Origin of the sequence: Pseudomonas sp. M2(2023) (assembly GCF_030263955.1) — a bacterium.
Classification (GTDB): domain Bacteria; phylum Pseudomonadota; class Gammaproteobacteria; order Pseudomonadales; family Pseudomonadaceae; genus Aquipseudomonas; species Aquipseudomonas asiatica.
The window spans coordinates 4,260,688-4,491,373 of sequence record NZ_CP127114.1; the positions used below are offsets into that span (position 1 = coordinate 4,260,688).

At 62.6% G+C, this 230,686-nt stretch carries 201 protein-coding genes, 4 tRNA genes and 3 rRNA genes; 107 read left to right on the forward strand and 101 right to left on the reverse strand.

The window, feature by feature from the left end; genetic code table 11:
- Positions 1-141 precede the first annotated feature (141 nt).
- From ybgF to QN085_RS19665, 15 genes are all read right to left on the reverse strand, one after another.
- Positions 142-948 carry a tol-pal system protein YbgF gene (gene ybgF / locus QN085_RS19595; protein ID WP_023662947.1) on the reverse strand — a complete coding sequence of 269 codons (807 nt, stop codon included), beginning with the start codon at positions 946-948 and terminating at the stop codon, positions 142-144.
- Positions 949-954: 6 nt separating this feature from the next.
- Positions 955-1,455 (reverse strand): peptidoglycan-associated lipoprotein Pal, encoded by a 501-nt coding sequence (pal, locus tag QN085_RS19600; RefSeq protein WP_003254755.1) that lies wholly within the window; start codon positions 1,453-1,455, stop codon positions 955-957.
- Between the two features lie 53 nt (positions 1,456-1,508).
- A complete protein-coding gene (gene tolB / locus QN085_RS19605; RefSeq protein ID WP_038408273.1) occupies positions 1,509-2,780 on the reverse strand; it encodes a Tol-Pal system beta propeller repeat protein TolB in 1,272 nt (423 codons plus the stop codon).
- Positions 2,781-2,806: 26 nt separating this feature from the next.
- Positions 2,807-3,913, reverse strand: coding sequence for a cell envelope integrity protein TolA (gene tolA / locus QN085_RS19610; RefSeq protein WP_013973804.1), 1,107 nt, complete (start codon positions 3,911-3,913; stop codon positions 2,807-2,809).
- The gene (gene tolR, locus QN085_RS19615) at positions 3,913-4,365 is read right to left on the reverse strand and encodes a protein TolR (RefSeq protein WP_023662945.1); all 453 of its coding nucleotides are present in this window, start codon (positions 4,363-4,365) and stop codon (positions 3,913-3,915) included. Before tolR ends, tolA begins: the two co-directional genes overlap by 1 nt.
- Before the next feature lie 14 nt (positions 4,366-4,379).
- Entirely contained in the window at positions 4,380-5,075 is a 696-nt protein-coding gene (gene tolQ / locus QN085_RS19620; protein WP_015271471.1) for a protein TolQ, read from the reverse strand.
- Between the two features lie 2 nt (positions 5,076-5,077).
- Positions 5,078-5,530: a tol-pal system-associated acyl-CoA thioesterase gene (ybgC, locus tag QN085_RS19625; protein ID WP_023662944.1), complete on the reverse strand. Its 453-nt coding sequence runs from the start codon at positions 5,528-5,530 to the stop codon at positions 5,078-5,080.
- Between the two features lie 125 nt (positions 5,531-5,655).
- Positions 5,656-6,702 carry a Holliday junction branch migration DNA helicase RuvB gene (gene ruvB / locus QN085_RS19630; protein WP_004375289.1) on the reverse strand — a complete coding sequence of 349 codons (1,047 nt, stop codon included), beginning with the start codon at positions 6,700-6,702 and terminating at the stop codon, positions 5,656-5,658.
- Positions 6,699-7,316, reverse strand: a complete 618-nt coding sequence (gene ruvA / locus QN085_RS19635; RefSeq protein WP_015271473.1) for a Holliday junction branch migration protein RuvA — start codon at positions 7,314-7,316, stop codon at positions 6,699-6,701. The genes ruvB and ruvA overlap by 4 nt, the downstream gene beginning before the upstream one ends.
- Positions 7,317-7,425: 109 nt before the next feature.
- Positions 7,426-7,950 carry a crossover junction endodeoxyribonuclease RuvC gene (gene ruvC, locus QN085_RS19640; protein WP_004375291.1) on the reverse strand — a complete coding sequence of 175 codons (525 nt, stop codon included), beginning with the start codon at positions 7,948-7,950 and terminating at the stop codon, positions 7,426-7,428.
- A 185-nt stretch (positions 7,951-8,135) separates the two neighbouring features.
- The gene (locus tag QN085_RS19645; protein ID WP_023661314.1) at positions 8,136-8,882 is read right to left on the reverse strand and encodes a YebC/PmpR family DNA-binding transcriptional regulator; all 747 of its coding nucleotides are present in this window, start codon (positions 8,880-8,882) and stop codon (positions 8,136-8,138) included.
- 114 nt (positions 8,883-8,996) lie between these two features.
- Positions 8,997-10,772 (reverse strand): aspartate--tRNA ligase, encoded by a 1,776-nt coding sequence (gene aspS / locus QN085_RS19650; protein ID WP_023661313.1) that lies wholly within the window; start codon positions 10,770-10,772, stop codon positions 8,997-8,999.
- 95 nt (positions 10,773-10,867) lie between these two features.
- Entirely contained in the window at positions 10,868-11,089 is a 222-nt protein-coding gene (locus QN085_RS19655; RefSeq protein ID WP_003254776.1) for an FmdB family zinc ribbon protein, read from the reverse strand.
- 92 nt (positions 11,090-11,181) lie between these two features.
- A complete protein-coding gene (locus QN085_RS19660; protein WP_024087590.1) occupies positions 11,182-11,511 on the reverse strand; it encodes a ribbon-helix-helix domain-containing protein in 330 nt (109 codons plus the stop codon).
- A 238-nt stretch (positions 11,512-11,749) separates the two neighbouring features.
- Positions 11,750-12,223 (reverse strand): Dps family protein, encoded by a 474-nt coding sequence (locus QN085_RS19665; protein WP_013973814.1) that lies wholly within the window; start codon positions 12,221-12,223, stop codon positions 11,750-11,752.
- A 280-nt stretch (positions 12,224-12,503) separates the two neighbouring features.
- On the opposite strand from QN085_RS19665, the gene QN085_RS19670 reads away from it, so the two are divergent.
- The gene (locus QN085_RS19670; RefSeq protein ID WP_023661809.1) at positions 12,504-13,097 is read left to right on the forward strand and encodes a cold-shock protein; all 594 of its coding nucleotides are present in this window, start codon (positions 12,504-12,506) and stop codon (positions 13,095-13,097) included.
- 63 nt (positions 13,098-13,160) lie between these two features.
- Here the strand turns inward: QN085_RS19670 and QN085_RS19675 are convergent, their stop codons facing one another.
- A complete protein-coding gene (locus QN085_RS19675; protein ID WP_023661808.1) occupies positions 13,161-13,367 on the reverse strand; it encodes a SlyX family protein in 207 nt (68 codons plus the stop codon).
- 1 nt (position 13,368) lies between these two features.
- Complete coding sequence (locus QN085_RS19680; RefSeq protein ID WP_013973817.1) at positions 13,369-13,788, reverse strand: HIT family protein; 420 nt, start codon at positions 13,786-13,788, stop codon at positions 13,369-13,371.
- A 689-nt stretch (positions 13,789-14,477) separates the two neighbouring features.
- Between QN085_RS19680 and QN085_RS19685 the strand changes: the two genes are divergently transcribed.
- From QN085_RS19685 to QN085_RS19695, 3 genes are all read left to right on the forward strand, one after another.
- Positions 14,478-15,746 (forward strand): OprD family porin, encoded by a 1,269-nt coding sequence (locus QN085_RS19685; protein ID WP_013973818.1) that lies wholly within the window; start codon positions 14,478-14,480, stop codon positions 15,744-15,746.
- 159 nt (positions 15,747-15,905) lie between these two features.
- Positions 15,906-17,621 (forward strand): proline--tRNA ligase, encoded by a 1,716-nt coding sequence (locus tag QN085_RS19690; RefSeq protein ID WP_013973819.1) that lies wholly within the window; start codon positions 15,906-15,908, stop codon positions 17,619-17,621.
- 20 nt (positions 17,622-17,641) lie between these two features.
- Entirely contained in the window at positions 17,642-18,595 is a 954-nt protein-coding gene (locus QN085_RS19695) for a hypothetical protein (protein ID WP_023661807.1), read from the forward strand.
- Between the two features lie 26 nt (positions 18,596-18,621).
- Here QN085_RS19695 and dinB read toward each other — a convergent pair whose 3' ends face one another.
- Positions 18,622-19,680, reverse strand: coding sequence for a DNA polymerase IV (dinB, locus tag QN085_RS19700; protein ID WP_161795744.1), 1,059 nt, complete (start codon positions 19,678-19,680; stop codon positions 18,622-18,624).
- A 219-nt stretch (positions 19,681-19,899) separates the two neighbouring features.
- Here dinB and QN085_RS19705 point away from each other — a divergent pair.
- The 4 genes from QN085_RS19705 to QN085_RS19720 all read left to right on the forward strand — a co-directional run bounded on the left by QN085_RS19705 (position 19,900) and on the right by QN085_RS19720 (position 24,381).
- Positions 19,900-19,976: transfer RNA gene (locus QN085_RS19705), tRNA-Met, on the forward strand.
- Between the two features lie 134 nt (positions 19,977-20,110).
- A tRNA-Met gene (locus QN085_RS19710) sits at positions 20,111-20,187 on the forward strand.
- A gap of 259 nt (positions 20,188-20,446) precedes the next feature.
- Entirely contained in the window at positions 20,447-23,089 is a 2,643-nt protein-coding gene (gene mprF / locus QN085_RS19715; RefSeq protein ID WP_024087592.1) for a bifunctional lysylphosphatidylglycerol flippase/synthetase MprF, read from the forward strand.
- On the forward strand, positions 23,089-24,381 hold the full coding sequence (locus QN085_RS19720; protein ID WP_013973823.1) for a virulence factor family protein: 1,293 nt from the start codon (positions 23,089-23,091) through the stop codon (positions 24,379-24,381). The genes mprF and QN085_RS19720 overlap by 1 nt, the downstream gene beginning before the upstream one ends.
- 112 nt (positions 24,382-24,493) lie before the next feature.
- Here the strand turns inward: QN085_RS19720 and QN085_RS19725 are convergent, their stop codons facing one another.
- On the reverse strand, positions 24,494-26,404 hold the full coding sequence (locus QN085_RS19725; protein WP_023661805.1) for a potassium transporter Kup: 1,911 nt from the start codon (positions 26,402-26,404) through the stop codon (positions 24,494-24,496).
- Positions 26,405-26,639: 235 nt separating this feature from the next.
- Here QN085_RS19725 and rimO point away from each other — a divergent pair, with 235 nt between their 5' ends.
- Positions 26,640-27,971 (forward strand): 30S ribosomal protein S12 methylthiotransferase RimO, encoded by a 1,332-nt coding sequence (gene rimO, locus QN085_RS19730; protein WP_013973825.1) that lies wholly within the window; start codon positions 26,640-26,642, stop codon positions 27,969-27,971.
- Between the two features lie 71 nt (positions 27,972-28,042).
- Here the strand turns inward: rimO and QN085_RS19735 are convergent, their stop codons facing one another.
- The 4 genes from QN085_RS19735 to QN085_RS19750 form a co-directional block, all read right to left on the reverse strand.
- Positions 28,043-28,792 carry a hypothetical protein gene (locus QN085_RS19735; protein WP_024087593.1) on the reverse strand — a complete coding sequence of 250 codons (750 nt, stop codon included), beginning with the start codon at positions 28,790-28,792 and terminating at the stop codon, positions 28,043-28,045.
- Between the two features lie 55 nt (positions 28,793-28,847).
- A complete protein-coding gene (locus QN085_RS19740) occupies positions 28,848-30,548 on the reverse strand; it encodes a DUF5666 domain-containing protein (protein WP_096010233.1) in 1,701 nt (566 codons plus the stop codon).
- On the reverse strand, positions 30,545-31,390 hold the full coding sequence (locus QN085_RS19745; RefSeq protein WP_023663572.1) for a DUF6502 family protein: 846 nt from the start codon (positions 31,388-31,390) through the stop codon (positions 30,545-30,547). The genes QN085_RS19740 and QN085_RS19745 overlap by 4 nt, the downstream gene beginning before the upstream one ends.
- 197 nt (positions 31,391-31,587) lie before the next feature.
- Positions 31,588-32,280: a hypothetical protein gene (locus tag QN085_RS19750; RefSeq protein WP_230397056.1), complete on the reverse strand. Its 693-nt coding sequence runs from the start codon at positions 32,278-32,280 to the stop codon at positions 31,588-31,590.
- Between the two features lie 200 nt (positions 32,281-32,480).
- Between QN085_RS19750 and QN085_RS19755 the strand changes: the two genes are divergently transcribed.
- The 4 genes from QN085_RS19755 (at position 32,481) to tsaA (ending at position 34,930) form a co-directional block, all read left to right on the forward strand.
- Positions 32,481-32,933, forward strand: coding sequence for a GNAT family N-acetyltransferase (locus QN085_RS19755; protein ID WP_023663473.1), 453 nt, complete (start codon positions 32,481-32,483; stop codon positions 32,931-32,933).
- A 77-nt stretch (positions 32,934-33,010) separates the two neighbouring features.
- Positions 33,011-33,721, forward strand: coding sequence for an rRNA pseudouridine synthase (locus tag QN085_RS19760; protein ID WP_013973831.1), 711 nt, complete (start codon positions 33,011-33,013; stop codon positions 33,719-33,721).
- 48 nt (positions 33,722-33,769) lie between these two features.
- Complete coding sequence (locus tag QN085_RS19765; protein ID WP_013973832.1) at positions 33,770-34,231, forward strand: YehS family protein; 462 nt, start codon at positions 33,770-33,772, stop codon at positions 34,229-34,231.
- 6 nt (positions 34,232-34,237) lie between these two features.
- A complete protein-coding gene (tsaA, locus tag QN085_RS19770; RefSeq protein WP_013973833.1) occupies positions 34,238-34,930 on the forward strand; it encodes a tRNA (N6-threonylcarbamoyladenosine(37)-N6)-methyltransferase TrmO in 693 nt (230 codons plus the stop codon).
- Positions 34,931-35,134: 204 nt separating this feature from the next.
- On the opposite strand, the gene QN085_RS19775 is transcribed toward tsaA, so the two are convergent.
- The 4 genes from QN085_RS19775 to QN085_RS19790 all read right to left on the reverse strand — a co-directional run bounded on the left by QN085_RS19775 (position 35,135) and on the right by QN085_RS19790 (position 39,644).
- Positions 35,135-36,457, reverse strand: coding sequence for a dicarboxylate/amino acid:cation symporter (locus QN085_RS19775; RefSeq protein ID WP_285688032.1), 1,323 nt, complete (start codon positions 36,455-36,457; stop codon positions 35,135-35,137).
- 410 nt (positions 36,458-36,867) lie between these two features.
- Positions 36,868-38,214 carry an ATP-binding protein gene (locus QN085_RS19780; RefSeq protein WP_013973835.1) on the reverse strand — a complete coding sequence of 449 codons (1,347 nt, stop codon included), beginning with the start codon at positions 38,212-38,214 and terminating at the stop codon, positions 36,868-36,870.
- The gene (locus QN085_RS19785; protein ID WP_004375868.1) at positions 38,211-38,888 is read right to left on the reverse strand and encodes a response regulator; all 678 of its coding nucleotides are present in this window, start codon (positions 38,886-38,888) and stop codon (positions 38,211-38,213) included. The genes QN085_RS19780 and QN085_RS19785 overlap by 4 nt, the downstream gene beginning before the upstream one ends.
- 150 nt (positions 38,889-39,038) lie before the next feature.
- On the reverse strand, positions 39,039-39,644 hold the full coding sequence (locus tag QN085_RS19790; protein WP_013973837.1) for an outer membrane beta-barrel protein: 606 nt from the start codon (positions 39,642-39,644) through the stop codon (positions 39,039-39,041).
- A 129-nt stretch (positions 39,645-39,773) separates the two neighbouring features.
- On the opposite strand from QN085_RS19790, the gene QN085_RS19795 reads away from it, so the two are divergent.
- Both QN085_RS19795 and QN085_RS19800 read left to right on the forward strand, forming a co-directional pair.
- Positions 39,774-40,565, forward strand: coding sequence for a dienelactone hydrolase family protein (locus QN085_RS19795; protein ID WP_031324533.1), 792 nt, complete (start codon positions 39,774-39,776; stop codon positions 40,563-40,565).
- A gap of 188 nt (positions 40,566-40,753) precedes the next feature.
- Positions 40,754-41,455 carry a 4'-phosphopantetheinyl transferase family protein gene (locus tag QN085_RS19800; RefSeq protein ID WP_038409800.1) on the forward strand — a complete coding sequence of 234 codons (702 nt, stop codon included), beginning with the start codon at positions 40,754-40,756 and terminating at the stop codon, positions 41,453-41,455.
- A gap of 2 nt (positions 41,456-41,457) precedes the next feature.
- On the opposite strand, the gene QN085_RS19805 is transcribed toward QN085_RS19800, so the two are convergent.
- Positions 41,458-43,065, reverse strand: coding sequence for an ATP-binding protein (locus QN085_RS19805; protein ID WP_013973840.1), 1,608 nt, complete (start codon positions 43,063-43,065; stop codon positions 41,458-41,460).
- Positions 43,062-43,760 carry a response regulator gene (locus QN085_RS19810; RefSeq protein WP_013973841.1) on the reverse strand — a complete coding sequence of 233 codons (699 nt, stop codon included), beginning with the start codon at positions 43,758-43,760 and terminating at the stop codon, positions 43,062-43,064. The genes QN085_RS19805 and QN085_RS19810 overlap by 4 nt, the downstream gene beginning before the upstream one ends.
- A gap of 829 nt (positions 43,761-44,589) precedes the next feature.
- Between QN085_RS19810 and QN085_RS19815 the strand changes: the two genes are divergently transcribed.
- The 3 genes from QN085_RS19815 (at position 44,590) to QN085_RS19825 (ending at position 49,701) form a co-directional block, all read left to right on the forward strand.
- Complete coding sequence (locus tag QN085_RS19815; RefSeq protein WP_013973842.1) at positions 44,590-47,469, forward strand: ribonucleoside-diphosphate reductase subunit alpha; 2,880 nt, start codon at positions 44,590-44,592, stop codon at positions 47,467-47,469.
- Between the two features lie 246 nt (positions 47,470-47,715).
- Positions 47,716-48,966 carry a ribonucleotide-diphosphate reductase subunit beta gene (locus tag QN085_RS19820; protein ID WP_024087598.1) on the forward strand — a complete coding sequence of 417 codons (1,251 nt, stop codon included), beginning with the start codon at positions 47,716-47,718 and terminating at the stop codon, positions 48,964-48,966.
- Between the two features lie 198 nt (positions 48,967-49,164).
- Positions 49,165-49,701 (forward strand): BRO-N domain-containing protein, encoded by a 537-nt coding sequence (locus tag QN085_RS19825; protein ID WP_041505643.1) that lies wholly within the window; start codon positions 49,165-49,167, stop codon positions 49,699-49,701.
- 342 nt (positions 49,702-50,043) lie between these two features.
- Here QN085_RS19825 and QN085_RS19830 read toward each other — a convergent pair whose 3' ends face one another.
- Complete coding sequence (locus QN085_RS19830) at positions 50,044-50,505, reverse strand: hypothetical protein (protein ID WP_003259732.1); 462 nt, start codon at positions 50,503-50,505, stop codon at positions 50,044-50,046.
- Positions 50,506-50,536: 31 nt separating this feature from the next.
- Positions 50,537-50,992 (reverse strand): hypothetical protein, encoded by a 456-nt coding sequence (locus tag QN085_RS19835; protein ID WP_013973889.1) that lies wholly within the window; start codon positions 50,990-50,992, stop codon positions 50,537-50,539.
- Between the two features lie 505 nt (positions 50,993-51,497).
- Between QN085_RS19835 and QN085_RS19840 the strand changes: the two genes are divergently transcribed.
- The 3 genes from QN085_RS19840 to QN085_RS19850 all read left to right on the forward strand — a co-directional run bounded on the left by QN085_RS19840 (position 51,498) and on the right by QN085_RS19850 (position 53,088).
- Positions 51,498-51,698 carry a hypothetical protein gene (locus QN085_RS19840; RefSeq protein WP_013973890.1) on the forward strand — a complete coding sequence of 67 codons (201 nt, stop codon included), beginning with the start codon at positions 51,498-51,500 and terminating at the stop codon, positions 51,696-51,698.
- Positions 51,699-51,777: 79 nt separating this feature from the next.
- Positions 51,778-52,425, forward strand: coding sequence for a hypothetical protein (locus QN085_RS19845; RefSeq protein ID WP_230397113.1), 648 nt, complete (start codon positions 51,778-51,780; stop codon positions 52,423-52,425).
- A 72-nt stretch (positions 52,426-52,497) separates the two neighbouring features.
- Complete coding sequence (locus QN085_RS19850; protein ID WP_169775184.1) at positions 52,498-53,088, forward strand: hypothetical protein; 591 nt, start codon at positions 52,498-52,500, stop codon at positions 53,086-53,088.
- Between the two features lies 1 nt (position 53,089).
- Here the strand turns inward: QN085_RS19850 and QN085_RS19855 are convergent, their stop codons facing one another.
- From QN085_RS19855 to QN085_RS19920, 14 genes are all read right to left on the reverse strand, one after another.
- Entirely contained in the window at positions 53,090-53,986 is an 897-nt protein-coding gene (locus tag QN085_RS19855) for a LysR family transcriptional regulator (RefSeq protein ID WP_013973893.1), read from the reverse strand.
- A 112-nt stretch (positions 53,987-54,098) separates the two neighbouring features.
- Positions 54,099-56,135, reverse strand: coding sequence for a pyridoxamine 5'-phosphate oxidase family protein (locus QN085_RS19860; RefSeq protein ID WP_038409920.1), 2,037 nt, complete (start codon positions 56,133-56,135; stop codon positions 54,099-54,101).
- Positions 56,136-56,162: 27 nt separating this feature from the next.
- On the reverse strand, positions 56,163-56,792 hold the full coding sequence (locus QN085_RS19865; protein WP_015271508.1) for a glutathione S-transferase family protein: 630 nt from the start codon (positions 56,790-56,792) through the stop codon (positions 56,163-56,165).
- Positions 56,793-57,012: 220 nt separating this feature from the next.
- Complete coding sequence (locus QN085_RS19870; RefSeq protein ID WP_013973896.1) at positions 57,013-57,564, reverse strand: UPF0149 family protein; 552 nt, start codon at positions 57,562-57,564, stop codon at positions 57,013-57,015.
- Between the two features lie 91 nt (positions 57,565-57,655).
- On the reverse strand, positions 57,656-58,645 hold the full coding sequence (locus QN085_RS19875) for an asparaginase (RefSeq protein WP_041505642.1): 990 nt from the start codon (positions 58,643-58,645) through the stop codon (positions 57,656-57,658).
- On the reverse strand, positions 58,642-59,796 hold the full coding sequence (locus QN085_RS19880; RefSeq protein ID WP_023660855.1) for a hypothetical protein: 1,155 nt from the start codon (positions 59,794-59,796) through the stop codon (positions 58,642-58,644). Before QN085_RS19880 ends, QN085_RS19875 begins: the two co-directional genes overlap by 4 nt.
- A gap of 10 nt (positions 59,797-59,806) precedes the next feature.
- Positions 59,807-60,703, reverse strand: coding sequence for a nitrilase family protein (locus QN085_RS19885; RefSeq protein ID WP_013973899.1), 897 nt, complete (start codon positions 60,701-60,703; stop codon positions 59,807-59,809).
- Positions 60,704-60,847: 144 nt separating this feature from the next.
- A complete protein-coding gene (locus QN085_RS19890; protein WP_023660856.1) occupies positions 60,848-62,785 on the reverse strand; it encodes a flavin monoamine oxidase family protein in 1,938 nt (645 codons plus the stop codon).
- A 144-nt stretch (positions 62,786-62,929) separates the two neighbouring features.
- On the reverse strand, positions 62,930-64,573 hold the full coding sequence (locus QN085_RS19895; protein ID WP_041505641.1) for an acetolactate synthase large subunit: 1,644 nt from the start codon (positions 64,571-64,573) through the stop codon (positions 62,930-62,932).
- A gap of 363 nt (positions 64,574-64,936) precedes the next feature.
- A 5S ribosomal RNA gene (rrf, locus tag QN085_RS19900) occupies positions 64,937-65,052 on the reverse strand.
- A gap of 131 nt (positions 65,053-65,183) precedes the next feature.
- Positions 65,184-68,075: ribosomal RNA gene (locus QN085_RS19905) — 23S ribosomal RNA — on the reverse strand.
- A gap of 243 nt (positions 68,076-68,318) precedes the next feature.
- A tRNA-Ala gene (locus tag QN085_RS19910) sits at positions 68,319-68,394 on the reverse strand.
- 26 nt (positions 68,395-68,420) lie between these two features.
- Positions 68,421-68,497 (reverse strand) — tRNA-Ile (locus QN085_RS19915).
- Positions 68,498-68,582: 85 nt separating this feature from the next.
- A 16S ribosomal RNA gene (locus QN085_RS19920) occupies positions 68,583-70,119 on the reverse strand.
- The 16S, 23S and 5S rRNA genes sit together here with 2 tRNA genes alongside, the layout of an rRNA operon.
- A gap of 459 nt (positions 70,120-70,578) precedes the next feature.
- Between QN085_RS19920 and QN085_RS19925 the strand changes: the two genes are divergently transcribed.
- Positions 70,579-71,475: a formate/nitrite transporter family protein gene (locus QN085_RS19925; protein ID WP_013973902.1), complete on the forward strand. Its 897-nt coding sequence runs from the start codon at positions 70,579-70,581 to the stop codon at positions 71,473-71,475.
- A gap of 3 nt (positions 71,476-71,478) precedes the next feature.
- Here QN085_RS19925 and QN085_RS19930 read toward each other — a convergent pair whose 3' ends face one another.
- Complete coding sequence (locus tag QN085_RS19930; protein ID WP_013973903.1) at positions 71,479-72,570, reverse strand: MBL fold metallo-hydrolase; 1,092 nt, start codon at positions 72,568-72,570, stop codon at positions 71,479-71,481.
- 130 nt (positions 72,571-72,700) lie between these two features.
- Between QN085_RS19930 and QN085_RS19935 the strand changes: the two genes are divergently transcribed.
- Both QN085_RS19935 and QN085_RS19940 read left to right on the forward strand, forming a co-directional pair.
- A complete protein-coding gene (locus tag QN085_RS19935) occupies positions 72,701-73,774 on the forward strand; it encodes a diguanylate cyclase (RefSeq protein ID WP_041506417.1) in 1,074 nt (357 codons plus the stop codon).
- Between the two features lie 51 nt (positions 73,775-73,825).
- Entirely contained in the window at positions 73,826-76,411 is a 2,586-nt protein-coding gene (locus QN085_RS19940; protein WP_013973905.1) for a bifunctional diguanylate cyclase/phosphodiesterase, read from the forward strand.
- 179 nt (positions 76,412-76,590) lie between these two features.
- On the opposite strand, the gene QN085_RS19945 is transcribed toward QN085_RS19940, so the two are convergent.
- Both QN085_RS19945 and QN085_RS19950 read right to left on the reverse strand, forming a co-directional pair.
- On the reverse strand, positions 76,591-76,926 hold the full coding sequence (locus tag QN085_RS19945; protein WP_013973906.1) for a DUF2025 family protein: 336 nt from the start codon (positions 76,924-76,926) through the stop codon (positions 76,591-76,593).
- Positions 76,927-77,049: 123 nt separating this feature from the next.
- Positions 77,050-77,958: a LysR family transcriptional regulator gene (locus QN085_RS19950; protein ID WP_013973907.1), complete on the reverse strand. Its 909-nt coding sequence runs from the start codon at positions 77,956-77,958 to the stop codon at positions 77,050-77,052.
- A 112-nt stretch (positions 77,959-78,070) separates the two neighbouring features.
- On the opposite strand from QN085_RS19950, the gene QN085_RS19955 reads away from it, so the two are divergent.
- Positions 78,071-78,829 (forward strand): SDR family NAD(P)-dependent oxidoreductase, encoded by a 759-nt coding sequence (locus tag QN085_RS19955; RefSeq protein WP_013973908.1) that lies wholly within the window; start codon positions 78,071-78,073, stop codon positions 78,827-78,829.
- Positions 78,830-78,868: 39 nt separating this feature from the next.
- Here QN085_RS19955 and QN085_RS19960 read toward each other — a convergent pair whose 3' ends face one another.
- The 7 genes from QN085_RS19960 to QN085_RS19990 all read right to left on the reverse strand — a co-directional run bounded on the left by QN085_RS19960 (position 78,869) and on the right by QN085_RS19990 (position 83,798).
- Positions 78,869-79,738: an efflux RND transporter periplasmic adaptor subunit gene (locus QN085_RS19960; protein ID WP_015271522.1), complete on the reverse strand. Its 870-nt coding sequence runs from the start codon at positions 79,736-79,738 to the stop codon at positions 78,869-78,871.
- A 12-nt stretch (positions 79,739-79,750) separates the two neighbouring features.
- Positions 79,751-79,957, reverse strand: coding sequence for a DUF1656 domain-containing protein (locus tag QN085_RS19965; RefSeq protein WP_013973910.1), 207 nt, complete (start codon positions 79,955-79,957; stop codon positions 79,751-79,753).
- Positions 79,944-81,932: an FUSC family protein gene (locus tag QN085_RS19970; protein ID WP_013973911.1), complete on the reverse strand. Its 1,989-nt coding sequence runs from the start codon at positions 81,930-81,932 to the stop codon at positions 79,944-79,946. Before QN085_RS19970 ends, QN085_RS19965 begins: the two co-directional genes overlap by 14 nt.
- A gap of 296 nt (positions 81,933-82,228) precedes the next feature.
- Positions 82,229-82,345, reverse strand: coding sequence for a cytochrome c oxidase subunit CcoM (gene ccoM / locus QN085_RS19975; protein ID WP_003254862.1), 117 nt, complete (start codon positions 82,343-82,345; stop codon positions 82,229-82,231).
- Between the two features lie 135 nt (positions 82,346-82,480).
- Complete coding sequence (locus tag QN085_RS19980) at positions 82,481-82,642, reverse strand: hypothetical protein (RefSeq protein ID WP_003258944.1); 162 nt, start codon at positions 82,640-82,642, stop codon at positions 82,481-82,483.
- Between the two features lie 67 nt (positions 82,643-82,709).
- On the reverse strand, positions 82,710-83,039 hold the full coding sequence (locus QN085_RS19985) for a hypothetical protein (RefSeq protein WP_003258942.1): 330 nt from the start codon (positions 83,037-83,039) through the stop codon (positions 82,710-82,712).
- Positions 83,040-83,102: 63 nt separating this feature from the next.
- A complete protein-coding gene (locus QN085_RS19990; protein ID WP_013973912.1) occupies positions 83,103-83,798 on the reverse strand; it encodes a M949_RS01915 family surface polysaccharide biosynthesis protein in 696 nt (231 codons plus the stop codon).
- Positions 83,799-83,959: 161 nt separating this feature from the next.
- Here QN085_RS19990 and rapA point away from each other — a divergent pair, with 161 nt between their 5' ends.
- Positions 83,960-86,806, forward strand: coding sequence for an RNA polymerase-associated protein RapA (rapA, locus tag QN085_RS19995; RefSeq protein ID WP_041505639.1), 2,847 nt, complete (start codon positions 83,960-83,962; stop codon positions 86,804-86,806).
- Between the two features lie 320 nt (positions 86,807-87,126).
- Positions 87,127-89,391: a putative bifunctional diguanylate cyclase/phosphodiesterase gene (locus QN085_RS20000; RefSeq protein WP_013973914.1), complete on the forward strand. Its 2,265-nt coding sequence runs from the start codon at positions 87,127-87,129 to the stop codon at positions 89,389-89,391.
- Here the strand turns inward: QN085_RS20000 and QN085_RS20005 are convergent.
- Complete coding sequence (locus tag QN085_RS20005; protein ID WP_013973915.1) at positions 89,291-90,178, reverse strand: NAD(P)-dependent oxidoreductase; 888 nt, start codon at positions 90,176-90,178, stop codon at positions 89,291-89,293. The genes QN085_RS20000 and QN085_RS20005 overlap by 101 nt on opposite strands.
- 264 nt (positions 90,179-90,442) lie before the next feature.
- Positions 90,443-90,754: a DUF2288 domain-containing protein gene (locus tag QN085_RS20010; RefSeq protein ID WP_023660958.1), complete on the reverse strand. Its 312-nt coding sequence runs from the start codon at positions 90,752-90,754 to the stop codon at positions 90,443-90,445.
- Positions 90,755-91,113: 359 nt separating this feature from the next.
- Here QN085_RS20010 and QN085_RS20015 point away from each other — a divergent pair, with 359 nt between their 5' ends.
- From QN085_RS20015 to nhaA, 8 genes are all read left to right on the forward strand, one after another.
- Positions 91,114-92,229, forward strand: coding sequence for a branched-chain amino acid ABC transporter substrate-binding protein (locus tag QN085_RS20015; RefSeq protein ID WP_013973917.1), 1,116 nt, complete (start codon positions 91,114-91,116; stop codon positions 92,227-92,229).
- A gap of 185 nt (positions 92,230-92,414) precedes the next feature.
- On the forward strand, positions 92,415-93,338 hold the full coding sequence (gene livH, locus QN085_RS20020; RefSeq protein WP_013973918.1) for a high-affinity branched-chain amino acid ABC transporter permease LivH: 924 nt from the start codon (positions 92,415-92,417) through the stop codon (positions 93,336-93,338).
- Positions 93,335-94,591: a high-affinity branched-chain amino acid ABC transporter permease LivM gene (locus tag QN085_RS20025; protein ID WP_013973919.1), complete on the forward strand. Its 1,257-nt coding sequence runs from the start codon at positions 93,335-93,337 to the stop codon at positions 94,589-94,591. The genes livH and QN085_RS20025 overlap by 4 nt, the downstream gene beginning before the upstream one ends.
- Positions 94,588-95,355: a high-affinity branched-chain amino acid ABC transporter ATP-binding protein LivG gene (livG, locus tag QN085_RS20030; RefSeq protein WP_013973920.1), complete on the forward strand. Its 768-nt coding sequence runs from the start codon at positions 94,588-94,590 to the stop codon at positions 95,353-95,355. The genes QN085_RS20025 and livG overlap by 4 nt, the downstream gene beginning before the upstream one ends.
- Entirely contained in the window at positions 95,356-96,057 is a 702-nt protein-coding gene (locus QN085_RS20035; RefSeq protein ID WP_013973921.1) for an ABC transporter ATP-binding protein, read from the forward strand.
- Between the two features lie 173 nt (positions 96,058-96,230).
- Complete coding sequence (locus QN085_RS20040) at positions 96,231-96,905, forward strand: COG3650 family protein (RefSeq protein ID WP_023660956.1); 675 nt, start codon at positions 96,231-96,233, stop codon at positions 96,903-96,905.
- Between the two features lie 103 nt (positions 96,906-97,008).
- Complete coding sequence (locus tag QN085_RS20045) at positions 97,009-98,616, forward strand: NAD(P)/FAD-dependent oxidoreductase (protein WP_015271531.1); 1,608 nt, start codon at positions 97,009-97,011, stop codon at positions 98,614-98,616.
- A 310-nt stretch (positions 98,617-98,926) separates the two neighbouring features.
- Positions 98,927-100,102, forward strand: coding sequence for a Na+/H+ antiporter NhaA (gene nhaA / locus QN085_RS20050; protein ID WP_023660955.1), 1,176 nt, complete (start codon positions 98,927-98,929; stop codon positions 100,100-100,102).
- A 69-nt stretch (positions 100,103-100,171) separates the two neighbouring features.
- Here the strand turns inward: nhaA and QN085_RS20055 are convergent, their stop codons facing one another.
- Positions 100,172-100,636 (reverse strand): outer membrane lipoprotein, encoded by a 465-nt coding sequence (locus QN085_RS20055; RefSeq protein WP_013973925.1) that lies wholly within the window; start codon positions 100,634-100,636, stop codon positions 100,172-100,174.
- Between the two features lie 146 nt (positions 100,637-100,782).
- On the opposite strand from QN085_RS20055, the gene QN085_RS20060 reads away from it, so the two are divergent.
- Positions 100,783-101,016, forward strand: a complete 234-nt coding sequence (locus QN085_RS20060; protein WP_013973926.1) for a hypothetical protein — start codon at positions 100,783-100,785, stop codon at positions 101,014-101,016.
- A 40-nt stretch (positions 101,017-101,056) separates the two neighbouring features.
- Here QN085_RS20060 and pdxH read toward each other — a convergent pair whose 3' ends face one another.
- The 5 genes from pdxH to dinG form a co-directional block, all read right to left on the reverse strand.
- Complete coding sequence (gene pdxH / locus QN085_RS20065; RefSeq protein WP_013973927.1) at positions 101,057-101,704, reverse strand: pyridoxamine 5'-phosphate oxidase; 648 nt, start codon at positions 101,702-101,704, stop codon at positions 101,057-101,059.
- Between the two features lie 18 nt (positions 101,705-101,722).
- On the reverse strand, positions 101,723-102,700 hold the full coding sequence (locus QN085_RS20070) for an OmpA family protein (RefSeq protein ID WP_031324384.1): 978 nt from the start codon (positions 102,698-102,700) through the stop codon (positions 101,723-101,725).
- Positions 102,701-102,799: 99 nt separating this feature from the next.
- Positions 102,800-103,945 carry an EstA family serine hydrolase gene (locus QN085_RS20075; RefSeq protein WP_023660953.1) on the reverse strand — a complete coding sequence of 382 codons (1,146 nt, stop codon included), beginning with the start codon at positions 103,943-103,945 and terminating at the stop codon, positions 102,800-102,802.
- A 227-nt stretch (positions 103,946-104,172) separates the two neighbouring features.
- On the reverse strand, positions 104,173-106,407 hold the full coding sequence (locus tag QN085_RS20080) for a beta-galactosidase (protein WP_013973930.1): 2,235 nt from the start codon (positions 106,405-106,407) through the stop codon (positions 104,173-104,175).
- Positions 106,408-106,488: 81 nt separating this feature from the next.
- Positions 106,489-108,633 carry an ATP-dependent DNA helicase DinG gene (dinG, locus tag QN085_RS20085; protein ID WP_013973931.1) on the reverse strand — a complete coding sequence of 715 codons (2,145 nt, stop codon included), beginning with the start codon at positions 108,631-108,633 and terminating at the stop codon, positions 106,489-106,491.
- 98 nt (positions 108,634-108,731) lie between these two features.
- On the opposite strand from dinG, the gene QN085_RS20090 reads away from it, so the two are divergent.
- Positions 108,732-109,196: a CopD family protein gene (locus tag QN085_RS20090; protein WP_003258897.1), complete on the forward strand. Its 465-nt coding sequence runs from the start codon at positions 108,732-108,734 to the stop codon at positions 109,194-109,196.
- Between the two features lie 118 nt (positions 109,197-109,314).
- Here the strand turns inward: QN085_RS20090 and QN085_RS20095 are convergent, their stop codons facing one another.
- The 4 genes from QN085_RS20095 to QN085_RS20110 all read right to left on the reverse strand — a co-directional run bounded on the left by QN085_RS20095 (position 109,315) and on the right by QN085_RS20110 (position 111,941).
- Positions 109,315-110,073, reverse strand: coding sequence for a hypothetical protein (locus QN085_RS20095; protein WP_024087646.1), 759 nt, complete (start codon positions 110,071-110,073; stop codon positions 109,315-109,317).
- Positions 110,066-110,341, reverse strand: a complete 276-nt coding sequence (locus tag QN085_RS20100; protein WP_023663398.1) for a DUF1145 domain-containing protein — start codon at positions 110,339-110,341, stop codon at positions 110,066-110,068. Before QN085_RS20100 ends, QN085_RS20095 begins: the two co-directional genes overlap by 8 nt.
- A gap of 98 nt (positions 110,342-110,439) precedes the next feature.
- Positions 110,440-111,159, reverse strand: coding sequence for a PA1041 family peptidoglycan-binding anchor lipoprotein (locus QN085_RS20105; RefSeq protein ID WP_023663399.1), 720 nt, complete (start codon positions 111,157-111,159; stop codon positions 110,440-110,442).
- An 89-nt stretch (positions 111,160-111,248) separates the two neighbouring features.
- A complete protein-coding gene (locus tag QN085_RS20110) occupies positions 111,249-111,941 on the reverse strand; it encodes a PA1041 family peptidoglycan-binding anchor lipoprotein (protein ID WP_003258902.1) in 693 nt (230 codons plus the stop codon).
- Positions 111,942-112,100: 159 nt separating this feature from the next.
- Here QN085_RS20110 and QN085_RS20115 point away from each other — a divergent pair, with 159 nt between their 5' ends.
- The 4 genes from QN085_RS20115 to QN085_RS20130 are packed head-to-tail and all read left to right on the forward strand — an operon-like array spanning position 112,101 to position 113,767.
- On the forward strand, positions 112,101-112,595 hold the full coding sequence (locus QN085_RS20115) for a DUF6231 family protein (RefSeq protein ID WP_039614762.1): 495 nt from the start codon (positions 112,101-112,103) through the stop codon (positions 112,593-112,595).
- Positions 112,596-112,597: 2 nt separating this feature from the next.
- Positions 112,598-113,074, forward strand: a complete 477-nt coding sequence (locus tag QN085_RS20120; RefSeq protein ID WP_015271542.1) for a YchJ family protein — start codon at positions 112,598-112,600, stop codon at positions 113,072-113,074.
- A gap of 2 nt (positions 113,075-113,076) precedes the next feature.
- Positions 113,077-113,562, forward strand: coding sequence for an LEA/WHy family protein (locus QN085_RS20125; RefSeq protein ID WP_015271543.1), 486 nt, complete (start codon positions 113,077-113,079; stop codon positions 113,560-113,562).
- Between the two features lie 7 nt (positions 113,563-113,569).
- A complete protein-coding gene (locus QN085_RS20130; protein WP_003258907.1) occupies positions 113,570-113,767 on the forward strand; it encodes an SEC-C metal-binding domain-containing protein in 198 nt (65 codons plus the stop codon).
- 54 nt (positions 113,768-113,821) lie between these two features.
- Here the strand turns inward: QN085_RS20130 and QN085_RS20135 are convergent, their stop codons facing one another.
- The gene (locus tag QN085_RS20135) at positions 113,822-115,018 is read right to left on the reverse strand and encodes an MFS transporter (RefSeq protein WP_013973939.1); all 1,197 of its coding nucleotides are present in this window, start codon (positions 115,016-115,018) and stop codon (positions 113,822-113,824) included.
- 154 nt (positions 115,019-115,172) lie between these two features.
- Between QN085_RS20135 and QN085_RS20140 the strand changes: the two genes are divergently transcribed.
- The 7 genes from QN085_RS20140 to pdeM all read left to right on the forward strand — a co-directional run bounded on the left by QN085_RS20140 (position 115,173) and on the right by pdeM (position 126,346).
- Positions 115,173-116,513: an aminotransferase-like domain-containing protein gene (locus QN085_RS20140; protein ID WP_041505638.1), complete on the forward strand. Its 1,341-nt coding sequence runs from the start codon at positions 115,173-115,175 to the stop codon at positions 116,511-116,513.
- Positions 116,514-116,616: 103 nt separating this feature from the next.
- Complete coding sequence (locus QN085_RS20145) at positions 116,617-119,058, forward strand: penicillin acylase family protein (RefSeq protein ID WP_041505637.1); 2,442 nt, start codon at positions 116,617-116,619, stop codon at positions 119,056-119,058.
- Between the two features lie 106 nt (positions 119,059-119,164).
- Positions 119,165-120,181 (forward strand): ligase-associated DNA damage response exonuclease, encoded by a 1,017-nt coding sequence (locus tag QN085_RS20150; RefSeq protein WP_023660940.1) that lies wholly within the window; start codon positions 119,165-119,167, stop codon positions 120,179-120,181.
- The gene (locus QN085_RS20155; protein WP_041505636.1) at positions 120,178-121,836 is read left to right on the forward strand and encodes an ATP-dependent DNA ligase; all 1,659 of its coding nucleotides are present in this window, start codon (positions 120,178-120,180) and stop codon (positions 121,834-121,836) included. Before QN085_RS20150 ends, QN085_RS20155 begins: the two co-directional genes overlap by 4 nt.
- 223 nt (positions 121,837-122,059) lie before the next feature.
- A complete protein-coding gene (locus QN085_RS20160) occupies positions 122,060-123,175 on the forward strand; it encodes a succinylglutamate desuccinylase/aspartoacylase family protein (protein WP_041505635.1) in 1,116 nt (371 codons plus the stop codon).
- A 67-nt stretch (positions 123,176-123,242) separates the two neighbouring features.
- Positions 123,243-125,696 (forward strand): ligase-associated DNA damage response DEXH box helicase, encoded by a 2,454-nt coding sequence (locus tag QN085_RS20165; protein ID WP_013973945.1) that lies wholly within the window; start codon positions 123,243-123,245, stop codon positions 125,694-125,696.
- Entirely contained in the window at positions 125,693-126,346 is a 654-nt protein-coding gene (pdeM, locus tag QN085_RS20170; protein WP_041505634.1) for a ligase-associated DNA damage response endonuclease PdeM, read from the forward strand. The genes QN085_RS20165 and pdeM overlap by 4 nt, the downstream gene beginning before the upstream one ends.
- A gap of 10 nt (positions 126,347-126,356) precedes the next feature.
- Here the strand turns inward: pdeM and QN085_RS20175 are convergent, their stop codons facing one another.
- The gene (locus QN085_RS20175; protein WP_003254918.1) at positions 126,357-126,584 is read right to left on the reverse strand and encodes a hypothetical protein; all 228 of its coding nucleotides are present in this window, start codon (positions 126,582-126,584) and stop codon (positions 126,357-126,359) included.
- A 93-nt stretch (positions 126,585-126,677) separates the two neighbouring features.
- Positions 126,678-127,244 (reverse strand): dCTP deaminase, encoded by a 567-nt coding sequence (dcd, locus tag QN085_RS20180; protein WP_003258001.1) that lies wholly within the window; start codon positions 127,242-127,244, stop codon positions 126,678-126,680.
- Positions 127,245-127,572: 328 nt separating this feature from the next.
- Between dcd and QN085_RS20185 the strand changes: the two genes are divergently transcribed.
- On the forward strand, positions 127,573-127,782 hold the full coding sequence (locus QN085_RS20185; protein ID WP_003254922.1) for a cold-shock protein: 210 nt from the start codon (positions 127,573-127,575) through the stop codon (positions 127,780-127,782).
- A gap of 185 nt (positions 127,783-127,967) precedes the next feature.
- Here the strand turns inward: QN085_RS20185 and apbC are convergent, their stop codons facing one another.
- Positions 127,968-129,062 carry an iron-sulfur cluster carrier protein ApbC gene (apbC, locus tag QN085_RS20190; RefSeq protein ID WP_015271554.1) on the reverse strand — a complete coding sequence of 365 codons (1,095 nt, stop codon included), beginning with the start codon at positions 129,060-129,062 and terminating at the stop codon, positions 127,968-127,970.
- Between the two features lie 158 nt (positions 129,063-129,220).
- Here apbC and metG point away from each other — a divergent pair, with 158 nt between their 5' ends.
- The 7 genes from metG to QN085_RS20225 all read left to right on the forward strand — a co-directional run bounded on the left by metG (position 129,221) and on the right by QN085_RS20225 (position 134,985).
- Positions 129,221-131,260, forward strand: coding sequence for a methionine--tRNA ligase (gene metG, locus QN085_RS20195; protein ID WP_015271555.1), 2,040 nt, complete (start codon positions 129,221-129,223; stop codon positions 131,258-131,260).
- Between the two features lie 165 nt (positions 131,261-131,425).
- Positions 131,426-131,974 carry an Rnf-Nqr domain containing protein gene (locus QN085_RS20200; RefSeq protein ID WP_023660941.1) on the forward strand — a complete coding sequence of 183 codons (549 nt, stop codon included), beginning with the start codon at positions 131,426-131,428 and terminating at the stop codon, positions 131,972-131,974.
- Positions 131,971-132,945, forward strand: a complete 975-nt coding sequence (locus QN085_RS20205) for an RnfABCDGE type electron transport complex subunit D (protein WP_023660942.1) — start codon at positions 131,971-131,973, stop codon at positions 132,943-132,945. Before QN085_RS20200 ends, QN085_RS20205 begins: the two co-directional genes overlap by 4 nt.
- Positions 132,942-133,544, forward strand: coding sequence for an RnfABCDGE type electron transport complex subunit G (locus tag QN085_RS20210; protein ID WP_013973951.1), 603 nt, complete (start codon positions 132,942-132,944; stop codon positions 133,542-133,544). Before QN085_RS20205 ends, QN085_RS20210 begins: the two co-directional genes overlap by 4 nt.
- The gene (locus QN085_RS20215; protein WP_013973952.1) at positions 133,537-134,061 is read left to right on the forward strand and encodes an NADH:quinone oxidoreductase; all 525 of its coding nucleotides are present in this window, start codon (positions 133,537-133,539) and stop codon (positions 134,059-134,061) included. The genes QN085_RS20210 and QN085_RS20215 overlap by 8 nt, the downstream gene beginning before the upstream one ends.
- A 4-nt stretch (positions 134,062-134,065) precedes the next feature.
- Positions 134,066-134,704, forward strand: a complete 639-nt coding sequence (gene nth / locus QN085_RS20220) for an endonuclease III (protein ID WP_013973953.1) — start codon at positions 134,066-134,068, stop codon at positions 134,702-134,704.
- 104 nt (positions 134,705-134,808) lie between these two features.
- Positions 134,809-134,985 (forward strand): PA3496 family putative envelope integrity protein, encoded by a 177-nt coding sequence (locus tag QN085_RS20225; RefSeq protein WP_003258006.1) that lies wholly within the window; start codon positions 134,809-134,811, stop codon positions 134,983-134,985.
- A 43-nt stretch (positions 134,986-135,028) separates the two neighbouring features.
- Here the strand turns inward: QN085_RS20225 and QN085_RS20230 are convergent, their stop codons facing one another.
- Entirely contained in the window at positions 135,029-135,649 is a 621-nt protein-coding gene (locus QN085_RS20230; protein ID WP_023660944.1) for a response regulator transcription factor, read from the reverse strand.
- A gap of 365 nt (positions 135,650-136,014) precedes the next feature.
- Here QN085_RS20230 and QN085_RS20235 point away from each other — a divergent pair, with 365 nt between their 5' ends.
- Positions 136,015-136,497: a hypothetical protein gene (locus tag QN085_RS20235; protein ID WP_013973955.1), complete on the forward strand. Its 483-nt coding sequence runs from the start codon at positions 136,015-136,017 to the stop codon at positions 136,495-136,497.
- 57 nt (positions 136,498-136,554) lie between these two features.
- Here the strand turns inward: QN085_RS20235 and QN085_RS20240 are convergent, their stop codons facing one another.
- Positions 136,555-137,772 carry an argininosuccinate synthase gene (locus tag QN085_RS20240; RefSeq protein WP_013973956.1) on the reverse strand — a complete coding sequence of 406 codons (1,218 nt, stop codon included), beginning with the start codon at positions 137,770-137,772 and terminating at the stop codon, positions 136,555-136,557.
- 156 nt (positions 137,773-137,928) lie between these two features.
- Positions 137,929-138,846, reverse strand: a complete 918-nt coding sequence (locus QN085_RS20245; RefSeq protein ID WP_024087665.1) for a flagellar protein MotY — start codon at positions 138,844-138,846, stop codon at positions 137,929-137,931.
- 130 nt (positions 138,847-138,976) lie between these two features.
- Between QN085_RS20245 and pyrC the strand changes: the two genes are divergently transcribed.
- Both pyrC and rnt read left to right on the forward strand, forming a co-directional pair.
- On the forward strand, positions 138,977-140,023 hold the full coding sequence (gene pyrC / locus QN085_RS20250; RefSeq protein WP_015271562.1) for a dihydroorotase: 1,047 nt from the start codon (positions 138,977-138,979) through the stop codon (positions 140,021-140,023).
- 59 nt (positions 140,024-140,082) lie between these two features.
- Positions 140,083-140,694: a ribonuclease T gene (rnt, locus tag QN085_RS20255; protein ID WP_230388460.1), complete on the forward strand. Its 612-nt coding sequence runs from the start codon at positions 140,083-140,085 to the stop codon at positions 140,692-140,694.
- Positions 140,695-140,853: 159 nt separating this feature from the next.
- Here the strand turns inward: rnt and QN085_RS20260 are convergent, their stop codons facing one another.
- The gene (locus QN085_RS20260; protein ID WP_003254945.1) at positions 140,854-141,456 is read right to left on the reverse strand and encodes a peroxiredoxin; all 603 of its coding nucleotides are present in this window, start codon (positions 141,454-141,456) and stop codon (positions 140,854-140,856) included.
- A 224-nt stretch (positions 141,457-141,680) separates the two neighbouring features.
- Between QN085_RS20260 and QN085_RS20265 the strand changes: the two genes are divergently transcribed.
- Together QN085_RS20265 and bfr are read left to right on the forward strand one after the other, a co-directional pair.
- A complete protein-coding gene (locus QN085_RS20265; protein ID WP_003254947.1) occupies positions 141,681-141,899 on the forward strand; it encodes a bacterioferritin-associated ferredoxin in 219 nt (72 codons plus the stop codon).
- 201 nt (positions 141,900-142,100) lie between these two features.
- Positions 142,101-142,574, forward strand: a complete 474-nt coding sequence (gene bfr / locus QN085_RS20270; protein ID WP_003258014.1) for a bacterioferritin — start codon at positions 142,101-142,103, stop codon at positions 142,572-142,574.
- 57 nt (positions 142,575-142,631) lie between these two features.
- Here the strand turns inward: bfr and grxD are convergent, their stop codons facing one another.
- Positions 142,632-142,967 carry a Grx4 family monothiol glutaredoxin gene (gene grxD, locus QN085_RS20275; protein WP_003254949.1) on the reverse strand — a complete coding sequence of 112 codons (336 nt, stop codon included), beginning with the start codon at positions 142,965-142,967 and terminating at the stop codon, positions 142,632-142,634.
- Positions 142,968-143,058: 91 nt separating this feature from the next.
- Positions 143,059-145,167, reverse strand: a complete 2,109-nt coding sequence (locus tag QN085_RS20280) for a molybdopterin oxidoreductase family protein (protein ID WP_024087666.1) — start codon at positions 145,165-145,167, stop codon at positions 143,059-143,061.
- A gap of 397 nt (positions 145,168-145,564) precedes the next feature.
- Between QN085_RS20280 and argF the strand changes: the two genes are divergently transcribed.
- Both argF and QN085_RS20290 read left to right on the forward strand, forming a co-directional pair.
- Positions 145,565-146,485 carry an ornithine carbamoyltransferase gene (gene argF / locus QN085_RS20285; protein ID WP_013973960.1) on the forward strand — a complete coding sequence of 307 codons (921 nt, stop codon included), beginning with the start codon at positions 145,565-145,567 and terminating at the stop codon, positions 146,483-146,485.
- Positions 146,482-147,591, forward strand: coding sequence for an ABC transporter ATP-binding protein (locus tag QN085_RS20290; RefSeq protein WP_023661843.1), 1,110 nt, complete (start codon positions 146,482-146,484; stop codon positions 147,589-147,591). Before argF ends, QN085_RS20290 begins: the two co-directional genes overlap by 4 nt.
- 38 nt (positions 147,592-147,629) lie before the next feature.
- Here QN085_RS20290 and ybaK read toward each other — a convergent pair whose 3' ends face one another.
- Positions 147,630-148,100, reverse strand: coding sequence for a Cys-tRNA(Pro) deacylase (gene ybaK / locus QN085_RS20295; RefSeq protein ID WP_013973962.1), 471 nt, complete (start codon positions 148,098-148,100; stop codon positions 147,630-147,632).
- Between the two features lie 301 nt (positions 148,101-148,401).
- Between ybaK and QN085_RS20300 the strand changes: the two genes are divergently transcribed.
- From QN085_RS20300 to QN085_RS20355, 12 genes are all read left to right on the forward strand, one after another.
- Complete coding sequence (locus QN085_RS20300) at positions 148,402-149,253, forward strand: MIP/aquaporin family protein (RefSeq protein WP_023661842.1); 852 nt, start codon at positions 148,402-148,404, stop codon at positions 149,251-149,253.
- Positions 149,254-149,304: 51 nt separating this feature from the next.
- Complete coding sequence (glpK, locus tag QN085_RS20305) at positions 149,305-150,804, forward strand: glycerol kinase GlpK (RefSeq protein WP_023661841.1); 1,500 nt, start codon at positions 149,305-149,307, stop codon at positions 150,802-150,804.
- Positions 150,805-151,080: 276 nt separating this feature from the next.
- Positions 151,081-151,836 carry a DNA-binding transcriptional repressor GlpR gene (glpR, locus tag QN085_RS20310; RefSeq protein WP_013973965.1) on the forward strand — a complete coding sequence of 252 codons (756 nt, stop codon included), beginning with the start codon at positions 151,081-151,083 and terminating at the stop codon, positions 151,834-151,836.
- A gap of 252 nt (positions 151,837-152,088) precedes the next feature.
- Complete coding sequence (gene glpD / locus QN085_RS20315) at positions 152,089-153,621, forward strand: glycerol-3-phosphate dehydrogenase (RefSeq protein WP_023660762.1); 1,533 nt, start codon at positions 152,089-152,091, stop codon at positions 153,619-153,621.
- 134 nt (positions 153,622-153,755) lie between these two features.
- Positions 153,756-157,904, forward strand: a complete 4,149-nt coding sequence (locus QN085_RS20320) for an NEL-type E3 ubiquitin ligase domain-containing protein (protein WP_047595780.1) — start codon at positions 153,756-153,758, stop codon at positions 157,902-157,904.
- Positions 157,905-158,226: 322 nt separating this feature from the next.
- A complete protein-coding gene (locus QN085_RS20325; RefSeq protein WP_013973968.1) occupies positions 158,227-159,144 on the forward strand; it encodes a glutamate/aspartate ABC transporter substrate-binding protein in 918 nt (305 codons plus the stop codon).
- Positions 159,145-159,285: 141 nt separating this feature from the next.
- Positions 159,286-160,032 carry an amino acid ABC transporter permease gene (locus QN085_RS20330; RefSeq protein WP_015271574.1) on the forward strand — a complete coding sequence of 249 codons (747 nt, stop codon included), beginning with the start codon at positions 159,286-159,288 and terminating at the stop codon, positions 160,030-160,032.
- Complete coding sequence (locus QN085_RS20335) at positions 160,033-160,704, forward strand: amino acid ABC transporter permease (RefSeq protein ID WP_013973970.1); 672 nt, start codon at positions 160,033-160,035, stop codon at positions 160,702-160,704. It begins immediately after the preceding gene.
- The gene (locus tag QN085_RS20340) at positions 160,701-161,435 is read left to right on the forward strand and encodes an amino acid ABC transporter ATP-binding protein (RefSeq protein WP_003258023.1); all 735 of its coding nucleotides are present in this window, start codon (positions 160,701-160,703) and stop codon (positions 161,433-161,435) included. Before QN085_RS20335 ends, QN085_RS20340 begins: the two co-directional genes overlap by 4 nt.
- A gap of 72 nt (positions 161,436-161,507) precedes the next feature.
- On the forward strand, positions 161,508-163,412 hold the full coding sequence (gene aauS, locus QN085_RS20345; RefSeq protein ID WP_015271576.1) for a two-component sensor histidine kinase AauS: 1,905 nt from the start codon (positions 161,508-161,510) through the stop codon (positions 163,410-163,412).
- Between the two features lie 47 nt (positions 163,413-163,459).
- Positions 163,460-164,737 carry a two-component response regulator AauR gene (gene aauR, locus QN085_RS20350; protein WP_230396981.1) on the forward strand — a complete coding sequence of 426 codons (1,278 nt, stop codon included), beginning with the start codon at positions 163,460-163,462 and terminating at the stop codon, positions 164,735-164,737.
- A gap of 25 nt (positions 164,738-164,762) precedes the next feature.
- Positions 164,763-165,098, forward strand: coding sequence for a GlpM family protein (locus QN085_RS20355; protein ID WP_013973973.1), 336 nt, complete (start codon positions 164,763-164,765; stop codon positions 165,096-165,098).
- Positions 165,099-165,256: 158 nt separating this feature from the next.
- Here the strand turns inward: QN085_RS20355 and QN085_RS20360 are convergent, their stop codons facing one another.
- Complete coding sequence (locus QN085_RS20360; RefSeq protein ID WP_041505632.1) at positions 165,257-166,252, reverse strand: alpha/beta fold hydrolase; 996 nt, start codon at positions 166,250-166,252, stop codon at positions 165,257-165,259.
- 196 nt (positions 166,253-166,448) lie between these two features.
- Here QN085_RS20360 and metR point away from each other — a divergent pair, with 196 nt between their 5' ends.
- The gene (metR, locus tag QN085_RS20365; protein WP_003258025.1) at positions 166,449-167,366 is read left to right on the forward strand and encodes a transcriptional regulator MetR; all 918 of its coding nucleotides are present in this window, start codon (positions 166,449-166,451) and stop codon (positions 167,364-167,366) included.
- Here metR and QN085_RS20370 read toward each other — a convergent pair.
- Positions 167,350-167,763 (reverse strand): NUDIX hydrolase, encoded by a 414-nt coding sequence (locus QN085_RS20370; protein ID WP_013973975.1) that lies wholly within the window; start codon positions 167,761-167,763, stop codon positions 167,350-167,352. The genes metR and QN085_RS20370 overlap by 17 nt on opposite strands.
- 232 nt (positions 167,764-167,995) lie before the next feature.
- On the opposite strand from QN085_RS20370, the gene QN085_RS20375 reads away from it, so the two are divergent.
- Together QN085_RS20375 and QN085_RS20380 are read left to right on the forward strand one after the other, a co-directional pair.
- Complete coding sequence (locus QN085_RS20375; RefSeq protein ID WP_285688128.1) at positions 167,996-172,264, forward strand: DEAD/DEAH box helicase; 4,269 nt, start codon at positions 167,996-167,998, stop codon at positions 172,262-172,264.
- Positions 172,265-172,509: 245 nt separating this feature from the next.
- Positions 172,510-174,129: an FMN-binding glutamate synthase family protein gene (locus QN085_RS20380; RefSeq protein ID WP_015271581.1), complete on the forward strand. Its 1,620-nt coding sequence runs from the start codon at positions 172,510-172,512 to the stop codon at positions 174,127-174,129.
- Between the two features lie 123 nt (positions 174,130-174,252).
- Here QN085_RS20380 and QN085_RS20385 read toward each other — a convergent pair whose 3' ends face one another.
- Complete coding sequence (locus tag QN085_RS20385; protein ID WP_013973978.1) at positions 174,253-175,671, reverse strand: amino acid permease; 1,419 nt, start codon at positions 175,669-175,671, stop codon at positions 174,253-174,255.
- Between the two features lie 476 nt (positions 175,672-176,147).
- On the opposite strand from QN085_RS20385, the gene QN085_RS20390 reads away from it, so the two are divergent.
- The 3 genes from QN085_RS20390 to QN085_RS20400 all read left to right on the forward strand — a co-directional run bounded on the left by QN085_RS20390 (position 176,148) and on the right by QN085_RS20400 (position 180,686).
- On the forward strand, positions 176,148-179,297 hold the full coding sequence (locus tag QN085_RS20390) for a transglycosylase domain-containing protein (protein ID WP_041505630.1): 3,150 nt from the start codon (positions 176,148-176,150) through the stop codon (positions 179,295-179,297).
- 89 nt (positions 179,298-179,386) lie between these two features.
- Positions 179,387-179,932: a PadR family transcriptional regulator gene (locus QN085_RS20395; RefSeq protein WP_013973980.1), complete on the forward strand. Its 546-nt coding sequence runs from the start codon at positions 179,387-179,389 to the stop codon at positions 179,930-179,932.
- Positions 179,925-180,686 (forward strand): siderophore-interacting protein, encoded by a 762-nt coding sequence (locus QN085_RS20400; protein WP_013973981.1) that lies wholly within the window; start codon positions 179,925-179,927, stop codon positions 180,684-180,686. The genes QN085_RS20395 and QN085_RS20400 overlap by 8 nt, the downstream gene beginning before the upstream one ends.
- 58 nt (positions 180,687-180,744) lie before the next feature.
- Here the strand turns inward: QN085_RS20400 and QN085_RS20405 are convergent, their stop codons facing one another.
- Together QN085_RS20405 and QN085_RS20410 are read right to left on the reverse strand one after the other, a co-directional pair.
- Positions 180,745-181,380, reverse strand: coding sequence for a Pr6Pr family membrane protein (locus tag QN085_RS20405; RefSeq protein ID WP_013973982.1), 636 nt, complete (start codon positions 181,378-181,380; stop codon positions 180,745-180,747).
- Between the two features lies 1 nt (position 181,381).
- Positions 181,382-181,603 (reverse strand): VF530 family protein, encoded by a 222-nt coding sequence (locus tag QN085_RS20410; RefSeq protein ID WP_003252112.1) that lies wholly within the window; start codon positions 181,601-181,603, stop codon positions 181,382-181,384.
- Positions 181,604-181,768: 165 nt separating this feature from the next.
- Between QN085_RS20410 and QN085_RS20415 the strand changes: the two genes are divergently transcribed.
- The 7 genes from QN085_RS20415 (at position 181,769) to cmoB (ending at position 192,943) form a co-directional block, all read left to right on the forward strand.
- The gene (locus tag QN085_RS20415; RefSeq protein ID WP_023661018.1) at positions 181,769-183,820 is read left to right on the forward strand and encodes a TonB-dependent receptor; all 2,052 of its coding nucleotides are present in this window, start codon (positions 181,769-181,771) and stop codon (positions 183,818-183,820) included.
- A 301-nt stretch (positions 183,821-184,121) separates the two neighbouring features.
- Positions 184,122-185,456, forward strand: a complete 1,335-nt coding sequence (locus tag QN085_RS20420) for a carbohydrate porin (protein ID WP_013973984.1) — start codon at positions 184,122-184,124, stop codon at positions 185,454-185,456.
- A 30-nt stretch (positions 185,457-185,486) separates the two neighbouring features.
- Positions 185,487-187,898, forward strand: coding sequence for a glucose/quinate/shikimate family membrane-bound PQQ-dependent dehydrogenase (locus QN085_RS20425; protein WP_013973985.1), 2,412 nt, complete (start codon positions 185,487-185,489; stop codon positions 187,896-187,898).
- 217 nt (positions 187,899-188,115) lie between these two features.
- The gene (gene lon / locus QN085_RS20430; RefSeq protein ID WP_013973986.1) at positions 188,116-190,536 is read left to right on the forward strand and encodes an endopeptidase La; all 2,421 of its coding nucleotides are present in this window, start codon (positions 188,116-188,118) and stop codon (positions 190,534-190,536) included.
- 170 nt (positions 190,537-190,706) lie between these two features.
- Positions 190,707-191,099, forward strand: a complete 393-nt coding sequence (locus QN085_RS20435) for a protease inhibitor I42 family protein (protein ID WP_013973987.1) — start codon at positions 190,707-190,709, stop codon at positions 191,097-191,099.
- Positions 191,100-191,246: 147 nt separating this feature from the next.
- Positions 191,247-191,990 carry a carboxy-S-adenosyl-L-methionine synthase CmoA gene (cmoA, locus tag QN085_RS20440; protein WP_013973988.1) on the forward strand — a complete coding sequence of 248 codons (744 nt, stop codon included), beginning with the start codon at positions 191,247-191,249 and terminating at the stop codon, positions 191,988-191,990.
- Entirely contained in the window at positions 191,987-192,943 is a 957-nt protein-coding gene (gene cmoB / locus QN085_RS20445; protein ID WP_013973989.1) for a tRNA 5-methoxyuridine(34)/uridine 5-oxyacetic acid(34) synthase CmoB, read from the forward strand. Before cmoA ends, cmoB begins: the two co-directional genes overlap by 4 nt.
- A gap of 69 nt (positions 192,944-193,012) precedes the next feature.
- Here cmoB and QN085_RS20450 read toward each other — a convergent pair whose 3' ends face one another.
- Positions 193,013-193,216, reverse strand: a complete 204-nt coding sequence (locus QN085_RS20450; RefSeq protein WP_013973990.1) for a hypothetical protein — start codon at positions 193,214-193,216, stop codon at positions 193,013-193,015.
- Between the two features lie 349 nt (positions 193,217-193,565).
- On the opposite strand from QN085_RS20450, the gene QN085_RS20455 reads away from it, so the two are divergent.
- Complete coding sequence (locus tag QN085_RS20455) at positions 193,566-194,240, forward strand: heavy metal response regulator transcription factor (RefSeq protein ID WP_003258489.1); 675 nt, start codon at positions 193,566-193,568, stop codon at positions 194,238-194,240.
- Positions 194,237-195,619 (forward strand): heavy metal sensor histidine kinase, encoded by a 1,383-nt coding sequence (locus QN085_RS20460; RefSeq protein WP_023661219.1) that lies wholly within the window; start codon positions 194,237-194,239, stop codon positions 195,617-195,619. The genes QN085_RS20455 and QN085_RS20460 overlap by 4 nt, the downstream gene beginning before the upstream one ends.
- Positions 195,620-195,746: 127 nt before the next feature.
- On the opposite strand, the gene pdxJ is transcribed toward QN085_RS20460, so the two are convergent.
- The 6 genes from pdxJ to lepA all read right to left on the reverse strand — a co-directional run bounded on the left by pdxJ (position 195,747) and on the right by lepA (position 201,744).
- Positions 195,747-196,469 (reverse strand): pyridoxine 5'-phosphate synthase, encoded by a 723-nt coding sequence (pdxJ, locus tag QN085_RS20465; protein WP_153670549.1) that lies wholly within the window; start codon positions 196,467-196,469, stop codon positions 195,747-195,749.
- Positions 196,470-196,530: 61 nt separating this feature from the next.
- Positions 196,531-197,214, reverse strand: a complete 684-nt coding sequence (recO, locus tag QN085_RS20470; protein WP_013973993.1) for a DNA repair protein RecO — start codon at positions 197,212-197,214, stop codon at positions 196,531-196,533.
- Between the two features lie 124 nt (positions 197,215-197,338).
- Positions 197,339-198,241 carry a GTPase Era gene (era, locus tag QN085_RS20475; protein WP_015271595.1) on the reverse strand — a complete coding sequence of 301 codons (903 nt, stop codon included), beginning with the start codon at positions 198,239-198,241 and terminating at the stop codon, positions 197,339-197,341.
- A complete protein-coding gene (rnc, locus tag QN085_RS20480; protein WP_003258487.1) occupies positions 198,234-198,923 on the reverse strand; it encodes a ribonuclease III in 690 nt (229 codons plus the stop codon). Before rnc ends, era begins: the two co-directional genes overlap by 8 nt.
- Before the next feature lie 161 nt (positions 198,924-199,084).
- Positions 199,085-199,939, reverse strand: a complete 855-nt coding sequence (gene lepB / locus QN085_RS20485) for a signal peptidase I (protein WP_003258486.1) — start codon at positions 199,937-199,939, stop codon at positions 199,085-199,087.
- A gap of 5 nt (positions 199,940-199,944) precedes the next feature.
- Entirely contained in the window at positions 199,945-201,744 is a 1,800-nt protein-coding gene (gene lepA / locus QN085_RS20490) for a translation elongation factor 4 (protein WP_013973995.1), read from the reverse strand.
- Positions 201,745-201,946: 202 nt separating this feature from the next.
- Between lepA and QN085_RS20495 the strand changes: the two genes are divergently transcribed.
- Complete coding sequence (locus QN085_RS20495) at positions 201,947-203,140, forward strand: hypothetical protein (RefSeq protein WP_023661217.1); 1,194 nt, start codon at positions 201,947-201,949, stop codon at positions 203,138-203,140.
- Between the two features lie 78 nt (positions 203,141-203,218).
- Here QN085_RS20495 and QN085_RS20500 read toward each other — a convergent pair whose 3' ends face one another.
- The 4 genes from QN085_RS20500 to rpoE form a co-directional block, all read right to left on the reverse strand.
- A complete protein-coding gene (locus QN085_RS20500; protein ID WP_023661216.1) occupies positions 203,219-204,619 on the reverse strand; it encodes a DegQ family serine endoprotease in 1,401 nt (466 codons plus the stop codon).
- Positions 204,620-204,841: 222 nt separating this feature from the next.
- Positions 204,842-205,804, reverse strand: a complete 963-nt coding sequence (locus tag QN085_RS20505; RefSeq protein ID WP_024087678.1) for a MucB/RseB C-terminal domain-containing protein — start codon at positions 205,802-205,804, stop codon at positions 204,842-204,844.
- Positions 205,805-205,816: 12 nt separating this feature from the next.
- Complete coding sequence (locus tag QN085_RS20510; RefSeq protein ID WP_013973999.1) at positions 205,817-206,407, reverse strand: sigma-E factor negative regulatory protein; 591 nt, start codon at positions 206,405-206,407, stop codon at positions 205,817-205,819.
- A gap of 31 nt (positions 206,408-206,438) precedes the next feature.
- Complete coding sequence (rpoE, locus tag QN085_RS20515) at positions 206,439-207,020, reverse strand: RNA polymerase sigma factor RpoE/AlgU (RefSeq protein WP_003252049.1); 582 nt, start codon at positions 207,018-207,020, stop codon at positions 206,439-206,441.
- Positions 207,021-207,454: 434 nt separating this feature from the next.
- Here rpoE and nadB point away from each other — a divergent pair, with 434 nt between their 5' ends.
- Positions 207,455-209,059, forward strand: coding sequence for an L-aspartate oxidase (nadB, locus tag QN085_RS20520; protein ID WP_013974000.1), 1,605 nt, complete (start codon positions 207,455-207,457; stop codon positions 209,057-209,059).
- Between the two features lie 118 nt (positions 209,060-209,177).
- Here nadB and QN085_RS20525 read toward each other — a convergent pair whose 3' ends face one another.
- Entirely contained in the window at positions 209,178-209,636 is a 459-nt protein-coding gene (locus QN085_RS20525) for a protein YgfX (RefSeq protein WP_023661215.1), read from the reverse strand.
- The gene (locus QN085_RS20530; protein ID WP_003252043.1) at positions 209,620-209,874 is read right to left on the reverse strand and encodes an FAD assembly factor SdhE; all 255 of its coding nucleotides are present in this window, start codon (positions 209,872-209,874) and stop codon (positions 209,620-209,622) included. The genes QN085_RS20525 and QN085_RS20530 overlap by 17 nt, the downstream gene beginning before the upstream one ends.
- A 133-nt stretch (positions 209,875-210,007) precedes the next feature.
- Here QN085_RS20530 and ygfZ point away from each other — a divergent pair, with 133 nt between their 5' ends.
- Positions 210,008-210,949 (forward strand): CAF17-like 4Fe-4S cluster assembly/insertion protein YgfZ, encoded by a 942-nt coding sequence (ygfZ, locus tag QN085_RS20535; protein WP_024087680.1) that lies wholly within the window; start codon positions 210,008-210,010, stop codon positions 210,947-210,949.
- Between the two features lie 55 nt (positions 210,950-211,004).
- Complete coding sequence (locus QN085_RS20540; protein WP_013974003.1) at positions 211,005-211,811, forward strand: HDOD domain-containing protein; 807 nt, start codon at positions 211,005-211,007, stop codon at positions 211,809-211,811.
- Between the two features lie 117 nt (positions 211,812-211,928).
- Here the strand turns inward: QN085_RS20540 and tctE are convergent, their stop codons facing one another.
- Positions 211,929-213,308, reverse strand: coding sequence for a two-component system sensor histidine kinase TctE (gene tctE, locus QN085_RS20545; protein ID WP_041505629.1), 1,380 nt, complete (start codon positions 213,306-213,308; stop codon positions 211,929-211,931).
- Positions 213,301-213,972 carry a two-component system response regulator TctD gene (gene tctD, locus QN085_RS20550; protein WP_013974005.1) on the reverse strand — a complete coding sequence of 224 codons (672 nt, stop codon included), beginning with the start codon at positions 213,970-213,972 and terminating at the stop codon, positions 213,301-213,303. The genes tctE and tctD overlap by 8 nt, the downstream gene beginning before the upstream one ends.
- A 200-nt stretch (positions 213,973-214,172) precedes the next feature.
- Here tctD and QN085_RS20555 point away from each other — a divergent pair, with 200 nt between their 5' ends.
- The 5 genes from QN085_RS20555 (at position 214,173) to QN085_RS20575 (ending at position 219,690) form a co-directional block, all read left to right on the forward strand.
- A complete protein-coding gene (locus QN085_RS20555) occupies positions 214,173-215,462 on the forward strand; it encodes an OprD family porin (protein WP_023663468.1) in 1,290 nt (429 codons plus the stop codon).
- A 46-nt stretch (positions 215,463-215,508) separates the two neighbouring features.
- On the forward strand, positions 215,509-216,489 hold the full coding sequence (locus QN085_RS20560) for a Bug family tripartite tricarboxylate transporter substrate binding protein (protein ID WP_013974007.1): 981 nt from the start codon (positions 215,509-215,511) through the stop codon (positions 216,487-216,489).
- Between the two features lie 200 nt (positions 216,490-216,689).
- Entirely contained in the window at positions 216,690-217,148 is a 459-nt protein-coding gene (locus tag QN085_RS20565; RefSeq protein WP_041505628.1) for a tripartite tricarboxylate transporter TctB family protein, read from the forward strand.
- Positions 217,149-217,151: 3 nt separating this feature from the next.
- On the forward strand, positions 217,152-218,666 hold the full coding sequence (locus QN085_RS20570; protein WP_023661345.1) for a tripartite tricarboxylate transporter permease: 1,515 nt from the start codon (positions 217,152-217,154) through the stop codon (positions 218,664-218,666).
- A complete protein-coding gene (locus tag QN085_RS20575) occupies positions 218,659-219,690 on the forward strand; it encodes an AbrB family transcriptional regulator (RefSeq protein ID WP_023661344.1) in 1,032 nt (343 codons plus the stop codon). Before QN085_RS20570 ends, QN085_RS20575 begins: the two co-directional genes overlap by 8 nt.
- A 120-nt stretch (positions 219,691-219,810) precedes the next feature.
- Here the strand turns inward: QN085_RS20575 and ung are convergent, their stop codons facing one another.
- Positions 219,811-220,503, reverse strand: a complete 693-nt coding sequence (gene ung / locus QN085_RS20580; RefSeq protein WP_024087682.1) for a uracil-DNA glycosylase — start codon at positions 220,501-220,503, stop codon at positions 219,811-219,813.
- 126 nt (positions 220,504-220,629) lie between these two features.
- Here ung and dspII point away from each other — a divergent pair, with 126 nt between their 5' ends.
- Complete coding sequence (dspII, locus tag QN085_RS20585; protein WP_041505627.1) at positions 220,630-221,736, forward strand: enoyl-CoA hydratase/isomerase DspII; 1,107 nt, start codon at positions 220,630-220,632, stop codon at positions 221,734-221,736.
- 147 nt (positions 221,737-221,883) lie between these two features.
- On the opposite strand, the gene QN085_RS20590 is transcribed toward dspII, so the two are convergent.
- On the reverse strand, positions 221,884-222,336 hold the full coding sequence (locus QN085_RS20590) for a hypothetical protein (protein WP_024087683.1): 453 nt from the start codon (positions 222,334-222,336) through the stop codon (positions 221,884-221,886).
- Positions 222,337-222,479: 143 nt separating this feature from the next.
- Between QN085_RS20590 and QN085_RS20595 the strand changes: the two genes are divergently transcribed.
- The gene (locus QN085_RS20595; protein WP_015271611.1) at positions 222,480-222,692 is read left to right on the forward strand and encodes a cysteine-rich CWC family protein; all 213 of its coding nucleotides are present in this window, start codon (positions 222,480-222,482) and stop codon (positions 222,690-222,692) included.
- 9 nt (positions 222,693-222,701) lie between these two features.
- Positions 222,702-223,394 (forward strand): pseudouridine synthase, encoded by a 693-nt coding sequence (locus QN085_RS20600; protein WP_013974015.1) that lies wholly within the window; start codon positions 222,702-222,704, stop codon positions 223,392-223,394.
- Between the two features lie 96 nt (positions 223,395-223,490).
- On the opposite strand, the gene QN085_RS20605 is transcribed toward QN085_RS20600, so the two are convergent.
- Positions 223,491-224,444, reverse strand: a complete 954-nt coding sequence (locus QN085_RS20605; protein WP_013973518.1) for an IS110 family RNA-guided transposase — start codon at positions 224,442-224,444, stop codon at positions 223,491-223,493.
- Positions 224,445-224,953: 509 nt separating this feature from the next.
- On the opposite strand from QN085_RS20605, the gene QN085_RS20610 reads away from it, so the two are divergent.
- From QN085_RS20610 to QN085_RS20630, 5 genes are all read left to right on the forward strand, one after another.
- Entirely contained in the window at positions 224,954-226,162 is a 1,209-nt protein-coding gene (locus tag QN085_RS20610; protein WP_285688173.1) for a tyrosine-type recombinase/integrase, read from the forward strand.
- Between the two features lie 227 nt (positions 226,163-226,389).
- The gene (locus QN085_RS20615) at positions 226,390-226,677 is read left to right on the forward strand and encodes a helix-turn-helix transcriptional regulator (RefSeq protein WP_285688176.1); all 288 of its coding nucleotides are present in this window, start codon (positions 226,390-226,392) and stop codon (positions 226,675-226,677) included.
- 9 nt (positions 226,678-226,686) lie between these two features.
- Positions 226,687-228,912: an AAA family ATPase gene (locus QN085_RS20620; protein ID WP_285688178.1), complete on the forward strand. Its 2,226-nt coding sequence runs from the start codon at positions 226,687-226,689 to the stop codon at positions 228,910-228,912.
- A 279-nt stretch (positions 228,913-229,191) separates the two neighbouring features.
- Complete coding sequence (locus QN085_RS20625; RefSeq protein ID WP_285688180.1) at positions 229,192-229,479, forward strand: hypothetical protein; 288 nt, start codon at positions 229,192-229,194, stop codon at positions 229,477-229,479.
- A gap of 676 nt (positions 229,480-230,155) precedes the next feature.
- Entirely contained in the window at positions 230,156-230,662 is a 507-nt protein-coding gene (locus tag QN085_RS20630; RefSeq protein ID WP_285688182.1) for a hypothetical protein, read from the forward strand.
- Positions 230,663-230,686 lie beyond the last annotated feature (24 nt).

Sequence of the window (230,686 nt, forward strand, 5' to 3'; positions counted from 1 at the left end):
GCTAAACAGGCTGCCCGCCTCCGTCAGGCACTGTCGCGGACTCGACATAGCGTTATCCGCAGCAGCGTGTTTACGAAAAAAGGGCATTGATTCTAACGAAAAAACCCGCGACAAGCGCGGGTTTCTTTCAAGCGGTACTGTTTAGAGCTTCTGCAGGTCACGCTGGGCCAGTTGCGCGGCCGAGGTGCCAGGGTACTGGGTGATGACCTGCTGCAGGATACCCTTGACCTTGTCGGTGTGGCCCATGCGGCGCTCGACGTCGGCCAGCTTGTACAGCGAATCCGGCACCTTGCTGTGCTTCGGATACTTCTGGCTGACCTGGGCGAAGGCCTGGCTGGCAGCCGGCAGGTCGCCCTTGGCCAGGTTCACTTCACCCAGCCAGTACTGGGCATTGCCGGCGTACTGGCTGTTGGGGTACTTGCGCAGGAAGGCGTTGAACGCCTGGCTGGCCTTGTTGAAGTCTTTCTGCTTGATCAGGTCGAAAGCGGCATCGTAGTAGAGCTTTTCTTTCGCCGGATCACCGGGCTCGCTACTGGCGGCCGGTTGTTGCGCAGCAGCACCTGCTGCTGCATCGGGGGCGGCATTGGATGCACCACCACCGGAGGAATTGTCAGGGGTCGCGGCAGGCGCGGCGCCACTGTTGATGCGACGGTCCAGGTCCTGGTAACGCTCCAGGTTTTCCTGCTTCATGCGCGACACATCGTTCTGCAGCTCTTCGATGATGCCTTGCTGGCGGGAAAGCTGATCCTGCATCTGTTGCAGCTGCATGAACAGCTGGCCCTGTGCAGAGGCAGGGGCCGAAGCCCCTGACCCGGCATAGGCGCCGCTCGTGCCATAACCCGCAGGCGGATAGCTGCCTGCGTTGTCATCAACTACAGGGACCTCAGCCCAGGCCGCAAGCGGCAGGCTGAGTGCGAGGACGGTTACTACACGGCGGCCCATACGCATAAGAACTTACTTACGCAGTTCTACGCGACGGTTCTGAGCCCAGGACTGCTCGTCGTTGCCAGTGGCAACCGGACGCTCTTCACCGTAGGAGACCAGTTCCAGCTGAGCAGGGGAAACGCCCTGCAGAACCAGGTAACGCTGAACGGCCTTGGCACGACGCTCACCCAGAGCCATGTTGTACTCGCGGGTGCCGCGCTCGTCGGTGTTGCCTTCCAGGACAACGCGGTTGCCGTTGGCTTTCAGGTCCTTGGCGTGAACGTCCAGGGCGCGCATGGCTTCTGGCTTCAGGTCCGAGCTGTCGTATTCGAAGTAGAAGGTGGTGATTGCGCGCAGGGCAGCTTCTTCGCTCAGGGAGCCGTCAACAGCGCCAGTGTTGGCACCGTAGCCAGCGTTCGGATCTACAGCAGCGCCTTCGCCTGCGTTGTCACCGCCCTTCGAGGAGCAACCTACAGCTACGGCCATGGCCAGAGCCAGCGCAGCAAATTTACCAAACTTCAGCATTTCCATCGTGAAACTCCTAATGAAACCCCAGTGTGTTAAGCAAAAGTATTACGCCGCAATCAGTTCAGGTAAGGGGACCAGGACGGTTCTCTGACTTCGCCTTGAGCGGTAGGAAGTGGGAGCCTCACGCGGCCATTAAGCGACACGAGCATCAAGACTCCCCGGCCCTGCTGGCGGGTGGCGTAGATTAGCATGGTGCCGTTTGGCGCAACAGTGGGAGACTCATCAAGACTCGTTTCAGAGAGAATCTTTACACTTCCGCGTTGCAAATCCTGGGCCGCAACTTTGAAGTTGGTGAAGCCCTGCTGGCGATGGATCATCACCAGGGTCTTTTCGTCCGCCGACAGTTTCGGGTTGGCGTTGTAGTTACCCACGAAAGTTACACGCTCGGCACCACCGCCACCGACCGACTGCTTGTAGATCTGCGGCTTGCCGCCACGGTCGGAGGTGAAGTACAGGGTGTTGCCATCCTTGCCCCAGAACGGCTCGGTGTTGATGCCCGGGCCAGCGGTGACACGGCTGATCTGGCGCGAAGCCACGTTCATCACGTAGATGTCCGGGTTGCCGTCCTTCGACAGCACGAACGCCAGGCGCGTGCCATCCGGCGACCAGGCTGGCGCACCGTTCAGGCCTTCGAAGTTGGTGACCTGCTCGCGGCGACCGGTATCGATGTGCTGGACGAAGATGCGCGGACGCTTCTGCTCGAACGAGACATAGGCGATGCGCTTGCCATCCGGTGCAAAGCGTGGCGACAGGATCGGCTCGCGCGATTGCAGCAGGGTGACCGCGCGTGCACCGTCGTAGTCCGAACGCTGCAGGGTATAGCGGGTGTTGTTGGTGGAGAAGCGCTCGGCCGTCACGTACAGCATGCGGGTGGAGAAAGCACCCTTGATGCCGGTGAGCTTCTCGAACGACTGGTCGGCAATGTAGTGGGCCATGTCGCGCAGCTGGTCGACGCTGCCCGCCACGCTACCGGTCAGCACTTGCTGCTCGGTGGCGACGTTGAACAGCGCGTACTGCACCTGCAGGCGACCGCCCGACGGCACGATGCTGCCAACCATCACGTACTGCGCACCCAGCGCTTTCCAGTCACGGAAGATCACTTCGCTGGCCTGCGACGGCTGGCTGATCATGTTCTGCCGCGGAATCGGCGAGTAGTAGCCGGAGTTGCGCAGGTCGTTGCCGATGATGTCGGCCATGTCTTCCGGCAGCACGCTGCCGCCCTGCAGACCGAACGGCACTACCGCGATGGGCGTGGCCCGGTCGCTGCCGCTGGTGACCAGGATGTTCTTTTCCTCTGCCACGGCCATGCCTGCCACGCAGCACAGCATGACCAGCAGTCCTCTCAGACGTTTAATCACAACGCTAGATCCTCAGGTGTAAATGTCATCTTGAACGAACGATATTGGTTGAAATCGCTCGGCTTCATACCCTGCATCTCGGTCAGACGACCGATGTTCTTCACTGCTGCCACCGCCGAGCTGTCGTACGGGCCGTCACCACTGGACCGGGCCACGCTGACGCTGGTGATGGTACCGTCCGGCAACATGTTGATCTGCAGGACCACCGTCATGCCCTTGCGCGCGGAAGGCGGACGAGCCCAGCCCTCGGCCGCGCGCATGCGGATCAGGTCGTCGAAGTCGCCGGCCACCTGGTCACCCTGCTCGTCGGCCAGCGCCTGCTGCCGTTCGGTGGTGTCGGACAACAGCTCGGCCAGGGCCTGGGCTTTCTTGTCTTCCGCCGCCTTGCGGGCCGCTTCCTGTGCCTTTTTCTTCTGGGCATCTGCAGCGGCCTTTTTCTTGGCCTCTTCAGCTGCCTTCTTCTTCGCTTCCTCGGCTACCGCTTTCTTCTTGGCGTCCTCGGCTGCTTTCTTCTTGGCCTCTTCGGCCGCCTTTTTCTTGGCGTCCTCGGCGGCTTGTTTCTTCGCCTCTTCAGCGGCCTCTTTCTTGGCCTCTTCTTCGGCTTTTTTCTTTTCTTCCTCGGCCTTCTTCTTGGCGATGTCGGCCTGCTGCTTCTCGGCAGCCTTCTTCGCCTCTTCGGCCTTCTTGGCTTCGGCGGCTTTCTTGGCCTCGGCGGCCTTGGCGGCCTCGGCAGCTGCCTCGGCTTTCTTGGCTTCGGCGGCCTCGCGGGCCTCCTCGGCCTTTTGAGCAGCGTCGGCTTTCTTTTGTTCCGCGGCCTTCACGGCCTCCTGCTCGACCTTCTTCTGTTCCAGCTGCTCGACTTCGGTCTGGCGCGAAGCGGTTTTCTTCGCTTCCCCGGCAATCTTCTGATTGGTCTGGGTGGTCGCCTGGCTCTTGGACTTGAGCTGGTACAGGGTAGCCTGGACGATCGGCTTGGATGGCGGCAGCTCAGGCGTCATGGCAAAACTGACGAACAGCAGGGCGAACACCAGCACATGCAGGCCGATGGCCCAGATACTGGGCCAGAAGTAGCTTTCCGAGGCGGATGGCTCTCGCTGTTGCATCAGGGCGCCTCGGTAATCAGGCCAACGTTACCGACACCGGCCTTCTGCAACCCGCCCATGGCACCCATGACCGCGCCATAGTCGACAGCCTTGTCGCCACGAATGAACACCTGGGTCTGCTTGCCCTGGTCACGGCCGGCGGCAATGATCTTGGTCACCGCGTCGGTCATGGCTGGCAAGGTCATGGCCTTGTCCATCTGCTTGTCGGTATCGACTTCGCTGCCGAGGTTCCAGTAGTAGGTCCTGTCGGCCTTGATGGAGATGGTGAGGATCTGGACGTTGTTGTCCTGCGGCAAGGCTTCACTGGAAACCTTGGGCAGGTCTACCTTGACGCCCTGGTTGAGCATGGGCGCCGTCACCATGAAGATGACCAGCAGTACCAGCATCACGTCGATGTAGGGCACCACGTTCATCTCGGCGACGGGCTTGCGTTTGTGGCGAACTCGGGCCATGGGCTTCTACCTGATTACTCTTCGCTGGTGTGCACTTTGCGGTGCAGGATCGCCTGGAACTCGTCGGCGAAGGTGTAGTAACGGCCGATCAGCACTTCGCTGCGCGCCGAGAAGCGGTTATAGGCGATGACCGCCGGAATTGCCGCGAACAGGCCGATGGCGGTGGCGATCAGCGCTTCGGCGATACCCGGGGCAACCGTGGCCAGGGTGGCCTGCTGGGCACTGGCCAGGCCGCGGAAGGAGTTCATGATGCCCCATACGGTACCGAACAGGCCGATGTACGGGCTGGTAGAACCGACGGTGGCCAGGAACGGCAGGCTCTGCTCGAGTTTTTCTTCCTCGCGCGAGATGGCTACGCGCATGGCACGGGCAACGCCCTCCATGACCGCGTCCGGGTCAACGCCCGGCTGCTGGCGCAGGCGCGAGAATTCCTTGAAGCCGGCACGGAAGACCTGCTCGACACCGGAATCCGGGTCTGGGTTGCTGCCTGCCTGACGGTACAGCTTGGACAGGTCGATGCCCGACCAGAAGCGCTCCTCGAAGGCATCCAGCGCACGACGACCGGCGCGCAGCATGGTGCTGCGCTGGAAGATCATGACCCATGAGGTGACCGAGGCGGCCACCAGGGTCAGCATTACCAGCTGTACCAGCACACTGGCATTGCTGACCAGACTCCACATGGAGGTATGGTCGACGACGTTAGCTTCCACGCTTATTCTCCTGCATTCGATTGAGTACCCGAGCCGTCCGCCACAAAGGCGTCACGCAGCTCCGGGGGTATGGCTCGGGGTTTGAAAGTGTCGGCGCGCACGGCGGCCACCAGGAACTGCCCTTCGCAGAGCAGCGTTTCATCCTTTTCCCGCCAGACCTGCTGCACGAAGCGCAGGCTGGCGCGATTGAGTTCAAGTACTTGCGCGGTCACCCGCAGCTCGTCGTCCAGCCGCGCCGGCGCGTGATAGCGCGCTTCGCTGGAGTGGACCACGAACAGCAGGTTGTCTTTGGCCAACTGCGCCTGGGAAAAGCCCAGGTGCCGCAGCCGCTCGGTACGCGCGCGCTCCATGAATTTCAGGTAATTGACGTAATACACCACGCCACCGGCATCGGTATCTTCGTAATAGACTCGACAACGGTGTGCGAACGGTTCCAGGCCATTTTGCGCGCGCATACTCTAGTGCTTACTCCTCAGCTTGCCAATCCGCTGTGGCAACTGTTTTTTCTTCATTAATGTCTTATTGCCAGCGCACCCTCGGCATGCCAGCGGTAGGACCACGAAAAGCCGTTTTCGATCTGTCACTCATCGCCCGTTTCGGAAAAATCCCCACCCTCCCCCAGGCGCCCGGGCACGTTCAGGCCGAAGTGCAGGTAGGCATGTCGGGTGACCACGCGGCCGCGCGGCGTGCGCATGATGTAGCCTTGCTGGATCAGGTACGGCTCGAGCACGTCCTCGATGGTGTGGCGCTCTTCACTGATGGCTGCCGCCAGGTTGTCCACGCCGACCGGGCCACCGTCGAACTTCTCGATCATGGTCAGCAGCAGGCGGCGGTCGGAGTGGTCAAAACCGCGCTCGTCGACGTCCAGCAGGTTGAGCGCCATGTCGGCCACGGCCTTGGTGATCTGGCCCTTGCCGCGCACTTCGGCGTAGTCGCGCACGCGGCGCAGCAGGCGGTTGGCGATACGTGGCGTGCCACGGGCCCGGCGGGCGATCTCGTAGGCACCTTGGTCTTCGATGGCCAGGCCAAGGATGCCGGCCGAACGGCTGACGATGGTGGCAAGGTCCTTGTCGCTGTAGAACTCCAGGCGCTGGACGATACCGAAGCGGTCCCGCAGCGGGTTGGTGAGCATGCCGGCACGAGTGGTGGCACCGACCAGGGTGAACGGCGGCAGGTCCAGCTTGATCGAACGGGCCGCAGGCCCTTCGCCGATCATGATGTCGAGCTGGAAGTCCTCCATCGCCGGGTACAGCACCTCTTCGACGACCGGTGACAACCGGTGGATCTCGTCGATGAACAGCACATCGTGCGGTTCGAGGTTGGTCAGCATGGCCGCGAGGTCGCCCGGGCGCTCGAGGATGGGCCCAGAGGTACTCTTGACCGACACGCCCATTTCCTGGGCAATGATGTTGGCCAAGGTGGTCTTGCCCAGGCCGGGCGGACCGAAGATCAGCGTATGGTCGAGCGACTCGCTGCGGCCACGGGCGGCCTGGATGAACAGCGCCATCTGCTCGCGCACCACCGGCTGGCCGATGTACTCGTCCAGCCGCAGCGGGCGGATCGCACGGTCCTGGACTTCTTCACGGTCGCGGCCACTGGCGGCGATCAGGCGGTCGGCTTCGATCACTTGGTAATCATCCCTTTCAGGCTGCGGCGGATCAGCTCCTCACTGCTCAGGCCGGCCTTGTCCTTGATCGCGGCGATCGCCTTGCTGGCTTCCTGCGGCTTGTAGCCCAGGGAAACCAGGGCGCTGACGGCATCGGCCTCGGCCGTGGATGCGCTGGCGACCGGCAGCGGCCCGTCGGAGACCAGGGTGAACATGGCCGGGGACGTTTCCCAAGCCTTGAAACGGTCCTTGAGCTCGACCAGCAGGCGTTCGGCGGTTTTCTTGCCAACACCGGGCACGCGCACCAGGGCCGAGGTGTCCTGAGCCTGCACGCAGCGCACCAGCTCGTCCACTTCCAACCCGGACATCAGCGCCAGGGCCAGCTTCGGCCCTACGCCATTCAAACGGATGAGTTCGCGGAACAGCTCGCGCTCACGCTTTTCGGCAAAACCGTAGAGCAGGTGAGCATCCTCGCGCACCACCAGGTGGGTGTGCACGGTTACGGGTTCGCCCACCTTGGGCAGACGGTACAGCGTGGTCATGGGAACTTCCAGTTCGTAACCTACGCCGTTGACGTCGATAATCAGGTGCGGCGGCTGTTTTTCCGCCAGGGTGCCGCGCAAACGTCCAATCACGTTCCGATCCTTCCTCTCGGGGAGCCGGTCAAAGACCGCTCAACCCTATCAGCAAATGCAGCGGGTGAACGCATCACCCGAACAAAATGTGTATCAGCGCATGAAGCGCCTACAGACGCAAGCGCCCGCCGCGCCGCCGTGCCGTGGCCAGGCCATGCGGCACCAGGCTGGAACGGGTGTGGGCGTGGCACAGGGCGATAGCCAGGGCGTCGGAGGCGTCGATCTGCGGCTTCTGCGTCAGTTTCAGCAGGTGCATGACCATCATCATCACCTGCTCCTTGTTCGCCCCACCGGTACCGGCTACCGCCTGCTTGACCTGGGTGGCGCTGTACTCGGCGATTTCCAGGCCGGCTTCGGCGGCTGCGACGATGGCCGCGCCACGGGCCTGGCCGAGCTTGAGCGCCGAGTCGGCGTTACGGGCCATGAACACCCGCTCGATGCCCATGGTTACCGGGCCGTGCTGGGCGATGATTTCACCCACGCCACGAAAAACGATCTGCAACCGCTCGTGCAGCTCGCCGCTGCCGGTGCGGATGCAGCCCGACGCCACGTACTCGCAACCACGGGCGGTCTGGCGTACCACGCCATAGCCGGTGATGCGCGAGCCGGGGTCGATACCAAGAATCAGAGTCATAGAGCCTGTCGAAAAATTGATGCATCTCTGCAAACTGTACCGGCCCTTTCGCGGGTAAACCCGCTCCCACAGGTACTGCACCGACTCTGAATGTGGTGCAGTACCTGTGGGAGCGGGTTTACCCGCGAAAGGGCCGGTACTGGCGCTGACAAACTTGAAGAACTGGCATGGATCGCCAGGACACCTTAGCCGAGGTTTTCCATGATCTCATCGGAAATATGGGCATTGGAGTAGACGTTCTGTACGTCATCCAGGTCTTCGAGCATGTCGATCAGCTTGAGTACTTTCTCGGCACCGTCCTGGTCGAGTTCGGCGCTGGTGGTCGGCTGCATGACGATTTCCGCGTCAGCGGCCTTGAAGCCCGCCTCTTCCAGGGCATTGCGCACGGCGTAGAAGCTGTTGAACGAGGTGAACACGTCGAACGAGCCGTCGTCGTTGGCCACCACGTCGTCAGCGTCGGCTTCCATCGCCGCTTCCATCAGCGCGTCTTCTTCCACGCCCGGGGCAAAGCTGATCTGCCCCTTGCGCTCGAACAGGTAGGCCACCGAACCGTCGGTGCCCAGGTTGCCACCACACTTGGTGAAGGCATGACGCACGGCGGCGGCAGTACGGTTGCGGTTGTCGGTCATGGCCTCGACCATGATCGCCACGCCACCCGGGCCGTAACCTTCGTAGCTGAGCTCTTCGACGTTGTCGCTTTCGTTGGTACCGGCACCACGGGCCACGGCACGATCGATGATGTCGCGGCTCATGTTGGCACCCAAGGCCTTGTCCAGCGCCAAACGCAGCCGCGGGTTGGATGCCGGGTCAGCACCACCCTGCTTGGCAGCGACTGTCAGTTCGCGGATCCACTTGGTGAAGATCTTGCCTCTCTTGGCATCCTGGCGCTCTTTGCGGTGCTTGATGTTCGCCCACTTGGAATGACCAGCCATAACGACTCCGAATCCTTTGAATCACAAACAGCCCCGCCCCTGTAGGGGGCGGGACGGGAAATTGCCTGCGCCGGAACGCAAAGGCGCATCCATGTGGATGCGCCCGGGGACTGCTTACTCGACCTTGGTCTGTTCGCGCAGTCGGATGTGCAGCTCGCGCAGGGCCTTGGCGTCGACCAGGCCAGGGGCCTGGGTCATGACGCACGCGGCGCTCTGGGTTTTCGGGAAGGCGATCACTTCACGAATCGACTGGGCACCGGTCATCAGCATGACCAGGCGGTCCAGGCCGAAGGCCAGGCCACCGTGAGGCGGTGCACCGAACTTCAGGGCGTCGAGCAGGAAGCCGAACTTCTCTTCCTGTTCTGCCGCTTCGATGCCCAGCAGGCGGAACACAGCCTGTTGCATCTCTTTACGGTGGATACGGATCGAACCGCCACCCAGCTCGGTACCGTTCAGGACCATGTCGTAGGCACGGGACAGGGCCACGGCCGGGTTGGCCTCGAGCTCTTCCGGGGTGCACTTCGGCGCGGTGAACGGGTGGTGCAGCGCGGTGAAGCTGCCGTCCTCGTTCTCTTCGAACATCGGGAAGTCGACCACCCACATCGGTGCCCACTCGCAAGTCAGCAGCTCGAAGTCGTGGCCCAGGCGGATACGCAGCGCGCCCAGGGCTTCGCTGACCACCTTGAACTTGTCGGCACCGAAGAACACGATGTCGCCGTCAACGGCGCCAACGCGGTCGAGGATGGTGTTGAGGTTGGCCTCGGGGATGTTCTTGACGATCGGCGACTGCAGGCCCTCGACACCCTTGGCGCGCTCGTTGACCTTGATGTAGGCCAGGCCCTTGGCACCGTAGATACCGACGAACTTGGTGTACTCGTCGATCTTGCTGCGCGGCATGCTGGCGCCGCCAGGCAGACGCAGGGCGGTAACGCGGCACTTCGGATCGTTGGCCGGGCCGGCGAACACCTTGAAGTCGACATCCTTGAGCTGGTCGGCAACGTCGACCAGTTCCAGCGGGATACGCAGGTCCGGTTTGTCGGAGCCGTAGCGGCGCATGGCTTCTTCGAAGGTCATGTGCGGGAATTCGCCGAATTCCAGGTCCAGCACTTCCTTGAACAGCTTGCGGATCATGCTTTCGGTCAGGCCCATGATCTCGCTTTCATCGAGGAAGCTGGTCTCGATGTCGATCTGGGTGAATTCCGGCTGGCGGTCGGCACGCAGGTCTTCGTCACGGAAGCACTTGGCGATCTGGTAGTAGCGATCGAAGCCGGCAACCATCAGCAACTGCTTGAACAGCTGCGGCGACTGCGGCAGGGCAAAGAAGCTACCGGCATGAGTACGGCTAGGCACCAGGTAGTCACGCGCGCCTTCCGGGGTGGCACGGGTCAGGATCGGCGTCTCGACGTCGAGGAAACCGTTCTCGTCGAGGAAGCGACGGATGCTGCTGGTGATGCGCGAACGCAGGCGCAGCTTGTCGGCCATTTCCGGGCGACGCAGGTCGATGAAACGGTAGCGCAGGCGGGTTTCTTCGCCGACGTCGGAGTATTCGTTCAGCGGGAACGGTGGGGTTTCCGCTTCGTTGAGCACGTTCAGCTGGTAGCCGAGGATCTCGATGGCGCCGGAAGCCATGTTGGCATTCACCGCACCTTCAGGGCGCTTGCGGACCTTGCCGGTGATCTGCACGACGTATTCGCTGCGCACGCGGTCGGCAGCGGCGAAGGTTTCGGCGCGATCCGGGTCGAACACGACCTGGGCCATGCCTTCGCGGTCACGGATGTCGAGGAAGATCACCCCGCCGTGGTCGCGGCGACGATGGACCCAGCCGCAAAGGGTGACTTCCTGGCCGTCCAGGCTCTCGTTCAGTTGGCCGCAATAATGGCTGCGCATCATGATGGTGGTTTCGCTTCTCGTGATTCGTGTATTCGGTGGAGGCCTTGGCCGCCCGGAGAGGGCTAATACTGCAAGACCCGGTCACAGCATTCAACTCAGTCGGCCTTGTCGCCGCCTGCCAGATTCTTTTTCGCCCCGGTCTTGAAGTCGGTTTCGTACCAACCGTTACCGCTCAGGCGGAAGCCTGGCACCGACAGCAGCTTCTTCAGCGCCGGCGCCTGGCAGGCCGGGCAATCGGTCAGAGGCGCGGCGCTGATCTTCTGCAGCACTTCCATGCGGTGCTCGCAGGATGCACATTGATAGTCATAAAGGGGCATGGGTGTCTCTCGTCAACCACAACGCTGGCTGCCGGGGCAGCAAAAAGCGGGATTATATATGGTTAACAAGCACTGCGCAGCCCGCCAGGCGATCAGCGCACACTTGGCGGGTCCAGCAGCCAGGCAACGCAGATCACCCGGATCAGCCCGCTGAAGTTGCGCACCCCGCCTTGTCGCAGGTGCACCTCACGGTCCACGTAGGACAGGACCGCACTGACCGAGCAGCGGTTGGCCGCGGCGATGCGCTCCAGGATACCCCAGTAGACGGCCTCCAGCCGCAGGCAGGTGGAAAAGCCGTTGAGCCGCACCGAGCGTGACACGGGCTGGGTCTGCAACATGTCAAAATCCGCCTTGAACGGGTCGATGCACTGTTTACCCGGCCAACGCCCCTGGCCAGCCACACGTTTGCTTGCTTGCATCATGCGCCACACTTCCTCGTCACATGTACCAGGTGGCCTATGAAGCGCTGATGGGCGAGCTTAAAGCAGCGGCAAAATCTTCCTGCACAAATTGCGCAGGGCCTGTAGGAGCGGCCTTGTGTCGCGATGGGCTGCGAAGCAGCCCCAGGGTTTGAGTGCAATTGCACAAATTGCTGGGGCTGCTTCGCAGCCCATCGCGACACAAGGCCGCTCCTACAAGGGCCGATACAGCGTTGGGTATCTACTTGCCGTCGAGCAGCACCCGCAGCATCCAGGCGGTCTTCTCGTGCACCTGCATGCGCTGGGTCAGCAGGTCGGCGGTAGGCTCGTCACTGACCTTGTCCACCACCGGGAAGATGCTGCGCGCGGTACGCACCACGGCTTCCTGGCCCTGCACCAGCTGGCGGATCATCTCGTCGGCATGCGGCACCCCTTCCTCCTCCTTGATCGAGGAATGCCGCGCATAAAATGCATAAGACCCCGGTGCCGGGAAGCCCAGGGCGCGGATGCGCTCGGCAATCGAGTCGACCGCCAGCGCCAGTTCGTTGTACTGCTCTTCGAACATCAGGTGCAGAGTGCGGAACGACGGACCGGTGACGTTCCAGTGGAAGTTATGGGTTTTCAGATACAACACGTAGGTATCCGACAACAGGCGGGACAGCCCATCGACGATGGACTTGCGATCTTCTTCACTGATACCGATATCAATTGCCATGAAGTTCCCCTTTCCATAAGGCGTGAGACCCAAGCGGGTGCCGACCACTGTAGCAACACTTGGTCTGCGCCGCATATGACATGGCGCAACACATCGCCCCTCGGGGACAGCGGTTTGAGTAGCCTGCGGCTTTACTGTTAAATAGGCATGGTGCCACCCGTGCGGATTGCCATTTGCCGGGTGCATAGGCTGGCCTGCCGCGTGTTCGCGCTCTACACCTCATGCGCACCGTGCTGCCAGCTCTTCCTGTGATCGGCCTTATCAACTGTGAGCCAACCCCATGTTCAAGATCGTCCATCTGGTGACAGGCGTGGCAGCCTTGCTGCTATCGCTCATGCCCAGCCTGAAAACCGATGCGTTACCCTTCCTGCAACAACCCGACGCGGTCTATCTCGCCCTGCTCGGACTGCTCAACCTCGTCCTGGCCCCCGTCGTGCCACTTTACTACCGCGGCGCGCGGCAACAACTGCAGCAACTGGCCTGCGCCCTGCTGGTGGTGGCTGTGGTGCTGCAGACCCTGACACTGCTGGCCCGCCCGGAAATGGGCAACCTGGCCGCACTGGTCTGCGCAGCGCTGGCCGTGGCCGTGCACCTGGCCGTGGGCTTTGCCCGCAGCCCCCGCAAGGCACGCACCAGCCAGCACGCGGCGCAGGATGGTGGCAGTCGTGATACCGGCACCGTGAAATGGTTCAACACATCCAAAGGCTTCGGCTTCATCTCCCGCGACTCGGGCGATGATATCTTCGTGCACTTTCGCGCCATTCGTGGCGAAGGCCACCGCATCCTGGTGGAAGGCCAGCGCGTGGAGTTTTCCGTGATGCACCGCGACAAGGGCCTGCAGGCCGAGGATGTGGTCGCGGTAACCCGCCGCTGATCCAACTTGCAGAAACCACCCCCTGCAGGAGCGGGCATGCCCGCTCCTGCAGGGGTTCAGGTATCAATAATGAGGCGGTGGCGCCTCTTCCCCTTCGCTGCCGTACTGGCCAACCATCTCATCGTAACGTTTGATCAGCTCGGCCATCTGCAACTGCAGCCGCTCGATCACCCGCCCCTGCTCGACAACCACATCATTCAGCGCCTGAATGGTGTCATCCTGAAACGCCTGGCGGGTTTCCAGTTCGACCACTCGTGATTCAAGCGACATGTCAGATCTCCTGGTAACCGGCGAGATGCAGCCCGCGCAGGCGCTGGCGAATGGCTTGCACCTGGTCGTCGGTGTAGGCCACCGCCGGGCACTTGCCCCACACCGGTGCCGGCCAGGCGGCGTCGTCGCGCTGGCGCACGATCACGTGCATGTGCAACTGGCTGACCACATTACCCAAGGTAGCCACGTTCATCTTGTCGGCGCTGTAGCTGGCTTTCAGCGCTTCGGCCAGGCCGGTGGTTTCCTGCCACAACTGCTGCTGCTCCGCAGCATCGAGCTCGAACAGCTCGCTGATGCCGGCGCGCTTGGGCACCAGTATGAACCATGGATAGTTGGCATCCTTGCTCAGCAGCAACTGGCACAGCGCAAACTCCCCCAGCACCAGCGAATCCTGCTGCAAACGCGAATCGAGGACGAACACGGCAAATCTCCTTCAGGCAGAACCAACCCGCTTCACGCGGAAAACAGGCCTGCAAGGATACCCTGCACGTTCCCGGTAACACAGCGCTACTTTTCGCACCAAAATGAGGCCACCGATACCCCTCGCACCACACTTGTCACCCCGCGGGTGACGCTGCATGAACAAGTTGCGGTAACACATTGACTTTCATGACAGCTTTTCAATTTTAACGATTCTTGACTGTGCTACCGCATCAGGCGCCTCCCGCCCCGTGTTTACGGCACTTTCCGACCCCCGGTAGCAGGTTTTGTGAAAATTTCATGAAGCGTTGTGAATTTTGAGCACGCTTGTTGCATTCCTTTCACGCCAAGTCGGCACGACACCTGCATCGGCGGGTGAACGCGACAAATAACAACAGCGACAGTGGTTACCAGGGAGTTTCCCAACCGGAATCGGTAGTTACAGATTCTTTACGGTGAAAGAAGCAGCGCTGGTGTTGACGGCCCTTAAACCGGGGCGTGATTTGCGACATGGAACTACCTAGAAGCGACATGGTGAAAAAGTTCCGAAAAGGATGCTTATACCCATATCGCCAAGAACAGTCAGCGTGCTATACATTTTCGCCGACATAACAAGAAAGAGCTGCCCCATATAACTAGAACACTTGGACGCAGCGGTACTCTTCCTAAAAACCAAAGGAGCAAATCACGATGCGCGTGATGAAGTGGAGCATGATCGCCCTGGCCGTTGCGGCAGGGACCTCGCAGTTGGCATTGGCCTCTTCCCAGGACGAGTCCAAAGGTTTCATCGAAGACAGCAAGCTGAACGTCAAGACCCGCATGCTGTACTTCAGCCGTGACTTCCGTAACAACCCAGCCGGCACCCAGAGCCGTCGTGAAGAAACCGGCCTGGGCTTCCTCGGCACCTTCGAGTCCGGCTTCACCCAGGGCACCGTGGGTGTGGGTGTCGATGCCATCGGCATGCTCGGCCTGAAACTGGACAGCGGCAAGGGCCGCGCCGGTACCGGCCTGTTCCCTACCGGCTCTGACGGCCGTTCGCAGGATGACTACTCCAAAGCCGGCGGCGCGGTTAAATTCCGCATCTCCGACACCGTGCTGAAAGTGGGTGACCAGTTCACCGCTCTGCCGGTCTTCGCCACCGACGACAGCCGCCTGCTGCCGGAAATTGCCCAAGGCACCCTGATCACCAGCAACGAGATCGAGGGCCTGACCCTGCACGCTGGTCATTTCACCAGCCTGACCGCCCAGGAGCAGACCAACCGCGACAGCTTCGGCCTGAAGGAAGCCAACGTGGTAGGTGGTACCTACGCCTTCACCGACAACCTCAGCACCAGCCTGTACTACTCGAAGGTTGAAGACTACTGGCGCAAATACTACGCCAACGTCAACTGGGCGCTGCCGATCTCGGACAAACAAGGCCTTGTGTTCGACTTCAACATCTATGACACCAAGAGCGAAGGCTCGGCCGAGTACCGCGCATTCGATGGCGACAAGCTGGACAACCGCGCGTTCAGCCTGTCGGGCGCCTACAACATTGGCGCTCACACCTTCACCCTGGCCTACCAGAAAGTCACCGGCGACGGCGACTACGGCTATGGCATCGACGGTGGCGGCACCATCTTCCTGGCCAACTCCGTGGCCCGTTCCGACTTCAACGCCGAAGACGAGAAGTCCTGGCAGGCTCGCTACGACCTGAACTTCGCCGAATACGGCATCCCGGGCCTGACCTTCATGACCCGTTATGTACGCGGTACCGACGCCAACGTCGCCGGCACCAGCAACGGCAAGGAATGGGAACGCGACGTCGACATCAAGTACGTGCTGCAAAGCGGCCCGGCAAAAGACCTGAGCTTCCGCGTGCGTCAAGCCACCTATCGCTCTTCCGATGGCGTCTACTACGATTCCCCATCGATCGACGAACTGCGCCTGATCGTGGAGTACCCGCTGAGCATCCTGTAAGCCTGGCTTGCAGTGCCCCGCACTTGAAAAAGCCCGGCGATCACGCCGGGCTTTTTCTTGGCTGACAAGCGTCACGCCCTGGGGCATCCTGTACGCCTTCGTTTCGCCCCCGTACAATGCGGGTCATTTCAATGTCTTAGGCAATCGACACGGCTCACCATGCGCACCAGTCAATATTTGCTCGCCACCCAGAAAGAAACCCCTGCCGACGCAGTGGTCATCAGCCATCAGCTCATGCTGCGTGCCGGCATGATCCGCAAACTGGCCTCTGGCCTGTACACCTGGCTGCCGATGGGCTTGCGGGTGATGCGCAAGGTCGAGGCCGTGGTGCGTGAGGAAATGAACGCCGCCGGCGCCCTGGAAGTGCTGATGCCCAGCATCCAGCCCGCCGAACTGTGGCAGGAATCCGGCCGCTGGGAACAGTATGGCCCCGAGCTGCTGCGCCTGAAGGATCGCCACCAGCGCGACTTCTGCGTCGGCCCGACCCACGAGGAAGTGATCACCGACCTGGCCCGCAACGAGCTGTCCAGCTATAAACAGCTGCCGCTCAACATGTACCAGATCCAGACCAAGTTCCGTGACGAGATCCGCCCGCGCTTCGGCCTGATGCGCGGTCGCGAGTTCATCATGAAGGACGCCTACTCGTTCCATGCCGACCAGGCTTCCCTGCAGGAAACCTACGACCGCATGCACCAGGCGTATAGCAACGTGTTCACCCGCCTGGGCCTGGACTTCCGCCCGGTTCAGGCCGACACCGGCTCCATCGGTGGCAGCTATTCGCACGAGTTCCACGTACTGGCCGAGTCCGGCGAAGACGACGTGATCTTCAGCGACAGCTCCGACTACGCCGCCAACATCGAGAAGGCAGAGGCCATCCCGCGTGAAACCGTGCGCCCCGCCCCTACCGAGGAGCTGCGCCTGGTCGACACGCCGAACGCCAAGACCATCGCCCAGCTGGTGGAAAACTTCGGCCTGCCGATCGAGAAAACCGTCAAGACCCTGATCGTGCGCGGCGCCGAAGAAGGCAAGCTGGTAGCACTGATCGTGCGTGGCGACCATGAGCTCAACGAAATCAAGGCGGCCAAGCTGGAACAGGTTGCCGACCCGCTGGTCATGGCCACCGACGCCGAACTGCGCGAGGCCATTGGTGCCGGCGCCGGCTCGCTCGGCCCGCTGAATCTGCCGCTGGAAATCGTCATTGACCGCTCGGTTGCCCTGATGAGCGACTTCGGCATTGGCGCCAACATCGACGACAAGCACTACTTCGGCGTGAACTGGGAGCGCGACCTGCCGGTTCCACAGGTCGCCGACCTGCGTAACGTGGTCGAAGGCGACCCGAGCCCGGACGGCCAGGGTACCCTGGTGATCAAGCGCGGCATCGAAGTGGGCCACATCTTCCAGCTCGGCACCAAGTACAGCGAGGCGCTGAAGTGCCAGGTGCTGGGCGAGAACGGCAAGCCGGTAACCCTGTCCATGGGCTGCTACGGCATCGGTGTGTCCCGCGTGGTCGCAGCTGCCATCGAGCAGAGCTACGACGAAAAGGGCATCATCTGGAACGACGCCCTGGCCCCGTTCCAGATCGCTCTGGTACCGCTGCGCTACGAAACCGAGGTGGTTCGCGAGGCGACCGACAAGCTGTATGCCGAGCTGACCGCTGCCGGCTACGAAGTGCTGCTGGACGACCGTGACAAGAAGACCAGCCCAGGCATCAAGTTTGCCGACATGGAGCTGATCGGCATCCCGCACCGCATCGTCGTCAGCGATCGCGGCCTGGCCGAAGGCAACCTGGAGTACAAGCACCGCACCGAGCAGGACGCCCAGTCGTTGCCGCTCGATGAAGTGCTGACCTTCTTGCAGGCCCGCGTTCGCCGCTGATAACCAATGCACGAGTGATCATGTTCAAGCGAAGTACCTTTCCCCTGGGGGGCGCCGCACTGTGCGGCGCCCTGCTCGTCAGCGGCTGCGCCAACCAGATGTCCCAGCGCAGCGACCACGAGGAGCGCGTCGAGCGCAAACTGCTCGAGCACACCCTGCAGATCGATGTCGGCGAGCCGAAGGTGATGGAGCTTCCGCAACGACGTGTGCGCGTGCATGAGCAGAAGCGCTTCGAAGTCACCGAATTCGAAGTCACCCGCAGCTATGACCGCTATACGCCTTACCAGCCCTGGCGGGAGATCTACGAGATCCCGCTGGGTGCGGTGGCCGTGGTGGCAGGCGTGGGTGCCAACGTGGTCAATGTCTTCGCCCTGGGCAACCTCCCGGAAAGCATCACCCACGACTGGCTCAGCTACGGCGTGGACGGGCTCAACCCGTTCATGAACGTGCCGTCCAACGGCCGTGCCCAGCAGAACCTGGCCGGGATCAGCGAAGTGCAGAAAGGCAAGCGCGAGGAATCTACCAGCGTGCCCTGGAGCGAACGCCTGGTCGAGGTCAAGGCCGGCAAGATGACCCACGAGCTGACCACCGACAGGAACGGCGTGCTGCGCCTGAACCTGCTCGACAGCCCGTTCTCCGAGCAGAACCTCAACCACATCGGTACCCTGCACCTGCAGGTGCTGGACGAGGACAACGCGGTACGTGGCGATGCCAGCCTGCTCGTCAGCGCCACCCTGCGCAACAAACTGCTCGAGGCCCATGAACTGATCTTCGATGACCTCGAAGATGACGATGTCGGCCAATGGGTTCACCGGGTCAAGCGCTTGTCCGAACTCGGCCTGGAAGAAGAAGCCAGTGAAATGGAACAGAGCCTGATCGAACTGACCCGCAACGATCCGGAGTTGCAGCAGGAGTTTCTGCAGTCGCTGACCAAGGCCACTGGCCGGTTGGTGGCCGACCCGGGCGCGCAGTAACACGTTGGGGCTGCCATGCAGCCCCTTCATTTCGGCGGGAACAGCTCCAACTGCTCATGCGCCCCGCGCAAGTCGCGCAACCTCACGCCTACCCCCAGCAAGCGCACCGGCTTGCCACCACGGGCAAACGCCTGCCCCAGCAATTGGCGATAACTCTCCAGGTCCCTGCCTGCGCCCGCCTGCTCCATGGTGGTCTGGCTGAAGTCATGGAACTTGACCTTGACGAAGGGTTTTTCCGGCCGGTAACTGCTGTCCATGCGGGCGATACGCTCGTTCAGGCTCTCCAGAAGTTCGGGCAGCCGTGCCAGGCAACTGGCCAGGTCCGGCAGGTCGGTGTCGTAGGTGTTTTCCACGCTGACCGACTGCCGGCGACTGTCATTGTGCACGGCACGCTCATCGACACCCCGTGCCAGCCCCCACAAACGCTCGCCAAAGCTGCCGAACTCGCGCACCAGCGCCAGACGCGACCATTCGCGCAGCTCCAGGCAGGTTTCGATACCCAACCGCGCCAGCTTGTCTGCCGTTACCTTGCCCACCCCGTGCAACCTGGCCACCGGCAGGGCGGCGACGAATGCCTCCACTTCGCCCGGGGTAATCACGAACAGGCCATTGGGCTTGCGCCAGTCACTGGCGATCTTGGCCAGGAACTTGTTTGGCGCCACACCGGCCGAGACAGTGATATGCAGGGTGCGGGCGACACGACGGCGGATATCCTCGGCAATGCGCGTGGCGCTGCCCGAGTACCACTGGCTATCACTTACATCCAGGTAGGCCTCGTCCAGCGACAGCGGCTCGATCAGTTCGGTGTAGTCACGGAAGATCGTGTGGATTTCCCGCGAGGCTTCACGGTAGGCCTCGAAGCGCGGCTTGACGATCAGCAGGTCCGGGCACAGCTTCAGCGCGTGCCGCGACGACATGGCCGAACGCACGCCGTAGGCACGCGCTTCATAGTTGCAGGTGGCGATCACCCCACGGCGGTCGGCCGAGCCCCCCACCGCCATGGGCCGCCCGGCCAGGCGCGGGTCGTCACGCATTTCGATCGCGGCATAGAAGCAATCGCAGTCGACGTGGATGATCTTGCGCAAGGACATGGATGACCGTCAGCACTGTAAATTCATACAGATAGTATCGCATGCGCCCTGGGGTATGCAGCCTGTGCGCGACATTGCTCGATAATCGGCCTGAAAGCCCCGTCGCGCCTGAGCTGCGAGCCATATACAGATGCTAAGAGTTTGAACAAGAAAGGTTTTTTCAGAAAAAAGCTTGACACCCGCGGGTAAATCCGTAGAATTCGATCTCACAGGCGCGGGATGGAGCAGCCTGGTAGCTCGTCGGGCTCATAACCCGAAGGTCGTCGGTTCAAATCCGGCTCCCGCAACCAGATTCGAGAAAAGGCCACTGTTAACACAGTGGCCTTTTTCTTTTGCGTCAAATAATGCGCTGATAGAAATTTCAAAAAAATCAACGACTAGCGCTTGACACCCTTTCTGGAAACTGTAGAATGCGCACCACTGACGCGGGATGGAGCAGCCTGGTAGCTCGTCGGGCTCATAACCCGAAGGTCGTCGGTTCAAATCCGGCTCCCGCAACCATATTCGTCAGAACAAACCCCGCCTGTGTAACAGCAGCGCGGGGTTTGTTGCTTCTCCCCTCCTGCTTTTCGCCCCCCAAATTTTCCCGTCCTACAGCCAACCCGCAGGCTTGAGAGGTCGTGCCCAGGATGAACTATCTTTAACCCTGCCAGACCGCTGAAAACGCTCGAGGCCGGAGTAACATTGGATACGTTTTTCTAAGGGACTTTCACTTGGCCATACCTTTCCCTCACCTCGCGCTGCACGCCCGGGGAAATCCATGACTTCCCACAATCCCGAATCCCCGGTGCCGCTTGCCACAAAGCTGCCTGGCGCCGTACAACGTCTGCCCTTGCTGGAACGCATGAGCCGTTACCGCCAGCCCATCGGCCTAGTAGTGACCCTGGTGTTGTTCACCATGGCCTTGGTCGCCTGTCGCCACCTGTTGAGCGAGTTGGACATCTATGCCTTGCACGATGCCATGCTCAGCGTGCCGACCCAGTCTTTACTTGGCGCCTTGCTGGCAACCGTGCTCGGTTTCGTGATCCTGCTCGGTTACGAGTGGTCGGCCAGCCGCTATGCCGGCGTGAAACTGCCCGCGAGCAGCCTGGTGCTGGGCGGCTTCAGCGCCTTTGCCATAGGTAACGCCATCGGCCTGTCGATGCTTTCGGGCGGTTCGGTGCGCTATCGCCTGTATGCACGCCAAGGGGTTGGCGCAGGTGAAGTTGCACGGATGACCGTTTTTGCCAGCCTGTCACTGGGCTGCGCGCTACCGCCTCTGGCCGCCTTGGCGACCTTGAGCGACCTGCCGGCGGCCTCGGCCGCACTGGGTTTGGCGCCTGGCTTGCTGGCAGGTATCGCCACAGCCGTGCTGCTGGTGTGCAGCGTGCTGGTTTTCGGTCTATACCGCCGGCGTCTGGCTGAACAACCATTGGCCAACAACCTGCTGGTACAACTGGGCCGCCGCACGCTGCGCCTGCCCGGCGCACGCCTGGCGGCCCTGCAATTGCTGATCACCGCACTGGATGTCGCCGCTGCCGCCACCGTGCTGTACCTGCTATTGCCCGAAGCACCGCCATTCGGTGCCTTTATCCTGGTGTACCTGCTGGCCTTGGCCGCAGGTGTGCTCAGCCACGTACCGGGCGGCGTCGGGGTATTCGAAGCCATACTACTGGCGGCTTTTGCCGACCAACTTGGCGCGGCGCCGCTGGCAGCGGCACTGCTGCTGTATCGGCTGATCTACGTGGTGCTGCCGCTGCTGCTGGCCTGCGCGCTGCTGCTGGCCAACGAGGCCCGGCGCCTGCTGTTCGCGCAACAGGCTATCAAGGCCGCTTCCGGGCTGGCTGCACCGATCCTTTCGATCCTGGTATTCCTGTCCGGGGTGGTGCTGCTGTTCTCCGGTGCCACGCCCGAAATCGACACCCGCCTGGAGCACATGGGTTTCCTGGTTCCGCACCGCCTGATCGATGCTTCGCATTTTGGCGCCAGCCTGATCGGCGTACTGTGCCTGCTGCTGGCACAAGGCCTGCGCCGACGCCTGTCCGCCGCCTGGCTACTGACCACCGTGCTGTTGTTGGTCGGTGCCCTGCTGTCGCTGCTCAAGGGCTTCGATTGGGAAGAGGCCTGCTTGCTGACCCTGACTGCCGCCCTGCTCGCCCTGTTCCGCCGTTCCTTCTACCGCCCCAGCCGCCTGCTCGAATTGCCATTCTCGCCGGTGTTTCTGGTAGCCAGCGCCTGTGTGGTCGGCGCATCGGTTTGGTTGTTGCTGTTCGCCTATCAGGATGTTCCCTACAGCCATCAGTTGTGGTGGCAGTTCACCCTCGATGCCGATGCCCCGCGTGGCCTGCGCGCCGCCATGGGCAGCGCCTTGCTGCTGGCGGCCGTGGCCCTGACCTGGCTGCTGCGTACCGCACCGCCGGTGATCCACTTGCCAGACGAAGAAGAGCTGCTGCGTGCCAACCGCATTCTGCTGGCATCCGACCAGCCAGATGGCGGCCTGGCGCTGACCGGTGACAAGGCGCTGCTGTTCCACCCTGGCAACAACGCCTTCCTCATGTACGCCCGTCGCGGTCGCAGCTTGGTGGCCCTGTACGACCCGATCGGCCCGGCCCAGGAGCGCGCCGAGATGATCTGGCAGTTCCGCGACCTGTGCGACCTGCACCATGCCCGCCCGGTGTTCTATCAGGTGCGCGCGGAGAACCTGCCGTTCTACATGGACATCGGCCTGACCGCGCTGAAGCTGGGTGAAGAAGCCCGGGTCGACTTGCGCCGTTTCGATCTCGAAGCCAAGGGCAAGGAAATGAAGGACCTGCGCTACACCTGGAACCGTGGCGGCCGTGACGGCCTGAGCCTGGAAATCCACGAACCCGGTCATGCCCCGCTGGCAGAGCTGAAGGAAATTTCCGACGCCTGGCTTGGCGGCAAGAACGTGCGCGAGAAAGGCTTCTCGCTGGGGCGCTTCAGCCCTGAATACCTGCAGCATTTTCGCATTGCCCTGATCCGCTTCCAGGGCCGCCCGGTGGCTTTCGCCAACCTGCTGGAAACCCATGGCAAGGAACTGGCCAGCCTTGACCTGATGCGTGCGCACCCCGAGGCCCCGAAGCTGACCATGGAATTCATGATGATCGGCCTGATCTTGCACTACAAAAGCCATGACTACGCCCGCTTCAGCCTGGGCATGGTGCCGCTTTCCGGTCTGCAGCCGCGGCGTGGCGCGCCCTTGACCCAGCGCCTGGGCTCGATGGTGTTCCGCCGTGGCGAGCAGTTGTACAACTTCCAGGGGCTTCGACGCTTCAAGGACAAGTTCCAACCGGACTGGGAACCCCGTTACATGGCCGTGCCGGCCGGGCTCGACCCGCTGGTGGCACTGGCTGACACCGCCGCCCTGATCGCAGGCGGCCTGACTGGATTGGTGAAACGTTGATGATCCGACGCTTTTGGCTGTACCTGCTGGTTCCCCTGCTGTTGGCCGCCCTGGGAGGCGCGCTGGCGTTCTGGCTATGGACGCGCCCGGCTCCCGAGGCACGCCTGGAACAACTGAGCATCAATGACACCCACATTACCCGTGTGACCCCAGCCGTGCACCCCAAGGCCCGGGTGGCCATCGGCGTACCCCAGGACCAGGCGCTGACCGACAGGCAGCTGCTGGACCTGGCTCAGGCTGGCGAAGCGCAAGTGGTGCAGGTGATCCTGCCGCCCAATGACTGCAGCAAACAACAACAGGCCCTGGACCAGGCCTTGGGCCAGTTACCGGAGAAGCCGACCCTGGTTGCCGGTATCGGCCCTGGCGCCGCCCAGGCCTGGCGCTGGCTGGCCAGCCAGAACAACGACAAGGCGCGGGCGATTTCCGTGGGCTTCAGCCTGGAACAGCCGGGCTGCCAGACAGCGCTGCCGAAGTCGGCCGCCCACGGCCACTGGAACGTCGCCTGGAACGACAACCCGGATGACGCCAGCGCCGCCTTCGTGCGCGACCAGGCCAATGCCGAAACCAGCATCAGTGACTACGACATCCACCTGCCACAAGTGCTCAAGGCCCAACTGACCCAGGCCCTGGTCGGCCACGACGGCAATGCCCTGGCCATTCCGGTAGTCGAGGTGCCAGCCGGGCAGACCACCGACACGGTCACCCTGTTCCTTTCCGGTGATGGCGGCTGGCGAGACCTGGACCGCGACGTGGCCGGGGAAATGGCCAAGCTTGGTTACCCGGTGGTCGGCATCGACACGCTGCGCTACTACTGGCAACACAAGACCCCGGAACAAAGCGCCGCCGACCTGTCCGAGCTGATGCAGCACTACAGACAGAAGTGGGGCACCAAGCGCTTCGTGCTGACCGGCTATTCGTTCGGTGCCGACGTCCTGCCGGCGATCTACAACCGCCTGCCGGCCGAGGACCAGCAGCGTATCGACGCGGTGATGCTGCTGGCATTTGCCCGCAGCGGCAGCTTCGAGATCGAAGTCGAGGGCTGGCTGGGCAAGGAAGGCCAGGAAGCGCCAACCGGGCCGGAAATGGCCAAACTGCCGGCGTCCAAGGTGGTGTGTGTGTATGGCGTGGAAGAAACCGACGAGAGCGGTTGCACCGACAAGACTGCGGTGGGTGAACGCCTGAAGCTGCCAGGGGGGCATCACTTTGACGAAAACTACCCGGCACTGGCCAAGCGCCTGATCGGTGAGATCGAGACGCGCCAGGGCAAGTCGAGTGTGGCTGAGCAGAACTGATAAGGCTTGCGGCCCATTCGCGGGTAAACCCGCTCCCACAGGTACAGCGCAAGCTTTGAAAGCTATGCGCTCCCTGTGGGAGCGGGTACTGCCTTGAAATCTGTGTTGCCCTTCAGATCTCGACCTGGGTCCCCAGCTCGATCACCCGGTTCAGCGGCAGGTTGAAGAAGCGCAAGTTGCCGTTGGCATTCTTCAGCAGGAACGCGAACAGGTTGCCCCGCCAGCGCGACATCCCCTCCAGCCGTGAGGCGATCACGGTCTCGCGGCTGAGGAAGAAGGTGGTGCGCATCGGGCTGAAGTCCAGGTCTTCCAGGTGGCACAGCTTCAACGCCGCCGGCACGTCCGGTTCGTCCATGAAGCCGAAGTGCAGCAACACGCGGAAGAACCCATCGCCATAAGCCTCCACTTCAAAGCGCTCCTGTTCCGGCACGCGTGGCCGGTCCTCGCTGACCACCGTCAACAGCACCACCTGGCTGTGCAGCACCTGGTTATGCAGCATGTTGTGCAACAGCGCATGGGGCACCGCATCGGAGCGTGCCGTGAGGAACACCGCCGTGCCTTCGACCCGGTGCGGAGGCTGAATGCGGATACTGCTGATGAACAGCTGCAGCGGCAGCGCGCCTTCGTCGATGCGCTCCATCAGGATCTGCTTGCCGCGCTTCCAGGTGCTCATCAACAGGAACAGCACAGCGCCGGCCAGGACCGGGAAGGCCCCGCCCTGGATGATCTTCGGCACGTTGGCGGCAAAGAACAGCCCATCCACCAACAGGAAACCCATCAGGATCGGCACCGCCAGCACCGGCGGCCACTTCCATAGCAGCAGCATCACCGCCGCAACCAGGATGGTGGTCATCAGCATGGTACCAGTCACAGCCACGCCGTATGCCGCCGCCAGGGCACCGGATGACTCGAAACCGAGCACCAGCAGTACCACGCCGACCATCAGTGTCCAGTTGATCGCACCGATATAGATCTGCCCTTGTTCATCGCTGGAAGTGTGCTGGATCTGCATGCGTGGGATGTAGCCCAGCTGGATGGCCTGGCGGGTCAGGGAGAACGCCCCCGAGATTACCGCCTGCGAAGCGATCACCGTGGCCATGGTAGCCAGGCCGACCATCGGCAGCAGTGCCCAGCCCGGCGCCAGCAGGTAGAACGGGTTACGTGCTGCATCCGGCTCCTGCAGCAGCAACGCGCCTTGGCCAAAGTAGTTGAGCACCAGCGCCGGCAGCACCAGGGCAAACCAGGCCCGAGCGATCGGCTTGCGGCCAAAGTGGCCCATGTCGGCGTACAGCGCCTCGGCACCGGTCAGCGCCAGGACCACCGCGCCTAGAATGGCAACGCCCATGCCGGGGTGAACCACGAAGAAGTTGACCGCCCAGGCCGGGTTGAAAGCCTTGAGCACTTCCGGGCTCTGCGATATGCCGTACACGCCCAGCGAGCCCAGCGCCAGGAACCAGGTGACCATGATCGGGCCGAACAGCTTGCCGATCTTCTCGGTGCCGTGCTTCTGCACCAGGAACAGCGCCACCAGGATCACCAGCGAAATCGGTACAACCCAGTGATCGATACCATCAAACGCCAGGCCCATGCCTTCCACCGCCGACAGCACCGACACCGCCGGCGTGATCATGCTGTCGCCATAGAACAGCGAAGCGCCGATCAACCCGCACACCACCATCAACGTACGCAACCTCGGGTAGGCCGACGTGGCCCGCCGCGCCAGCGCGGTCAGCGCCATGGTGCCGCCCTCGCCCTGGTTGTCGGCGCGCAGGATGAACATCACGTACTTGAACGACACTACCCATAGCAGCGACCACAGGATCAGCGACAGGATCCCCAGCACGCCGTCATGGTTGACCGGCACTCCGTACCCGCCGCTGAAGACCTCCTTGAGGGTATACAACGGGCTGGTGCCGATATCGCCATAAACCACCCCGACCGCCGCCACGAGCAGGCTCAACGACCGCGTCGCACCCTGCTTCCCCTCGTGCCCGCCCTCGGCGTGACTGCTTGCCTGAACCATCGACCACTCCCGCAGACGGCCTTGCAAGGCCAGTAGAATTCCCGATGCGCCAGGTGATACTGATACTCCCGGCGCAATGGCGCGAAGCATAGCGCAGCGTTCGTCGCATTTCTGCTGGTCAAGCGACCCTGCGCTCGCTAGAATTGCGCACTTTTTGATCAGAGGCGCCAAAAGCGCCCGTCAAGATCGCCCCCGATTCCGGCCGGGCGACCTGCATTCAATACCGAGGTTAGTCATGTCCACCACGCCCGCCACCCCCAAGGTAGGTTTCGTAAGCCTGGGTTGCCCAAAAGCCCTGGTCGATTCCGAGCGCATCCTGACCCAGTTGCGCATGGAAGGCTATGAAGTCGTGCCCACCTACGAGGACGCCGACGTAGTGGTGGTCAACACCTGCGGCTTCATCGACAGCGCCAAGGCCGAGTCGTTGGAAGTGATCGGCGAAGCGATCAAGGAAAACGGCAAGGTCATCGTCACCGGCTGCATGGGTGTCGAGGAAGGCAGCATCCGCGACGTACACCCGAGCGTGCTGTCGGTCACCGGCCCGCAGCAGTACGAGCAGGTGGTCAACGCCGTGCACGAAGTGGTGCCACCACGCCAGGACCACAACCCGCTGATCGACCTGGTGCCGCCGCAGGGCGTCAAGCTGACCCCGCGCCATTATGCGTACCTGAAGATTTCCGAAGGCTGCAACCACAGCTGCAGTTTCTGCATCATCCCGTCGATGCGCGGCAAACTGGTCAGCCGCCCGGTCGGCGAAGTGCTGAGCGAGGCCGAGCGCCTGGTCAAGGCCGGGGTCAAGGAGATCCTGGTGATTTCCCAGGACACCAGCGCCTACGGCGTCGACGTCAAGTACAAGACCGACTTCTGGAACGGCCGCCCGGTCAAGACCCGCATGCTCGAGCTGTGCGAAGCCCTGAGCAGCCTGGGTGCCTGGGTACGTCTGCACTACGTGTACCCGTACCCGAACGTCGACGACGTGATCCCGCTGATGGCCGCCGGCAAGATCCTGCCGTACCTGGATATCCCGTTCCAGCACGCCAGCCCGAAAGTGCTCAAGGCCATGAAGCGCCCGGCCTTCGAAGACCGCACCCTGGCACGTATCAAGAACTGGCGCGAGCAGTGCCCGGAGCTGGTGATTCGCTCCACCTTCATCGTCGGCTTCCCGGGCGAGACCGAGGAAGACTTCCAGTACCTGCTGGACTGGTTGACCGAAGCCCAGCTGGACCGCGTGGGCTGCTTCCAGTACTCGCCGGTAGAAGGCGCCCCGGCCAACGACCTGGGCCTGGAAGAAGTGCCGGACGACGTCAAGCAGGACCGCTGGGACCGCTTCATGGCCCACCAGCAGGCCATCAGCGCCGCCCGCCTGCAACTGCGCATCGGCAAGGAAATCGACGTGCTGATCGATGAAGTGGAAGAGCAAGGTTCGGTTGGCCGCAGCTTCTTCGATGCCCCGGAAATCGACGGCAGCGTGTTCATCGATGGCGACCACGGCTTCAAGCCGGGTGACAAGGTACGTTGCCGCGTGGTGGATGCCGACGAATACGACATGTGGGCTGAACCCATCTAACGCAGCAGCAAACTGAAAAGCCCCTGCCCCGCCATTCCCCACAAGGAACTCCCGGGCCAGGGGCTTTTTCGTCAGAACGCGTGAAAAAGCATCAGGCCGCCCTCTGCATCCGGGCTGGCATCCGAGAAGCCTTTGACTGCATAGAGTTGCACTTTCCACTGCTGGTTGAGCTTGTGTGTCAGGAACAGGGTAAGTTCCTTGATCTGCGCGCCCGTCGAGACGACTTTCTGCCGCCAGTCGTAGGAGGCACCCGCCGAAGTGCCTGCAGCCACGGGCATGGCGAAGCCGAGACTGGCAAATATCGGGTCGTCGAAATCACTGTCGGGCGGGTCGCCGAACTTCTTCCAGCCCAAGGTCGCGAAACCGGTCACCGGGCCAAAGGCCTTGGCGATATCGACCTGGCCGGTGTAGTCGTATTCACCGGTGCCCAGGCACTGGTCTTCATCGGCAGTGGGGAATTTGACCTTGCCGATCAGGTCCAGCATCAGGCCACCGTCACTGCCGTCGAGCAGGGCGTAACCGGCGCTGGCAACCGTGTCTCCCAGCCCGCTTTCCACATCCCGGCAGCCACCGGGCAAGGGGTCACCATTCGGGCCCACTTCAGGGTTGGTGATGCGCAGCCAGGGCACAGTGACCTTGTAGGTCATTGGGCCGGTTTCATACTTACCGACCACGGGGACGTACCAGATTTCCGAGGTTGTACCCGTGCCATAGTCGCCACTTGAATAGTCCATGCCTATGGCGGCGCTGAAGGTATCGCCCAGGACCGACGCGCTGGCGCATGACAGCAAGCAGGCGAAAAGAGGGAGCGTGGGTCTCATCTGCACCTCGGTATCCCGGACGGGAAGGGTGATCGCACTTACCCAGCCTAGTTGCCTAATGCCCGGATCGCTCTGGATGCTCCACTTTTTCGGCTTTCTCTACTGTCTCGGGTCTTTCGACCTTTTCGACCTTCTCTACTTTCTCGACCTTCTCGACCTTCTCGACCTTCTCGACCTTCTCGACCTTCTCGACTTTCTCAGGCTTTTCGATCTTCTCGACCTTCTCGACTTTCTCAGGCTTTTCGATCTTCTCGGCTTTCTCGATCTTCTCTACTTTTTCTACCTTCTCTACCTTTTCAACCTTCTCTGCTTTTTCAATTTTTTCCACCTTTTCGAGCTCGACCTTCTCTACCCGGTCAGAGCTTCCGCTATTGCTGCTCTCGGGTCGCTCCATGGTGTCGACATGTTCCGACTTTCCGGACTTGTCCACGCGTTCAGTACCGTCCCGACCACTGGAATCGTCAACACCGCCGTGCCCGCTGTGGTCATCACTGCTTTCAATGCGATCACTGGTCGCATCGCGTCCGCCATGCCCGCTATTGCTGGAACCTTCAGCGTCACGGGTGCCGTGCCCGCTGCCACGCCCCGAATGCCCTCTGTCCGGGTTGTCGGCACGGCCGTCATCGAACTCCACGCGGGTTGCCCGCAGCTCGTGCTTGCCATTGAACACCCCGCTCACCCGCACACGTTGATCGAGCGCCAATGCCGCGGGCTGCTTGCCGACGATCACGGTACCCTGCCCCAGCGTCACCTTGATGCCTGCCACCACCAGTTGTTGAGCGTGGCTGCGCTGTACCAGCCCCTCGATCACCGCCGTCTGCACACGGCCAGCAAAAGGCAGGCTCGGGTCTGGGCGGGTTTGCGCCACTTCCAGCTGGCGTCCGGTCCACTGCCCACGTACCAGCACTTCCCTCGCAGGTGCCACACGGGTTCCCAGCTTCAGCCCCTGGAGGCTGCCAGCACGGTCTACCGCACCGATGGCACTGGCCTCCCTGAGCCCCGGCGCCCGCTCGATACGGCTGGCTACCACTTCACCCTTGGCATCGCGCAGGCCACTGACCCTGACCGGCTCGCCCGGGCGCAACCCTTCAGCCACCCGCGCCCCTGCAGCAAGCCGCACGGGTTGGCCCATGACCCGCAGGGGGGCCGATGCATTGGGCAGTGCCGTCAGCGGCCCTTCGTAAACGTTGAGGATCGAGATGCGCCCTGCTTGCAGGCCGCGTTTGCCGGCAAATGCCTCAACCGCGACAACCTGGCCGATTGCCAGGTGAGCGCTACTGGCAGGCGCACCGTTTTCACTCACCGGTACGTCCTTGCCAAAGTGCACTTCCAGGCCATTGACGCAAATCGAGGCGAACCCGGTGATGGTGCCGACGATGCCCGTGCCACCGGTACCGCCCGGGCGCAGGATCGGTGCGCCGGTACCGCCTGCCCCGCCGTGATCGATGAAGGTGCCGTCCACACCGTCGGCCACCGCACCGGTCCCACCCGTGCCGCCGGGACGCTGCGGCAGCGGCGCACCGGTGCCACCCACTCCGCCGTTTTCGCTGCGTACACCGGTACCACCGACACCGCCCGTCCTGGCCCCGGTACCACCAATACCGCCGGGAAACTGCAAGCCCGCCGCCCCCGCCATACCCACTTCGTCACGGCTGACACATACCGGTGCTGCGGCCACCTCGGCAGGCGCCACCAGGTTCAGCCCGAAACCCAGGACCAGTGTGACCACACTGAGGCAGCGCGCGAGGGAAGTCATGGGTCGGGTGTCTTCGACAAATCGGGGTCGGTAGTTTCAGTGTAGAAATAAAGCCCTACCGTGATACGGTGACGTTGCTCGGCGCTGGGCACATCGGCATCTTCCAGGTCTGATGCAAGCCGGCTGAAGGCAAGCAGCATCTGCATACCGTCCTTGTCCACCGCTGCACGCAAATGGTCGACGCTGGCCGAGCTCAAGGCGTCGTAGTGCACACTGCGTTCAAAGAACGGCTGGCCGTCCCCACTCAGGTTGTGCACTGCTGCGCAGGCATGGTCATGCAGGTTGTGCCCAAAGTACGCGGCCTTTTCGTCGAAGCCCTTCTGCGGCACGAATGCCTGGGCTTCCAGGTGGACACAGTCCTGGTCGTCGAGCCGGACGATACCCAGGCGCAACCACTCATCCAGCACCACCCGCCCGCGGATGTCGGTGCTGATCTTCGCCACCAGCGCATCGAAGGAACGATCGCCGCCAACGCTCGCCAGACGCGGCAACGGCAGCGCCTGGCCAGGCTCCGAGCAGAACGGCTTGCCAGTGGTCCACATATTGACCAACTGTGCACCTAATGTAATGTTTTCCGGCAGCGCGGCGAGCGACGCCCCCCCCTCGCTACGCAAACGCCGGACATCCTTGCGATGCACGCCCGTGAGCAGGCTGATGCGGCTGTCGGTCGGCACTGTACCGTCCAGGCGAAACTCGCGATGCGCTACATCGACGAACACTTCCTTGAGCAGGTCGGCGAACATCGTGTAGGTGACCCCTTTGCGCAGCATCAGGCGCACCAGAGGACGCATGACACGCCGCAGTGCGCTTAACATCGAAGGGGGGATGGTAGGCGATTGCATTGAGCGCATTCCTTGACAGATGAACCCAGTATACGACGCGGGAAAAGATCCCACACCAACTGTGACCATATCCCTGACGAGATGAGGGATAGTCGTCGGCGCTCATTGCATTCGCGTTGAGTGGGGCTGCCGTGTATCCGAACCTGGCCTCATACAGGCCCGCCCCGTGGGCGCTGCATGAGACCGTTCAGAGCCAGTCAGCTCCTGCTGTTGTCATCACCCGGTTCGCCACCCAGATGGTCGCCACGATCATCACCAGGTTCACCACCAACGTGATTGCCGTGGTCATCGCCAGGCTCACCGCCAACATGATTGCCATGATCGTCCCCGGGCTCACCGCCAACGTGATTGCCATGATCGTCACCGGGCTCACCGCCAACGTGATTGCCGTGATCGTCCCCAGGCTCACCGCCAACGTGATTGCCATGATCGTCACCCGCTTCAGCGTGGTTGCCGCTGCGCCCAGAGTTCGAGGAGCCGTCATGGCCGCGCCCACTGTTGCCGGCATGGCCATCTCCATCCCCACCAGCGCCGTGGCCGCCGCCCTCACCGCCATGGCCGCCACCACCACCGCCGTGACCACCACCGCCACCACCGTGGCCACCACCGCCACCGCCACCGCCATGGCCTCCACCGCCACCACCGTGGCCACCGCCGCCACCACCATGGCCTCCACCGCCGCCACCGTGACCACCGCCGCCGCCATGGCCACCACCACCCCCACCATGGCCACCGCCGCCACCTCCGTGACCGCCTCCACCACCACCATCCTTGGCGTAGGCGCTGGAGCCATTGGAAATCGAGTCAGGGACCAGAACGATGGAAGTCGACAGCACGCCAGCAACGGCAGCCGCCAATATCGCTTTTTTGAACAGCACATGGATTTGCATATTTCGTCTCCAGGTCGTCGCCGTGAGAAACGCCAAATCAAGCCGGGAATCCTGTGTCAGGTTCTTGCTTTTCATTATGTGGGAATTTTTCCCACAGAAAATTAATAGACCGCCAAACCCCGAGATTCAAGCAGCGCACGGAGAAGCCGACCGGTGGTTGGCCTGCTATGTTTGCCTTATCGTCATGGAGGAACACCGGCATGCATTCGGTACTGACGCTGCAAACCCCGCGCTTGAGTGACTACGGCGAACTGGTACAGGTGTGGGAGGACTCTGTACGCGCCACCCACGACTTCCTGCCGGATTGCTACATCGTCTTGCTGCGCGACCAGGTGCTGCGTCGCTACCTCGATGCAGTGATGCTGATCTGCTGCAAGGACCGCCAGCGCATCTGCGGCTTCGCCGGGGTCGCCAACGGGCGCGTGGACATGCTGTTCGTCGCACCGGAGTACCGTGGCAAAGGGGTTGGCAAGCGCCTGCTGCACTATGCGATCGACGAACTGAATGCCGAGCGCCTGGACGTCAATGAACAGAACCCGCAAGCCTTGGGCTTCTACCTGCATGAGGGCTTCGAGGTGATCGGCCGTTCGGAAACCGACGGCCTGGGGCAACCCTACCCGCTGCTGCACATGCGCCTGCGCAAAACGGCGTAAATGACACAGATTCCCAGCCCCTCTGCCGCGCGGGCAGGTACAATGCAGGTCTTTCCCTGCCTTTGCGAATTGCCGTCATGTCCGAACCCGTCCGCCTGTCCAAACGCCTTATCGAGCAGCTTGGCTGCTCCCGCCGCGAGGCCGAGCTGTATATCGAGGGCGGCTGGGTCACGGTCGATGGCGTGGTGGTCGAGCAACCGCAGTTCAAGGTCGAGCAGCAGCGCGTCGAACTGCTGCCGGGTGCCCGTGCCGAAACGCTGGAACCGGTAACCCTGCTGCTGAACCAGCCGGCCAGCGTGGACAGCGAGACCGCCCGCGCCAGCATGAACATGAGCAACCTCAGCGAAGCCCACCGCGAAGGCGTGCGCGCACTGCACGGGCATTTTGCCCGGCAGGCCTGCGTGGCGCCGCTGGAGCGCGGTGCCAGCGGCCTGCAGGTATTCACCCAGGACTGGCGGGTAACCCGCAAGATCGACGCCGACCTGCGCCGCCTGGAACAGGAATTCATCGTTGAAGTGCGCGGCGAGACCACGCCCCAGGCGCTGGAACGCCTGGCGCGCGGTGCCACCCGCAATGACCGCGAGCTGCCTAAAGCCAAGGCCAGCTGGCAGAACGAAACCCACCTGCGCATGGCCCTGAAAAACCCGCAGCCAGGGCAGATCGCCGAGCTGTGCGCCTACCTGCGCCTGGAGCTGGTAGGCATGCGCCGCATTCGCCTGGGTGGCGTATCGATGGGCAAGTTGCCCCTGGGCCAGTGGCGCTACCTGGCCACTACCGAACGTTTCTAAGCAATACGCCGCGCCACAGGTGCGGCACCTGAACAGGATTCTGCAACAATGAACCACAACGACGTCCTGCGCAGCCTGCGCTACATGCTCAAGGTGAATGACGCCAAGATGGCCGAAATCATCGGGCTATCCGGCCTCGACGTGCATCCCCTGGTGCTGGCCACCTACCTGAAGAAGGAAGACGAGGAAGGCTTCGTGCGCTGCCCGGAACGGGTCATGGCGCACTTTCTCGACGGCCTGGTGATCCACCGCCGCGGCAAGGATGACAGCCGCCCGCCGCAGCCGATCGAGCTGCCGGTGACCAACAACCTCATCCTCAAGAAGCTGCGGGTGGCCTTCGAGCTCAAGGAAGACGACCTGCATGCGATCCTCAAGTCGGTCAACTTCCCGGTCAGCAAGCCCGAACTCAGCGCACTGTTCCGCAAGGCCGGCCATGACAACTACCGCCCGTGCGGCGACCAGTTGCTGCGCAACTTCCTCAAGGGCCTGACCCTGCGCGTGCGCGGCTGATTGGCCATGCAGCATTCGGTTACCCCGGTCGGCATCATCCGCTCCTGTTTCAAGGAGAAGTTCGCCATCCCGCGCCAGCCGCAACTGGCGCCCGCCGCACGCGGCGTGCTCGAGCTGCTGCCGCCGTTCGACCAGGGCGATGCGGTCGAGGGGCTGGAACAGGTCAGCCATGTCTGGCTGCTGTTCCTGTTCCACCAGGCACTGGAAGACAAACCCCGCCTGAAGGTGCGGCCACCACGCCTGGGTGGCAACAAGAGCATGGGTGTGTTCGCCACCCGCGCCACCCACCGGCCCAATGGTATCGGCCAGTCGGTGGTGCGCCTGGAAGGCGTGGAGCCAGGGCGCCTGCTGCTGTCTGGTATCGACCTGCTCGACGGTACGCCGGTGCTGGATATCAAACCGTATGTGCCTTACGCCGATAGCATCGCTGGCGCCAACAACCAGATGGCCAGCCAAGCGCCTGCCGCGATCGCCGTGCAGTGGGGCGACAACGCCCTGCCCCAGGCCCGCGAACATGCACTGCGCCTGGGTGAACCGCTGGTGGAGCTGATCGAGCAATGCCTGGCGCAGGACCCACGGCCGGCCTACCAGGTGCCGCCGGCCGAGCGGGTGTATGGGGTGAAGTTCTGGGATGTGCAGGTGCGCTGGCACTACCCGCAACCGGACGTGATCCGGGTGCTGGAGGTGGTGCTGGCCTGAAGGCTGTGCGCAGGCCTTGTGGGAGCGGCCTTGTGTCGCGAAAGGGCTGCGCAGCAGCCCCGGCAATCTTGCAGGATGGCTGATATCCCGGGGCCGCTGCGCGCCCCTTTCGCGACACAAGGCCGCTCCCACAAGGAACCGTGCGCCGCACAGACATGAAAAAGGCGACCCTGAGGTCGCCTTTTTCTTTTCACCATCCCGCGATCAGCGAGCCGGGCCTTCAGCCACGCCCAGGTCGTCGGTCGGACGGGTATCGACCAGCGGCGCACCACCGGAGGCCAGCTCCGATGCCAGCTTGTCGTTGTCCATTTCCTTCACCCACTTGGCCACGACCACGGTGGCAACGGCGTTGCCAACCAGGTTGGTCAGCGCGCGGGCTTCGGACATGAAGCGGTCGATGCCGAGGATCAGCGCCAGGCCGGCAACCGGCAGGTGGCCAACGGCCGACAGGGTGGCGGCCAGGACGATGAAGCCCGAACCGGTAACACCGGCAGCACCTTTGGAAGCCACCAACAGCACCAGCAGCAAGGTGATCTGGTGAGTGATGTCCATGGTGGTGTCAGTGGCCTGGGCGATGAACACCGCAGCCATGGTCAGGTAGATCGAGGTGCCATCGAGGTTGAACGAGTAACCGGTCGGGATCACCAGGCCAACCACCGACTTCTTCGCACCCAGGCGCTCCATCTTGGCCAGCATGCGTGGCAGGGCCGACTCCGAGGACGAAGTGCCCAGCACGATCAGCAGTTCTTCACGGATGTAGCGGATCAGCTTGAGGACACTGAAGCCGTGGGCGCGGCAGATACCGCCCAGCACCACCAGCACGAACAGCAGGCAGGTGATGTAGAAGCAGGCCATCAGGTAGCCCAGTTGCACCAGCGAGCCAACGCCGTACTGGCCGATGGTGAAGGCCATTGCACCGAAGGCACCGACCGGGGCCAGTTTCATGATCATGTTGATGATGTTGAACATGACATGGGCGAAGCGGTCGATCATGTCCAACACCGGCTTGCCATAGCTGCCCAGGCGGTGCAGGGCGAAGCCGAACAGCACGGAGAACATCAGCACTTGCAGGATGTCGCCGTTGGCGAAGGCGCCGACCACGGTGTTCGGGATGACGTTAAGCAGGAAGCCGACAGTGGTCTGCTGCGCGCCGGCGGCGGCGTAGGCAGCCACGCTGCTGGCGTTCAAGGTGCTGACATCGATGTGCATGCCAGCGCCCGGCTTGACCACGTTGACAACGACGAGGCCGATGATCAGGGCGACCGTGGAGACGATTTCGAAGTACAGCAGCGCGTAGCCGCCGGTCTTGCCGACCGACTTCATGCTCTGCATGCCGGCGATGCCGCTGACCACGGTGCAGAAGATGATCGGGGCGATGACCATCTTGATCAGTTTGACGAAGCCGTCTCCCAAGGGTTTGAGGGCGACGCCCGTCTCCGGATAGTAGTGGCCGAGCAGGATACCGATGGTGATGGCGACCAACACCTGGACATACAGGGATTTGTACAGCGGCTGACGTATCGTCATGGCTAATTTTCCTCAAGTGTGCCGGTTCACCCTTCCCAGGGCGATGGGGCACCTGAATCGCTAACCCTCCTGCACCCGGAGGGATTTGTCGTTGTGTTCGAGCTGCCTGGGCAGGCCTCTGCGAGGATCAATAGCAAGGGTGGTGCCAAAATGCCCACGAAGGGTGCAAGTGCCGTATTTGCGAGGGATAAACGCCCAACGACGGGGCGAATTGCCTGAGGAAGGCTGGCGGATTTCCGCCCGGTGGCGGGATTTGTACAGGGGCATTGGCGGGAATCCGCCCATTGTGGTTTGCCTGTGCCGGCCTCTTCGCGGGTAAACCCGCTCCCACAGGAACCGCACAGGGCTCGAGTGCAGTGCACCCCTGTGGGAGCGGGTTTACCCGCGAAGAGGCCGGCCAAGCCAGCAAATCACTCGAGGTTGAAGGTGATCCTGAACGCCGCGCCCCCCAGAGGAGAATCCCCCAGGCTCAGCTCGGCGTCATAGCTGTCGACGATATCCTTGACCACCGCCAGCCCGATCCCCTGCCCCGGGTGCTGACTGTCCAGCCGCTCCCCACGCTCCAGAATCCGCTCGCGCTGGTGCGCCGGCACCCCCGGCCCGTCGTCCTCGATGCACAAGGTCAACCGCCCAGGCGCCTGCTCCAGGCTCACGCGCACCTGGCCCAGGCTCAGGCGGTAGGCGTTCTCCAGCAGGTTGCCCAGCAGCTCCAGCAACGCGCCCTGCTCCATCGGCACCTGCGCCGCATCGGGCAGTTGCAGGGTCACGTCCACCCGCTTGTCCCGGTACACCTTGGCCAAGGTGCTGCACAGGCTTTCGAGCAACGGCCGCAGCAACACGCTGTGACGTACCAGGCCGCTCTTGCGCAGGCTGGCGCGTTGCAACTGGTAGTCGATCTGCTGGCTCATGCGCTCGATCTGGCTCTGCAGCACGCGCGCCTGCTCGCGCTCGCCGCTACGCTGCTGCAGGCTTTCGCCCACCCCTTGCAACACCGCCAGCGGCGTCTTCAGGCTGTGCGCCAGGTCATCGAGCGAATCACGGTAGCGCTGACGCTGCTCGCGCTCGCTGCGCAACAGGCGGTTCAGCGAGCCGGTCAGGCGCAGCAGCTCCCGTGGGTGTTCGCCGCTCAGGCCATCCCGCACTCCCGACTCCACATCGTCCAGCTCGCGGCTGAGCCGGCGCAACGACCGCAAGCCCCAGGTCAAACCGGCCCACAGCAGCACCAGCAGCGCCAGCAAGGCCGCGCCAAAGCCCAGGTAGAGCTTTTCGCGCAGGCCATCAAGGGTGTGCTGGTACTCGCGCACAGGTTGCAAGGCAACGATGCTGTAGGCGGCGCTCTGGCCACCCAGCAGCTTGATCTCGACGTCGTACACAAAGAACTCTTCGCCGTCGGCCTGGTGAATGCGGGCGAATTCGTTGCCGCGGCCGTCGTAGCGCGGGCGGTAGTTGATGTTTTGCGCGGCGGTTGCCCGCGACTGCCAGACCAGCTTGCCGTCGCGGTCGAAGATATAGCCGAGCAGGCCGGTGTACGGCAGGTTGTAGCGCTCGTCCGGCAGCAGCGTCGGCATCTGCAGTTGGCCGTGTTCGATACGCGCTGCGGAAATCAGCGTGGTCACATCCGAGGCCAGGCGTTGTTCGATCGACTCCTGCAGGGCCAGGCTGAAGGCCTTCTGCAAGGCCGGCAGCAACGCCAGCATGAACAGCAGCGCCAGCACCGCGGCCGCCAGCATCAGGCGCACCCGCAGCGAACGGATCATCGGCAGCGCTCGGTGAACAGGTAGCCCAGGCCACGCACGGTGTCGATCGGTTTGAAGCCGTGCTCGCCCTCGAGCTTGCGCCGCAAGCGGCCGACCAGCACTTCGATGACATTGGGGTCGCGTTCCTCGTCACCTGGGTACAGCTGCTCCATCAGGCGGTCCTTGGCCACCACCTGCTGGTGATGGCGCATGAGGTATTCGAGGATGCGGTATTCGTAGGCGGTCAGGGCCAGGGGCTGCTCGTCCAGCGTCGCCTGCTTGCGGTTGAGGTCGAGCACCAGCGGGCCGGCGGCAATGGTCGACTGGGTGAAGCCGCTGGAGCGGCGCAGCAGGGCGTTCAGGCGTGCCTCGAGCTCTTCGAACTGGAACGGCTTGACCAGGTAGTCGTCGGCACCGGCGGCCAGGCCCTCGACCTTGTCCTGCCAGTTGCCGCGGGCGGTGAGGATGAGAATGGGGAAGGTCTTGTCCTGGCTGCGCAGGCGCGTAATCAGTTCCAGCCCGCTGATGCCGGGCAGGCCCAGGTCGATGATGGCCAGGTCGAAGTGGTATTGCCCGGCCTGGTACAGCGCCTCCTCGGCATCGGCGACCGCCTCGACCACATGGCCGCCTTCGCCCAGGCGGGTGTAGAGGTGATGGCGAAGCAGGGCTTCGTCCTCGACCACCAGCAGTTTCATGTGCAGCTCCTTGATATGTATTGCCTGTACCGGCCCTTTCGCGGGTAAACCCGCTCCCACAGGTACTGCACAGGTTTGAAGAACTGCGCGATCCCTGTGGGAGCGGGTTTACCCGCGAAGAGGCCGGTACAGGATAACCCGGCTCGCCCGTCAGAACTTGTAGCTTGCAGCCAGGTAGGTCTGCGCGCTGCTGGTCAGGCGCAGGGTGCCGTCCTTCGGCCCGCCGTGCGCACCCACTTCGGTAGCAGCATTGGTACGCAGGTAACGGTAGCCCAGTTCCACAGAAGCCTTGTCGGTGATGTCCTGGATCACGCCGGCCTGCAGGCCATAGGCGTAACCGTAGTCGGTATCCCGGCTGGCCCCCGGCGAGTCCTGGGTCAGCTTGGTCACGCCCAGGCTGCCGCCGCCGAACAGCTTGGTGGTATCGCCCACCGGCAGGAACAGGTCGTAGCTGCCCAGCAGGTTTTCCTGGCGCAGCTTCAGGCCGCTGTGGTCGCCCGAGACATTGTCGTAAGTCATGTAGTAGCGGCCCTGGTCATTGATCTTGCCCACTCGCACGCCCCAGGTGTCGTCCTTGCCAATGATGCCGTCGGCGTTGAGGTGGTCGGTGTTGCGCTGCAGCAGGCCGGACTTGCGAACCTTGTCGCTGGTCTGGCCGTAGGTCAGGCTGGCGAAGTTGTCGTCAGCGGCCTGTGCGGTGGTGATGCCAGCGGCGCAGACGGCCATGGCGGCAAGCAGGGTGTTGAAGGTTTTCATGGCTGGATACTCCAGTTGAGTGCGCTGTTTCGGTCTGGAAGCTAGAGTAAGCAGGGCACCCTGAACCGCGACTGAACCCTGGCTGAACCCCGGCTGAACGAACCGTTTGAAGAACAAGGAGTAGTGACCATGCGCGCCCTGCTGGCCTTGACCCTGATGTGCAGCGCCGCCCTCGCCCAAGCGGCGGTACAAACCCGCGAGATCCCCTACCAGGACGCCGACGGCAATCGCCTGGTCGGCTACTACGCCTATGACGACGCCATCGAAGGCAAGCGCCCCGGCATTGTCGTGGTGCATGAATGGTGGGGGCTGAACGACTATGCCAAGCGCCGCGCCCGCGACTTGGCAGCACTGGGCTACAACGCCCTGGCCATCGATATGTATGGCGACGGCAAGCAAACCGAGCACCCTGCCGACGCCAAGGCATTCATGACAGCAGCGATGAAAGACCCCAAGGCCGCGGAGCGGCGCTTCGATGCCGGTCTGGAGCTGCTCAAGCTGCAGCCCAATACCAACAAGCACCAGTTGGGGGCAGTGGGTTACTGCTTTGGCGGCAAGGTGGCGCTGGATGCCGCGCGGCGAGGGGAAAAGCTCGATGGCGTGGTGAGCTTCCACGCCCCGCTGGGTACGCAGACACCGGCCAGGCCGGGCGTGGTGCGGGCCGATATCCTGGTGGAGCATGGTGCGGCGGACACGCTGGTGACCGAGCAGCAGGTGGAAGCGTTCAAGGCGGAGATGGATGCAGCCAAGGTCAACTACCAGTTCGTCAGTATTCCCGGGGCCAAGCACGGGTTCAGCAACCCGGATTCGGACCGCATGGGGCACGGCGAACATGGTGGGCCGGATATTGCCTACAACAAGGCGGCGGACGAGAGCTCCTGGGCGGATATGCAGGCGTTCTTCAAGAAGGTGTTCAAGTAAGGATTGCCGGGGCCGATGTGGGAGCGGCCTTGCGTCGCGAAAGGGGCGCGAAGCGGCCCCAGGATCTCAGCCGTTCTGCAAGATAGCCGGGGGCGCTGCGCGCCCCTTTCGCGACGCAAGGCCGCTCCCACAAGGATGCATTGCCACGCTGGCTCCCTTAGTGCCCGTACAGCTGGCACAATACCCCCATGAACACACTCCCCGCCTGCTGCGCCCCGCTCCAGCACCACTGGCCCCTGCCCCACCCCCTACCCGGCGCGGTGCTGGTCAGTTGTGCCTTCGACCCCGCCCATCTGGCACCCGACGACTTTCAGCGCGCCGGCGTCGTGCCAGGCGCCAGCCTGCAGCGCTCGGTGGCCAAGCGCCAGGCCGAGTACCTGGCCGGCCGGGTATGTGCCCGCGCCGCGCTGCAGCGCCTGGACGGCCGTGACTACGTGCCCGGCACCCACGAGGACCGCTCACCCATCTGGCCCGCCGGCATCCACGGCTCGATCACCCACGGTAAAGGCTGGGCTGCCGCCGTGGTTGCTGCCGAGGCCAGTTGCCGGGGCCTGGGCCTGGATCAGGAAGCGTTACTGGATGACCAGCGTGCCGAGCGGCTGATGGGCGAAATCCTCACCCCGCCCGAGCTCGAACGCCTCGACCGCAGCCAGCTCGGCCTTGCCGTCACCCTGACCTTCTCGCTGAAGGAAAGCCTGTTCAAGACGCTCTACCCGCTGACCCGCCAGCGCTTCTACTTCGAGCACGCCGAAGTGCTGGACTGGTCCGCCGACGGCCTGGCCCGCCTGCGCCTGCTCACCAACCTGTCGCCGCAGTGGCGGCATGGCGCCGAGCTGCAGGGCCAGTTCTGCCTGCAGGACGGCCATCTGCTCAGCCTGGTCAGCGTCTGACCTCACAGCGGTGCCTGCTGCCGTGGCCAGTTCAGGCTGAAGCAGGCGCCACCCAGCGCGGCGCTGCGCCCCACTGTGGCTCGGCCCGCGTGCCAGTAGATGATCCGCCGCACGATCGACAAGCCCAGGCCATGCCCGCCCGAAGCGCGGGTACGGCTGTCGTCGAGGCGGGTGAACGGTGTGAAGATACGGTCCCAGACGCCCTCGGGGATCCCCGGGCCGTCATCCTCCACATCGATGCGGCAGCGTTGCTGCCCCAACTGGTAGCTCAGGCGCACCTCGGCCTCGGCGTGGCGCATGGCGTTGCCCACCAGGTTCTGCAGCGCCCGGTGCAGGTAGCGCGGTTCGGCTTCGACCCAGGCGCCTCCGCCATCGGCACCCTGGCACTCACCGCGCACCACCCTTACCTCGGCACGCAACGGCGCGAGTTCTTCGATCACCCGGTCGAGCAAGGCATCCAGGTCTACCCGCTCGAACTTCAGCGCCGGTGCGCCCTGCTCCAGGCGGGCGTAGGTGAGCATCTCGTCGACCAACTTGTCGAGGTCCTGGATATCGCCGTCCATGCCCGCCAGGTGCTTGGCCCGGGCCTGCTCGGTGGTGGCACTTTCGATCATCTCCAGGCCAAAGCGCAGACGTGCCACTGGCGTGCGCAGCTCGTGGGAAACTGCCCGCACCAGTTCGCGCTGCATGGTCAGCGAGCGCTGCAGGTGCTCGGCCATGCCGTTGAAGGCCGCAGCCAGACGCCCCACCGAGTCGGCGCCGCCGGCGGGCACGCGGGTGTCCAGGCTGCCTTGGGCGATGCGCGTGGCGGCAATCTCCAGGCCCGACACGCGCCGCTCCAGTTGGCGTACCAGCAGGTAGACCACCAGGCCGATCAGGCACAGACCAAGAAAGGTTATCAGGATCAGCAACTGCGGCGGATAGGGGTTGAGCTGGTACAGCGGGCCGATTTCCAGCACCCAGGGCGAACCCGCCAGCCCGGCGAACACACGGATCGAGTCGCCATCCTTGCCCAGGGCCATGACCGTATCGCCCTCCTCGACCCGGCGCCGCTGGTCATCGTCCAGGCTCACCCGCTCGATGCGCTGCAGGGCCACGCCAAAGCCGAAGCCCTTTTCTTTCTTGATCTGTGCCAGGCGCTGCTGCTGTTCAGTCACCGGGTAGCGCACCAGTTCGTCGGCCAGCAGATAGAGGGTGGCCCGCGCCAGTTGCTCGCTGATCTGTTTGATCTGCGCTACCAGCATCAAGTCTTCCTGGCCGACCTTGCGCAACACCTGGGCCGCATGCGGGCCGGTCTTCTCGACCACCACCAGGCCGCGGTACAGGCGCGCCCGCTGGCCGCCATCGAGTGTGCGCGCGGTCATGGGCTGCAGCGCCAGTGGCACGCCGAGCAGGCGCTCCCAGATCAGCAGCGAGCGCTTGCGCTCGGTATCGTTCTGCAGCGCCAGGTTGTCGGCCATCAGGCTGAAGGTGCCCTGGGCCAGGCCTTCGCGGTGCTGGGCGGCACGTACTTCGTTGACCAGGTGCAGGCTGAGTACACCGAGCAGGGCTACCAGCACCAGCACGGCCAGCATGCCGCCATAGATGCGCAGGAAGATCGAATTGTTCATGAAGCCTCGCCGACGAACAGGTAGCCCTTGCTGCGAAGGGTCTTGATCAGCCTTGGCTGGAGCGGGTCGTCGCCGATCTTTGGGCGGATCTTGGAAATGCGTATGTCGATGGAGCGGTCCTGCCCGTCGTAGCCGACCCCACGTAGCGCGGTGAAGATCTGCTCGCGCGTCAGCACCCGGCCGGCGTTGCTGGCCAGCAGCCAGAGCAGGTCGAATTCGGCGCCGGTCAGCTCTATCAGCTGTTCGCCCAGGCGCGCCTCGCGCAGGCGATTGTCGATGCGCAGCGCGCCGAAGGCCAGGTCCTGGCGCTTGCTGTCCGGTGCTTCGCTGCGGCGCAGCAGTGCCTGGATACGCGCCAGGAGGAGCCGTGGGCGTACGGGTTTGCAGACATAGTCATCGGCCCCAAGGTCCAGGCCCTGGACCTGGTCGAGTTCATCGCTGCGGGCGGTCAGCATGAGGATCGGGCCGGGGTACTGGCTGCGCACCCGACGACAGATGCTCAGACCGTCCTCGCCGGGCAGCATCAGGTCGAGAATGACCAGGTCAGGCTGGCTGTCGACGATGCGCCGCGCGGCGCGAGCGCCATCGCCCTCGACGCTGATTTCGTAGCCGTTGGCCTGCAGATACTCGGCGGTGAGCTCGGCCAGGCGCTGGTCGTCTTCGACAATGAGAATGCGGGGTGCGGGGTGGTCCATGGCTTGTGCCTATGTTTGTTGTTTTTCTATGGCCTGTGCCGGCCTATTCGCGGGTGAACCCGCTCCCACAAGGACCGCACCGCTTTCGAACCCTGTGCAGTACCTGTGGGAGCGGGTTCACCCGCGAAAGGGCCAGCACAGGCAACATAACCCTTTAACCAAAAAGCAACATCCCCTCGGAATACTACGGCTGCCATCCGGTACTGCCAACCTGCCAGCAGCCCCTCGACTGAACCGTTTTTTGTGATAGGGTTCGCGCCCGAAAAATTCTGCCCCGGGGCAGCAAGACGCAGAAAAATACTGCAAACCACTTGGCACAAGGCCTACAGCGAATACCCACCATTCACTCACAAAGTACGCACAAGTTATCCACAGGCGCTCGCCTTGCAAAGCCCCCGATACCGCATTATCTTGTATCCCGATCGCAGCGAACCACTAGATATAGGGTTTCGTGCAAAATCACACACAAAAGTCAACCCGCAAAATCAGGCGATTTTTCGGGTGAACTTCAAGTGATTCCAGCAGCCAAACCGCTCCTGCGGAGGGCGACCGAGGCAAGCCCCTCCAGGGCCTTGTTCGGGTATGGGTGTTGCAGGCCAGGCCTGACATCCATCAGCAACAGTTTTTGGGCCCGGCCCAGAACCTTTGACTTCGGCCAGGGAGCGGCGAGCCATTGCCCCTTATTCCTGAGTCTGTCCCGAAGTTGGTACGCCCGCGCGGGCGGATGCGCATGCATTGCCCATCCCCGCCAGGCCATCGAGCAAGTGGACGGAACGGTGGGCGCCCAAAAGGCGCCTGAACAATATAGAAACTGTGGAGACACCCACCCATGCAAACCGACACAACTCGCGAGAACCCGCAGGCCAAGGTGCCGCAGGCCGCCGATTCCAACCAGGATCTGGCCGCCACCGCTCCCGGCCAACTGCGCGTGATCAAGCGTAACGGCACTGTCGTCCCCTACACCGACGACAAGATCACCGTGGCCATCACCAAGGCGTTCCTCGCAGTTGAAGGCGGCACCGCCGCCGCTTCGTCGCGCATCCACGACACCGTCGCGCGCCTGACCGAGCAGGTCACCGCCACGTTCAAACGTCGCATGCCATCGGGTGGCACCATCCACATCGAAGAAATCCAGGACCAGGTCGAACTGGCCCTGATGCGCGCCGGCGAGCAGAAGGTCGCCCGTGACTACGTGATCTACCGTGAGCAGCGCGCCAAGGAGCGTGCCACCCGCGTCAACACCGAGTCCGTGGTCGAGCCGCACCCGAGCATTCGCATCACCCTGGCCGACGGCAGCCTGGCGCCGCTCGACATGGCCCGCCTGAACACCATCATCAGCGAAGCCTGCGAAGGCCTGGCCGAAGTCGATGGCGACCTGATCCAGCGCGATACCCTGAAGAACCTGTACGACGGCGTGGCCATCAAGGACGTCAACACTGCCCTGGTGATGACCGCCCGTACCCTGGTGGAGCGCGAGCCGAACTACTCGTTCGTGACCGCCCGCCTGCTGATGGACACCCTGCGTGCCGAAGGCCTGGGTTTCCTGAACGTGGCCGAGAGCGCCACCCACCACGAAATGGCCGACCTGTACGCCAAGGCCCTGCCGGCCTATGTCGAGAAAGGCGTCGAGTTCGAGCTGCTGGACCCGGCCCTGAAAGGCTACGACCTGGAGCGCCTGGGCAAGGCCATCGACCACGAGCGTGACCAGCAATTCACCTACCTGGGCCTGCAGACCCTGTACGACCGCTACTTCATCCACAAGGATGGCGTGCGCTTCGAGCTGCCACAGGTGTTCTTCATGCGTGTGGCCATGGGCCTGGCGCTGGAAGAGAAAGACAAAGAAGCCCGTGCCATCGAGTTCTACAACCTGTTGTCGTCCTTCGACTACATGGCCTCGACCCCGACCCTGTTCAACGCCGGCACCCTGCGCCCACAGCTGTCCAGCTGCTACCTGACCACCGTGCCGGACGACCTGTCGGGCATCTACCACGCGATCCACGACAACGCCATGCTGTCGAAATTCGCCGGTGGCCTGGGCAACGACTGGACCCCTGTGCGTGCACTGGGCTCCTACATCAAGGGCACCAACGGCAAATCCCAGGGCGTGGTTCCGTTCCTGAAAGTGGTCAACGACACCGCCGTTGCCGTCAACCAGGGTGGCAAGCGCAAGGGCGCCGTGTGTGCCTACCTGGAAACCTGGCACCTGGACATCGAAGAATTCATCGAGCTGCGCAAGAACACCGGTGATGACCGTCGTCGTACCCACGACATGAACACCGCCAACTGGATCCCTGACCTGTTCATGAAGCGTGTCTTCGATGACGGCAAGTGGACCCTGTTCTCGCCTTCGGAAGTACCAGACCTGCACGACCTGACCGGCAAGGCCTTCGAAGAGCGCTACGAGTACTACGAAGCCCTGACCGAGTACAACAAGATCAAGGTGTTCAAGACCATCCAGGCCAAAGACCTGTGGCGCAAGATGCTGTCGATGCTGTTCGAGACCGGCCACCCGTGGCTGACCTTCAAGGACCCGTGCAACCTGCGTTCGCCGCAGCAGCACGTGGGCGTGGTCCACAGCTCGAACCTGTGCACCGAGATCACCCTGAACACCAACAAGGACGAGATCGCGGTCTGCAACCTGGGCTCGATCAACCTGCCGAACCACATCGTCGACGGCAAGCTGGATACCGCCAAGCTGCAACGCACCGTGAACACCGCCGTGCGCATGCTCGACAACGTGATCGACATCAACTACTACTCGGTGCCGCAAGCGCGTAACTCGAACTTCAAGCACCGCCCGGTCGGCCTGGGCATCATGGGCTTCCAGGATGCGCTGTACCTGCAGCACATTCCGTACGGCTCCGATGCTGCCGTCGAGTTCGCCGACAAGTCGATGGAAGCGGTCAGCTTCTACGCCATCCAGGCGTCCTGCGACCTGGCCGACGAGCGCGGTGCGTACGAGACCTTCCAGGGTTCGCTGTGGTCCAAGGGCATCCTGCCGCTGGATTCGCAACAGATCCTGATCGAGGCCCGTGGCGCCAAGTACATCGACGTCAACCTGGAAGAGTCCCTGGACTGGGCCCCGGTGCGCGAGCGCGTCAAGAAAGGTATTCGTAACTCGAACATCATGGCCATCGCGCCGACCGCGACCATCGCCAACATCACCGGCGTGTCGCAGTCCATCGAGCCGACCTACCAGAACCTGTACGTGAAATCGAACCTGTCGGGCGAGTTCACCGTGATCAACCCGTACCTGGTCCGCGACCTGAAGGCCCGTGGCCTGTGGGACTCGGTGATGATCAACGACCTGAAGTACTACGACGGTTCGGTGCAGCAGATCGAGCGTATCCCGCAAGAGCTGAAGGACCTCTACGCCACCGCGTTCGAAGTCGAGACCAAGTGGATCGTCGATGCCGCCTCGCGTCGCCAGAAGTGGATCGACCAGGCCCAGTCGCTGAACCTGTACATCGCCGGCGCCTCGGGCAAGAAGCTGGACGTGACCTACCGCATGGCCTGGTACCGTGGTCTGAAGACCACCTACTACCTCCGTGCCCTGGCCGCGACCAGCACCGAGAAGTCGACCATCAACACCGGCAAGCTCAACGCCGTTTCCAGCGGTGGCGACAGCGCCCCGGTCCAGGCAGCCGGCCCTGCGCCAGTGCCGAAGGCCTGCGCGATCGACGAGCCTGACTGCGAAGCCTGCCAGTAAGGCCAGGCCGAGGCTTCCTGCGGGAAGCCTCAACGCGTTTTCCGCACCACTGCGGACCCTGTGGGAGCGGGTTCACCCGCGATGAGGCCGGCACTCCCGCCGCCTCTCCACAGCCAGACACAAAAAGCCGTGGCTGCAAAGCCGCGGCCAGCCCTTTTCGGGCACCTCAGATTTGCGTGCACCGCACCGCAACCAAGATCCACCGGCCATACTTGATAGATGGCCCTCAAGCAGGAGAATCTCACCATGCTGAGCTGGGACGAATTCGATAAAGAAGACGGCGAAGTAGCCGCCAAAGGCAACACCCCTGCGCAGGCCGCTGCCGCCGCCACCCTCGACAAGCTCGACAGCGCCGGTGGTGCCGCCGCCCTGGAAGCCCGTGCCGCCACCGCCGACGACTCCGACGCCGTCAAGCGCGCCAAGGCTGCCCTGAACGACCTCGACATCGCCGAAGGCCTGGCCGAGCTGGAAGGCTCCGGCGCCCGCGTGCGTGTTGACGAAAAGCGCATGATCAACTGCCGCGCCGACCTCAACCAGTTGGTACCGTTCAAGTACGACTGGGCCTGGCAGAAGTACCTGGACGGCTGCGCCAACCACTGGATGCCGCAAGAGGTCAACATGACCGCCGACATCGCCCTGTGGAAGAGCATGGACGGCCTGACCGAAGACGAGCGTCGCATCGTCATGCGCAACCTTGGCTTCTTCTCCACTGCCGACTCGCTGGTAGCCAACAACCTGGCCCTGGCCGTGTACCGCCTGATCACCAACCCGGAGTGCCGCCAGTACATCCTGCGCCAGGCCTTCGAAGAGGCGATCCACACCCACGCCTACCAGTACTGCATCGAGTCGCTGGGCATGGATGAAGGCGAGATCTTCAACATGTACCACGAGATCCCGTCGGTAGCGAAGAAAGCCGCCTGGGGCCTGAAGTACACCCGCGCCATCTCCGACCCGGAATTCAACACCGGCACCGTCGAAACCGACAAAGAGCTGCTGCGCAACCTGATCGCCTACTACTGCGTACTGGAAGGCATCTTCTTCTACTGCGGCTTCACCCAGATCCTGTCCATGGGCCGCCGCAACAAGATGACCGGCGTGGCCGAGCAGTTCCAGTACATCCTGCGTGACGAGTCGATGCACCTGAACTTCGGTATCGACGTGATCAACCAGATCAAGATCGAGAACCCGCACCTGTGGGACGCGGCGATGAAGGAAGAAGCGACCCAGATGATCCTGCAAGGGACCCAGCTGGAGATCGAATACGCCCGTGACACCATGCCACGCGGCGTGCTGGGCATGAACGCAGCGATGATGGAGGACTACCTCAAGTTCATCGCCAACCGTCGCCTGACCCAGATTGGTCTGAAGGAAGAGTACCCAGGGACTACCAACCCGTTCCCGTGGATGAGCGAGATCATGGACTTGAAGAAAGAGAAGAACTTCTTCGAGACCCGTGTGATCGAGTATCAGACTGGTGGGGCGTTGAGCTGGGATTGATAGTCCGGGCGAAGCATAGAGAAGGCTGCCGATTGGCAGCCTTTTTTATTGCAGGAAAAAAGCCGAAGAGGAAGCTTCCTACAAGGTTCTCATTGTGACCTTTGTATCGTCGCGATAACGTCTGTCGGCGCTTAAGAACGCTCACGCAGCGGTATTCCGTTCCCGTTAGCAGCGGCTCTCCAAATCAGGATGGCCAAGATGAACAGTTTCAATACACCTACCCTATTCACCCGCCGCAACCGCCCCCTCCACACCCTCTGGCTCGAATCCCAAGCCTGGTTCTGCGCCCACGAACTCGGCCGGCTGAGTGGTCACTTCTACGACGAACACTGCATGCGCAAACTCGACCCGGATCAGTACCGCTCCGTGCAGTTGCTGCGCTATGGCAAGTACCAGGAAACCACGATGGTCAGCGAATCCGGGGCGTATACCTTGTTGGCGCATCACCATGTGCCGGAGAACCGGCATTTGCGCTGGTGGCTGACGCATGAGGTGGTGGCGGTGCTGCGTGATCGGCAGGCGGACGGGATGGAGGATGTCCCGCGACTGGAGCAGATGTGCTGGCCTGGGGGGCGGAGCGCGACGTTGTTGTATTGGCAGAGTGAGCCTTGGGTGAGGATGCGGGATATGCCGGTGGTGCTGGCTGGGGAAGTGGATCAGCTGGGGCCGGTGGAGAAGCGCAAGTTGAGTTGGCGGGAGTGTGCGCAGCGGGCGCTGCGGTTGCATGGGGTTTAAGCGCCGGGTTTGCCTGGGCGGGCCTCTTCGCGGGTGAACCCGCTCCCACAGGTACTGCGTTGGCTTCGGGTTCACGCTGTACCTGTGGGAGCGGCCGTGGCCGCGAACACCGGCGCAGCCGGTGCCATGCACCGCACCGCCTGCTTCGCGGGCTTGCCCGCTCCCACAGGTACTGCGTTGGCTTCGGGTTCACGCTGTACCTGTGGGAGCGGCTTTAGCCGCGAACACCGGCGCAGCCGGTGCCATACACCGCGTCGCCTGCTTCGCGGGCTTGCCCGCTCCCACAAATGCCGGTGACATCCACAGCTAGTTCATTTGCCTGTCTATAACACCACTGCCCTGCTACTTCCCCTCCCCAACCGGCTCCACCCGCTGCACCACGATCTGCATATGGGTCGCCATGTCAGTCAGTATCACCTCCCCTTCCTTGTACTCCGGGGTGATCATCAGCGAGCGGATAAAATGCTCGTTGCCGCCCTCGCGCTTTTGCACGTTCTCGAACGCCACGATGACCGTGTCGTTGCGCCAGTTGCTGATGTCGAAACCGCCCGCAGCAACGAACTCACTAATGTCGCGCTCGTCGTTGAAGACATTGGCAGGCAGGATCAGCAAGCGGTCCTTGAGAAACACCTCGTAGTACTGACGTGGCCCCACCGGCCAGTTCTGCGCCACCACGTGCTCGATGCGCCAGTGATGGACATTGTTCTCATAAACCACCACGCGCTCGACCTTGTGCCCGTTGCACGCAGCAAGCAATGGCAACAGCAAACCAGCGAACCCGACACGCATGCGGCGCAAATTCATCCAGAAGCCTCGTTACATCAGCGAAAACACGTTACTTGGCAGCTTTCGCCGCCTGCCGGTTGGCCCTGCGAATGTCCCGGTAGCCCACCAGGCGCACGCGCATTTCCCGGTAGCGCTGGGTATTGATGACCAGCAAGGCCAGCAGCCCGAGCAGCAAAACAGAGACGTAGCCGCCCATGTGCGGCCGGTAAGCGTAGCTGGGCAACGCAGCCAACACGGCCAGCCCGTTCAGGCCGATCAGCCCCCGCAGGCCCCAGGCGTATCCACGCACCAGCGCGATATGCGAAGCGGCGCTCACCGCGCATGCCAGCGCCAATGCCAGCACCGACAGCGACCGGTCCGGGCTGCGCAGCCAGGTGGAGAACACCAGTGAAACACTGCCGCCAATGGCGAAGCAGGACAGCAGCAACTCGGCGATGAAAACGCCGAAATAGCGGGAAAGAAATCTTTGCAGTTCCTGACCCTTTTGAAACTTCGATCCATTCATATGAGTGAGCACTGTCGTCCTTGAAAACCGTAGAGCGCGGCTAGCTTACCTTGACAATTGCGAATGAATAAACCATAAAACCCGACTTCGAAGTGCCTGCCAGCGCGATATCACTTTGGCACTTTATGTAAGTTTCGCACCTGTGCACATTAACAACTCCGCACAGGTACACGCCCTCCCCAGGGCCGATAGGAGATCGAATTCTGGTGAATGAATCGCCGTTGCTTTCAGCGCTGTTCCCGCAGGCCGGTTCTGGGGAACTGAAATGAAGCGTGTGTCCAAAGCCCTGCCGACGCTGCTGGCTGCAATCGCCCTGAATGCATGCGCGCAGGCGCCCGCCCCGTCATCGAATGCGGGGCCTGAAGTTATCCTTGCCGGGCACAAGCTTGCACTTGTGAACCACGAAGGTCGTTGCGCACTGCGCAGCTCCGATGCATCACTGCTAGAGTTGGACATGCCCTGGCCCTGCCAATTCAGCCCGGATAGGGATGGAGGCAAGCCTCGCGTGGAACAGTTCAATGGTGTACAGATCATCATTGTCAGGCATGTGCAGCCCGCCCCGTCGCTGCCCGGAGGTTGCGATAGCCAGTACCAGGCTGTTCGCCAGATGGGCAACCGCCTCGAGCCTTCCATCCTGGCACGTGGCGCCAGTTGCTCGAGCGGCCCTGTGGACCAGAAAAACTTCGTAGGGCTGTTCGAGTGGTAACCAAAATCGCTGACTACCCGTCGCTACGCCAGGTCGTCCGCAAGCGCAAAGGGTGTTACCAGCCATGAAGAAAATCCTCTTGTCCCAACAAGATCGCGGCTTCGGCCAGATCGGTGGCGCGGCTTTGCTCAAGGACCTGTCCTTGTGGCCGAGAAACCCTGAAACCGGCATGTTGCTGACGCCCATCCTGACCCTGAGCGAGCACTTCCAACCGGCCATGTTCGTCCCACCAGGCATGGCCATCACGGTTTTCCTCGCCGTCGAGCAACATCAGGATGGCAGTTTCAGCCGCCCTCTCCAACGTCGCTATACGGTCAATCAACAAATCGAACTGCTGAACGTCCTCAGTAGCGAATTTACCCGGGTCATCCTGCACGAACTCGCCAGCCAGCCGCTGGAACCCGCCAATCCCCCCTTGCTGCTGGAGCGAGCGTTCATCGATTTCGAAGAAATGACTGACGAGGAGCATGACGAGGAACATCAGGATGAGGACAGCGGGATCGGCCTGAGCAAACCCAGCGGTAGGCCCTGCTGGCTGCAGGACCCGATCTATGAACCAACGCGCTACATGTTCATGATGCAACTGATAGATGCTGACGTGGCCGAAGCCAGCCCTCAGCATGCGGGGCTGTTCGGCGAAGGTAACGGCTATCTGTTCGTGGACATGCAGGCACGCCGTGGCAAGCAAGGCGACGACGCCGGTTTCTTCTTCATTCAGTTCGCCTGAATGACCAGCCAGGATCAAGGTCCGCCCATGAACATAGCTACGGCACGAACGGCAAGATCTCGGGGGCCTGGTATGAATATCTACCATTTAGACAACGCGCCAACGCCCTGGGGAGACTGGGGCGCAGCACTGGTCCAGGGCATGATCGCCTGGGACGAAGATACCGATGTAGACAGCATCAAGCGGGCCGGGCCGTACACTCCGGCTGCGTATATCCGTTCGGGTTCGCTGGTGCTCACCCAGCCGGTCAAGGAAGCCCTGGAAAAAGGCGGCCTGAAGGGGGTCGGGCGTTACGAGCACCTGGAGAAGACCCATATCGTTCACATCGACTGGCTGCATTGGGATACCAGCAAGCCCATTACCGATTACCTCGATCTGGAAGGCGGGCCGAGCTCGATCATCGACTCCCTGCCGCATGACCCTGGGCTTGCCAAGCGCATGCCGGAGTACTGGCAGGCATTCGTGGTGGGCAAGCTCAACCTGCTCAAGGACCCGCAGTATGACCCTGCCGACCTTGGCCAGTATCTCAAGGTGCTCAAGGCCGACGAGCAAGCCGATTTCTTCAAAGGGGATGTCTATCGTGGCTACTTCCTGAGCGAACGCGCCAAGGAGTGGCTGGAACAGCAGTGCCCGGGTTGCTTTACATTCACCCTGCTCGGTTGAATCAGTCCAGCTGCCGAGCCCTCAGCGCCTGCGCCAGCATGTCAATGAAGGCGCGGACCTTGGCCGAACCGTACTTGCTCTCCCGGTGCAGTATATGGATTGGCCACGGCGCCTCTTCGTATTCGGCAAGGATCACCTGCAACTGCCCACTGGCCACCTCATCCGCGACCTGATACGACAGCAGGCGGGCAATGCCCAACCCGCCGCTGGCGGCAGCGATTGCCCCGTCATTGCTGGTCACCATCAAGCGAGGCTTCATGCGCACCAGAGTCGGCTCATCGGTCACCCCGAAACGCCAGCCGGCTCGCGGCGACAGGTTGGTGGTGCCGATCACCGCATGCTCCGCCAGGTCGGACGGGTGCTTCGGCACGCCGTGGCGCGCCAGGTACTCGGGAGAGGCGCACAGCATGCGCCGGACCCTGCCCACCCGCAGTGCTTTGAGCCCGGAGTCGGGCAAGGGGCCGATACGAACGGCCACATCCATGCCCTCTTCGACCATGTTGACGATGCGGTCGAGGAAGTAGGCGGAAACGTCAACCTCGGGGTACTGCTGCAGGTAGTGGACGATGCACGGCATGACGAACTTCTTGCCGAACAGGATGGGCGCGGTGACGGCCAGGTCGCCCTTGGGCGTGGCGTTGATGCCGGCGGCGGCTTCGTTGGCCTCGTTGATGCTGGCGAGGATATGCCGGGTGTCTTCCAGATAGCGGCCACCGGCTTCGGTCAGGCGTACGCTACGGGTGGTGCGCAGCAGCAGTTTGACCCCCAGCTGATCCTCCAGGGCGCTGACGGCACGGGTGACCGCAGCTGGGGAGATGTCCAGGCGGCGGGCAGCGGCGGCGAAGCTTTCCAGCTCGCCTACGGCGACGAACACCTTCATCAGGTGGATCTGGTCCATGCGGGCTCCTGAGCGCTATGAGATGCCGGGATTATCTTTCATCTGAGCGTTTTGTGTTGCCTGTGCCGGCCTTTTCGCGGGCGAGCCCGCGAAAGGGCCGGGACAAGCTACCTTACAGATCCAGCACCAACGCCTGCGCCCCCTCCTCCGACCGGGCCGGCACGGCACAGCAGATCAACACCGACCCCGCCTCCGGCAGCTCGGCCGGCGGGTTCGGGTAATGCACCTGGCCACTGACCAACCGGGTCTTGCAGGTACCACACGACCCACCTCGGCAACTGAACTCCGGCGACAATCCGCGAGCCTCGGCCAGCTCCAGCAGCGTCCCGCCACCGGGCGCCCAGCGCGCCTCCTTGGCCGAAGCCGCAAAGTACACCGGCACCGGCTCACTGGCCGCGGGCGGCTGTTGCAGGGTGGGCTGGTCATCGTCGGTGTGCCGCCGGAGCGTCGACGGGCCAAAGGCTTCGGCATGAATCCGCGCATCCGGCACATGCAGCCCGCGCAGCCCTTCATACAGGTCCTGGGTAAAACTGCCTGGGCCGCACAGGTAGAAATCGTAGTCGTCCAGCGCCAGCGTCGCCTTGACCTGCTCGATACCCAGCCGACCGGCAAACTCGTAATCACGCCCCGCCAGCGCATGCTCTTCCGGCTGGCTCAGGGCGCGGTACACGTGCAGCAGGCCGCCGGCCTGTTGCCGCAAACTTGCCAGCTCCTCACGGAACGGCAGGTCGGCCAGGCTGCGCGCACCATGGAACAGATGAATGCGCCGTGCCTGCCCCTTGCTCAACTGCTCGCGCAGCATGGCCAGTAACGGCGTGATACCCACACCCGCGCCGATCAGCACCAGCGGCCGCGTACTCTGCAGGTCCAGCGTGAAGCTGCCCATCGGCGAGCGCACGTTCAGCACATCGCCTGCCACGACGTGCTCATGCAGGTGCCGCGAGGCCCGACCCTGGGCTTTGACGCTGATGCGCAGGTAACCGTCGGAAGGCGCGCTGGACAGGCTGTAGGTGCGGATCAGCGCCGCCTCACCGTCGAGCTGGACTTGCACCGGAACATGCTGCCCCGGGGCAAAGGCCATCGCAATGCCAGCAGGAGGCTCAAGGTAGAACGAGCGGATATCACGGCTTTCCTGCTCCACCCGCAGCACACGCCAGGCCTGCCATTGGCGCTGCCGCTGGCGTTGCTGCAGGCGTATGTCGGCCTCGGCCCAGGTGCCGGTCATCAGGCTGGTCGGGGCGTACTCCTTGAAGGCCCAACGCAGGGAAACGGCAGCCGGGCGCCGCACCACCTGCTCGACCTCCAGCGTCCACAAGCGCTCGGCGCCTTCGAACGCCTGGATGGCGGGGCTGTCCAGCAGCAACTCGGCATGTCCGTATAGCTGCAACACGTTGCCGTTGCTGAAATCGATGAATAGCAACCCTGCTTGCGGGTTCACCAGCAGGTTGCCCAAGGTGTTGAAGTGCAGGTTGCCAGCATAGTCGGGGATGGTCAGGCGGTTGCCTTCGACCTTGATGAACCCGGGCCGCCCGCCACGGTGGGAGACATCCACCGAACGCTGGCCGTCGACATGCTCGACATAGCTGGCGACAAAGAAGGTGTCGGCTGCCTGGATCATGCTGACAGCCGAGGCATCGAGTGTCGTCGCATCGACACGCCCTTGGGCGGGTTCCGCGACACGGGTGTAGTCACGCAGCTGGATGTACTGCGGGCAGTTGCCGAACGACTGCTCCACAGTCACCTGCAGTTGCCCGTCGCCGGCCTGGTGGATCTGGCCGTTGAGGCGGTTGCGCCGGCGGGTATGCAATTCGATCCCCAGCAGGCCGACCGCCTGCCCGGCAGCCAGCCCCGGGGTGGCGGGATCGTCTGCTGGCAGTTGAGTGTCGATCGTCAGCTGGCGCGGGTCCGGCGAGCTGACGAAACCTTCCGGCCCTTCCAGCAGCGTTGCCCAGGGCCGCCCCAGTGCGTCCACGCTGGCGGCGACCATGAACGGCAACTGGTGATAGAAAATACGATGCTGGTCGGGCATGTAGTCACGAATGACCTTCTGCCCGAACGCCTCCATGCGCTCCGCGACACCGGCTTTTTCCTGCAGGGTCTTCTCCCCCGCATGCCAGGGCGAGGAGTGGTGGTCCGGGTTCTGTTGCATGGCGGCGTTCCTCGCAGTGGCGGGATATCAGGCGCTGGTCTGCAGGCCGATCACGGTGCGTGGCATGGGCACGAAGCGCGGCAGCGCCTCGATCCGCGCCAGCCAGCTGCGTACGTTGGCATAGGGCTCCAGCGACACATTGCCCTCCGGTGCGTGGGCGATGTAGGAGTAGTTGGCGATATCGGCGATGGTGGGTGTGCTACCGGCCAGGAAGGGCGTTTTGGCCAGCTCGGCGTCGATCACCTTCAGCAGGGTATGGGCGCGGGTAATCACTTCGTCGGTGTTGAACGAGGCTCCGAACACCGTGACCAGACGCGCGGCAGCAGGGCCGAAGGCCAACGGGCCGGCAGCGACCGACAGCCAGCGCTGGACGCGGGCGGCGGCAGCGGGTTCCTCAGGGAGCCAGGTGCCGTTGTCGTACTTCTTGGCCAGGTACACCAGGATGGCATTGGAGTCAGCGATCACCGTGCCGTTGTCGTCTATGACCGGGACCTGGCCGAACGGGTTGAGGGCCAGGAAGTCCGGCTGCTTGTGCGCGCCTTTGGCCAGATCGACGAACACCAGCTCGGTGGGCAGGTTCAGCAGCGAAAGCATCAGCTCGATGCGATGGGCGTGGCCGGACTTGGGGAAGTTGTAAAGCTTGATCGGGTTCGACATGGGCTTGGCTCCTGATCAGCACCGGGGTGGGCTGGTGGAGCACATGCTGCACCGGTTCGGCTGGCAGCAGAATCCGTGTGGCGGGGAAACCATAATTTCGCGGAGCGGAATAATGGAAGTATCCAGATCCGCGTATGCTCTGTGTAGGAGCGGTCCTATCGCGACACAAGGCCGCTCCTACAAACCGATATTGGCCGGTACTATCAAGGCAGGTGCAAGATCAGTGCAGCTTGTTGAAATACCGGAACAACCCACGCGCAGCCTCGATCACCTGCGGCACACAGGCCTGGATGTCCTCTTCGCTCATCTGGTCCAGCAGCTCGAAGTTGTCCTCGAGCCCATGCAGCGAAATGGCCTTGAGCAGTCGGTCCTGCTCCGGCGGCAGCTCGGCCCAGCCAGCGACCTGGGTGCCGCGCATATAGCCGAAGCACCATTCCTCCATCACGACCACCGTGCCTGCCTCGCCTTCACTTTCCTCGAACAGCGGCTCGAAGTGATCGACGTCGTCCCCCAACTCCTCCGCCACCTGGCTGGCATAGCGCAGCATCAATGCCGTATACGCCTCTTCATGCGCCGGCTTCTTGAATTTCGGCACCTTGCCGCCAGCCACCGCGGGCAGCCACTGTTCCGGGGTGACAGTGGTCGGTGAGCTAGCCAGTGCAGTGAAAAAGCCATTGAGCTCGGCCAGGTTGAGTACCGAGTAGTCATTGCCGTAGGTGATCAACAGGTCTTCGAGGCGGTCGAGTTCTTTTTCGCTGAGTGCGGGGAGCATGGGTGAACATCCTGGGAAGCAAAAGTGTGTGCACCCTAGCACAGCAACGCCAGAAGGGCTGCCCGCGCTTACAGCTTTGCGGGCAGATTGCTTAACGTGGCAACCAGCCATGCAGCAGTTGCTGCCTGCCAGTTCCGATCAACAGCCATAGCAGAATGCGACACTTGCGCGGACACAACTGCCCCGCCATATGTACCCCCTTGCTCTGCAGATCGATCTCGGCACCGGCAAAACCGTAAGAGGCCGTGGCTGTTGGGCCACTGCCTGTGCGGGTAGCAACAATCACTGGCAAGGTCGGCGCGAGATGGCCAAGCACTTCGGACCAGCTACCGGAAACGTGGCCGGCACCAAAAGCGGCGATGACCAGCCCCTCGTAGCCCAGTGCCGCTGTGGCCTTCAACAACGCCGTATCTGCGTCCAGGCATGCTTCCAGCATTGCAACCCGGTGCTCGGTGCGATGCGGTAACGGCAGCACCTCTCGTGGGCCAAGTGGCTGACGATATACCACAGCACCTTCCACAACATCGCCCAGCGCTCCGCACCCGGGCGATTCGAATGCAGCCATCGCGAGGCTTGCCGTCTTGCGAACCCTTGCAGCACAGTGGACCTGATCATTCATCAGTACCAGAACGCCGCGCCCACGGCTGCCCGGCGCCAGTGCAACCTGCGCCGCAGCCAGCAGGTTGGCCGGGCCGTCGCTGCCCGGCTGGCTGGCCGCGCGCATGGCACCGGTCATTACCAATGGCGCATCGAACGGCCAGAGCAGATCGAGGAAATACGCCGTTTCCTCGAGGCTGTCGGTACCTTGGGTCAGTATCACCGCGTGTGCTCCGCGAGTCACCTCGCCCCGGGCCCAGGCCAGCACCTCGAGCATCGCCGCAAAGCCCAGCGAGGCACTGGGGAGCAGACCCAAAGTGGCAGCTTCAAGCTGGGCCATCTCACGCAGTTGTGGCAACTTGGCCAGTTGTTCATCGCAGTCAAGCTTGGGCATCACCCCGCATTCGCTCGCACTTGCCCGCATGCTCACCGTCCCTCCAAGGCTGGCAATCGACAACTTGGGCAGGTTTGCATGCGCTTTCATACGCCACCTCCAGCAAGCAGCCCGACCAGCGGAACGATCGCCAGTGTGCTGATGGCCATCGACACTACATTGCCGATGTAACCATGCATGTAGGCCGGCAAGCGCTGACTGATGGCCACTGCCAACGGTGGCGCTACCAGCGCGCCCAGCACTGCACTGGCTACGACCACTTGCCAGTCTCCACCGTGGGTGAGCACAGCGGCAGGTACGATAGAGACGATGGGAATGTAAGTGGGGTACCAGCCTCGCGCCTGCCATTGGCGACGCCAGAACACGACTCCCACCAGTGATGCCAGCGCCTGCCCGGCAACCAGCGGTATCAGCAGCTGCGAACCGTAGACTGGCGCAGCGGGGGCCAGCATGTATGCCAGGAACACCCCCAACAGTAGCCCGAGGCTGGCCAGTTCATTACCGAAGAATGGCGCTTCGCTGAAATCGGCCAGTACACGCCGCAAGGTCCAGGCCACACCGTAGTCGGGCTGGGCCGCATCGGATTCAGGTGCGGCGGTCGGGTGGCTGGGCCGTACCCATGATGGAAAGCGCCAGCACAGCATGAACGCAATCACGCTTGCCAGCGCCATGCCACCTACGTTGCCGACTACCACCGGCAACTGCAGGGGATAGCACAGGTAGTTGACCATCAACAGGCTGGCTGGTGTTACCAACAGCGCTCCCAGCAGTGCGCCGGTGATGGTCACCTGCCAACCCGCACCAAACAACAGCACCATGGCTGCTGGCAAGGATACGAAAGCAACGAAGGTTGGTTGCCAGGCGCCACTGGCCAAGGTCCATCCCCACAACGCGTGACTGAGCAACAAGCCCAGCAGCGAACTGGTGAACACCCACGGCCATAGTCCGCTGCCGTAGCAGATGGCAAAGCCGTGCCAGCGATACCCATGCACATGGGCCCAATGCGCCAGGCAAGCTCCCAGTAGCAAGCCCAGGGCGGGCAACTCGTGCTTATAGAAGGCCACTTCGCTGATATCACCAACTATCCAGCGCAGGCGGCTTAGCGGCTGATCGAGCGTCGCGGCCAGTTGCATGTAGTCCGGCCATTGGCCCTGTACAAGGCTGGCTGCCAGCAGCACCAGCAGGCAGGCAAGGATCAACACCGACGAACACTGCCGGTTGGGGAAGAGTAGCGTTTTCATGTGCAACTCCTCAGCGGGGCATAGGTGCATGAAGGCGATAGCCAAGCGTCGCATCGTAAAGGTCGGTGCGCCTGTCTCGCGGCAGGTCGTTGAGGCTGTTCCAGATCGGCGCCGAGCGGGCGCTGCTGAGGTCGACATCGGCGTAGAGAATGCCCTCCTCCTCTGCACTGGCCACCTCGCCGATGGGCCAGCCATTGGTACCGGCAATCAGTGAACAGCCCAGGAAGCGACCACCCCGCTCGCTACCTATGCGATTGGCGGCAGCGATATAGACGTTGTTGGCGTGTGCCGCCGTCATGGTCAGGTAGGACGCCATGCAGCGCCCTGATTCATCGAACAGTGGTGGTGGCGTCCATACCCAGTTGTTCAGGCTGCAGATGATGTCGGCGCCTTGCGCAGCCATCAGCCGCGGCACTTCCGGGAACCAGATATCCCAGCAGATCAGCAGGCCGATACGGCCGATCGGTGTCTCGAACACAGGGAAGCCCAGGTCGCCAGGGGTGAACCAGAGCTTTTCCTGGTTCCACAGATGGGCCTTGCGGTAATGCCCGAGCAAGCCTTGCGGACCGAACAGAATGGCACTGTCGAAAAGTTTCAGTCCCTCACGTTCGGCAAAACCCGCAGCCAGATATACCTGGTACTCCTTGGCGAAATCCGCCCAGGCTTTCAGGCTGCGCCCCTCCTCCAGCGTTTCGGCGTGGGCATAGGCCTCTGCACGCGTGTGGAAGGTGTAGCCGGTGTTGGCCAACTCGGGTAGCACGATCAGGTTGGCGCCTTCACGCGCCGCGCACCGGGCCAATGCCAGGCCCTTGCTCAGGTTGCCATCACAATGCTCCAGCCCGACCTGAGGGTCGTACTGGATGACAGCGATACGTACGGGGCTGACGGGCGTGCAATGTTCAGACATGGCGGCTTCCTTTTATGGTTGTTTTGGAAGGGCGCCAGTAAAGCGGGGTTGGGCGGGGGAGTGACAGTCGGGGAGTTCCTATGGGATCGAAGGACAAGAGAGGTGTTCCAGTAGGAAACTCCCTACAAAAACGCCCGGATGCAGCTATTTCCCAACTTGATAATGTGGGTAGTGGTTCAGGCTAAAGCCACCATTGAACGATGCCGATGTTCTGTTGCACAGGTTGATGACCACATCAAGCGCCGTGCGTAAACACGGCTCGGTCCAGCCGGCGTCAACAGAGAAGGACTCTCCAGCCAGATACAACCCTGAGCTGGCACTCAGATCACGGTTGTACTTCATCAAGCTCACTGCATCGTAATAGGTCCCAGCCCGATACAACTTTGCGCAACCAAGCGCGTTTCGATCAGTCATCCAACGCTGTATGCGAATGTTTCGGGTATCGATATAAGGCGATATGGGTTCAGCCACGTTGCTGCAGCTAAGGAGGATCCGATCGAGTTCCTTCACGCACTTGTCGCCCAGTTCTTCATCTGAGAACGCGGCCAGTTTCGTTGCATCGTCTTCCCAGGTGTAACTGAGCAGGATGCAGTCATCAGCGTAATGGTCGTTGTAGCGGTAGGCATAGACATCGTGAACGAAACTGTCAGTGACCAGGATTTGCGGAAAAGCTGGGTTGCGATCCAGGAAGCTCTTATTCAGCGGGGCATAGACCTTGCAGCTTGTCTCCCAGTGAGCATGCTTCCAGGCATCCATGATCGTCTGCGGCAATATCTGACGGCTGAAACCGTCGAGGCGGATGTTGGTTTCGATCAGCCAGGAAGGAATGGTCAAGATCACGCTGTCGAAGTCTTCGTATTGGACGTTCCCCTGCACCGGATCACTGCAATGCCAACGGTATCCGACCCGTACGCGACCATCCTCCAGCTTTTGTAGGGAACAGACCGAAGTGTCAGTCAGTAACCCATCATCTCGTTGCAGCAGGTGGTCATACAGCGAGGAACCGCCCATCCCGACGTCCAGAAACATGAGGCTTTCGTCCATCGCCGCAAGCCCGATATAGGCTGGCCCCTGAAACATCAATCCTTTACTGTCAGGGACGCTGCTGGCTTCAAGATGGGGCGCAGCGTAAGGCACACCGTCCTGGTCAACACGCCCATGCACCAACTGCAAATGACTGCTGAAACCAAAGATTGCTGTACGCAGCGGGTAAAGGCAGCAGACGTCATAAAACGCTCCCCAGCTACCATCTCCAATACCGATTGCATAGAAGATGGCCGACTCGTCGCCACTCATGCCTAGCCCGCCAAAATCACAAGGGGTTGCGGGGTCCCAAGCAGTAAGAGCGGGTAAACGCACCAGATCTCTAAACGATATTCGATGATAGCGCTTGACGATCGCCGACCACATCGACTCCCAACCATAAGTGCCATAAACCGCAGCAATACGCTCGGCGAACTGCTCCGCAAAATGGCGCCATTTATCGTAGACCTGCTGAAGCATCGCAGAAGGGGGTGGTGTCGTTCCTTCGGGATTGCGCCAGACCAACAGCTCAGGGTCTCTCTCACCCTCTAATTGCCCGTCACGAAGATATATTCCAGTGGCATTCACCCAAGGTGTCCCTGGATTTGGAAAATTGGAAATTCGTAGCTCGAACAGCTTGGCGTAATAGGCCATAAGCGAACGCCCATCTTTTGGGGGCTCACCAGTCCTGTTGAAGAACGGCATGCGCATGGCCCCCATTTCAAAAGGGGTTACAGGCTGTTTGTGATTTCCTGCGTTACTCACCAGCGTGAGGTGGCGCCCACCCACACGCCGGGACTGCTCGATCAAGGTGATATGGGTAAAGCCGCAACGAAGCAATTCCCGGGCTGCAGTCAGCCCGGTAACACCAGCACCGACAATACAGATCCGGTGATCCGGCTGAGTGGCGTATGCAACTCCGCCCTCTTGTTCGAGTAGACGGCGATAATCAAAGCAAAGATCAGGAGGGTTAGGGTAACGCGCAGCCCATGGCTTTACGGACAGGGATGGCTCGATAGCCAGATCAGCAGGATGGTTGTGTGTTGAGCCGATGGTCATGGTCTCGTGTTCTCAATGAGTTGGGAACATGAGAATGATCAATCAAGAGATGCGTGAGGAGGTTGTTAATTAGCACCAACTGGCCACCACAGGATCGGGAGGTATCTGTGGTGGCCCGGTTGATGTCAATAAAGCCGTTACACCTTACACCGCCAGCGCGCGCTCACGCAGCTCGCTGTTGAGGATGCGGTCGTTCTCGCTGTAATCGACCGGGCAGTCGATCACGTGCACGCCCGGGGTCTTGATGCAGTGCTCCAGCAGCGGCAGCAGGCCTTCGGCGCTTTCCACGCGGTGGCCGTTGGCACCGTAGGCTTCGGCGTACTTGACGAAGTCCGGGTTGCCGTAGTCCAGGCCGAAATCGGTGAAGCCCATGTTCGCCTGCTTCCAGCGGATCATGCCGTAGCCGTCGTCACGCAGGATCACCACGGTGATGTGCATGCCCAGGCGTACCGCAGTTTCCAGCTCCTGGCTGTTCATCATGAAACCGCCGTCGCCGCAAACCGAGATCACCGGGCGGTCCGGGTGCACCAGGTGCGCGGCCATGGCCGATGGCAGGCCGGCGCCCATGGTTGCCAGGGCGTTGTCCAGCAGCACGGTGTTCGGCTTGTGTGCCTTGTAGTTGCGGGCGAACCAGATCTTGTAGATACCGTTGTCCAGGGCAACGATGCCTTCGGACGGCAGCACGCGACGGATGTCGGCGACCATGCGCTGCGGGTAGACCGGGAAGCGGTTGTCGTCGGCACCTTCGGCGATCTGCGCTTCGTTGGCTTCACGGATCGCCATCAGGCGGGTGAAGTCCCAGTGTGTGGTGTCGGTCAGCGCTTCGCTGATCTGCCATACGGCGTTGGCGATATCGCCAATCACTTCAACCTGCGGGAAGTACACGGCATCGACCTCGGCGGAGCGGAAGTTGATGTGAATGACTTCGGTGCCGCCACGAACCATGAAGAACGGTGGCTTCTCGATCACGTCGTGGCCGATGTTGACGATCAGGTCGGCGGCTTCGACGGCACGGTGCACGAAGTCACCCGACGACAGTGCGGCGTTGCCCAGGAAGCGCGGGTGGCGCTCGTCGACCACACCTTTGCCCATCTGGGTGGTGATGAACGGGATACCGGTCTTGTCGATCAGCTGCTTGAGGACCTTGGCGGTCATCTTGCGGTTGGCACCGGCGCCGATCACCAGGATCGGGTTGCGGGCTTTCTGCAGTTTTTCCACGGCGGCTTCGATGGCCTTGTGCTCGGCCAGCGGGCGGCGGCTCAGGCTAGGCGGAATCGGCAGGCTTTCGGTCTGCTCGGCGGCGATGTCTTCCGGCAGCTCCAGGTGCACGGCACCCGGCTTCTCTTCTTCGGCCAGGCGGAAGGCTTCGCGCATACGGGCCGGGATGTTGTCGGCGGAGGCGAACTGGTGGGTGTACTTGGTGATGGGGGCCATCATGCCGCACACGTCGATGATCTGGAAGCGGCCCTGCTTGGACTTCTTGATCGGCTTCTGGCCGGTGATCATCATCATCGGCATGCCGCCCAGGTAGGCGTATGCACTGGCGGTGACCAGGTTGGTGGCGCCAGGGCCGAGGGTCGACAGGCTGACGCCGGTCTTGCCGGTCAGGCGACCATAGGCGGCAGCCATGAAACCTGCGGACTGCTCGTGACGGGTAAGTACCAGCTTGATCTTCGACTTGCGCAGGGATTCCAGCAGATCGAGGTTTTCTTCACCGGGAATACCGAATACATACTCGACACCTTCGTTTTCCAGGCATTGCACAACGACATCGGCGGCCTTGGCCATCTTGCTTGCTACCTCAAGTGATGGGACGGTGGAAGTCCGGAAATGCGCAGCACGGTACGCTGGCATCGCTCAGCCCGGGGCCAGGAGTGCCCCGAACCAAAGTCTTGACGTAGGGTGGATGCGGGAAAGTCACGTGAATGTGACGGGAATATTGTCGCAACCTGGGTATTTTGCGGTCGGGGTGGGAGCAGGCGTGTCGAGGCATCGAACCGCCGCGAAGCGGGCGACGTGGTGGATGGCACCGGCTATGCCGGTGTTCGCGGGTGAACCCGCTCCCACAGGGACTGCGTATGCCCGGGAATTTTTTCGCCAGAAAGACAAAACCCCTACCTGCATGCGCAGATAGGGGTTTTGCGAAATGAATCTTGACGATGACCTACTCTCACATGGGGAAACCCCACACTACCATCGGCGATGCATCGTTTCACTACTGAGTTCGGGATGGGATCAGGTGGTTCCAATGCTCTATGGTCGTCAAGAAATTCTGTTGCCAGAATGTCCAGATGGACAGCCCAGCGAATTCGGATATGCGATATTTGTGATGTTGCGAACTTTCGGTCGTTTCGTCTTCACCACCGCAATCTGCGCTAGCAAATTGCTTGGGTGTTATATGGTCAAGCCTCACGGGCAATTAGTATTGGTTAGCTCAACGCCTCACAGCGCTTACACACCCAACCTATCAACGTCGTAGTCTTCGACGGCCCTTTAGGGGATTCAAGATCCCAGTGAGATCTCATCTTGAGGCAAGTTTCCCGCTTAGATGCTTTCAGCGGTTATCTCTTCCGAACATAGCTACCCGGCAATGCCACTGGCGTGACAACCGGAACACCAGAGGTTCGTCCACTCCGGTCCTCTCGTACTAGGAGCAGCCCCTCTCAAATCTCAAACGTCCACGGCAGATAGGGACCGAACTGTCTCACGACGTTCTAAACCCAGCTCGCGTACCACTTTAAATGGCGAACAGCCATACCCTTGGGACCGGCTTCAGCCCCAGGATGTGATGAGCCGACATCGAGGTGCCAAACACCGCCGTCGATATGAACTCTTGGGCGGTATCAGCCTGTTATCCCCGGAGTACCTTTTATCCGTTGAGCGATGGCCCTTCCATACAGAACCACCGGATCACTAAGACCTACTTTCGTACCTGCTCGACGTGTTTGTCTCGCAGTCAAGCGCGCTTTTGCCTTTATACTCTACGACCGATTTCCGACCGGTCTGAGCGCACCTTCGTACTCCTCCGTTACTCTTTGGGAGGAGACCGCCCCAGTCAAACTACCCACCATACACTGTCCTCGATCCGGATAACGGACCTGAGTTAGAACCTCAAAGTTGCCAGGGTGGTATTTCAAGGATGGCTCCATGAGAACTGGCGTCCCCACTTCAAAGCCTCCCACCTATCCTACACAAGCAAATTCAAAGTCCAGTGCAAAGCTATAGTAAAGGTTCACGGGGTCTTTCCGTCTAGCCGCGGATACACTGCATCTTCACAGCGATTTCAATTTCACTGAGTCTCGGGTGGAGACAGCGCCGCCATCGTTACGCCATTCGTGCAGGTCGGAACTTACCCGACAAGGAATTTCGCTACCTTAGGACCGTTATAGTTACGGCCGCCGTTTACCGGGGCTTCGATCAAGAGCTTCGCTTGCGCTAACCCCATCAATTAACCTTCCGGCACCGGGCAGGCGTCACACCCTATACGTCCACTTTCGTGTTTGCAGAGTGCTGTGTTTTTAATAAACAGTCGCAGCGGCCTGGTATCTTCGACCGGCATGGGCTTACGGAGCAAGTCCTTCACCCTCGCCGGCGCACCTTCTCCCGAAGTTACGGTGCCATTTTGCCTAGTTCCTTCACCCGAGTTCTCTCAAGCGCCTTGGTATTCTCTACCTAACCACCTGTGTCGGTTTGGGGTACGGTTCCCAGTTATCTGAAGCTTAGGAGCTTTTCTTGGAAGCATGGTATCAACCACTTCGTCGCCTGAAGGCAACTCGTCATCAGCTCTCGGCCTTGAAATCCCGGATTTGCCTAAGATTTCAGCCTACCACCTTAAACCTGGACAACCAACGCCAGGCTGGCCTAACCTTCTCCGTCCCTCCATCGCAATAACTGGAAGTACAGGAATATTAACCTGTTTTCCATCGACTACGCTTTTCAGCCTCGCCTTAGGGACCGACTAACCCTGCGTCGATTAACGTTGCGCAGGAAACCTTGGTCTTTCGGCGTGCGAGTTTTTCACTCGCATTGTCGTTACTCATGTCAGCATTCGCACTTCTGATACCTCCAGCAAGCTTCTCAACTCACCTTCACAGGCTTACAGAACGCTCCTCTACCGCGTCATCAAAGATGACACCCGTAGCTTCGGTGCATGGTTTGAGCCCCGTTACATCTTCCGCGCAGGCCGACTCGACTAGTGAGCTATTACGCTTTCTTTAAAGGGTGGCTGCTTCTAAGCCAACCTCCTAGCTGTCTAAGCCTTCCCACATCGTTTCCCACTTAACCATGACTTTGGGACCTTAGCTGACGGTCTGGGTTGTTTCCCTTTTCACGACGGACGTTAGCACCCGCCGTGTGTCTCCCATGCTCGGCACTTCCAGGTATTCGGAGTTTGCATCGGTTTGGTAAGTCGGGATGACCCCCTAGCCGAAACAGTGCTCTACCCCCTGGAGTGATACATGAGGCGCTACCTAAATAGCTTTCGAGGAGAACCAGCTATCTCCGAGCTTGATTAGCCTTTCACTCCGATCCACAGGTCATCCGCTAACTTTTCAACGGTAGTCGGTTCGGTCCTCCAGTCAGTGTTACCTAACCTTCAACCTGCCCATGGATAGATCGCCCGGTTTCGGGTCTATACCCAGCGACTAAACGCCCTATTAAGACTCGCTTTCGCTACGCCTCCCCTATTCGGTTAAGCTCGCCACTGAATATAAGTCGCTGACCCATTATACAAAAGGTACGCAGTCACCTAACAAAGTAGGCTCCCACTGCTTGTACGCATACGGTTTCAGGTTCTATTTCACTCCCCTCTCCGGGGTTCTTTTCGCCTTTCCCTCACGGTACTGGTTCACTATCGGTCAGTCAGTAGTATTTAGCCTTGGAGGATGGTCCCCCCATATTCAGACAAAGTTTCTCGTGCTCCGTCCTACTCGATTTCATTGACAAGAGATTTTCGTGTACGGGGCTATCACCCACTATGGCCGCACTTTCCAGAGCGTTCCACTAATCTCAAATCAACTTAAGGGCTGGTCCCCGTTCGCTCGCCACTACTAAGGGAATCTCGGTTGATTTCTTTTCCTCAGGGTACTTAGATGTTTCAGTTCCCCTGGTTCGCCTCTTGCACCTATGTATTCAGTACAAGATACTCAGCTTATGCTGAGTGGGTTCCCCCATTCAGAGATCTCTGGATCACAGTCTGTTTGCCGACTCCCCAAAGCTTATCGCAGGCTACCACGTCTTTCATCGCCTCTGACTGCCAAGGCATCCACCGTATGCGCTTCTTCACTTGACCATATAACCCCAAGCAATCTGGTTATACTGTGAAGACGACATTCGCCGAAAATTCGCATGTTGCTCTTTCGAGCAGAACTCACAAATTTTACCTTAGCCTGATTAACCAGCAGTGAAACTGGTCATCAGTCTATATCTATCACATATCCGAATTTTTAAAGAACGATCTGACAAAAGTCAGAAATCAACATTCGAGCTGAATGTTCATTTCTAAGTTCTGACAAGTTACTGCGTACGGCGAAAGTGGTGGAGCCAAGCGGGATCGAACCGCTGACCTCCTGCGTGCAAGGCAGGCGCTCTCCCAGCTGAGCTATGGCCCCGTGTATTCTACGGCTGAACCATGTAATGGTAGGTCTGGGCAGATTTGAACTGCCGACCTCACCCTTATCAGGGGTGCGCTCTAACCAACTGAGCTACAGACCTATAACAGGGTCGCGTTACAGCATCGTCTTTTACAATGAATCAAGCAATTCGTGTGGGAGCTCATCAGCAGGCTGATGTCGTCGATTAAGGAGGTGATCCAGCCGCAGGTTCCCCTACGGCTACCTTGTTACGACTTCACCCCAGTCATGAATCACACCGTGGTAACCGTCCTCCCGAAGGTTAGACTAGCTACTTCTGGTGCAACCCACTCCCATGGTGTGACGGGCGGTGTGTACAAGGCCCGGGAACGTATTCACCGCGACATTCTGATTCGCGATTACTAGCGATTCCGACTTCACGCAGTCGAGTTGCAGACTGCGATCCGGACTACGATCGGTTTTGTGAGATTAGCTCCACCTCGCGGCTTGGCAACCCTCTGTACCGACCATTGTAGCACGTGTGTAGCCCAGGCCGTAAGGGCCATGATGACTTGACGTCATCCCCACCTTCCTCCGGTTTGTCACCGGCAGTCTCCTTAGAGTGCCCACCATAACGTGCTGGTAACTAAGGACAAGGGTTGCGCTCGTTACGGGACTTAACCCAACATCTCACGACACGAGCTGACGACAGCCATGCAGCACCTGTGTCAGAGTTCCCGAAGGCACCAATCCATCTCTGGAAAGTTCTCTGCATGTCAAGGCCTGGTAAGGTTCTTCGCGTTGCTTCGAATTAAACCACATGCTCCACCGCTTGTGCGGGCCCCCGTCAATTCATTTGAGTTTTAACCTTGCGGCCGTACTCCCCAGGCGGTCAACTTAATGCGTTAGCTGCGCCACTAAAATCTCAAGGATTCCAACGGCTAGTTGACATCGTTTACGGCGTGGACTACCAGGGTATCTAATCCTGTTTGCTCCCCACGCTTTCGCACCTCAGTGTCAGTATCAGTCCAGGTGGTCGCCTTCGCCACTGGTGTTCCTTCCTATATCTACGCATTTCACCGCTACACAGGAAATTCCACCACCCTCTACCGTACTCTAGCTCGCCAGTTTTGGATGCAGTTCCCAGGTTGAGCCCGGGGCTTTCACATCCAACTTAACGAACCACCTACGCGCGCTTTACGCCCAGTAATTCCGATTAACGCTTGCACCCTCTGTATTACCGCGGCTGCTGGCACAGAGTTAGCCGGTGCTTATTCTGTCGGTAACGTCAAAACAGCAAGGTATTAACTTACTGCCCTTCCTCCCAACTTAAAGTGCTTTACAATCCGAAGACCTTCTTCACACACGCGGCATGGCTGGATCAGGCTTTCGCCCATTGTCCAATATTCCCCACTGCTGCCTCCCGTAGGAGTCTGGACCGTGTCTCAGTTCCAGTGTGACTGATCATCCTCTCAGACCAGTTACGGATCGTCGCCTTGGTGAGCCATTACCTCACCAACTAGCTAATCCGACCTAGGCTCATCTGATAGCGCAAGGCCCGAAGGTCCCCTGCTTTCTCCCGTAGGACGTATGCGGTATTAGCGTTCCTTTCGAAACGTTGTCCCCCACTACCAGGCAGATTCCTAGGCATTACTCACCCGTCCGCCGCTGAATCAAGGAGCAAGCTCCCGTCATCCGCTCGACTTGCATGTGTTAGGCCTGCCGCCAGCGTTCAATCTGAGCCATGATCAAACTCTTCAGTTCAATACTGCCTGGGTTTTTAAGAAACCCTAAACTTGGCTCAGCAATCTCAAATGACTATGTGATTTCTCGCATGGCCACTTGTGACGCTGATAATCTTTGTGACTATCAGTCCGTACTCACAAGCACCCACACGAATTGCTTGATTCGATTTGTTAAAGAGCGTTTGGTTAAGAGCGCTTCGTCTCAACCGAGGCGCGCATTCTACGCTTCCCTCATTTGCTGTCAAGCGTTTATTTTGAAGTTTTTTACAACCGATTTCTTTCGAAACCCTTCAACTTCAACAACTTACCGCTTGCCTCGAAGCGTTCAACGCTGCGAGGAGGCGAATAATACGCGCTTTGAGATCAGAGTCAACACCTTGATCTGAAAAAACTTTCTGCCAGCGTTTTACCTTCGTCGGCAACTAATGAAAGCGCCGCGAATCTGTAGAGAAACACCACCCAACGGAGCGTAGCGGCCATGAGCGATGCGCAAAGCGAGAAAACCCCGGGCCTGTCGGCGAACGAGGAGCAGGAAGTCAGCCTTAACCAACCGCCCCGCGCGGCAGTGCTGCACGAGATCATTCGTTACCAGGGCGACCAGGAACTGGAACGAACACTCGCCGCACTGTGGTGGTCGGCTCTGGCCGCAGGCTTGTCCATGGGGTTGTCGCTCATGGCCATGGGGCTGTTCTACGCACGCCTGCCGGAGGGGGACAGTGCCCAGGTTATCGCCAGCATCGGCTATAGCGCAGGCTTCCTTGCAGTGATACTGGCGCGTCAGCAGTTGTTCACCGAAAACACCCTGACCGCCGTGTTGCCGGTAATGACGGCCCCCACCCTGGCCAACTTCGGGCGCCTGCTGCGCCTTTGGAGCGTGGTACTGCTTGGCAACCTCGCCGGCACCTTGCTGGTGGCCTGGGTAATGCTGGAGCTGCCGATCTTCGACAGCAAGACCGACGTGGCCTTCCTGGAGGTTGGCCGCAAGGTCATGAAAAACGATGTCAGCCAGATGTTCGCCAAAGGCATCGTATCGGGGTGGATGATCGCCACCATGGTCTGGATGATCCCGTCGATGGAACATGCCAAGATCTGGATCATCCTGATGATCACCTATCTGATGGCCCTGGGCGACTTCACCCATATAGTGGTCGGCTCGGTCGAGGTGTCCTATCTGGTCTGGGCCGGCGATGAAACCTGGAGCAGTTTCTGGCTGGAGTTCGCCCTGCCGACACTGGCGGGCAACATCATCGGCGGCAGTTTCATCTTCGGATTGATCAGCCATGCACAGGTGCGCAGCGACAGCGGCAAACCGCCCTCACGGCTACTGAACGAGGACCAGCCACCCTCCCCGCGCCGCAACAACGGCAACAAATGAACCTCAGCGTGCCGCTACAACGCGCTCGTTTGCCTGGCCGCGCTGACGCACAGGCCGTGGCTGCCACCAGTTCTGCCCGGCGTGCGGAGAGTCAAGGCTGACCCGCTCCCCCATCTGCGGGGTGCTCAGGCGCACTTGTGCCTGGTTGGCCAGCGCCAGGATGCGTTCGAACGGTTCCTGCCAACCATGGTTGGACAGGTCGAAAGTGCCGTTGTGAATCGGTAACAGCCAACGCCCGCGTAAATCCAGATGGGCCTGCAGACTCTGCTCCGGCTGCATGTGCACATCGGGCCAGGCGACGTTGTAGGCCCCGGTCTCGATCAAGGTCAGGTCGAACGGCCCGAAGCGCTCGCCAATCTGCTTGAACCCATCGAAGTAGCCGGTATCGCCACTGAAGAATACCCGCACATCCTCGTCGACGATCACCCACGACGCCCACAAGGTCCGGTTGCTGTCCAGCAGCCCACGCCCGGAAAAGTGCTGAGCCGGGGTGGCGACAAAGCGTACGCCCTCGACCTCGCTTTCCTGCCACCAGTCCAGCTGCCGCACCTTTGCCGGTGCCACGCCCCAGGTAATCAGCAAGTTGCCTACGCCCAGTGGGGCCAGGAACACACTTGTTCGCGGTGCAAGTTGGCGAATCGCCTGTTCGTCCAGATGATCGAAGTGATCGTGGGACAGTACCACCGCAGCCAATGGCGGCAATTGGTCCAATGCCAAGGGTGGCGCATGGAAACGCAGCGGGCCGGCCCACTGCACTGGCGAGGCACGCTCGGCGAATACCGGGTCGGTAATAAAGAAGCGCCCACGCAGCTTGAGCAATACCGTGGAATGGCCCAGGCGCCAAAGGCTTCGGTCGGGCGCATCGAGCACCTGCTGGCGGGTCATGGGCTGGAGACTGACCGGTGTGGCCGGCCGGGTTTGCGGCGGTTTGCGCAGGAACAGGTACTTGAGCCCGATGCGCAGCTTCTTCAATACGCCATCCTGTGGCAACGACGCCTGGTTGTGAAAACGCCCTTCCCGCTGTGGCGCCGGCTCGCCGGCGGGGTTGGCCAAAGGGACCATCAGCAACACTCCGAGCAACAGGAAAGCCTTCATGCTACCCCACAGTGATCGGATCAACCATGAATTGGCTTGTAAGGTCATTTTTCGTCGATGAAACACTGTTCAACAATATTCATGCAAGTTATGCGATAAACGGTGCTTCAGCGGAAGAACGATGATCAAGATGGATAAACGCAGCGGCAAAGGACTTTCATTCGCCAAACGCATCTACCTGCCGCGGGTCATCGGCCTGGGAATCGGCCTGTTCAGTGTCATGGCCGCCATGGCGCCGCTGTCACCGCCCACCTGGGCATGGCTGCTGGTACTGTTCAATGGCCTCTTGTGGCCACATGTGGCCTACCTGTGGGCAGCCCGTTCGGCCACGCCCTACCAGGCAGAACAGCGCAACCTGGTTCTGGACTCCTTGATGGGTGGGTTCTGGACCGCCGCCATGCATTTCAATCCATTGCCCAGTGTGACCGTGCTTTCGATGATGACCATGAACAACGTCGCCGCCGGCGGCAAACGCATGGTCGTTCGCGGGATGCTGGCCCAGTTGGGCGGCATGCTCGTCGCCATATTGTTGCTGGGCCCTGGCCTGCAACTGAACGCCACGCCCCTGCAGGTCTATGCCTGCCTGCCGATGCTGACGCTCTACCCACTGGCGCTGGGCTGGGTCTGCTACCAGCTGGCGATCAAGCTGGCCGACCACAAGCGCCGACTGAGTACACTGAGCCTCACCGACAGCCTGACCGGCCTGCTCAACCACGGTGCCTGGAAAGACCTGCTGCTGCTGAAGTTCCAGGCCTGCCAGCAGCAAAAGGGGCACGCGGTGATTGCCCTGATCGACATCGACCACTTCAAGACCATCAACGACACGTTCGGTCACGTTGTCGGCGACTGTGTGCTGCGCCAACTCGGCGCCGAGCTGCGGCACAGCCTGCGCGAAGGCGACCAGGCCGGGCGCTACGGCGGTGACGAATTCTGCGTGATCTTGCCGGATACCAGCGAAGCCGAAGCGTGCCTGGCCATGGAGCGCCTGCGCGAGCGGGTCGCCAGCTACCGCAACCCGCAGTTGCCGCACCTGCGCATCAGCCTGAGCATCGGCCTTTCGGCATTCGAGGCCAACCTGGAGTCACCCGAGCACTGGCTCGAGCAGGCGGACAAAGCGCTGTATACCGCCAAGCATGCCGGGCGCGACCAGGTCAATTTTGCCCGCAGCGACGCTGCAACGCTCAGGCTGGCCTATCCTGATTGAACCTCCTTCCTGACTAACTGGCGGGAGGCTGTCTGAAGGAGCCGCTCGCGCATGGCCAGGACCGCCAACCTTCCAACCGCCAGCCCCACCCCGCGCTTCCAGGTGCGTCGCTTGATTGCCGGCTTCAGCGCAGTTTTCGGCCTGGCTTGCCTGGTCATCGTCGGCGCCCTGTTCAATATCGCGGGTACTCTTGACCATCAGGAGCGCCAGCGCAGCGCCTCGCAGGCATCCAAGGCGCTGGAGCAACGGTTGCTCGCATCGCGCCAATTCCTGTCCAGCTACGCCGTATGGGATGCTGCCTTCGAACACCTGGCGGGGCAGGCCGACTGGAAATGGGCCTACGAAGAAAAGAACGTGGGCGAGTCGCTGTACAGCGCCAGCGGCTATGAGGGAGTGTTCGTGGTGGAGGACGCACGCACCACCTACGCCTTGTTCAGAGGCCAGCCTACCCAGGCGGCGGCCAATACCTATATCGATGCAGCGCTGCAGCCAATCATCGACCAGGCCCGGGCAGCGGCCATCCCCCGTGAACAGATCACCCGTTTCGTCCTGTTCAACGGTTGGCCGGCCGTGCTCAGTGCTGCGGCGGTGCGCCCGGACCGGGATGTCACCGAGAGCGAGGTCAGCCAGGCGCCGGTAATGCTGTTTGTCGACCAGCTCACCGAGGACAAGCTGGCGCAACTGAGCAGCGGTGCCGGCCTGAGCGGTATGCACGTGGAGAAAAATGATGTGGGCGAGCACGGCCACCTGCGCATCGACCTCGGCGATACCGGCTACCACCTGTCCTGGAGCAGCCCGCTGCCAGGGCACCAGTTGCTGCGTGCTGTGTTGCCCCCGCTGTCGGGAGCCTTGCTGATACTTGGCCTGGTCATGCTCTACCTGTTCCGTCATGCCTTGCGCAGTTCGCGCGCGATCGACCTCACGCTCGCCCACCTTCAGCAGAGCAACCAGGCTCTGGAGGCCAGCGAACAGCGTTTTCGCGCGGTGGCTGAGTCGGCATCCGACTGGATCTGGGAAACCGATCGGCAGCAACGCCTCACCTATCTGTCACAACGTTTTGTCAACGTTACCGGTTACCCTGTGGACGACTGGCTCGGCCACCCGCTCAATCAGTTGCTGGCCTGCGATACCACGCCGCTCTCGCCGTGGCTGGATGCCCTGGCCGCGGCCGACCCGCAACAGCTGGCCAACCTGCGCTGCACCTACCGCGACCAGAATGGCCAGAACCGCTACTGCCGCATTTCGGCCCGCGCCATCTGGTACGACGACAAGCCCGTCGGTTTTCGTGGCACCGCCAGTGACATCACCGACGAAGTCGATGCCCATGCACGCATCCAGCACCTGTCGCTGCACGACCCGCTGACCGGCCTGGCCAACCGCAACAAGCTAGCCCGCCACCTGGAACAGGCGCTGTTACGTGGGAGCGACTCGCCACCACTGACCTTGCTGCTGCTGGACCTGGACAACTTCAAGCCGATCAACGACTCTCTCGGCCATGCCGCCGGTGACGCGGTGCTGCAGGAGGTAGCGAACCGCCTGCGCGACACTACCCGCGACGGCGACCTGGTCGCGCGTTTGGGCGGCGACGAGTTCCTCCTGGTGCTCAGCGGCATGGACAACCGCAGCGAGATCGACCGTTTCTGTGCGCGCCTGATCAGCCTGCTGCAGCAACCGATCGCCTTCGATAGCCAGACCCTCCATGTTGGCGCCAGCATCGGAGTCGCCCAGACCCGTACCCAGGGCTTCGATGCCGGCGAGCTGATCCGCTGCGCCGATATCGCCCTGTACCAGGCCAAGGCCGACGGCAAGAGCACCTGGCGCTATTTCGCTGCCGAAATGAACCAGCAGATCCAGTACCGCCGCCAACTGGAGAACGACATGCGGCGAGCCCTGCGCAACCAGGAATTCGAGCTGCACTACCAGCCGCGCTACCGCCTCAGCGACCTGCGCATCGTCGCAGTCGAGGCCTTGCTGCGCTGGCAGCATCCGCAGGAAGGGTTGCTGGGGCCGGACACCTTCATCCCCTTGGCCGAACAGAGTGACATCATTGTCGCGCTGGGCCGCTGGGTGTTGCGCGAAGCCTGCCGCACTGCCCATGACTGGCCCGCCGATGTTCTGGTCTCCGTGAACCTGTCACCTGCGCAGTTCCAGCGCAGCGATGTGGTGGCGGATGTACGCGAGATCCTGCTGGAAACCGCTTTCCCCGCACAGCGCCTGGAGCTGGAAATTACCGAGAACGTGATGCTCAATGACATCGAAGGCGCACTGGGCACAATGCTGTCGCTCAAAGAGCTGGGCGTTCGCCTGAACATGGACGACTTCGGCACCGGCTACTCGTCGCTGGGCTACTTGCGCACCTACCCGTTCGACAGCATCAAGATCGACAAACGCTTCATCGGCGGGCTGAACAACACCGCTGGCAGCGACCGCGCCGTGGTCCAGGCCATCATCAACCTGGGCGAAGCGATGGGGCTGACGGTGACGGCCGAAGGAGTGGAAAGCGAGCAGCAGCTCAGGGCACTGCAGAAGGACCGTTGCCATGAAGTGCAGGGCTATTACTTGAGCCGACCGCTGGACAGTGCGGGGCTCGAGGCGTTGATGCAGCAGGCATCCCAGCGCTCGGCGCCCTACCTGTAGCGCGTGGAGGTAACTGTCTAGTGCAGGTTTGATACTTGCACACCCCCTGTGGGAGCGGGTTCACCCGCGAAGAATGCAACGCGGTATATGGCACCGGCTTCGCCGGTGTTCGCGGGTGAACCCGCTCCCACAGTGATGGTGCAGGTTTTCGGTATTCGAGCGAGGCAGTTACTCCGCTATTACAGAGCGGAGTCCCGCTGCAAGCTGCGTTCAGCCACGATTTCCGGCAGGTCGCGCCGGCGCAGGTAGGTGCGCAGCGGTTCACCGATGTTCAAACGGTCATCCACATGCTGCTCCAGCAACAGCGCCAGCCGTTCGCGGCAAAGAGCCATGCGCTGCCCTTGCTCGGGCCGCCAGACAAACTCGCTGCAGGGCGTGATGCTGGCATCGGCCACGTCCATGCCGAAAGAGTCTTCGGAAAAACGCACGATATGCACGCCGCGCTTGCCATGAAAACCGACGAAGCCCTTGAGCTGGTCGGCAGCGTTGCAGATGTCCTGTGAAGTGATGGCCATGACGTAACCTCGCAATGAAATCGGAAGATACGCACGCCAGGCGGGAAAGGGTTGCCTCTACCGGACAACTCGTGACTGGCAGCCTAACGCAAGCCATCACACAGGCGCCACGGCTTTCATCGATCAGCAACCACCGTCAACCTGTGAATGCAGCACCTCGCCCAACCATTGCATGAAGGCCTGCACCCGGCGTGGCACATGCCGCTGCCGGGCATACAACAGTGACACGGGCATGGCCGGGGCCTGCCAGCTTTCCAGTACCGAAACCAGCTCACCGCGCTGCAGGTGCTCGGCCACGCCCACCGCCGGCACCTGGATCAGCCCCAACCCGGCCAGGCAGGCCGCCGAGTAGGCCTCGGCATTGTTCACTGTGACCACGCCGGCCATGGCCTGGAAATGCAGTTCACCGTCCTGCAGAAATTCGAAACCGGCACTACGCCCCCCCAGAGTGCGCACGTAATGCACCAAGTGATGCTCGGCCAGGTCCTGCAGCGTGCGCGGCACGCCGTAGCGTGCAAGGTAGGCAGGGCTGGCACAGTTGCGCATGCTCAGTTGGCCGACCGGGCGCGCCACCACATCCAGGTCATGCAGGGCACCAATGCGCATCACGCAATCGAAGCCTTCACGCAGCAGGTCGACCTGGCGGTCGGTACAACTGAGCTCCACCTCCAGGCGCGGGAAGCGCTGCAGAAACTGCGGCAACGCCGGGATGATGACCCGGCGGGCCATCATTGTCGGCAAATCGACGCGCAGGCGCCCGGCCAGCTCGGCATCGTCGGCGCGGAACAAGCCCTCGATTTCGTCCATGCCCGACAGCAGGTCCTTGCTGCGCTCGTACAGCAAGACGCCATCCTGGGTCGCCTGTACCCGGCGGGTGGTGCGGTTGAACAGCTGCGTACCCAGCAAACGCTCGAGCGCCCTGACCTGCTCCGACACAGTCGAACGGGGCAGCCCCAAGCTCTCGGCAGCCAAGGTGAAACTGCTGACCTCGCAGACCCGAACAAAGGTGCGCAACAACTCCAGCTTGTTCAATTCAGCCCTCGTCTATCCGGTTTTACCGAACAGTATTTCCATATTCGCTGGATTTAACAGCACCACACCGACCAATAACCTGTGCTCATCAGCTCACCATGAGGTTTTCACCATGACCCGCAAGATTGCCCTGATCACTGGCGCCAGCCGCGGCCTGGGCCGCAACACCGCAGAACACCTGGCCGCACGCGGCATCGATGTCATCGGCACTTACCACAGCAAGGCGGAGGAAGCCCATGCCGTCGCCGCCCGGCTGGAGCAGGCCGGGGTCAAGGCCATCATGCTGCAACTGGACGTCAGCGACAGCGCCAGCTTTGCCGGTTTCGCCGAATGCCTCGGCGCAACCCTGCAGCAACACTTCGGCCGCGAGCGCTTCGACTTTCTGGTGAACAATGCCGGGATCGGATTGAACGTGCCATACACCGAAACCAGCGAGGCACAGTTCGACCAGTTGCTGAACATCCAGCTGAAGGGTCCGTTCTTCCTTACCCAGCGCCTGCTGCCGTTGCTGGTCGACAATGGCCGCATCGTCAACATTTCCACTGGCCTGGCGCGCTTTGCGCTACCGGGGTATGCCGCCTATGCCGCGATGAAGGGGGCGATGGAGGTGCTGACCCGCTATCAGGCCAAGGAACTGGGAGCACGTGGGATTCGTGTGAACATTCTGGCGCCGGGGGCGATCGAGACCGATTTTGGCGGCGGCGTGGTGCGGGATAACCGACAGGTTAATGAATACATTGCCGGCAACACGGCGCTGGGGCGGGTGGGCTTGCCGGATGATATCGGGGCAGCGATTGCGCTGTTGCTGGAAGATGGCAACGGCTGGATCAACGGGCAACGGCTGGAGGTTTCGGGCGGGATGTTCCTCTGAAATCGAGGATCTGGGGCTGCTTAGCAGCCCCTTTGGCCCTCACGGCCGACTCTGCTCCTCATGCACCTGCACACTGGCTGTCATCCCCGCACTCAGGGTCACCCCCTCCGGCACCTGGTCCAGGCGAATCCTTACCGGTATCCGCTGCGCCAGTCGCACCCAGTTGAAGGTCGGCTCGACCTCCGGCAGCAACTGGCTGTCGGGGTTGCTGTTGCGGTCGGTGATACCACGGCTGATGCTTTCTACATGCCCTTGCATCGGTTCGCCCGCGCCCATCAGCCAGACCTTCACCGCATCCCCCACACGAATGCGTGGCAGCTTGGTTTCCTCGAAATAGGCCTGGATATAGAAGGTTGAATCGTCCACCAGGGCCATCACCGCCTCCCCGGTATTCACATAGTTGCCCTCGGCCAGGCGCAGGTTGGTGATATGCCCGCTGCGCGGCGCCCGCACTTCACTGCGCGCCAGGTTGATTTTGGCGACCTGCAATTGTGCCTCGGCCTCATGCAGCTCACCGCGGGCGATGGCCGCATTGATCTGGGCGTTTTCCCGCAATTCGGCACTGATAGCCTCCGGCCCAAGTGCGGTACGCCGGGCCGCTTCACGCTCGCGCAGGCGCAGTTGCTGGCTGCGGGTTTCGGTCACCGCGCTGGCTTGGTCGAAAGCAGCCTGGAAGCGTTCCCGGTCGATGCTCATCAGCAGGTCGCCGGCCTTGACCTGCTGATTGTCACGGGCCTTCAGTTCGCGCACCCAGCCGGACACATCGGGGGCGATCACCACCACATCGGCGCGCACACGGGCATCGCGGGTCCAGGGGGTGAGCATGTAGTACTGCCACAGCTGATAGCCGGCGAAGACGGCAAGGGCCACCACACACAAGGTGACCAGGGTACGTACGGCCGCACGCATCGAAACACTCCTTTATAACGCTCCCAGCAGTCGCACTACCAGGAACAACACACAAACGAACAACGCCGCATCGAACAGCGCTTCATGCCAGATCCAGCGCCCCAACGGCGTGGCCTGCACCACCAGACGCAACACGCCGGTAAGCACCAGCGCCATCAACACATAAACCAGGAAAGGGCTGAACAGCACGCCGCCCAATTCCCACTCACGCAACCCCATGGGATTCCTCCTGCCAACGGCACCACTTGCCCCAGCTTTTTTGCAGTTGCAGCACCGCCCCTTCGGCCAACCGCAGCGGATCGCTGGAGGGTAGACGGCGCAAGGCGCCAATGAACTGTTCGCTTGCGGCATCCAGGCTCTGCCCACGCCCTGGCGCCGGCCCTTTGGCCAGCACTGCCTCTACCTGCTGCAGGTATTCGCGCTCGGCCCGTCCCAACGGGGCCTTGGCGACCGCCAGGCACATGCGCAAATGCACCAGTTCGTCGCCGATATCCAGGCCGTGCAGGCCGTCGTCCCAGCGCTTGCGTTCGCTCTCGGGCAGGTCGCCGGCATGCCGCGCCAGTTGCATCAGGCGGTCGGCCATGCGCCCGCCAAACCAGCTGTCGGCCCCGCGCAGGTCGCGCCGGGTCAGGCGCACCAGGTCATTCTGGGTCGCCGCGCGCAGGCGCTGGCCCAGCCAGGCCGGGTGGCGAAACACCAACAAGCGGAAGGCCATCACCGCCGCCGACACACCCACCAGCATGGCCAAGGCACTGTTGAGCATGGTGGCCACGCCGAACTGCATGGCGTTGAGCGGCGACACCAGCACGATGAAATGTAGGCAATAAGAAGTAGCCGTGGCCCCGGTCCGCGGGTGAGCCATGCCCAGCGCACCAAGAAACAGCGGCACCCCCATGCCCAGGCAGAGCATGGCGAAGCTGCTCCATTGCGGCAGCAGAATCTGCCCGACCAGAAAAGCCGCCGGTATTGCCAGGAGGATCCCTCGTAAAAAGCTCAGGCCGATCTGCGCACCATTCTCGCGGCTGGCGAACAGGCTGCAGACCACACAGGTCAGCACCAGGCCACCCGGTGCCGAAGGCCAGGCGGTGGCCAGCCAGAAACCACTCATCACCAGAAAGGCCAGCGCACTGCGTGAGCCGAACAGCAAGGCCAGCGACCAGTCGCGGTGCGCAGCCAGGCCCTGAGACACATCCTTGGGCGCCCTGCCCGCCTCCACATCCTCCAGCGCCTGGCTGGCAGCCATGGCGTAATCCAGCAGCAGTGCCATGCGTGCCAGGCAAAAGTGCTCCGCCGGGCTGATCTGATCATCGTGGGCAGCATCCCAGATGCGTTGGCGCAGAAGCAAAAGGCTCGGCTGATCGGGCTTGCCCAACAGTGCGCGCACCTCCTCCAGCCAGGGCGCCAGGCGTTCGGCCTCGCCCTCATCAAGTTGCCGCCACTGGCGGCGCACCGAACGGGAAATGCGCAGCAGCACCATCAGTTTCTGGCTCAGGCCGCGAATGGCACGAGCGCGCTGGCGCCCGCGGTTGCCTTCGAACCAGGCGTGTTCGCGTTGGCTGTCGATGGCAACGATACGCCCCAGGCTCTCCAGCAGGCCTTTGCGCGCCTCGTCTTCACCGCCCAGCATGGCACTGGCGGCCTGCAGGCCGTTCTGCCAGGCCTGACGGGCCTGCCCGCCCAGTTGCTGCTCTACCCGCATGGGCCAGAGCAAGGCGCTGCTGGCGGTGGCACAGAAGATACCCAGGCAGATCTCGGTACAGCGCGCCACGGCCTGGTCGAACACCTGCAACGGGTGATCGATGGCCGGCAGGGCAATGATCGCCGCCGTGTAGCCTGCCAACACGAAGGCATAGGCCCAGGCGCTACGCAACTGGGTGGAGGCGGCAGTGCACAGGGCCAGCCACAGGGCCAGGGTGAGCAGGAACAGACCGGGGGTCTGGGCAAACAGACCGATGAACAGCACCGACATAAACGTGCCGACCAGGGTGCCGGCCAGCCGCGCCAGGCCCTTCTGCACCACCATGCCTGACAACGGCTGGGCGACGATGAAAGCGGTCATCAGGGCCCAGGACGGTTGCTCCAGGCCCCAGCGCATCGCCAACCACAGGGCGAGGCCGCCACCGAGCAGGGTCTTGATGGCGAACTTGAGGGCGAGGCTGCTGGGAGCGAACAGGGCCTGGAAGGTGATGGGCACGAGACGGACCTTGAAGGGATGGTCTTGTAGAAAGATAGACAATGGTGGGAAGGATAAAGCGGAAACGATTAATTAGCTAGCTAATCATCTTTGTTATGGACAGCTCTCCTGTGCTGCCCTCTTCGCGGGCACGCCCGCTCCCACATGGGACCGCGCACAGTCCGAATCCTGTGAAGTCATTGTGGGAGCGGGAGTGCCCGCGAAGAGGCCGGTACAGGCAACACAAAAATTGCAGGCAAAAAAAATGGGCGACCGAAGTCGCCCTAAATGCCTTGCGTGCTCGTGTACCCGGAAGGTCAGCGCGGTTTGCGCTTGTTCGAGTCCTTCCAGATGAAAATGCCCAGACCGGCAAAGAATGCGACCATCAACCCGACCGTCACCACTCCGGCGATAACCACGTTGTCGAAGAACATGCTGGCCTCCCCATTCGTTTGCCGTTGTCCGATGGGTGCAAGTTAACCAATGTGGAGGCGGGGAAAATTGATCGGGGTCAATGGTGCCCGGGGCCGGGCACGCGAGGCGGGTGCAGGGTTGACCTGCGTCAAGTTTCAGCGCTTCTTCGGCTTGCCCTTGGGCTTCTTTTTCTTGGCACTGTTCAACGGCAGGGCCTGCTCGAACGCATTGCGCATTTCGTTCAGGCGCTTTTCCTTGAGGTCGTGGACGCGCTTGGCGCGTTCGGCATCGAAATCGATGAGGTTGTCTTGGCTCATGGGTGGGCTCGACGATCAACTGAGACTTGCATGATGAAGCCAGGCGCTGGCGCTGACCAGCCCCATGTCAGACTTCGATGTCCACCAGCAGCCCCTGGCGTACATGCTCGCCCATCAATGGCGCTACCGGCACGGTGTTGTCGGCGTTGACCTCGTCACCCGGCATTGCACTGTAGCGTTCGTCGTCGCCCTTCTGCCGACGTTGCTGCTGGCGGCGCTGCTCGTCGCGCAGCAGCAGCGCCTGCTCCTGCGGGTCACGCTGCTGCTTGAGGTCGATGGCACTTTCACCGGATGCAGGCTGGGTCGGCACCACCGGCTTGATGTCGGGTGTCGGCTTGACCGGGTCCTGTTGCGAGGTCACCGGGGCGGCACTGAGCGGAATGATCGGTGGCAGCATGGACGTTCTCCTATGCCCCCTGTATCGGCAGGCGCGGGTTTACCTTGATGGCAGGCACAACACTTATTCGGCTTCGTCGTCAGGGTTATCGTCGCTAGGTGGGCTGGCCTCGCTCCAGGGCCGCTTGTACACCTGCTGCCAGACCCCGTCCATGTGCTCGCGCAGCACCTGCGGCGCGGATTTTAGCGAGGCGCTGTCCTCACGCTCACCGCCGATCGGCTCTTCACCCGCCGGGGTGATCAGCGACTGGCCGGTGATGCTGTAGCTGGCCTGCCCTTCGCGCATCTCGATGGCGATGTCGTGCGGGTCGATGCCACCGCCACAGAATGCGTGGCTGGCAACCGTCACCTCGGCGATGCCGTCCTTGTTCAGGTCGCCGACATCGCTGACGTCGTTATAGAAGTCCACATCCAGGTCCAGGCCCGGGCAGGTGGTTTCCTGTTCGATCTGCCAGCGCGCCTTGAAAGCGTCGTTTTCGGCCTTGCGCCCGTACAGCGTGGCCTTGAGTACCACCTTGTCGACTTCCTGCTCGCTTTCCGGGTCGCTGGCCTGGCCATCGCTGCGGCTCAACACCAGCAGGCCTTCACCGTCGCGGTCACGAAAGTGCACGCTCTTGATCGGCGTCTGCACGCCCAGCACCTCGAGCTGTTCGATCGGGATGGCGGGCAAGGTCTCGAAGTTTTTCTGCTCGCAGGCGGCCAGCAGCAACAGGCTGCCCACGGCCATCGAAGCGCTGATCCAGCGGTGCTTGGCAGACATGTTGATCCGGAGCCCTCGTCGGCAGCACGGTGGGGGACGATGAAGCGGCTAGACTGTTGCTACCTATCGCACTTCGGCACCTTTCGATGCGCTCGGCACTTTGGTCTGACCGGCCGATCCGTTAACATAACCGGCTTTTTCATCGCGGGAGTTCAGGCAGTATGGCGCAGCAGTATCAACCGGGGCAACGCTGGATCAGCGACAGCGAAGCCGAGCTCGGCCTGGGTACCATCCTGGCGCAGGATGGCCGCCTGTTGACCGTGCTCTACCCGGCCACTGGCGACACCCGCCAGTATTCCCTGCGCAATGCGCCGCTGACCCGCGTGCGCTTCTCGCCAGGTGACCAGATCACCCACTTCGAAGGCTGGAAGTTGACCGTGCGCGAGGTCGAGGACATCGACGGGCTGATGGTCTACCACGGCCTGGACGGGCAGAACCAGCCGCGCACCCTGCCAGAAACCCAGTTGTCGAACTTCATCCAGTTCCGCCTGGCCAGCGACCGCCTGTTCGCCGGGCAGATCGACCCGCTCTCGTGGTTCAGCCTGCGCTACAACACCCTGCAGCACACCAGCAAGCAGATGCAGTCGGCGCTGTGGGGCCTGGGCGGCTGCCGTGCCCAACCCATCGCCCACCAGTTGCACATCGCCCGCGAAGTCGCCGACCGCAGCGCGCCACGCGTCTTGTTGGCCGACGAAGTAGGCCTGGGCAAAACCATCGAAGCCGGCCTGGTGATCCATCGCCAGCTGCTGTCTGGCCGCGCCAGCCGCGTTCTGATCCTGGTACCGGAAAACCTCCAGCACCAGTGGCTGGTGGAAATGCGCCGCCGCTTCAACCTGCAGGTGGCCCTGTTCGACGCCGAGCGTTTCATCGAAAGCGACGCCAGCAACCCGTTCGAGGATGCCCAGCTGGCGCTGGTGGCACTGGAGTGGCTGGTAGAAGACGAAAAGGCCCAGGACGCGCTGTTCGCCGCTGGCTGGGACCTGATGGTGGTGGACGAAGCCCACCACCTGGTCTGGCACGAAGACCAGGTCAGCGCCGAATACGGCCTGGTCGAACAGCTGGCCCAAGTGATCCCGGGCGTGCTGCTGCTCACGGCCACCCCCGAGCAGCTCGGCCAGGACAGCCACTTCGCCCGCCTGCGCCTGCTCGACCCCAACCGTTTCCACGACCTGGCCGCCTTCCGCGCCGAGAGCGAGCACTATCGCCCGGTGGCTGAAGCCGTACAGGAACTGCTCGACGAAGGCCGCCTGTCGCCCAAGGCCCACGCCACCATCCAGGGCTTCCTGGGTGCCGAAGGCGAAGCCCTGCTGGCCGCGGTCAGCGACGGCGATACCCAGGCCAGCGCGCGCCTGATCCGTGAGCTGCTCGACCGCCACGGCACCGGCCGCGTGCTGTTCCGTAACACCCGCGCGGCGATCCAGGGCTTCCCTGAGCGCCAGCTGCACCCTTACCCACTGGCGACGCCCGAGCAGTACCGCGACCTGCCAGCCGGCGAACATGCCGAGCTGTACCCGGAAGTCGCCTTCCAGGCCCAGGGCGAGGTGGCCGATGACGAGCGCTGGTGGCGTTTCGACCCGCGCGTCGACTGGCTGATCGACACCCTGAAGATGCTAAAGCGTACCAAGGTGCTGGTGATCTGCGCCCATGCCGAAACCGCGATGGACCTGGAGGACGCCCTGCGCGTGCGCTCCGGCATCCCGGCCTCGGTGTTCCATGAGGGCATGAGCATCCTAGAACGTGACCGCGCCGCCGCCTACTTCGCTGACGAAGAGTTCGGCGCGCAGGTGCTGATCTGCTCCGAGATCGGCAGTGAAGGCCGCAACTTCCAGTTTGCCCACCATCTGGTGATGTTCGACCTGCCGGCGCACCCCGACCTGCTCGAACAGCGCATCGGCCGCCTCGACCGTATCGGCCAGAAGCACACCATCCAGCTGCATATCCCGTACCTGCAGGACAGCCCGCAAGAGCGCCTGTTCCAGTGGTACCACGAAGGCCTCAACGCCTTCCTCAACACCTGCCCTACCGGCAACGCCCTGCAGCACCAGTTCGGCCCGCGCCTGCTGCCACTGCTTGAAGGTGGCGAAAGCAAGGCCTGGGAAGCCCTGGTGGCCGACGCCCGCAGCGAACGCGAACGCCTGGAAGCCGAACTGCATACCGGCCGTGACCGTCTGCTGGAGCTCAACTCCGGCGGTGCCGGCGAAGGCCAGGCGCTGGTCGAGGACATTCTCGAACAGGACGACCAGTTCGCCCTGCCGATCTACATGGAAACCCTGTTCGACGCCTTCGGCATCGACAGCGAAGACCATTCCGAGAACGCCCTGATCCTCAAGCCGAGCGAAAAGATGCTCGACGCCAGCTTCCCGCTGGGTGACGACGAAGGCGTGACCATCACCTACGACCGTGGCCAGGCGCTGTCGCGCGAGGACATGCAGTTCCTCACCTGGGAACACCCGATGGTACAAGGCGGCATGGATCTGGTGCTGTCCGGCTCGATGGGCAACACCGCCGTGGCGCTGATCAAGAACAAGGCGCTCAAACCCGGGACCGTGCTGCTTGAACTGCTGTTCGTCAGCGAGGTGGTGGCACCGCGCAGCCTGCAACTGGGGCGTTACCTGCCACCGGCGGCATTGCGCTGCCTGCTCGATGCCAACGGCAACGACCTGGCGTCCCGCGTGGCCTTCGAAACCCTCAACGACCAGCTGGAAAGCGTGCCACGCGCCAGCGCCAACAAGTTCGTCCAGGCCCAGCGTGACGTGCTGGCCCAGCGCATCGGCAGCGGCGAGGCCAAGGTCATGCCGGCCCACGTCGAGCGCGTGGCCGAGGCCCAGCGCCGCCTTAAAGCGGAGGCCGACGAAGAACTGGCCCGTCTGGTCGCCCTGCAAGCGGTCAACCCGAGCGTGCGCGACAGCGAGATCGAAGCGCTGCGCAAGCAGCGCGAAGAGGGCCTGGCGATGCTGGAAAAGGCCGCCCTGCGCCTGGAAGCCATTCGCGTGCTGGTGGCTGGCTAATACAGGCCAGACACCGCCGCCTTTGTGGGAGCGGCCTTGTGTCGCGAAAGGGCCGCAACGCGGCCCCAGAATTGACGCGCTACAGTTGAAATTGCTGGGGCTGCTTTGCAGCCCTTTCGCGACACAAGGCCGCTCCCACAGGGGAGACCACCTTTCAGAACCCATTTACATATTCCAAGCTGCGATCAGGTTCATAACCAAATCGTAGGAATCAATGTGCCATTAGTCAGGAAGGCTTAAACACCTCTTCCTATACTGCCTCTGGACAGTCTGCACAGGGTTTAGCGCAGACGAGTGAAAACTCGATCATGAGGCATTCCATGGAATGGCTGGGGCTGCAACTGTTCGCCGACCTGCCGGCAACCGGGCGCATCGTCATCGATTGCCGGCATGAACCGTTCCTGGTTCTGCTTGCCTACCTCGTCGCCTGTGCGGCCTGCTTCGCCACGCTGGACATGGCCGAGCGACAATCCCACAGCGAAGACCCCACCGCCCACCGACAATGGAACATGCTTGGTGCCTGCTGCCTGGCAGGAGGTATCTGGGCCATGCATTTCATCAGCATGCTGGCCTTCCAGGCGCCAGTGGAAGTGCACTACGACGCGTCCCTGACCATCCTTTCGCTGCTCATCGCACTGGCCGTCGCCTGGCTGGCCATGCACAGCCTCGACCGCAGCCAGATGCGCGCAATCCATTACCTGCGAAGTGCAGTACTGATCGGCCTGGGCATCATCCTGATGCACTTCGTAGGCATGGCCGCCCTGGAAACCGGTGCCCGCCAGTACTACCAGACCGGCCTGCTGCTGGCCTCTGCCACCATTGCCCTGCTCACCAGCCTGACCGCGCTATACCTGGCCCGCTACTTCCGGCAGGGCAGCGGTACCTTGCACCAAGCCATGAAGTACGGCGCCAGCCTGCTGATGGCTGGTGGTATCGTTGCCACCCACTTCACCGCGATGTCGGCCATGACCCTGGTCATCCCGGCCGACACCGCCCTGCGCCTGCCCTCTGGCGACAACAGCCTGCAACTGGCGCTGGGCATCGGCTTCATCACCATGCTGATCAGTGCTGCCAGCATCAGTACCGCACTGGCCGACAAGAAGCTGCAAAGCAAGGAGCACGACCTGCGCCGGGTCAGCGTGCTGCTCAGCCAACTGGACCAGGCCCGCGCTTCGCTGCAGCAGGCCGCGCACTACGACGCCCTGACCAACCTGGTCAACCGCCGCGGTTTCAACCAGGTGTTCGCCGAACGCCTGGCCGAGCACCAGGCCACGGAAAGCCACCTGGCGGTGATGTTCCTCGACATCGACCATTTCAAGCGCATAAACGACAGCCTCGGTCACGACGCCGGCGACGAACTGCTCAAAGTGATCGCCGGACACATCAAGGCCGCCACCCGAAACCGCGACCTGGTCGCACGTCTGGGCGGCGACGAGTTCTGCGTGGTCACCAGCCTCACCAACCGCGACGAAGCCCGCCACCTGGCCCAGCGCATCATGCAGAGGATGAAAGAGCCCATAAACCTGGGCGGCCGGCGCATGGTCATGACCACCAGCATCGGCATCAGCATCTTCCCCGACGACGGCACCACCGCCGAAGAGCTGCTCAAGCATGCAGACCTTGCCCTGTACCAGTCCAAGGGTAACGGGCGCAACAGCCTGAACTTCTTCAACGACAGCCTGAAGACCCAGGCCTCGATTGCCCTGCAACTGGAAGAGGAACTGCGGGTGGCGCTGCTCGAGGAGCATGGGCTATGCGTGCACTACCAGCCGATCTTCGACCTGCGCAGCAGGCAAGTGGCCAAACTGGAGGCCCTGGTTCGCTGGCAGCACCCGCAACACGGCCTGCTCGGGCCCGATCGTTTTGTCGCCATCGCAGAGGCCAACGGGCTGATCATCGACCTCGATCTGTGGGTGCTGCGCCACGCCTGCGCCGACCTGGCCTATCTGCAGCGCCACGGTCATGGAAACCTCAAGGTCACGGTCAATTGTTCGGCCGTCACCCTCAGCCACGACGAACTGCCCAACGAAGTGGAAAAGGCGCTGTTCCACGCCGGGCTCGCACCCCGACAGCTGGAACTGGAAGTGACCGAGAACGCCTTGATGGGTGACATCCAGCGCACGGTAAACCTGCTCACGCGCATACGCGCCCTGGGCGTGGCGCTGTCGATCGATGACTTCGGCACCGGCTACTCGTCGCTGGCCTACCTCAAGCGCCTGCCGCTGGACGTGCTTAAGGTCGACCGCAGCTTCCTGCAGGATGTGCCGGGCAGCCAGAAGGATCGCGAAATTGTCCAGGCGATCATCGTCATGGCGCATACCCTGCATCTGCAGGTGGTCAGCGAGGGCGTGGAAACCGCCGAACAGCTGGCGTTTCTCCAAGCCCACGGCTGCGACTACCTGCAGGGCTACCTGCTGGCCCCCCCGGAGCCGCTGGCCGAACTACGCTCGCTACTGGAGCGGGTTCGGCACAAGGGCGGCGTGTTCAGCCCTTGCTGCGATACAGCTCAACCAGGGTCGCCGGATCCTTTTGCAGGTACCCCTGGCTTGCGTGCAGGCGCATCAATTGTGCGGCAAGGCCACTGAGCGGCGTCGCCGAGCCTTGCTCGCGGGAGAACTTGACCGCGCCATCGAGGTCCTTGAGCAGCGTGCGCACATGCCACTTGATCGGCTCGAAGCGGCTCTCGGCCATTTGCGGAGCGAGGATCTGCAACGGTCTGGAGTCGGCAAAACCGCCCGCCAGCGCTTCGGCGATCAGCGTCGCGTCGACACCGGACTGTTCAGCCAAGGCAACCACTTCGGCGATTACCAGAGCATTGCAGGCCACGATCATCTGGTTGCAGGCCTTGGTCACCTGGCCTGCGCCCACCGCGCCCATATGCGTCACGCGCTGGCCAAGAACCTGCAGTACCGGGCGCGCACGCTCCAGGTCGGCTGCCTCGCCACCGACCATGATCGCCAGGGTGCCGGCTTCGGCCCCGGGGGTGCCGCCGGACACTGGCGCGTCCAGCCAGGCCATGCCGCACAGCGCTGCCAGTTCGGCGGCCATTTCACGAGTGGCGGTTGGCTCCAGGCTGGAGAAATCGACCAGTAACTGGCCGCTGCTTCCGCCCTGGGCAATGCCTTGCTCGCCGAACACTACCTCGCGGACCACGGCCGTATCGGCCAGGCACAGCAGCACTATGTCGCTGTCGCGGCACAGTTCGGCAGGGCTGCTGGCCAGGCGCGCGCCAGCCGCGACCAGTGCAGCGCACTTGTCCGGGCTGCGGTTCCATACCGTCAGCGGGTAACCCGCTGCCAGCAGGCGCCGACACATGGGCAGGCCCATCAGGCCGATGCCGGCGAATCCAAGCGAAGGTAGTTTTGAGTTCATCAATGACTCCGGACAAATTCGATATCGATCCGGGCCGCTTTGCGGCCTTCGCGGCGCGCCCGCTCCCACAAAACCAGCGCTGGTCTGAAGAGCAACATCTGACCTGTGGGAGCGGGCATGCCCGCGAAGGGCTGCAAGGCAGCCCCCCATTACGCATCCCGTAAACTGTTACCGCCACGCCGAATTGTTACTTCCCTCTACCCGCCTTGAGCGCCTTCAAGCACCAAAACGAGGCTGCTGCGCATTTTCGCGCACCAAAAGCGATCATGCCTCTGTCGGGCGCTTTGCCTGAATCACGATGAACGGCGAAACCACCACCGCCCAGATCTCTGGATCGCGGCTTTGCAGGTCCAGGGCCTGCTCGGCGGTTACCGGACCAACAGTGCCATCACTACGCCACTTGGCGAAGATCTCGCTGCGATTCTCGGCCATCGCCTCGGCAACGGTGATCAGGTCGAGGCTCGGGTCGACCCAAATCAGGTCACCCTTGGCCCAGAAACGCTCCAGCGCTTTCCACTCGATGATTGCCGTCTCGCCAAGCAATTTGGCATAGAGGGTGCTTGTTTGATCAGTCATGGGTGGTATCCGCAAAAATCGGCCTTTAAAAAAGGTCGGCATTTTTGCAGAAAAACCCGGTTTCAAATATGTAATTTGGTCGATTGATCCCGAACTTGTGGGGCGGGGTCGCAGATGCAGGCAGTTTGATGGCGCCTTTCTGTATCTTTGTGTCGACCATGCGACAACCCAGGAAGCAGGCACTTTTCGACCGCTTTTCAAGCGCTCGAACAGCGCTCTACACTGTACCGGTACAGTTCCGGGACATGTTCCGGGGGAAGGTGGGCTTGCGCGTTGGCATGGCCACGCCGCAAATCCCGCCCGGTCTGTAGCCCTGGCCGCCAGGACTATAAGAATTACAACAGAATGAGTGGAGCACTATGATCAAGATTTCCAAGCTGTTCGCCGCAATGGTTCTGGCAGGGGTAGCCAGCCATTCGTTTGCCGCCGATACCATCAAGATCGGGATTGCAGGTCCCAAGACCGGCCCTGTGACCCAGTACGGCGACATGCAGTTCATCGGCGCAAAGCAAGCCATCAAGGATATCAACGCCGCGGGCGGCGTGGATGGCAAGATGCTCGAAGCCAAGGAATACGACGACGCCTGCGATCCTAAACAGGCCGTGGCAGTCGCCAACAAAGTGGTCAACGACGGCGTCAAGTTCGTCATTGGCCACCTGTGCTCCAGCTCTACCCAGCCTGCGTCCGACATCTACGAAGACGAAGGCGTGATCATGATCACCCCGGCCGCGACCTCCCCGGAAATCACCGCACGTGGCTACAAGCTGATCTTCCGCACCATCGGTCTGGACAGCGCCCAGGGCCCGGCTGCCGGCAACTACATCGCCGACCACGTCAAGCCGAAGGTTGTCGCCGTCCTGCACGACAAGCAGCAGTACGGTGAAGGCATCGCCACCGCGGTCAAGCAGACCCTGGAAGGCAAAGGCACCAAGGTTGCCGTGTTCGAAGGCCTGAACGCCGGTGACAAGGACTTCTCCTCGATCATCCAGAAGCTCAAGCAGAACAACGTCGACTTCGTCTACTACGGCGGCTACCACCCAGAGCTGGGCCTGATCCTGCGCCAGGCTCAGGAAAAGGGCCTGAAAGCCAAGTTCATGGGCCCGGAAGGCGTGGGCAACGACTCCATCTCGCAGATCGCCCAGAACGCCTCCGAAGGCCTGCTGGTGACCCTGCCGAAGTCGTTCGACTCGGACCCTGCGAACAAGAAGATCGTCGACGCCATCAAGGCTGACGGCAAGGACCCAAGCGGCCCGTTCGTGTTCCCGGCCTACTCGGCTGTCGAGCTGATCGCCCAGGGCATCAAGGAAGCCAAGTCCGAAGATGCCGACAAGGTGGCAGCCGCCATCCACAAAGGTACCTTCAAGACCCCGACCGGTGACCTGTCGTTCGACGACAAAGGCGACCTGAAAGACTTCAAGTTCGTGGTCTACGAATGGCACTTCGGCAAGCCGAAGACCGAAGTCTCCCCTCAGTAACTGCGTGACTAATAGCTGACCGTAGAAGCCCACTGTGCGAGCAGTGGGCTTTGTTTTACGAGGTTCATGGGCCTGATCCCCGCGATCCGGGGGCGGGCTCACCTGAAAATCTTAAAACCGTCACCCGCGGTTTCCTGGCCTACCCCCGCCAGCGAAATGCAAATCAGGTTTTTAGGAGCGCTGTAATGCCTGAGATCTACCATTTCTTCCAACAACTGGTTAATGGATTGACCATCGGCAGCACCTATGCCTTGATCGCCATCGGCTACACGATGGTGTACGGCATCATTGGCATGATCAACTTCGCCCACGGCGAGGTGTATATGATCGGTTCCTACGTGGCCTTCATCGCCCTGGCGGGCCTGGCCATGATGGGTATCCATTCGCTGCCTGTCCTGATGACCGTCGCCTTTGTCGCGACGATCTTCGTCACCAGTGCCTATGGCTACAGCATCGAACGGGTTGCCTACCGCCCCCTGCGCAATAGCAACCGCCTGATCCCGCTGATTTCCGCCATCGGCATGTCGATCTTCCTGCAGAACACCGTCTTGCTTTCGCAAGACTCCAAGGACAAGTCCATCCCCAACCTGATCCCCGGAAGCTTCTCGTTCGGGCCGGGCGGCGCGGAGGAAGTACTGATCAGCTACATGCAGATCCTGGTGTTCGTGGTCACCCTGGTGGCCATGACCTGCCTCACCCTGTTCATCTCCCGTTCCCGCCTGGGCCGCGCCTGCCGCGCCTGCGCCGAGGACATCAAGATGGCCAACCTGCTGGGCATCAACACCAACAACATCATCGCCCTCACTTTCGTCATCGGTGCCGCCCTGGCGGCGGTGGCGGCCGTGCTGCTGAGCATGCAGTACGGGGTGATCAACCCCAACGCCGGTTTCCTGGTGGGCCTGAAGGCCTTCACCGCGGCGGTGCTGGGTGGCATCGGCAGCATTCCGGGCGCCATGCTCGGCGGGCTGGTGCTGGGAGTGGCCGAAGCGTTCGGTGCCGATATCTTCGGCGACCAGTACAAGGACGTTGTGGCATTCGGCTTGTTGGTTCTTGTCCTGCTATTCCGGCCGACCGGCATCCTGGGCCGCCCGGAGGTTGAAAAAGTATGAACAGAAATCTCAAACAGGCGTTCTTCAGCGCCTTGCTGGTATGGGCCGTGGCCTTCCCGGTACTGGGCCTGAAACTGAGCATCGATGGCATCAGCTTGGTAGTGCACAGCCAGGGTTCGTTCACCATCGGCATCATCGCCGTGTGTTCGGTGCTGATGTTCCTGCGCGTGCTGTTCGACAAGCAGTGGAACTCGGTAATGGGCCGCCGTTCGGATCGCAAGCTGATCCCGCCGGCGGTCAGCAACTACCTGACCCTGCCGAAAACCCAGCGCTACGTGATCATGGGCTTGATCGTCGCGGCACTGGTGTGGCCGTTCTTCGGCTCGCGCGGCGCGGTCGACATTGCCACGCTGATCCTGATCTACGTGTTGCTGGGCCTGGGCCTGAACATCGTGGTCGGTTTGGCAGGCCTGCTCGACCTCGGTTACGTCGGCTTCTACGCCGTCGGTGCCTACAGCTACGCCATGCTCTCGCACTACCTGGGCTGGAGCTTCTGGGTATGCCTGCCGATCGCCGGCCTCATGGCCGCTACCTTCGGTTTCCTGCTCGGCTTCCCGGTGCTGCGCCTGCGCGGTGACTACCTGGCGATCGTGACCCTCGGCTTCGGCGAGATCATCCGCCTGTTCCTGCGTAACCTCACCGACTGGACCGGCGGCCCCAACGGCATCAGCAACATCCCCAAGCCAGAGTTCTTCGGCCTGACCTTCGAACGCCGTGCCGCCGAAGGCATGCAGACCTTCCATGAGTTCTTCGGGCTGGAATACAACTCGATCAACAAGGTCATCTTCCTCTATCTGGTGGCCCTGCTGCTGGCCCTGCTGGCGCTGTTCGTGATCAACCGCCTGCTGCGCATGCCGATCGGCCGCGCCTGGGAAGCCCTGCGCGAAGACGAGATCGCCTGCCGTGCTCTGGGCCTGAACCCGACCGTGATCAAGCTGTCGGCATTCACCCTGGGCGCCTGCTTCGCCGGTTTCGCCGGCAGCTTCTTCGCTGCGCGCCAAGGCCTGGTGACGCCGGAGTCGTTCACCTTCATCGAGTCGGCGATCATCCTCGCCATCGTCGTGCTCGGCGGCATGGGCTCACAACTGGGCGTGATCCTCGCGGCCATCGTGATGATCCTGCTGCCCGAGCTGATGCGTGAGTTCAGCGAATACCGGATGCTGATGTTCGGTGCGCTGATGGTGTTGATGATGATCTGGCGTCCGCAAGGCCTGCTGCCTATGCAACGTCCACACATGGAGCTGCGTCGATGAGCCGCGAAATTCTGCAAGTCAGCGGCCTGAGCATGCGCTTCGGCGGCTTGTTGGCGGTCAACGGCGTGGGCCTGACCGTCAAGGAAAAACAGGTGGTGGCACTGATCGGCCCGAACGGCGCCGGCAAGACCACCGTGTTCAACTGCCTGACCGGCTTCTACAAGCCCAGCGGCGGCACCATCCTGCTCGATGGCCAGCCGATCCAGGGCCTGGCCGGGCATCAGATCGCCCGCAAGGGCGTAGTGCGGACATTCCAGAACGTGCGCCTGTTCAAGGAAATGACCGCGCTGGAAAACCTGCTGATCGCCCAGCACCGCCACCTCAACACCAACTTCTTCGCCGGCCTGTTCAAGACCCCAAGCTTCCGCCGCAGCGAGAAGGAGGCCATGGAGCGCGCGCAGTACTGGCTGGAGAAGGTCAACCTGACCGAGTTCGCCAACCGTACCGCCGGCACCCTCGCCTACGGGCAGCAGCGCCGCCTGGAAATCGCCCGCTGCATGATGACCCAGCCGCGCATCATCATGCTCGACGAACCGGCTGCGGGCCTGAACCCGAAGGAAACCGAAGACCTCAAGGCGCTGATCGCCTACCTGCGTGAGTCGCACAACGTCACCGTGCTGCTGATCGAGCACGACATGAAGCTGGTGATGAGCATTTCCGACCATATCGTGGTGATCAACCAGGGCACACCCCTGGCCCACGGCACACCGGAAGAGATCCGCGACAACCCTGATGTGATCAAAGCCTACCTGGGGGAAGCGTAAATGCTGAAGTTCGAGAACGTTTCCACCTTCTACGGCAAGATCCAGGCGCTGCACAGCGTCAATGTGGAGATCAACCAGGGCGAGATCGTCACCCTGATCGGCGCCAACGGCGCCGGCAAGTCAACCTTGCTGATGACCTTGTGCGGCTCGCCGCAGGCGCACAGCGGCAGCATCAAGTACCTGGGTGAAGAGCTGGTCGGCCAGCCGTCTTCGCACATCATGCGCAAGAGCATCGCGGTGGTACCGGAAGGCCGCCGCGTGTTCTCCCGCCTGACCGTCGAGGAAAATCTGGCAATGGGTGGTTTCTTCACCGACAAGGGCGATTACCAGGAGCAGCTGGACAAGGTGTTGCAGCTGTTCCCGCGCCTGAAGGAGCGTTATATCCAGCGTGGCGGCACCATGTCCGGTGGCGAGCAGCAGATGCTCGCCATTGGCCGGGCGCTGATGAGCAAGCCCAAGCTGCTGCTGCTCGACGAGCCATCGCTGGGTCTGGCGCCAATCATCATCCAGCAGATCTTCGACATCATCGAACAGCTGCGCCGTGATGGCGTGACGGTGTTCCTGGTGGAGCAGAACGCCAACCAGGCGCTGAAGATCGCTGACCGGGCGTATGTACTGGAGAACGGCCGGGTGGTGATGCAGGGTACTGGGGAAGCACTGCTGACCGACCCGAAGGTGCGCGACGCGTACCTGGGGGGTTGATGGGAAAAGGGCCTTCGGGCCCTTTTTTCTGCCTGCCGGATTTTGTATCGCCTGCACTGGCCTCTTCGCGGGCTTGCCCGCGAAGAGGCCGGTACAGGTTTAGCAAAAACTTGAGATCCCCGCCCAGCCTGAGTAACGTGGCCAGCTCTTTGGAAGATCCCGGAGCCCGCCCCATGCGCCTCACCCCCACCCTGCTGCTCACTGCCCTGCTGCCCCTGTTCGCCGGCTGCCAGCTCATGGCTGACGCCCCCAGCGACCCGAACATCGGCACTACGCGCATGCAGGGCGAGTTGCGTGCCGGCGGTGGCCAGCTGCTGTTCAAGCCGTGCAGCGAAAACCGCACTTTCGTGATCAGCGACGTCGCCGCAACCGGCATCCTGCAGGAAGCCGCCAACCTCGCCAAGGACGCCAACGACAAACTGTTCGCCGACGTCCGTGGCCACCTCACCGGCAGCAGGCAGGCCAACAACGACGGCCAGCTGGAAGTTCGCCGCCTGTACCGCCTGGAACCTTCCACCCGCGCCTGTGAAGACCCCAACTTCAAGCAGCTGACCCTGCGCGCCAACGGCCATGAGCCGGAATGGGACCTGAAGGCCAGCGGCAAAGGCATGGTGCTCAACCGCATCGGCCAGGATCCCCTGCCCCTGCCCTTTCTGGAAGAAGAAGTGCCCGGCGGCGGCCTGACCCTGACCAGCGAAGCCAACGGCCAGCACGTGGAGCTGTGGGTCGCGCCACAACGCTGTGTAGACACCGCCACCGGTGCCATCCGCCACTTGCGTGCCGAACTGCGCATCGACGGCAAGAGCCTGCTGGGCTGCGGTTACTATGGCGGTGCACGCGACAACTGATCGCCGGGCGCTTTTATCCTGCCAGTCGGGGCGGCGAACAGCTTATACTTGGCGGTTTGTGTAAAGCCGCCGGCCGCCCATGGCCGGGATACTGGACCCTGCCATGCTACGAATCACCGAACTGAAGCTGCCCCTGGACCATCCCGACGAAGCCCTGCGTGAAGCGATCGTCCAGCGCCTGGGCATCCGCGACGAGCAACTGCTCAGCTTCAACCTGTTCAAGCGCAGCTACGATGCGCGCAAGAAGAACAGCGAACTGCTGTTCATCTACACCATCGACCTGGAAGCCAGCAACGAAGCCGAGCTGCTCAGCAAGTTCGCCGACGATCGCAATATCGGCCCAGCGCCAGACGTAACCTACAAGTTCGTCGGCAAAGCCCCTGCCGATCTGCAGGAGCGCCCGATCGTGGTCGGCTTCGGCCCGTGCGGCATCTTCGCCGGCCTGTTGCTGGCACAGATGGGCTTCAAGCCGATCATCCTCGAGCGCGGCAAGGAAGTACGTCAGCGCACCAAGGACACCTGGGGCCTGTGGCGCAAGAGCGTGCTCAACCCCGAGTCCAACGTGCAGTTCGGCGAAGGCGGTGCCGGTACCTTCTCCGACGGCAAGCTGTACAGCCAGATCAAGGACCCGCAGCACCACGGCCGCAAGGTGCTGGAGGAGTTCGTCAAGGCCGGTGCGCCGGACGAGATCCTGTACATCAACAAGCCGCACATCGGTACCTTCCGCCTCACCGGCATGGTCGAGCAGATGCGTCAGGACATGATCGCCCTCGGCGCCGAAGTGCGCTTCCAGCAGAAGGTCACCGACCTGCTGATCGAGGATGGGCAACTGACCGGCGTGGTGCTGGAGAGCGGCGAACAGCTGCACTCGCGCCATGTCGTGCTGGCGCTGGGCCACAGTGCCCGCGACACCTTCCGCATGCTGCACGCCAAAGGCGTGTACATGGAAGCCAAGCCGTTCTCGGTGGGCTTCCGTATCGAGCACCCGCAAACGCTGATCGACAAGGCGCGCCTGGGCAAGTACGCCGGTCACCCGAAACTCGGTGCCGCCGACTACAAACTGGTGTACCACGCCAAGAATGGCCGCTCGGTGTACAGCTTCTGCATGTGCCCAGGCGGCACCGTGGTCGCAGCAACCAGCGAGCCAGGCCGGGTGGTTACCAACGGCATGAGCCAGTACTCGCGTAACGAGCGCAACGCCAACTCCGGCATCGTCGTCGGCATCGACCCCGAGCGCGATTACCCGGGCGGCCCGCTGGCCGGCATCGAGCTGCAGGAACGCCTGGAAGCCCACGCCTACGTGATGGGCGGCAGCAACTACCAGGCCCCGGCACAGCTGGTGGGTGACTTCGTCGCTGGCCGGCCGTCGACTGCACTGGGCAGTGTCGAGCCGTCCTACAAACCGGGCGTGACCCTGGGCGACCTGGCGCCGAGCCTGCCGGACTTCGCCATCGAAGCCATTCGCGAGGCGCTGCCAGCGTTCGACCGGCAGATCAAGGGTTACAACCTGCATGATGCAGTGCTGACCGGGATCGAGACCCGCACCTCCTCGCCGCTGCGCATTACTCGCGGTGAGGACTTCCAGAGCCTGAACCTCAAGGGGCTGTTCCCGGCGGGTGAAGGGGCCGGGTATGCGGGCGGGATCCTGTCGGCGGGTGTCGATGGGATTCGTATCGCCGAGGCGGTGGCGCGGGATATGCTCGGCCTCTGAGCCCTTTACATGCCAGGGCCTCTTCGCGGGTAAACCCGCTCCCACAGGTACTGCACAGTATTGAAGACTGTGAACTACCTGTGGGAGCGGGTTTACCCGCGAAAGGGCCACTGCAGACATCAGAAAAATCCACAACAAACATCAGACTTCCCCTCCCCACTCCTTCCCCATCTGCGTCTAGGCTTTCCCGCAGCCCAGCCGGCAATACCATATAACAAAAACGAATATGGTTTTTGTTTGAAAGCATATCGCCAAAGGCTAGGGTGTACGCCCGTTCCATTGTCAACTGCTCATGGAGAGCCTATAGCCCGTGCGTAGCCTGTTCACCCGCTTCTTCCAGCTCGAAGCCGCCAGTGGCCTGTTGCTGATCGCTGCGGCCATCCTGGCCCTGATAATCAACAACTCGCCGCTGTCCTACCTGTACAGCGGCCTGCTCGACGTTCCCGTCGCCGTTCAGGTCGGTGCGCTGCACATCGCCAAACCGCTGTTGCTTTGGATCAACGACGGCCTGATGGCCCTGTTCTTCCTGCTGATCGGCCTGGAGGTCAAGCGCGAGGTGGTCGACGGCCACCTGTCCAAGCCCTCCCAAGTGATCCTGCCAGCCACCGCCGCCGTGGGCGGCATGGTGATACCGGCACTGATCTACTGGTTCATCAACCGTGACAACCCTGCCGCCATAGCCGGCTGGGCTATCCCCACAGCCACCGACATCGCCTTCGCCCTCGGCGTACTGGCCCTGCTGGGCAAGCGCGTGCCGGTGTCGCTGAAACTGTTCCTGATGACCCTGGCGATCATCGACGACCTGGGTGCGATCATCGTCATTGCCCTGTTCTATTCGGGCACCCTGTCGAGCATGTCGCTGCTGCTGGCTGCCGCCTGCCTGGTATTGCTGGTGTCGATGAATCGGCTTGGCGTGGTCAAGCTTGGGCCGTACATGGTCGTTGGCCTGATCCTGTGGGTCTGCGTGCTCAAGAGCGGCGTGCATGCCACCCTGGCCGGCGTCGCCCTGGCCCTGTGCATCCCGCTGAGCACGCGCCATGCCGAACGCTCACCACTGCTCGCCCTGGAACACGCCCTGCATCCTTGGGTTGCCTACGCCATCCTGCCGCTGTTCGCTTTCGCCAACGCCGGTGTATCGCTGGCAGGCATGACCGTAGAAAGCTTCACCCACCCGGTGCCACTGGGCATCGCCGTGGGGCTGCTGCTGGGCAAGACCGTGGGTGTCTTCGGCCTGACCTGGGTCGCGGTCAAGCTGCGCCTGGCCGCGCTGCCTGCAGGCGCCAATTGGGGGCAATTGCTGGGTGTGGCGATACTTTGCGGTATCGGCTTCACCATGAGCCTGTTCGTCGGCTCGCTCGCCTTTGTGCCTGGCAGCAGTGATTACGCCGGGATGGACCGCATGGGTATTCTCACCGGCTCGTTCTTCGCCGCCGTGATCGGCTATGCGGTAACCGCCATGGCCAGCCGCAAGTCCAACGTCGGCTGACCTGGCCGCAGCATGAAAAAACCCCGACTGGCGAGCGCCATGTCGGGGTTTTGTCTTGTTGGGCTACGGTCAGTGCGTGACGCGGCTGGTGCCATCGACGGTCATGATGCGCACGCGGTCGCCAACGCGGAAGATCTCGTTCTGCTGCACGGCCTGCACATAGGCACGCATGCTGCCATCGTCCTCACGCACGGTGATTTCGACACCCTGGGTACGGGTCAGGCCCTCTTCGGCGGCGGAACCGGCCAGGCCACCGGCAACGGCACCGATCACGGCGGCGACGATGCTGCCACGGCCACCACCCACGGCGCTCCCAGCCACGCCACCCACGATGGCGCCAGCACCGCCACCGATCGGGGTCTTGGTGCCTTCGATCTTGACCGGACGCAGGGACTCGATAGTGCCCATGCGCACGGTTTGCACGCGGCGGGCCTCATCACGGGAGTAGCTGTCACCGGTCAGGCTCGAGGCACAGCCACCCAGCAACAGCGACATGGTGGTAAAGGTCGCCACCAGCAAAGCGGATTTACGCATGGGTAAGGTCTCCATAAGTCAGGTGCTCATTAGACGCTGCACGTTGACGGCTGTCACGGTACAAACGTAATAAAATTGTTTTCATTCAGCCAAGGGACAGCCTGCACGGCTGTGTCGAGGCCTTTCAAGTGAGACCAAGGATAGCCATGGATTACTTCATCGTCGTGGTCACCACCGTTGCGGGGCTGTATTTCCACTGGTGGCTGTATGTGCGCATGCGCCGCTGGATGGACCGTGACCTGGCGTTGTCGCTGGCAGGGTCGGACCCGGAAAAACGCGCGTATATGCTGCAAAGGCTGGAGCAGGCGCGGGTGGAGAAGGTGGGGCGCAAGCAGTTGGCGGGGTGGCTGGAGCGGGAAGCTGCGGGGTATCCTGGGTAGCCTGATGGAGTGCCAGGGCTGCTGCGCAGCCCCCGGAATCTCAGGGCGCCAACCGCTCCCGCAGCCATTGCCCATCTACCAGCCGGTAGTTCAGTCGGTCATGCAGGCGGCTGGCCCGCCCCTGCCAGAACTCGATGCGTTCAGGCAGCAAACGATACCCACCCCAATGTTCCGGGCAATGCGGCTGGGTGTCGGAAAAGCGCGCCTCGGTGGCCTTGACCAGCCCCTCCAGCTCCTCACGACCGGCAATCACCTGGCTCTGTGGCGAAGCCCAAGCCCCCAGGCGGCTACCCAGCGGGCGCACCTGGTAGTAGGCGTCAGACTCCTCGGGGGTGACCTTTTCCACCCGCCCTTCGATGCGCACCTGGCGCTCCAGCGCTGGCCAGAAGAAGGTCATGGCGGCGAAAGGGTTGACCAACAGTTGCTGGCCCTTGGCACTATCGTAGTTGGTGAAGAAAGTGAAGCCACGCTCATCGAGCCCCTTCAGCAACAAGATACGGCAGTGCGGGCGGCCTTCACCGTCGACAGTGGCCAAGGTCATGGCGTTGGCTTCCACCGGCACCTGCTCGGTTTTCACCGCTTCGGCGAACCACTGGTGGAACAGGGCGAACGGCTCCCCCGGGGCCTGGGATTCGGCCAGGCCATCACGGGTGTAGTCGCGGCGCATATCGGCCAGGGATTGGGTCATTGCTGCGTTCCTTGACGATCAGTTGGTCTTCGCAGGGCTGTTGGCAGCTACTTTCTTTTCAGTGGTAGCTTTCTTGGCAACCGGCTTGGCCGGCGCAGCTTTTTTCTTGGCCGTGGTCTTGGCTGGCGCCTTGGCCTTGGCTTTGGTCACAGGCTTCTTCGCCGCAGCCTTGGTGGCCGGCTTGCTGTCGGCAGGCTTGGCAGCAGGTGCTTTGACATCTTGCACCGCCACCATCGGGGCGCGGGCCGGGGCGGCTTGCTGGTACTTGGCCAGCAGGGCGACCATGGTGTTCTGCGGGGTCAACAGCATTTCCACACGGCGGTTCAGGGCACGGCCCTCGGCGCTGTCGTTGGCGGCGCGCGGCATTTCCGAGCCCATGCCCTTGAGGTTCAGGCGATCACGCTGCAGGCCGCTGAGGCGGAAGATGGCCGACACCGAAGCGGCGCGCTCCAGGCTGAGCTTCTGGTTGGCGGCAGCGACACCGCTACTGTCGGCATGGCCGAGTACCAGCACGGCGGTCTTGGCATCGCCTTCGACAGTCTTGGCCACACGGGTGATCGGGCCCAGGGTCATCGGCAGCAGCATGTTCGGGCGATCGGGGTTGTACGAACTGTCCACCGGGATGGTTACGGCCAGCACGTTGTCACGACGCTCCAGCTCCAGCTTGCTGCCCTTGATCGCCTCACGCAGCTTTGGCTCGTACTCGTCCAGCCAGGCCTGGGTGGCCTTCTGGTCGACCTTCGGCACCACCGGCCCCTTGGCCTGCTTCTCTTCACCGCCGAACGGCCACCACCAACGGCTGGCGTTGTCGGACTTGGCGTCGGCCTTGGCCACATTTTCCGTGACGGCTTGCTTCACTTCCTGCTCGGCAACCTTGTCCGAACCGAAGGGCCACCAGCTCGAGGCGCTGTCCTTCGAGCCGTCCTGGGGGTGACTGGCGCAGCCGGTAACGGCGGTCAGGCACAGGGCGAGTGCTAAGGTTTTGTGTGAAGACATCAGCGATACACCATGAAATAGAAAGAAATTTTGCTTACGCCCTTCAGGCGTTGGCATTGAGGATAGTCAAAGGGCTGGGGCAATACCCGCATTACCCGATCAAAGGCAACTGGCAAGGACGCGTACCAGTTTCTGGGCTCGCGGGTCCATGAGCACATAAGGGCCAAGGGTATTGACCACGAAACCGAAGGCCACATCGTGTTCCGGGTCAGCGAAACCAACCGAGCCGCCGGCGCCTGGGTGGCCGAAGGCGCGGGCCCCGAGGCCGAACGTGGCATTGGCCACGTCTGGCTGGTCGAGCATGCAGCCCAGGCCAAAACGGGTCTGGGTGAGCAGAGTACGATCCTGGCCGAGGCTGTGCTCACGGGTGAGTTCGTCGAGCAGCTCTGATTCGAGCAGGCTACCGTCCAGCAGCCCGGCATAGAAGCCCGCCAGGCTGCGCGCATTGCCATGGCCGTTGGCGGCTGGCTGCTGCATGCGCCGCCACTCCGGCTTGTTGGTACTGGTCAGGATCGCCGGCGGGTTGGTGAAGGCGCGGGTCGACAGGGCCTCGGGCTCGCGCATGGTCACCTGCAGCAGGCGCTGAGCTGCAGCGTCGCCGGCGTTGCCCTTGCCACGGGCGATATGCGCTACGCGATGAAACTCATCGTCCGCCAGGCCGATATGAAAATCCAGCCCCAACGGCCGAGCGGTACGGGCCACGATCGAGTCGCCGGGGCCACGGCCGTCGGCACGGCGGATTAGCTCGCCGATCAGCCAGCCGTAGGTAATGGCGGCATAGCCATGCTCGGTGCCGGGTGTCCACCAGGGCGTTTCGGCAGCCAGCGCATCGACCATGGCCTGCCAGTCATACAGTGCCTCGGCCGGCAGCAGCTCACGGATGGCCGGCAAGCCGGCGCGGTGGCTGAGCAGCTGGCGCAGGGTGATCGCCTGTTTGCCTGCCTGGGCGAACTCGGGCCAGTAGTTGGCCACAGGCGCATCAAGGGCCAGCTTGCCCTCGCCGACCAGTTGCAGGGCGGTGACAGCGGTGAAGGTCTTGGTGCAGGAGAACAGGTTGGCAATGGTATCGCTGTGCCAGGCCTGCTGGCCGTCCTTGTCGGCACTGCCGGCCCACAGGTCGACCACGGTTTCGCCACCAACCTGGATGCACAGCGCCGCGCCACGCTCCTGGGGATCTTCGAACAGCGCGGCAAAGGCTTCGCGCACTGCTTCGAACTTCAGCTCATAGTGACCCTGAATCTGCACCCGCTGTTCTCCGTACGACCAATTCCGAAAATGGTGTGCATTGTTTCAGTAGTTTGGCGTTTTGCAAACTGGCTTGGGCTGGGTGGTCACTGTGGGAGCGGCCTTGTGTCGCGATGGGCTGCGCAGCAGCCCCGGCAATTTATGCAGCGCCGCTGAATTCAGGGGACTGCTTCGCAGTCCTTTCGCGACGCAAGGCCGCTCCCACAAAAAGACCGCGTCGTCCTGGGCTAGGGCGCCGGTTTTTCCAGTTGGACGCGCAGCTGGCTCATTGCCTGCAAGTTGCTCTTACGCACGGCATCGACAAACCCCGGGTAGGGCATATCGGTGATCGCCACCAACCCAAGGTGCCCGTTCTCGCCATCGAGCAGGCGGCCGCTGGCCGGCTGGTCGAGGTACTGGAACCAGTGCGCGCCAACGATCATCGGCTGCGCCAGGGCCGCCTTGAGGAAATTGGCATAGGCCGGGCCGCGGTCTTCTTCGCGCGCCACTTCCACCGGCCCCGGCCAGAATGGCCCGCGATCGCGCGAGCCGAACTGGAACTCGGACACCAGCACCGGCTTGTCCAGCTCGGCCAGACGGGCGAAGTCGTAGCCGTCCTGCGGCTTCAGGGTATAGAAGTTGAAGCTGAGCACATCGCAGAACTCGGCGCAGGCCTTGACCGCCTCTGGCGTGCTGACGGCATAGCGGCCACCCAGCAGCAGGTGATTGGGCGCATGCCATTTCAGCGAGTCGGCAATGGTCTTGAAGTAGGTTTCGGCAAACACTTGCTGGAAATACTGGTAGTCACGCTCGATTTCCGGGTGCTCCGGGTCGGGCAAAGGCGCCTCGAAGCCCGGATCTTCCATCAGTTCCCAGGCAGTCAGCTCGATGCCCCAAGCCTTGGACAGCCCTTCCTGGTTGCGGTACTTGTCGCGCAATTGCTTGAGGAAGGCACGCTTGGCCGGCACATCGGTAGTCAGGCGCAAGGTGCCGTAGGCCAGGCCATAACGCGCCTTGGGGTCGCTACCGGGTGCCGCCCAGGCCAGTTCGTTGTCGGCGAAATAGCCAATCAGCCAAGGGTCGTCACGGTGATCGCGGGCGGCAATGGCCACGGCACGCTCGGTGGCCATGGCAAAACGCGGGTCGAACGGGTCGGGCATCCTGCCCCACCAGTCCATGCCGGTACTGATGCTGGCGTAATCACCCACGATCGACAATGGCAAGGTGTACGGCATGCGTCTGGCCTGGCCGAGGGCCGGCTCGCTCCAGTTGCCAAGCGTATTGAAACCCCAGGCCTGCAGGCGGTCGAGCGCATGCGCCTGCCAGCGGGCGGTATCCAGCGCCAATGGTGGGCAGCTTGCCGGCTGCCCCTCTACCGCGGGCGGGCAGGGTTTGCCATAGGTCCGCTGCAGGTTGGCGGCATAGAAATCGAACCAGCGCCCCTGTTTGAAGTTGCGCCCTTGCGACGAGGGGTTGCCATCGTCGTTGTTGCCATCACCATAGAATGCGGCCAGTGCATCCTCCTCACCCGGCAACCCCTTGAACATCCCCTCACGCCCGGCGACGTAGGTACGCCCGCCATCCGCGGCGACGGCATTCACCCCCAGGGAATAGAACGGATGCCCCTCGGGCGTTACCAGGTACCAGCGGCCGTCACGCTTTTCGGTGCGGAAGAAGCCTTTGGCCTCGAACGCCGGCCCGGCCAGCAGGCCGCCGTACGCGTCCAGCTGCTGCTTGCCACGCTCTGCCAGCCAGCCTTTGAGCTGTTGCTGCTCGCGTACATCGGCCGCCTTGAGCTGCTCGTCATTGGTAACCTTTTCTGGCCAATGGCCGCGGGTGGACTGGCCATAGGCATCGATCAGCTCCTGGTAGGCCGCCTTGTATGCCTGGTCGTCATCCTGGATGCCCACCCGCTCGATCAGCAGGTTCTGCGCCACCTTGGGGTTGGGGATACTCAGGCTGACCGACGTCACCTGCTTGAGGTCGACCGCACCGGCGCTGCTGGTCAGCAGCAGGCGCTGGCCGCCATGGTTCCAGGGCATGGGCGGGCCGGCGCGCATGCCTTGGCTCAACGGCGAACTGGCCGTCAGCGGTACCATCACGGTTTGTGCAGGACCGGCCGGAAGGTCGATGCGGCTGGTCAACGTGCGCCCATCACTGCCCTGCACCACCACGTCCACGGTCAGCGCCCAATCCATCGCGCTTTGCAGGCGCAAGGTCAGGAACTGACCGCCGGACCAGTCCCACACACCGCTTTGCGGACTCAGGCGCAGGGTCGGCCGCAGGGCCGGGTTGAACACCACGCGCCGCAACACTTCTCCTTCGGCCGTCTGCTCCGCGTTGTACTGCGGCATGCCGGCATCCTCGGTCGCCACATTGACCACCGAGGCCGGGCGCACGAAGCTGAAAAGCGTCTGCTGCCCAGCCAGCAACGGCGAGCTGAACAACAGGGCAAAAACGGCGGGCAGGGTACGGCGGACCATAAGGCTGGGGCTCTCCTTCAGGGCCCTCATGGCCCACGACTGAGTAATGGACAACGCGCCGGAGCAAGTGTGCTCCGGCGGTCAGGAAATCTCCCGCCGGAACGGCGGCAGCGCATTGAGAATAGCCTTGCCGTAGCGCTGGGTGACCAGGCGCCGGTCAAGCAAGGTGATAACACCGCGGTCCTGTTCGGTTCGCAGCAGGCGGCCGCAGGCCTGGATCAGCCGCAGCGAGGCATCGGGCACGGCAATTTCCATGAACGGGTTGCCGCCGCGAGCTTCGATCCACTCGGCCAACGCCGCTTCGACCGGGTCATCAGGCACGGCAAAGGGAATCTTGGCGATCACCACGTGCTCGCAGTAGGCACCCGGCAGGTCGACACCCTCGGCAAAGCTGGCCAGGCCGAACAACACGCTGTGCTGGCCGTCGTCGACCCGTGCCTTGTGCTTGTTCAGGGTTTCCTGCTTGGACAGGTTGCCTTGGATCAGCACTAGCTTGCGCCAGTCACGGTCCAGGCCATCGAACACGTCCTGCATCTGCTTGCGCGAGGAGAACAGCACCAGCGCGCCACGGGCATCTTCGACGATGTTCGGCAGTTCGCGGATGATCGCTGCGGTATGCGCCGCCGCATCGCGCGGGTCGGCCTTTAGGTCGGGGACCCGCAGCAGGCCGGCATCGCCATGCACGAACGGGCTGGGCACCACGCAAGTGACCGCGTCACGGGGCAACCCCGAGCGCATGCGGAAGCGGTCGAACTTGCCCAGCGCAGTCAGCGTCGCCGAGGTCACCAGTGCGCCATGTGCCACGCTCCACAGGCTGCGGCGAAGCATTTCGGCGGCCAGGATGGGGCTGGCATTGACTTCGATGTCGAACAGCGCACCGCTCTCGGCCAGGGTCAGCCAACGGGCCATGGGTGGGCTGTCTTCCGGATCTTCGGCGGTAAAGGCCGTCCACAGTTCCCAGTTGCCCTGGGCACGGGTGACCAGGCTACCGAACAGCGGATACCACTCCTCGGCCTGGTGGCTGGCGATGCCGATGTTGACCTCACCGTCCATGCCTTCCTTGAGCAGGTCGGCCAAGCGGGTGAACAGGTCGTTGAGGCGGGCAAAGCCTTTTTTCAGCTCGATGCCCACTTCGCGAATCTGCTCCGGCACCACGCCGCCTTCGAAGCGGTAGCGCGGGCGCTCACGGCCTTCGTTGTCCTCGCTGGGGCGGAAGTCGGCAACCTGCTCGCACAGGGTGAACATGAACTGCTGCTGGGTGCGCACTTCCCGCGCAAGCTCCGGCACCTGCTCGATGTACTTGCCCAGGTCACCGGGCAGCGGGTGCTGGGCCAGCAGCTTGGTCAGGTTCTTGGCGGTCTGCTCCAACCAGTCGGCAGTGGAGCGCAGGCGCGAATAGTGGGCGAAATGGCCGATGGCCTTGTCCGGCAGGTGGTGGCCTTCGTCGAACACGTACATGGTGTCGCGCGGGTCGGGCAATACCGCGCCGCCGCCCAGGGCCAGGTCGGCCAGCACCATATCGTGGTTGGTGACGATCACGTCGACCTTGCCCATGCCTTCGCGGGCCTTGTAGAACACGCACTGCTGGAAGTTCGGGCAATGACGGCCGGTACACTGGCTGTGGTCGGTGGTCAGGCGCGCCCAGTCCTGGTCTTCCAAGGCTTCGGGCCAGCTGTCGCGGTCACCGTCCCAGCGGTTGCCGGCAAGCTTCTCGATCATGCTGTTGAACAGCTTCTGGCTGCGCTCGTCGACTTCGATGTGGAAGCCTTCTTCCTCGAACAGCTGGGCGGTGGCCGACTGGGCGTGGCCCTCCTGCAGCAGGATGTCGAGCTTGGACAGGCACAGGTAGCGGCCACGGCCCTTGGCCAGGGCGAAGCTGAAGTTCAGCCCGCTGCTGCGCATCAGGTCGGGCAGGTCCTTGAAGACGATCTGCTCCTGCAGCGCCACGGTGGCGGTGGCGATCACCAAACGCTTGCCGGCGGCCTTGGCGGCCGGAATGGCAGCCAGGCTGTAGGCCACCGTCTTGCCGGTACCGGTGCCCGCCTCCACTGCCACCACGGCAGGCTCGCCGGCACGGCGGCCTTCTTCGTCGCAGGCGATGTCGCCGAGCACCTTGGCCACTTCGGCGATCATCAGGCGCTGGCCATAGCGCGGCTTGAGGCTCTTGGCTTCGAGAAAACGCGTATAGGCGCCCTGGATGGTGGCTTTGAGTTCGTTGCTGATCATGGTCTGCAGGCGCCCGGAGGGCTGGATATATTTTCAGTGTTTCGCATGGGGCGGCTATCATACCCCGCTATTGCCCTTTATGCCGCATGGAGATCCGGATGCTTGCCTTTGCCCTGCCCTACACACTGCATGTCCTGGCCGCCCTGGTGTGGGTCGGCGGCATGTTCTTCGCCTGGCTGGTGCTGCGCCCGGCAACGGTTGCAGCCCTTGAAGGGCCTGCCCGGCTGCGCTTGTGGGTGGAAGTTTTCCGACGCTTCTTCGGTTGGGTCTGGCTGGCCGTGGCGATTTTGGCGATAAGTGGTATCGGCATGTTGCACATGCGCTTCAGCGGCTTCGAGACTGCACCGAAATATGTGCAGGTGATGATCGGTGGGGGCATCGCCATGTTTGCCCTGTTCATGCGCATCCAGGCGCTGCTGCTGCCGGAGTTGAGGGCGGCAGTGCAGGCCGAGGACTGGCCGGCAGGTGCGGCAGTGCTGGGACGGATTCGGCGGATGGTGGGGATCAACCTGCTGCTCGGTCTGGCGGTGGTAGCCGTGGCCAGTTCGCGGTTGATGCTCTGATATTGCCTGCACCGGCCCTATCGCCGGCAAGCCAGCTCCCAAAGGTACTGCACATGGCTTGCAGCCGATGCGGTCGCAGTGGGAGTTGGCTTGCCGGCGATAGGGCCAGTACAGGTTTTCACAAGCGCTGCAGAATCAGCTCACCTGCAGCGCCGGCCAACCCAGGTTGGCCCGGCTGCCCCGGCCGGCCGTTGGCGCCGGCGTCTGTGCGGTACACCAGGCAACCCTTGCTAGCCCCGCCCTTGCCGGCCTTGCCAGCAGCCCCGGCCTTGCCCGGTGCGCCGCCGTCCAGGCGCACCACGATACGTTCCTGCGGGAAGCCCTGCGGCACGCTCAGGCGGATGCGCCCACCCGGCGCGCCATCGTGCCCGTTGCCGCCGTCATCGCCGTTGGCACCGCGGCTGGCCTGGCCCCAGGTGCAGCCACCGGCCTGACCGTTGGCGCCATCCAGCCCCACGTACCCCGGCGCACCGGCACCGCCACGGGCATCGATGGCCAGGCGCTCGGCATCCACTTCAGCCAGTTTCAGGTCCAGGCTGCGGCCTGACCGGGCTCCCCGCTGGTAAGTACCCGCCGCTCCCGGCGCACTGAATTCGCTACCCTCACCCAGCCGCGCACTGCGCGCCTCGATCAGCAACGGGCTATCGGACGGCGCAATGGCGATACGCGCATCGCGCCCCAGCTCCAGCTGGTCGACCTTCAATTCCGCGAGCGTGGCAGGCAGCAGCAGGGTTGCGGCATCGGCGACACGCAACTGTGCCAGGTGCACGCTGGCAGACTTGTCGGGCAGGCGCAGCATGGAATTGGCAGCAACCTCCAGGCTTTCGGCCTGGGCCAGGGGAGCGGCCAACATGGCCAGCAACATCAGATTACGCATTTCGCGGCGCCTCCTGCACACGGGGGATGGACATGACATGGAAGATACCCGTCAACAGGATCTGCAGACGATCAAACCAGCGGTGGCTGCGCCCGCGCAGGCTGCCATTGAAGAACAGCACCTCGAGCAGGTGCAGGCCCAGCAAGGTGATGCCGGCGGCGTTGATCAGCAGGTTGAAGGGCAAGGGTTGTGGCATCAACTGATTGAACAACACCACACCCCAGAAAGCGACTGTCAGGACCTTGCCCAAGCCCAGGATGAACCTCATATCCCGCCCCCATGGATTGCTGTTATGTCGAGACGGCCCGTTCGAGCGGGCCGTGCGACCAACATTAACTGCAATGCCAGGACAGGCGCCAGCACCACTCAGTTGAGGTGCAGCTCCACCCGTCGGTTGCGGGCGCGGCCCTCCTCGCTTTCGTTGTCGGTGAGCGGTTCACTCTCGCCGCGCCCCTGGCTGGTGACCTTGCCCGCCTCCAGCCCCTGGCTGATCAGGTAAACGGCCACGCTGCTGGCGCGGCGTTCGGAAAGTGCCTGGTTGTAGCTGTCGGAGCCGACGTTATCGGTATGCCCGATCACGCTTACTTTCGCCACCGTCGGTGAATCGATTTTTGCCACCAGGCCTTGCAGGCGCTGCTGGGCCGCAGGGGTCAGCTCGGCGGAATCGAAGGCGAACATCACCGCGCCGTTGTCATCCAGGATGATCACCTCCGGCGAGGGTTCAGGTTCAGTGGCAGGCGGCGATGCGGGGTACACCTTCAACGGGCAACCCATGTGGTCGACCGCAGTGTTGGCGGGGGTATCGGGGCAACGATCGCGGCGGTCGAAAATGCCGTCGCCATCTTCGTCGCCATCCTGGGCGTAACAGATCAGGCCCCCGGCGATGGCGCCAAGGGCACCGCCGCCAGCCGCCCAACTCGAACTTTCGATGGCACCAAGGCCACCACCGACCAGGCCGCCGAGCAGGCTGCAGATGGGCCAGGTCCTCTGGTTGAGCGGCGCGCTGCCATCGCTGTGGGTGGCGCAGCCCGCTAGCAGGCTGGCAGCCACCAACAGCGGCAGCGCCGCCTTCGACGTCACACTCATGCTGAATGCTCCTGTGTCATTGGCCACGGACGGCTGACCGCCGTGAAGACGCGCCCGTACCACTGCTCAAGGCACGGGCGCACGCCGATCTACCGCTGGATCTTGATCTCGGTACGGCGGTTCATGGCACGCCCCTCGGCCGTGGCGTTGTCTGCCACCGGCTGGGTTTCACCAGCACCGACCACCGACACGAAGCTGCTGCGCGGCACACCGCTCTCGACCAGGTAATCGGTCACCGAGTGGGCACGGCGCTCGGACAGTTTCTGGTTGTAGCTGTCGGAGCCGACGCTGTCGGTATGGCCGCTGACGCTCAGGCGGGCGGACGGCGCCTCCTGTTTCAGGCGCGTGGCGATGGTGTTGAGGCGCTCCTTGTCGCTGGCGGTCAGGCGCGCAGAGTCGAACTCGAAGTGCACATCGCGGATGACGATGACTTCTTCCTTCTGCACCACCACTTCCTCGACCACCGCGGCCGGCTCCGGCGGGCAGCCGTTGGCATCGACCTGCACACCGCGCGGGGTGCCTGGGCACTTGTCACGGCTGTCCGGCACGCCGTCGCCATCCTCGTCGCCATCGCCATGGGCCCAGCAATAGCCCGCCGCCAGGCCACCGCCCAGCAACGCGCCCCAACCAGCCCAGCTGGAGCTCTCGATGGCGCCCAGGGCAGCGCCGCTTACACCCCCGACGGCGGCACATTTCGGCCAGTCGGTCTTTTGCAAACCTGCACAACCAGTCAACACACTGGTGAGCAGAACCAGGGGTATCGCTGTGCGTACTATGCTCATTTCATTGCTTCTCCTAGGGGGAATCGGCATAAGGCCGATTTCAGGGAGTAAAGACCGAGCATCTGATCCCTGCCACCAATAAGCCACGACACAGTCACATGCCTCTTTGCCCGCACGCTGCGGCCCGCTAGTCTTGGACGACTTCAACGAGGATTGGCAATGACCGACGGTTTTTCCCAGCGCACCCCGCAGCAGGCCCTGGCGGCCCTGCTCGAGCGCTTCACCCCGCAACGCCTGCTGCTGGTGGGCACGCGCTTTCCGGCGCTGGACGCCTTCGCCCAGGCGCACCCACAGGTAACCATCGCCATGTCCGCCCCAGGCCCGCTGCCGGCCGAACTGGCAGCCCAGCGCTTTGACCTGGCGGTACTGGTGGACTGCCTGGAGCACCTGCCAAAACGCACCGGCCTGGAATTGCTCGGTGGCATTCGCAACCTCAATGCCAGCCGGGTCGCGGTGCTGGCCGACCTGGCCGCCTGTGGCTGGCAGGACACCGATTTCTTTGCCCTTGCCCTGTCGGCCAGCGAGAAATTCCGCCGTGACCAGCAGGTATTGAGCCTGTTCACCTATGATTTACATGACTACAAGCAGGTACCGGACTGGCTGAATGCCAAGTTCTGGGCCAACCCTGAAAACTTCGGCAAGTACTGGTGGTGATGATGAGTGTCTCGGTCTGCCCTTGTGGCAGTGGCAACCTGCTCGACGCCTGCTGCGGGCATTACCACGCCGGCACCCCGGCGCCCGATGCCCAGGCGCTGATGCGCTCACGCTACAGTGCCTACGTGCTGGGCCTGGTCGACTACCTGGTGGCCACCACCCTGCCGGCCCAGCAAGCCGGCCTGGACCGTGCCGCCATGGCCGCCTGGAGCGCCCAGAGCACCTGGCTGGGCCTGGAGGTGGAAAGCGCAGAGGTGCTGGGCGGCCAGCCGGAGCACGGTTTTGTCACCTTCACTGCACGCTGGCACGACCAGGAGGGTGACCATCAGCACCGCGAGCGCTCGGCATTCGTCCAGCACGCCGGGCGCTGGTACTTCATCGACCCCACGGTCGGGCTCAAGGCCGGGCGCAACGACCCCTGCCCCTGCGCCAGCGGCCAGAAGTTCAAGAAATGCTGCGCCAGTTACGTGGGTAGCTGACCATGATCGCCCGCACCCGCCCGCTGCTGCTCGCCACCCTGATGGCATGGCTCGCACTGCTGGCGGGCTGCGCCAGCTGGGGCGGTGACGACTGGCGCGAACCCGAGGTACACCTGGTCGAGGTGGAGACGGTCAAGGCCAGGTTGCTGGAGCAGGAGTTCGTGCTGCATCTGCGAATCGACAACCCCAATGACAGCCGCCTGTTCATCCGCAACCTGTCGTATGCCATACGCCTCAACGACCTGTTGCTGGTGCAGGATGAAACCAGCGTGTGGCGCAGTGTCGGCGGGCATGCCCGGCGTACTTTCAAGATCACCGCACGGACCAACCTGTGGCAGCACCTGAAACCGCTGGCCAAGCTGCTGAAAAGCGAACAACCACTGCATTACAGCCTGCAGGGCGAGCTGGCGACCGGGTTGCTCATCCATCGGGACCTGCACTTGTCGCGCAGTGGTGAGATAATCCCCGGCGATTACAAACCGGAGTGACCCTGCAATGTCCCAGCAACCCCACGTTCATGGCCCTGACTGCAACCACGATCATGATCACCACCACGATCATGGCCATGTACACGGCCCGCACTGCAACCACGGCCACCAGGAGCCGGTACGCAACGCCCTGAAGGACGTTGGCCGTAACGACCCGTGCCCGTGCGGTAGCCAGAAAAAGTTCAAGAAGTGCCACGGCGCCTGACCTGAACAGCGCTTGCGCGTCCCTGCCGCGGGCCGCGCAGTGGGTAGCCGGGGCCTAGCTGGCCCTGGCAGGCCCTGAAACCTTGCGCTGCAGCAACCCTGCGGTGGCCATGAGCAGCACGATGCACAGGGCCATGCAAATGGCATTGGTGCCATCCCAACCGACCGTACCCAGCAACAGCGACGGGCTGAATGCGCCAATGGTCGCGAACACCGCAATGGCCAGATCGTTCTTCCCCTGCATCTGCATCGCTGCCGGGCTGTTTTGCAGCGTCTGCGCCAACAGCGCCCCACCGCCCACGTAGGTCAGGTTCCAACCCAGGCCCAAGGCTATTAGTGACAAGGTCATCATCGCGTAGCTGTGCGACCACATGTTCATGGCCGTGCAACCGATCAGCAGGCACAGGCCGAGACAGATGGTGGCCCTGATGCCGAGCTTCTGGATGATGGCGCCGGTGAAGAACGACGGCGCAAACATGGCAATCACATGCCATTGAATCGCCAGGCGAACGTCGGAAAAGTCCTCATGCATGTGTTTCATGTGCATGGACGCCTGGATCATCAGCAAATTCATGATCCCGTAACCCAGCGCGGCCACGGCCATGGCCACGGCAACCACCGGGCTCAGCGGCTCGGCGGTCGTGCCAGCCGGTTTCGCTGCACGGTCGTTACTGGCGGTGCCGGTATCGCCGGGCAGGCAGGCCGCTGTCAGCAACGACATCACCGCCAGGCCGACAAAAGCGGCGTAGCACAGCGAAAACAGCGGATACCCACCAACGTCCCTCAGCCACTCGGTGAGCGCCGGCCCGACCACGGCAGCGATCACCCCACCGGCCACCACCAGGGAAAGCGCCTTGGGCTTCAGGTTCTGGGCCAGATTGTCGGTGGCCGCGAAGCGATTGAAGTTGGCAAACGCAATGTAGATGCCCAATGCCGAATGGCTGATCACCAGCGTCGGGAAGTGCTGGTACTGCACCGCCAGGTAACCACTGATGCCAGACACCGCCAAAGGGACCGAGCCCAACATGAAGGCGCGCTTGCGGCCAATGCGGCTCATCAGCCTGGAGACCGGATAGGTAGCCAGCATCAGGCAGAGGAACTGGAACCCATAGGGCACAGTGGACCATGTGGCGGCAGGCGCCAGCGCCGCCCCGACAATGGCCGCCATGGTCACGGACATGACCGCAGTCGTCAGGTTGATCGATTGCGCGGTGAAATACAGGTACGTGCGCCGTGGAAGGGGGCTCGACATGGCGTGTGCTCACGGTTGGTGGACGGGTGGAATTCGGCATTGGAAAGATGCCGACAGGTGTATGGTGGCACCTGCCGCGCCCTGAAGCTCGAACAGTCGACGCGCTTTCCGGTTAACTGTTAGGCTGATTTTTCTAACAGCTGCTGGACCCGCCATGCGCCCGCACAGCCTTCATGACCAGTTGAAACAGCGCCTCGAAGCCGGCGAATGGCTGCCTGGCCAGCGCATGCCGTCCATCCGCAAGCTGACGGCGGCGGTTGGCTGCAGCTACCACGATGTCGTCTCCAGCTATGCCCGATTGGTAAGCGAAGGTGTGTTGACCGCCATTCCTGGCCGCGGCTACTTCGTCGCCAGCCACACACGGCAAACCGGCACAGTGGATACGCCCGCAGGCATGGCCGACGACCCGCTGTTCAAGTTGCTGCAGGGGGGCCAGCACTACACCAAACTGGGCAGCGGCTGGCTGCCACCCGCCTGGCGAGACACCGAGCTGCTGGCCAGGGCAATTCGGCGTACGGCACGCCTGGAGCAGAGTTCGCTGGCAGAATATGGCGACATCCAGGGCTACCTGCCCATGCGCAAGCAGTTGTGCGTGCACCTGAAACGCCTGACCCGTGTCGATGCCCGGCCAAGTCAGTTGCTGACTACGCTGGGCGCCACACAAGCGCTGGACCTGGTGGCGCGGTTGTTGATCAAGCCAGGCGATCACGTGTTCGTCGACGAGCCCGGCAATGGCAACCTGATCAAACTGATCCAGTTGGCCGGCGGCCATGTGGTCGGGGTGCGCCGAACCCAGGACGGACCGAGCGTGGAAGACATGAAGGAGCACCTGGCCAGGCACAAGGTCAAGGCATTCTTCTGCAACAGCACCTTCCACAACCCGACCGGCGGCAACATCAGCCCGCACAATGCCTTCAGCGTCCTGCGCCTGGCGGTGGAACACGAATTCTTCGTGGTCGAGGACGATGTCTACGGCGACTTCAGCCCGGGTGTGCGCCAGACCTTTGCCGAACTGGACGACCTTGAGCGGGTCATCTACATCGGCAGCTTCTCGAAATGCCTGTCCGCCTCATTGCGCGTGGGCTACATCGCCTGCTCGGCAGAGCTGATGGAGCCGCTGACACGCCTGAAGCTGCTGACCTGCGTGGCGGTACCGGCGTTTTGCGAGCGCTTCGTCAACACCATTTTGTCCGATGGCACCTATGCCCGGCACATGCAAGACCTGCAGCAGCGCCTGATCCGGCAGCAGGCGCAGACCCAGCAGTTGTTGCGGGCGCGTGGCTGGCAATTCGACATAACGCCCCAAGGTGGCATGTTCCTGTGGGTCTACCACCCCGAACTGGCCGACCTGAAGCCCTTCATGCGTCGCCTGGAACAGCACAAGGTGCTATTGATGCCAGGCTCTGCCTTCGCCGTCAGCCGTGACTATCAACGCCTTGCTCGCATCAATTGCACGCACTTTTCCGACGCCGTGGCCGAACATTTCAAGGTTTGAGTCGGCACTGGCAAATAAAGCGCCCTGGGACCTTGCACGGCGCCTGCGCGCTCACTACCTTAGCGCCTTTCGAAACCCGCCACGCCTTGCAGGAGCCCTTGTCATGGCCGCCCCCGCCTTTCCTCCATTCCGCCCGCGGTTCGCAACCGCTGCCACGCTGCTCGGCATGCTCGTGCTGGCCGGCTGCCAGACGGGCGGCTACCAGGACAGCGTGCCGCCGACCAGCGGTGTGCAGCCACTCAAGGGCCTGGCGCAGAACGTCTCGGTACGGCGCAACGCAATGGGCGCACCACTGATCGAAAGCGGCAGCTTCCATGACGCCCTGTTCAGCCTGGGCTATGTGCATGCCGGCGACCGCATCGAGCAGATGGTCGCCATGCGCCTGCTGGCCCAGGGCCGCCTGGCAGAACTGGCCGGCAGCGACGCGCTGGACATCGACCGTTTGATGCGCGCGGCCAACCTCAAGCAGAGCGCCACCCAGCAGTACGCCGACGCCTCGCCACGGCTCAAGCGCTTCTTCGAAGTGTATGCACGCGGGGTCAACGCCTACCTGTTCCGCTACCGCGACAAGCTGCCCGCCGGCCTGGCCAGCAGTGGCTACCGCCCCGAATACTGGAAGCCCGAAGACTCGGCACTGATCTTCAGCCTGTATGCGTTCAGCCAGTCAGTGAACCTGCAGGAAGAACTGAGCGCCCTGACCCTGGCGCAGAAAGCCGGTAGCGACAAGCTGGCCTGGCTGCTGCCCGGAGCCCCGGACGAGCCGTTGGCCGAAGCCGAAGTGGACAAGCTCAAGGGCCTGAACCTGGCCAGCCAGTTGCCGGGGCTGCCAGCCCTGGCAGCCGCCAGCCAGAAGCTGGCCGACCTCGACCTTCTGGGCAGCCCGGGCTCGGCCAACCTGGCCCTGGCGCCGCAGCGCAGCCGCAGCGGCAAGAGCCTGCTGGCCAGCGACAGCCGAGCCGCCTGGGCCCTGAGCCCGGTACAGATCCACACCGGCAAGTACCAGGTCGCCGGCCTGTCGTTGCCCGGCCTGCCGATCGTGCTGGCCGGCTACAACGGCAAGCTGGCCTGGAGCAGCAGCGCGGTCATGGCCGACAACCAGGACCTGTACCTGGAGCAACTGCGCCACCAGGGCAGCCAGCTGAGCTACCTGGCCGACGGCAAATGGCTGCCGGCCCGCGCCCGTAGCGAAACCTTCTTCGTCCGCGGCCAGCGCCCGCTGCGCGAGGTGTTGTACGACACCCGCCACGGCACCCTGCTGGCCCAGCCAGGCAATGCCAGCCTGGGCCTGGCGCTGAACCTGCCACAGTTCAAGGGCGACCGCAGCCTGGATGCGCTGTTCGACCTGACCCGTGCCAAGAGCGTGGAGCGTGCCTTCGACAGCACCCGTGAAGTGACCGCCGCCGCCCTCAACTTCGTCTTCGCCGAACCTGAGCACATCGGCTGGCAAGTCAGTGGCCGCTACCCCAACCGTCGCGAAGGCCAGGGCCTGCTGCCGTCGCCGGGCTGGGACGGGCGCTACGACTGGGACGGCTATGCCGACCCGATGCTGCACCCTTACGACCAGGACCCACCCGCGGGCTGGATCGGCCACGCCAACCAGCGCAGCCTGCCGCGTGGCTATGGCATGCAGCTGTCCAGCACCTGGTACTACCCCGAGCGCGCCGAGCGCCTGGCCCAGCTGGCCGGCAATGGCCGCCACGACAGCCGCAGCCTGATGGCCCTGCAGAACGACCAGACCACCCTGCTGGCCGACAAGCTCAAGCAGATGTTCGACGCCCCGGGCATGGCCCAGCCGCTCAAGCAGGCGATCGACGCCCTGCCCGCCGCACAGCGCGACAATGCCCGCGACGCGCTGGCCCGGCTCAAGGCCTTCGATGGCCGCCTGAGCCCGGTGTCGGCCGATGCCGCACTGTACGAACTGTTCCTCCAGGAAGTGGCCCGGCAAACCTTCCTCGACGACCTGGGCCCGGAATCCGGCCCGGCCTGGCAGGCTTTCGTCAGCAATGCGCGGTTGTCGTTCTCGGCGCAGGCTGACCACCTGCTGGGCCGCGACGACAGCCCGTTCTGGGATGACCGCAGCACCCCGCAGAAAGAAGACAAGCCGGCCATTCTCGCCCGCAGCCTGGCGGGCGCGGTGGATGCCGGCATCGCGCAACTGGGCGCCGACCGCCGCGCCTGGCAGTGGGGCAAGCTGCACCAGTACCGCTGGCCTGCACCGGCCTACCATGGCCTGGGCGATGCCCTCGGTCGCCCGCCGCTGGCTGCCGGTGGCGACTTCACTACCCTGGCCCTGACGCCATATGCCTGGGGCAGCGAATTCGACACCCGCCTGCCGGCCTCGGCACGGATGATCGTCGACTTCGGCCAGGCCGAGCCGTTGCAGGTGCTGACCAGCAGCGGGCAGTCCGGCAACCCGGCCAGCACGCATTACAGCGATGGGCTGGATGCCTGGTTCCAAGGGCGCTTCATGAGCCTGCCACTGCAGCAGCAGAACTTCGGGCGAGCTTATGGCAACCAGCGTTTGACGTTGGTGCCTGGGAAATAAACAATGGCGCCTTTGTTGGGGCCACTTTGAGCCCCAACCATCTCCAGTCGAACTTCCCGCATCTACCATGGTTCCTAACTGGTAACTCCAAGCCAGCGCCCATGCCATGGACCTCGTCATCGCCCGCCCCGAAGGCCTGTACTGTCCGCCCGGTGATTTCTACATCGACCCCTGGCGACCAGTGGAGCGTGCCGTCATCACCCACGGCCACGGCGACCATGCCCGCGTCGGCAACCGCCATTACCTCACCGCCGCCCCAGGCGCCGGCATCCTGCGCAGCCGCCTGGGCCAGGACATCGACCTGCAAACCCTGCCGTACGGCGAACGCCTGCTGCACCATGGCGTAACCCTGAGCCTGCACCCAGCCGGGCATGTACTGGGCTCGGCGCAAGTGCGCCTGGAGTACCAGGGCGAGGTCTGGGTCGCCTCCGGCGACTACAAAGTGGAGCCCGACGGCACCTGCACGCCGTTCGAACCGGTGCGCTGCCACACGTTCATCACCGAATCGACCTTCGGCCTGCCCATCTACCGTTGGCCCAGCCAGGGCGAGATCTTCACCGGCATCAATACCTGGTGGCGCGCCAATTGCGAACAGGGCAAAGCCAGCGTGCTGTTCTGCTATGCCTTCGGCAAGGCCCAGCGAATCCTCCATGGGCTGGACGCCAACATTGGCCCAGTCCTCGTGCATGGCGCTGTCGAACCGCTCAACCGGGTTTACCGGGACGCTGGCGTCTACCTTCCGCAAACGCGCTATGTCGGCGATATCCCTCGCAACGACCCGCTGCTGCGCCAGGCACTGGTCCTGGCACCGCCTTCGGCGGGTGGCAGCAGCTGGATGCGCCGTTTCGGCGACTACAGCGATGCCTTTGCCAGTGGCTGGATGCTGTTGCGCGGCACCCGCCGCCGGCGCGGGGTAGACCGAGGCTTCGTGCTCTCGGACCATGCCGATTGGCCGGGGTTGCTCTGGGCCATCGGCCAGACTGGCGCAGAACGCGTGATGGTCACCCATGGCTCGGTCAATGTGCTGGTGCGCTACCTCATCGAACAGGGCCTCGATGCCCGCGCCTTCGTGACCGAGTACGGCGAGGAAGATGACGTGGTAGCCGCGGAGCCAGACGCATGAAAGCATTCGCCGAGCTGTACCTGAGGCTGGATGCGACTACCTCCAGCACTGCAAAGCTCACGGCGCTACGCGAATATTTCAGCACCGCCCCGGCTGGGGATGCCGCCTGGGCGGTGTACTTCCTGGCAGGTGGCCGCCCTCGCCAACTGGTGCCTACACGCGTGCTGCGGGAGCTGGCCGGCAGGTTGGCGGGGCTGCCTGACTGGCTGTTCGAGGAATGCTACCAGGCCGTTGGCGACCTGGCCGAAACCATTTCCCTGCTGGTACCGGAAAGCCACCACCCTGGCGACAACGGCCTCGCCCGCTGGGTCGAAGCCCATCTGCTGCCATTGCGCGGCCTGCCAGTCGAGGAGATCCAGCAACGCCTGCCGCCTCTTTGGGCCCAGCTGGACCGCCCCAGCCTGATGCTTTGCCTGAAACTCATCACTGGCAGCTTTCGCGTGGGCGTATCGAAGCTGTTGGTCACTCGCGCCCTCGCGCAACTGGCCGGGCTGGATGCCAAATGCGTGGCCCAGCGCCTGGTTGGCTACACCGACATCAGCCACCGCCCGACGGCAGCCAGCTATCAACGGCTGATAGCCCCGGAATCAGACGATGAACATAGCTTGCGTGGCGGCCAGCCCTACCCGTTTTTCCTGGCCCACCCCCTGCAGGTATCAACCGAACAGCTAGATACACTGCTCGGGCCGCCGAGCGAATGGCAAATCGAGTGGAAATGGGACGGCATTCGTGCCCAGGTGGTCAAGCGCGAAGGCCAGCTGTGGGTCTGGTCGCGCGGTGAGGAACTGGTCACCGAACGCTTCCCCGAATTGCACAGCCTGGCGCAGACGTTACCCGACGGTGTCGTGCTCGATGGCGAGATCCTGGTTTGGAAACCTGGTGGCTCAGCGGCTGAGCTGGCCGTGCAGCCATTTGCCCTGTTGCAGCAGCGCCTGGGACGCAAGACCTTGGGCAAGAAGCTGCTGAGCGACGCACCGGTCGTGCTGCAGGCCTACGACCTGCTGGAATGGCGAGGCGAGGACTGGCGCAGCCGGCCGCAGCATGCACGCCGCCAGCAGCTGGAACACGTGCTTGAGGAGCACCCATTGGCCCCGGTGTTGCTCTCGCCTCTACTCGAAGGCCGGGACTGGGCCGACCTTGCCTGCCAGCGCGAACAGTCCCGCAGTCTGGGGGTGGAAGGGCTGATGCTGAAACAGCGCGAGGCCTTGTATGGCGTGGGGCGCACCAAGGACATGGGCACCTGGTGGAAGTGGAAGATCGACCCGTTCAGCGTCGATGCCGTGCTGATCTATGCCCAGCGCGGCCACGGCCGGCGGGCCAGCTTGTACAGCGACTACACCTTCGCCGTGTGGGACGCGCCAGCCGGTACGCCGGGTCGGGCACTGGTCCCCTTTGCCAAGGCCTATTCAGGGCTCAGTGACGAAGAAATGCGCAAGGTCGACGCCATCATCCGCAAGACCACGGTTGAAACCTTCGGGCCGGTGCGCAGCGTGACGCCGACGCTGGTGTTCGAGTTGGGCTTCGAGGGCATCGCCCTGTCCAGGAGGCACAAGAGCGGCATCGCCGTGCGCTTTCCGCGGATGCTGCGCTGGCGGCTGGACAAGCCAGTGGAAGAAGCGGATGACCTGGCTACATTGCAGGCGCTGCTGGCCTGAAACAATTTCTGGACCGTGCTGGCTTCTTCGCGGGTAAACCCGCTCCCACAGGTCATGCACAAAAGCTGAGTTTTGTGCGATCCCTGTGGGAGCGGGTTTACCCGCGAAGAAGCCAGCGCGGTGGCCAGGAGGGCACCGATGCAGGCGCAAGGCCAAAAACTGTGCTTCTATCTGTGTGCCGCCCCGTGTCGCAGACCGTTTTCGCCACGCACCCAGGACCACCATGCACCATTCAACTCACGACCTGCTCTCGCCCGTTCCGGGCATCACCCGCCAGTTGCACAGCTTCCACTTCGGACCTCGCGGTGGCGGCAAAGTCTATATCCAGGCCTCGCTGCATGCCGACGAGCTGCCCGGCATGCTGGTGGCCTGGCACCTCAAGCGCCGCCTGGGTGAACTGGAACAGCAAGGCCGCCTGCAGCGCGAGATCATCCTGGTGCCGGTGGCCAACCCGGTCGGCCTGGAACAGGTGCTGCTGGACGCGCCGCTGGGGCGTTTCGAACTGCAAAGCGGCGAGAACTTCAACCGTAACTTCGTCGATCTTTCCGACAGCATCGGCGACCAGATCGAAGAACACCTGACCGAAGACCCGGCACACAACCTCGCGCTGATCCGCGAATACCTGCGGCGGGGGCTGGACGCACACCCGGCGCGCACACCGCTGCAGGCCCAACGCCTGATATTGCAGCGCCTTGCCTGCGATGCCGACATGGTGCTGGACCTGCACTGCGACTTCGAGGCGGTCGAGCACCTGTACACCACGCCAGACGCCTGGCCGCAGATCGAACCTCTGGCCCGCTACCTGGGTGCCCAAGCCAGCCTGCTTGCCACCGACTCTGGCGGGCAGTCGTTCGATGAATGCTTCAGCCTGGTCTGGTGGCAGTTGCAGCAACGCTTCGGCAAACGGTTCCCGATTCCGCTGGGCTGCTGCTCGGTCACCGTCGAGCTGCGCGGCCAGGCCGATGTCAGCCACGACCTGGCCAGCAAGGACTGCCAGGCGATCCTCGACTTCCTTACCCATGCGGGGGTCATCGAAGGCGCAAGCCCGGCCCTGCCCGCCTTGCGCTGCACGGCCACGCCGCTGGCCGCAGTAGAACCGGTGATAACGCCACTGGGCGGGTTGCTGGTGTACCACGCCCGGCCAGGCCAGCACCTGGAGGCGGGCCAGTTGATCGCTGAAGTCATCGACCCGCTCAGCGACCGGGTGACGGCCATCCGCAACAGCCAGCCCGGCCTGCTGTATGCACGTAACGTACGGCGCATGGCTACCGCAGGCATGGTCATCGCCCACGTCGCAGGCGAGCAGGTGTGCCGCAGCGGCTATCTGCTGGCAAACTGATCCGGTAAAACCATTGCGCCTGGCTGGTTGTCTGTAGAAACACAGCCACCGAAGGACCCTATGCCCCATGCCCGCCGCCACCGACCTCGCCAAGGCCTGGTTCGCCAAGCGTGGCTGGAAGCCTTTCGCTTTCCAGCGCCGTGTCTGGGCCGCCGTGGAACGGGGCGAATCCGGCTTGCTGCATGCCAGTACCGGTGCCGGCAAGACCTACGCGGTATGGCTCGCCGCACTGAGGGCCTTCAAGGCCGAAGCCCAAGGGCGTCATGCTGCACCCTTGCAGGTGGTGTGGGTTACCCCCATGCGAGCCTTGGCCGCCGACACCGCCCGCGCACTGCAAATGCCGCTGGACGACCTGGGCCTGCCCTGGAGCGTGGGCATTCGCAGCGGCGACACCGGCAGTGCCGAACGTGCCCGGCAAGCACGGCGCCTGCCCAGCGTACTGGTCACTACCCCTGAAAGCCTTACGCTGCTGTTGACCCGGGCACAAGCTCGCGAAGACTTCGCCACACTGCGCCTGGTAGTGGTGGACGAATGGCACGAACTACTGGGCAACAAGCGTGGGGTACAACTGCAACTGGCTTTGGCCCGCCTGCGCCACTGGCACCCGAGCCTGCCGACGTGGGGCCTGTCCGCGACCCTCGGCAATCTCCAACATGCGCTGGACGTATTGCTGCCACAAGGCGGCCTGCTGGTACAAGGCCGACAGGACAAGCAGTTGCAGGTCGATACCCTGCTGCCAACGGCCATCGAGCGCTTCCCCTGGGCCGGGCACATGGGTTTGAAGATGCTCGATCAGGTCAGCCGGGAGATAGATGCCAGCACTAGTTGCCTTGTCTTCACCAACACTCGGGCGCAGGCCGAACTCTGGTACCAGGCCCTGCTCGAGGTACGCCCCGAGTGGGCCGGGCTGATTGCCTTGCACCATGCCTCACTGGCCCGCGATACCCGTGACTGGGTCGAGCGCAGCCTCAAGCAAGGCAACCTGAAGGCAGTGATCTGCACCTCCAGCCTGGACCTGGGGGTGGACTTCCTGCCCGTGGAGCGAGTACTGCAGATCGGTTCCGCCAAGGGCATTGCCCGTCTCGTGCAACGGGCCGGGCGCTCCGGCCATGCGCCGGGGCGGCGCTCCCGGGTTACTCTGGTGCCCACCCACAGCCTGGAACTGGTGGAAGCAGCCGCCGCCAGGCACGCCCTGGCAGCCGGGCACATCGAAGCCCGGCATTCGCCGCGCTTGTGCATGGACGTGCTGGTGCAACACTTGGTAAGCATGGCTTTGGGCAGCGGCTTTCACCCGCAGCAGTTGCTGGCCGAAGTGCGCAGTACCTGGGCCTTCAGCGAATTGCGTGACAGCCAGTGGCAATGGGCGCTGGACTTCGTCTGCCATGGCGGCAGCTCACTCAGCGCCTACCCAGACTACCAGCGCGTCGAGCGCCAGCCCGACGGCACGTACAAGGTTGCCAGCGAACGTTTGGCACGTCGCCACCGCATGAGTATCGGTACCATCGTCAGCGACGCCAGCCTGCAGCTCAAGTACTGGAGCAAGGGTGGTGGGGGCAAGGCGCTGGGCAGCGTCGAAGAGGCGTTCATTGCCCGTTTGCGCCCTGGCGACACCTTGGTGTTCGCCGGGCGAGTGCTGGAACTGGTGCGCGTGGAAAACATGACGGCCTACGTACGCCGCAGTACCGCGCGCAAGGCAGCGGTTGCACGCTGGAATGGTGGCCGCATGCCGCTCTCCAGCGAACTGGCCGACGCACTGGTCGAGCAGCTCGGCGCAGCATCCCAAGGGCGCTTTCAAAGCCCGGAGATGCGAGCAGTACGCCCCCTGCTGGCCTTGCAGGCGCAATGGTCGGCGCTGCCCACCCCCGAAACGCTGCTGGCAGAAACCTTCAAGTCGCGCCAGGGTTGGCACCTGTTCCTGTATCCGTTCGCCGGGCGCATGGCCAACCTTGGCCTGGCCAACCTGATCGCCTGGCGGGTTAGCCGCGTGCAGCCGCTTTCGGTTTCGATTGCGGTCAATGACTACGGGTTCGAACTGCTCAGCCCGGGCAACGTGGACTGGGCCACACACCTTCCGCAGGCACTTGGTACCGAACACCTGCTGGATGATGTACTGGCCAGCCTCAACGCAGGAGAAATGGCGTTGCGTCGTTTTCGCGAGATCGCACAAATTGCCGGGTTGGTGTTTGGCGGGTATCCGGCGGCGCAGAAAAGCCTCAGGCAGATCCAGGCCTCCAGCGGCTTGTTCTATGAGGTATTTCGCAAGCATGACACCGGCAACCTGCTGCTGGCCCAGGCACGGGACGAGGTGCTGAATGAGGAGCTGGAGATCGAGCGGTTGCACCGGCAATTGCTGAAGATGGGGCAGTTACAGCTGGAACTGCGACCACTCAAGCGGCCCGGACCGTTGGCATTTGCCTTGCTGGTGGAAGGCATGCGCGAAACGTTGAGCACCGAGAGACTGGCGGACCGGATTGCGAGGATGGTCGCGGAGCTGAACAGTGCGGCGGACGCTACGGAATGACCAACCTTCTACCCATCGAACACCATGGCCAAGTGCTCTGGCTGCTTTCGGACAAGGCCATTTACTGGCCAGCCCGTCACGCCCTGCTGGTGGCCGACCTGCACATCGGCAAGGCAGCAAGCTATCGCGCCTTGCACCAACCGGTACCGCGCGGCACTACCGAGGCGACACTCGCCCGCCTGGATGCATTGCTGGCAAGGCATGATTGCGAGCAACTGATCATTCTTGGCGATTTTCTGCATGCGCGCGCAGCGCAGGCGCCGGCAACCTTGGCAACGCTGCAGGCCTGGCGAGAGCGCCACAGAACCCTGAAAATCGTGCTGATCCGCGGCAATCACGATCGAAGCGCCGGTGACCCGCCCGCCTCACTCGGTATCGAAGTCGTGAGCGAACCCTGGCTGTTGGAACCCTTTGCGCTACAACACGAACCCCACCCCCACCCGACCCAACCGGTGTTGGCAGGGCACGTACACCCGGTATTCATCCTGCGCGGCAAGGCTCGGCAACGCCTGCGATTGCCCTGCTTCCTGATCGATGGACAGGTCAGCCTGCTGCCGGCGTTCGGTGAATTTACCGGGGGTTGGGAAATCGCCCCCACGGGCGCCAGCCGGGTGTTCCTGACCGGTGCAGACCGCGTCTGGCCGCTCTAGCCCGGATCACTCAAGCTACAGGTGCCGGTGGAGGCTCGTCCGGCAGGGTCGGCTCGCCCGGCTCCATGGGTGGTGTTTCACCAGGCTCCGGCGGTTGCGGGGTATCCGGGTCAGGCTGGTGGGGCACGCCCCCCGCCTGCATCGGCAGCGGGTGTGCCAGCAGTGACCATGGTAGCAACCCGACGTGGTTGGGCTGCAGGCCTGCCAGCTTGGCACTGATTGCGGGGTGGAGTTTCATTGGCTGCTCCTGGCAAGGCCGCTACGCGTCATGCGTACCGGCGTTATCCAGTTGGAGTGCCAAAGGCGCGGGGAATTCCCCGCGCTTGTCGGCTCAGGTACGCGGCAGGGTGACGCCGCGCTGGCCCTGGTACTTGCCGCCACGGTCCTTGTACGACACTTCGCATTCTTCGTCGGACTGCAGGAACAGCATCTGGGCCACACCTTCGTTGGCGTAGATCTTCGCCGGCAGCGTGGTGGTATTGGAGAACTCCAGTGTCACATGGCCTTCCCACTCGGGCTCGAGCGGGGTGACATTGACGATGATGCCGCAACGGGCGTAGGTGCTCTTGCCCAGGCAGATGGTCAACACATCACGCGGAATGCGGAAATACTCGACGGTACGCGCCAGGGCGAAGGAGTTCGGCGGGATGATGCACACGTCGCTCTTGATGTCGACGAAACTGCCTGCATCGAAGTTCTTCGGGTCGACGGTGGCCGAGTTGATGTTGGTAAACACCTTGAATTCGTCGGCGCAGCGCACGTCGTAGCCGTAGCTGGAGACGCCGAAGGAGATCACCCGGCTGTCCTGTTCGCCGCGCACCTGGCGCTCGACGAACGGTTCGATCATGCCGTGTTCCTGCGCCATGCGGCGAATCCACTTGTCCGATTTGATGCTCATGGCGGGGTGTCCTGAAGAGTTGCGAGGTGGAAATTCGAGACGCGCATCTTACCGGTCCCGGCGCCCAGGTTAAAGTTCCATGCCTCATCCCGCGCCGGGCGGGGGCTTCAGCCGCCGTCGATCCGAATTTGCGTAAAGCGCCTTCTGACCATTGGCAGGTTGCGGAAAGTGGGGTAAGGTGGCGCCACTGTGCTGCACGTGACACCGAGAATCTCTAGTTTGATGCACGATCCTGATCGGCCCATCGCTGAATTTTCTGCTCTCTTTGCGCTCAGTCCCGGCCAGGGTTTTTCCTGACCGTTATCAAATTGTCCAAGGAGACAGAAAAATGTCCAACCGTCAATCCGGTGTTGTTAAGTGGTTCAACGATGAGAAAGGCTACGGCTTCATCACCCCTCAGTCGGGCGACGACCTGTTCGTGCACTTCAAAGCCATCCAAGCTGACGGCTTCAAAACCCTGAAAGAAGGCCAGGCTGTTACTTTCGTCGCTACCCGCGGCCAGAAAGGCATGCAGGCTGAAGAAGTTCAGATCGCCTAAGTCGATCGAAGCTTCCTAGCTTTCAAAAAACCCGCCTTCCGGCGGGTTTTTTTATGCCTGGTCGAAAGACCGAGTCAGCCTCTTCGCGGGTAAACCCGCTCCCACAGGGATAGCGCGGTACTTGAAGTCTGCGCTGTACCTGTGGGAGCGGGTTTACCCGCGAAGCAGGCGACTCGGTCTGCCAGTCAATCTTCGCTGATGGTAATGCTAGGCATCGCCGGCGCAGCAGCTTCCTGCAGCACGATCCGCGCGCCCACTTGGCGGGCCAGCTCCTGATAGACCATCGCAATCTGGCTTTCCGGCTCGGCGATCGCCGTCGGCTTGCCACTATCGGCCTGCTCGCGAATCAGCATCGACAGCGGCAACGACGCCAACAGGTCGACGCCATACTGGCTCGCCAGCTTCTCGCCACCGCCTTCGCCGAACAGGTGCTCGGCATGGCCGCAGTTCGAGCAGATGTGCACGGCCATGTTCTCCACCACGCCCAGCACCGGGATGTTGACCTTGCGGAACATCTCCACGCCCTTCTTGGCATCCAGCAGGGCCAGGTCCTGCGGGGTGGTGACGATCACCGAACCGGCAACCGGTACCTTCTGCGCCAGGGTCAGCTGGATGTCTCCGGTGCCCGGCGGCATGTCGATCACCAGGTAATCCAGGTCGTCCCAGGCAGTCTGGGTCACCAGCTGCAGCAGCGCGCCGGAAACCATAGGGCCACGCCATACCATCGGCGTGTTGTCGTCGGTAAGGAACGCCATGGACATGACTTCCACGCCATGGGCCTTGATCGGCACGAACCACTTCTGCTCGCGAATCTGCGGGCGGGTGCCTTCGGCGATGCCGAACATCACGCCCTGGCTGGGGCCATAGATATCGGCATCGAGAATACCCACCCGCGCGCCCTCGCGAGCCAGCGCCAGGGCCAGGTTGGCCGCGGTGGTCGACTTGCCCACACCGCCCTTGCCCGAAGCCACGGCGATGATGTTCTTGACGTTGGCCATTGCCGGCACCTGGGCCTGGGCCTTGTGCGCAGCCACCACGCAGTCGATCGACACCTGGGCACTGCTGACGCCCTCCAGGTTGCCGATGGCGGTCTGCAGCACCTGGGCCCAGCCGTTCTTGAACAGCCCTGCGGCATAACCCAGTTGCAATTGCACGCTGACCTGGCCGCCCTGGATATCGATTGCGCGCACACAGCCGGCGCTGATCGGGTCCTGGTTCAGGTAGGGGTCGGTGTACTGGCGAAGCACGCCTTCGACGGCGGCACGGGTGACGGCACTCATGGAGACTCCCAATGGCAAACTGAATGTAAAACAGACGCCTATCCTAACCCGTCAATCGTCAGCAGATGCGCATGCGGGGTGAAATATCTTCGCCAGCCCTTTATAGTGGCCGATCAACCTCATTTTTACCCCGTCGCCAGATAAGTAGCCGAGCCACCATGTCCGAGCCACGTCAGATTCTCGTCACCAGCGCCTTGCCCTATGCCAACGGATCGATCCACCTTGGCCATATGCTCGAGTACATCCAGACAGACATGTGGGTCCGCTTCCAGAAGCTGCGCGGCAACCAGTGCATCTACGTTTGCGCCGACGACGCCCACGGTTCGGCCATCATGCTGCGCGCCGAGAAAGAAGGCATCACCCCGGAACAGCTGATCGCCAACGTCCAGGCCGAACACAGCAGCGACTTCGCCGACTTCCTGGTGGACTTCGACAACTTCCACTCCACCCACAGCGAAGAAAACCGCGAGCTGTCGGGCCTGATCTACGCGCGCCTGCGAGACGCCGGGCACATCGCCACCCGTTCGGTAACCCAGTATTTCGACCCGGAAAAGGGCATGTTCCTCGCCGACCGCTTCATCAAGGGCACCTGCCCCAAATGCGCGGCCGAAGACCAGTACGGCGACAACTGCGAAAAATGCGGCGCCACCTACGCACCCACCGAGCTGAAGAACCCCAAGTCGGCCATCTCTGGTGCCACCCCGGTATTGCGTGATTCCCAGCACTTCTTCTTCAAGCTGCCGGACTTCCAGGCCATGCTGCAGCAGTGGACCCGTAGCGGCACGCTGCAGGACGCGGTAGCCAACAAGCTGGCCGAATGGCTGGACTCGGGCCTGCAGGAATGGGACATCTCCCGCGACGCACCGTACTTCGGCTTCGAGATCCCGGGCGAGCCAGGCAAGTACTTCTACGTGTGGCTGGATGCACCGATCGGCTACATGGCCAGCTTCAAGAACCTTTGTGCACGCCGCCCGGAGCTGGACTTCGACGCGTTCTGGAACGAAGGCTCCAAGGCCGAGCTGTACCACTTCATCGGCAAGGACATCGTCAACTTCCACGCCCTGTTCTGGCCGGCCATGCTCGAAGGCGCGGGCTTCCGCAAGCCGAGCGCGGTCAACGTGCACGGCTACCTGACCGTGAACGGCGCCAAGATGTCCAAGTCGCGCGGTACCTTCATCAAGGCCCGCACCTACCTCGACCACCTGCAGCCGGAATACCTGCGTTACTACTACGCTGCCAAGCTCGGCCGCGGTGTTGATGACCTGGACCTGAACCTGGAAGACTTCGTGCAGAAGGTCAACTCCGACCTGGTCGGCAAGGTGGTCAACATCGCCAGCCGCTGCGCCGGTTTCATCCACAAGGGCAATGAAGGCGTGATGGTAGCTGGCGATGCTGCACCGGAGCTGACCGAAGCCTTCCTGGCGGCCGCCCCGTCGATCGCCGACGCCTATGAAGGCCGCGACTTCGGCCGTGCCATGCGCGAAATCATGGCGCTGGCCGATCGCGCCAACGCCTGGATCGCTGACAAGGCCCCATGGTCGCTGGCCAAACAGGAAGGCAAGCAGGATGAAGTTCAGGCCATCTGCGCCCAAGGCATCAACCTTTTCCGTCAGCTGGTGATCTTCCTCAAGCCGGTGCTGCCGGTACTGGCTGCCGACGCCGAGGCCTTCCTCAACGTGGCTCCACTGACCTGGAACGACCACCTGTCGCGCCTGGAAAACCACCAATTGAACCCGTTCAAGGCGCTGATGAGCCGCATCGAACCGGCCAAGGTCGAAGCCATGGTCGCCGCCAGCAAGGAAGACCTGCTGGCCGCCGAAGCCAAGGCCCCGGCCGGCAATGGCGAGCTGGCCAAGGACCCGCTGTCGGCGGAAATCGAGTTCGACACCTTCGCTGCCGTCGATCTGCGCGTGGCACTGATCGTCAAGGCCGAAGCCGTACCGGGCGCGGACAAGCTGCTGCAACTGACCCTGGACATCGGTGACGAGCGCCGCAACGTGTTTTCCGGCATCAAGTCGGCGTACCCCGACCCGTCCCAGCTGGAAGGCCGGCTGACCATGATGGTGGCCAACCTCAAGCCACGGAAGATGCGCTTTGGGGTGTCCGAAGGGATGGTCATGGCGGCCGGGCCTGGCGGTGAAGAGATCTACCTGCTGAGCCCGGACAGCGGTGCCAAGCCAGGCCAGCGCATCAAGTAACAAAACCTGCTGGACCTTGTGGGAGCGGGCGTGCCCGCGAAACTGACTACGCGGTGCATGGCACCGGCGTTGCCGGTGTTCGCGGGCACGCCCGCTCTCACAATGACTCCGGCACCTCGATGCCAAACCCGGACAATCGCCCCGATTCCCGGCTATCGTCATCTCATGAGCGACTACATCCTGGTACTGATCAGCGCTGCGCTGGTCAATCACCTGTGCCTGCAAAAACAGCCATTCCCAAGGCTGCACCTCCACGTGCACGGCCTCGCCTGCGCACTGTGCATTGCCTTGGGCGTGATCGGCGCACAACTACTGGTGCGCGGGGTGCTTGCCCCACTGCAAGCCCAGGACCTTGCCCTGTTCCTGTTGTTGCCCTGGCTGGCCGTGCTTGCCTGGGGCGTACCATGGCTACTGACAAGATGGCGCCCGAGCTGGCCGGTGACGCAACTGCCCGCGCTGCTGTTGAGCAACGCGGTAGTACTGGGCTTGACCCTGCAACAGGCAAGCGACGAAAGCACATGGCTCGCTACCTTGCTGCAAGGCCTGCTGGCCGGCGGCGGCTTCTGGCTGGCGTTGGTGCTGTTCGCCGACCTGCGCCAGCGCAGCGCTCATGCCGACGTCCCCGGGGCAATGCGCGGCCTGCCCATCGAACTGCTTGGGGCCGGAGTAATGGCCATGGCGTTTTCCGGCTTCAACGGGCTGTTCGCCCAATGACCGCCAAGCCCGACCCGCGGCTACGCACCAGCATGGGCCTGGTGTTGCTGGCCTGCGTACCTGGCCTGCTGGCGCTGTTCTGGATGCATGGCTGGAGTTTGCTACTGAACCTGTTGCTGTGCGCCAGCACCGCGCTGCTGTGCGAGGCGCTGTTGCTTACCTTGCGAGCACAACCGCTGCGCACGGCGCTGAACGACGGCAGCGCGCTGGTGACCGCCGTGCTGCTCGCCGCCGCCCTGCCCACCTTGGCACCCTGGTGGTTGCCGGTGGTCGCTACCAGCGTTGCCATCGGCATCGGCAAGCAGGCCTTTGGCGGGGTTGGGCGCAACCTGTTCAACCCGGCCATGGTCGGCTACGCCTTCGTGCTGCTGAGCTTCCCGTTGCAGATGAACCATTGGCCGGGGCCGGCACCAGGCCTGCTCGACAGCCTACAGCTGGTGTTCGCCGGCGGCGAGCAGATCGATGCCTGGGCCAGGCCGACGCTGCTCGACGGCCTTCGCCACAACCACAGCCTGACCATCGATGAACTGTTCGCCGGTCACCCGGGCTTCGGCAGCATCGGTGGACGGGGCAGCGAATGGGTCAACCTGGCGTTCCTGCTGGGCGGCCTGTTCCTGCTGCAACGCAAGGTTATCAGTTGGCATGCGCCGGCCGGTCTGCTGGCTGGGTTGTTCCTGTTCAGCCTGCTGGGCTGGAATGGCTCGGGCTCGGACTCCAACGGCTCTCCCCTGGTGCACCTGTTCTCCGGCTCGACAATGATGGCGGCGTTCTTCATTGCCACCGAACCGGTGTCCGGGCCCCGGCAGGAGTGGGCGAAGCTGGGTTTCGGCCTAGGGGCGGGCCTGCTGATCTATCTGATCCGCACCTGGGGTAGCTACCCGGACGGTACAGCGTTCGCCGTCCTGCTCATGAACCTCATGGCGCCGAGCCTCGAACGCCTGGCTCTGCAGCGCCAGCAGGTTGCCCGATGAAGCGCCTGGTACGTGATGTGGGTTTGTTGCTCCTGACCGGAGCACTGGCGCTGTCGACCACTTTGGCCTGGCAGCACTGGACCAGCGCAGCCATCGCCGACGCCGAGAAGCAACTGAATAGCCGCCAGCGGCTGGCGGTGTTGCCAGAAGGCAGTTACGACAACCAACCTTTGGACAGCCCGTTGCCTAGGCCCGCCGCACAGCGGCCAAACAGCCGCATCCTGGCAGCTTACCGGGCAACGCTGGCGGGTAAACCGGCCGCCGTCATACTGGTCACAAAGGCCCAGGGCTATGCCGGGCCTATCGTGCTGAGCGTGGCCATCGCAGCGGACGGCCGACTGATCGGCAGCCAGGTGGTCGAGCAACAGGAAAGCCCTGGGCTGGGTGCACGCCTGGGTGATGCGCAGCTGAACTGGCTGGGGCAATTTGCCAATCGTCAGCTGGGCGACCACTGGGCGCTGAAGCGCGACCAGGGCGACTTTGACCAGTTGGCCGGCGCAACCGTGACCTCACGTGCAGTGATCGTCGCGCTACAGGAAGCGCTGAGCTACTTCGATGAGCAGCGCAGGGTATTGCTGGAGGGCGCCACGCATGAATAGGCTCTACCTGCTCGGAGCAAGCCTGGTGCCTCTGCTGGGCGCCACCCGAACACTGAGCGAAGGCGCCACCATAGGCGTGTGCGCAGTGCTGCTGAGCAGCCTTCACCAGCTATTAATGCCCCCCCTGCGCCGACGGTCTGTCACCTGGACCTATGTACTGGCCAGCCTGCTGGTTCTGGCGGCCCTGGCCAGTTGCTTGCAACTGGCACTGCGTGCCTGGCTGCTGCCACTGGCACTCTCCCTCGGCCACTATCCCGCACTGCTGTGCCTGCAATGCCTGGCCATTGACTACCTGCTACCCGATCAAGGGCGCTGGCGCCTGCTCGCCGGCCACCTTTGCGCGCTGCTTGCCACATGCCTGCTGCTTGGTGCCAGCCGCCAATGGCTGGCCGACGGTATCGGCCTGCACCTGGCCAGCCTGGCCCCGGGCGCCTTGCTACTGCTCGGACTGCTGTTGGCCTTGTACAATCGCCTGCGTCCGGGCCCTGCCCAATCACGTCATCAAGGAAAGCTCTGATTTCATGAATGCCGCCAAACGCCTGGAGATCTTTCGCAGGCTGCACGAAGACAACCCCGACCCGAAGACCGAACTGGCGTACACCACCCCGTTCGAGTTGCTGGTCGCCGTGACACTGTCTGCGCAATCCACCGATGTCGGCGTCAACAAGGCCACCGCACGCCTGTTCCCGGTCGCCAACACCCCCGAGGCCATCTATGCGCTGGGCGTCGAAGGCCTGAGTGAGTACATCAAGACCATTGGCTTGTACAACAGCAAGGCGAAGAACGTTATCGAAGCCTGCCGGCTGCTGATCGAACGCCATGACAGCCAGGTCCCGCAGACTCGCGAAGCCCTGGAGGCGCTACCCGGCGTTGGCCGCAAGACCGCCAACGTAGTGCTCAACACAGCGTTCCGCCAGCCGACCATGGCGGTGGATACCCATATCTTCCGGGTCAGCAACCGTACGGGCATTGCGCCAGGCAAGACGGTGCTGGAAGTGGAGAAAAAGCTGATCAAGTTCGTACCAAAGGATTACCTGCTCGACGCCCACCACTGGCTGATCCTGCACGGGCGCTATGTGTGCCAGGCACGCAAGCCACGCTGCGGCAGTTGCCGGATTGAAGACTTGTGCGAGTACAAGCACAAGACCTCCGACGATTGAGTCGATAGCTGGAAACTACCTGCAGCGATTGAAAAAATCTTTTTTACCAGCGTCTGCTTTCTGGTTATAAGGACGGCCAATGGCCCCTTGGCTTGGAGCGACTCATGAGTAGCGATAAAGACGACCTGTCGATCGAAGATGATTTTGTTGCCGCAGATGACGAAGCGGAACCCCAGGTGGAAACCGCAAAGACCAACCTGAGCAAGCGCCGCACCATCGACAATATGCTGGAGGAAAGGCGCCTGCAGAAGCAGTTGGCCGACTTCGACTACGATCTGTAACCCTGGCAAAGCCTCCTGGCTGGAGGCTTTACGGCCTTGGCGTTCAGTTCAACCCTTGCCGCTGCGCCAGCTCGATCAGGTCGACCAGCGAGCGCGCATTGAGCTTGAGCAACAGGCGCGACTTGTAGGTACTGACCGTCTTGTTGCTGAGGAACATGCTGTCGGCAATCTCCTTGTTGGAACGCCCTCGCGCCAGCTGTTGCAACACGGTCATCTCGCGCGCCGAGAGGCGGTTGACCATATCCGTCTCGCTTCCGCCCCTGCCACGTGACACATGCAAGGCCTGGTTGGGGAAGTAGCTGTAGCCCGACAGTACGGCCTTGATGGCGCTCAGCAGCTCGGTGAGTTCCTGCTGCTTGCACACATACCCCGCCGCCCCCGCCTGCATGCAGCGCATCGAGAAGTTGCCGGGGGCCTGCGATGTCAGCACCAGCACCTTGCTGCCCGGGCTGAAAGTTGTCATGCGACCGATCACCTCCAAGCCATCCAGCTTGGGGATACCGATATCGAGCACCACGATATCCGGCAGGTGTTGCCGTGTGAGTTGCAGCGCAGCCACCCCGTTGTCGGTTTCCGCCACGACGTCATACCCATGCCGCTCCATCAGCATGCGTACGGCCAGGCGTATGACCGGATGATCATCCACGATAAGCACTTTATTCATGCGATATCCATTCATTGCTTTTGCTTTGGCCCGCCAAGATAACCTACAGAACGCTTACTGGCGCGGTGATTTACCGGCGAAATATATGAACAGATAGAACCTACAACACTTACAGAAATTTCCTACACTCAACTGATGCACTTGTAACAATCAAATTCCCTGTTACCAAATGAACGGTATCACCGGCTGGTAAAAGTGCACCAGTTGGAAACCGGCCGACACCTCAGGAAATATTCAGCTCAAATGCGCTGAACAAACACCGTCATCAGGATTTCAAGCGATTATTCTCACCCGGGAAACAATCCAGTCTTTAGTTGAGCATCGCCGTAAGGTAAAGATGTGCAAAATCGCTGGAGACGACCCATATGCACCAAGTACAGCCTGTCGCCCCGCTGACGATCATTGCCATCTTCGCAGGGATTATCGAAGCCTCCGCCCTTGCCACATTGCCGTTTCTCAGCGAATCCAGCCAAAAGCTCTATACCTGGTTCCTGGTGGGCTTCCCATTCTTCCTGACGGCACTGTTCTTCCTCACGCTCAACTTCAATTACAAGTCGTTCTACGACCCGTCGCCAAACAGGACGCCAAACGACAACACATCGACACCGAGTGATGTGGCCAAGCATGCAATTCCCGGTAGTACCGGCGAAGCGCTGCAGGGCGAGCCTGTCACGTTCATGTTTTCCGGCCCCGATGCCTATCGCATGATGGAGCAGCAATTGCTGTCCGCCCTCGCCCAACCGCCTCAGCAATCTCGCACCTGGCGCTTTTGCAACCTGGACAGACGCCAGTGCGCGCAACTATCGATCAGCGCGCTTGATGAACAGGTGGCAAACGACGGTCACTGATTCCACAGAAAAAAAAACCCCGGCCTGAGCCGGGGTTCTTGCTGCACATGACGGTAATCAGAGCAGCGAGCGGCCCTTGTTGGCAGCAATGCGCATACGCAGGGCGTTGAGCTTGATGAAGCCAGCTGCATCCGCCTGGTTGTAGGCGCCGCCATCTTCCTCGAAGGTAGCGATGTTGGCGTCGAACAGCGAGTCGTCCGACTTGCGGCCGACAACGGTGACGTTGCCCTTGTACAGCTTCAGGCGTACCACGCCGTTCACGTTGACCTGCGAAGCGTCGATCATCTGTTGCAGCATCAGACGCTCCGGGCTCCACCAGTAGCCGGTGTAGATCAGGCTGGCGTACTTCGGCATCAGCTCATCCTTCAGGTGAGCGACTTCGCGGTCCAGGGTGATCGACTCGATGGCACGGTGGGCCTTGAGCATGATGGTGCCACCAGGGGTCTCGTAGCAACCGCGCGACTTCATGCCGACGTAACGGTTCTCGACGATATCCAGACGGCCGATGCCATTGGCACCACCGATACGGTTCAGGTCGGCCAGGACGGTGGCCGGAGTCTTCTCGACACCGTCGATGGCAACGATGTCACCGTTGCGGTAGGTCAGCTCGATGTAGGTAGCCTGATCCGGGGCGTTCTCAGGCGAGACACTCCAGCGCCACATGTCTTCTTCGTGCTCGGTCCAGGTATCTTCCAGGACACCGCCTTCGTAGGAGATGTGCAGCAGGTTGGCGTCCATCGAGTACGGCGACTTCTTCTTGCCGTGGCGCTCGATCGGGATGCCGTGCTTCTCGGCGTAGTCCATCAGCTTCTCGCGGGACAGCAGGTCCCACTCACGCCATGGGGCGATTACCTTGACGCCTGGCTTCAGCGCGTAGGCACCCAGCTCGAAACGCACCTGGTCGTTGCCTTTGCCGGTGGCGCCATGGGAAATGGCGTCGGCGCCGGTTTCGTTGGCAATTTCGATCAGGCGCTTGGCGATCAGCGGACGGGCGATGGAAGTACCCAGCAGGTACTCGCCCTCGTAGACGGTGTTGGCGCGGAACATCGGGAACACGAAATCACGCACGAATTCTTCGCGCAGGTCGTCGATGTAGATCTCTTTAACGCCCATTGCCTGGGCCTTGGCACGAGCCGGCTCGACCTCTTCGCCCTGCCCCAGGTCAGCGGTGAAGGTCACCACTTCGCAGTTGTAGGTATCCTGCAGCCACTTGAGAATCACCGAAGTATCAAGGCCGCCGGAATACGCCAGTACGACCTTTTTTACGTCCGCCATGCCATCACTCCACGGGGTTGTACGGAAAGGGATCGATTCTAACGACGTTACGGATAAAATTACAGTGGGGCGACAGCTTCTGACGACAAAGCGACAAGAAGTTTCGGAAGGGCGACTTACCGTCGGAAATTATGAAATGCCGTGTGGGAGCAGCCTTCAGGACTTGGCAGGTGTTGGCTCAGGGGCCTTTTCGACAGGCTTCTCAGCCGGCTTCTCGATGACCGCAACCCGATCCAGTTCGATATTCACCCGACGATTACGCGCCCGGTTGGCAGCATTGGTGTTCTTCGCCAATGGGTAACGCTCGCCATGGAAACGCACGGTAATCTGCTCTTCCGGAACGCCATGGGCCTTGAGGTAGTCGGCTACCGCCAGTGCCCGGCGGCGCGACATGTCGCGATTGGTCAGGCGATTGCCACTGTTGTCGGAGTGGCCGTTGAGCTCTACATGGTTAACGGTCGGGTCAGCCTTGATGTAGTCGAGGATCACATCCAGCCGTGCCTTGGCCGCGCCATCCAGCTCGAAGCCTCCCCCGGGGAAGCCCACCTGGGTCTGACGCACCTGATCGTAATTCATCGGCAGCAGCTTGCCGGCACAGGCCTGATAGTCGTTGTAGGCCTTGGCGAAGCTGACCGGCAGCACACGCACTTCCATCGGCCTGCCCGCCTCACCGGCATAATTGCGTACCACCGTGCTGCGCCCATCGAGCAGGCCGTTGATCAGGCGACTGGCCTGGCCCTGGGACGAACTGAACAACACCCCGGTACGGGCCATGCGCACGCTGCCCAGATTGATGTCGCTGCGCCCAGGCTGCCACGGCGCAGCAGCTGCCAGCAATGTGGCCGTGCCCGCCCCCAGTACGTTGCTGTCCGAGCGCAACTGGAACACCGGCTGCTCGCCCGCGCGGCGCACGAACTCGCCACTGCCGAAGCCGTCGATCGGCTGGATCAGCCGGCATTCGAACTGGTCACCCTCGACCTTCCAGGCGATGTTCTCCATGCGCGTCTGGAAGGTCAGCGCGCCGGCCGGCAGGCTGGCGAACAGGGTCAACAGGGCTAGGTAACGCTGGCGCACGGGCGGCTCCACAAATTCTGACGGCTTACCTGCAGGCTATCGGACGCCTGGCGTAAAACTTGATAGCCGTGCTCCACCCAGGGTTTTCCGGTAGCATTGGGGCTTGAGTTCGACCCGCCTGGAATCCCCAATGTCCGATCGCCTGACCCTCCTGCGTCCCGACGACTGGCACATCCATCTGCGCGATGGTGCCGTCCTGCCCCACACTGTTGGCGATGTGGCGCGTACTTTCGCCCGTGCCATCATCATGCCCAACCTGGTTCCGCCGGTACGCAATGCCGTAGAGGCCGGCGCCTACCGTGAGCGCATCCTGGCCGCCCGCCCGGCTGGCAGCCGCTTCGAGCCGCTGATGGTGTTGTACCTCACCGACCGCACCAGCCCCGAGGACATCCGCGCGGCCAAGGCCAGCGGTTTCGTGTATGCCGCCAAGCTGTACCCTGCTGGCGCCACCACCAATTCCGACTCGGGCGTGACCAGCATCGACAACATCTTCCCGGCCATCGAGGCGCTGGCGGAAGTTGGCATGCCGCTACTGGTGCATGGCGAAGTGACCCGTAGCGAGATCGACGTGTTCGACCGCGAGAAGCGCTTCATCGACGAGCATATGCGCCGTGTGGTCGAGCGCTTCCCGACACTGAAGGTGGTGTTCGAGCACATCACCACCAGCGATGCCGCGCAGTTCGTCACCGAGGCCCCGGCCAACGTCGGCGCGACCATCACCGCGCAGCACCTGCTGTACAACCGCAACCACATGCTGGTTGGCGGCATTCGCCCGCACTTCTACTGCCTGCCGATCCTCAAGCGCAACACCCATCAGGTGGCGTTGCTGGATGCGGCCACCAGCGGCAACCCGAAGTTCTTCCTGGGTACCGACTCGGCCCCACACGCCCGACACGCCAAGGAAGCCGCCTGCGGTTGCGCCGGTTGCTACACCGCCTACGCAGCCATCGAGATGTACGCCGAAGCGTTCGAGCAGCGTAACGCGCTGGACAAGCTGGAAGGCTTTGCCAGCCTGCACGGCCCGGCGTTCTACGGCCTGCCGGCAAACACCGACACCATTACCCTGGTCCGCGAAGAATGGACCGCCCCGGATAGCCTGCCGTTTGGCGAGCAGACCGTGGTCCCGCTGCGCGCCGGCGAAAAACTGCGCTGGCGCCTGCTGGAGGAAAACGCGTGAGCGAAGACCTCTACGAAGACGACCTCGACACCCAAGGCAGCAGCGGTTCGCGCCACCCGATGGCCGAGCGTTTCCGCGGCTATCTGCCGGTAGTGGTAGACGTTGAAACCGGCGGCTTCAACAGCGCTACCGATGCCCTGCTTGAAATTGCCGCAGTCACCATCGGCATGGACGAAAAGGGCTTCCTGTTCCCCGAGCACACCTACTTCCACCGCGTGGAGCCATTCGAGGGCGCCAACATCGAGGCGGCCGCGCTGGAATTCACCGGGATCAAGCTGGACCACCCGCTGCGTATGGCAGTCAGCGAAGAAAGTGCGCTGACCGACATATTCCGTGGCGTACGCAAGGCGCTCAAGGCCAATGGTTGCAAGCGGGCGATCCTGGTCGGCCACAACAGCAGCTTTGACCTGGGCTTCCTCAATGCGGCGGTGACGCGCAATGACCTGAAGCGCAACCCGTTCCACCCGTTCTCCAGCTTCGACACCGCTACCCTGGCGGGCCTGGCTTATGGCCAGACCGTACTGGCGCGGGCCTGCCAGAGCGCCGACATCGACTTCGACGGGCGTGAGGCGCACTCGGCGCGCTATGACACCGAGAAGACGGCCGAGCTGTTCTGCGGCATCGTCAACCGCTGGAAAGAGATGGGCGGCTGGCGCGATTTCAACGATTGATCTGCAAAAGCGTTCGCGGGCATGCCCGCTCCCACAGGTACTGCAGTGGCCTCAGCCATTGTGCGACTCATGTGGGAGCGGGCAAGCCTGCGAAGAGGCCGGCACAGGACGGCACAAAAAAACCGGCCACAAGGGCCGGTTTTTTCATGCACGCGGCAATTACAGCTTGCCAGCGTTCTCGCTCAGGTAGGCAGCAACGCCTTCCGGCGAAGCGTTCATGCCTTTGTCGCCTTTTTTCCAGTTGGCAGGGCAGACTTCGCCGTGCTCTTCGTGGAACTGCAGGGCGTCGACCAGGCGCAGCAGCTCGTCCATGTTGCGGCCCAGTGGCAGGTCGTTGACGATCTGCGAACGAACAACACCGTTGGTGTCGATCAGGAAGGCGCCACGGAAGGCTACGCCGCCTTCGGACTCGACGTCGTAGGCTTTGCAGATTTCGTGGGTCATGTCGGCAGCCAGGGTGTACTTGACCTGGCCGATACCGCCGTTGTTGACCGGGGTGTTACGCCAGGCGTTGTGGGTGAAGTGCGAGTCGATCGACACGCCAATCACTTCCACGTTGCGCGCCTGGAAGTCAGGGATGCGGTTGTCCAGGGCGATCAGCTCGGACGGGCAGACGAAGGTGAAGTCCAGCGGGTAGAAGAACACCAGGCCGTACTTGCCCTTGATGGCCGAAGCCAGGTTGAAGCTGTCGACGATCTCGCCGTTGCCCAGCACGGCCGGAACGGTGAAATCGGGGGCTTTCTTACCAACGAGTACGCTCATTGTAATCTCCTGATGAGGGTGAAAAACCGTTTGCCGGGCCAGACGGGCTTGCCCGACATCCAACAAAGGCCGTCCATCATACACGGCTTCTGGTGACAGGCCGACTCCAACGACGAAGCAACCGCCGGTCGCTCAAGCACGGCCCTTTCAGAAACTCCTTTGACAAGCATTCTCATTAACATTAAGCTCCACTCCATCGAGCCCACCAACGATGGTCAGCCTTTATGTATGTGTGTCTTTGTGTCGGCGTTACCGACGGACAGATCCGCGATGCGATCTATGAAGGATGCTGCAGCTACAAGGAAGTGCGAGCCGCCACCAACGTCGCCAGCCAGTGCGGCAAATGTGCCTGCGTGGCCAAGCAGGTGGTCCGCGAGACCCTGACCGAACTCCAGGTCAGCCAGGCAGCCCTGCCCTACCCCGTGGAATTTACCGCAGCCTGAAAACGAAGAATTCGAAGAACCGGACCTTGCGTCCGGTTTTTTTATGCTCGCAATTCAATAAGTTAGCGCTCCAACGCGGTTCACAAACATTCTTATTTCCATTAATTTTCACTTATTATTCAAGAACTTAGGTTTGACACACCTAAGTATCGGGCTCAAACTTCACTGTATTGGCACACTTCTACAGGGCAGGAACCCGACATGAAAGGCGACGTAAGCGTCATCCAGCATCTCAACAAGATCCTCGGAAACGAGCTGGTCGCGATCAACCAGTACTTCCTGCACGCACGCATGTACGAAGATTGGGGCCTGAACAAACTCGGCAAGCACGAGTACAAGGAATCCATCGACGAGATGAAGCACGCTGACAAACTGATCAAGCGTATTCTCTTCCTCGAAGGCATCCCCAACGTCCAGGACCTGGGCAAGCTGCTGATTGGCGAGCACACCAAAGAGATGCTCGAATGCGACCTGAAGATCGAACAGAAAGGCCTGGTCGACCTGAAAGCGGCCATCGCCCATTGCGAAACCGCTGGCGACTTTGGCTCGCGTGACATGCTCGAAGATATCCTCGAGTCCGAGGAAGAACACATCGACTGGCTGGAAACCCAGCTGGGGCTGATCGACAAGATTGGTATCGAGAACTACCTGCAGTCGCAGATGGGCGAAGAATAAATATTCGCTCCATGAAAAAACCCGCGATCAGCGGGTTTTTTCATGCTTGCCGGAAAATCAGGCCTCGGAAGCCTTGGCCTTGGCAGCCGCTTCCTTGATCAGGGTCTGCAGCTCACCCTTCTCGAACATTTCCAGCATGATGTCGCTGCCGCCGACCAGTTCACCGGCTACCCACAGCTGCGGGAAGGTCGGCCAGTTGGCGTATTTTGGCAGGTTCGCACGGATTTCCGGGTTCTGCAGGATGTCGACGTAGGCGAACTTCTCGCCACAACCCATCACGGCCTGCGATGCACGCGCAGAGAAGCCACACTGCGGGGCATTCGGCGAGCCTTTCATGTAAAGCAGAATGGTGTTGTTGGCAATCTGCTCTTTGATCGTTTCGATGATATCCATGTAGCACCTCGGCTGAACTTTCCGACGCGGTCGTCGGCACGGTGACGCATTGTAACGGAAAGCCGAGCAGCATGCTCGGCCTTACCATTCCTTACGCGGCCTCTACCTGCACGGGTACGCCATTGAGGGCGGCGTTGCCGGAAACCTGGTCACGCAGACGCTCATCGGTGAGGTCGTTGGCACTCACCCCAGGTTGCGCCTTGGCGATCTTCATGTGCACGCCTTGACGAGAGTGACCGAAGCCATGGGGCAGGCTGACTACACCAGGCATCATGTCCTCGCAGGCCTGAACCTCGACTTCAAGATCCCCGGTACGCGAGCGGATACGAACTCGCTGGCCGTCCTGCAACTGACGATGCTGCAGGTCCTGCGGATGCATCAACAACTGATGGCGCGGTTTGCCTTTCACCAGTCGATGAAAGTTGTGCATCCATGAATTGTTGCTGCGAACATGGCGACGGCCGATCAGCAGCAGTTCGCCCGGCGCCGGAGGGGCCTGTTGCGCCAGTCGCCCCAAGTCATCCAGCAGCACCTGGGGCGCCGCTTCAACGGCCTTGCTGGCAGTCGTCAGGCGCGCAGCGAGGTTGGCGCGCAATGGCCCCAGGTCGAGGCCATGCGGGTGCTCGTCCAGCGCTGCCAGCGACAGCTGCCAGGGTGTCGCGTCACCATAACGCCCCTTGCGCAGGGCCAGGTCGATCATCTGCGCCGGTGCCAAGGTCGGCTTCAATTCCAGCTCGGCGCGTTTGGCGAACGCTTGTGCCAGTCCGACAAAAATTTCCCAGTCATGCAATGCCCCTTCGGGCTTGGCCAGGATCGCCCGGTTGAAGCGGGTCACGTTGCGCACGGCCAGCAAGTTGAATGTGCTGTCGTAATGGTCGTTTTCCAGCGCCGAGGTAGAGGGCAGGATCAGGTCGGCATGGCGGGTGGTTTCGTTGATGTACAGGTCAATGCTGAGCATGAACTCCAGCCCGTCCAGCGCCACATCCAGCTGGCGGCCATTGGGCGTTGAGAGCACGGGGTTGCCAGCCACCGTCACCAGCGCACGCACCTGCCCTTCGCCGGGCGTCAGCATTTCCTCGGCCAAGGCCGCCACGGGCAGTTCGCCGCCGTACTCGGGCAAGCCCGACACCCGGCTCTGCCAGGCGTTGAAATGGCCACCCGAGGTGGTCGCCACCAGGTCGACGGCAGGCTCGGTGCACAACGCGCCGCCTTCACGGTCAAGGTTGCCGGTCACCAGGTTGATCAGTTGCACCAGCCAGTGGCAAAGGGTGCCGTAGGCTTGGGTCGAAACCCCCATGCGGCCGTAGCACACCGCCCTGTCGGCCGCGGCAAAGTCCCTTGCCAGCTGGCGAATGTCTGTCGCGGCAATGCCACAGTGCGCGCTCATGGCCTCCGCGCTGAACGGCGCGATCGCTTCGCGCACCTGCTGCAGGCCGACGACCGGCAAGTGTGAGCCGCGCGCCAGGCCTTCAGCGAACAGGGTATTGAGCAAGCCACACAACAAGGCCGCATCCCCTCCAGGGCGAATGAACAGGTGACTGTCGGCCATCGCCGCCGTTTCGCTGCGCCGCGGGTCCACCACCACCAGGCGCCCACCCCGGGCCTGCAGGGCTTTCAGGCGTTTTTCCACGTCCGGCACGGTCATGATGCTGCCGTTGGAGGCCAGCGGGTTGCCGCCGAGGATCAGCATGAAACCGGTCTGGTCGATGTCCGGGATCGGCAGCAGCAGGCCATGGCCGTACATCAGGTGGCTGACCAGGTGCTGCGGCAACTGGTCCACCGAGGTGGCAGAGAAGCGGTTGCGGGTTTTCAGCAGGCCCAGGAAGTAGTTGCTGTGGGTCATCAGGCCGTAGTTGTGCACGCTCGGGTTGCCTTGGTACACCGCCACGGCATTGCGCCCATGGACCTGCTGGATCGCCCACAGCCTGTCGGCGGCCAGGGCAAAGGCCTCGTCCCAGCCGATGGCCTCCCAGTGCTCGCCCACCCGCTTGTGCGGTTGGCGCAGGCGGTCGGGGTCGTTCTGAATGTCCTGCAGGGCCACGGCCTTGGGGCAGACATGGCCGCGGCTGAATGGGTCCTGGGGGTCACCCTTGATCGAACTGATCTGAGCCTGCCCGTCGTCGTCATGGCTGACTTCAATGTTCAGCCCACAGATCGCTTCGCACAGGTGACAGGCACGGTGATGCAGGGTCTTGGTCATGGCCGCCTCTGCCTTGTTGTTGTGGAGGATGTGTAGAGGGTTGTCGAACATCGACTATGCGCCCAGCCCCCGCCACCGGCCAGCGCCCTTCGCGGCGTGAATCCACCGACATCAGGCACACGATTTGCGACAGCCATTTGCCAAATTGCCGGCAAGCCGTGTACAACCCTCTGTAGCAAATAAAAAACAGCACTGCCCGTCGGGAAAAGACACCCTTTGCAACACCCTTTGGTACTGGGCAGCTGTTTCCCCTCTTGGCTTCAGGCGACATTTACTTATAGTATTGCGCCTTTCCCTATTTCGTCCGCCCCCGTGCGGCTTACGCCGCAGGTCACTCCCGTTGTCAAAAAAAACCATACGGTCGACCTGCATACCGTTGCAGATAAGGTAGTCAATCATGAGCGCTAGGCACTTTCTCTCCCTGCTGGACTTCACCACCGACGAATTGCTCGGTGTGATCCGCCGCGGCATCGAGCTGAAGGACCTGCGCAAGCGAGGCGTGCTGTTCGAGCCCCTGAAGAACCGCGTACTGGGCATGATCTTCGAAAAATCCTCGACCCGTACCCGCGTGTCGTTCGAGGCCGGCATGATCCAGCTCGGCGGCCAGGCCATCTTCCTGTCCCCGCGCGATACCCAGCTGGGCCGTGGCGAGCCGATCGGCGATAGCGCCATCGTGCTGTCGAGCATGCTCGACGTGGTGATGATCCGTACCCACGCCCACAGCACCCTGACCGAATTCGCCGCCAACTCGCGTGTGCCGGTGATCAACGCGCTGTCCGACGAGTCCCACCCGTGCCAGCTGCTGGCCGACATGCAGACCTTCCTCGAACATCGCGGCTCGATCCAGGGCAAGACCGTCGCCTGGATCGGCGATGGCTTCAACATGTGCAACTCGTACATCGAGGCAGCCAGGCAGTTCGACTTCCAGCTGCGCATTGCCTGCCCGGAAGGCTACGAGCCGGACCCACGCTTCATGGCCATTGGTGGCGACCACGTGCAGATCGTGCGTGACCCGAAGGAAGCCGTGCGCGGCGCCCATCTGGTAACCACGGATGTCTGGACTTCCATGGGCCAGGAGGAGGAAACTGCACGGCGCCTGGCGCATTTCGCGCCTTACCAGGTCACCCGCGAACTGCTCGACCTGGCGGCACCCGACGCCCTGTTCATGCACTGCCTGCCAGCCCACCGTGGTGAGGAAATCAGCCATGACCTGCTCGACGACCCACGTTCGGTCGCCTGGGACCAGGCTGAAAACCGCCTGCATGCACAGAAGGCCCTTCTCGAATTCCTTGTAGAACCGGCTTACCACCACGCATGAGTCAACCCCTACTGCTCAACCTGCGCAACCTCGCCTGCGGCTATGGCGACCAGCGCATCGTTCAGAACCTCAATCTGCACCTGAACGCAGGCGACATCGGTTGCCTGCTGGGTTCATCCGGTTGCGGCAAGACCACCACCCTGCGCGCCATCGCCGGTTTCGAACCCGTGCACGATGGCGAGATCCAGTTGGCTGGCGAAGTCATTTCCCGGGCCGGTTTCACACTGGCCCCGGAAAAACGCCGCATCGGCATGGTGTTCCAGGATTACGCGCTGTTCCCGCACCTGACCGTGGCGCAGAACGTTGCCTTCGGCATCGCCAAGCACCCCCGCCAGGCCGAGGTCATCGAAGAGATGCTCGAGCTGGTCAAGCTGGGCGGTCTGGGCGGGCGCTACCCGCATGAACTGTCCGGCGGCCAGCAGCAACGGGTCGCCCTGGCCCGAGCACTGGCACCGGAGCCGCAACTGCTGCTGCTCGACGAGCCATTTTCCAACCTCGACGTAGAGCTGCGCCGACGCCTGAGCCATGAGGTTCGCGACATTCTCAAGAGCCGCGGCACCAGTGCCATTCTGGTGACCCATGACCAGGAAGAAGCCTTTGCCGTCAGCGACCAGGTTGGCGTGTTCAAGGAAGGCCGCCTGGAGCAGTGGGACACGCCCTACAACCTTTACCACGAGCCGCAGACGCCGTTCGTGGCCAGCTTCATTGGCCAGGGGTATTTCATCCGTGGGCAGATGATCAGCCACGAGGCGGTCAATACCGAGCTGGGTGAATTACGCGGCAACCGTGCCTACATCATGGCGCCGGGCAGCTCGGTGGATGTGCTACTGCGCCCTGACGATATCGTCCACGCACCGGGCAGTGCGCTGCAGGCGAACATCGTCGGCAAGAGCTTCCTCGGGGCATCGACCCTGTACCGCCTGCAATTGCCGACCGGCAGCCAGCTCGAGGCGATCTTCCCTAGCCATGACGACCGTCAGGTCGGTGAGGATGTGGGGATTGCGGTCAAGGCCGATCACCTGGTGCTGTTCCCGGTGCCGGGCAGCGTGGCGGCGCAGTTGCCGCGGCAGGACAACGGCGTTCGCCGGTACAGCTCGGCGACCTGATTCGAAATATTGGGGCCGCTCTGCGGCCCCCAAGATTCTCAGCCTCTACCGATCCCGGCGAACTTGCCCTGGGTGTGCTCAGCCAGCACCACCGCCGCCAACTCCACCTCCAGCCCACGCCGCCCGGCGCTGACATGGATGGTTGCAAAGTTCTGCGCCGAGTCATCGATGAAGGTGCGCAGGCGCTTCTTCTGCCCCAGCGGGCTGATCCCGCCCACCAGGTACCCCGTGGCTCGCTGCGCCGACGCTGGGTCGGCCATCTCGCACTTTTTCACTCCGGCAGCCTGGGCCAGGGCTTTGAGGTCGAGCGTACCCACCACAGGCACCACTGCTACCAGCAACTCACCTTTCTCGCTGCTCGCCAGCAAGGTCTTGAATACCTGCTGCGGGTCGAGACCGAGTTTCTCCGCCGCTTCCAGGCCATATGACGCCGATTTGGGGTCATGTTCGTAACTGTGCACACGATGCTCGGCACGGTGTTTCTTCAACAGGTCTAGGGCGGGGGTCATGCGGGGGCTCCGGTCGGGACAGCTCGGCGGCTACTTTAGGACAATTCCCACACCGCAGCCAGCGCACCGCAATTGCGCGGCTCTAGTACGCGGATCCGCATCTGAAATCAGCATCCAGATCGTGACCGACCGTTCACTTTCGACCTTTGACATCAGCGTTTCTTGTCTATATTTTTTCGTTTCTGAATAAATGGTGCACTTTTAAGGTGCATTTCCAACATCTGCCCGGGCCAACGGGGATAGACTCCGGGCTTTGCTGTCGAGCGCCACGCGCCTCACAACAAAAAAAACGAGGTCATACATGACGACTGCTCTACGCCAACCCACGCTTTCCAGCCAATGCCTGGCCGAGTTCCTGGGCACTGCACTGCTCATCTTTTTCGGTACCGGCTGCGTCGCCGCGCTCAAGGTCGCGGGCGCAAGCTTCGGCCTTTGGGAAATCAGTATCATCTGGGGCGTGGGCGTCAGCATGGCGATCTACCTCACCGCCGGTATTTCCGGCGCGCACCTGAACCCCGCGGTGAGCATCGCCCTCACCCTGTTCGCCGGCTTCGACAAGCGCAAGCTGCCCTTCTACATGCTGGCCCAGGTATGCGGCGCGTTCTGTGGCGCAGCGTTGGTCTACACCCTGTACAGCAACCTGTTCTTCGATTTCGAACAGGCCCACGCCATGTTGCGCGGTAGCGAAGCCAGCCTGGAACTGGCCTCGGTCTTCTCCACCTATCCGCACCCATCGCTGTCCACCGGCCAGGCGTTTCTGGTCGAGGTGATCATCACCGCCATCCTGATGGCCGTGATCATGGCCCTGACCGACGACAACAACGGCCTGCCGCGCGGTGCCATGGCCCCGCTGCTGATCGGCCTGCTGATCGCGGTTATCGGCAGCGCCATGGGCCCGTTGACCGGCTTTGCCATGAACCCGGCCCGCGATTTCGGGCCAAAACTCATGACCTTCCTGGCCGGTTGGGGCGAAATCGCCTTCACTGGCGGTCGGGACATGCCTTATTTCCTGGTTCCGGTGTTCGCACCGATCCTTGGCGCCTGCCTGGGTGCCGCGACCTATCGCGGCCTGATCGCACGCAACCTGCCAATGGCAGCCACCGTGAACCCTGAGACAAATGACAATCGCCAGGGCGATACTCAAGTCAACTGACGCCGGCATCACGCCCAGCCCTGACCCCCTATTTTCGCAAGGCCTACGACCATGACAGACACCCAGGATAAGAACTACATCATCGCCCTGGACCAGGGCACCACCAGTTCGCGGGCCATTATTTTCGACCGCGACGCCAATGTGGTGGGGACCTCCCAGCGCGAGTTCGCCCAGCACTACCCGCAGGCGGGCTGGGTCGAGCACGACCCGATGGAAATCTTTGCCACGCAGAGCGCGACCATGGTCGAAGCCTTGGCCCAGGCGGGCATCAGCCACGCCCAGGTCGCCGCACTGGGTATCACCAACCAACGTGAAACCACCGTGGTGTGGGACAAGGAAACCGGCCGCCCGGTGTACAACGCCATCGTCTGGCAGTGCCGCCGCAGCACCGAGATCTGCGCCCAGCTCAAGCGCGACGGCCATGAAGACTACATTCGCGAAACCACCGGCCTGGTCACCGACCCATACTTCTCCGGCACCAAGCTGAAGTGGATCCTCGACAATGTCGAGGGTGCCCGCGAACGCGCCGAGCGCGGCGAGCTGCTGTTCGGCACCATCGATACCTGGCTGATCTGGAAGTTCTCCGGCGGCAAGGTGCATGTCACTGATTACACCAACGCCTCGCGCACGCTGATGTTCAACATCCACAGCCTGCAGTGGGACGACAAGCTCCTGGAAATCCTCGGCATCCCACGGCAGATGCTGCCCGAGGTACGCCCTTCCTCCGAGGTCTACGGCCATACCAAGAGCGGTATCGCCATTGCCGGTATCGCCGGTGATCAGCAATCGGCACTGTTCGGCCAGATGTGCGTTGAACCGGGCCAGGCCAAGAACACCTATGGCACCGGCTGCTTCCTGCTGATGAACACCGGTGACCAGGCGGTGAAGTCGTCCCATGGCCTGCTAACCACCATCGCCTGCGGCCCGCGTGGTGAAGTGGCCTATGCGCTGGAGGGCGCAGTGTTCAATGGTGGTTCCACCGTGCAGTGGCTGCGTGACGAACTGAAGATCGTCAACGACGCACTGGATACCGAATACTTCGCCAGCAAGGTCAAGGACAGCAACGGCGTATACCTGGTGCCTGCCTTCACCGGCCTGGGTGCCCCGTACTGGGACCCGTATGCCCGTGGCGCACTGTTCGGCCTGACCCGTGGCGTGAAGGTGGACCACATCATCCGCGCCGCGCTGGAATCCATCGCCTACCAGACTCGCGACGTGCTCGACGCCATGCAGCAGGATTGCGGCCAGCGCCTGTCCGAGCTGCGCGTGGACGGCGGTGCGGTTGCCAACAACTTCCTCATGCAGTTCCAGGCCGACATCCTCGGCACCTGCGTAGAGCGGCCGAAGATGCGCGAAACCACGGCGCTGGGGGCGGCCTACCTGGCAGGGCTGGCCTGTGGCTTCTGGAGCGGCCTGGACGAACTGCGCGACAAGGCGATCATCGAGCGCGAGTTCAGCCCGCAGCTGGATGAAACGCAGAAAGAGAAGCTGTACGCAGGCTGGAAGAAGGCAGTCGATCGTACCCGTCACTGGGAAGATCACGAGGCCTGATCCTACCTGACAGGCGCTACACCACGTGTAGGAGCGGCCTTGTGTCGCGAAAGGGCCGCAAAGCGGCCCCAGGATTTTCGTGTCATTGCAAATGTTGCTGGGGCCGCTTCGCGGCCCTTTCGCGACACAAGGCCGCTCCTACAAAAAAGCGCCAGCGCAGGCCACAGAATCGATGCAGGGCATTTGTCCCCGCGGCCGCCCCGATAGTCTACTGGTCGTAGTCCGCGTCCTACGGCATCATTGCAGCATTTGTCCGGCAGCCCCAAAGGACCGCCCATGAATCTGCCCCCTCGCCAACAACAAATCCTCGAACTGGTGCGCGAACGCGGTTACGTCAGTATCGAAGAAATGGCGCAGCTGTTCGTCGTCACACCGCAAACCATCCGCCGTGATATCAACCAGCTGGCCGAGCTCAATCTGCTACGTCGCTACCACGGGGGCGCGGCCTACGACTCGAGCATCGAGAACACCGCCTACGCCATGCGCGCCGATCAGATGCGCGACGAAAAGCAACGCATCGCCGAAGCCGTGGCCCGGCAGATTCCCGACCATGCCTCGCTGTTCATCAACATCGGCACCACCACCGAATCCATCGCCCGGGCGCTGCTCAACCACAACCACCTGAAAGTCATCACCAACAACCTGCACGTGGCCGCGATCCTAGCCGCCAAGGACGATTTCGAAGTGCTGGTGGCTGGTGGTACGGTGCGCCGTGATGGCGGCGTCGTCGGCCAGGCCAGTGTCGACTTCATCAACCAGTTCAAGGTCGACTTCGCCCTGGTGGGCATCAGCGGCATCGACGAAGATGGCAGCCTGCTCGATTTCGATTACCAGGAAGTGCGGGTATCCCAGGCAATCATCGCCAATGCCCGGCAAGTGATCCTTGCCGCCGACTCCAGCAAGTTCGGACGCAACGCCATGGTGCGCATGGGCTCGATCAGCCTGGTCGACTGCCTGGTGACCGACCAAGCGCCAACCGCCGCCCTCACCCAGCTGCTGAACCAGTACAAGATCCGGCTTGAGGTGGTTTGAGGGCTGACAGGCGCATGCCGCAAGGTTTGTCGCGCCTGTGAGATCGAGCGTCGCCCACGCCGCGCTTGATCTCACAGGTGCGATACCTTTCAAACCGATCATCCAAAACTTTCGTAAATGTTCATTTCATTGTCATCTGATCAGTTTTTTCTATAAAGACTGACTGGCGACCAGCTTTCTGTTGCGCTAGTATTTTCGAAAACGAACATAAATGTTCATATTCGATGTAAACAGCACCAGGAGGCCTTGCCCGTGTCCCAGCCCGTTTCGTCCCAGCCCCCAGTCGCCGACTGCTATGACCTCGCCGTAATCGGCGGCGGCATCAATGGCGTGGGCATCGCTGCCGACGCCGCCGGGCGTGGCCTCAAGGTATTCCTCTGCGAAAAGGACGACCTGGCCCAGCACACCTCGTCGGCCAGCAGCAAACTGATCCACGGCGGCCTGCGCTACCTGGAGCACTACGAGTTCCGCCTGGTGCGTGAAGCACTGGCCGAGCGCGAAGTGCTGCTGGCCAAAGCCCCGCACATCGTCAAGCCGATGCGCTTCGTGCTGCCGCACCGCCCGCACTTGCGCCCTGCCTGGATGATTCGCGCCGGCCTGTTCCTCTACGATCACCTGGGCAAGCGCAAGCGCCTGGGTGCTTCGCGCAGCCTGCGCTTCGGCCCGGGATACCCGCTCAAGCCTGCAATCAGCCGTGGTTTCGAATACGCCGACTGCGCGGTGGACGATGCCCGCCTGGTAGTGCTGAATGCGATGGCCGCACGGGAAAAAGGTGCCCATATCCATACCCGCACCCGCTGCCTGCGCGCGGAGCGTGTGGATGGCCTGTGGCAAGTGGAGTTGCAGCACGCTGACGGCCGCCTGCAGACCATTCGCGCCCGTGCCCTGGTCAATGCCGCCGGGCCGTGGGTGGCCAGCTTCATCAAGGACGACCTCAAGCTCGATGCCCCCTACGGCATCCGCCTGATCCAGGGCAGCCACATCATCGTGCCGCGCATGTACGAAGGCGAACATGCCTACATCCTGCAGAACGAGGACCAGCGTATCGTCTTCTGCATCCCGTACCTGGAGCGTTTCACGCTGATCGGCACCACCGATCGCGAATACAGCGGCGACCCAGCCAAAGTCGCGATCACCGAGCAGGAAACCGATTATCTGCTCAAAGTGGTCAACGCCCATTTCAACCATCAGATCAGCCGCAGCGACATCGTGCACACCTATTCCGGCGTGCGCCCACTGTGCAACGACGAATCGGACAATCCGTCCGCGGTCACTCGCGACTACACCCTGGCGCTGTCCGCCAGTGAAGGGCAAGCGCCGTTGCTGTCGGTATTCGGTGGCAAGCTGACCACCTACCGCAAACTGGCCGAATCGGCGATGGCCGAGCTCAAGCCGCACTTCCCACAGATGCGCGGCAGCTGGACCGCTGGCGCGCCGCTACCTGGTGGTGAGCAAATGACCACGGTGCAGGCTCTGGTAGATGCGGTGCTGGCGCGCTGTGGCTGGTTGCCGGTCGATATCGCCAAGCGCTGGGTGCTGACCTATGGCAGCCGTGTATGGCAGTTGCTGGAGGGCGTGCAAGGGCCGGAAGACCTGGGCCAGGCAATTGGTGGTGGGTTGTTCGCTCGAGAGGTCGACTACCTCGCCAGCAACGAATGGGCCTGCAGCGCTGAAGACATTCTCTGGCGCCGCACCAAGCTGGGCCTGTTCACCAGCGCGGGCGAACAACAGGTGCTTGCAGACTACCTGCAACGAGAGCAGCAGGCGCGCACCCAGGCAGCGTGACTCCCTGGCCCGCCCACACGCGCCAGGCGCAAGCGCCTGGCTGTCAAGCGTGCCATTCGGCGCAGCAGTAACTACCGCCAAACCACATTATCGGCGTGATGCTCTGGGGTCTTTCAAACCCCGGAGAACATCACATGCCACCCACCGAATACAACCCGTCCTATTCAGTCGACGCCCTGATCGCCCAGCAACTGCCAGACTGGTTGACCGGCGCCGACACAACGCACCTGCAAGCCTACGGCAAGGCCTTGGGTGCACAACAACAGGCAGCGGACAGGCTTCGCCATCTACTCGAAAGAATCCCTCGCCTCGAAGACTTCGCCCTGCCCCTGCTCGAACGCGCGCTGCGTGAGCAGAGAGTGGGGCATATCGACGCACGACGGGGTCACGTGGTCGTGAGCGAAGAGTTCCAACTACCTTCGGCCGCAGAGCATTTCTACAAGCCGACCGTAATCCATAGCACACGACAAACCCTGCTGGCTGCCGCCCTGCATAACTTCGAAGCACACGAAGCTGAACCGTGGCTGTTGCGTAAAGCGCATCTGGAAAACGAGAAAGGCGAAAAGCTGGCCATGACCTTCGAGCAATTCGTTCGCCTGTGCCGCTCGCTGGATCTGGGCGGCAAGTATCAGGTGCTGCTCAAGACAGTGCTCGAACCCAACGCTGGGCGTGGCCAGCCGGGCGATCAGGCGCGCACGACAATAAGGCACCTGTTTGAAACCGGCGTACGAACGCGCATGCAAGCAGCGGTTTACGAAGCCAGGTTCAAGCGGCAACTGGATGAGCGGGATTTGCTTCGGCTGCGGTCGATGCTGGAAACCCCTGCGCTCGCAACCTATGGCAAAGGCACCCTGACACCTCGCCAACTCTATCTGCTCGGCAAGTGCGTGACGGGGGTCATCACTCTCGAGTGGCGCCCTGCCTTGGCTGCCGACATCGACGAGATCATCGTCTGGATACCCGATGCCCCCGGGCAAAGCCTGTGCTTTTACGACAGTTGGAACGATGTGTACAGCGACCTGGCCACTCGCCTCAAACAGCAACCATTCCGCAGGTTTTTCAAGCGTTTCATCAAGGCGCGGGACACAAGCGCTTTCGACAAGGAACTTGCACAACGGCTGGTAGCGTCGCCTGGAGCAAAGAAACCGCAGCTCGACGGGCGAAACCTGCCAATAGAGGGGGATGTGTTCGCACATGTACGAGCGCTTTTGCTCGGACGAATGTTCGATGATGCAGCCTACCTGGCTGTGCCCACGGACGTCGAAGACCGCCTGAGCAGACATCAGCGCTTGCAGGGCATGCTCAGCGCCGGATTGGACCTGCTGGGGCTGGCAGCTCTGGTCGTACCGGTATTGGGAGACCTGCTGCTGGTCGTCAGCGCGGCGCAATTGCTCGATGAAGTCTACGAAGGCTACCAGGACTGGCAGTTAGGTGATCGCCAAGGTGCACTGGACCACTTGTTCAACGTAGCCCAAGGCCTGGCGACCACAGGCCTGACTGCAGGTGCGCTGCATACGCTGGGACGAATACCTTTTGTCGACAGGCTTGCGCCAACGGTGTTGCCCGGCCGCGGCGTAAGGCTGGCCAGAAACCTCCGCTACCTGCCTGCCGAGGAAGATGTCTCGATATTATTGGAAGGCCTGCAAGGGGAGCACTTTGCCGACACTTTATCAGACCATGGCCGGATGCTTCTGAAGGTCACAGGCCTGTCCGTGGACCAGCTGCGCCGACTTTGCCTGGAGAACGCTCCACCACCCGCGCGGCTGCTAGACATCCACGACCGGATCAAGCTGCACCAGCAGGATCCTACCCTGAAAGGGCTGGCCTTCGAGCAGAAACTTCAGGCATGGCAAACACCGCTATCCATCGACCAGGCCAAGCTGATCGGCGCCTTTCGGGGGCTATCGCCAAGGGGCGCCCAGGAAGTCATCGACCATGGCAGTAGCGCCCAGATAGAACAGTTGCATGCTTCCGGGCGGATACCACTGAGCATGGCGCAACATGCACGATGGTATGAACATGCCAGCCGTATCGACCGGGCTTGTCTCGGCTTGCGCCTACAGAACCTGGCCAACACCGATAGCGAAATACTGGCCCTACGCCTCATCGAGAGGGAAGCCCCGTGGCCAGACTCAGTACGGGTCGAATTACGCCACGGCGGACTGGAGGGATTACAGATATTCGCCAGCCAGAGCGAGACCGCGCAGAAGGTACGCACCATTGTCAAAAATGAGCAAGGCTACGCCCTGGCTGGCGAAGAAACCCAGGGCAAGTCCTTGCTGGCAGCGCTCCTGCAATGCCTGGACGACGAGCAGAAAACCCGGTTGGGGAACCGCAACCTGCAGCTCAGGGAACTGCGCGACAAACTGGCCATGGCAGCCGAACAGGATCGCGACTCAACGGCTGGCCTGCTCGACCTGCCCGGCATCCGCGCAACTATCAGGCCGCCCCGGCGTTTCGCCGACGGCAGGCTGGCCTATACACTCAGCGGCGGTGGTGAAAGCAGCCAAAGCGCTATTCGCCGAGGGATCCATCAAATATTCCCCACACTCTCCGAACTGCAACTGGACGCTTACCTCGAAGCAGTCCGCCAGCGCGGGGAGAGCTTGTGGGACCATTACCAGACGCTGCAACGCCAGCTTGCCGACCTACGCGAAACACTTCGGGTCTGGCAGGCCGGTTGGCAATCTCCGATCGACGCCATTCGCAGACGCCGGGTAGCCGATACCCTTCGCCGCAGTTGGCGGCGCAAACTGGTGGACGGCAACGACCAATATGAACTGACCATAGACGGCGAGCACATCGATGCCTTGCCAGACCTGCCGGAGGGTGTGGAATACCGACACGTGCGCCGGCTGACGTTACGCAACATGCGCCTGCAGCAGATCGATGCGCGCTTCCTAAGGCTGTTCCCCAACGTCGTGGACCTGGACCTGAGCGGCAACCGGCTGACATTGGTTCCCGATGGCATCGAGGGCCTCAGCCAGCTACGGCGCTTGAACCTGAGCAACAACCTGATTGCGATGGACGCAGCAGGTAGCAGCCGCCTGGCTCAGTTGCAGCGGCTGGATACCCTGATACTCAATTACAACCCCCTCAACGGCATGCCCGACCTCTCGGCCTTGCCACATGTGCGGGACCTGCGCCTGCGAGCAACGGGCCAGGCGGATATTGGCCTGGTCCACCAGAGCGTAGCGCTACGCGCCCATATCGACTTGCGCGACAACAGAATCAGCGAGTTGCAGCGCGAGATGCGCGGCTTGCGCCTGCGCCTGCAAAGGCTGAACCTGCATGACAATCCGTTGAGCGAAGGCAGCATCGAGTATCTGGACGAAGCACAGGGTGCCAGCGAAACAGGCGCCCGAGGCAGCGCGTCGTATGCCCACGAGCCAATAGATGAAGAAACCCGTGCAACCTGGGTAGCGTCCAGAAACGAGCTCCTCCGTGCAGAGCGGGAGGCAGCCTGGGACCGCCTGAGCGAAGAGCCGGGCTCTGGAGGCCTGTTCAGATTCCTGGCCGACTTTGCCCAGAGCGAAGACTTCGAGGCCCATCCGCGGCATTATCGACGCCGTCTCTGGCACATCCTCGAAGCCTGCGAAAACAATGAAGCGTTACGCGAGCAGTTGTTTCGCGAGGCCGACGGGCCGCGTACCTGCGAGGACCGCCTGTTGCTGCTGCTCAACCAGATGGAAGTGGGCGTGCTGGCCTTCCAGGGCATCGAAGGGGTGCCAGCGGAAATGAGAGAGAGCCACCTGCTGTATCTGGGCGGCCAGCTGCACCGCCTGGACCTGCTAGACGATATTGCCAACCGGCACATCCAGGCCCTGCGCGAAGCAGGACGCAGAGTAGATGAAATCGAAGTTCGGCTTTTCTATCGCCTGCGGCTGACGGGGCCACTTGACTTGCCAGCACCACCGGATGAGATGCACTTCGCATCATTCGCCCAGGTGACAACGCGGGATCTGAACGCAGCAGAAATAGAAGTACTGCAAAGCTACAGTACCTTGTCGATGCTGGACGCGCTTGCAGGCCGCCCTTACTGGCAGAACTACCTGCGAGAAACCTATGCTGACCGTTTCGAGGCGACCGCAAGGCCTTATCACGAGCGAATGGAAGCGCTCGAGGCAAGGGCCGTGGCCGGCCAGGAAGCGGGCTATGAAGACCAGGCCAGGGTTTTGATGCGCGAACTTGCCGCCGAGGAGTCAGTGCTGATACGCACCCTCACTACCGAGGCCTGGGCGCGCTGGAACCAGACGCCGAAAGAGCGGCTCATGCCCCATTGACCATACTGGCAGCACTGCGATCAGGCGCTGCATGGCAGCGGTCCTGATCGCTCGTGCATTGCGATCCAGGGCTGGCAAATCCGTTCGGATTTCCGAACGATTAACCGCCATTCATTCGGTATGGCGAATGGAACTTACCATCACACGATGAGTGCGAAAGGTTGATTCCCAATGAATTCGAGGCGTTATGATCAATGCCAGAGCTTGGCACGACTCATGCTCTACACTTGGTAGCCGAATGCAATCGTTTATTTCTGTATTCGTTGAACGAAGAGTCCGCCAACGGCTCCATAAAAAAAACAAACACGTCGAGGAAAATTTGATGCGCATCGTTCGTCAATTGCTGGGCGCCGCCATCGCGGCCGCTGTGATCGCTTCGCCGGCCATGGCCGAAGAACTGACCGGCACCCTGAAGAAGATCAAGGATTCGGGCACCATCACCCTGGGCCACCGCGACTCCTCCATCCCGTTTTCCTACCTGGCCGGCAAGCCCGAGCCCGTGGGCTACTCGCATGACATCCAGATGGCTGTCGTCGACGCCCTGAAGAAGCAGCTGGGCACGGACATCAAGGTCCGCTACAACCTCGTCACCTCCCAGACCCGCATCCCGCTGGTGCAGAACGGCACCGTAGACCTCGAGTGCGGCTCCACCACCAACAATGTCGAGCGCCAGCAGCAGGTCGGCTTCTCGGTCGGTATCTTCGAAGTCGGTACCCGCCTGCTGACCAAGGTCAAGGACGGTCAGCCGGCATACAAGGACTTCCCGGACCTGGCCGGCAAGAACGTGGTAACCACCGCAGGTACCACCTCCGAGCGCATCCTCAAGGCGATGAACGCCGACAAGCAGATGAAGATGAACGTGATTTCCGCCAAGGACCACGGTGAAGCCTTCAACATGCTCGAAAGCGGCCGCGCCGTGGCCTTCATGATGGACGACGCCCTGCTCGCCGGCGAAATGGCCAAGGCTCGCAAACCGTCGGACTGGGTCATCACCGGTACCCCGCAGTCCTACGAGATCTACGGCTGCATGGTGCGCAAGGATGACGCGGCCTTCAAGAAAGCGGTCGATGACGCCATCGTCGGCTACTTCAAGTCGGGCGAAGTCAACAAGAGCTACGACAAATGGTTCCAACAGCCAATCCCGCCGAAGGGTCTGAACCTGCAGTTCCCGATGAGCGACGAGCTGAAGAAACTGATCGCCGAGCCAACCGACAAGGCTGCCGACGAGAAAAAGTCCTGACCACCAGCCCATGGCCTGTTGCGCTGCAAAGCGCGAATTAAACCTGCAGGCCACCCGTTAGTGTCTAACCTTTCATCCGAGGGCTTATGCCCTCGGATGTTGGAAGGTGCCCGTGAAACAACCGTCTGAGGGGAAATCCCGATGAATTACAACTGGGACTGGGGCGTGTTCTTCAAGTCCACCGGCGTGGGCAGCGAAACCTATCTGGACTGGTACGTCACCGGCCTGGGCTGGACCATCGCCATCGCCATCTCCGCCTGGGTCATCGCCTTGCTGCTGGGCTCGGTCCTCGGTGTCATGCGCACCGTGCCGAACCGTTTGGTATCGGGTATCGCCACCGCCTATGTGGAGCTGTTCCGCAACGTACCGCTGCTGGTGCAGCTGTTCATCTGGTACTTCCTAGTGCCAGACCTGCTGCCAGAAGGCCTGCAGGAATGGTTCAAGCAGGACCTCAACCCGACCACTTCGGCGCTGATCAGCGTGGTCATCTGCCTGGGCCTGTTCACTGCCGCCCGCGTGTGCGAGCAGGTGCGTACCGGCATCCAGGCGCTGCCCCGCGGCCAGGAAGCCGCCGCCCGCGCCATGGGCTTCAGCCTGTCGCAGATCTACACCAACGTGCTGCTGCCACAAGCCTACCGGATCATCATTCCGCCGCTCACCTCGGAATTCCTGAACGTGTTCAAGAACTCGTCGGTGGCGTCGCTGATCGGCCTGATGGAACTGCTGGCACAAACCAAGCAGACCGCTGAGTTCTCGGCGAACCTGTTCGAGGCCTTCACCTTGGCCACGCTGATCTACTTCACCCTGAACATGGGCCTGATGCTGCTGATGCGCATGGTCGAGAAGAAAGTCTCGGTGCCCGGCCTGATTTCCGTAGGGGGCAAATAAATGGACATGGATTTCAGCGAAATCATCCCGGCCCTGCCTGCCCTTTGGGAAGGCATGGTCATGACCCTGCAGCTGATGATAATGGGCGTGGTTGGCGGCATTGTACTGGGGACCATCCTGGCCCTGATGCGCCTGTCGTCGAGCAAGCTGCTGTCGAACGTGGCCGGCGCCTACGTCAACTACTTCCGCTCGATCCCGCTGCTGCTGGTAATCACCTGGTTCTACCTGGCGGTACCATTCGTGCTGCGCTGGATTACCGGCGAGGACACCCCGGTAGGTGCCTTCACCTCCTGCGTGGTGGCATTCATGATGTTCGAGGCCGCGTACTTCTGCGAAATCGTCCGCGCCGGCGTGCAGTCGATCTCCAAAGGCCAGATGGGCGCCGCCCAGGCCCTGGGCATGACCTACGGCCAGACCATGCGCCTGATCATCTTGCCCCAGGCCTTCCGCAAGATGACGCCGCTGCTTTTGCAGCAGAGCATCATCCTGTTCCAGGACACCTCGCTGGTCTACACCGTGGGCCTGGTGGACTTCCTCAACTCGGCACGCTCCAACGGCGACATCATCGGGCGCTCCCATGAGTTCCTGATTTTCGCCGGTGTCGTGTACTTCCTCATCAGCTTCTCCGCTTCGTGGCTGGTCAAGCGCCTGCAAAAAAGGATCGCCGTATGATTTCCATCAAGAACGTAAACAAGTGGTACGGGGACTTCCAGGTACTGACCGACTGCAGCACCGAGGTCAAGAAGGGTGAAGTGGTGGTGGTCTGCGGCCCGTCGGGCTCGGGCAAGTCCACCCTGATCAAGTGCGTCAACGCCCTGGAGCCGTTCCAGAAAGGTGACATCGTGGTCGACGGCACCTCGATCGCCGACCCCAAGACCAACCTGCCCAAGCTGCGTTCGCGCGTTGGCATGGTGTTCCAGCACTTCGAGCTGTTCCCGCACCTGTCCATCACCGAGAACCTGACCATCGCCCAGCGCAAGGTGCTTGGCCGCAGCGAAGCAGAAGCGACCAAGAAGGGCCTGGCCCTGCTCGACCGCGTCGGCCTCGGTGCCCACGCCAAGAAGCACCCCGGCCAGCTGTCCGGCGGCCAGCAGCAGCGCGTGGCCATCGCCCGCGCCCTGTCGATGGACCCGATCGTCATGCTGTTCGACGAACCGACCTCGGCCCTGGACCCGGAAATGGTCAACGAAGTACTGGACGTGATGGTCGAGCTGGCCCACGAAGGCATGACAATGATGTGCGTGACCCACGAAATGGGCTTTGCCCGCAAGGTGGCCAACCGCGTGATCTTCATGGACAAGGGCAACATCATCGAGGATTGCCAGAAGGAAGACTTCTTCGGCAACCCGAGTGCCCGCCACGAACGTACCCAGCACTTCCTCAGCAAGATCCTGCAACACTGATTTTGCTTCACTGAAGCGGTCGGCGCCGCTGCCCTTCGGGCAGCAGGCGCTGGTCGTGACAAGGCCACTGTGATGAAATGCGATCCTTCGCTTCTTCTCCCTGCCAAGCCTGCCGTGAAATCCCGCCTGCTCCGCCAATTGCTGTTACCGCCACTGATCATCCTGCTGATGGTCGGCCTGGGAATGGCTGGCTACCTGATCAGCGAGAGCAGCGGCATCCGCACCCTCAGCGAAAACGGCGAGCGCCAGCTGGAGCTGCACGCGCGCACGGTCGAGAGCGAAATCAGCAAGTACACCTACCTGCCGAGCCTGCTGGAGCTGGAAGACAGCGTCTCGCATCTGCTCACCGACCCTGACGGCGGCTCGCGGCAGACCGTCAACGAATACCTCGAAGGCCTGAACCGGCGCAGCCGCAGCCGGGCCATCTTCGTCCTCGACACCAACGGCCGTGTCCAGGCTACCAGCAACTGGCGCGATGCCGACTCGTTCCTCGGCGAGGACCTGTCGTTCCGGGCCTATTTCCAGACTGCCGTGCGCGGCGAACCCGGGCGTTTCTACGGTATCGGCAGTACAACCGGCGAGGCCGGCTATTACCTGGCCCACGGCCTGGAGGAGCATGGCAAGATCATTGGCGTGGCGGTGATCAAAGTGCGCCTGGACACCCTCGAGGAGCGCTGGCAGCGTGCCCGCCTGGAGGCGTTCGTCAGCGACGAGAACGGCATCATCATCCTCTCCAGCGACCCTGCCCGGCGCCTGAAGTCGGTACGCCCGCTGACCCCGCAGATCAAGGAGCGCCTGGCTCGCAGCCTGCAGTACTACTGGTGGCCGCTGAACGAACTGCAACCCCTGGCACGGGAGACCCTGGCCGATGGTGTGGAAAAGCTGACCTTCCCGGCCAACAGCGAAACCGCACAGGGCAAGGCCCGCGAAATGGCCTACCTGGCCCAGACCCGGCGCCTGGTCGACACGCCCTGGCATTTCACCCTGCTGACCCCGCTGCAGGACCTGCGCCGCGAATCCATGGTACAGGGCATCCTGGTGGGCGTGGCCTTCGCCTTGTTGGCGATCCTCGGCATCGCCTGGAACGAACGGCGCAAGGTCATCGCCACCCGCCTGGCAGCCCGCGAGGCCCTGCAGGAAGCCAACAGCCAGCTGGAACGACGGATTACCGAACGCACGGCCGACCTGCGTGCCAGCAACGAACGCCTGAAGGGCCAGATTCGCGAGCGCCGGCATGCCGAGCAGACCCTGCGTCACGCCCAGGATGAACTGGTACAGGCTGGCAAGCTGGCCGCCATCGGGCAGATGTCCACCAGCATTGCCCACGAACTGAACCAACCGCTGGCCGCGCTGCGCACGTTGTCCGGCAACACCGTGCGCTTCCTCGAACGGGGGGCGCTGGAAACCGCCAGCACCAACCTGCGTACCATGAACGACCTGATCGACCGCATGGGCCGAATCACCGCCAGCCTGCGCTCGTTCGCCCGACGCAGCGACGACAGCGGCCAGGCTTCGCTGGCCAAGGCAGTGGACGCTACCTTGCAGGTGCTGGCCAACCGCATCAGTGCCTGCCACCTGCAGCTGCACAATCAGTTCGAGGACCAGCAGCTGGCCATCGACCAGACCCGCCTGGAACAGATCCTGGTCAACCTGATCGGCAACGCCCTGGATGCCATGGCCGCCCAGCCGCTGCCGCAACTGTGGCTGGAAGGCGAGCTGCAGGGCGACAAGTACCGTTTGCAGGTGCGCGACAATGGCCACGGCATCGACGCCGAGGCGCGCAAGCACCTGTTCGAACCTTTCTTCACCACCAAGCCGGGCGAACACGGCCTGGGCCTGGGCCTGACCCTGTCGGCGAGCCTTGCCGCCGCCGCCAAGGGCAGCCTCAACGTCGAGCATCCCGCCAGCGGCGGTACGGCCTTCGTCCTGGCCCTGCCCCTGGTCTCACCCCCTAGCGAATCGGCAGAGCACCCATGAACCAAGCGCCTCTTACCGTCCTGATCGTCGAAGACGACCCGCATGTGCTGCTCGGCTGCCAACAGGCGCTGGCCCTGGAAGACATCGCCTGTGAAGGTGTGGGCAGCGCCGAGCAGGCGCTGGAGCGCATCGGCGACGACTTCGCCGGCATCGTCGTCAGCGATATACGCCTGCCGGGCATCGATGGCCTGGAGCTGCTCAACCGCCTCAAGGCCCGCGACCGCAGCCTGCCGGTGGTACTGATCACCGGCCACGGCGATATCGACATGGCGGTGGGCGCCATGCGCAATGGCGCCTACGACTTCATGGAAAAACCCTTCTCCCCGGAGCGCCTGGTCGACGTGGTGCGCCGCGCCCTCGAACAGCGCGGGCTGTCGCGCGAAGTGGTGGCCCTGCGCCGCCAGTTGGCGGAGCAAAGCAGCCTGGAGGGGCGCATCATTGGCCGTTCGCCGGCCATGGAGCACCTGCGCGAGCTCATCGCCAACGTCGCCGATACCTCGGCCAACGTGCTGATCGAAGGCGAAACCGGTACCGGCAAGGAACTGGTCGCCCGCTGCCTGCACGACTTCAGCCGTCGTCAGGGCCAGCCGTTCGTGGCACTGAACTGTGGCGGCCTGCCGGAAAACCTGTTCGAAAGCGAGATTTTCGGCCACGAGGCCAACGCCTTCACCGGTGCCGGCAAACGCCGCATCGGCAAGATCGAACATGCCAATGGCGGCACGCTGTTCCTCGACGAAGTGGAGAGCATGCCGATCAACCTGCAGATCAAGCTGTTGCGTGTGCTGCAGGAGCGCACCCTGGAGCGGCTGGGCTCGAACCAGAGCATTCCGGTGGACTGCCGGGTGATCGCCGCCACCAAGTCTGACCTGGATGCCATGGGCCAGAGTGGCCAGTTCCGCAGCGACCTGTATTACCGGCTGAACGTGGTGACACTGGAGCTGCCGCCGCTACGCGAGCGCCGCGAAGATATCCTGCAGCTGTTCGAACACTTCCTGCAGCAGTCGGCCCTGCGCTTCGACCGTGAAACACCTACGCTGGACAGCCAGACCTTGTCGCGCCTGATGGCCCACGACTGGCCGGGCAACGTGCGTGAACTGCGCAACGTCGCCGAACGCTATGCCCTCGGCCTGCCTGCGTTCAAGAAAGGCCCCAGCGGTGGTGCCAGCCAAGGCTTGGGCTTTGCCGAGGCGGTGGAAGCGTTCGAGCGCAACCTGCTCAGCGATGCCCTGCAACGTACTGGTGGCAACCTGAGCCAGGCCAGCCAGGAGCTGGGCATGGCCAAGACCACGCTGTTCGACAAAGTGAAGAAATACGGCCTCGGCTGACCTCAACCCAACCTGGAAAGACAACGTGGACCTGGTATTCAAAGCTGCCCTGGGTGCTGGTGTGGTGGTGCTGCTGGCGGTGCTTTCGAAGACACGCAATTACTACATCGCCGGGCTGGTGCCGCTGTTCCCCACCTTCGCCCTGATTGCCCACTACATTGTCGGCAAGGGGCGCAGCATTGCCGACCTGAAGACCACCATCCTGTTCGGCATGTGGTCGATCATTCCGTACTTCGTGTACCTGGCGACCTTGTATGTACTGGTCGACCGCATGCGCCTGGAGGCATCGCTGGCGTTGGCCACGGTGGCCTGGCTGATGGCGGCGACCGTGCTGGTGACCTTGTGGGTGCGGATGCACTAGCCTGAAGGCGCACGCAACCCTGTGGGAGCGGCCTTGCGTCGCGAAAGGGCCGCAAAGCGGCCCCGGCATTTTTGTAGGGGGGCTTGAATCCTGGGGCCGCTACGCGCCCCTTTCGCGACGCAAGGCCGCTCCCACAATGGACCGCGCCAGACCTCGATTCACAGCCCTGCGATATGCGTGACATCCTGCCGATGTGCCTGCAGGTAGGGCAACACCGCCCCCAGCAACGGCGCCTTGAACGGCTCCTGGAAGCGGTGCGCCAACCCCGGTATCAAGCGCAGCTGGCTGCCCTGGATATGCGCCGCCAGGTGCACGCCATGCATCACCGGCAGCAACGGGTCGGCCGTGCCATGCACTACCAGGGTCGGCACCCGCAACTGGTTAAGCAACTCGACCCTGCTCGGCTCGGCCAGTATCGCCATGATCTGGCGCTTGGCCCCTTCAGGGTTGAACGCCCGGTCGTAGGCCACGGCCGCTTGCTGCAGCAAGGCCGCACGGTCGTCACGCACCTCGGGGCTACCCAGCGCCGCCAGCAGATCAGCCTGCTGCTCGATGGCCACTTCGCGGTTCGGCGCGCTGCGCCGGGCCAGCAACTGCACCAGCGCCGGATCCGGCGCCGGCAACCCCGCCGCCCCTGAACTGGACATGACCAGCGTCAGGCTGCGCACGCGCTCGGGCGCCATGGCAGCCAGGTGCTGGGCAATCATGCCGCCCATGCTCACCCCCAGCACATGAAACTGGCGCACGCCCAACGCATCCATCAAGCGCAGGCCATCGTCCGCCATGTCGGTCAGCGTATAGGGCGCAGCCACCGACAGGCCCAGCTTGTAGCGCAGCAGTTCGACCGTCAGGTTGGCCGTCGGTGGCAACTGGTTCCAGCGTGACAGGCCGACATCGCGGTTGTCATAGCGGATCACCCGAAAGCCCTGGCGGCACAACGCTTCGACCACGTCGTCCGGCCAGTGGATCAGCTGCCCGCCAAGGCCCATCACCAGCAGCAAAGCCGGGTCGCGTGGCGCACCGACGCTCTGGTAGACAAGGCTGACCGCGCCCAGCTCGGCCCGCTGCACCGGCACGTGGGCGTCACAACGCTGTTCAGCGAAACTTGCAGGTACGCCGAATACAAAGAAAAGAAAAAGCCAAAAAGCCTGCATGAAAGAAACACCAGAATGCAGATCCCCAGTAGAGCGCGAGTCTGATGAATTCTGTTCGGGCGCGCTGCCACAGTTCAGTGACAGTTTGATGACTCCCGCCAGGCGGTGCGGCGGTACGCCCAGTCGACAGGCGCGGCAACATGAGGGAAACTCAACTCATTCCCTGTTTCCTCAAGTCCACACACCGGAGTCAGCTGTGCTGGAGATCCGTCACCTGAAAACCCTTCATGCCCTGCGCGAGGCCGACAGCCTGGTGGAGGCCGCCGAGCGCCTGCACCTGACCCAGTCGGCGCTGTCGCACCAGTTCAAGGAGCTGGAAGAGCGCTTGGGCCTGCCGCTGTTCGTGCGCAAGACCAAGCCGATCCGCTTCACCAGCGCCGGGTTGCGCCTGCTGCAACTGGCCGATGCCACCCTGCCGCTGCTGCGCGGCGCCGAACGTGACATCGCGCGCCTGGCCGGCGGCACCGCCGGGCGCCTGCACATGGCCATCGAATGCCACAGCTGCTTCCAGTGGCTGATGCCGACCATCGACCAGTTCCGTGACGCCTGGCCGGAGGTGGAGCTGGACCTGGCCTCCGGCTTTGCCTTCGCCCCACTGCCGGCCCTGGCCCGCGGCGACCTCGACCTGGTGGTGACCTCCGACCCGCTGGACCTGGCGGGCATCACCTACGTGCCGCTGTTCACCTACGAGGCGATGCTGGCGGTGGCCAACCAGCATCCGTTGGCCAGCAAGCCCTACATCGTGCCGCAGGACCTGCTTGACCAGACCCTGATCACCTACCCGGTGGAGCGCGACCGCCTGGACATCTTCACCCGCTTCCTGGAGCCGGCCGACATCGAGCCCGCTGCCGTGCGCACATCGGAGCTGACGGTGATGATGATGCAACTTGTGGCCAGCGGCCGTGGCGTGTGCGGCATGCCGCACTGGGCGCTGCACGAGTACAGTTCGCGCGGGTATGTGAAGGGCAAGCGCCTGGGTGAAAAAGGCCTGTTCGCCACGCTTTATGCCGCCGTGCGCACCGACATGCTCGATGCGCCATACATGCGCGACTTCTTGCTCACGGCCAAGGACACCTCGTTCGCCACCCTCGATGGCGTCAGCGCGGTGCGCTGACGGCCTGGCGGTATAGCGGCAGGATCAGGTCGCGGGTCAGGGGTGCAAGCTGCATGGCGGGTACCTGGTCTGCGGCCAGCCACACCACCTCCTCGATCTCCGCGGCCGGCAGCACGGCTGCGGCGCTGTCGACACGGAACAGTTCGGCCTGTACCTCGAAGCCCGGCTCGTTGGCGGCCGGGGCGCTGAACTGGCCCAGGTGCACGGCCTGGGCCGGGTCGATGTGCAGGCCCAGTTCCTCATGCAGCTCTCGCACCAGCGCCTGCACGGGTGTTTCGCCAGCATCGATCTTGCCGCCGGGCTGCATGAAAGCCTGGGTGCCGCGTTTGCGTACCAGCAGGGTTCGGCCTTGGGGATCGATCAGCAGGGCCGCGGCGATGCGGATGGTGTTGGGCATGGGGGGCTCACCTGAAACAATGGCCGGGGAGGATCCCATGGGGTTCCTGGCCTGACAAGGCCAGTGTTTCCTGTGCCGGCCTCTTCGCGGGTAAACCCGCTCCCACAGGTGCACCACAAGGTCAGAGAGCGGCGCAGTACCTGTGGGAGCGGGTTTACCCGCGAAGGTCATAGCCGATCCGGCAGACGAACGGCCCCTTGCCAACCCGCCCTACACCCTCCATAACCAACACATGAACCTGCCCGCCAAACACCACCCGGTGCTCGAGCTGTTCCACCCCGCCGTGCGCACCTGGTTCCGTCGCCACTTCGCCACGGTGACCGATGCCCAGGCCCAGGCCTGGCCGTTGACCCATGCGGGCAAGTCGATGCTGCTAGCCGCACCGACCGGCTCGGGCAAGACCCTCAGTGCGTTCCTGGCCGTGCTCGACGAACTGTTCCGCCAAGGCCTGGAGCACCAAGGCGAGCTACCAGCGCAAACCCAGGTGGTCTACGTTTCGCCACTCAAGGCGCTGTCCAACGATATCCGCCTGAACCTGCAAGCCCCGCTCGAAGGCATCAGCCAGGCCATCGCGGACCAGGGCCTGAACGCCCCGCGCATCACCACGGCCGTGCGCAGCGGCGACACCCCGCAGAAGGAGCGTGCCGCCATGCGCAAGCTGGCGCCGCACATCCTGGTGACCACCCCCGAATCGCTCTACGTGCTGATGGGCTCGGCTTCTGGCCGTAAAGGCCTGGCCAGCGTGCACACCGTGATCATCGACGAAATCCATGCCCTGGCCGGCAACAAGCGCGGCGCCCACCTGGCACTGACCCTGGAGCGCCTGCAGGCCCTGTGCAACCGGCCGTTGCGGCGCATCGGCCTGTCGGCCACGCAACGCCCGGTAGAGCGGGTGGCGCAATTTCTGGTCGGCAACAGCCGCCCCTGCGCAATCGTCGATGTCGGCCACGCTCGACAGCGCGACCTGGCCATCGAGGTGCCGCCAGTGCCGCTGGGTGCAGTGATGGCCACCGATGTCTGGGGCCTGGTCTATGACCGCCTGGCCACCCTGGCGCGCGAACACCGCACCACCCTGGTGTTCGTCAACACCCGACGGCTGGCCGAACGCATCACCCGCCACCTCAGCGACCGCCTGGGCAAGGAGGCGGTTGCCGCGCACCACGGCAGCCTAGCCAAGGAACTACGCCTGGATGCCGAACAACGCCTTAAGAATGGCCAGTTGCAGGTGCTGGTGGCCACCGCATCGCTGGAGCTGGGCATCGATATCGGCGACATCGATCTGGTCTGCCAGATCGCTTCACCAGGTTCGATAGCGGCCTTTCTGCAGCGGGTCGGCCGCGCCGGCCACCAGGTCGATGGCGTGCCCAAGGGCCGCTTGTTCCCGACCTCGCGTGATGACCTGATCGAATGCGTGGCCCTGCTCGACTGCATACGCCGGGGCGAGCTGGACGAGCTGCACATTCCCCGGGCGCCGCTGGACGTGCTGGCCCAGCAGATCGTCGCCGAAGCCAGCAACCAGCCCTGGCACGAACAAGCCCTGTTCGACTGCCTGCGCCAGGCCACGCCCTATGCCGAACTCGACCAGCAACATTACCAGGCCCTGCTGCGCATGCTCGCCGAGGGCTATAACGGCCGCCAGGGCGTGCGCAGTGCCTACCTGCACCGCGATGCGGTGAGCGGCACCCTGCGTGGCCGCCGCGGCAGCCAGCTGACCGCCCTGACCAGCGGCGGCACCATCCCCGACAACGCCGACTACGCCGTGCTGCTCGAACCGCAGGCGCTGAACATCGGCAGCGTCAACGAAGACTTTGCGGTGGAAAGCATCGCCGGCGATATCTTCCAGCTGGGCAATGCTTCCTATCGCATCCTGCGCGTCGACCCGGGCCGGGTGCGGGTGGAGGATGCCCATGGCCTGCCACCGACCATTCCATTCTGGCTGGGCGAGGCGCCGGGGCGCAGCGATGAGCTGTCTGCCGCGGTGGCCCGGCTGCAGGCACAGATCGACCAACAGCTGGCTGACAACAACCAAGCCGAGGTGCTGGCATGGTTGCAGGCCACCTTCGAACTGGGCGAAGCCGCCGCTGGCCAGTTGCTCGACTACCTGGCCCGCACCCGCGAAGTGCTTGGTGCCCTGCCCTCGCAGGACACGCTGGTGATGGAGCGCTTCTTCGATGAGTCCGGCGGTACCCAGTTGATCATCCATTCGCCCTACGGCAGCCGCATCAACCGCGCCTGGGGCCTGGCCCTGCGCAAGCGCTTCTGCCGCACCTTCAACTTCGAGTTGCAGGCGGCGGCCAGCGAGGACGCCATCGTGCTGTCGCTGTCCTCCAGCCACAGCTTCGAACTGGACGACGTGTGGCGTTACCTGAATAGCCGCAACGCCGAGTCGATCCTTGTCCAGGCACTGCTCGATGCGCCGCTGTTCGGCGTGCGCTGGCGCTGGAACGCCAGCGTGACCATGGCCTTGCCGCGCTTTGTCGGCGGTCGCAAGGTGGCGCCACAGATCCAGCGGATGAAGAGTGAAGACCTGATTGCTGCCGTGTTCCCCGACCAGATCGCCTGCCTGGAGAACATCGTCGGCGAGCGGCAGATTCCCGATCATCCGCTGGTCGAGCAAACCCTCGACGACTGCCTGCACGAGGCGATGGACAGCGAAGGCTGGCTAGCACTTTTGCGGCGCATGGAAAGCGGCACGGTACGCCTGCTGTGCCGCGATCTACCCGCCCCTTCGCCGTTGGCGGCGGCCATCCTCAATGCTCGGCCATATGCCTTCCTGGATGACGCGCCACTGGAAGAGCGTCGCACGCAGGCAGTGCTCAACCGGCGCTGGAACGAGGTGCAGAACGGCGACGACCTGGGCGCGCTGGACGCCGATGCGATTGCCGCCGTGACGGCCGAGGCCTGGCCGCAGCCGGGCAACGCCGACGAAATGCATGAAGCGTTGATGGGCCTGGGTGCCATCAGCCAGGACGAAGTGCAGGGCAATGCCGGTTGGGAACTGCTGCTCAGACAATTGGCCAAGGCCGGCCGGGCCTTGCGCCTGGTGGATGAAAAACTGTGGCTGGCACGCGAGCGGTTGAGTCTGCTGCAGGTGCTGTATCCCGGCTCCCGGCTGGAACCTGCGTTGCAGGTACTGCCAGGCTTCGATCAGGCCATCGAGCCGGACATTGCGCTGGTCGAACTGTTGCGAGCCCGCCTGAGCGGCCATGGCCCGCTGACCCGCGCGCAGATTGCGGCAGCACTTGGCAAACCGCTGCCGGCCATCGAACAGGCCCTGACCTGCCTGGAGGCCGAAGGCTATGTGCTGCGTGGGCATTTCAGCCCCGGCGCAAGCGAACTGCAATGGTGCGAACGCCATCTGCTTGCGCGCATCCACCGCTACACGGTCAAACGCCTGCGCCGGGAGATCGAGCCGGTCAGCCTGCAGGACTTCATGCGCTTTCTGTTCGACTGGCAGCACCTGGCCAACGACACGTGCCTGCGCGGCCCGCAAGCCGTGGCCGAGGTACTAGGCCAGTTACAAGGATTCCCGAGTGCCGCCGGAGCATGGGAGGCCGAACTGCTGCCAGCACGTATCAAGGACTACAGCCCGAACTGGCTCGACGATGCCTGCCGTAGCGGGCAGTTCGCCTGGAGCCGGCTGGCGGCGACCGTGTCGAGCAACACCTTGTCGAGCACACCGCTGGTGCTGCTGCCGCGCGAGCATCTTGGGTTGTGGCGCAGCCTTGCCCCCGTACCCGCCCTGGATAGCCTCGGCGCACGAGCGCAACGCGTCCACGAGGTGCTGAACGCGCATGGCGCGCTGTTCTTCGACGAGCTGGCACACGACGCCCACCTACTACCCAGCGAACTGGAGACGGCCTTGCAAGAGCTGGTAGGCGCAGGCCTGGTGGGGGCCGACAGCTTCACCGGCCTGCGCAGCCTGATCACCCCGGCGGCGAAACGCACATCGCGCAACAGCCGACGCGGCCATCCGCCGCTGTCCAGCAGCATGTCCCATGCCGGGCGCTGGGCCTTGCTGCGCAGGGGCACTGTAGACGACAGCCAGCGCCTGGAGCACATCGCCCGGGCCCTGCTTCGGCGCTATGGCGTGGTGTGCTGGCGCCTGCTGGAGCGCGAAAGCGATGTGCTGCCGCCCTGGCGCGAACTGCTGCGCTGCTATCACCGGCTGGAAGCGCGTGGCGAGATTCGTGGCGGGCGCTTCATTTCCGGGCTGGCCGGCGAACAGTTCGCCTTGCCGGAGGCGGTGGGGCTGCTGCGGCAGGTGCGGCGGCGTGAATTGGACGGGGCATTGGTGGTGGTGAGTGCCAGTGACCCACTGAACCTGGTCGGGTCGTTGCTGCCGGGGGCGAAAGTGCCGGCGGTGAGCGGCAACCGCCTGTTGTACCGCGACGGGGTGCCGGTGGCGGTGCGGGTGGCCGGGCACTATTCATATCTGGTTGAAGCGCCGGCACAAGAGCAGGAAAGCTGGCGGCAGAAGCTGCTGCGCGACACCATCTGAATGCTTTTTTGCTGTACTGGCTCTATCGCCGGCAAGCCAGCTCCCACCTAAACCGCATCGCCCTTGAGCGATGCGCTATCCCTGTGGGAGCCGGCTTGCCGGCGATAGGGCCAGTACAGCCAACACAAGGTTTGGCGAGAATGATTTTCGCTACCCCGATTTTAATTTGCACAGCCGAGCAACTTGGCTATGGTCGGGGTTTGCCCCAGGCCCTGAGCCTGACCGCGCCATCGCAAGGACCCTGTATGAGCCTGTCACTTCTCAGTCGCTATGCCTTCTTCGCCGCCTGTGTGCTGTTCACCCTGGCAAGCCTTCCGTTCACCCACCACGAATGGTTGTGGCCGTTCACCCTGAGCACCGGAATCCTCAGCCTCATCGGTCTGTTCGACCTGTTGCAGCAACGCCACGCAGTACGCCGCAACTACCCGATCCTGGGCAACATCCGCTATCTGGTCGAGGCCATTCGCCCGGAAATTCGCCAGTACCTGCTGGAGGCGGACAGCGACGCCCTGCCGTTCTCCCGCGCCCAGCGCTCGCTGGTTTACGCAAGGGCGAAGAACGAAGCCTCGGACAAACCCTTCGGCACCCTGATCGACGTGTACGAGTCCGGCTTCGAATTCATCGGCCACTCCATGCGCCCGGCGCCATTGGCCGACCCGGCAAGCTTCCGGGTCATCGTCGGCGGGCCGCAATGCAGCCAGCCATACTCAGCGTCGATCTTCAACATATCGGCGATGAGCTTTGGCTCGCTCAGCGCCAACGCCATCCGCGCCCTCAACCAGGGCGCCAAGCTGGGCAACTTCCACCATGACACCGGCGAAGGCAGCATCAGCCCCTATCACCGCGAGCATGGCGGCGACCTGGTCTGGGAACTGGGCAGCGGCTACTTCGGGTGCCGCACGCCAGACGGGCGCTTCGACCCCGAACGCTTTGCCGCCCAGGCACGCAGCCCGCAGGTGCGGATGATCGAAATCAAGATGAGCCAAGGCGCCAAGCCCGGCCATGGCGGCATCCTGCCCAAGCACAAGGTGACCCGGGAAATCGCCGAAACCCGTGGTGTGCTGATGGGCGAAGACTGCATATCGCCGTCGCGCCACAGTGCCTTCTCCACCCCAATCGAGATGATGCAGTTCATTGCCCAGCTGCGTGAGCTGTCTGGCGGCAAACCGGTAGGTTTCAAGTTCTGCCTGGGCCACCCGTGGGAGTTCATGGGCATAGCCAAGGCCATGCTGGAAACCGGCATCCTGCCCGACTTCATCGTCGTCGACGGCAAGGAAGGCGGCACCGGCGCGGCGCCGGTGGAGTTCACCGACCACATTGGCGTACCGCTGCGCGAAGGGTTGCTGTTCGTGCACAACACCCTGGTTGGCCTGAACCTGCGCGACAAGATCAAGCTGGGCGCCAGCGGCAAGATCGTCAGCGCGTTCGACATTGCCAGCGTGCTGGCCATTGGCGCTGATTGGGCCAACTCGGCGCGCGGCTTCATGTTCGCCATCGGCTGCATTCAGTCGCAGAGCTGCCACACCAACAAGTGCCCGACCGGTGTGGCCACGCAAGACCCTCTGCGCCAGCGTGCGCTGGTGGTGCCGGACAAAGCCCAGCGGGTGTTGAACTTCCACCACAATACCTTGCGTGCCCTGGCCGAAATGCTTGCGGCAGCGGGCCTGGAGCACCCGGCGCAGCTGGAAGCCAAGCACCTGGTACGGCGCATCTCGGCCACCGAGATCAAACTGTTCTCGCAGATGCATGTGTTCTTGAAGCCGGGTGAACTGCTGACTGGCGAGGTGAACGGGCAGTTCTATTCGCGCATGTGGCAATTGGCGCGGGCGGACAGCTTCGAACCGAACAGTGAAGTGGCGGCCTGATTGAACCTGGGGCTGCTACGCAGCCCATCGCGACACAAGGCCGCTCCCACAGGAGTACGCGATCTCTTGTGGGAGCGGCCTTGTGTCGCGAAAGGGCCGCAAGGCGGCCCCAGCCATTTCAGATCAGGAAGCAGTACTGGCCACGCCCTGCGCATCTTTCGGCGCCAGGCGGAATGCGTAGTACAGCACCGTCAGCAGCACCAGGAACGCCGGGCCGATGTACAGCGCCACGCGGGTATCCTCGAAGTACGCCATCAGGCCGACCACCAGCACCAGGAAGGCCAGCGCCAGATACGAGCTCAACGGCCACAGCCACATGCGGTATTTCAGCGCCTTGCGTTCAGTGGAGCTCAGGCCGGCGCGGAACTTCAGTTGCGCCAGCAGGATCATCACCCAGGTCCAGATCGCGCCGAAGGTGGCGATCGAAGTCACCCAGACGAAGACCTTCTCCGGCACCAGGTAGTTGGCCAGCACGCCCAGCAGCAGCGCACCGATCGATAGCAGCAGCGCGTTGCGCGGCACGCCGTTCTTCGACGTACGGGCGAAGGCCGCCGGGGCCTGGCCGTTCTGCGCCAGGCTGTAGAGCATGCGCCCGGTGCTGAAGATGCCGCCGTTGCACGACGACAGCGCTGCAGTGATGACCACGAAGTTGATGATGCCGGCGGCGGTCTTGATGCCCAGGCGCTCGAAGGTCATGACGAACGGGCTGCCCTGGCTGCCGATTTCGCTCCAAGGGTAGATCGACAGGATCACGAACAGCGCACCGACATAGAACAGCAGAATGCGCCAGAACACCGAGCCGATGGCCTGCGGGATGGTCTTTTGCGGGTTGCGTGCTTCACCGGCGGTCAGGCCGATCATTTCCACGCCCAGGTAGGCGAACATGACCATTTGCAGCGACATCAGCACGCCGGTCACGCCATTGGGCATGAAGCCGCCGTTGCTCCAAAGGTTGGAAATACCCACTGCCACGCCGTCATTGCCGAAGCCAAAGGCAATGATGCCGATGCCGCCAAGGACCATGGCGATGATGGTGACGATCTTGATCAGGGCGAACCAGAACTCGAATTCACCAAAGGCCTTGACGGCCACCAGGTTGACCGCCCCCATGCTGCCCAGCGCCGCCAGGGCCCAGATCCAGCGTGGTACGTCGGGGAACCAGATGCCCATGTAGATGGCCACCGCGGTGATTTCGGCAACGCAGGTCACCAGCCACAGGAACCAGTAGTTCCAGCCGGTAAGGAAGCCCGCCAGCGGGCCTAGATAGTCCTGGGCATAACGGCTGAACGAGCCGGCGACAGGGTTGTGCACGGCCATTTCGCCAAGGGCGCGCATGATCACCAGGATGGCCAGGCCGCCGATGATATAGGACAACATGATGGCGGGGCCGGCCATTTCGATGGCCTTGGCCGAACCGAGGAAAAGACCGACACCGATACAGGCGCCCAGCGCCATCAGGCGGATGTGCCGTTCGCCCAGTTCACGCTTGAGCGGGCCGCCTTCAGCGGCCTGGCCGTGGGCAGAGTGGTTGCCGACTGGCATAGCAATACAACCTCATTTTGTTATTGGATTTGACCTTCGTGCAGCACCAGCCAGGCCGATAGGCGTGGCATTGGCTTGCCGAACTGGCCTTGTGGGCCGGCCCGAGTGCCGGAATAGAGCGCCCGGCGAGGCGAAGGGGGCGAGCAGTATAGGAAGACCCTTGCAGGTTTTTTCGCTGTATAAACAGGAATATTCAGCTAGATCTCTGGGGCCGCTTCGCACCCCATTCGCAGCACAAGGCTGCTCCTACAATGGATACGCATTCCCCTGTAGGAGCAGCCTTGTGCTGCGAATGGGGCGCGAAGCGGCCCAAAATCGCCCGGCCACCATAGCAACATCGCCGTATGAAGAAACCCACACCAAAGCCGCATAGCCCTACGCCACCCTTCTCCGTCTCTTACAAATTTTTCACCTGACCCGCTCAACGTCTAAGCTTCAGACAAGCAAGACGAAAATACCTGGCCGGATAGAAGACTATGGGCGCACTGTGGCAATCGGAACCAAGCAGAACGGAAGCACCCGAGATACCTCCGGCCGAGACGCCACAACCAAAGTCCCCCCGTCAGCGTCGGCTATGGTGGCGGCTGATCATCCTCATCCTGCTGGTGGCGCTGGTTGCCATCGGCTTCGCTGCATATGACGAATTCCGCACCTCCAACCTGCAGTCGCGGGAATTCAGCAAGCTGGCCAGCACCCTCACCTATTCGCTGCAACCAGGCCCCAGCGATGCCATCGTCTACCCCGGCGAAGGGCCGTTCGACAAACGCCTGGGCTACAGCGCCCTGGGCGAATTCCTGCCACGGCTACTCAAGCGCGACTACCTGATCAGCGAGCAGGTGAAGTTCTCGCCGGCGCTGATGAACTACGTCGATCATGGGCTGTTCGCCCCCTATATCGAGAAAATCCAGGCTGGCCTGTCGATCACCGACTGCCGCGGCGACATGCTGTACCAGTACAACTACCCGCAACACCTGTACCCGGACTTTGCGGCGATCCCGCCGGTGATCGTCAACAGCCTGCTGTTCATCGAGAACCGCGACCTGCTCGACACCAAGGACCCGCGCAACAACCCGGCCGTGGACTGGCCGCGCTTTGCCAAGGCCGCCTACAGCCAAGTGGCCAAGTACCTGGCCCTGCCCGGCCAGTCCGCTGGCGGTAGCACCCTGGCCACGCAGCTTGAAAAGTACCGCCATTCACCGGACGGCCTGACCGTTTCCGGCGCCGAGAAGATCCGCCAGATGATTTCCGCCAGCGTGCGTGCCTATCAGGGCGGCCCTGATACAACCGAGGCGCGCCAGCGCATCGTGCGGGACTACCTCAACAGCGTGCCTCTGTCGGCAGTACCTGGGCATGGCGAAGTGCATGGCATGGCCGAAGGCCTGCGGGTGTGGTACGGCGCCGATTTCGACCAGGTCAACCAGGCCCTGAGTTCCACCGCCAGCGACCCTGAGAGCATGGCCGCACGCGGCCTGGCCCTGCGCCAGGTGCTGTCGCTGATGATTGCCCAGCGCCGGCCGTCGCACTACCTGTCCAAGGGGCGGCTCGAACTGGCCGAACTGACCGACGCGCACATCCGCGTGCTGGCCGCCAACAAGGTCATCGAGCAGCCACTGGCCGACGCTGCACTGGCCAGCAAGGCGGTATACCGCGACTGGGTGGCGCAACCGACCATCGTGCCGATCGTCACCAACAAGGGCATCAGCCTGGCGCGCAACCGCCTGGCAGCGATGCTCAACCGCCCGCTGTACGATCTCGACCGGCTGGATGTGTCGGCCACCAGCACCCTGCAGTCCGACCTGCAGCTGCAGGTCAGCCAGTACCTGAAAAACCTTGCCGACCCTGAATTCGCGGCGCAGATCGGCTTGATCGGCGAACGCCTGCTCACCGCCAAGACCACCGATCAGGTGAGCTACAGCTTCACCTTGTTCGAGCGCACCGCCGACGGCTCGCGGGTGCGGGTGCAGACCGACAGCACCGACCAGCCATTCGACATCAACGAAGGCAGCAAGCTGGAGCTGGGTTCAACCGCCAAGTTGCGGGTGCTCACCACCTATCTGGAGATCATCGCCGAACTGCACGACAAATACGCCGGCAAGCCAGCCGCCGAGTTGAAGAAAGTCGAAGTCGCCGAACTCGACCGCATCAGCCAGTGGTCGCTGGAATGGCTGGCGCAGAACAGCAAGAACCAGAGCCTGGACGCCATGCTCGATGCCGCGCTGGAACGCAAGTATTCGGCCAACACCGGCGAAGCCTTCTTCACCGGCGGCGGCATGCATGTGTTCAACAACTTCCGCAAGGAAGACAACAGCCGCAACCCAACCCTCAAGGATGCATTGCGCGAATCGATCAACCTGCCGTTCATCCGCCTGATGCGCGACCTGGTGCGCTACGTGACCTACCAGCAACCGTACAACCGCGTGCCGCTGCTCAAGGACGACTCCGACCCGCGCCGCCAGGAATACCTGGCCCGTTTCGCCGACAAAGAAGGCACCAACTACCTGATGCGCTTCTGGAAGAAATACCAGCGCAAGACCTCGCAGCAGCGCCTGGACACCTTCCTCGACAGCATGCGCGTGACCCCGCAACGGTTGGCGGCCGTGCACCGCTACCTGTTCCCCGAGGCTGGCCAGGAAACCTTCAACGCCTTCGTCCGCGCCCACCTCAAGGGTGACAAGATCGTCCTGGGCAAACTGACCGATGGCCGCCTGTCGGAGATGTACGACGCCTATGGCCCGGGCAAGTACGACCTGCCCGACCAAGGCTATATCGCCAAGGTCCACCCGCTGGACTTGTGGCTGTTGGGTTACCTGCTGAAGAACCCGGGTTCGACCTTGACCGAAATGGTCAATGCCAGCCGCTTCGAGCGCCAGGAGGTATATGGTTGGCTGTTCAAGAGCCGCCATCAGGGCGCCCGTGACAGCCGCATTCGCACCATGGTCGAAATCGAAGCGTTCCTCGACATTCACCAGCGCTGGAAGCGCGTGGGCTATCCATTCGACCACCTGGTACCCTCGCTGGCCACCGCCATCGGCAGCTCGGGCGATCGCCCCGCCGCCCTCTCCGAACTGGTCGGCATCATCCAGAACGACGGTGTGCGCCTGCCGACCTTGCGGATCGACACCCTGCACTTCGCTGCCAACACGCCTTACGAGACCAAGCTGGTCACCGACCCGGACCGGGGTGTGCGGATTCTGCCGGTCGAAGTGGCGCGCGCCCTCAAAGGCGCCATGTCGCAGGTGGTGGATGCGGGCACCGCGCGGCGTATTTCCGGCAGTTTCAAGCTGCAGGACGGCACGCCATTGGTGATGGGCGGCAAGACCGGTACCGGTGACAACCGCATCGAAAGCTTTGGTGCTGGCGGCCGACTGATCGGCTCGCGCTCGCTGAACCGTACCGCTACCTTCGTGTTCTTCCTGGGCGACAACCATTTCGGCACCTTGACCGCATTCGTGCCGGGGCGCTCGGCAGAGGCCTTCAAGTTCACCTCGGCGCTGCCGGTGCAGGTGCTCAAGGGCATGGCTCCGATTCTCATGCCTTACCTGCAACCGGGCAATCCGAACGAGTGCAAGCCGCCGCAGGTTGCCGTGCATACAGCCACACCGCAAGGGGACACATCGAACGAATAGATGATAATCATCTGCAATTGAGGGCTTGTCTTTAGATATATCTTGAGTAATATCTTACGATATATCGCAAACGACGGAGCCCTGCCCCCATGCGCGAACATACCCCCCATGACCCCTTCGAGCGGCGCCCAGGTCGTGGCGAACGCGGCCCGCGCGTCTTCGCTCCCGGCGACCTCAAGCTGCTGATGCTGGCCCTGCTCGCCGAGCAGCCAGGCCACGGCTACGACCTGATCCGCCAGATCGAAAACCTGTTCGACGGTAGCTACAGCCCAAGCCCCGGGGTGATCTACCCCACCCTCAACTTCCTCGAGGAGGCCGAACTGATCAGCGGCCAGGTGCAGGGCAGCAAACGCCTCTATGCCATCACCGAAGCCGGCCGCACCGCCCTGGCCGAACAGGCCGTCGCGCTGGACGGCGTGCGCATGCGCATCGAAGTCAGCAAGCGCGCCCTGCGCGGCCACGACCGCCCACCAGAGATTCATGAAGCGGTCGGCAACCTGCGCCACGCACTGCACATGCACAGTGGCCGCTGGGCTCCGGAAGAAATCGAGCGGGTCCGCGACCTGCTCAACCACACCGCCAAGGCCATCGCCTCCGGGCCGGCCGAACCTGTCCCGGAGACACCCCATGAGTGACACCATTCACCGCGTCAACCACGAAATCCGCCAACGCCGCCTGCAGGTGCTGCGGGTCACCGAACTGACCCCGCGCATGCGCCGCATCACTCTCGGGGGTGCCGAGCTGCAAGGTTTCACCAGCGTGGGCAGCGACGACCATATCAAGCTGCTGTTCGCCGAAACGCCGGAGCAAAAGCAAGCCATCGAGGCTCGCAACCTGGGCCGAGAAGGTGGCGCACGGCCTACCATGCGCGAATACACGCCACGGCGCATCGACCTGGTGGCCAATGAACTGGACATCGACTTCGTGCTGCACGGCGATGGCCCTGCATCCACCTGGGCCGCCCAGGCCGCACCCGGGCAAACCCTGAACATTGCCGGGCCGCGGGCTTCGATGGTGGTGCCGGACATCTTCGACAGCTACCTGCTGATCGGTGACGAAACTGCCATCCCGGCCATTGGCCGCCGCCTGGAGGAGTTGCCTGCGGGCCGTCAGGTGCTGGCGGTTATCCAGATCGAAGACGAGCAGGAACGCCAGCCACTGCCGAGCAAGGCACAGGTTGAGGTGATCTGGGTACGTCGCCAACAGGAGGACTTGCTGGCACTAGTGAAGAACCTGACCTTGCCGCAGGGCCGGTTGTACGGCTGGGTGGCACTGGAAAAAGCCCTGAGCCGGCAGGCCAAGGCACTGTTGCTGGAGAAAGGCTTGCCTGAGGATGCGCTCAAGGCTGTGGCCTACTGGCGTGCCGACGGGACTGCGGACGACGAATGATTGTTTATTGCCTGCATGGGCCCTATCGCCGGCAAGCCGGCGATAGGGCCAGTGCAGGTCAAGCCAATCTGTGCAGCCCCCGCCACCGATCCAGCCCCAGCAACACCAGCCCAATACCCCAGAACCCCGCCAACACCCCCACGGCATTGAGCACTACCTGCCCATACCCCAGACTCGCCACGTCGATGAACGGGTAGGCATACACGCCAATCTCGCTCCCACGCCAAAGCGCGTAGGCAAAATACGTCGCCGGGTAAACCGCCCAGACCAGCAGATGCCATAGCCGCAACCTGCCCTTGGGCACCTCGCACCACCAGTACAAGGCATATAGCACGGGCATCACATCGTGCAGCAACTCGTCCGCCAGCCATTGCCAGCCCTGCGGTTGCCACAAGTGACGCAAAAGCACGCTGTAGGCCAATGCCACCAGCACGATGCTGGCAGCCACTGCGGAACTCACCGAAGGCGACAGGAAAAAGCGTTTGGCACGGCCTTCCCGGCCAAACGCCGCATAACTGAGCACCGTTGCCACCAAGGTGTTGGTCAACACGGTGAAATACCCGAACACATTGATCAGGCCACCCACCAGGCTGGCCTGCTCCTGCCAGCGCGCCAGCAGCACCAGATACACCTGCACGGTCAGGCCGAACCAGCCCAGCACGGCCATGCCGGTCAGCCAGGGGCGACTCGGCATGTCAGGCCTGACGCTGCAGCTTCACGTACAGCTGCTCGACCTTTTCCCGTGCCCACGGCGTCTTGCGCAGGAAGGTCAGGCTCGACTTGATGGTCGGGTTGCTTTTGAAGCAGCGCACATCGATGCGCTCGGCCAGGCCCTGCCATTGGTAGTGCGCCACCAGCTCGGTGAGGATCTGTTCGAGGGTCTTGCCGTGCAGCGCGTTGTGTTGGGCCGTGCTCATGCCAGTGCTCCGTAGGAAAGATGCGCACCTTACACGAGTGTAGTGGTGGGTGGGATCAGGTGAGTCAACAGAAAAACCGCTGGCCAGGCGCAAAACCTCTGTGCTGAAATAGAGATGTTATATTGTAACAATAAAAAAGCATCTGCCAAGGAACGCCCCATCCCCATGCTGTACACACCGCTTCGCCTCTCTCCCCTCGCCGTCGCGCTCTGGCTTGCCGCACCACCCAGCCAAGCGGTGGAGCTCGAACCCCAGGTCATCACCGCCAACCCTTTGGGTAACAGCCAGCTGGCCGCCCCCAGCACCGTGCTCGAAGGCGACAACCTGCTGCAACAGCAGCACGGCAGCCTCGGTGAAACCCTGAACAAGCAGCCCGGAGTCGCCTCCACCTGGTTCGGCCCTGGCGCCAGTCGCCCGGTAATTCGTGGCCTGGATGGCGACCGCATTCGCATCCTGCGCAATGGCGTCGGCGCCCTCGACGCTTCATCACTGTCCTACGACCACGCCGTGCCGCTGGACCCGGTGACCGTCGACCGTGTCGAGATCGTCCGTGGCCCAGCCGCCCTGCTCTACGGCGGCAACGCCATCGGCGGCGTGGTCAATACCTTCGACAACCGCATCCCGGATGCCCCCATCGAGGGCATCCACGGTGCCGGTGAACTGCGCTACGGCGGCGCCGATACCACCCGCAGCAGCGCTGGCAAGCTGGAAGCCGGCAACGGTGCCTTCGCCCTGCACCTGGATGCCAACAGCCGCCAGTTCAACGACCTGCGCATCCCCGGTTACGCGCGCAGTTCCAAGGTGCGCGATGCCGACGAACCCGGCAGCAAGCACCGCCTGGAAAACAGCGATGGCCGCCAGGACGGTGGCGCCCTGGGTGGCGCCTACCATTGGGACCACGGTTACGCCGGCCTGTCGTACAGCCGCTACGAAAGTAACTATGGCTCGGTGGCCGAGCCAGGTGTGCGCCTGGACATGAAGCAGGACCATTACGCCTTCGCCTCCGAGCTGCGCGATCTGGACGGCCCGCTCACTTCGATCAAGGTCGATGCCGGCTACACCGACTACGAGCATCGTGAAGTCGAAGAAGGCGAGGTCCACACCACCTTCAGGAACAAGGGCTATGAAGCACGTATCGAAGCTCGCCACCAACCGCTCGGGCCGGTAGAAGGCGTGATCGGTGCCCAGGTCAGCCGCAACGAATTCTCCGCGTTGGGCGAGGAAGCCTTCGTCCCGCACACCGACACCGACAGCCTGGCGCTGTTCATGCTGGAGCAGTGGCAAGCCACCGAGCGCCTCAACCTGAGCCTGGGTGCACGCATGGAGCACACCCGGGTCGATCCGGATGCCAAAGGCAACGAGAACTTCGCCGACGCCGACAGCGCCAGCAGTTTCAACGCCTTCAGTCTGTCTTCCGGGGCGGTGTACCAGCTCGACCCGGTCTGGTCGCTGGCCGCCAACCTCGGCTACACCGAGCGCGCCCCGACCTTCTACGAGCTGTATGCCAATGGTGCCCACGTGGCCACCGGAGCCTTTGAAGTCGGCGATGCCAGCCTGAACAAGGAAAAAGCCGTTTCCGCCGACCTGGCCCTGCGTTTCGACAACGGCACCCACAAGGGCAGTGTCGGGGTGTTCTACAGCCACTTCCGCAACTACATCGGCCTGATCAGCACCGGCAACAACCGCGAGGGGCATGACCACGATCATGATGAGGATGACCACGACCATGATCACGATCATGACCACGGCGGTTTCCCGGAGTACCAGTATCAGGGCGTGCGGGCGCGATTCTATGGCATCGAGGCCCAGGATCGCTGGCAGCTGGCCGAGAACCGTTACGGCAGCTTCGCGTTGGAAGTGTCTGGTGACTACACCCGGGCCAAGAACCTGGACAGTGGCGAGCCGCTGCCCCGCATCGCCCCGCTGCGCCTGAACAGCGGCCTGGTCTGGGAGCTGGACCGCTGGCAGGCGCGGGTCGACGTGCAACACGCTGCGTCTCAGCATCGCAAACCGGCCAACGAAACCAGCACTGATGGCTATACCACGCTAGGGGCCAGCGTTGGTTACCGCTTCGAAGTTGGCCAGAGCCAGTGGATGGCGTTTGTGCGCGGCGAAAACCTGACGGACCAGACCGTGCGCTATGCCAGTTCGATCCTGCGCGACATCGCCCCGGCGCCGGGGCGTAGTGTGGAAGTGGGTCTGCGTACCACCTTCTGATTGCAAATCAGTATCTGTGGGAGCGGGCATGCCCGCGAAGAAACCGACGCGGTGGATGACCGGCTCCGCCGGTGTTCGCGGGCGCGCCCGCTCCCACAAAGAGCTCGCAAGCTCTGGACTGTTGCCATATCAGCAACAATTCACTGCGACAATTTGTCTTTTTTTCTTACAACTTCCCCTATATCCTCCCCGCCGCAAGCTGAATCGCTTCATCGAAACCATCTTGTCGCCATATTCATTGAGGGGCCCGCCCTTCGATGCGCCTGCCGTTTATTCAATAATCAAAAGATAGCGCTATCTCATGCTCCAACTGCCCAAAACCTGTTACATCGGCCTTGCCCTCAGCGCCCTGGCGGCTCCCAGCAGCGCCAGCGAGATGTTCGCCAGCGATTCGCCATGGATGCTCGGCGACTGGGGTGGCACCCGCAGCGAACTGCTGGAAAAAGGCTACGACTTCACCCTCGGCTACACCGGCGAGATGGGCAGCAACCTGCACGGTGGCTACGATCACGACCGCACCGCGCGCTACAGCGACCAGTTCACCTTCGGCAGCCACCTGGACCTGGAGAAGATCCTCGGCTGGAACGACACCGAATTCCAGCTGACCATTACCGAGCGACACGGCGACAACATCAGCAACGACCGTATCAACGACCCGCGTGTCGGCGGCTTCACCTCGGCCCAGGAGGTCTGGGGCCGTGGCGAAACCTGGCGGCTGACGCAGATGTGGATCAAGCAGAAGTACTTCGATGGCGCACTGGATGTGAAATTCGGCCGTTTCGGCGAAGGCGAAGACTTCAACAGCTTCCCCTGCGACTTCCAGAACCTGGCCTTCTGCGGCTCGCAGGTAGGCAACTGGGTAGGTGGCATCTGGTACAACTGGCCGGTCAGCCAGTGGGCCCTGCGCGTCCGCTACAACCTCAGCGATGCGCTCTACGCCCAGGTCGGCGTGTACGAGCAGAACCCCTCCAACCTGGAGTCGGGCAACGGCTTCAAGCTCAGCGGCAGCGGCACCCAAGGCGCGGTAATGCCGATCGAACTGGTATGGAGCCCGCAGGTCAATGGCCTGAAAGGGGAATATCGCGCCGGCTACTACTACAGTAATGCCAAGGCACAGGATGTTCTCAAGGACAGCAATGGCCAGCCGGCAGCCCTCAGCGGCGCCGCCTACCGCAGCAGTTCGAGCAAGCACGGCTTGTGGCTCGGCGCCCAGCAGCAGGTGACTTCGCTGGCGTCCGACCAGTCGCGTGGCCTGAGCCTGTTCGCCAACGCCACGGTGCACGACAAGAAGACCAATGCCATCGACAACTATGTTCAGGCAGGACTGGTATACAAAGGGCCATTCGACGCCCGCGCCAAGGACGACATCGGTTTCGCCCTCGCCCGCGTGCACGTCAACCCTGCCTATCGCAAGAACGCGCGTCTGGTCAACCAGGCCGCCGGCATCGACGACTATGACAACCCCGGTTTCCTGCCGGTACAGGACACTGAGTACAGCGCCGAGCTGTATTACGGCATCCACTTGGCCGACTGGCTCACGGTACGCCCCAACCTGCAGTACATCCGCCACCCGGGCGGGGTGTCGCAAGTCGATGGCGCCCTGATCGGCGGCCTGAAGATCCAGAGCAGTTTCTAACCCCTTTCTTGACCTGACGGAGAACCTACGATGAGCACTGAAGGTGCCAACAATGGAAGCCGCTGGCTACCGCGCCTGATCGGCGCGCTGCTGTTGCTGATGGGCCTGGCCCTGCTGGCTGGCGGCATCAAGCTGAGCCAGCTGGGCGGATCGCTTTACTACCTGATCGCCGGAATCGGCTTTGCCCTGTCGGGTATCCTGCTGCTGGCCCAACGCCGCATCGCCCTGGGGCTGTACGGCCTGGTACTGCTGGGCAGCACCGCATGGGCCCTGTTCGAAGTGGGCCTGGACTGGTGGCAACTGGTGCCACGCCTGGCCATCTGGTTTGCCATCGGCGTGGTCCTGCTGCTGCCTTGGGCGCGTCGTCCGCTGGTCGGCCCGGCCAGCAAGGCCAACACTGCGCTGCTCGGCGTTGCAGTGGTAGCATCTGGCGCTTGTGCCCTGGGCAGCCAGTTCACCCACCCCGGTGAAGTGTTTGGCGAACTGGGCCGCGACAGCAGCGAAATGGCCAGCGCCGCCCCGGCCATGCCCGACGGTGAATGGCAGGCCTACGGCCGCACCGAGCACGGCGACCGCTATTCGCCACTGCGCCAGATCACCCCGCAGAACGCTTACCGCCTGGAAGAGGCCTGGCGCATCCGCACCGGTGACCTGCCGACCGAAAACGACCCTGTGGAGCTGACCAACCAGAACACCCCACTGAAGGTCAACGGCATGCTCTATGCCTGCACCGCGCATAGCCGCTTGCTGGCCCTGGACCCGGACACCGGCGCGGAAATCTGGCGCTTTGATCCACAGGTCAAGAGCCCCGTCGGCACCTTCAAAGGCTTTGCCCACATGACCTGCCGTGGCGTTTCGTACTATGACGAAAACCGTTACGTCAGCCGCGACGGCAGCCCGGCACCGAAAATTACCGACGCCGGCCAAGCCGTGGCCCAGGCCTGCCCTCGCCGCCTCTACCTGCCGACTGCGGACGCCCGCCTGATCGCCATCAATGCCGACAACGGCAAGGTCTGCGAAGGCTTCGCCAACCAGGGCGTGATCGACCTCACCACCGGCATCGGCCCGTTCACCGCTGGCGGCTACTACTCCACCTCGCCTGCCGCGATCACCCGCGATCTGGTAATCATCGGTGGCCATGTCACTGACAACGAGTCGACCAACGAGCCATCCGGCGTGATCCGCGCCTACGATGTACACGATGGTCACCTGGTGTGGAACTGGGACAGCAACAACCCGGACGACACCCAGCCACTGGCCCCCGGCAAGATGTACAGCCGCAACTCGGCCAACATGTGGTCGATCGCCAGCGTCGACGAAGACCTCGGCATGATCTACCTGCCACTGGGCAACCAGACCCCGGACCAGTGGGGCGCCGACCGCACCCCGGGCGCCGAGAAGTACAGCGCCGGCGTGGTCGCACTCGACCTGGCCACCGGCAAGGCTCGCTGGAACTATCAGTTCACCCACCACGACCTGTGGGACATGGACGTCGGCAGCCAGCCGACCCTGGTCCACCTGAAGACCGACGATGGCGTGAAGCCGGCAATCATCGTGCCGACCAAGCAAGGCAGCCTGTACGTGCTCGACCGTCGCGACGGTACGCCGATCGTGCCGATCCGCGAGATCCCCACCCCTCAAGGTGCGGTGAAGGGCGACCACACCTCGCCGACCCAGGCCCGCTCCGACCTCAACCTGCTCGGCCCTGAGCTGACCGAACAGGCCATGTGGGGCGCCACGCCGTTCGACCAGATGCTGTGCCGCATCCAGTTCCGCGAACTGCGTTACGAAGGCCAATACACTCCACCGTCCGAGCAAGGCTCGCTGGTCTACCCGGGCAACGTCGGTGTGTTCAACTGGGGGAGCGTGTCGGTCGACCCGGTGCGCCAACTGCTGTTCACCTCGCCCAACTACATGGCCTTCGTGTCGAAGATGATCCCGCGTGAGCAGGTGGCCGAGGGCAGCAAGCGCGAAAGCGAGACCAGCGGCGTGCAGCCGAACACCGGCGCACCGTACGCAGTGACCATGCACCCGTTCATGTCGCCCCTGGGCGTACCGTGCCAGGCCCCGGCCTGGGGCTATGTCGCCGCCATCGACCTGTTCACCAACAAGGTAGTGTGGAAGCACAAGAACGGCACCACCCGCGACAGCACCCCGGTGCCGATCGGCCTGCCGGTTGGCGTGCCGAGCATGGGCGGTTCGATCGTCACCGCTGGTGGCGTCGGCTTCCTCAGCGGTACCCTGGACCAGTACCTGCGCGCCTATGACGTGAACAACGGCAAGGAACTGTGGAAAGCCCGCCTGCCCGCGGGTGGCCAGGCCACGCCGATGACCTACACCGGCAAGGATGGCAAGCAGTACGTGCTGGTGACTGCCGGCGGGCATGGCTCGCTGGGCACCAGGATGGGCGACTACATCATCGCTTACAAACTGGCTGAGTAATCCAGAGATGCGGCAGTGAACCTGCTGCCGCATTCGCGGGTAAACCCGCTCCCACAGGTACGGCGCTGCCCCCAAGTTCGGCGCCGTACCTGTGGGAGCGGGTTTACCCGCGAAGAGGCCGGTACAGGCATCACTCCTCTCTGCACCCTTCAACTACCATTGAAACCCATCCCCCCGCGCCCCATCTAAGCACCATAGTCATTCACGCAGGTGCCCCATGAGCGACCAGCAGGATTTCCCGGAACATCCCGACGAACACAGCGAAGTCGAACACACCACACCCCAGGCCGAAACCGGCCACGCCCTCGCCCTGCCCGGCCAGCAGCTGCCGGACAAGGTCTACGTGATCCCGATCCACAACCGTCCGTTCTTCCCGGCCCAGGTGCTGCCGGTCATCGTCAATGAAGACCCTTGGGCAGAAACCCTGGACTTGGTAGCCAAGTCGCCGGACCACAGCCTGGCCCTGTTCTTCATGGATACCCCGCCAGAAGACCACCGCCACTTCGATACCTCGGCGCTGCCGCAGTACGGCACGCTGGTAAAGGTGCACCACGCCAGCCGCGAAAACGGCAAGCTGCAGTTCGTCGCCCAGGGCCTGACCCGGGTGCGCATCCGTACCTGGCTCAAGCACCACCGCCCGCCGTACCTTGTAGAGGTCGAATACCCGCGCCAGCCCGCCGAGCCGACCGACGAGGTCAAGGCCTATGGCATGGCGCTGATCAACGCGATCAAGGAACTGCTGCCACTCAACCCGCTGTACAGCGAAGAGCTGAAAAACTACCTCAACCGCTTCAGCCCCAACGACCCCTCGCCGCTCACCGACTTCGCCGCCGCCCTCACCTCGGCCACCGGCAACCAGTTGCAGGAAGTGCTCGACTGCGTCCCCATGCTCAAGCGCATGGAAAAGGTCCTGCCGATGCTGCGCAAGGAAGTCGAGGTCGCGCGCCTGCAGAACGAGATCTCGGCCGAAGTCAACCGGCAGATCGGCGAGCACCAGCGCGAGTTCTTCCTCAAGGAACAGCTCAAGGTCATACAGCAGGAGCTGGGCCTGACCAAGGACGACCGCAGCGCCGACCTGGAGCAGTTCGAGCAGCGCCTCGAGGGCAAGACCCTGCCGGACCAGGCGCGCAAGCGCATCGACGAAGAGATGGGCAAGCTGGCCATCCTCGAAACCGGCTCGCCCGAATACGCCGTCACCCGTAACTACCTGGACTGGGCAACCGCCCTGCCCTGGGGTGTGTACGGCAAGGACAAGCTCGACCTCAACCACGCGCGCAAGGTCCTCGACCAGCACCACGCCGGCCTCGATGACATCAAGGAGCGCATTCTCGAGTTCCTTGCCGTGGGCGCCTGGAAAGGCGAGATCAGCGGCTCGATCGTGCTGCTGGTGGGCCCGCCCGGGGTAGGCAAGACCAGCATCGGCAAATCCATCGCCGAATCGCTCGGCCGGCCGTTCTACCGTTTCAGTGTCGGCGGCATGCGTGACGAGGCCGAGATCAAGGGCCATCGCCGCACCTACATCGGCGCCCAGCCCGGCAAGCTGGTGCAGGCCCTGAAGGACGTCGAAGTGATGAACCCGGTGATCATGCTCGACGAGATCGACAAGATGGGCCAGAGCTATCAGGGCGACCCGGCTTCAGCGCTGCTGGAAACCCTGGACCCGGAGCAGAACGTCGACTTCCTCGACCACTACCTCGACCTGCGCCTGGACCTGTCCAAGGTGCTGTTCGTGTGCACCGCCAACACCCTGGACTCGATCCCCGGGCCGTTGCTCGACCGCATGGAAGTGATCCGCCTGTCCGGCTATATCACCGAAGAGAAACTGGCCATCGCCAAGCGCCACCTGTGGCCAAAACAGCTGGAAAAGGCTGGCGTGGCCAAGACCAGCCTCGGCATCAGCGACAGCGCCCTGCGCGCGGTGATCGAAGGCTATGCCCGCGAAGCCGGGGTACGCCAATTGGAGAAACAACTGGGCAAGCTGGTGCGCAAGGCAGTGGTCAAGTTGCTGGACAACCCCGAAGCCAAGCTGAAGATCGGCACCAAAGACCTGGAAACTGCGCTCGGCATGCCCGTGTTCCGCAGCGAGCAGGTGCTGGCCGGCAAAGGCGTGATCACCGGCCTGGCCTGGACCAGCATGGGCGGCGCCACGCTGCCGATCGAAGCCACCCGCATCCACAGCCTCAACCGCGGCTTCAAGCTGACCGGCAAGCTGGGTGAGGTGATGAAAGAGTCGGCCGAAATCGCCTATAGCTACGTCAGCTCCAACCTCAAGCAGTTTGGTGGTGACCCTGGTTTCTTCAACGAAGCGTTCATTCACCTGCACGTGCCCGAAGGCGCCACGCCCAAGGACGGCCCGAGTGCCGGTATCACCATGGCCAGCGCCCTGCTATCGCTGGCCCGTGACCAGGCGCCGAAAAAAGGGGTGGCCATGACTGGCGAGCTGACCCTGACCGGGCAGGTCCTGCCGATTGGCGGTGTGCGCGAGAAGGTGATTGCAGCACGGCGGCAGAAGATCTTCGAGCTGATCTTGCCGGAGCCTAACCGTGGGGACTATGAGGAACTGCCGGACTACCTGCGCGAAGGCCTGACCGTGCATTTCGCCAAGCGCTTCGCCGATGTAGCCAAAGTGCTGTTCTAGCCAGCACCGGCCCCTTCGCGGGTAAACCCGCTCCCACAGGGATAGCGCAGGGCTTGAGCCCAGTGAGATCACTGTGGGAGCGGGTTTACCCGCGAAAGGGCCGGCACAGGCAACACAAATTTCCTCGATCATCGGTTATCCTCAGGCCATCGCCAGCCTCCGGAGCCAACATGACCGCCCCTCGTCTGCTCGTTCCCCTGAGCTTCGCCCTGATTTCCGCCTGCGCTCAACAGCCTACGCAACCCGTCGAACTGGACGCAGAAAGCGAATGCCCGACACGCCTGCAGGTTGGCCAGGTGCTGACACTGACCCTGCCCAGCAACCCATCCACCGGCTATCGCTGGCGCGTCGAAAACCCCGCCGCCAATGTACTGCGCAGCCTTGGCCCGGAGGTGTACAGCGCTCCCGAGGAGGAAGACCTGGTCGGCAATGCCGGTGTCTCCACCTGGCGCTACCAGGCCAGTGGTACCGGCGATGGCCAGTTGGTGCTTGTGTACCAGCAGCCGTGGGCCGCAGATATTGCGCCCGTACAAACCTTCGACTGCAAGATCATCGTCCGCTAAAGGCCGCAGCTCCGTCCCGGGCAACCTGAACGGCCACTTGTTAGGGGCAGAGGCCCCTCGGCGCCCCGCCCCTGAAGCGCTGCCATGGCAAGAATCGCGGCCTTTGGCTAAAATGCGCCTCCGTTTCACCCTGTATCGAGCCCTCCCGTGAGCAAACAACCCGACCGCCTTTTCGCCCAGCCCCTGGAGCAAGTGCCCGACTTCGTCTTCAACGAGGATGTGGTGCGCGTGTTCCCGGACATGATCAAGCGCTCGGTGCCAGGCTACCCGACCATCGTCGAGAACCTCGGCGTGCTGGCCGCGCGCTTCGCCCAGCCGCACACCGCGTTGTACGACCTCGGTGCCTCGTTGGGTGCCGTTACCCAGTCGCTGCGCCGCCATGTGCGCAGTGATGGCTGCCGGGTGATTGCCGTGGACAACTCCGCGGCGATGGTCGAGCGTTGCCGCCAGTACCTCACTGCCCAGGACTCGATGTTCCAGGAACTGCTGCCAGTGCAGGTGCTGGAAGCCGACATCCTGGCCCTGCCATTCGAGCCCGCCTCGGTGGTGGCGATGAACTTCACCCTGCAATTCGTCGCCCCCGACCAGCGTCTGGAACTGCTTGGCCGCATCCGCCAGGCGCTTTTGCCCGGTGGTGCGCTGATCCTCTCGGAAAAACTGCGCTTCGCCGATGCGGAACAGCAGGACCTGCTCAATGAACTGCACCTGGACTTCAAACGTGCCAATGGCTACAGCGAACTGGAAATTGCCCAGAAGCGCAGCGCCATCGAGAACGTGATGAAACCCGACACCCTCGAAGCCCACCAGGCACGCCTGCGTGCAGCCGGTTTCTCGAAGGTGGTGCCCTGGTTCCAATGCCTTAACTTCGCCTCGTTGATTGCCCTGCCATGATCGATCTGTCCCCCCTCGTCCGTCGCCTGGCGGGCACGCCCCTGGCTTCCTGGTCGCAAGGCCTGCAAGCGCAACTGGAAGCCAAGCTGGAGAAGGGTCACGGTGACCTCGACCGCTGGCGCGGTGCGCTGGAGGCCCTGCCCGCCCTACAGCCGAGCGAAGTCGACCTGGTCAACGGGCTGCGCCTGGACTGCGATTGCGACGACGCGACCCGCGCGCAGATGCATCAGGCACTGATGGGCCTGTCGCCTTGGCGCAAAGGCCCCTTCGACCTGTTCGGCGTGCATGTGGACACTGAATGGCGTTCGGACTGGAAATGGTCGCGGGTTGGACCGCACCTGGACCTCAAGGGCAAGCGCGTGCTCGACGTGGGCTGCGGCAACGGCTACTACCAGTGGCGCATGCTCGGTGCCGGTGCCGACATGGTGATTGGCGTCGATCCCAACTGGCTGTTCTTCTGCCAGTTCCAGGCCGTCCAGCAATACCTGCCAGAGCTGCCCGCCTGGCACCTGCCGTTCGCCCTGGAAGACCTGCCGGCCAACCTTGAAGGTTTCGACACGGTATTTTCCATGGGGGTGTTCTATCACCGTCGCTCGCCCATCGAGCACCTGCTGGCGCTGAAGGACTGCCTGGTAAAAGGCGGGGAACTGGTGCTGGAAACCCTGGTGATCGAGGGTGACGAAAACCAGGTACTGGTACCTGAGGACCGCTATGCACAGATGCGCAACGTCTGGTACCTGCCGTCGGTACCGGCCTTGGAGCGCTGGTTGCGCCGCGCCGGTTTCAGCGATGTGCGATGCGTCGACGTGAGCGTGACCAGCGTCGAGGAACAGCGCAGCACCGAGTGGATGCGCTACCAGTCGTTGGGCGATTTCCTTGACCCGAACGACCACAGCAAGACCATCGAAGGCCTGCCGGCTCCACGCCGCGCCACCCTGCTGGCACGCAAATGAAAAAGGCGCCCGGTTGGGCGCCTGAATATACCTGCGCCGAGGAGCTGTCGCGGCGCAGGTGGTGTTACCTCAATCCTTGGCCAACTCGCGGGCCTTCTCCTGTGCCTTGCGCTCACGCTCTGCGACGGCCTGTTGCTTGTCGTCGTACAGGCGCTGCTGGTCTTCGCGGAACGCTTGCCAGAATTGTTTCGAACGTTCCGCACCGCCCTCGGCGTGAACACTGGCGCTGCCCAGGGCAAGGGTGGCCAACAGCAGGAATTTGGTCAGGTTCATCGTGGTTGCCTCGTGATAACCGATCAGACAGGGCCATCCTAGCGAGGGCCAGCTAACGGCAAGGTGAGGCGGGGATTACAGTCTTGCAATGTGGCCCTGTGTTGTCTGTGCTGGCCCCTTCGCGGGTAAACCCGCTCCCACAGGAACTGCAGGGATTTCAGCGTCTGTGAAAATCCTGTGGGAGCGGGTTTACCCGCGAAAGGGCCACAACAGACAGCCAGATAACAGCAGGATTACAAATCCGTTATCTGCGCCGCGCGCCTTTTCGCATGCCGTACCATCCTGCGCCTTGACCCTGATGCCACTACAGGGTCGAGAATCGCCCCCTTTCATCACACCGAGCCCATCCATGCGTCTACTGATCATCGAGGACGAACTGCGCACCGCCGACTACCTGCAGCAGGGCCTGCGCGAGAACGGCTACGTGGTCGACTGCGCCCACACCGGCACCGATGGCCTGCACCTGGCCCGCCAGCAGCCCTACGACCTGGTCATCCTCGACGTCAACCTGCCCGAGCTCGATGGCTGGACCGTGCTGCAGCGGCTGCGCGCCGAATCGGCCACGCGCATCATGATGCTGACCGCCCATGGCCGCCTGGCCGACCGGGTCAAGGGCCTGGACCTGGGTGCCGACGATTACCTGCTCAAGCCCTTCGAGTTTCCGGAACTGCTCGCCCGTATCCGCAGCCTGCTGCGCCGCAACGACCAGCAACTGCAGCCCAGCACCCTGCGCGTTGCAGATCTGGAGCTGGACCCCGGCCGCCACCGTGCCTACCGCGCCGGGCAGCGTATCGACCTGACCGCCAAGGAATTCGCCCTGCTGCACCTGCTGATGCGTCAGACCGGCGAGGTGCTGTCGCGCACCCAGATCATCTCGCTGGTGTGGGACATGAATTTCGACTGCGACACCAATGTGGTCGAGGTTTCGATCCGGCGCCTGCGGGCCAAGATCGACGACCCGTTCGACAACAAGCTGATCCATACCCTGCGTGGCGTCGGCTACGTGCTCGAGGCACGCTTTTGAAAAACGCCAGCCTGTCACTGCGACTGGGCCTGAGCGTGACGCTGATGGGCGCCGCACTGGTACTGCTGCTGGCCTGCCTGGCCGTGTTCGCCCTCGATCACGAACTGGACAGCCGCGCACGCAAGGACCTGGCGCGCAAGATGCTGCAGGTCGAGCACAACCTGCGCGTCGACCTGCGTAGCGAAGACCTGGGCAGCCGCGCCCATCCCTTGCTCGACCTGGTGATGGGGCATGACAACCTCAGCCTCAGCGTGCTGGCCCTCGAAGGCCGCCATCCGCACCTGCTCAGCCTGGGGCCAGCGCTGGAATCACAGGTAGGCGATCTGCGCACCGATGCCCGTCTGGCCTTTCATGCGTGGCGCGACAGCAATGGCAACCAGATACTCACCGTGACCCAGCTGATGCGCCTGCGCGACGACACCCCGGTCAAGGTGATGATGTCGCTCAACCGCGCCGACGACAACGCCCTGCTGCAGGCCTACCTGCACTCCACCTTGCTCGCGCTGCCGTTGCTGCTGTTGCTGATCGGGGCCGGTGCCTGGTGGCTGATGCAGCGCGGCCTGAGGCCACTGCGGCACTTCCGGCGCATCGCCGGGCGGGTGTCGGCCCAGGACCTGCAACATCGCCTTCCCGCTACCGGCCTGCCGCTGGAACTGGCAGAGCTGGCCAGCAGCATCAACGTGATGCTCGACCGCCTCGATCAGGGCGTCAGCCAGCTGTCGCAGTTTTCCGATGATCTGGCCCATGAACTGCGCACACCATTGAGCAACCTGATGGGCAAGGCGCAAGTGACGCTGGCCCGCGAACGGGACAACGCGATTTACCGCGAAGTGCTGGAAGACAGCATCGAAGAACTGACTCGGCTCAACCGCATCATCAATGACATGCTGTTTCTCGCCCAGGTCAGCCAACCCCAGGCCCAGGTCGCGCTCAAGCCCATGGCATTGGCCGACGAGACGGCGCGGGTTGTCGAGCTGTTTGCGTTCAGTGCCGAGCTGAAAGGGGTTGAGTTGCGTGTGCAAGGCTGGGGGACGGCGCAGGGTGATCGGCTGATGTTTCAGCGGGCACTGTCGAACCTGTTGAGCAATGCCATTCGGCACTGCCCGGATGGCAAGCCTGTGGAACTACGTATCGAGCGCGTGGGCAGCGAAGTTCGGCTTTCGGTGGAAAACCAGGGGCCTGGTATTGCTGAAGAACACCAGTCGCGCTTGTTCGAGCGATTTTACCGGGTGGGCTCGGGGCGCTCGCGGCTGGAGGGAGGGACCGGGTTGGGGCTGGCGATCGTGAAATCGATCATGCAGTTGCATGGCGGGCGGGTCGAGGTCAGCAGCAGGCCCTTGGGGCCTACCCGGTTTACCCTTGTGTTTCCTGCCGAGTAATACATCGCTTGTGCCGGCCTCTTCGCGGGTAAACCCGCTCCCACAGAAATTGCACAAGCCTCAAGGCCTGTGGGGTACCTGTGGGAGCGGGTTTACCCGCGAATAGGCCGGTACAGGCGACCAACGATTAGCGCGAAGCCGCCACGATCAGCGCCTTCATCTCGGCCACAGCGGCCTTGAAGCCGACGAACAGCGCATGCGCCACCAGCGCATGACCGATGTTCAGCTCATTGATGCCCTTGATCGCCGCCACCGCCTCCACGTTGTGGTAGTGCAGCCCGTGGCCAGCATTGACGATCAACCCCTGCCCCACGCCAAACGCCACGCCATCGACGATACGCTTGAGTTCTTCGGCCACTTCGGTCGGCGTTTCGGCATCGGCGTAACGCCCGGTGTGCAGTTCGATGGCAGGCGCGCCAACGCGACGCGAAGCCTCGATCTGCCGCTCGTCGGCATCGATGAACAGCGACACTTCGGCACCGGTACGCGACAGGCGCTCAACCGCAGCCTTGATCCGTGCTTCCTGGCCCGCCACGTCCAGGCCGCCTTCGGTGGTCAGCTCCTGACGGGTTTCGGGTACCAGGCAGATGTGCGCCGGGCGGATCTTCTCGGCAAAGGCCATCATCTCTTCGGTGACGCCCATCTCGAAGTTCATGCGCGTCTGCAGCACGTCCTTGAGCAGCACCACGTCACGCTCCTGGATGTGCCGGCGGTCTTCACGCAGGTGCACGGTGATGCCATCGGCGCCTGCTTCCTCGGCATCCAGGGCAGCCTTGACCGGATCAGGGTAACGCGTGCCCCGGGCCTGGCGCAGGGTCGCCACGTGGTCGATGTTTACGCCGAGAAGCATGCGGTTGCTGTGAGTCACGAAAGGCTCTCCTGAAGATTGAGCCCCACAGCATACGTCGTGATCAGCGCTTGCGAAACAGTTCGCGGCTGACCAGTGGTTTTGCCCCCAGGTGAACCGCCAGTGCCTGGCGCATCAGGCGCTTGGCGGCGAGCAAGGCACCTGGGGCATCCCAGTCGGCTTCGGCCAGGGCCAGCAGTTCGGTGCCGCGGAACAGCCCGGGTTGCACCAGCTCGACCCGCTCCAGGCCGGCATCCACACGCAAGCGGTACAGGCCTTCACCCGCGATCGGCTGGTCATTGACGTCGTGGTGCAACGAAAACGCATAACCGAGTTCGTCCAGCAGCCGCCATTCAAAGGAGCGCAGCAGCGGCTCCAGCGGGCGACCGGCGGCCAAGGCCTGCAAGGTCAGGGTGTAGTGCTCGAACAGCGCCGGGAAAGGCGCTTCGGCGGGCAGCAGGCGCATGAGCAGTTCGTTGAGGTACAACCCGCTGAACAGGGCATCGCCATGCAGCCAGGCGGCGATGCCAGCGCTGTCCATGCGCCCGACATTCTTCAGCTCGCCACGCCCGCGCAGCTCCAGTTCCAGCGGCACGAACGGCCGCACCAGGCTGCCACCCTTGCCACGCGCACGGCGCAGCACGGCACGCATGCGGCCCTGCGGGGTAAAGAAGTCCACCAGCGCGCTGGTTTCCTTGTAGGCGCGGCTGTGCAGCACGTAGGCTGGCTGGCCGACAGGTTGTTCCATAAACGTTCTCTAAATGCCCCAGGCAACTGTGGGAGCGGGTTTACCCGCGAATGCGATGGTGAACCCACTGACGCATTCGCGGGTAAACCCGCTCCCACAGAGTAACCTGAGCCGTCAGGCGAATTTACAGGTCGCCGTAGCCCAGCGAGCGCAGGGCGCGCTCGTCATCGGACCAGCCGCCTTTCACCTTGACCCACAGGTTGAGCATGACCTTGGAGTCGAACAGCACCTCCATGTCCTTGCGCGCCTCGGAGCCGATGCGCTTGATGCGCTCGCCCTTGTCGCCAATGATGATCTTCTTCTGGCCATCGCGCTCGACCAGGATCAGCGCGTGGATGTGCAGCACGTGGCCCTGCTGCTTGAATTCTTCAATTTCCACGGTGATCTGGTACGGCAATTCCGCACCCAGCTGGCGCATGATCTTTTCGCGCACCAGTTCGGCGGCCAGGAAGCGGCTGCTGCGGTCGGTGATCTGATCTTCGGGGAAGAAGTGTTCGTTCTCGGGCAGGTGCTTGGCGATCTGTGCTTCCAGCGCCTGCAGGTTGTGCCCCTGCTGCGCGGAGATAGGCATTACTTCGGCGTTCGGCAACTGCTCCTGGAGCCATTGCAGGTGCGGGATCAGTTCGGCCTTCTCTTCCATGCGGTCGGTCTTGTTGACCGCGATGATCAGTGGGCCCGTCACGTACTGCACGCGCTCCAGCACCAGTTGGTCCTCGTCGGTCCATTTGGTGCGGTCGACCACGAAGATCACCACGTCGACGTCCTTCAGGGCCGCCGAGGCATTGCGGTTCATGTAGCGGTTCAAGGCCTTGTCATTGGCCTTGTGCATACCGGGGGTATCGACGTAGATCGCCTGCACGTCACCCTCGGTCTTGATGCCGAGCATGTTGTGGCGGGTGGTCTGCGGCTTGCGCGAGGTGATCGCCAGCTTCTGGCCGAGGATGTGGTTGAGCAGGGTCGACTTGCCCACGTTCGGGCGGCCGACAATGGCCACATAGCCGCAGCGGGTCGGGTTGCTATCAGTCATTGCCATTCTCCACGCCCAGGGCGATCAGTGCAGACGCGGCGGCGACTTGCTCGGCGATACGCCGGCTAACGCCCTGGCCACGGCTCTTGTTGTTCAGCAGCACCACTTCGCATTCGACGAAGAAGGTCCGGCAATGCGGTTCGCCCTGGATATCCACCACTTCGTAACGCGGCAGCTCACAGCTGCGCGACTGCAGGAACTCCTGCAGGCGGGTTTTCGGGTCCTTGTTGGTATCGACCAGGGTCAGGCCTTCGAATTCATCGGCCAGCCAGGCCAGCACGCGCTCCCGGGCCGTTTCCATGTCGGCGTCCAGGTAGATGGCGCCAATCAGCGCCTCCAGGGCGTCGGCCAGGATCGACTCGCGGCGGAAACCACCGCTCTTGAGCTCACCCGAGCCCAGGCGCAGGTGATCGCCCAGGTCGAAACCACGGGCCAGGCGGGCCAGGGTCTCACCCTTGACCAGCCGCGCGCGCAGGCGCGACAGCTGGCCTTCGCGGGCCTGCGGGAAGCGCTCGAACAGCGCTTCGCCGGCGACGAAGTTGAGAATGGCGTCACCGAGAAACTCCAGGCGCTCATTGTTGCGCCCGGCGTAGCTGCGATGGGTCAGTGCCAGGAGCATCTGGTCCTGGTTCTTGAAGGTATAACCGAGCTTTCGCTCCAGACGGGCAAGGGGAGCACTCATGCAGCCACCCGTTCGTTGTTCAACGCGTTGTTCAAATCAACATCCTGAAAGACTGTTTGGCTGTGGCCCGCCGCGATGTGCGACGAATCTCCCGATCCCTGAGAACACGGCCTATGTCAGAAATGCATTCGGCGCTGCCTGCAGGCCAGCGCCGATGGGTATCAATGGATCAGACCGACCCGCGACAGGTTGGGCAGGTGGCTGAGCTTGGGCTCTGGCCAGCTCATCCACACCGCGAAGGCCTTGCCGACGATGTTCCGGTCGGGAACCATGCCGTGCAGTTCCTTCGGGATGTTCGGGTCATCCCAGTAACGGCTGTCGTTGGAGTTGTCGCGGTTGTCGCCCATCATGAAGTAATGGCCTGCCGGCACGGTCCATTGCTGGTCCGGCGGCATGCGATAACGGCTCATTTCCTTGCGAATCAGGTGTTCGGCCTCGCCGAGCTTTTCCTTGTACAGCTCGGCGCTGCCCAAAGTGCCCGGCTCGGTGCCCACCAGTTGTTCGGCAATCGGCTGGCCGTTGACGAACAACCGCTTGTCGCTGGTGTAGCGCACCTGGTCGCCCGGCAGGCCGACCACACGCTTGATGTAGTTGACGTTAGGGTCGCTCGGGTAGCGGAACACCATCACATCACCGCGTTGCGGGTCACCCACCTCGATGACCTTCTTGTCGATCACCGGCAGGCGAATGCCGTACGAGAACTTGTTCACCAGGATGAAGTCGCCCACTTCCAGGGTCGGTTTCATCGACCCCGAAGGGATCTGGAACGGCTCGACCAGGAACGAACGCAGCACCAGCACGATGAACAGCACCGGGAAGAACGACTTGCCGTACTCGACCAGCAACGGCTCCTTGCCCAGGCGTTCGACCACCGCCATCTCGGGCTGGCTGACGCTGCCCTGGTAGTTGGCGATTGCCGCACGCCGGCGCGGGGCCAGGAACAGCAGGTCGATCAAGCCCAGCAGGCCGCAGACGAAGACGGCGATGACTAGCAACAGCGGGAAATTTAGCGACATAGGACCTAGCTATCCAACCTGAGCACGGCGAGGAAGGCTTCCTGTGGAATTTCCACGTTACCCACCTGTTTCATGCGTTTCTTACCGGCCTTCTGCTTCTCCAGCAGCTTCTTCTTACGGCTGACGTCGCCACCGTAGCACTTGGCCAGTACGTTCTTTCTGAGCGCCTTGACGGTTGTCCGCGCAATGATCTGGCCGCCGATAGCTGCCTGGATCGCCACGTCGAACATCTGCCGAGGGATCAGTTCCTTCATCTTTTCGGTCAACGCACGGCCCTTGTAGGCCGCGTTGTCGCGGTGCACGATCAATGCCAAGGCATCGACCTTGTCGCCGTTGATCAGTACGTCCAGCTTGACCAGATTGGCCGACTGGTAGCGATCGAAATGATAGTCCAGCGAAGCATAGCCGCGGCTGGTGGACTTGAGGCGGTCGAAGAAGTCCAGCACCACTTCGTTCATCGGCAGGTCGTAGCGCACCTGCACCTGGCTACCGAGGAACTGCATGTCGCGCTGCACGCCACGCTTCTCGATGCACAGGGTGATGACGTTGCCCAGGTGCTCCTGCGGCACCAGGATGGTGGCGGTGACGATCGGCTCGCGGAAATCGGCGACCGCCGAGACGTCCGGCAGCTTCGACGGGTTGTCGACGGTGATGGTCTCGCCGGTTTTCAGTTCCAGCTCATAGATCACGCTTGGCGCGGTGGTGATCAGGTCCAGGTCGTATTCGCGCTCCAGGCGCTCTTGGATGATCTCCATGTGCAGCATGCCGAGGAAGCCGCAACGGAAGCCGAAGCCCAGGGCGTCGGAGCTTTCCGGCATGTATTGCAGCGACGAATCGTTCAGGGTCAGCTTCTGCAGTGCATCGCGGAAGTCCTCGAAGTCGTCGGAGCTGACCGGGAACAGGCCGGCGTAGACCTGCGGCTGAATCTTCTTGAATCCTGGCAGCACTTCGACCTCAGGGGTCGCGGACAGGGTCAGGGTGTCACCGACCGGGGCACCGTGAATGTCCTTGATGCTGGCGATGATGAAGCCCACTTCGCCGGCCTTCAGGTCGGCGGTCTGGGTGTGCTTCGGGGTAAACACGCCCACGCTGTCGACCAGGTGCACCTTGCCGGTGGACTTGACCAGGATCTTGTCGCCTTTCTTGACGCGGCCGTGGCGCACGCGCACCAGCGAGACCACGCCGAGGTAGTTGTCGAACCAGGAGTCGATGATCAGCGCCTGCAGCGGCGCCTCGATATCGCCTTCCGGCGCGGGAATGGTCTGCACCAGGCGCTCGAGCACCTCGTCCACGCCCATGCCGCTCTTGGCACTGCAGGCCACGGCGTCGGTGGCGTCGATGCCGATGATCTTCTCGATCTCGTCCTTGACGCGATCCGGATCGGCCTGGGGCAGGTCCATCTTGTTCAGTACCGGCATGACCTCAAGGCCCTGCTCGATGGCGGTATAGCAGTTGGCCACGGACTGGGCCTCAACGCCCTGGCCGGCATCCACCACCAGCAGTGCGCCCTCACAGGCCGCCAGCGAACGCGAGACTTCGTAGGTGAAGTCGACGTGGCCAGGAGTATCGATGAAGTTCAGCTGGTAGACCTTGCCGTCCTGCGCCTTGTAGTTGAGCGTGACGCTGTGGGCCTTGATGGTGATACCGCGCTCACGCTCCAGGTCCATGGAATCGAGCACCTGGGCTTCCATCTCGCGTGCCGACAGGCCACCGCACATCTGGATGAAACGGTCGGCCAGCGTCGACTTGCCATGGTCGATGTGGGCGATGATGGAGAAATTGCGGATATGACTCAAATCACTCACGGGTCAACACTCGAAAAGGCTGCGAGCCGGACGCCCGCCGAAAAATAGCCGGGAATTGTACCTTAAGCCGCAGCAGGCCGCCACGCCATCCAGCCGTTGGTGAACATGGTTGCCTGACAGAGGTGCTACCTGACATTTCTGCCAGTACTCACCGCATCAGGAGTCGACCATCCTTGCCAATCTCTCGACCAAGGTGACCAGCATGCCCGAACAACACATGACACCGGGGGATTACGACCCTGCATTTGGAATGAATGGCAGGGCCGAGCTCCCTTCGTTCCATGGCGCTTCAATAGGCCGAAACCTGACTGGCATGGCGCTACAAGGGAGCAGCCTGCTTGTCAGCGCGCTTGCCTTTGACTCCTCCGGGGGGCGTCATTTTGCCCTGACCCGCTTTACCGCAAACGGTTCAGTTGACAACGACTTTGCACAGGGCGGCGTGATCGTTGGCCGTTACGTGATTGACGAGCATGCATCGACTGAAGCGCTAACGGTACTGGCTGACCAACGCTTCACAGTGCTGGGATGGAGTGCCCCTACCTCGAACCTGCTGGCAAAGCCCAGGCTCACCTGTTACGACCGCGATGGCCGAGGAGGTGAACACCAGCTCCTGAGCGTGCCGCCGGATATGGGCATGGTGATTGGTAGCGGTCGCCTTACAAGCGATGGGCCATACCTCATGGTTTCCCTGAACCTCCAAAAGGCTCAAGGCGCGCGTGCCACGATGGCCAGGGTGTACCTGCGGGAACACTCCGGCCAGCCAGCAGCAGGGCTTCAGGAATTCATCGATATTCTGCCGGACGCAGGCCAAATTGCTGTCGCCGGAATCGTTCAGTTGCCTGACGGGTTCGTGGTCAGCGGAACCCGCTCGCAGCAGGGGCAGCCCGCAGAAAGCTTTCTCGCTCGCTACCGTCACGACGGCGAGCTGGATTCAGCCTTCGGTGAAGGCGGCACAGTGTATTTCCGGGCTGAGGGTTTCGCTACCGAACTCAACGCGCTGCTAGCCAGGCCGGAAGGACAGCTGCTGGTCGCCGGTAAAGCGACAAACGGAGACAATTCATCACAAGCACTGCTCTGGCAGTTCGATGCCAGTGGCGCGAAGGACCCGACATTTAACGGCGGTGCACCGATCCTGGACGACTCAGGCTTTACAGATTGGCGTGCAGTGGCCATCGATGGGCAACATCGGCTGTTTGCGTTCGGCCTGGGCAGGAGCCTGGAAAACCGTCGCTATCTTGCGGATGGCTCCATTGATATATCCTTCCGACCGATCAATGATCTTGTCGGCATACCCGATGCCATGACTTGCCTGGACAACGGGCAGCGCACTGTGATCGGTTTCAACTCAACCGCAGTTGCTGGATACCTCGGCACGTTGATGTCCGTTTTCAACTGAGCCCCCCTGAATGACAAAGCCCGGCGCTCACGCACCGGGCTTGTCAAGCCGGACAATGCCTGCGAAGGCAACTACAGCTTATTCAGCCAGCTTGAAGGTAATGAAGCTGGCACGGCCCTGACGCAGCACACGCATCGACACCGAACGGTTCTTCGGCAGTTCCTTGGCGATTTCGGTGAATTCCTTGGCCGAACCGATAGCCTGGTTGTTCAGGTGACTGATCACATCACCCGGGCGCAGGCCGATCATCGCGGCCGGGCCATCCTGAACTTCCTTGATGACCACACCACCCTTGAGTTCGAGGGCTTTCTTCTGTTCGGCGGTCAGGTCGGCAACCGAGACGCCCAGGCGGTTGCTGCTACGCTCGGCGCTGCCTTCGGCGCCGGTACCGATGTCGGCATCTTCGTCGGGCAGTGCGCCAACGCTGATGTCGAGGCTCTGGCGCTTGCCGTTGCGGATGATCTCCAGCTTGGCCTTTTCGCCATCCTTGAGACTGCCGACCAGATGCGGCAGGTCGGCCGACATGATGATCGGCTGGCCGTTCATGCTCAGGATCACGTCACCCACCTGCAGGCCGCCCTTGGCTGCAGGGCCGTTTTCCAGCACCTGTGCCACCAGGGCACCCGCCGGCTTGTCCAGGCCGAACGATTCAGCCAGGTCCTTGTTGACCTCCTGGATCACCACGCCCAGCCAGCCGCGGCTGACCTTGCCGTCTTTCTTCAGCTGATTGGAGACATCGATCGCCACATCGATCGGGATGGCGAACGAAAGGCCCATGAAACCACCGGAACGGGTGAATATCTGCGAGTTGATACCCACTACTTCGCCATTCATGTTGAACAGCGGGCCGCCGGAGTTGCCGGGGTTGATGGCCACGTCCGTCTGGATGAACGGTACGTAGGTGTCATTGGGCAGGGTACGGCCCTTGGCACTGACGATACCTTTGGTCACCGAATGGTCAAAGCCGAACGGCGAACCGATGGCCAGCACCCACTCGCCCACCTTGAGCTTCTCGGAATCTCCCAGCTTGACGGTCGGCAGGTTCTTGCCCTCTACCTTGAGCAGGGCCACGTCGGTGCGCGGGTCGGTGCCGACCAGTTTGGCCTGCAGCTCGCTGCGGTCCGACAGGCGGACGATGATCTCGTCGGCATCGGCTACCACGTGGTTGTTGGTCAGTACGTAGCCATCACTGGAAATGATGAAGCCCGAACCCAGCGACTGGGCCTCGCGCTGGCGGTCGCCACGCGGTGAGCGCGGTTGCTGCGGCATGTTGCGCTCGAAGAACTCGCGGAACATCGGCGGCAGGCCTTCCAGGTCGGGCATCTGCCCGGCGGCCATGCGGCGGTCCGGCAGTTTCTGCTTGGTACTGATGTTGACCACGGCTGGCGAGGCCTGCTCGACCAGGGTAGTGAAGTCCGGCAGGGCTTCCTCGGCCTGGGCGCTGAGCACCTGGCCGAGCATCAGCACGGCGGCGAACATCGATAGGTAGGATTTCAAGCGTGGTATTGACATACGGCTCCCGTCACAACGAGCGGTAGTTTAGAAAGGCCCCTGCACAAAACAGGAAAGGCCAGGCTCCTAGAAGCCTGACCTATAGAAAATTTGCCGATGGATTGCAAATGACAATGCTTTAATTTCATTTCAGCGGCATGTCCGCACGCCTTGGCATGGCCTGCACGCCATGCCCGCAAATGCACGCCATCACTGGCGCGCCTGGCCATCCTGGGGGCGCATCGACAGCGCCACACGCTCTGCGGTACCCAGCGGAATCTCGCCGACCACAGTGACCATGACCTTGCCTTTGGGCGTGTTCAGCCGACGCGAGACCGCCGAGGTCGGGCCAAGCTGGGTGCGCATGTCGGTCCCGCCCTCATCCTTTACCGGCTCGAGGAACACCGAGAAGCGCGCCAGGCCATCGTCATACATCAGGCTGCTGACCGTGCTGTCATTCTTGGGGTCGCGGCGTACCGAGCTGTTGACCAGCTCGAAGCCGGGCGGCAGCCAGTCCGAACGCCAGCCGGCGACCGTGTCGTTGGCGGCAGCAGCCACATGCTGCACCGGCTTGCATGCAGCACTGGCGCGCAGGTCATCATCGCTGGGTGCGTCAGTATCGAGACGGGTCATCTGGAAGCGCTCCAGCAACTGCCCTTTGTCGTTGATCATCAACGAGCGCAGCGGCAGGCCAGTAGTGCGGTCCAGGTGCAATTCGAAGGCATAGCGGTGCTGGTCGCGCGGGGTGAGCGTCACGATCACGGCATCGCGCCCGGCGACCCGTGACTTGCCCGCCACGCTCAAGTCATACCAGCCCATCAGTTTCAGCGGATCAAGTACACGCTGCGTAGTGTTCGGGGGCGTCGTCACTCCACTGACCAAGGCCCCGCTGACGCACTCCACCTTGCCATCCACGCGCACGATCTCCTGAGCGGCACCATCGAGCTGCAACAGCCGCTCGCTGACCTTGCCGTCGTCGACCCTGTGCCAGATCTCGTGGGAAGAGAAACTGCCGTTCCGTTCGTAGACAAAAGAGCCTTGGTAGCTCTGCTTTTGCTCGGCCTGTGCCAGCTTGCTCAGCCACTCGCTCGCCTCGGGCGAAGAATTGGCCGCCAATGCTGGCACCGTCACGCAGCTGCCAATCAGCAGCGACAGGAGAGGTAGCGCGCGCATGATCCTCCTTACTTAACGGTTTTCCAGGCTGGCGGCGCGGGCATACGGCAATGCGGTTTCAGTGCCCTTGAGCGCAGATTCCTGGGCATGCTGGCGCAGGTAGCCTGGCAGACGCTGGTCCCAGCCGGCCTGGTTCTGCAGCACGCCGTTGGCCATCGGCCCGGTCGGTTGCTCACTGCTCTCACTATAGCCTGCCAAAACGGCAGGGCCTTGTGCTTGTGGCACACTCAGGCCTTGCTGGGCAGGTTGCTGGGCAGCAAGCTCGGCGCCAGTGATCTCGTCCTGGTTGTACATGCGCACACCGGCCAGCACGGCTACGGTGACCGAGGCAGCTACCGCCAGGCGGCCGATGCTGCGCCATGGCCCTTTCTTGGCCTTGGCCGGCACGGCTTCGTCAGCCAGCGCTGCAGACACCGCCGAGGCGATATCCAGGTTAGGCAGCAGCAGCTCCTTGTGCATGGCTGCGCGGGCAACCTGGTAACGCGACCAGGTGGCACGGGTTTCAGCATCGTCTACGGCGTTCAACACACGACGCAGTTCAAGCTCGTCCGCTTCGTTATCCATCACCGCGGACAGCGATTCCTGCAAAGCTTCACGACTCATGGCGGTTCCTCTCTTGGCTGTCGCCGCTGTCTCAGGTTTCCTGCAGCAAAGGTTGCAGGGCTTTGTCTATTGCCTCCCGAGCGCGGAAGATTCGAGAGCGCACGGTACCCACCGGACATTGCATGACACTGGCAATGTCTTCGTAACTCAGCCCGTCGAACTCGCGCAGGGTCAGCGCCGTGCGCAGGTCTTCAGGCAGTTGCTGGATGGTGCGATGGACAGTGCCTTCGATTTCATCCCGCAACAACGAGCGCTCTGGGGACTCGAGATCCTTGAGACCATGATCGCCGTCGTAAAACTCCGCATCCTCGGAGCTCACATCACTGTCTGGCGGCCGTCTTCCACGGGACACCAGGTAGTTCTTCGCCGTGTTGATGGCGATGCGGTAGAGCCACGTATAGAACGCACTGTCTCCGCGGAAGTTGCCAAGCGCACGGTAGGCCTTGATGAAGGCTTCCTGTGCTACATCCTGGGCCTCGTGGGTGTCGTGAACGAACCGCACGATCAACCCGAGAATCTTGTGCTGATACTTCAGCACCAACAGATCGAACGCTCGCCTGTCACCACGCTGAACGCGCTCGACAAGCTGCTGATCCTCTTCCTGGGTTAGCATGAACACTCCTCAGTGAACTCGAAGGAGCGTTGCATCAGCCATCGTTCAGGCTTGCAACCATAGACTCGGGCTTTGCGCAAAAGTTCTCCCCTCCAAGCAAGTTTCCTGCAGCCCTTGGTCGGCTTGCACGAAAGACGCGGCACGGTCACGGCCGGCTACGTCGATAATCAGGTTTCGAGTACGCAGGGACAGCCCGGACAGGCCTGCCGCCCTGCGTCGCCGCGGCAAGTTGTGGCGCGTGGGCAGCCTTCATAGGATTTCCGGCCATGTCGGAAAGTTCCCACAAAGGTTGTCGCGACCAGGCAAGTGGCATGGAAATTGGCCACCCGGGGCTGCTATAAAGGCAACCCGGCCAGCTTTTACGATAGTTTCACAATGCCATCGGCGCGTGACTATTGTGCCGCGCCCCTTCCAAAGAATACTAGTGTCCCGACATGAGCCAACAATTCCAACATGATGTCCTGGTGATCGGCAGCGGTGCCGCCGGTCTCAGCCTGGCACTGAACCTCCCCAGCCACCTTCGAGTCGCCGTACTCAGCAAGGGCGACCTGGCCAACGGCTCGACCTTCTGGGCCCAGGGCGGTGTCGCGGCGGTGCTGGACAATACCGATACCGTGCAGTCGCATGTCGAGGACACCCTCAATGCCGGCGGCGGCCTTTGCCATGAAGACGCCGTGCGCTTTACCGTCGAGCACAGCCGCGAGGCCATCGAGTGGCTGATCGAGCAAGGCGTGCCCTTTACCCGCGACGAGCACTACAGCGTCGACGACGGCGGCTTTGAGTTCCACCTGACCCGCGAAGGCGGCCATAGCCACCGGCGCATCATCCACGCCGCCGACGCCACCGGCGCAGCCATCTTCACCACGCTGCTGGAGCAGGCCCGCAAACGCCCGAATATTCAGTTGCTGGAGCAGCGCGTGGCGGTCGACCTGATCACCGAACGCCGCCTCGGCCTGCCCGGCGAGCGCTGCCTGGGTGCCTACGTGCTCGACCGAAACACCGGCGAGGTGGACACCTTCGGTGCGCGCTTCACCGTGCTGGCCACTGGCGGTGCGGCCAAGGTGTACCTGTATACCAGCAATCCCGACGGTGCCTGCGGCGACGGCATCGCCATGGCTTGGCGGGCTGGCTGCCGGGTGGCGAATCTGGAGTTCAACCAGTTTCACCCGACTTGCCTGTACCACCCACAGGCCAAGAGCTTCCTGATCACCGAAGCCCTGCGTGGCGAAGGTGCCCTGCTGCGCCTGCCCAATGGCGAACGCTTCATGCCACGCTTCGACCCGCGCGAAGAACTGGCGCCGCGCGACATCGTGGCCCGCGCCATCGACCACGAGATGAAGCGCCTGGGCGTGGACTGCGTATACCTGGATATCACCCACAAGCCGGTCGACTTCATCAAGAGCCACTTTCCCACCGTGTACGAGCGCTGCCTGGCCTTCGGCATCGACATCACCCGTCAGCCGATCCCGGTGGTGCCAGCGGCGCACTACACCTGCGGAGGGGTGATGGTCGACGACCGCGGCCACACCGACGTGCCGGGCCTGTATGCCATTGGCGAAACCAGCTTCACCGGCCTGCACGGCGCCAACCGCATGGCTAGCAACTCGCTGCTGGAATGTTTCGTCTATGGCCGTGCCGCCGCCGCCGACATCCAGGCGCACCTGGATGAGGTGACCATGCCCAAGGCCCTGCCCGGCTGGGACGCCAGCCAGGTCACCGACTCGGACGAGGACGTGATCATTGCGCACAACTGGGACGAACTGCGGCGCTTCATGTGGGACTACGTCGGCATCGTGCGAACCAGCAAGCGCCTTCAGCGAGCGCAGCACCGCATTCGCCTGCTGCTGGACGAAATCGACGAGTTCTACAGCAACTACAAAGTCAGCCGCGACCTGATCGAATTGCGCAACCTGGCGCAGGTGGCCGAGTTGATGATCCTGTCGGCCATGCAGCGCAAGGAAAGCCGCGGACTGCATTACACCCTGGATTACCCGGGGATGCTGGACGAGGCCAAGGACACCATTCTCAGCCCGATCTGAAATCGGCGTCGCGGCCTTCGCGGGCCCGCCCGCTCCCACAGGATTCCCACTGCCTTGCAGCCTTGCGCAGTACCTGTGGGAGCGGGCCAGCCCGCGAAGAAGTCAATTCGGTAGGGCTTTATGCCCGGCCCACCCCTGCCCACCTGCGCCGGCTGAATTTCAACCGCACCCGCAAGCGCCTGTGCTCATCAGCCCCCAGCGCATCCCGTGGCACGCATTGGCTCTCCCCCAACCAACGCCCCGCCCGCACAAAGCGCAACACCACCAGCGCCGGCAACGCCACGCTGTCCCGGCACAAGCGCACCGGCTGCCAGCCACGGGCACGGCTGAACACCTGCCAGCCGCGCACATCACGGCGCAGGCCGACAACGGCATGCTCATGCGTCAGCAGAATACGTCGGGGAATGGCCCAGCCAGCGTGGGCAATACAGGCGGCGACAACTGCAAGGGCCGACCACCCGGGCAGCGGGCTCGCCCATACGGCGAACCACGCCAGTACCTGGCAACCCAGGTAGACCGCCAGCAGCAGGCGCGAGCCTTGCCAGCGGCACTCGAAGCACTCACTTGGGCTGGACACGGTCCAGGATGATGCGGACCATGCGCTGCAGCTCCGGGTCTTCGGACTCGGTACGCTCCATGAACCAGCCGAACATGTCCTGATCCTCGCAGCTCAACAGACGCACGTAGAGTTCGCGGTCGGTTTCGTTGAGCGTGGGGTAGACTTCCTGGGTGAAAGGCACCAGCAGTACGTCCAGTTCCAGCATGCCGCGGCGGCTGTGCCAGAAAAGCCGGTTGAGTTCAGTTTGTTCGACCATGGGGCCCTCCTCGAATGGCCCGCCAGTATACAGCCAGGCGAGCGAAGCGACACCGGGCGTTGGTCTAGTCAACTACCTATTTTGTTACCGGCGTTCTATGATGGCCGCCAGTCTTTAGCCACCGCGATGACCCATGGCCGATTCCGCTTTCTTCTGCCCCCTGTCCCACGAGGGCATCCTCGCCGTCCGCGGCTCCGATGCAGGCAAGTTCCTGCAAGGCCAGCTGACCTGCAACATCAACTACCTCAGCCCGGAACACGCCAGCCTCGGCGCCCGCTGCATGGTCAAGGGGCGCATGCAGTCGAGTTTCCGCATCCTGCCCGAAGGCAACGGCTACCTGCTGGCCATGGCCAGCGAGCTGCTCGACGCCCAGCTGGCCGACCTCAAGAAGTACGCCGTGTTCTCCAAGGCCACGCTGACCGATGAAAGCGCTGCCTGGGCACGCTTCGGCCTGCAAGGCGGCGATGCGGCGCTGCAGGCCCTGGGGCTCGATGTGCCTGCGGCAGCCGGTAGCACCGTGCGCCACGACGGGTTGATCGCCATCGCCGTGTCCGCCGACCGCGTTGAACTGTGGGTACCGGCAGACAACGCCGACCGCGTTCGCCAGGCGCTGGCCACCGCGCTGCCCGAAGGCAGCCTGGATAACTGGCTGCTGGGGCAGATTCGCGCCGGTATCGGCCAGGTCATGGGGCCGACCCGCGAGCTGTTCATCCCGCAGATGATCAACCTGCAGGCCGTCGACGGCGTCAGCTTCAAGAAAGGCTGCTACACCGGTCAGGAAATCGTTGCCCGCATGCAGTACCTGGGCAAGCTCAAGCGCCGCCAGTACCGCCTGGCACTGGACCAGCAGGCCATTCCGGCCCCGGGCGTCGAGATCTTCTCGCCCACCCATGGTTCGTCGGTCGGTGAAGTGGTCATTGCTGCCAGCAACGGCACAGGCTGCGAACTGCTCGCGGTGCTCAGCGCCGAAGCGGTGGAAGACGACAACCTGCACCTGGGCAGCCTCGAAGGCCCACGCCTGCAGGTGTTGACCCTGCCCTACGAACTGGACCGCGACCGGGAAATCCAGCGCTGACCAGCCTGCCCCGCCTACATGGCGGGGCCGCACCACCACTGCGGTAGACACGCCCATGAACAAGCTGGCCGAGATGGTTCAAGCACAGTTGCTCGATGCCATCGAAAAGGATGACCTGGTCCTGCCGACCCTGCCCGAGGTTGCCTTGAGCATCCGCGAGGCGGCGGAAGACAGCGAGATCAGCGTAGCGGCCCTGAGCAAGGTGATCGGTCGCGATGCGGCCCTTTCAGCGCGCCTGATCAAAGTCGTCAACAGCCCACTGCTGCGCGCGGCGGTCGAGGTCACCGACCTGCACACCGCCATCACGCGGCTGGGCATCAACTACAGCTGCAACCTGGCCATTGGCCTGGTGATCGAGCAGATTTTCCACGCACGGGCGCCGGCTGTGGAGCAGAAGTTACGCGATATCTGGGCCAACAGCCTGGATGTGGCGGGCATCAGCTACGAAATCTGCCGGCGCTTTACACAACTCAAACCCGACCAGGCCACCCTCGGCGGGCTGGTCAACCAGATTGGCGCGCTGCCGGTACTGATCTACGCCGAAGAGCACAACGAACTGCTGTCGGACCCAGTGTGCCTGCATTATGTGATCGAGCAGATCCAGCCAGTGCTGGGCGACAAGATCCTCAAGGCCTGGGAGTTTCCGGAGCAACTGGTCAACCTGCCGAGCCAGGTGCAGGACCTGGACCGGCAGACCGACAACATCGACTACATCGACATCGTGCAGATCGCCCGCTGCATCAGCCAGCGAGGCCGCCACCGACCGCTGGCGGCACTGCCGGCATACCGCCATCTGGGCCTGCCGTACGGCACCGAGCTTGAAGTGGGTGAACTGATCGAGGCGCGGAGCATGTTGCGCTGACCGGCAGCGCCCTCTTCGCGGGTAAACCCGCTCCTACAGGGACCGCGCCGCTGCTGAAGGCTGCGCTGTACCTGTAGGAGCGGGTTCACCCGCGAAAGGGCCGGTACAGGCAACACATCAATCCGCGATAAAACTCACCCGCACCCGCAACCCGCCCTTCGCACCGTCATGCAGGCTCACCTGTGCCAGGTGCGCCCGGCAGATCTCGCCGACAATCGCCAATCCAAGCCCACTGCCCTGCGCACTGCGCCGGTAGAAGCGCTCGAATACCCGCTCACGCTCGGCCTCGGGAATCCCCGGTCCGTCATCCTCCACCTCCAGTACCGCCGGCGCCAGCACTCGCAAGATCACGTTGCCGCCAGCCGGCGTATGCGCCAAGGCATTGTCCACCAGGTTGCTCAACAGCTCGTTGAGCAGCGTCGGCTCCCCCTTCAGCCACACCGGCGCCTCGGCCTCCAGGGCCAGCGCCACCCCGCGTTTGTGCGCCAGCGGTGCCATGGCCATGCCCAGCTCACGAGCCAACTGACTCAGGTCCAGGCGCTGCGCGCCGCCTTCGGCAATCGCGCGCGCACCGTTCTCGACCCGCGCCAGCGACAGCAGCTGGTTGGCCAGATGGGTCAGCCGGTCGGTGCCCTGGGCCGCGGACTCCAGTGTCTGTCGCCACTCCTGTGGCTCGCCCGAACGCAGGCCCAGTTCGACCCGCGCCTTCAGCGCGGCCAGCGGCGTGCGCAATTCGTGGGCGGCGTCGGCGATGAACTGCGCCTGGCGCTCGAACTGGCCGCGCAAACGCTCGGTGAAATGGTTCAAAGCCCGCACCAGCGGGCCCAGCTCCCGCTGCACCTGCACCACCGGCAAGGCCCGCAGGTCGTCCGGCTGGCGCTCTTCCACCGCCGTGCGCAGGCGCTCCAGCGGCCGCAACGCGGCACTCACGGCAAACCACACCATCACCAGCGCGCCCAGCGCCAGCATCCCCAGGCGCAGCAGGGTATCGGCCATCAGGCCACGGGCCATGCGCACCCGCGCTTCCTCGGTCTCGGCCACACGGATTTCCGCCATGCCGTTCATGTTCGGCTCGCTCACCGGCTTCAGCAGGCTGACCACGCGCACGTCCTGGCCCAGGTAGGTGGCATTGTAGAACCGCGCCAGCGCCGGATAGTCGTCGGTACGCGGCGTGCCCGGCGGCGGCGCTGGCAGGTTCTCGTAGCCGGAAATCAGCCGCTGCTGGATGTCCAGCACCTGGTAGTAGATGCGCCCGGCACTGTCGTAGGCGAAGGTGTCCAGGGCCACGTAGGGCACATCCGCGCTCAGCGAACCGTCACGCTGGGACAGGCCTGCGGCAATCGTCCTTGCCGAGGCCAGCAGGGTCCGGTCGTAGGCAGTATCGGCGGCCTCGCGGCCGTTCCAGTAGGCGCTCAGGCCGCTGGCCAGCATCAGCACCACCAGCAGCAAGGCCAGGTTGCCGAGCAAGCGCCCACGCAGGCTGCCGTTGTCACGCATCGCGGTGCTCGAGCAGGTAGCCCAGGCCACGGAAGGTGACAATCGCCACCGGGTGGCCGTCGAGCTTCTTGCGCAGGCGGTGGATGTAGATTTCGATGGCATCGGGGCTGGCTTCTTCGTCCAGGCCGAACACCTGGGCGGCCAGTTGCTCCTTGCTCATCACCCGGCCCGGGCGGGCGATCAGCGCTTCCAGTACGCTTTGTTCGCGAGAAGTCAGTGTCAGGTTGTCGCCACCCAAGGTGAAGCGCCGGGTATCCAGGTCGTATACCAACGGCCCGCAGCGTTGCTGGCGCTCGCCACCGAGCACGCTGCGCCGCAACAGGGCCTTGACCCGTGCTTCCAGCTCGGTCAGCTCGAACGGCTTGGCCAGGTAGTCGTCAGCGCCCAGGTTCAGCCCATGAACCCGGTCCTTGACGTCGCTGCGCGCGGTCAGCATCAGCACCGGCAGGGTCTTGCCACGGCCGCGCAGGCGCGCCAGCACCTCGAAGCCGTCCATGCGCGGCAAGCCGACATCCAGCACGGCCACGGCGTACTCCTCGCTGGCCAGGGCCAGGTCGGCGGCCACGCCGTCATGCAACACATCCACGGTCAGGCCATGGCTTTTCAAGGCCTGGGCCACGCTTTCAGCCAGTTGCAGGTGGTCTTCGACCAGCAGCACACGCATCGGATTCTCCCTGCTCGGGTGGGACGGTGGCGCGGAGTGTACCGCTGTCGGCAGGCCTGTGAAGCCCTGTCGACAAACCTTTCACGCTGAAAGGTTAGCGAAAGGTTGGTTACCTAGCATCGCACCACGGTCGCCCTACGCGCCGAAAAAAAGCACCAGCAAGGTGCAACGAATAAGAACAATAAACGGAGCCATCAGTGATGCTGTCATCGCAGCCGCAGGCGTTCGCGCCTACCCGTTCCTTTGCCGCACGCCCCTCCGCCATCGTCAGCGCCCTTGCGCTTGCCGGTGTCGCGCCGATGAGTCAGGCCGCCTTCTTCGAAGACAGCACGGCCACCTTCGAAACCCGCAACATGTACTTCAACCGTGACTTCCGCGACGGCACCAGTGCGCAGCAATCCAAGCGCGACGAGTGGGCCCAGGGCTTCATGCTCAACTTCGAGTCTGGCTACACCGATGGCACCGTGGGTTTCGGCCTGGATGCGCTGGGCATGCTCGGCATCAAGCTCGACTCCAGCCCCGACCGCACCGACACCGGCCTGCTGCCGACCCACGATGACGGCAAGGCCGCCGACGAGTACTCCAAGCTCGGCCTGACCGGCAAGGTGAAGGTGTCGCAGACTGAACTGAAGATCGGCACGCTGATCCCCGAACTGCCGACCCTGCAGCCCAACGATGGGCGCATCCTGCCGCAAACCTTCGAAGGCGGCCTGCTGACTTCGAAGGAGGTCAAGGGCCTGACCTTCACCGGAGGCCGACTGGACAAGGCCAAGGACCGCAACGACACCAACTGGGAAGACCTGGCCCTGAACAACAAGAACGGCCGCTTCGGTGGCTCGTTCAGCGCCGACAACCTGGACCTGGCCGGCCTCGACTACCAGTTCACCGATCGCATCACCGGCAGCTACCACTTTGCCCAGCTCGACGATATCTACCGCCAGCACTTCATCGGCATGGTCGCCACCCAGCCATGGGGCCCCGGCACCTTGGGCGCCGACCTGCGCCTGGCCGTGAGTGACGACGCCGGCGCCGCCAAGGCCGGCAACATCGACAACACCACCGTCAATGGCATGCTCAGCTACGCCCTGGGCGGGCACAAGGTCAGCGCCGCCTGGCAGCAATTGTCAGGCGACAGCGCCTTCCCGTACGTCGATGGTGCCGACCCGTACCTGGTCAACTTCGTCCAGATCAACGACTTCGCAGGCGCCGACGAGCGCTCCTGGCAGGCGCGCTACGACTACAACTTCGCCGCGCTCGGCGTGCCCGGCCTGACCTTCATGACCCGCTACATCAGCGGCGACAACGTCAGCCGCGCCGCCGGTGGCGAGGGCAAGGAGTGGGAACGCGATACCGAAATGAAGTACGTGGTACAAAGCGGCCCGTTGAAGAACGTCGCCGTGCGCCTGCGCAACGCCACCTTCCGCTCCAACTTCGCCCGCGACGCGGACGAGGTGCGGCTGCTGGTGAGCTACAGCGTGGCGCTGTGGTAACCCCATAGCGATAACTTGATAACAACAACGCTCACGGAGAAAGACGATGACCTACTCACTGCGCCGCCTCGTCCTCGCTACCGGCTGCCTGCTGTTGGCCGGCAACGCCCTCGCTGCCGAACCGAAACGCCCCGAATGCATTGCCCCCGCCTCGCCCGGCGGCGGCTTCGACCTGACCTGCAAACTGGTGCAGAGCGCCCTGGTGCAGGAAAAAATCCTCACCAAGCCGATGCGCGTCACCTACATGCCCGGCGGTGTTGGTGCGGTGGCCTACAACGCCGTGGTCGCCCAGCGCCCGGCCGATGCCGGCACCCTGGTGGCCTGGTCCAGCGGCTCGCTGCTGAACCTGGCCCAGGGCAAGTTCGGCCGCTTCGACGAGAACGCGGTGAAATGGCTGGCCGCCGTCGGCACCAGCTATGGCGCCATCGCAGTGAAAAGCGACTCGCCCTACAAGACCCTCGACGACCTGGTCGCAGCGTTGAAGAAAGACCCGAGCAAGGTGGTGATCGGCTCCGGCGGTACCGTCGGCAGCCAGGACTGGATGCAGACCGCCCTGATTGCCAAGGCCGCCGGCATCAACCCGCGTGACCTGCGCTACGTCGCGCTGGAAGGTGGCGGCGAGATCGCCACGGCGTTGCTGGGCGGGCATATCCAGGTAGGCTCGACCGACATCTCCGACTCCATGCCGCACATTCAGAGCGGCAACATGCGCATCCTCGCAGTGTTCTCGGAAAAGCGCCTGGACGAGCCCGAGATGAAAGACATCCCCACCGCCAAGGAACAGGGTTACGACATCGTCTGGCCAGTGGTACGCGGCTTCTACCTGGGGCCAAAGGTGAGCGACGAGGAATACGCCTGGTGGAAGCAGTCATTCGACAAGATGCTGGCTTCGGAAGACTTCGCCAAGTTGCGTGACCAGCGCGAACTGTTCCCGTTCGCCATGACCGGTGCAGAGCTGGACGGCTATGTGAAGAAGCAAGTGGCTGACTACAAGACACTGGCCAGGGAGTTTGGCCTGATCCAGTAACACTGGCCGGAGTTACCACAATCCCTGTGGGAGCGGCCTTGTGTCGCGATAGGCCGCACAGCGGCCCCTGTCTCAGCCGATGCGATGCTTCAGACAGATCGCAGTGGCAGGTTTTGCGGCCGCTTCGCGCCCGATCGCGACGCAAGGCCGCTCCCACAGGATTTGCATCTCGCTTGCGTGATCCCAACGAGGATTCCTTCATGATCCTGCAACGCATCTTCGCCCTGGCCCTGCTGGCGGTGTGCGCCGCCCTGGCCGTGATGGCCTGGCCTTACCAGGCGGCGTTTTCCTATGAACCGGTGGGCCCGCGCGCCTACCCGCTGTTGACGCTCGGCCTGCTCGGCCTGGGCCTGCTGTACCTGGTGTTCCGCCCCACCCCCATCGTGCGCAAGGACGACGAACCGGAACTGGACCGCGAGACGCTGACCAAGATCGCCGCCTGCGTCGGCCTGCTGATCGTGTTCGCCAGCACCTTCGAAGCCCTGGGCTTCATCCTCAGCGCCATCCTGGTCGGCGTGCCCATGGCCCGCCTGTACGGCGGCCGCTGGCTGCACAGCGCCATCGTGGTGGCGGGCATGAGCCTGTTTCTCTACTGGCTGTTCGACCGCGTGATGGACGTGCCCCTGCCCCTTGGCCTGCTGAGCGTACTGGAGAACTGACACATGGATACCTTGAGCTACCTGGGCCAGGGCTTCGGCGTCGCCCTGTCCCCCTACAACCTGGTCACCGCCCTCACCGGCACGCTGATCGGTACCGTGGTCGGCCTGCTGCCGGGCCTGGGCCCGATCAACGGCGTGGCCTTGCTGATCCCCATCGCCTTCGCCCTCGGCCTGCCGCCGGAATCGGCGCTGATCCTGCTGGCAGCGGTGTACCTGGGCTGCGAGTACGGCGGACGCATCAGTTCGATCCTGCTGAACATCCCCGGCGAAGCCTCGACCGTGATGACCACTCTCGATGGCTACCCGATGGCCCGCAATGGTCTGGCTGGCGTAGCGCTGTCGCTGTCGGCCTGGAGTTCGTTCATCGGTGCGCTGATCGCCACCTGCGGCATGGTGCTGTTCGCACCGCTGCTGGCGAAATGGGCAATCGCCTTCGGCCCGGCGGAGTACTTCGTGCTGATGGTGTTCGCCATCGTCGCCCTCGGCGGCATGGCCGGCGACAAGCCGCTGAAAACCTTCATTGCCGCATTGATCGGCCTGTTCCTGTCGGCAGTCGGCATCGATGCCAACAGTGGCGTGTACCGCTTCACCGGCGACAGCGTGCATCTGGCCGACGGCATCCAGTTCGTGGTGCTGGTGCTGGGCCTGTTCTCCATCAGCGAAATCCTCCTGCTGCTGGAAAAGACCCACCATGGCCACCAGGCAGTCAAGGCCACCGGGCGCATGCTGTTCAACTTCAAGGAAGCGGCCTCGGTGTTCGTTGTCAACATCCGCTGCGGCCTGCTGGGCTTCATCATGGGTGTGCTGCCCGGAGCCGGTGCGACCCTGGCCAGTGCCGTGGCCTACATGACCGAAAAACGTCTGGCCGGCGAAAGCGGCAAGTTCGGCAAGGGCGACGCCCGCGGCCTGGCCGCCCCGGAAACCGCCATCGGCGCCTCCTGCTGTGGCGCCCTGGTACCGATGCTGACCCTGGGCGTACCCGGCTCGGGCACCACCGCGGTAATGATCGGCGCACTGACCTTGTACAACATCACCCCCGGCCCACTGCTGTTCGAACAGCAGCCAGACATCGTCTGGGGCCTGATCGCCTCGCTGTTCATTGCCAACATCATGCTGGTGATCCTCAACATTCCGATGATCCGCATCTTCACCCGCATCCTCGCCGTGCCGAACTGGGCGCTGGTGCCGGTGATCGCCATCATCACGGGGATCGGGGTGTACGCCGTGCATGCCACCACCTTCGACCTGTTCCTGATGGTCGGCATCGGCATCATGGGCTATATCCTGCGCAAGCTGGACTTCCCGCTGTCGCCGATCCTGCTCGGCTTCATCCTCGGCGGGCTGATGGAACAGAACCTGCGTCGGGCGCTGTCGATCTCCAACGGCGAACTGGGCATCCTCTGGTCGAGCCCGATCAGCATGTCGGTATGGGTACTGACCATTTGCATGCTGACCCTGCCGCTGCTGCGCATCTGGCGCAAACGCAGCCAGCAGCGCCGGGCGATGGCCGATGCCTGATCGCTCGTTGCCGTTGTTTGTCGCGACCGGGCTGGTCGGCCTTGCTGGCGGTTTTGCCGCCAGCAAGGTCGGCTGGCCTTTGCCGTGGATGGTCGGCTCGTTGCTGGCGATCATCCTGGTGCGCTGCCTGACACCCTGGCAGCTCCCGGAAATCCCCAATGGCCGCAAATGCGGGCAATGCATCATCGGCATCGGCATTGGCCTGCACTTCACCCCGGCGGTGATCGAGCAGGTGGCCAGCCATTTCGCACTGATCTTCTTCGGCGCGCTGTTCACCACCTTGTCCAGCGTGATCAGCGTATGGCTGCTGCGGCGCACCGGTGAAGACCGTGCCACGGCGTTCTTCGCCAGCATGCCGGGCGGTTCGGGGGAGATGGTCAACCTTGGCGCCCGCAATGGCGCAGTGCTCAGCCAGGTGGCGGCGGCGCAAAGCCTGCGCGTACTGGCGGTGGTACTGTGCGTGCCAGCGCTGTTCAAGTTCCTGCTGGGTGACGGGGTACCGCTGAATCACACCGGCAGTGTGAGCTGGGGCTGGCTGGCGCTGATTGCACCGCTGGGCGTTGCCGTCGCCCTGCTGTGGCAGCGCTTGCGCCAGCCCAACCCGTGGTTGTTCGGGCCCTTATTGGTCGCAGCCACCGTGAGCCTGGCGGGCGACCTGCAGATAACCCTGCCCAATGGCGCCAGCCAGATCGGCCAGTGGTTGATCGGCAGCGGCCTGGCCTGCCACTTCAACCGCGCGTTCTTCCGCCGCGCACCGTCGTTCCTGGGCCGCACCCTGGTGGCCACGGCGTTGTGCATGGCGATTGCCGGCAGTGCCGCATGGGTGCTGAGCATGATGACCGCGCTGGATCTGCGTTCGCTGACATTGGGGATGATGCCGGGCGGAATTGCCGAGATGAGCCTGACGGCGGAGACCCTGCAGCTGTCGGTGCCGCTGGTGACGGCGCTGCAGGTGATGCGCTTGTTGTTTGTGCTGTTTCTGGCAGAGCCGTTGTTCCGGGTGTGGAACGCAACCCCGGAATGACTGTGACGGCCTCTTCGCGGGTAAACCCGCTCCCACAGGGACCACACAAGCCCTGAGGGGAGTGCAGTACCTGTGGGAGCGGGTTCACCCGCGAAGAAGGCAACGCGACATTTCAGGCCTTTACAAGGGTGGCAATGCCCAGTTGATCGGCGCCAGCCCGCGCTGCTCGAGGAAACTGTTGGCCCGGCTGAAATGCCCGCACCCCAGGAACCCACGGTAAGCCGACAATGGTGATGGATGCACCGATTTCAGCACCAGGTGCTTGGTCCCGTCTATCAGCTTCTGCTTGCTTTGCGCATGCGAGCCCCACAGCAGGAACACCACGTTCGGGCACTGCTCGCTAACCACCTGGATGACCCGGTCGGTAAAGAACTCCCAGCCCTTCTTGGCATGCGACGCGGCATTGGCGCGCTCCACGGTCATGGTCGTGTTGAGCAACAGCACCCCCTGCTCGGCCCAGCTCTGCAGGTAGCCATGACTGGCAATCGGGATGTTCAGGTCGCGCTGCAGCTCCTTGTAGATGTTGACCAGCGAAGGTGGCGTGGCCACGCCCGGCTGCACCGAGAAGCACAGGCCATGCGCCTGGCCCGGCCCGTGGTAAGGGTCCTGGCCAAGGATGACCACCTTCACCTGGTCCAGCGGCGTCGAGTTGAGCGCGTTGAAGATCAACGGCCCTGGCGGGTAGATCTCTTTGCCGGCGGCGTACTCGCTGCGCAGGAACTCGCGCAACTGATGCATGTAGGGCTGGTCGAATTCCGCGCGCAAGGCGGCCTTCCAGCTGGGTTCGAGTTTGATGCGATCGTCGTCAGTCATGGGGCCTTCCATAAACAATGGCGCGACACTAGGTAAGCCCTTCCCGCTTGTCAAACGATCCGACCGACGACCGGCATGTTCGGCCAGGCAAGCCATACTTGGGCGATGACTTGCGCGAGGTAGTCCATGGCCATTCATTGCGAGGTACTCACCGGCGCCGATGGCGCCCGCATCGGCATCGCCACCCTGGATGCGCCCAAGGCGCTCAATGCGCTGAGCCTGCCGATGATCGAAGTATTGGGCGAACAGTTGCACGCCTGGGCCCGCGACCCGGGAATCGTCTGCGTGCTGCTGCGCGGCAACGGTGCCAAGGCCTTCTGTGCCGGCGGTGATGTGCGTGCGCTGGTACAAGCCTGCCGCGACCACCCTGGTAGCGTGCCCCCGCTGGCCGCCACCTTCTTCGCCGCCGAATATCGCCTGGACTTTGCCCTGCACACCTATCCCAAGCCGCTGCTGTGCTGGGGGCACGGGCATGTGCTGGGCGGCGGCATGGGCCTGCTGCAGGGCGCCAATGTGCGTATTGTCACCCCCAGCAGTCGGCTGGCCATGCCGGAAATCAGCATCGGCCTGTATCCGGATGTGGGTGCCAGCTGGTTCCTTACCCGCCTGCCGGGCAAGCTGGGGTTGTTCCTCGGCCTGACGGGTGCGCCGATCAATGCCCACGACGCCTTGGACCTGGGCCTGGCAGACCGATTTCTGGGCGAGTACCAGCAAGAGGCGCTGATCGAGGAACTGCTGCAACTGAACTGGCAGGAACAGACCGCCCTGCAACTGAACAGCCTGCTCAAGGCCGAACAGCACCGCGTCTGCGCCGAGTTGCCCGAGGCCCAGTGGCTACCAAGGCGACAGGTGATCGATCAGTTGCTCGACGTGGCCGACGCAGCTGCCGCCTGGCGTGCGCTGGAGGGGCTCAAGCATCACGGCGACCCGCTGCTGGCAGATGCCGGCCAACGGTTGCATGAAGGTTGCCCGCTGACCGCACACCTGGTGTGGGAACAGATCCGCCGGGCACGGCACCTGTCGTTGGCGCAGGTGTTCCAGATGGAATACAACATGAGCCTGAACTGCTGCCGCCACCCGGAATTCAGCGAAGGCGTGCGTGCGCGCCTGCTGGACAAGGACAACCAGCCGCACTGGCACTGGCCCGATGTGGCGCAAGTGCCGGCGGCGGTGGTGGAGGCGCATTTTGCCAAGGTGTGGGAGGGGCAGCATCCGCTGGCGGATCTCGGGTAGCTTCGAGAAGTTGGGGCTGCATTGCAGCCCATCGCGACACAAGGCCGCGCCCACAGGTACAGCGATGGTTTCCAATGCTGCGCCGTACCTGTGGGAGCGGCCTTGCGTCGCGAAAGGGGCGCAACGCGCCCCCGGTTTTCAATTCACCTACCGCTGCCAGTTCCCCCCTTGCCCGTGCCCACGCCGCCCATCCCCGCGTCGGTCACCATCCCCCCGCCCGCTGGAGTGCCAACGGTCATTCTGCTGATAGCGCTGGCTGCCATCGCGATAATCATGACGATCCCGGTCGCGCCCATAGTCATACCGCTGGCGGTTGCCATAGTCGTTGCGTGGGTTGCCATACCATTGCTTCATCCCCGGCTGTGGATGAGACCGGTAGTGAGGCGCGGGCGCCGAGCGGTAGTAGTAGCGTGGCGCAGGCTGATAGTAATAACGGGGCTGCGGCGCTACGTAATAGCGGTCATAACGGTAATAATCCGGTGACACATAACGGTCGGAGTAGTAGTGGTCCGATCGGTAATAGCCCCCGCTCTCGTAGTACGGAACGCAGGCGGAAGTCATCAGCCCCAGCAGGGCGATCAACAGGATTCGATAGGACATGGCGGCCTCCTGGACCGCTGGAGTGCCCGAACAGCGGCGCTGGCGAGCGTCGATGCGAAATGCGATCATCGACACTGAATAAGACAGTGCCGCCAAGGTGCAGTGCCATTTCTGCAACAATTTGATACAGGTGAATGGCAGCCATGCCCGACAACCAGCACTGCCCCGCTTGTGGCGCCCTCAACCAGTGCAGCTTGGCAGATCCGCGCCGAGCCACCCAGGCCTGCTGGTGTTACAGCGTGACCATCGACCCTGCCGTGCTCGAAGCCCTGCCCGCCGAGCTGCGCGACAAAGCCTGCCTGTGCCCGCGCTGCGCCGCCGTCGAAGAACAACTTCGCTCCCCCGCTTCCGACTGACCGTTTGCCATGCGCCTCGACCGTTTCCTCGCCAACCTGCCCAGCCACAACCGCCAGCAAGTCCGTCTGATGCTGGCGCAACGCCGTGTGCGGGTGGATGGCCAAGTGGTCAGCGACCCACTGGCCGAAGTGCGCGAATTCAGCCGCGTGGAGCTGGACGACCAGCTGCTGCAGGCTGGCCGCCCGGCACGCTACCTGATGTTGCACAAGCCGGCAGGCTGCGTCAGCGCCACCCAGGACCCGCAACACCGCACCGTGCTCGACCTGCTGCCAGCCGGTTTGCGTGAGGACCTGCACATTGCCGGGCGGCTGGACTTCAACACTACGGGCTTGATGATCCTGACCAACGATGGCCAATGGTCACGCCGGCTTACCCAGCCCGCGACCAAGCTGCCCAAGCACTACCTGGTGCAAACCGAGGACGAGATTGGCGAGCACTATGTGGCCAAGTTCCTCGAGGGCTTCTACTTCGCTTTCGAAGACCTCACCACCCTGCCCGCCCAGCTGAACATCCTCGGGCCGCGCCAGGCACGGCTGTCGATCATCGAAGGGCGCTATCACCAGGTGAAGCGCATGTTCGGCCATTTCGACAACAAGGTGGTGGGGTTGCATCGGGAGAGCATGGGGGCGATCCGGCTTGACCCGGGGTTAGCGCCTGGGGCGTTTCGTGAGCTGACGGCGGATGAAATAGCGACGGTCTAATCAGCCTGTACCGGCCTCTTCGCGGGCACGCCCGCTCCCACAGGTACACCACAGGCCTCCGGGCTGGTGTGATCCCTGTGGGAGATTCTATGGTTTTCAGCAAGCCAGTTTCGCGCCTTTAGTGACGTATTCGTCCTGATTTTTCATCAGGGCGAATGCCACCCGCGCGAGCTTTCTTGCCAGGATTACCAAAGCTTGGGTTGTTGCTTTACCACTGCTCCGATGCTGTTCGTAAAGCCCTTTCCAGGCTGCCGATCTGCTGGCCGCCATCGCAGCGTTGTGCAATAAGCGACGAATTTCTGAACAACCTCGCTTGGTGAGGCGACGTCGCCCATTCTTCTGCCCGGAATCACTGACTCGTAAATCCATTCCTAGGAATGCAATGTACGAGTCACTGCTTTTGAACTCGCCCCTTGTAAAAGCCATCACCAATGCTGCGGCGGTGAGAAAACCAATGCCCTCTACTGCCTGGCAGCGAGCGACTTGTTCCTGTAGCCCAGCGTCTCGCAGTACTTCTTTAATCTTCTTTTGAATCAACTGATCCAGCCGATCTATCGACTTCACAAAAGTTTCGAAGGCGGCTTTCAAAAGGCTTTCGTTAGCCCAGCTCTGAGTCATTGCAGTACGAGCAGTCACCAAGGCGGCTCTGCGTCGCAAGAGGCTCTGAAGCTTGCCGTAGACAGCGGGAGGCGGGCTCCAAGGGCGAAGGTCCTCGCCTTCATTTTTTAAAAAACGGGACAACAACCGAGCATCGGAGGGGTCGGTTTTAACCCGTCCCCCAACACTTTTCCGGTAGTTGCTCAATTGAAAACCATCGATGACATAGACCTCGAAGCCTAGGCTGTGGGCCAATTCAACCAGGTCCAAGTGGTAGACATTGGTCGCCTCAACAGCGATAGCGGTGTTGAGGGTTTGTTGCTTGAGCCACCTTCTGATCTCGAGTTTGGAGTTTTTCAGCCTGATGATCTCGTCGCGATCATCGTGGTGGATAACCAGCTCAGCCTTCGCGACATCCGCACCCACGATCAACTTACCTACCTGCATTGCCATGGGCGGCTCCTCACGTTATGGTTTTTCGGCTTGAAGGGGTTTCACCAAGAGGCGCTGGCTTGCTTCTATCGTCGCTTGCAAACGATGCATTCTTTATCGGCGCTTTGGTGGAAGGGGTGGGGCGATGTCTCCCACGGTCTGTACTGCTGTGAACAGTCAGAATCGGGCATTTAGTCCCACCACCCCTTCAAGTCTAACCATACAAGCGGGCGAGCCCGCGAAGAGGCCGGACCAGACAGATCAGGGGTCGTCATACGACCGCTCAGCGACAAAAGTCACATTTTCCCCCGAACGGCACTTGCGGGATTCCCGACCCACTGCTTGAATCCAAATCGTCAGTCTGCATGTGACTACCAAAATATTCCTAAACGCTTGAAAGAAAAGGCTGAAACCCAGTAAATACGCGAGTTTCAGCCTTTTTTATGTGACGTGGTAGTACGGCTAAGTTCAGTGGTAGCCGACAGAAAACCGTGGTAGAAAAAACAAATCTACCACGGGAGACCGCCACCATGGCCAAGCTCACAGACCTGGAAATCGGGGCCTTTACCTGCCCACCCGGTAAGAAAATCAAGAAGTACGCCATAGAGCCGGGCCTGTACCTGTGGTGTATGGCGGACGGCGGCAAATGGTGGCGGCTGCGCTATTACCTCGACGGCAAAGAACGCTGCATGGCACTGGGGGCGTACCCCAAGACGACCCTGGCCCAAGCCCGTAAAGCAGCCGAAGCCCATCGCGAGCTTCTTAAGAAAGGCACCGACCCGGCACAGGCGAAAAAGAAGCAGAAGGCCGTCGAGAAACAAGCCAAGGCCGATTCGTTCGAAGCCATCGCCCGTGAATGGTTTGAAGCCCAGTCACCAGAGTGGGGCGAGCGGTACGCCCAAGGCATGTGGGCGCGGCTGGAAGCGCACGCCTTCCCTGTCCTCGGCAAGATGCCAGTCACTGCCATCGAAGCATCCGACGTAATAGAAACACTGCGCAAAGTCCAAGCGGCTGGGTACACCCAGGTGGCGTATCGGGTCTTGGCCAATATCAGCGCGGTGCTCGACTACGCCATCAATAGCGGGCGCCTTGTACAGAATGTGGCCGTAGGTCGTGAAGGCGCATTGAAAAAGCACAAGCCGAAAAATCAGGCGCACGTCAAACCCAAAGAAGTCCCGACCCTGATAAAAAAGATCGCCACCTACGAGACCATAGGCAACCGCCAAACCATGCTGGCGCTGCAACTAATAGCGCTGACGTTCGTTCGCGCCAATGAGCTGTTACAGGCGCAGTGGTCGGAATTCGATATGGATAACGCCTTGTGGGAGATACCCGCCGAGCGCATGAAAATGGAAAGGGCGCTTTTAGTGCCATTGGCGCCACAGGTCATAAAAATACTGGAAGAACTCAAAGCCATGAATCCCGAGAGCGAACTGATTTTACCGGGTCGCGGGGGTAAGCAGGGCATCACAAACAGTACGCTGCTCAATGCACTAAAGCTTTTAGGTTATGCCGGAAAACAGACGGTACATGGCTTCCGCCATATTGCCAGCACGGCACTCAATGAAGCGCGCAACGGTGACGAAAGGATGTTTGACCCCGACGCCATCGAGGCCCAGCTTGCGCATACCACTGGCGGGACAAGGAAGGTCTACAACAAAGCGAAGTACCTGCCCGAACGTCGGAAAATCATGCTGTGGTGGGCCGATCACCTGGGTAAGATGGTCAAGACCAGTTGACCTAGTACGCGATAGTAGTATGTTGAATGCGCAACACCGGGCACCGCAAACGCATGCGTCTGTGCACTCCAGCCTTTGTACGCATGCGGCCCATGACAGGTAACAGGTAGCAGGTAAACAGGAAACGAGCGCGTCATGGCGCGGGGTAGCTGGAGACCCGACAAAGCTTCGATTTGCGAAACGGACGGCCAATGGCCGGATCATTCTTTCGCTGTCGGAGCTTTTTTATGGCCACTCCCATTCCGTTCGACTCCCTTCCCGATTCTGCCGTCATCCGCGAGCCCCTGGTCTTGGCGTTGACCGGCTATTCGCACACTTCGCTGTGGGATGGCGTTAGGGCTGGAACCCTCCCGAAACCCGTGCAAATCGGGCCACGCATGGTCGGCTGGCGCGTGGGCGATGTACGCGCCCTGCTCGCTTCGTTCACCGTCAAGACGACAATCGACGGCAACGCCGCCAAGGCTGTTTCGGGGCGCCAAGCCAAGCGCCAAGCCGCGAAAGCCGAGCTGATTTAAGGGGGCTATATGAAAGGCAAACAAAAGCCCCCTGCCGCGTCAACGGCGAAGGGGGCTGAAGTAACTGCGCGTACTGTCGAATCTACCGCCGAAAGGAATAGCAAGCAAGCTATCGTTTTCCGCGAACTGCTCAATGAGCGTATATGGGTTGTGAGTGACCAGAACAAGGCCCCTTGCAACAGCAGCGGCGAGCCGTTCAATAGCTGGAGCGATACTGACGCCCCCTTGATGACTTACGACGAAGCGCGAGCCACGGCTGATAAGTACGGCTTGCCCAATATCGGCATTATTTTTCCGGCGACCGGCATTGTTCACAATCGTTATCGTCTGCTGTGCCTCGACGTGGACGAAGTGACCGGCTATCGCAAGTACCGCCAGGACAAGCCCGGCAAGCCCGGTTGCAGCGCCATCACCTTCGACCCGGCCACAGATGCCGCCGGGGTGTTGGCCAAACTCCCTCTGGTCGCCCAGCTACCGCCTACCGTATGGGAAGCCAGCGGTAGCCGTACCGGCCTGCATGGCTTCCTGTGGCTGCCCGAGGATCAGGCCGCGCGCTACTGGGGGCGTAACGGCGCCACGCTGGACGGCTGCGCCCACGTCGATACCTTCCTTGCCGGACGTAAGGCGCGGCACCTGATCGTCACTGGCGTGCTGCTGACCAGCTGCACCAGCATTGCCAAGCTCGACGATATCACCCCGCTGAAGCCCCTCCTGAAGCTGGCAGGCGAATCCAAGGGACCACCCGAACTGCTGATATCGAGTGAAGGCATGCCCCATGACCTGACGGCACTCACAGGGCTTAGTGAAGAGCAGCACGCCCTGGTCACTATTGTGGGCAAGGACAAGCTCGACCGCTCAAAACACTTCCAGGGACTTCTGATCAAATTTAACGACGAAATCGGCATGTCGTTTGCCGATCAATTTGCCAGTGTCTGCCACAACGAAGCGACCGTCGATTATTTGCTCGATCACCGGAATCAAGACCCCGTAGCGGCCATGGACTTTGCCCGCTACGAAATAGCAAGGGCTTACGAAAAGTCCGATTTATATGACAGGCACCGTATCGCGAAGTATTACCCGGCGTGGGGCGATGGTGAATTGTTGGTCGATCCCGTCAAGGCTACCGCGCCCGAAGCACCACTCTGCGAATCGCTGTCCAGCTTTATGGCGGATCGCAAACCGCAAGAAGTATTGATCGAGGGCATTCTATACAGGGGCGACCATAATGCCGGGATCGGCCACCCTAACGCGGGTAAAACATCCGGTGTATTGGACATGGCGCTGCATTTAGGCTTCGGCATGGATTTCGGGAAACGCAAAGTTGTGCGCAGTCGCGTACTTTATCTTGCGGGTGAAGATCCAGCCGGTATCAGGAGGCGAATCAAACTTTGGTGCCAGACCCACGGCAAGAATATCGAAGACCTCGACGACTGGCTTTATATCGTCAGGCGCCCGGTGCTCGATGACACGAAAGAAGTCGCAAGATTGAAGTTAGAAATGAAAAAAATCATGCCTGCATTAATGGTCACGGATACTTTTAGTGCCAACTATGGCGGGGAGAGTGAGGATAAAGCCACTGAAGTCAAAAAATGGATGAAGATGATGCGGGAAGACTTCATAACCGAGTTCGGTTTATGCGCTATCACCCTGCATCACCCCCCAAAGGGGTCCGATGATATTTATAACTGGCGCGGTTCCGGTGTCGCCGCTGGCGATCTGGATAACATTTTCGGCTTCTCCAAAATGGGTAACAAGATTCGCATGGATCAGGGCAGTAACAAAGAGGCGAAACATCGGACGGCTGAATTCGAACCCATTATATGGATTACCGAAACCGCCCCAATCAAAGGCTGGACTAACAATCTCGGCAAGCAGGAAACAACAGTTAAAGCCACGTTGGTGGATGATCTTAAGCTGGATATGCCCGCCGCCAAGATCTGTTTAGCCATCAAGGTGCTCAGTGGGTTGAAAGCCAAGTTCTCCCAGGCCGAGGTAGCCAAGCTTGCAGGCATTCCAGCCGGTAGCATTGCATGGCAGGTCGGCACGCTGAAAAAGAGAGGCGGTTTGCCGGACTATCCACGGGTGTCGATGGTGACGGTGAAGGATGACGTGCTGGGCTTGACCAAATCGGGCAAAGCACTGGCCGATTGGGCGCTGGTAGACAGTGAAATGGGGGGTCGGATCAGGGCTTTGCAGCCGCTGACAGACGGTGAAGATGACGATGCCGACGAGTGAAAAAACGGGTCAAAAATCATTAGTTAAAGGGGGTCAAAAAGGGGGGGGTTAAATAATGGTTTTTTGAGGGTTTTTCTGATCAGTCGTATTAGTAGCCATTAGTTGCCACAACCCTGAAAGCCCCGCCCAGCAAGGGTTAGGAGGGTTTCACAAAGGCTAGTTGAGATGACTAATGCTAGTCAAAACCCTAAAAACAACTAACCCGACCCCCCCTAGGGGGGGAGGGATTAGTTAAGGGCAGCTGTTTTGGTTAGTTTTCCACTGGTAAAGGAGACGATTGTGAAGCCCAAATTACTGGTTCATCCATCGCAGGCAAGGACCATCGGCAACCCGGTGGAAATTGAAAGGCTGTTGGGTATGGGCTGGGTGATCGCCGCGCCCAAGGCCAAGACCCGGATGGCGAAGGCCATGCGCGAGCTGAGAGCGCAACGGCGCGCTGCTGGCTGGCAATCGCTGCTGCTGTTCCTGCCACCCGAACAATTGGCCATGGTGAAGGCCGCGCTGCTCCAGGGCGAAAGTTACGCCGAGCTGCTAATTCGCTTAGTGCGCAAACAAAGTTTGCTCTAACGAATTTGTATGGTGGGCATATAGAATTAGAAAACTCATTGGTTCAGTAATAGAGCCCACAGGGCGTGGGCAATAGTGGCAGGTACGCCACCGCCGCCAGCTCACGGCCAGGCTAGGCGGCCACGATGCGGAATCACAAGTCTCGTACAGACTCAGAACCACAGCGAAAAAGGTCTATTTATCATGTAGTTGGAAACGCGGGAAAGGACTTACCACGGTAAATCTACCACTTTGAGTGGGTTTCCTGGCCACGACAGCAGCCAGCGCTTCAATCGCTACAAGCCCCGCCATGAAGCGAGACACCGACCCGCTAGGGGTAGGGTAGGAAAGAAGAGAAACGCGCTAAAAGTGGCCTCGCTGGGGCTGCTGGAGGCGCCTTTGAGGGAATGCAGGCATGAGAACGACGAGATTGACCTTTGTCCGCATAGAAAATCTTGACAGGCGCCATCTTGATACGGCCCAGCGCGCCAAGGCAGCGTCTAAGCTGGCGAACCTCATGCACGGGTCAAACCAGCATGGGTCGAAAGTGGAGGCCTCAATTGAAGCCTCCACAAAAACCGAAGCTATGACACGATCTAAAGCAGCATGGGTCGAAAGTGGAAGGGCAAATTTGCCCTTCCACAAAAGACGAGGCGGTGACGTTGGAGAAAGCCGCTGATCTTTTGGGGATCAAGTTATGAACACTACCCTACCATCCACCGGCACGCTGCCCGCTGTCATTCGCCTGCTGTGCCCGTCCGCGCACGCTGATCTGGCCGATGCCTTGTTTGCCGAGCTAGAGGCCGCACGCGAACCCCCGGTGAAGGCCACCGGTGTCGAGGCTCTACGCCGCGAACTGGAGGCTCTACGCACTGAACTGGCAAGGCTCAAGGCGCAGCCAGCCCAGCAAGCCGAGCGCATGCGGCAATCCAAGATCGACGCGGCTGAAGCGAAGGACGAGGCCCTGCAAGACGCCATTGCCGAGGTGCTGCGTATCAAGCGCAGAACCCTGATCGACAAGAAGGAACGGCATGACCGTGCCAGCTTCGTCCAGGCACAGCTGGAATCAACGCCTGTCGGCTACGGACTCCCCGCTGACTACCGCGATACCGCCCGCGTGAAAGATATCCGCTTGATTCGCAAGGCATTGCGAGCATGGGAAGAAAAAAACGGACTCTCTTGCAAGAGCAAACAGCAACACTAAGCAAGTTGTTGTTAACTCCAGATA

What these genes read in the sequence shown, in the direction of transcription:
- ybgF (WP_023662947.1), bottom strand. Translation starts at nt 948, where the DNA reads ATGCGTATGGGCCGCCGTGTAGTAACCGTCCTCGCACTCAGCCTGCCG.
- pal (WP_003254755.1), bottom strand. Translation starts at nt 1,455, where the DNA reads ATGGAAATGCTGAAGTTTGGTAAATTTGCTGCGCTGGCTCTGGCCATG.
- tolB (WP_038408273.1), bottom strand. Translation starts at nt 2,780, where the DNA reads ATGCTGTGCTGCGTGGCAGGCATGGCCGTGGCAGAGGAAAAGAACATC.
- tolA (WP_013973804.1), bottom strand. Translation starts at nt 3,913, where the DNA reads ATGCAACAGCGAGAGCCATCCGCCTCGGAAAGCTACTTCTGGCCCAGT.
- tolR (WP_023662945.1), bottom strand. Translation starts at nt 4,365, where the DNA reads ATGGCCCGAGTTCGCCACAAACGCAAGCCCGTCGCCGAGATGAACGTG.
- ybgC (WP_023662944.1), bottom strand. Translation starts at nt 5,530, where the DNA reads ATGCGCGCGCAAAATGGCCTGGAACCGTTCGCACACCGTTGTCGAGTC.
- ruvC (WP_004375291.1), bottom strand. Translation starts at nt 7,950, where the DNA reads ATGACTCTGATTCTTGGTATCGACCCCGGCTCGCGCATCACCGGCTAT.
- QN085_RS19645 (WP_023661314.1), bottom strand. Translation starts at nt 8,882, where the DNA reads ATGGCTGGTCATTCCAAGTGGGCGAACATCAAGCACCGCAAAGAGCGC.
- aspS (WP_023661313.1), bottom strand. Translation starts at nt 10,772, where the DNA reads ATGATGCGCAGCCATTATTGCGGCCAACTGAACGAGAGCCTGGACGGC.
- QN085_RS19655 (WP_003254776.1), bottom strand. Translation starts at nt 11,089, where the DNA reads ATGCCCCTTTATGACTATCAATGTGCATCCTGCGAGCACCGCATGGAA.
- QN085_RS19660 (WP_024087590.1), bottom strand. Translation starts at nt 11,511, where the DNA reads ATGATGCAAGCAAGCAAACGTGTGGCTGGCCAGGGGCGTTGGCCGGGT.
- QN085_RS19665 (WP_013973814.1), bottom strand. Translation starts at nt 12,223, where the DNA reads ATGGCAATTGATATCGGTATCAGTGAAGAAGATCGCAAGTCCATCGTC.
- QN085_RS19670 (WP_023661809.1), top strand. Translation starts at nt 12,504, where the DNA reads ATGTTCAAGATCGTCCATCTGGTGACAGGCGTGGCAGCCTTGCTGCTA.
- QN085_RS19675 (WP_023661808.1), bottom strand. Translation starts at nt 13,367, where the DNA reads ATGTCGCTTGAATCACGAGTGGTCGAACTGGAAACCCGCCAGGCGTTT.
- QN085_RS19685 (WP_013973818.1), top strand. Translation starts at nt 14,478, where the DNA reads ATGCGCGTGATGAAGTGGAGCATGATCGCCCTGGCCGTTGCGGCAGGG.
- QN085_RS19690 (WP_013973819.1), top strand. Translation starts at nt 15,906, where the DNA reads ATGCGCACCAGTCAATATTTGCTCGCCACCCAGAAAGAAACCCCTGCC.
- QN085_RS19695 (WP_023661807.1), top strand. Translation starts at nt 17,642, where the DNA reads ATGTTCAAGCGAAGTACCTTTCCCCTGGGGGGCGCCGCACTGTGCGGC.
- mprF (WP_024087592.1), top strand. Translation starts at nt 20,447, where the DNA reads ATGACTTCCCACAATCCCGAATCCCCGGTGCCGCTTGCCACAAAGCTG.
- QN085_RS19720 (WP_013973823.1), top strand. Translation starts at nt 23,089, where the DNA reads ATGATCCGACGCTTTTGGCTGTACCTGCTGGTTCCCCTGCTGTTGGCC.
- QN085_RS19725 (WP_023661805.1), bottom strand. Translation starts at nt 26,404, where the DNA reads ATGGTTCAGGCAAGCAGTCACGCCGAGGGCGGGCACGAGGGGAAGCAG.
- rimO (WP_013973825.1), top strand. Translation starts at nt 26,640, where the DNA reads ATGTCCACCACGCCCGCCACCCCCAAGGTAGGTTTCGTAAGCCTGGGT.
- QN085_RS19735 (WP_024087593.1), bottom strand. Translation starts at nt 28,792, where the DNA reads ATGAGACCCACGCTCCCTCTTTTCGCCTGCTTGCTGTCATGCGCCAGC.
- QN085_RS19740 (WP_096010233.1), bottom strand. Translation starts at nt 30,548, where the DNA reads ATGACTTCCCTCGCGCGCTGCCTCAGTGTGGTCACACTGGTCCTGGGT.
- QN085_RS19745 (WP_023663572.1), bottom strand. Translation starts at nt 31,390, where the DNA reads ATGCAATCGCCTACCATCCCCCCTTCGATGTTAAGCGCACTGCGGCGT.
- QN085_RS19750 (WP_230397056.1), bottom strand. Translation starts at nt 32,280, where the DNA reads ATGCAAATCCATGTGCTGTTCAAAAAAGCGATATTGGCGGCTGCCGTT.
- QN085_RS19755 (WP_023663473.1), top strand. Translation starts at nt 32,481, where the DNA reads ATGCATTCGGTACTGACGCTGCAAACCCCGCGCTTGAGTGACTACGGC.
- QN085_RS19760 (WP_013973831.1), top strand. Translation starts at nt 33,011, where the DNA reads ATGTCCGAACCCGTCCGCCTGTCCAAACGCCTTATCGAGCAGCTTGGC.
- QN085_RS19765 (WP_013973832.1), top strand. Translation starts at nt 33,770, where the DNA reads ATGAACCACAACGACGTCCTGCGCAGCCTGCGCTACATGCTCAAGGTG.
- tsaA (WP_013973833.1), top strand. Translation starts at nt 34,238, where the DNA reads ATGCAGCATTCGGTTACCCCGGTCGGCATCATCCGCTCCTGTTTCAAG.
- QN085_RS19775 (WP_285688032.1), bottom strand. Translation starts at nt 36,457, where the DNA reads ATGACGATACGTCAGCCGCTGTACAAATCCCTGTATGTCCAGGTGTTG.
- QN085_RS19780 (WP_013973835.1), bottom strand. Translation starts at nt 38,214, where the DNA reads ATGATCCGTTCGCTGCGGGTGCGCCTGATGCTGGCGGCCGCGGTGCTG.
- QN085_RS19785 (WP_004375868.1), bottom strand. Translation starts at nt 38,888, where the DNA reads ATGAAACTGCTGGTGGTCGAGGACGAAGCCCTGCTTCGCCATCACCTC.
- QN085_RS19790 (WP_013973837.1), bottom strand. Translation starts at nt 39,644, where the DNA reads ATGAAAACCTTCAACACCCTGCTTGCCGCCATGGCCGTCTGCGCCGCT.
- QN085_RS19795 (WP_031324533.1), top strand. Translation starts at nt 39,774, where the DNA reads ATGCGCGCCCTGCTGGCCTTGACCCTGATGTGCAGCGCCGCCCTCGCC.
- QN085_RS19800 (WP_038409800.1), top strand. Translation starts at nt 40,754, where the DNA reads ATGAACACACTCCCCGCCTGCTGCGCCCCGCTCCAGCACCACTGGCCC.
- QN085_RS19805 (WP_013973840.1), bottom strand. Translation starts at nt 43,065, where the DNA reads ATGAACAATTCGATCTTCCTGCGCATCTATGGCGGCATGCTGGCCGTG.
- QN085_RS19810 (WP_013973841.1), bottom strand. Translation starts at nt 43,760, where the DNA reads ATGGACCACCCCGCACCCCGCATTCTCATTGTCGAAGACGACCAGCGC.
- QN085_RS19815 (WP_013973842.1), top strand. Translation starts at nt 44,590, where the DNA reads ATGCAAACCGACACAACTCGCGAGAACCCGCAGGCCAAGGTGCCGCAG.
- QN085_RS19820 (WP_024087598.1), top strand. Translation starts at nt 47,716, where the DNA reads ATGCTGAGCTGGGACGAATTCGATAAAGAAGACGGCGAAGTAGCCGCC.
- QN085_RS19825 (WP_041505643.1), top strand. Translation starts at nt 49,165, where the DNA reads ATGAACAGTTTCAATACACCTACCCTATTCACCCGCCGCAACCGCCCC.
- QN085_RS19830 (WP_003259732.1), bottom strand. Translation starts at nt 50,505, where the DNA reads ATGAATTTGCGCCGCATGCGTGTCGGGTTCGCTGGTTTGCTGTTGCCA.
- QN085_RS19835 (WP_013973889.1), bottom strand. Translation starts at nt 50,992, where the DNA reads ATGAATGGATCGAAGTTTCAAAAGGGTCAGGAACTGCAAAGATTTCTT.
- QN085_RS19850 (WP_169775184.1), top strand. Translation starts at nt 52,498, where the DNA reads ATGAATATCTACCATTTAGACAACGCGCCAACGCCCTGGGGAGACTGG.
- QN085_RS19855 (WP_013973893.1), bottom strand. Translation starts at nt 53,986, where the DNA reads ATGGACCAGATCCACCTGATGAAGGTGTTCGTCGCCGTAGGCGAGCTG.
- QN085_RS19860 (WP_038409920.1), bottom strand. Translation starts at nt 56,135, where the DNA reads ATGCAACAGAACCCGGACCACCACTCCTCGCCCTGGCATGCGGGGGAG.
- QN085_RS19865 (WP_015271508.1), bottom strand. Translation starts at nt 56,792, where the DNA reads ATGTCGAACCCGATCAAGCTTTACAACTTCCCCAAGTCCGGCCACGCC.
- QN085_RS19870 (WP_013973896.1), bottom strand. Translation starts at nt 57,564, where the DNA reads ATGCTCCCCGCACTCAGCGAAAAAGAACTCGACCGCCTCGAAGACCTG.
- QN085_RS19875 (WP_041505642.1), bottom strand. Translation starts at nt 58,645, where the DNA reads ATGAAAGCGCATGCAAACCTGCCCAAGTTGTCGATTGCCAGCCTTGGA.
- QN085_RS19880 (WP_023660855.1), bottom strand. Translation starts at nt 59,796, where the DNA reads ATGAAAACGCTACTCTTCCCCAACCGGCAGTGTTCGTCGGTGTTGATC.
- QN085_RS19885 (WP_013973899.1), bottom strand. Translation starts at nt 60,703, where the DNA reads ATGTCTGAACATTGCACGCCCGTCAGCCCCGTACGTATCGCTGTCATC.
- QN085_RS19890 (WP_023660856.1), bottom strand. Translation starts at nt 62,785, where the DNA reads ATGACCATCGGCTCAACACACAACCATCCTGCTGATCTGGCTATCGAG.
- QN085_RS19895 (WP_041505641.1), bottom strand. Translation starts at nt 64,573, where the DNA reads ATGGCCAAGGCCGCCGATGTCGTTGTGCAATGCCTGGAAAACGAAGGT.
- QN085_RS19925 (WP_013973902.1), top strand. Translation starts at nt 70,579, where the DNA reads ATGAGCGATGCGCAAAGCGAGAAAACCCCGGGCCTGTCGGCGAACGAG.
- QN085_RS19930 (WP_013973903.1), bottom strand. Translation starts at nt 72,570, where the DNA reads ATGAAGGCTTTCCTGTTGCTCGGAGTGTTGCTGATGGTCCCTTTGGCC.
- QN085_RS19935 (WP_041506417.1), top strand. Translation starts at nt 72,701, where the DNA reads ATGGATAAACGCAGCGGCAAAGGACTTTCATTCGCCAAACGCATCTAC.
- QN085_RS19940 (WP_013973905.1), top strand. Translation starts at nt 73,826, where the DNA reads ATGGCCAGGACCGCCAACCTTCCAACCGCCAGCCCCACCCCGCGCTTC.
- QN085_RS19945 (WP_013973906.1), bottom strand. Translation starts at nt 76,926, where the DNA reads ATGGCCATCACTTCACAGGACATCTGCAACGCTGCCGACCAGCTCAAG.
- QN085_RS19955 (WP_013973908.1), top strand. Translation starts at nt 78,071, where the DNA reads ATGACCCGCAAGATTGCCCTGATCACTGGCGCCAGCCGCGGCCTGGGC.
- QN085_RS19960 (WP_015271522.1), bottom strand. Translation starts at nt 79,738, where the DNA reads ATGCGTGCGGCCGTACGTACCCTGGTCACCTTGTGTGTGGTGGCCCTT.
- QN085_RS19965 (WP_013973910.1), bottom strand. Translation starts at nt 79,957, where the DNA reads ATGGGGTTGCGTGAGTGGGAATTGGGCGGCGTGCTGTTCAGCCCTTTC.
- ccoM (WP_003254862.1), bottom strand. Translation starts at nt 82,345, where the DNA reads ATGTTCTTCGACAACGTGGTTATCGCCGGAGTGGTGACGGTCGGGTTG.
- QN085_RS19980 (WP_003258944.1), bottom strand. Translation starts at nt 82,642, where the DNA reads ATGAGCCAAGACAACCTCATCGATTTCGATGCCGAACGCGCCAAGCGC.
- QN085_RS19985 (WP_003258942.1), bottom strand. Translation starts at nt 83,039, where the DNA reads ATGCTGCCACCGATCATTCCGCTCAGTGCCGCCCCGGTGACCTCGCAA.
- QN085_RS19990 (WP_013973912.1), bottom strand. Translation starts at nt 83,798, where the DNA reads ATGTCTGCCAAGCACCGCTGGATCAGCGCTTCGATGGCCGTGGGCAGC.
- rapA (WP_041505639.1), top strand. Translation starts at nt 83,960, where the DNA reads ATGGCGCAGCAGTATCAACCGGGGCAACGCTGGATCAGCGACAGCGAA.
- QN085_RS20000 (WP_013973914.1), top strand. Translation starts at nt 87,127, where the DNA reads ATGGAATGGCTGGGGCTGCAACTGTTCGCCGACCTGCCGGCAACCGGG.
- QN085_RS20005 (WP_013973915.1), bottom strand. Translation starts at nt 90,178, where the DNA reads ATGAACTCAAAACTACCTTCGCTTGGATTCGCCGGCATCGGCCTGATG.
- QN085_RS20010 (WP_023660958.1), bottom strand. Translation starts at nt 90,754, where the DNA reads ATGACTGATCAAACAAGCACCCTCTATGCCAAATTGCTTGGCGAGACG.
- QN085_RS20015 (WP_013973917.1), top strand. Translation starts at nt 91,114, where the DNA reads ATGATCAAGATTTCCAAGCTGTTCGCCGCAATGGTTCTGGCAGGGGTA.
- livH (WP_013973918.1), top strand. Translation starts at nt 92,415, where the DNA reads ATGCCTGAGATCTACCATTTCTTCCAACAACTGGTTAATGGATTGACC.
- QN085_RS20025 (WP_013973919.1), top strand. Translation starts at nt 93,335, where the DNA reads ATGAACAGAAATCTCAAACAGGCGTTCTTCAGCGCCTTGCTGGTATGG.
- livG (WP_013973920.1), top strand. Translation starts at nt 94,588, where the DNA reads ATGAGCCGCGAAATTCTGCAAGTCAGCGGCCTGAGCATGCGCTTCGGC.
- QN085_RS20035 (WP_013973921.1), top strand. Translation starts at nt 95,356, where the DNA reads ATGCTGAAGTTCGAGAACGTTTCCACCTTCTACGGCAAGATCCAGGCG.
- QN085_RS20040 (WP_023660956.1), top strand. Translation starts at nt 96,231, where the DNA reads ATGCGCCTCACCCCCACCCTGCTGCTCACTGCCCTGCTGCCCCTGTTC.
- QN085_RS20045 (WP_015271531.1), top strand. Translation starts at nt 97,009, where the DNA reads ATGCTACGAATCACCGAACTGAAGCTGCCCCTGGACCATCCCGACGAA.
- QN085_RS20055 (WP_013973925.1), bottom strand. Translation starts at nt 100,636, where the DNA reads ATGCGTAAATCCGCTTTGCTGGTGGCGACCTTTACCACCATGTCGCTG.
- QN085_RS20060 (WP_013973926.1), top strand. Translation starts at nt 100,783, where the DNA reads ATGGATTACTTCATCGTCGTGGTCACCACCGTTGCGGGGCTGTATTTC.
- pdxH (WP_013973927.1), bottom strand. Translation starts at nt 101,704, where the DNA reads ATGACCCAATCCCTGGCCGATATGCGCCGCGACTACACCCGTGATGGC.
- QN085_RS20070 (WP_031324384.1), bottom strand. Translation starts at nt 102,700, where the DNA reads ATGTCTTCACACAAAACCTTAGCACTCGCCCTGTGCCTGACCGCCGTT.
- QN085_RS20080 (WP_013973930.1), bottom strand. Translation starts at nt 106,407, where the DNA reads ATGGTCCGCCGTACCCTGCCCGCCGTTTTTGCCCTGTTGTTCAGCTCG.
- dinG (WP_013973931.1), bottom strand. Translation starts at nt 108,633, where the DNA reads ATGATCAGCAACGAACTCAAAGCCACCATCCAGGGCGCCTATACGCGT.
- QN085_RS20090 (WP_003258897.1), top strand. Translation starts at nt 108,732, where the DNA reads ATGCTTGCCTTTGCCCTGCCCTACACACTGCATGTCCTGGCCGCCCTG.
- QN085_RS20095 (WP_024087646.1), bottom strand. Translation starts at nt 110,073, where the DNA reads ATGCGTAATCTGATGTTGCTGGCCATGTTGGCCGCTCCCCTGGCCCAG.
- QN085_RS20100 (WP_023663398.1), bottom strand. Translation starts at nt 110,341, where the DNA reads ATGAGGTTCATCCTGGGCTTGGGCAAGGTCCTGACAGTCGCTTTCTGG.
- QN085_RS20105 (WP_023663399.1), bottom strand. Translation starts at nt 111,159, where the DNA reads ATGAGTGTGACGTCGAAGGCGGCGCTGCCGCTGTTGGTGGCTGCCAGC.
- QN085_RS20110 (WP_003258902.1), bottom strand. Translation starts at nt 111,941, where the DNA reads ATGAGCATAGTACGCACAGCGATACCCCTGGTTCTGCTCACCAGTGTG.
- QN085_RS20115 (WP_039614762.1), top strand. Translation starts at nt 112,101, where the DNA reads ATGACCGACGGTTTTTCCCAGCGCACCCCGCAGCAGGCCCTGGCGGCC.
- QN085_RS20120 (WP_015271542.1), top strand. Translation starts at nt 112,598, where the DNA reads ATGAGTGTCTCGGTCTGCCCTTGTGGCAGTGGCAACCTGCTCGACGCC.
- QN085_RS20125 (WP_015271543.1), top strand. Translation starts at nt 113,077, where the DNA reads ATGATCGCCCGCACCCGCCCGCTGCTGCTCGCCACCCTGATGGCATGG.
- QN085_RS20130 (WP_003258907.1), top strand. Translation starts at nt 113,570, where the DNA reads ATGTCCCAGCAACCCCACGTTCATGGCCCTGACTGCAACCACGATCAT.
- QN085_RS20135 (WP_013973939.1), bottom strand. Translation starts at nt 115,018, where the DNA reads ATGTCGAGCCCCCTTCCACGGCGCACGTACCTGTATTTCACCGCGCAA.
- QN085_RS20140 (WP_041505638.1), top strand. Translation starts at nt 115,173, where the DNA reads ATGCGCCCGCACAGCCTTCATGACCAGTTGAAACAGCGCCTCGAAGCC.
- QN085_RS20145 (WP_041505637.1), top strand. Translation starts at nt 116,617, where the DNA reads ATGGCCGCCCCCGCCTTTCCTCCATTCCGCCCGCGGTTCGCAACCGCT.
- QN085_RS20150 (WP_023660940.1), top strand. Translation starts at nt 119,165, where the DNA reads ATGGACCTCGTCATCGCCCGCCCCGAAGGCCTGTACTGTCCGCCCGGT.
- QN085_RS20155 (WP_041505636.1), top strand. Translation starts at nt 120,178, where the DNA reads ATGAAAGCATTCGCCGAGCTGTACCTGAGGCTGGATGCGACTACCTCC.
- QN085_RS20160 (WP_041505635.1), top strand. Translation starts at nt 122,060, where the DNA reads ATGCACCATTCAACTCACGACCTGCTCTCGCCCGTTCCGGGCATCACC.
- QN085_RS20165 (WP_013973945.1), top strand. Translation starts at nt 123,243, where the DNA reads ATGCCCGCCGCCACCGACCTCGCCAAGGCCTGGTTCGCCAAGCGTGGC.
- pdeM (WP_041505634.1), top strand. Translation starts at nt 125,693, where the DNA reads ATGACCAACCTTCTACCCATCGAACACCATGGCCAAGTGCTCTGGCTG.
- QN085_RS20175 (WP_003254918.1), bottom strand. Translation starts at nt 126,584, where the DNA reads ATGAAACTCCACCCCGCAATCAGTGCCAAGCTGGCAGGCCTGCAGCCC.
- dcd (WP_003258001.1), bottom strand. Translation starts at nt 127,244, where the DNA reads ATGAGCATCAAATCGGACAAGTGGATTCGCCGCATGGCGCAGGAACAC.
- QN085_RS20185 (WP_003254922.1), top strand. Translation starts at nt 127,573, where the DNA reads ATGTCCAACCGTCAATCCGGTGTTGTTAAGTGGTTCAACGATGAGAAA.
- apbC (WP_015271554.1), bottom strand. Translation starts at nt 129,062, where the DNA reads ATGAGTGCCGTCACCCGTGCCGCCGTCGAAGGCGTGCTTCGCCAGTAC.
- metG (WP_015271555.1), top strand. Translation starts at nt 129,221, where the DNA reads ATGTCCGAGCCACGTCAGATTCTCGTCACCAGCGCCTTGCCCTATGCC.
- QN085_RS20200 (WP_023660941.1), top strand. Translation starts at nt 131,426, where the DNA reads ATGAGCGACTACATCCTGGTACTGATCAGCGCTGCGCTGGTCAATCAC.
- QN085_RS20205 (WP_023660942.1), top strand. Translation starts at nt 131,971, where the DNA reads ATGACCGCCAAGCCCGACCCGCGGCTACGCACCAGCATGGGCCTGGTG.
- QN085_RS20210 (WP_013973951.1), top strand. Translation starts at nt 132,942, where the DNA reads ATGAAGCGCCTGGTACGTGATGTGGGTTTGTTGCTCCTGACCGGAGCA.
- QN085_RS20215 (WP_013973952.1), top strand. Translation starts at nt 133,537, where the DNA reads ATGAATAGGCTCTACCTGCTCGGAGCAAGCCTGGTGCCTCTGCTGGGC.
- nth (WP_013973953.1), top strand. Translation starts at nt 134,066, where the DNA reads ATGAATGCCGCCAAACGCCTGGAGATCTTTCGCAGGCTGCACGAAGAC.
- QN085_RS20225 (WP_003258006.1), top strand. Translation starts at nt 134,809, where the DNA reads ATGAGTAGCGATAAAGACGACCTGTCGATCGAAGATGATTTTGTTGCC.
- QN085_RS20230 (WP_023660944.1), bottom strand. Translation starts at nt 135,649, where the DNA reads ATGAATAAAGTGCTTATCGTGGATGATCATCCGGTCATACGCCTGGCC.
- QN085_RS20235 (WP_013973955.1), top strand. Translation starts at nt 136,015, where the DNA reads ATGCACCAAGTACAGCCTGTCGCCCCGCTGACGATCATTGCCATCTTC.
- QN085_RS20240 (WP_013973956.1), bottom strand. Translation starts at nt 137,772, where the DNA reads ATGGCGGACGTAAAAAAGGTCGTACTGGCGTATTCCGGCGGCCTTGAT.
- pyrC (WP_015271562.1), top strand. Translation starts at nt 138,977, where the DNA reads ATGTCCGATCGCCTGACCCTCCTGCGTCCCGACGACTGGCACATCCAT.
- rnt (WP_230388460.1), top strand. Translation starts at nt 140,083, where the DNA reads ATGGCCGAGCGTTTCCGCGGCTATCTGCCGGTAGTGGTAGACGTTGAA.
- QN085_RS20260 (WP_003254945.1), bottom strand. Translation starts at nt 141,456, where the DNA reads ATGAGCGTACTCGTTGGTAAGAAAGCCCCCGATTTCACCGTTCCGGCC.
- QN085_RS20265 (WP_003254947.1), top strand. Translation starts at nt 141,681, where the DNA reads ATGTATGTGTGTCTTTGTGTCGGCGTTACCGACGGACAGATCCGCGAT.
- bfr (WP_003258014.1), top strand. Translation starts at nt 142,101, where the DNA reads ATGAAAGGCGACGTAAGCGTCATCCAGCATCTCAACAAGATCCTCGGA.
- grxD (WP_003254949.1), bottom strand. Translation starts at nt 142,967, where the DNA reads ATGGATATCATCGAAACGATCAAAGAGCAGATTGCCAACAACACCATT.
- QN085_RS20280 (WP_024087666.1), bottom strand. Translation starts at nt 145,167, where the DNA reads ATGACCAAGACCCTGCATCACCGTGCCTGTCACCTGTGCGAAGCGATC.
- argF (WP_013973960.1), top strand. Translation starts at nt 145,565, where the DNA reads ATGAGCGCTAGGCACTTTCTCTCCCTGCTGGACTTCACCACCGACGAA.
- QN085_RS20290 (WP_023661843.1), top strand. Translation starts at nt 146,482, where the DNA reads ATGAGTCAACCCCTACTGCTCAACCTGCGCAACCTCGCCTGCGGCTAT.
- ybaK (WP_013973962.1), bottom strand. Translation starts at nt 148,100, where the DNA reads ATGACCCCCGCCCTAGACCTGTTGAAGAAACACCGTGCCGAGCATCGT.
- QN085_RS20300 (WP_023661842.1), top strand. Translation starts at nt 148,402, where the DNA reads ATGACGACTGCTCTACGCCAACCCACGCTTTCCAGCCAATGCCTGGCC.
- glpK (WP_023661841.1), top strand. Translation starts at nt 149,305, where the DNA reads ATGACAGACACCCAGGATAAGAACTACATCATCGCCCTGGACCAGGGC.
- glpR (WP_013973965.1), top strand. Translation starts at nt 151,081, where the DNA reads ATGAATCTGCCCCCTCGCCAACAACAAATCCTCGAACTGGTGCGCGAA.
- QN085_RS20320 (WP_047595780.1), top strand. Translation starts at nt 153,756, where the DNA reads ATGCCACCCACCGAATACAACCCGTCCTATTCAGTCGACGCCCTGATC.
- QN085_RS20325 (WP_013973968.1), top strand. Translation starts at nt 158,227, where the DNA reads ATGCGCATCGTTCGTCAATTGCTGGGCGCCGCCATCGCGGCCGCTGTG.
- QN085_RS20330 (WP_015271574.1), top strand. Translation starts at nt 159,286, where the DNA reads ATGAATTACAACTGGGACTGGGGCGTGTTCTTCAAGTCCACCGGCGTG.
- QN085_RS20335 (WP_013973970.1), top strand. Translation starts at nt 160,033, where the DNA reads ATGGACATGGATTTCAGCGAAATCATCCCGGCCCTGCCTGCCCTTTGG.
- QN085_RS20340 (WP_003258023.1), top strand. Translation starts at nt 160,701, where the DNA reads ATGATTTCCATCAAGAACGTAAACAAGTGGTACGGGGACTTCCAGGTA.
- aauS (WP_015271576.1), top strand. Translation starts at nt 161,508, where the DNA reads ATGAAATGCGATCCTTCGCTTCTTCTCCCTGCCAAGCCTGCCGTGAAA.
- QN085_RS20360 (WP_041505632.1), bottom strand. Translation starts at nt 166,252, where the DNA reads ATGCAGGCTTTTTGGCTTTTTCTTTTCTTTGTATTCGGCGTACCTGCA.
- QN085_RS20370 (WP_013973975.1), bottom strand. Translation starts at nt 167,763, where the DNA reads ATGCCCAACACCATCCGCATCGCCGCGGCCCTGCTGATCGATCCCCAA.
- QN085_RS20375 (WP_285688128.1), top strand. Translation starts at nt 167,996, where the DNA reads ATGAACCTGCCCGCCAAACACCACCCGGTGCTCGAGCTGTTCCACCCC.
- QN085_RS20380 (WP_015271581.1), top strand. Translation starts at nt 172,510, where the DNA reads ATGAGCCTGTCACTTCTCAGTCGCTATGCCTTCTTCGCCGCCTGTGTG.
- QN085_RS20385 (WP_013973978.1), bottom strand. Translation starts at nt 175,671, where the DNA reads ATGCCAGTCGGCAACCACTCTGCCCACGGCCAGGCCGCTGAAGGCGGC.
- QN085_RS20390 (WP_041505630.1), top strand. Translation starts at nt 176,148, where the DNA reads ATGGGCGCACTGTGGCAATCGGAACCAAGCAGAACGGAAGCACCCGAG.
- QN085_RS20395 (WP_013973980.1), top strand. Translation starts at nt 179,387, where the DNA reads ATGCGCGAACATACCCCCCATGACCCCTTCGAGCGGCGCCCAGGTCGT.
- QN085_RS20400 (WP_013973981.1), top strand. Translation starts at nt 179,925, where the DNA reads ATGAGTGACACCATTCACCGCGTCAACCACGAAATCCGCCAACGCCGC.
- QN085_RS20405 (WP_013973982.1), bottom strand. Translation starts at nt 181,380, where the DNA reads ATGCCGAGTCGCCCCTGGCTGACCGGCATGGCCGTGCTGGGCTGGTTC.
- QN085_RS20410 (WP_003252112.1), bottom strand. Translation starts at nt 181,603, where the DNA reads ATGAGCACGGCCCAACACAACGCGCTGCACGGCAAGACCCTCGAACAG.
- QN085_RS20415 (WP_023661018.1), top strand. Translation starts at nt 181,769, where the DNA reads ATGCTGTACACACCGCTTCGCCTCTCTCCCCTCGCCGTCGCGCTCTGG.
- QN085_RS20420 (WP_013973984.1), top strand. Translation starts at nt 184,122, where the DNA reads ATGCTCCAACTGCCCAAAACCTGTTACATCGGCCTTGCCCTCAGCGCC.
- QN085_RS20425 (WP_013973985.1), top strand. Translation starts at nt 185,487, where the DNA reads ATGAGCACTGAAGGTGCCAACAATGGAAGCCGCTGGCTACCGCGCCTG.
- lon (WP_013973986.1), top strand. Translation starts at nt 188,116, where the DNA reads ATGAGCGACCAGCAGGATTTCCCGGAACATCCCGACGAACACAGCGAA.
- QN085_RS20435 (WP_013973987.1), top strand. Translation starts at nt 190,707, where the DNA reads ATGACCGCCCCTCGTCTGCTCGTTCCCCTGAGCTTCGCCCTGATTTCC.
- cmoB (WP_013973989.1), top strand. Translation starts at nt 191,987, where the DNA reads ATGATCGATCTGTCCCCCCTCGTCCGTCGCCTGGCGGGCACGCCCCTG.
- QN085_RS20450 (WP_013973990.1), bottom strand. Translation starts at nt 193,216, where the DNA reads ATGAACCTGACCAAATTCCTGCTGTTGGCCACCCTTGCCCTGGGCAGC.
- QN085_RS20455 (WP_003258489.1), top strand. Translation starts at nt 193,566, where the DNA reads ATGCGTCTACTGATCATCGAGGACGAACTGCGCACCGCCGACTACCTG.
- pdxJ (WP_153670549.1), bottom strand. Translation starts at nt 196,469, where the DNA reads ATGCTTCTCGGCGTAAACATCGACCACGTGGCGACCCTGCGCCAGGCC.
- recO (WP_013973993.1), bottom strand. Translation starts at nt 197,214, where the DNA reads ATGGAACAACCTGTCGGCCAGCCAGCCTACGTGCTGCACAGCCGCGCC.
- era (WP_015271595.1), bottom strand. Translation starts at nt 198,241, where the DNA reads ATGACTGATAGCAACCCGACCCGCTGCGGCTATGTGGCCATTGTCGGC.
- rnc (WP_003258487.1), bottom strand. Translation starts at nt 198,923, where the DNA reads ATGAGTGCTCCCCTTGCCCGTCTGGAGCGAAAGCTCGGTTATACCTTC.
- lepB (WP_003258486.1), bottom strand. Translation starts at nt 199,939, where the DNA reads ATGTCGCTAAATTTCCCGCTGTTGCTAGTCATCGCCGTCTTCGTCTGC.
- QN085_RS20495 (WP_023661217.1), top strand. Translation starts at nt 201,947, where the DNA reads ATGCCCGAACAACACATGACACCGGGGGATTACGACCCTGCATTTGGA.
- QN085_RS20500 (WP_023661216.1), bottom strand. Translation starts at nt 204,619, where the DNA reads ATGTTCGCCGCCGTGCTGATGCTCGGCCAGGTGCTCAGCGCCCAGGCC.
- QN085_RS20505 (WP_024087678.1), bottom strand. Translation starts at nt 205,804, where the DNA reads ATGCGCGCGCTACCTCTCCTGTCGCTGCTGATTGGCAGCTGCGTGACG.
- QN085_RS20510 (WP_013973999.1), bottom strand. Translation starts at nt 206,407, where the DNA reads ATGAGTCGTGAAGCTTTGCAGGAATCGCTGTCCGCGGTGATGGATAAC.
- rpoE (WP_003252049.1), bottom strand. Translation starts at nt 207,020, where the DNA reads ATGCTAACCCAGGAAGAGGATCAGCAGCTTGTCGAGCGCGTTCAGCGT.
- nadB (WP_013974000.1), top strand. Translation starts at nt 207,455, where the DNA reads ATGAGCCAACAATTCCAACATGATGTCCTGGTGATCGGCAGCGGTGCC.
- QN085_RS20530 (WP_003252043.1), bottom strand. Translation starts at nt 209,874, where the DNA reads ATGGTCGAACAAACTGAACTCAACCGGCTTTTCTGGCACAGCCGCCGC.
- ygfZ (WP_024087680.1), top strand. Translation starts at nt 210,008, where the DNA reads ATGGCCGATTCCGCTTTCTTCTGCCCCCTGTCCCACGAGGGCATCCTC.
- QN085_RS20540 (WP_013974003.1), top strand. Translation starts at nt 211,005, where the DNA reads ATGAACAAGCTGGCCGAGATGGTTCAAGCACAGTTGCTCGATGCCATC.
- tctE (WP_041505629.1), bottom strand. Translation starts at nt 213,308, where the DNA reads ATGCGTGACAACGGCAGCCTGCGTGGGCGCTTGCTCGGCAACCTGGCC.
- tctD (WP_013974005.1), bottom strand. Translation starts at nt 213,972, where the DNA reads ATGCGTGTGCTGCTGGTCGAAGACCACCTGCAACTGGCTGAAAGCGTG.
- QN085_RS20555 (WP_023663468.1), top strand. Translation starts at nt 214,173, where the DNA reads ATGCTGTCATCGCAGCCGCAGGCGTTCGCGCCTACCCGTTCCTTTGCC.
- QN085_RS20560 (WP_013974007.1), top strand. Translation starts at nt 215,509, where the DNA reads ATGACCTACTCACTGCGCCGCCTCGTCCTCGCTACCGGCTGCCTGCTG.
- QN085_RS20565 (WP_041505628.1), top strand. Translation starts at nt 216,690, where the DNA reads ATGATCCTGCAACGCATCTTCGCCCTGGCCCTGCTGGCGGTGTGCGCC.
- QN085_RS20570 (WP_023661345.1), top strand. Translation starts at nt 217,152, where the DNA reads ATGGATACCTTGAGCTACCTGGGCCAGGGCTTCGGCGTCGCCCTGTCC.
- QN085_RS20575 (WP_023661344.1), top strand. Translation starts at nt 218,659, where the DNA reads ATGCCTGATCGCTCGTTGCCGTTGTTTGTCGCGACCGGGCTGGTCGGC.
- ung (WP_024087682.1), bottom strand. Translation starts at nt 220,503, where the DNA reads ATGACTGACGACGATCGCATCAAACTCGAACCCAGCTGGAAGGCCGCC.
- dspII (WP_041505627.1), top strand. Translation starts at nt 220,630, where the DNA reads ATGGCCATTCATTGCGAGGTACTCACCGGCGCCGATGGCGCCCGCATC.
- QN085_RS20590 (WP_024087683.1), bottom strand. Translation starts at nt 222,336, where the DNA reads ATGTCCTATCGAATCCTGTTGATCGCCCTGCTGGGGCTGATGACTTCC.
- QN085_RS20595 (WP_015271611.1), top strand. Translation starts at nt 222,480, where the DNA reads ATGCCCGACAACCAGCACTGCCCCGCTTGTGGCGCCCTCAACCAGTGC.
- QN085_RS20600 (WP_013974015.1), top strand. Translation starts at nt 222,702, where the DNA reads ATGCGCCTCGACCGTTTCCTCGCCAACCTGCCCAGCCACAACCGCCAG.
- QN085_RS20605 (WP_013973518.1), bottom strand. Translation starts at nt 224,444, where the DNA reads ATGGCAATGCAGGTAGGTAAGTTGATCGTGGGTGCGGATGTCGCGAAG.
- QN085_RS20610 (WP_285688173.1), top strand. Translation starts at nt 224,954, where the DNA reads ATGGCCAAGCTCACAGACCTGGAAATCGGGGCCTTTACCTGCCCACCC.
- QN085_RS20615 (WP_285688176.1), top strand. Translation starts at nt 226,390, where the DNA reads ATGGCCACTCCCATTCCGTTCGACTCCCTTCCCGATTCTGCCGTCATC.
- QN085_RS20620 (WP_285688178.1), top strand. Translation starts at nt 226,687, where the DNA reads ATGAAAGGCAAACAAAAGCCCCCTGCCGCGTCAACGGCGAAGGGGGCT.
- QN085_RS20630 (WP_285688182.1), top strand. Translation starts at nt 230,156, where the DNA reads ATGAACACTACCCTACCATCCACCGGCACGCTGCCCGCTGTCATTCGC.